General features: G+C 32.3%; 189 protein-coding genes, 1 other RNA gene, 13 pseudogenes and 3 riboswitches (2 of these 206 only partly in view). Of the genes and pseudogenes, 54 read left to right on the top strand and 149 right to left on the bottom strand.

Annotated elements, in window-relative coordinates; translation table 11 throughout:
- The 3 genes and pseudogenes from sbcD to EL082_RS12215 all read left to right on the top strand — a co-directional run.
- On the top strand, positions 1–89 hold the 3' portion of the coding sequence (sbcD, locus tag EL082_RS06960) for an exonuclease subunit SbcD (RefSeq protein WP_002465846.1). The gene continues 1,036 nt to the left of window position 1, outside the view; the window shows 89 of its 1,125 coding nt (coding positions 1,037–1,125); its start codon lies beyond the left edge, outside the window; it ends in the stop codon at positions 87–89.
- 5 nt (positions 90–94) lie between these two features.
- Positions 95–868, top strand: a pseudogene (locus EL082_RS12220) (AAA family ATPase); the annotation flags it as partial.
- A 1,672-nt stretch (positions 869–2,540) separates the two neighbouring features.
- Positions 2,541–3,125 (top strand): annotated as a pseudogene (locus tag EL082_RS12215) (SbcC/MukB-like Walker B domain-containing protein); the annotation flags it as partial.
- A 74-nt stretch (positions 3,126–3,199) separates the two neighbouring features.
- Here EL082_RS12215 and mscL read toward each other — a convergent pair.
- Positions 3,200–3,556 (bottom strand): large conductance mechanosensitive channel protein MscL, encoded by a 357-nt coding sequence (mscL, locus tag EL082_RS06950; protein ID WP_002466891.1) that lies wholly within the window; start codon positions 3,554–3,556, stop codon positions 3,200–3,202.
- Between the two features lie 213 nt (positions 3,557–3,769).
- Between mscL and EL082_RS06945 the strand changes: the two genes are divergently transcribed.
- From EL082_RS06945 to menI, 3 genes are all read left to right on the top strand, one after another.
- Positions 3,770–5,413, top strand: coding sequence for a glycine betaine uptake BCCT transporter (locus EL082_RS06945; RefSeq protein WP_023375256.1), 1,644 nt, complete (start codon positions 3,770–3,772; stop codon positions 5,411–5,413).
- 297 nt (positions 5,414–5,710) lie between these two features.
- Positions 5,711–8,416 (top strand): aconitate hydratase AcnA, encoded by a 2,706-nt coding sequence (gene acnA / locus EL082_RS06940; protein ID WP_002451312.1) that lies wholly within the window; start codon positions 5,711–5,713, stop codon positions 8,414–8,416.
- A gap of 105 nt (positions 8,417–8,521) precedes the next feature.
- A complete protein-coding gene (gene menI, locus EL082_RS06935) occupies positions 8,522–8,989 on the top strand; it encodes a 1,4-dihydroxy-2-naphthoyl-CoA hydrolase MenI (RefSeq protein ID WP_002466091.1) in 468 nt (155 codons plus the stop codon).
- Between the two features lie 73 nt (positions 8,990–9,062).
- Here the strand turns inward: menI and EL082_RS06930 are convergent, their stop codons facing one another.
- Positions 9,063–9,359 (bottom strand): HesB/YadR/YfhF family protein, encoded by a 297-nt coding sequence (locus EL082_RS06930; protein ID WP_103286306.1) that lies wholly within the window; start codon positions 9,357–9,359, stop codon positions 9,063–9,065.
- Positions 9,360–9,594: 235 nt separating this feature from the next.
- On the bottom strand, positions 9,595–10,203 hold the full coding sequence (gene plsY, locus EL082_RS06925; RefSeq protein WP_002466090.1) for a glycerol-3-phosphate 1-O-acyltransferase PlsY: 609 nt from the start codon (positions 10,201–10,203) through the stop codon (positions 9,595–9,597).
- 209 nt (positions 10,204–10,412) lie between these two features.
- Here plsY and parE point away from each other — a divergent pair, with 209 nt between their 5' ends.
- The 6 genes from parE (at position 10,413) to mprF (ending at position 21,780) form a co-directional block, all read left to right on the top strand.
- Positions 10,413–12,407: a DNA topoisomerase IV subunit B gene (gene parE, locus EL082_RS06920; RefSeq protein ID WP_037540500.1), complete on the top strand. Its 1,995-nt coding sequence runs from the start codon at positions 10,413–10,415 to the stop codon at positions 12,405–12,407.
- A complete protein-coding gene (parC, locus tag EL082_RS06915) occupies positions 12,404–14,809 on the top strand; it encodes a DNA topoisomerase IV subunit A (protein WP_015365027.1) in 2,406 nt (801 codons plus the stop codon). Before parE ends, parC begins: the two co-directional genes overlap by 4 nt.
- A gap of 202 nt (positions 14,810–15,011) precedes the next feature.
- A complete protein-coding gene (gene alsT, locus EL082_RS06910; protein WP_015365026.1) occupies positions 15,012–16,481 on the top strand; it encodes a glutamine transporter AlsT in 1,470 nt (489 codons plus the stop codon).
- Between the two features lie 233 nt (positions 16,482–16,714).
- Positions 16,715–17,563: a glucose PTS transporter transcription antiterminator GlcT gene (gene glcT, locus EL082_RS06905; RefSeq protein WP_015365025.1), complete on the top strand. Its 849-nt coding sequence runs from the start codon at positions 16,715–16,717 to the stop codon at positions 17,561–17,563.
- A 273-nt stretch (positions 17,564–17,836) separates the two neighbouring features.
- Positions 17,837–18,994 carry an AI-2E family transporter gene (locus EL082_RS06900; RefSeq protein WP_161767513.1) on the top strand — a complete coding sequence of 386 codons (1,158 nt, stop codon included), beginning with the start codon at positions 17,837–17,839 and terminating at the stop codon, positions 18,992–18,994.
- A gap of 263 nt (positions 18,995–19,257) precedes the next feature.
- Positions 19,258–21,780 (top strand): bifunctional lysylphosphatidylglycerol flippase/synthetase MprF, encoded by a 2,523-nt coding sequence (gene mprF, locus EL082_RS06895; protein WP_002467181.1) that lies wholly within the window; start codon positions 19,258–19,260, stop codon positions 21,778–21,780.
- An 85-nt stretch (positions 21,781–21,865) separates the two neighbouring features.
- Here mprF and msrA (EL082_RS06890) read toward each other — a convergent pair whose 3' ends face one another.
- Positions 21,866–22,372: a peptide-methionine (S)-S-oxide reductase MsrA gene (msrA, locus tag EL082_RS06890; RefSeq protein WP_002467182.1), complete on the bottom strand. Its 507-nt coding sequence runs from the start codon at positions 22,370–22,372 to the stop codon at positions 21,866–21,868.
- A gap of 136 nt (positions 22,373–22,508) precedes the next feature.
- Here msrA (EL082_RS06890) and EL082_RS06885 point away from each other — a divergent pair, with 136 nt between their 5' ends.
- Positions 22,509–23,513 (top strand): LCP family protein, encoded by a 1,005-nt coding sequence (locus tag EL082_RS06885; RefSeq protein ID WP_002467187.1) that lies wholly within the window; start codon positions 22,509–22,511, stop codon positions 23,511–23,513.
- A 50-nt stretch (positions 23,514–23,563) separates the two neighbouring features.
- On the opposite strand, the gene EL082_RS06880 is transcribed toward EL082_RS06885, so the two are convergent.
- The gene (locus EL082_RS06880; protein ID WP_002451325.1) at positions 23,564–23,749 is read right to left on the bottom strand and encodes a 2-hydroxymuconate tautomerase; all 186 of its coding nucleotides are present in this window, start codon (positions 23,747–23,749) and stop codon (positions 23,564–23,566) included.
- Positions 23,750–23,902: 153 nt separating this feature from the next.
- On the opposite strand from EL082_RS06880, the gene EL082_RS06875 reads away from it, so the two are divergent.
- Positions 23,903–25,165, top strand: a complete 1,263-nt coding sequence (locus tag EL082_RS06875) for a Y-family DNA polymerase (RefSeq protein WP_002467183.1) — start codon at positions 23,903–23,905, stop codon at positions 25,163–25,165.
- A 99-nt stretch (positions 25,166–25,264) separates the two neighbouring features.
- Here EL082_RS06875 and EL082_RS06870 read toward each other — a convergent pair whose 3' ends face one another.
- Positions 25,265–26,356, bottom strand: a complete 1,092-nt coding sequence (locus EL082_RS06870) for a prephenate dehydrogenase (RefSeq protein WP_015365024.1) — start codon at positions 26,354–26,356, stop codon at positions 25,265–25,267.
- 144 nt (positions 26,357–26,500) lie between these two features.
- On the opposite strand from EL082_RS06870, the gene EL082_RS06865 reads away from it, so the two are divergent.
- From EL082_RS06865 to EL082_RS06810, 12 genes are all read left to right on the top strand, one after another.
- Positions 26,501–27,535, top strand: a complete 1,035-nt coding sequence (locus tag EL082_RS06865) for a M42 family metallopeptidase (protein ID WP_015365023.1) — start codon at positions 26,501–26,503, stop codon at positions 27,533–27,535.
- 592 nt (positions 27,536–28,127) lie between these two features.
- Positions 28,128–29,534: an anthranilate synthase component I gene (locus EL082_RS06860; protein ID WP_015365022.1), complete on the top strand. Its 1,407-nt coding sequence runs from the start codon at positions 28,128–28,130 to the stop codon at positions 29,532–29,534.
- Entirely contained in the window at positions 29,531–30,106 is a 576-nt protein-coding gene (locus EL082_RS06855) for an anthranilate synthase component II (protein WP_002467184.1), read from the top strand. The genes EL082_RS06860 and EL082_RS06855 overlap by 4 nt, the downstream gene beginning before the upstream one ends.
- The gene (trpD, locus tag EL082_RS06850; RefSeq protein WP_103286305.1) at positions 30,107–31,105 is read left to right on the top strand and encodes an anthranilate phosphoribosyltransferase; all 999 of its coding nucleotides are present in this window, start codon (positions 30,107–30,109) and stop codon (positions 31,103–31,105) included.
- On the top strand, positions 31,106–31,906 hold the full coding sequence (trpC, locus tag EL082_RS06845; protein WP_002467178.1) for an indole-3-glycerol phosphate synthase TrpC: 801 nt from the start codon (positions 31,106–31,108) through the stop codon (positions 31,904–31,906).
- On the top strand, positions 31,897–32,517 hold the full coding sequence (locus tag EL082_RS06840; RefSeq protein WP_002467174.1) for a phosphoribosylanthranilate isomerase: 621 nt from the start codon (positions 31,897–31,899) through the stop codon (positions 32,515–32,517). Before trpC ends, EL082_RS06840 begins: the two co-directional genes overlap by 10 nt.
- Positions 32,518–32,520: 3 nt before the next feature.
- Positions 32,521–33,735 carry a tryptophan synthase subunit beta gene (trpB, locus tag EL082_RS06835; RefSeq protein WP_002467188.1) on the top strand — a complete coding sequence of 405 codons (1,215 nt, stop codon included), beginning with the start codon at positions 32,521–32,523 and terminating at the stop codon, positions 33,733–33,735.
- On the top strand, positions 33,728–34,453 hold the full coding sequence (gene trpA / locus EL082_RS06830) for a tryptophan synthase subunit alpha (RefSeq protein ID WP_002467177.1): 726 nt from the start codon (positions 33,728–33,730) through the stop codon (positions 34,451–34,453). The genes trpB and trpA overlap by 8 nt, the downstream gene beginning before the upstream one ends.
- 463 nt (positions 34,454–34,916) lie before the next feature.
- Positions 34,917–36,173: an aminoacyltransferase gene (locus EL082_RS06825; protein ID WP_002467180.1), complete on the top strand. Its 1,257-nt coding sequence runs from the start codon at positions 34,917–34,919 to the stop codon at positions 36,171–36,173.
- A 42-nt stretch (positions 36,174–36,215) separates the two neighbouring features.
- Positions 36,216–37,475, top strand: a complete 1,260-nt coding sequence (locus EL082_RS06820) for an aminoacyltransferase (RefSeq protein WP_002467186.1) — start codon at positions 36,216–36,218, stop codon at positions 37,473–37,475.
- Positions 37,476–38,322: 847 nt separating this feature from the next.
- Complete coding sequence (locus tag EL082_RS06815; RefSeq protein ID WP_002465813.1) at positions 38,323–39,096, top strand: HAD-IIB family hydrolase; 774 nt, start codon at positions 38,323–38,325, stop codon at positions 39,094–39,096.
- Positions 39,097–39,154: 58 nt separating this feature from the next.
- On the top strand, positions 39,155–40,171 hold the full coding sequence (locus tag EL082_RS06810) for a siderophore ABC transporter substrate-binding protein (protein WP_015365018.1): 1,017 nt from the start codon (positions 39,155–39,157) through the stop codon (positions 40,169–40,171).
- A gap of 90 nt (positions 40,172–40,261) precedes the next feature.
- Here the strand turns inward: EL082_RS06810 and EL082_RS06805 are convergent, their stop codons facing one another.
- From EL082_RS06805 to EL082_RS06785, 5 genes are all read right to left on the bottom strand, one after another.
- Positions 40,262–40,963, bottom strand: a complete 702-nt coding sequence (locus tag EL082_RS06805; protein WP_002465820.1) for an ABC transporter ATP-binding protein — start codon at positions 40,961–40,963, stop codon at positions 40,262–40,264.
- Positions 40,956–41,729, bottom strand: coding sequence for an ATP-binding cassette domain-containing protein (locus EL082_RS06800; protein WP_002465821.1), 774 nt, complete (start codon positions 41,727–41,729; stop codon positions 40,956–40,958). Before EL082_RS06800 ends, EL082_RS06805 begins: the two co-directional genes overlap by 8 nt.
- Position 41,730: 1 nt before the next feature.
- Positions 41,731–42,546, bottom strand: coding sequence for a nickel transporter permease (nikC, locus tag EL082_RS06795; RefSeq protein ID WP_049415146.1), 816 nt, complete (start codon positions 42,544–42,546; stop codon positions 41,731–41,733).
- Positions 42,536–43,534, bottom strand: coding sequence for a nickel ABC transporter permease (gene nikB, locus EL082_RS06790; RefSeq protein WP_002465819.1), 999 nt, complete (start codon positions 43,532–43,534; stop codon positions 42,536–42,538). Before nikB ends, nikC begins: the two co-directional genes overlap by 11 nt.
- 116 nt (positions 43,535–43,650) lie before the next feature.
- A complete protein-coding gene (locus tag EL082_RS06785; RefSeq protein WP_002465817.1) occupies positions 43,651–44,001 on the bottom strand; it encodes a hypothetical protein in 351 nt (116 codons plus the stop codon).
- A gap of 198 nt (positions 44,002–44,199) precedes the next feature.
- Between EL082_RS06785 and pepF the strand changes: the two are divergent.
- A pseudogene (pepF, locus tag EL082_RS06780) lies at positions 44,200–46,010 on the top strand (oligoendopeptidase F).
- Between the two features lie 118 nt (positions 46,011–46,128).
- On the opposite strand, the gene phoU reads toward pepF, so the two are convergent.
- The 6 genes and pseudogenes from phoU to cvfB all read right to left on the bottom strand — a co-directional run bounded on the left by phoU (position 46,129) and on the right by cvfB (position 52,014).
- A complete protein-coding gene (gene phoU, locus EL082_RS06775) occupies positions 46,129–46,776 on the bottom strand; it encodes a phosphate signaling complex protein PhoU (protein ID WP_002451347.1) in 648 nt (215 codons plus the stop codon).
- Between the two features lie 3 nt (positions 46,777–46,779).
- Positions 46,780–47,655, bottom strand: a complete 876-nt coding sequence (gene pstB, locus EL082_RS06770; protein ID WP_015365014.1) for a phosphate ABC transporter ATP-binding protein PstB — start codon at positions 47,653–47,655, stop codon at positions 46,780–46,782.
- An 84-nt stretch (positions 47,656–47,739) separates the two neighbouring features.
- Positions 47,740–48,670: pseudogene (gene pstA / locus EL082_RS06765) on the bottom strand (phosphate ABC transporter permease PstA).
- A 1-nt stretch (position 48,671) separates the two neighbouring features.
- Positions 48,672–49,598, bottom strand: coding sequence for a phosphate ABC transporter permease subunit PstC (pstC, locus tag EL082_RS06760; RefSeq protein WP_002451350.1), 927 nt, complete (start codon positions 49,596–49,598; stop codon positions 48,672–48,674).
- A gap of 186 nt (positions 49,599–49,784) precedes the next feature.
- Positions 49,785–50,765: a PstS family phosphate ABC transporter substrate-binding protein gene (locus EL082_RS06755; RefSeq protein ID WP_002466849.1), complete on the bottom strand. Its 981-nt coding sequence runs from the start codon at positions 50,763–50,765 to the stop codon at positions 49,785–49,787.
- A gap of 340 nt (positions 50,766–51,105) precedes the next feature.
- Complete coding sequence (cvfB, locus tag EL082_RS06750) at positions 51,106–52,014, bottom strand: RNA-binding virulence regulatory protein CvfB (protein ID WP_002466837.1); 909 nt, start codon at positions 52,012–52,014, stop codon at positions 51,106–51,108.
- Between the two features lie 145 nt (positions 52,015–52,159).
- Between cvfB and EL082_RS06745 the strand changes: the two genes are divergently transcribed.
- The 9 genes from EL082_RS06745 (at position 52,160) to lysA (ending at position 62,565) form a co-directional block, all read left to right on the top strand.
- Entirely contained in the window at positions 52,160–53,761 is a 1,602-nt protein-coding gene (locus EL082_RS06745; RefSeq protein ID WP_002466855.1) for an ABC-F family ATP-binding cassette domain-containing protein, read from the top strand.
- 259 nt (positions 53,762–54,020) lie between these two features.
- Positions 54,021–54,197, top strand: a riboswitch (Lysine riboswitch).
- A gap of 81 nt (positions 54,198–54,278) precedes the next feature.
- Positions 54,279–55,484 (top strand): aspartate kinase, encoded by a 1,206-nt coding sequence (locus EL082_RS06740; RefSeq protein WP_026088910.1) that lies wholly within the window; start codon positions 54,279–54,281, stop codon positions 55,482–55,484.
- 58 nt (positions 55,485–55,542) lie between these two features.
- Positions 55,543–56,532 carry an aspartate-semialdehyde dehydrogenase gene (locus tag EL082_RS06735; RefSeq protein WP_002466842.1) on the top strand — a complete coding sequence of 330 codons (990 nt, stop codon included), beginning with the start codon at positions 55,543–55,545 and terminating at the stop codon, positions 56,530–56,532.
- 1 nt (position 56,533) lies between these two features.
- Entirely contained in the window at positions 56,534–57,418 is an 885-nt protein-coding gene (gene dapA / locus EL082_RS06730) for a 4-hydroxy-tetrahydrodipicolinate synthase (RefSeq protein ID WP_002466856.1), read from the top strand.
- On the top strand, positions 57,418–58,140 hold the full coding sequence (gene dapB / locus EL082_RS06725) for a 4-hydroxy-tetrahydrodipicolinate reductase (protein WP_019235902.1): 723 nt from the start codon (positions 57,418–57,420) through the stop codon (positions 58,138–58,140). Before dapA ends, dapB begins: the two co-directional genes overlap by 1 nt.
- A 23-nt stretch (positions 58,141–58,163) precedes the next feature.
- Entirely contained in the window at positions 58,164–58,883 is a 720-nt protein-coding gene (dapD, locus tag EL082_RS06720; RefSeq protein ID WP_002466841.1) for a 2,3,4,5-tetrahydropyridine-2,6-dicarboxylate N-acetyltransferase, read from the top strand.
- 182 nt (positions 58,884–59,065) lie between these two features.
- Positions 59,066–60,217, top strand: a complete 1,152-nt coding sequence (locus tag EL082_RS06715; RefSeq protein WP_049415138.1) for an amidohydrolase — start codon at positions 59,066–59,068, stop codon at positions 60,215–60,217.
- 3 nt (positions 60,218–60,220) lie between these two features.
- A complete protein-coding gene (locus EL082_RS06710) occupies positions 60,221–61,297 on the top strand; it encodes an alanine racemase (protein ID WP_002466840.1) in 1,077 nt (358 codons plus the stop codon).
- A 2-nt stretch (positions 61,298–61,299) separates the two neighbouring features.
- Complete coding sequence (gene lysA, locus EL082_RS06705; protein ID WP_049415132.1) at positions 61,300–62,565, top strand: diaminopimelate decarboxylase; 1,266 nt, start codon at positions 61,300–61,302, stop codon at positions 62,563–62,565.
- Between the two features lie 285 nt (positions 62,566–62,850).
- Here the strand turns inward: lysA and cspA are convergent, their stop codons facing one another.
- Positions 62,851–63,051: a cold shock protein CspA gene (cspA, locus tag EL082_RS06700; RefSeq protein ID WP_002433901.1), complete on the bottom strand. Its 201-nt coding sequence runs from the start codon at positions 63,049–63,051 to the stop codon at positions 62,851–62,853.
- A 186-nt stretch (positions 63,052–63,237) separates the two neighbouring features.
- A complete protein-coding gene (gene msaA / locus EL082_RS06695) occupies positions 63,238–63,546 on the bottom strand; it encodes a regulatory protein MsaA (RefSeq protein WP_002466858.1) in 309 nt (102 codons plus the stop codon).
- A gap of 157 nt (positions 63,547–63,703) precedes the next feature.
- Here msaA and EL082_RS06690 point away from each other — a divergent pair, with 157 nt between their 5' ends.
- Genes EL082_RS06690 through EL082_RS06680 form a run of 3 tightly spaced genes read left to right on the top strand, consistent with a single transcriptional unit; the run spans position 63,704 to position 65,785 of the window.
- Complete coding sequence (locus EL082_RS06690) at positions 63,704–63,973, top strand: acylphosphatase (RefSeq protein WP_002466833.1); 270 nt, start codon at positions 63,704–63,706, stop codon at positions 63,971–63,973.
- A gap of 27 nt (positions 63,974–64,000) precedes the next feature.
- A complete protein-coding gene (locus EL082_RS06685; RefSeq protein WP_015365008.1) occupies positions 64,001–64,627 on the top strand; it encodes a 5-bromo-4-chloroindolyl phosphate hydrolysis family protein in 627 nt (208 codons plus the stop codon).
- Positions 64,628–64,642: 15 nt separating this feature from the next.
- Positions 64,643–65,785, top strand: coding sequence for a toxic anion resistance protein (locus tag EL082_RS06680; RefSeq protein WP_002466832.1), 1,143 nt, complete (start codon positions 64,643–64,645; stop codon positions 65,783–65,785).
- Between the two features lie 40 nt (positions 65,786–65,825).
- On the opposite strand, the gene brnQ3 is transcribed toward EL082_RS06680, so the two are convergent.
- The 5 genes from brnQ3 to EL082_RS06655 all read right to left on the bottom strand — a co-directional run bounded on the left by brnQ3 (position 65,826) and on the right by EL082_RS06655 (position 71,169).
- Positions 65,826–67,169, bottom strand: coding sequence for a branched-chain amino acid-like transporter carrier protein BrnQ3 (brnQ3, locus tag EL082_RS06675; protein ID WP_015365006.1), 1,344 nt, complete (start codon positions 67,167–67,169; stop codon positions 65,826–65,828).
- A 126-nt stretch (positions 67,170–67,295) separates the two neighbouring features.
- Positions 67,296–69,185 carry a vWA domain-containing protein gene (locus tag EL082_RS06670; RefSeq protein ID WP_103286304.1) on the bottom strand — a complete coding sequence of 630 codons (1,890 nt, stop codon included), beginning with the start codon at positions 69,183–69,185 and terminating at the stop codon, positions 67,296–67,298.
- A 13-nt stretch (positions 69,186–69,198) separates the two neighbouring features.
- Positions 69,199–69,990 (bottom strand): ATP-binding protein, encoded by a 792-nt coding sequence (locus tag EL082_RS06665; RefSeq protein WP_002466844.1) that lies wholly within the window; start codon positions 69,988–69,990, stop codon positions 69,199–69,201.
- Between the two features lie 130 nt (positions 69,991–70,120).
- The gene (locus EL082_RS06660; RefSeq protein ID WP_002466853.1) at positions 70,121–70,324 is read right to left on the bottom strand and encodes a DUF6501 family protein; all 204 of its coding nucleotides are present in this window, start codon (positions 70,322–70,324) and stop codon (positions 70,121–70,123) included.
- A 35-nt stretch (positions 70,325–70,359) separates the two neighbouring features.
- Entirely contained in the window at positions 70,360–71,169 is an 810-nt protein-coding gene (locus tag EL082_RS06655) for a VOC family protein (protein ID WP_103286303.1), read from the bottom strand.
- 227 nt (positions 71,170–71,396) lie between these two features.
- Between EL082_RS06655 and EL082_RS06650 the strand changes: the two are divergent.
- Positions 71,397–71,566, top strand: a pseudogene (locus EL082_RS06650) (Mid2-like cell wall stress sensor domain protein).
- A 101-nt stretch (positions 71,567–71,667) separates the two neighbouring features.
- Here the strand turns inward: EL082_RS06650 and EL082_RS06645 are convergent.
- The 22 genes and pseudogenes from EL082_RS06645 to EL082_RS06545 form a co-directional block, all read right to left on the bottom strand.
- Complete coding sequence (locus tag EL082_RS06645; RefSeq protein WP_002466846.1) at positions 71,668–72,372, bottom strand: hypothetical protein; 705 nt, start codon at positions 72,370–72,372, stop codon at positions 71,668–71,670.
- A complete protein-coding gene (locus tag EL082_RS06640) occupies positions 72,372–73,211 on the bottom strand; it encodes an ABC transporter ATP-binding protein (protein WP_002466851.1) in 840 nt (279 codons plus the stop codon). The genes EL082_RS06645 and EL082_RS06640 overlap by 1 nt, the downstream gene beginning before the upstream one ends.
- Positions 73,212–73,377: 166 nt before the next feature.
- The gene (sucB, locus tag EL082_RS06635) at positions 73,378–74,664 is read right to left on the bottom strand and encodes a dihydrolipoyllysine-residue succinyltransferase (protein ID WP_002466839.1); all 1,287 of its coding nucleotides are present in this window, start codon (positions 74,662–74,664) and stop codon (positions 73,378–73,380) included.
- A gap of 17 nt (positions 74,665–74,681) precedes the next feature.
- A complete protein-coding gene (locus tag EL082_RS06630; RefSeq protein ID WP_015365004.1) occupies positions 74,682–77,486 on the bottom strand; it encodes a 2-oxoglutarate dehydrogenase E1 component in 2,805 nt (934 codons plus the stop codon).
- 230 nt (positions 77,487–77,716) lie between these two features.
- On the bottom strand, positions 77,717–79,075 hold the full coding sequence (locus EL082_RS06625; protein ID WP_031463981.1) for a HAMP domain-containing sensor histidine kinase: 1,359 nt from the start codon (positions 79,073–79,075) through the stop codon (positions 77,717–77,719).
- Positions 79,072–79,731 carry a response regulator transcription factor gene (locus EL082_RS06620; protein ID WP_002451182.1) on the bottom strand — a complete coding sequence of 220 codons (660 nt, stop codon included), beginning with the start codon at positions 79,729–79,731 and terminating at the stop codon, positions 79,072–79,074. Before EL082_RS06620 ends, EL082_RS06625 begins: the two co-directional genes overlap by 4 nt.
- A gap of 328 nt (positions 79,732–80,059) precedes the next feature.
- A pseudogene (locus EL082_RS12035) lies at positions 80,060–80,167 on the bottom strand (hypothetical protein); the annotation flags it as partial.
- A gap of 250 nt (positions 80,168–80,417) precedes the next feature.
- Positions 80,418–81,032 carry a phosphatase PAP2 family protein gene (locus EL082_RS06615; protein ID WP_002466562.1) on the bottom strand — a complete coding sequence of 205 codons (615 nt, stop codon included), beginning with the start codon at positions 81,030–81,032 and terminating at the stop codon, positions 80,418–80,420.
- Positions 81,033–81,044: 12 nt separating this feature from the next.
- Positions 81,045–82,118: an undecaprenyldiphospho-muramoylpentapeptide beta-N-acetylglucosaminyltransferase gene (locus EL082_RS06610; RefSeq protein WP_103286302.1), complete on the bottom strand. Its 1,074-nt coding sequence runs from the start codon at positions 82,116–82,118 to the stop codon at positions 81,045–81,047.
- Positions 82,119–82,135: 17 nt separating this feature from the next.
- A complete protein-coding gene (locus EL082_RS06605; RefSeq protein WP_002466563.1) occupies positions 82,136–82,639 on the bottom strand; it encodes a GNAT family N-acetyltransferase in 504 nt (167 codons plus the stop codon).
- 81 nt (positions 82,640–82,720) lie between these two features.
- Positions 82,721–84,178, bottom strand: a complete 1,458-nt coding sequence (locus EL082_RS06600; protein WP_026088912.1) for a S41 family peptidase — start codon at positions 84,176–84,178, stop codon at positions 82,721–82,723.
- A 423-nt stretch (positions 84,179–84,601) separates the two neighbouring features.
- Positions 84,602–84,823: a YozE family protein gene (locus tag EL082_RS06595; protein WP_002451177.1), complete on the bottom strand. Its 222-nt coding sequence runs from the start codon at positions 84,821–84,823 to the stop codon at positions 84,602–84,604.
- Positions 84,823–85,323: a PTS sugar transporter subunit IIA gene (locus EL082_RS06590; protein ID WP_002451176.1), complete on the bottom strand. Its 501-nt coding sequence runs from the start codon at positions 85,321–85,323 to the stop codon at positions 84,823–84,825. The genes EL082_RS06595 and EL082_RS06590 overlap by 1 nt, the downstream gene beginning before the upstream one ends.
- 12 nt (positions 85,324–85,335) lie before the next feature.
- Positions 85,336–85,764, bottom strand: coding sequence for a peptide-methionine (R)-S-oxide reductase MsrB (gene msrB / locus EL082_RS06585; RefSeq protein ID WP_002466623.1), 429 nt, complete (start codon positions 85,762–85,764; stop codon positions 85,336–85,338).
- A complete protein-coding gene (gene msrA / locus EL082_RS06580) occupies positions 85,757–86,284 on the bottom strand; it encodes a peptide-methionine (S)-S-oxide reductase MsrA (protein ID WP_103286301.1) in 528 nt (175 codons plus the stop codon). Before msrA (EL082_RS06580) ends, msrB begins: the two co-directional genes overlap by 8 nt.
- A gap of 97 nt (positions 86,285–86,381) precedes the next feature.
- A complete protein-coding gene (locus EL082_RS06575; RefSeq protein WP_015365002.1) occupies positions 86,382–87,224 on the bottom strand; it encodes a DegV family protein in 843 nt (280 codons plus the stop codon).
- A 12-nt stretch (positions 87,225–87,236) separates the two neighbouring features.
- On the bottom strand, positions 87,237–87,719 hold the full coding sequence (locus EL082_RS06570; protein WP_015365001.1) for a dihydrofolate reductase: 483 nt from the start codon (positions 87,717–87,719) through the stop codon (positions 87,237–87,239).
- Positions 87,720–87,887: 168 nt separating this feature from the next.
- The gene (locus EL082_RS06565; protein WP_049415882.1) at positions 87,888–88,844 is read right to left on the bottom strand and encodes a thymidylate synthase; all 957 of its coding nucleotides are present in this window, start codon (positions 88,842–88,844) and stop codon (positions 87,888–87,890) included.
- Between the two features lie 252 nt (positions 88,845–89,096).
- Positions 89,097–89,540 carry a bacilliredoxin BrxA gene (brxA, locus tag EL082_RS06560; protein WP_002466614.1) on the bottom strand — a complete coding sequence of 148 codons (444 nt, stop codon included), beginning with the start codon at positions 89,538–89,540 and terminating at the stop codon, positions 89,097–89,099.
- 25 nt (positions 89,541–89,565) lie between these two features.
- The gene (locus EL082_RS06555) at positions 89,566–90,681 is read right to left on the bottom strand and encodes a conserved virulence factor C family protein (RefSeq protein ID WP_002466624.1); all 1,116 of its coding nucleotides are present in this window, start codon (positions 90,679–90,681) and stop codon (positions 89,566–89,568) included.
- 30 nt (positions 90,682–90,711) lie between these two features.
- Positions 90,712–90,966 (bottom strand): NifU N-terminal domain-containing protein, encoded by a 255-nt coding sequence (locus tag EL082_RS06550; RefSeq protein WP_002466633.1) that lies wholly within the window; start codon positions 90,964–90,966, stop codon positions 90,712–90,714.
- Between the two features lie 12 nt (positions 90,967–90,978).
- Positions 90,979–91,173, bottom strand: coding sequence for a zinc-finger domain-containing protein (locus EL082_RS06545; protein ID WP_015364999.1), 195 nt, complete (start codon positions 91,171–91,173; stop codon positions 90,979–90,981).
- Positions 91,174–91,491: 318 nt separating this feature from the next.
- On the opposite strand from EL082_RS06545, the gene EL082_RS06540 reads away from it, so the two are divergent.
- Both EL082_RS06540 and EL082_RS06535 read left to right on the top strand, forming a co-directional pair.
- Positions 91,492–92,196, top strand: coding sequence for a queuosine precursor transporter (locus EL082_RS06540; RefSeq protein ID WP_002466626.1), 705 nt, complete (start codon positions 91,492–91,494; stop codon positions 92,194–92,196).
- A gap of 159 nt (positions 92,197–92,355) precedes the next feature.
- Positions 92,356–92,754, top strand: coding sequence for a ribonuclease HI family protein (locus tag EL082_RS06535; protein WP_002466613.1), 399 nt, complete (start codon positions 92,356–92,358; stop codon positions 92,752–92,754).
- Positions 92,755–92,813: 59 nt separating this feature from the next.
- Here EL082_RS06535 and EL082_RS12180 read toward each other — a convergent pair.
- From EL082_RS12180 to EL082_RS06490, 12 genes and pseudogenes are all read right to left on the bottom strand, one after another.
- Positions 92,814–105,668: pseudogene (locus tag EL082_RS12180) on the bottom strand (DUF1542 domain-containing protein); the annotation flags it as partial.
- Positions 105,669–105,791: 123 nt separating this feature from the next.
- Positions 105,792–110,039: pseudogene (locus tag EL082_RS12175) on the bottom strand (hyperosmolarity resistance protein Ebh); the annotation flags it as partial.
- A gap of 93 nt (positions 110,040–110,132) precedes the next feature.
- Positions 110,133–111,461, bottom strand: a pseudogene (locus tag EL082_RS12170) (hypothetical protein); the annotation flags it as partial.
- Positions 111,462–111,494: 33 nt separating this feature from the next.
- A pseudogene (gene ebh, locus EL082_RS12165) lies at positions 111,495–120,856 on the bottom strand (hyperosmolarity resistance protein Ebh); the annotation flags it as partial.
- Between the two features lie 809 nt (positions 120,857–121,665).
- Positions 121,666–122,544 (bottom strand): 5'-3' exonuclease, encoded by an 879-nt coding sequence (locus EL082_RS06525; protein ID WP_002466627.1) that lies wholly within the window; start codon positions 122,542–122,544, stop codon positions 121,666–121,668.
- Between the two features lie 18 nt (positions 122,545–122,562).
- Positions 122,563–126,009, bottom strand: a complete 3,447-nt coding sequence (locus EL082_RS06520; protein WP_049415872.1) for a dynamin family protein — start codon at positions 126,007–126,009, stop codon at positions 122,563–122,565.
- A 192-nt stretch (positions 126,010–126,201) separates the two neighbouring features.
- Entirely contained in the window at positions 126,202–126,840 is a 639-nt protein-coding gene (locus tag EL082_RS06515) for an SDR family oxidoreductase (RefSeq protein WP_049415869.1), read from the bottom strand.
- Between the two features lie 132 nt (positions 126,841–126,972).
- The gene (locus tag EL082_RS06510) at positions 126,973–128,115 is read right to left on the bottom strand and encodes a THUMP domain-containing class I SAM-dependent RNA methyltransferase (protein ID WP_002466622.1); all 1,143 of its coding nucleotides are present in this window, start codon (positions 128,113–128,115) and stop codon (positions 126,973–126,975) included.
- Positions 128,116–128,259: 144 nt separating this feature from the next.
- Positions 128,260–128,639, bottom strand: an RNA gene (gene rnpB, locus EL082_RS06505) — RNase P RNA component class B.
- Between the two features lie 162 nt (positions 128,640–128,801).
- A complete protein-coding gene (gpsB, locus tag EL082_RS06500; protein ID WP_002451159.1) occupies positions 128,802–129,143 on the bottom strand; it encodes a cell division regulator GpsB in 342 nt (113 codons plus the stop codon).
- Between the two features lie 10 nt (positions 129,144–129,153).
- Entirely contained in the window at positions 129,154–129,720 is a 567-nt protein-coding gene (locus EL082_RS06495; RefSeq protein WP_002466629.1) for an SLOG family protein, read from the bottom strand.
- 11 nt (positions 129,721–129,731) lie between these two features.
- Positions 129,732–130,064 carry a DUF1798 family protein gene (locus tag EL082_RS06490; protein ID WP_002466611.1) on the bottom strand — a complete coding sequence of 111 codons (333 nt, stop codon included), beginning with the start codon at positions 130,062–130,064 and terminating at the stop codon, positions 129,732–129,734.
- A gap of 340 nt (positions 130,065–130,404) precedes the next feature.
- On the opposite strand from EL082_RS06490, the gene recU reads away from it, so the two are divergent.
- Entirely contained in the window at positions 130,405–131,031 is a 627-nt protein-coding gene (gene recU, locus EL082_RS06485) for a Holliday junction resolvase RecU (RefSeq protein ID WP_002466620.1), read from the top strand.
- Positions 131,028–133,277, top strand: a complete 2,250-nt coding sequence (locus EL082_RS06480) for a transglycosylase domain-containing protein (protein WP_002466606.1) — start codon at positions 131,028–131,030, stop codon at positions 133,275–133,277. The genes recU and EL082_RS06480 overlap by 4 nt, the downstream gene beginning before the upstream one ends.
- Before the next feature lie 127 nt (positions 133,278–133,404).
- On the opposite strand, the gene EL082_RS06475 is transcribed toward EL082_RS06480, so the two are convergent.
- The 25 genes from EL082_RS06475 to cmk all read right to left on the bottom strand — a co-directional run bounded on the left by EL082_RS06475 (position 133,405) and on the right by cmk (position 158,357).
- Positions 133,405–133,731 carry a YpoC family protein gene (locus EL082_RS06475; RefSeq protein ID WP_002466604.1) on the bottom strand — a complete coding sequence of 109 codons (327 nt, stop codon included), beginning with the start codon at positions 133,729–133,731 and terminating at the stop codon, positions 133,405–133,407.
- Between the two features lie 5 nt (positions 133,732–133,736).
- Positions 133,737–134,396, bottom strand: a complete 660-nt coding sequence (nth, locus tag EL082_RS06470; RefSeq protein ID WP_002466632.1) for an endonuclease III — start codon at positions 134,394–134,396, stop codon at positions 133,737–133,739.
- Positions 134,386–135,072, bottom strand: a complete 687-nt coding sequence (locus tag EL082_RS06465; protein WP_002466615.1) for a DnaD domain-containing protein — start codon at positions 135,070–135,072, stop codon at positions 134,386–134,388. The genes nth and EL082_RS06465 overlap by 11 nt, the downstream gene beginning before the upstream one ends.
- 130 nt (positions 135,073–135,202) lie before the next feature.
- Complete coding sequence (asnS, locus tag EL082_RS06460) at positions 135,203–136,495, bottom strand: asparagine--tRNA ligase (protein WP_002451151.1); 1,293 nt, start codon at positions 136,493–136,495, stop codon at positions 135,203–135,205.
- A gap of 165 nt (positions 136,496–136,660) precedes the next feature.
- Positions 136,661–139,369 (bottom strand): helicase C-terminal domain-containing protein, encoded by a 2,709-nt coding sequence (locus tag EL082_RS06455; protein ID WP_103286300.1) that lies wholly within the window; start codon positions 139,367–139,369, stop codon positions 136,661–136,663.
- 24 nt (positions 139,370–139,393) lie between these two features.
- Positions 139,394–140,365, bottom strand: coding sequence for a biotin--[acetyl-CoA-carboxylase] ligase (locus tag EL082_RS06450; protein WP_002466619.1), 972 nt, complete (start codon positions 140,363–140,365; stop codon positions 139,394–139,396).
- The gene (locus tag EL082_RS06445) at positions 140,352–141,554 is read right to left on the bottom strand and encodes a CCA tRNA nucleotidyltransferase (protein ID WP_019235916.1); all 1,203 of its coding nucleotides are present in this window, start codon (positions 141,552–141,554) and stop codon (positions 140,352–140,354) included. The genes EL082_RS06450 and EL082_RS06445 overlap by 14 nt, the downstream gene beginning before the upstream one ends.
- Positions 141,547–142,686: an N-acetyl-alpha-D-glucosaminyl L-malate synthase BshA gene (bshA, locus tag EL082_RS06440; RefSeq protein WP_002466605.1), complete on the bottom strand. Its 1,140-nt coding sequence runs from the start codon at positions 142,684–142,686 to the stop codon at positions 141,547–141,549. The genes EL082_RS06445 and bshA overlap by 8 nt, the downstream gene beginning before the upstream one ends.
- A gap of 35 nt (positions 142,687–142,721) precedes the next feature.
- Entirely contained in the window at positions 142,722–143,039 is a 318-nt protein-coding gene (locus tag EL082_RS06435; protein ID WP_002466603.1) for a nucleotide pyrophosphohydrolase, read from the bottom strand.
- 167 nt (positions 143,040–143,206) lie between these two features.
- Positions 143,207–143,902: a zinc metallopeptidase gene (locus tag EL082_RS06430; RefSeq protein ID WP_002451145.1), complete on the bottom strand. Its 696-nt coding sequence runs from the start codon at positions 143,900–143,902 to the stop codon at positions 143,207–143,209.
- A 44-nt stretch (positions 143,903–143,946) separates the two neighbouring features.
- The gene (locus EL082_RS06425) at positions 143,947–144,543 is read right to left on the bottom strand and encodes a DUF1405 domain-containing protein (RefSeq protein WP_015364992.1); all 597 of its coding nucleotides are present in this window, start codon (positions 144,541–144,543) and stop codon (positions 143,947–143,949) included.
- Positions 144,533–145,108, bottom strand: coding sequence for a YpiB family protein (locus tag EL082_RS06420; protein ID WP_002466631.1), 576 nt, complete (start codon positions 145,106–145,108; stop codon positions 144,533–144,535). Before EL082_RS06420 ends, EL082_RS06425 begins: the two co-directional genes overlap by 11 nt.
- 15 nt (positions 145,109–145,123) lie before the next feature.
- The gene (locus tag EL082_RS06415; protein WP_015364990.1) at positions 145,124–146,368 is read right to left on the bottom strand and encodes a tetratricopeptide repeat protein; all 1,245 of its coding nucleotides are present in this window, start codon (positions 146,366–146,368) and stop codon (positions 145,124–145,126) included.
- A gap of 2 nt (positions 146,369–146,370) precedes the next feature.
- On the bottom strand, positions 146,371–147,672 hold the full coding sequence (aroA, locus tag EL082_RS06410; protein WP_015364989.1) for a 3-phosphoshikimate 1-carboxyvinyltransferase: 1,302 nt from the start codon (positions 147,670–147,672) through the stop codon (positions 146,371–146,373).
- 11 nt (positions 147,673–147,683) lie between these two features.
- Positions 147,684–148,748: a 3-dehydroquinate synthase gene (gene aroB / locus EL082_RS06405; RefSeq protein WP_002465790.1), complete on the bottom strand. Its 1,065-nt coding sequence runs from the start codon at positions 148,746–148,748 to the stop codon at positions 147,684–147,686.
- A gap of 24 nt (positions 148,749–148,772) precedes the next feature.
- Positions 148,773–149,939 (bottom strand): chorismate synthase, encoded by a 1,167-nt coding sequence (aroC, locus tag EL082_RS06400; RefSeq protein WP_015364988.1) that lies wholly within the window; start codon positions 149,937–149,939, stop codon positions 148,773–148,775.
- Positions 149,940–150,198: 259 nt separating this feature from the next.
- Complete coding sequence (gene ndk / locus EL082_RS06395) at positions 150,199–150,648, bottom strand: nucleoside-diphosphate kinase (RefSeq protein WP_002451137.1); 450 nt, start codon at positions 150,646–150,648, stop codon at positions 150,199–150,201.
- Positions 150,649–150,781: 133 nt separating this feature from the next.
- Positions 150,782–151,741: a polyprenyl synthetase family protein gene (locus tag EL082_RS06390; RefSeq protein WP_002465768.1), complete on the bottom strand. Its 960-nt coding sequence runs from the start codon at positions 151,739–151,741 to the stop codon at positions 150,782–150,784.
- 20 nt (positions 151,742–151,761) lie between these two features.
- Complete coding sequence (locus tag EL082_RS06385; protein ID WP_002465741.1) at positions 151,762–152,469, bottom strand: demethylmenaquinone methyltransferase; 708 nt, start codon at positions 152,467–152,469, stop codon at positions 151,762–151,764.
- A gap of 1 nt (position 152,470) precedes the next feature.
- Positions 152,471–153,043 (bottom strand): heptaprenyl pyrophosphate synthase subunit A, encoded by a 573-nt coding sequence (locus EL082_RS06380; protein WP_002465724.1) that lies wholly within the window; start codon positions 153,041–153,043, stop codon positions 152,471–152,473.
- Between the two features lie 242 nt (positions 153,044–153,285).
- Positions 153,286–153,558: an HU family DNA-binding protein gene (locus EL082_RS06375; RefSeq protein WP_001043863.1), complete on the bottom strand. Its 273-nt coding sequence runs from the start codon at positions 153,556–153,558 to the stop codon at positions 153,286–153,288.
- A gap of 170 nt (positions 153,559–153,728) precedes the next feature.
- Complete coding sequence (locus EL082_RS06370; RefSeq protein WP_002465734.1) at positions 153,729–154,727, bottom strand: NAD(P)H-dependent glycerol-3-phosphate dehydrogenase; 999 nt, start codon at positions 154,725–154,727, stop codon at positions 153,729–153,731.
- A gap of 21 nt (positions 154,728–154,748) precedes the next feature.
- Positions 154,749–156,059, bottom strand: a complete 1,311-nt coding sequence (der, locus tag EL082_RS06365; protein WP_002465765.1) for a ribosome biogenesis GTPase Der — start codon at positions 156,057–156,059, stop codon at positions 154,749–154,751.
- Positions 156,060–156,234: 175 nt separating this feature from the next.
- Entirely contained in the window at positions 156,235–157,413 is a 1,179-nt protein-coding gene (rpsA, locus tag EL082_RS06360) for a 30S ribosomal protein S1 (protein WP_002465798.1), read from the bottom strand.
- 284 nt (positions 157,414–157,697) lie between these two features.
- The gene (cmk, locus tag EL082_RS06355) at positions 157,698–158,357 is read right to left on the bottom strand and encodes a (d)CMP kinase (RefSeq protein WP_002465786.1); all 660 of its coding nucleotides are present in this window, start codon (positions 158,355–158,357) and stop codon (positions 157,698–157,700) included.
- Positions 158,358–158,433: 76 nt separating this feature from the next.
- Here cmk and EL082_RS06350 point away from each other — a divergent pair, with 76 nt between their 5' ends.
- A complete protein-coding gene (locus EL082_RS06350; protein ID WP_002465794.1) occupies positions 158,434–159,408 on the top strand; it encodes an asparaginase in 975 nt (324 codons plus the stop codon).
- Positions 159,409–159,465: 57 nt separating this feature from the next.
- Here the strand turns inward: EL082_RS06350 and ypdA are convergent, their stop codons facing one another.
- The 4 genes and pseudogenes from ypdA to EL082_RS06330 all read right to left on the bottom strand — a co-directional run bounded on the left by ypdA (position 159,466) and on the right by EL082_RS06330 (position 164,942).
- Complete coding sequence (gene ypdA / locus EL082_RS06345) at positions 159,466–160,452, bottom strand: bacillithiol disulfide reductase YpdA (RefSeq protein WP_002465727.1); 987 nt, start codon at positions 160,450–160,452, stop codon at positions 159,466–159,468.
- Between the two features lie 188 nt (positions 160,453–160,640).
- A complete protein-coding gene (gene ebpS, locus EL082_RS06340) occupies positions 160,641–162,458 on the bottom strand; it encodes an elastin-binding protein EbpS (protein ID WP_103286317.1) in 1,818 nt (605 codons plus the stop codon).
- Positions 162,459–162,614: 156 nt separating this feature from the next.
- Complete coding sequence (locus EL082_RS06335) at positions 162,615–163,994, bottom strand: RecQ family ATP-dependent DNA helicase (protein ID WP_002465787.1); 1,380 nt, start codon at positions 163,992–163,994, stop codon at positions 162,615–162,617.
- Positions 163,975–164,942: pseudogene (locus tag EL082_RS06330) on the bottom strand (YpbB family protein). The gene EL082_RS06335 and the pseudogene EL082_RS06330 overlap by 20 nt, the downstream one beginning before the upstream one ends.
- A gap of 111 nt (positions 164,943–165,053) precedes the next feature.
- On the opposite strand from EL082_RS06330, the gene EL082_RS06325 reads away from it, so the two are divergent.
- Positions 165,054–165,302 carry a ferredoxin gene (locus tag EL082_RS06325; protein WP_002433578.1) on the top strand — a complete coding sequence of 83 codons (249 nt, stop codon included), beginning with the start codon at positions 165,054–165,056 and terminating at the stop codon, positions 165,300–165,302.
- A 51-nt stretch (positions 165,303–165,353) separates the two neighbouring features.
- On the opposite strand, the gene EL082_RS06320 is transcribed toward EL082_RS06325, so the two are convergent.
- The 6 genes from EL082_RS06320 to EL082_RS06295 all read right to left on the bottom strand — a co-directional run bounded on the left by EL082_RS06320 (position 165,354) and on the right by EL082_RS06295 (position 170,861).
- Positions 165,354–165,902, bottom strand: coding sequence for an ECF transporter S component (locus tag EL082_RS06320; protein ID WP_002465771.1), 549 nt, complete (start codon positions 165,900–165,902; stop codon positions 165,354–165,356).
- Positions 165,903–165,963: 61 nt separating this feature from the next.
- A riboswitch (FMN riboswitch) is annotated at positions 165,964–166,092 on the bottom strand.
- A gap of 187 nt (positions 166,093–166,279) precedes the next feature.
- Positions 166,280–168,022 carry an ATP-binding protein gene (locus tag EL082_RS06315; protein ID WP_015364986.1) on the bottom strand — a complete coding sequence of 581 codons (1,743 nt, stop codon included), beginning with the start codon at positions 168,020–168,022 and terminating at the stop codon, positions 166,280–166,282.
- Entirely contained in the window at positions 168,006–168,731 is a 726-nt protein-coding gene (locus tag EL082_RS06310; RefSeq protein WP_002465735.1) for a response regulator transcription factor, read from the bottom strand. The genes EL082_RS06315 and EL082_RS06310 overlap by 17 nt, the downstream gene beginning before the upstream one ends.
- 130 nt (positions 168,732–168,861) lie before the next feature.
- A complete protein-coding gene (locus EL082_RS06305; protein WP_002465723.1) occupies positions 168,862–169,602 on the bottom strand; it encodes a pseudouridine synthase in 741 nt (246 codons plus the stop codon).
- Positions 169,595–170,137, bottom strand: coding sequence for an SMC-Scp complex subunit ScpB (scpB, locus tag EL082_RS06300; protein ID WP_103286299.1), 543 nt, complete (start codon positions 170,135–170,137; stop codon positions 169,595–169,597). Before scpB ends, EL082_RS06305 begins: the two co-directional genes overlap by 8 nt.
- Complete coding sequence (locus EL082_RS06295) at positions 170,130–170,861, bottom strand: segregation and condensation protein A (protein ID WP_002465785.1); 732 nt, start codon at positions 170,859–170,861, stop codon at positions 170,130–170,132. The genes scpB and EL082_RS06295 overlap by 8 nt, the downstream gene beginning before the upstream one ends.
- Before the next feature lie 92 nt (positions 170,862–170,953).
- Between EL082_RS06295 and EL082_RS06290 the strand changes: the two genes are divergently transcribed.
- On the top strand, positions 170,954–171,490 hold the full coding sequence (locus tag EL082_RS06290; RefSeq protein ID WP_002465789.1) for a DUF309 domain-containing protein: 537 nt from the start codon (positions 170,954–170,956) through the stop codon (positions 171,488–171,490).
- Between the two features lie 40 nt (positions 171,491–171,530).
- Here EL082_RS06290 and xerD read toward each other — a convergent pair whose 3' ends face one another.
- The 3 genes from xerD to EL082_RS06275 all read right to left on the bottom strand — a co-directional run bounded on the left by xerD (position 171,531) and on the right by EL082_RS06275 (position 173,624).
- Positions 171,531–172,418: a site-specific tyrosine recombinase XerD gene (gene xerD, locus EL082_RS06285; protein ID WP_002465792.1), complete on the bottom strand. Its 888-nt coding sequence runs from the start codon at positions 172,416–172,418 to the stop codon at positions 171,531–171,533.
- A 100-nt stretch (positions 172,419–172,518) separates the two neighbouring features.
- Positions 172,519–172,977 (bottom strand): ferric iron uptake transcriptional regulator, encoded by a 459-nt coding sequence (fur, locus tag EL082_RS06280; protein WP_002465733.1) that lies wholly within the window; start codon positions 172,975–172,977, stop codon positions 172,519–172,521.
- 104 nt (positions 172,978–173,081) lie between these two features.
- Entirely contained in the window at positions 173,082–173,624 is a 543-nt protein-coding gene (locus tag EL082_RS06275; RefSeq protein WP_002465769.1) for an NUDIX domain-containing protein, read from the bottom strand.
- 82 nt (positions 173,625–173,706) lie between these two features.
- Between EL082_RS06275 and EL082_RS06270 the strand changes: the two genes are divergently transcribed.
- The gene (locus tag EL082_RS06270; RefSeq protein WP_002465738.1) at positions 173,707–174,615 is read left to right on the top strand and encodes an aldo/keto reductase; all 909 of its coding nucleotides are present in this window, start codon (positions 173,707–173,709) and stop codon (positions 174,613–174,615) included.
- Positions 174,616–174,707: 92 nt separating this feature from the next.
- Here EL082_RS06270 and EL082_RS06265 read toward each other — a convergent pair whose 3' ends face one another.
- A complete protein-coding gene (locus tag EL082_RS06265; RefSeq protein WP_019235920.1) occupies positions 174,708–175,469 on the bottom strand; it encodes an SDR family NAD(P)-dependent oxidoreductase in 762 nt (253 codons plus the stop codon).
- A gap of 158 nt (positions 175,470–175,627) precedes the next feature.
- Here EL082_RS06265 and proC point away from each other — a divergent pair, with 158 nt between their 5' ends.
- On the top strand, positions 175,628–176,440 hold the full coding sequence (gene proC / locus EL082_RS06260) for a pyrroline-5-carboxylate reductase (RefSeq protein ID WP_002465747.1): 813 nt from the start codon (positions 175,628–175,630) through the stop codon (positions 176,438–176,440).
- A 42-nt stretch (positions 176,441–176,482) separates the two neighbouring features.
- Here proC and rnz read toward each other — a convergent pair whose 3' ends face one another.
- Complete coding sequence (gene rnz, locus EL082_RS06255; protein WP_002465732.1) at positions 176,483–177,403, bottom strand: ribonuclease Z; 921 nt, start codon at positions 177,401–177,403, stop codon at positions 176,483–176,485.
- Positions 177,404–177,722: 319 nt separating this feature from the next.
- Between rnz and zwf the strand changes: the two genes are divergently transcribed.
- Together zwf and EL082_RS06245 are read left to right on the top strand one after the other, a co-directional pair.
- A complete protein-coding gene (gene zwf, locus EL082_RS06250; protein WP_002465779.1) occupies positions 177,723–179,207 on the top strand; it encodes a glucose-6-phosphate dehydrogenase in 1,485 nt (494 codons plus the stop codon).
- A 230-nt stretch (positions 179,208–179,437) separates the two neighbouring features.
- Positions 179,438–180,304 carry an AraC family transcriptional regulator gene (locus EL082_RS06245; protein ID WP_002465781.1) on the top strand — a complete coding sequence of 289 codons (867 nt, stop codon included), beginning with the start codon at positions 179,438–179,440 and terminating at the stop codon, positions 180,302–180,304.
- A 67-nt stretch (positions 180,305–180,371) separates the two neighbouring features.
- On the opposite strand, the gene EL082_RS06240 is transcribed toward EL082_RS06245, so the two are convergent.
- The 24 genes and pseudogenes from EL082_RS06240 to EL082_RS06125 all read right to left on the bottom strand — a co-directional run bounded on the left by EL082_RS06240 (position 180,372) and on the right by EL082_RS06125 (position 205,460).
- Complete coding sequence (locus EL082_RS06240) at positions 180,372–182,018, bottom strand: glycoside hydrolase family 13 protein (protein ID WP_015364983.1); 1,647 nt, start codon at positions 182,016–182,018, stop codon at positions 180,372–180,374.
- A 171-nt stretch (positions 182,019–182,189) separates the two neighbouring features.
- Positions 182,190–183,596: an NADP-dependent phosphogluconate dehydrogenase gene (gene gndA / locus EL082_RS06235; protein WP_002465778.1), complete on the bottom strand. Its 1,407-nt coding sequence runs from the start codon at positions 183,594–183,596 to the stop codon at positions 182,190–182,192.
- 78 nt (positions 183,597–183,674) lie between these two features.
- Positions 183,675–184,799 (bottom strand): M20/M25/M40 family metallo-hydrolase, encoded by a 1,125-nt coding sequence (locus EL082_RS06230; protein WP_015364982.1) that lies wholly within the window; start codon positions 184,797–184,799, stop codon positions 183,675–183,677.
- 336 nt (positions 184,800–185,135) lie between these two features.
- Positions 185,136–186,125, bottom strand: coding sequence for an aromatic acid exporter family protein (locus EL082_RS06225; RefSeq protein WP_002465753.1), 990 nt, complete (start codon positions 186,123–186,125; stop codon positions 185,136–185,138).
- A 14-nt stretch (positions 186,126–186,139) separates the two neighbouring features.
- Complete coding sequence (brxB, locus tag EL082_RS06220) at positions 186,140–186,577, bottom strand: bacilliredoxin BrxB (RefSeq protein WP_002465745.1); 438 nt, start codon at positions 186,575–186,577, stop codon at positions 186,140–186,142.
- Between the two features lie 150 nt (positions 186,578–186,727).
- Positions 186,728–188,020, bottom strand: coding sequence for a dihydrolipoamide acetyltransferase family protein (locus EL082_RS06215; protein ID WP_002465759.1), 1,293 nt, complete (start codon positions 188,018–188,020; stop codon positions 186,728–186,730).
- 12 nt (positions 188,021–188,032) lie between these two features.
- The gene (locus EL082_RS06210) at positions 188,033–189,016 is read right to left on the bottom strand and encodes an alpha-ketoacid dehydrogenase subunit beta (protein WP_015364981.1); all 984 of its coding nucleotides are present in this window, start codon (positions 189,014–189,016) and stop codon (positions 188,033–188,035) included.
- Entirely contained in the window at positions 189,009–190,010 is a 1,002-nt protein-coding gene (locus EL082_RS06205) for a thiamine pyrophosphate-dependent dehydrogenase E1 component subunit alpha (protein ID WP_015364980.1), read from the bottom strand. Before EL082_RS06205 ends, EL082_RS06210 begins: the two co-directional genes overlap by 8 nt.
- A gap of 15 nt (positions 190,011–190,025) precedes the next feature.
- Complete coding sequence (lpdA, locus tag EL082_RS06200) at positions 190,026–191,453, bottom strand: dihydrolipoyl dehydrogenase (protein WP_015364979.1); 1,428 nt, start codon at positions 191,451–191,453, stop codon at positions 190,026–190,028.
- A gap of 274 nt (positions 191,454–191,727) precedes the next feature.
- Positions 191,728–193,404: a DNA repair protein RecN gene (gene recN / locus EL082_RS06195; RefSeq protein WP_002465762.1), complete on the bottom strand. Its 1,677-nt coding sequence runs from the start codon at positions 193,402–193,404 to the stop codon at positions 191,728–191,730.
- Positions 193,405–193,419: 15 nt separating this feature from the next.
- Complete coding sequence (gene ahrC / locus EL082_RS06190) at positions 193,420–193,872, bottom strand: transcriptional regulator AhrC/ArgR (protein ID WP_002451915.1); 453 nt, start codon at positions 193,870–193,872, stop codon at positions 193,420–193,422.
- A gap of 301 nt (positions 193,873–194,173) precedes the next feature.
- On the bottom strand, positions 194,174–195,055 hold the full coding sequence (locus tag EL082_RS06185) for a polyprenyl synthetase family protein (protein WP_015364978.1): 882 nt from the start codon (positions 195,053–195,055) through the stop codon (positions 194,174–194,176).
- Complete coding sequence (locus EL082_RS06180) at positions 195,033–195,263, bottom strand: exodeoxyribonuclease VII small subunit (RefSeq protein ID WP_002465761.1); 231 nt, start codon at positions 195,261–195,263, stop codon at positions 195,033–195,035. The genes EL082_RS06185 and EL082_RS06180 overlap by 23 nt, the downstream gene beginning before the upstream one ends.
- Positions 195,256–196,593 carry an exodeoxyribonuclease VII large subunit gene (gene xseA / locus EL082_RS06175; protein WP_103286298.1) on the bottom strand — a complete coding sequence of 446 codons (1,338 nt, stop codon included), beginning with the start codon at positions 196,591–196,593 and terminating at the stop codon, positions 195,256–195,258. Before xseA ends, EL082_RS06180 begins: the two co-directional genes overlap by 8 nt.
- Before the next feature lie 18 nt (positions 196,594–196,611).
- On the bottom strand, positions 196,612–196,998 hold the full coding sequence (nusB, locus tag EL082_RS06170; RefSeq protein ID WP_002465725.1) for a transcription antitermination factor NusB: 387 nt from the start codon (positions 196,996–196,998) through the stop codon (positions 196,612–196,614).
- A 99-nt stretch (positions 196,999–197,097) separates the two neighbouring features.
- Positions 197,098–197,460 (bottom strand): Asp23/Gls24 family envelope stress response protein, encoded by a 363-nt coding sequence (locus EL082_RS06165; RefSeq protein WP_002465721.1) that lies wholly within the window; start codon positions 197,458–197,460, stop codon positions 197,098–197,100.
- Positions 197,461–197,472: 12 nt separating this feature from the next.
- Positions 197,473–198,831 (bottom strand): acetyl-CoA carboxylase biotin carboxylase subunit, encoded by a 1,359-nt coding sequence (gene accC, locus EL082_RS06160; RefSeq protein ID WP_002465754.1) that lies wholly within the window; start codon positions 198,829–198,831, stop codon positions 197,473–197,475.
- Positions 198,831–199,301 (bottom strand): acetyl-CoA carboxylase biotin carboxyl carrier protein, encoded by a 471-nt coding sequence (gene accB, locus EL082_RS06155; protein ID WP_002465760.1) that lies wholly within the window; start codon positions 199,299–199,301, stop codon positions 198,831–198,833. Before accB ends, accC begins: the two co-directional genes overlap by 1 nt.
- 229 nt (positions 199,302–199,530) lie before the next feature.
- Positions 199,531–200,667, bottom strand: a complete 1,137-nt coding sequence (locus EL082_RS06150) for an acetylornithine transaminase (RefSeq protein ID WP_015364977.1) — start codon at positions 200,665–200,667, stop codon at positions 199,531–199,533.
- Entirely contained in the window at positions 200,664–201,407 is a 744-nt protein-coding gene (gene argB, locus EL082_RS06145; protein WP_015364976.1) for an acetylglutamate kinase, read from the bottom strand. Before argB ends, EL082_RS06150 begins: the two co-directional genes overlap by 4 nt.
- Before the next feature lie 10 nt (positions 201,408–201,417).
- Complete coding sequence (gene argJ, locus EL082_RS06140) at positions 201,418–202,611, bottom strand: bifunctional glutamate N-acetyltransferase/amino-acid acetyltransferase ArgJ (RefSeq protein ID WP_049415836.1); 1,194 nt, start codon at positions 202,609–202,611, stop codon at positions 201,418–201,420.
- A gap of 15 nt (positions 202,612–202,626) precedes the next feature.
- Positions 202,627–203,649: an N-acetyl-gamma-glutamyl-phosphate reductase gene (gene argC, locus EL082_RS06135; protein WP_002465791.1), complete on the bottom strand. Its 1,023-nt coding sequence runs from the start codon at positions 203,647–203,649 to the stop codon at positions 202,627–202,629.
- 167 nt (positions 203,650–203,816) lie between these two features.
- A complete protein-coding gene (gene efp, locus EL082_RS06130; protein WP_002465773.1) occupies positions 203,817–204,374 on the bottom strand; it encodes an elongation factor P in 558 nt (185 codons plus the stop codon).
- Positions 204,375–204,399: 25 nt separating this feature from the next.
- A pseudogene (locus EL082_RS06125) lies at positions 204,400–205,460 on the bottom strand (M24 family metallopeptidase).
- Positions 205,461–205,568: 108 nt separating this feature from the next.
- On the opposite strand from EL082_RS06125, the gene EL082_RS06120 reads away from it, so the two are divergent.
- On the top strand, positions 205,569–206,147 hold the full coding sequence (locus EL082_RS06120) for a hypothetical protein (protein ID WP_002465800.1): 579 nt from the start codon (positions 205,569–205,571) through the stop codon (positions 206,145–206,147).
- 16 nt (positions 206,148–206,163) lie between these two features.
- A complete protein-coding gene (locus EL082_RS06115; RefSeq protein ID WP_002465740.1) occupies positions 206,164–206,373 on the top strand; it encodes an SA1362 family protein in 210 nt (69 codons plus the stop codon).
- Between the two features lie 79 nt (positions 206,374–206,452).
- On the opposite strand, the gene EL082_RS06110 is transcribed toward EL082_RS06115, so the two are convergent.
- Complete coding sequence (locus EL082_RS06110; protein ID WP_002465720.1) at positions 206,453–207,283, bottom strand: lipoate--protein ligase family protein; 831 nt, start codon at positions 207,281–207,283, stop codon at positions 206,453–206,455.
- Between the two features lie 163 nt (positions 207,284–207,446).
- On the opposite strand from EL082_RS06110, the gene EL082_RS06105 reads away from it, so the two are divergent.
- Positions 207,447–207,833, top strand: a complete 387-nt coding sequence (locus EL082_RS06105; RefSeq protein ID WP_002465797.1) for a rhodanese-like domain-containing protein — start codon at positions 207,447–207,449, stop codon at positions 207,831–207,833.
- Between the two features lie 146 nt (positions 207,834–207,979).
- On the opposite strand, the gene gcvPB is transcribed toward EL082_RS06105, so the two are convergent.
- The 26 genes and pseudogenes from gcvPB to rpoD form a co-directional block, all read right to left on the bottom strand.
- The gene (gene gcvPB, locus EL082_RS06100) at positions 207,980–209,452 is read right to left on the bottom strand and encodes an aminomethyl-transferring glycine dehydrogenase subunit GcvPB (RefSeq protein WP_002465783.1); all 1,473 of its coding nucleotides are present in this window, start codon (positions 209,450–209,452) and stop codon (positions 207,980–207,982) included.
- Positions 209,442–210,791, bottom strand: a complete 1,350-nt coding sequence (gcvPA, locus tag EL082_RS06095) for an aminomethyl-transferring glycine dehydrogenase subunit GcvPA (RefSeq protein WP_103286297.1) — start codon at positions 210,789–210,791, stop codon at positions 209,442–209,444. Before gcvPA ends, gcvPB begins: the two co-directional genes overlap by 11 nt.
- Positions 210,792–210,809: 18 nt before the next feature.
- Complete coding sequence (gene gcvT, locus EL082_RS06090) at positions 210,810–211,901, bottom strand: glycine cleavage system aminomethyltransferase GcvT (RefSeq protein WP_002465750.1); 1,092 nt, start codon at positions 211,899–211,901, stop codon at positions 210,810–210,812.
- A 76-nt stretch (positions 211,902–211,977) separates the two neighbouring features.
- A riboswitch (glycine riboswitch) is annotated at positions 211,978–212,076 on the bottom strand.
- Positions 212,073–212,591, bottom strand: a complete 519-nt coding sequence (locus EL082_RS06085) for a shikimate kinase (RefSeq protein WP_164553445.1) — start codon at positions 212,589–212,591, stop codon at positions 212,073–212,075. (Overlaps the previous riboswitch by 4 nt.)
- Positions 212,592–212,749: 158 nt before the next feature.
- On the bottom strand, positions 212,750–213,247 hold the full coding sequence (locus EL082_RS06075) for a competence type IV pilus minor pilin ComGF (RefSeq protein ID WP_002465737.1): 498 nt from the start codon (positions 213,245–213,247) through the stop codon (positions 212,750–212,752).
- Between the two features lie 197 nt (positions 213,248–213,444).
- On the bottom strand, positions 213,445–213,885 hold the full coding sequence (comGD, locus tag EL082_RS12105) for a competence type IV pilus minor pilin ComGD (RefSeq protein ID WP_015364970.1): 441 nt from the start codon (positions 213,883–213,885) through the stop codon (positions 213,445–213,447).
- Positions 213,863–214,180 (bottom strand): competence type IV pilus major pilin ComGC, encoded by a 318-nt coding sequence (gene comGC, locus EL082_RS06065; RefSeq protein WP_002465742.1) that lies wholly within the window; start codon positions 214,178–214,180, stop codon positions 213,863–213,865. The genes comGD and comGC overlap by 23 nt, the downstream gene beginning before the upstream one ends.
- 12 nt (positions 214,181–214,192) lie before the next feature.
- The gene (gene comGB, locus EL082_RS06060) at positions 214,193–215,260 is read right to left on the bottom strand and encodes a competence type IV pilus assembly protein ComGB (RefSeq protein ID WP_002465743.1); all 1,068 of its coding nucleotides are present in this window, start codon (positions 215,258–215,260) and stop codon (positions 214,193–214,195) included.
- Positions 215,232–216,205: pseudogene (comGA, locus tag EL082_RS06055) on the bottom strand (competence type IV pilus ATPase ComGA). The gene comGB and the pseudogene comGA overlap by 29 nt, the downstream one beginning before the upstream one ends.
- 46 nt (positions 216,206–216,251) lie before the next feature.
- The gene (locus EL082_RS06050) at positions 216,252–216,875 is read right to left on the bottom strand and encodes an MBL fold metallo-hydrolase (RefSeq protein WP_002465751.1); all 624 of its coding nucleotides are present in this window, start codon (positions 216,873–216,875) and stop codon (positions 216,252–216,254) included.
- A 3-nt stretch (positions 216,876–216,878) separates the two neighbouring features.
- Positions 216,879–217,202, bottom strand: a complete 324-nt coding sequence (locus EL082_RS06045; protein ID WP_015364969.1) for an MTH1187 family thiamine-binding protein — start codon at positions 217,200–217,202, stop codon at positions 216,879–216,881.
- The gene (locus tag EL082_RS06040; RefSeq protein WP_103286295.1) at positions 217,202–218,188 is read right to left on the bottom strand and encodes an ROK family glucokinase; all 987 of its coding nucleotides are present in this window, start codon (positions 218,186–218,188) and stop codon (positions 217,202–217,204) included. The genes EL082_RS06045 and EL082_RS06040 overlap by 1 nt, the downstream gene beginning before the upstream one ends.
- Complete coding sequence (locus EL082_RS06035; protein ID WP_002451885.1) at positions 218,185–218,388, bottom strand: YqgQ family protein; 204 nt, start codon at positions 218,386–218,388, stop codon at positions 218,185–218,187. Before EL082_RS06035 ends, EL082_RS06040 begins: the two co-directional genes overlap by 4 nt.
- Positions 218,378–219,832, bottom strand: coding sequence for a rhomboid family intramembrane serine protease (locus EL082_RS06030; protein WP_015364968.1), 1,455 nt, complete (start codon positions 219,830–219,832; stop codon positions 218,378–218,380). Before EL082_RS06030 ends, EL082_RS06035 begins: the two co-directional genes overlap by 11 nt.
- The gene (locus tag EL082_RS06025) at positions 219,829–220,383 is read right to left on the bottom strand and encodes a 5-formyltetrahydrofolate cyclo-ligase (RefSeq protein WP_015364967.1); all 555 of its coding nucleotides are present in this window, start codon (positions 220,381–220,383) and stop codon (positions 219,829–219,831) included. Before EL082_RS06025 ends, EL082_RS06030 begins: the two co-directional genes overlap by 4 nt.
- Before the next feature lie 231 nt (positions 220,384–220,614).
- Positions 220,615–220,764 carry a 50S ribosomal protein L33 gene (gene rpmG, locus EL082_RS06020; RefSeq protein WP_002451882.1) on the bottom strand — a complete coding sequence of 50 codons (150 nt, stop codon included), beginning with the start codon at positions 220,762–220,764 and terminating at the stop codon, positions 220,615–220,617.
- A 131-nt stretch (positions 220,765–220,895) separates the two neighbouring features.
- The gene (locus EL082_RS06015; RefSeq protein ID WP_002465767.1) at positions 220,896–222,965 is read right to left on the bottom strand and encodes a peptidoglycan D,D-transpeptidase FtsI family protein; all 2,070 of its coding nucleotides are present in this window, start codon (positions 222,963–222,965) and stop codon (positions 220,896–220,898) included.
- Positions 222,966–223,093: 128 nt separating this feature from the next.
- Positions 223,094–223,693 (bottom strand): superoxide dismutase, encoded by a 600-nt coding sequence (locus EL082_RS06010; protein WP_002451880.1) that lies wholly within the window; start codon positions 223,691–223,693, stop codon positions 223,094–223,096.
- 293 nt (positions 223,694–223,986) lie between these two features.
- Complete coding sequence (locus EL082_RS06005; RefSeq protein ID WP_002465728.1) at positions 223,987–224,406, bottom strand: Fur family transcriptional regulator; 420 nt, start codon at positions 224,404–224,406, stop codon at positions 223,987–223,989.
- Positions 224,396–225,256 (bottom strand): metal ABC transporter permease, encoded by an 861-nt coding sequence (locus EL082_RS06000; RefSeq protein ID WP_002465718.1) that lies wholly within the window; start codon positions 225,254–225,256, stop codon positions 224,396–224,398. The genes EL082_RS06005 and EL082_RS06000 overlap by 11 nt, the downstream gene beginning before the upstream one ends.
- 55 nt (positions 225,257–225,311) lie before the next feature.
- Complete coding sequence (locus EL082_RS05995; protein WP_002465755.1) at positions 225,312–226,082, bottom strand: metal ABC transporter ATP-binding protein; 771 nt, start codon at positions 226,080–226,082, stop codon at positions 225,312–225,314.
- Positions 226,083–226,188: 106 nt separating this feature from the next.
- Positions 226,189–227,079, bottom strand: a complete 891-nt coding sequence (locus tag EL082_RS05990; RefSeq protein WP_002465749.1) for a deoxyribonuclease IV — start codon at positions 227,077–227,079, stop codon at positions 226,189–226,191.
- A gap of 9 nt (positions 227,080–227,088) precedes the next feature.
- On the bottom strand, positions 227,089–228,432 hold the full coding sequence (locus EL082_RS05985; RefSeq protein ID WP_002465729.1) for a DEAD/DEAH box helicase: 1,344 nt from the start codon (positions 228,430–228,432) through the stop codon (positions 227,089–227,091).
- Positions 228,433–228,557: 125 nt separating this feature from the next.
- The gene (locus EL082_RS05980; RefSeq protein ID WP_002465722.1) at positions 228,558–229,661 is read right to left on the bottom strand and encodes a Nif3-like dinuclear metal center hexameric protein; all 1,104 of its coding nucleotides are present in this window, start codon (positions 229,659–229,661) and stop codon (positions 228,558–228,560) included.
- Positions 229,648–230,340 carry a tRNA (adenine(22)-N(1))-methyltransferase gene (locus EL082_RS05975; protein ID WP_002465739.1) on the bottom strand — a complete coding sequence of 231 codons (693 nt, stop codon included), beginning with the start codon at positions 230,338–230,340 and terminating at the stop codon, positions 229,648–229,650. Before EL082_RS05975 ends, EL082_RS05980 begins: the two co-directional genes overlap by 14 nt.
- Positions 230,341–230,451: 111 nt before the next feature.
- Positions 230,452–230,686, bottom strand: the 3' portion of a protein-coding gene (gene rpoD / locus EL082_RS05970; protein ID WP_002451872.1) for an RNA polymerase sigma factor RpoD. It continues 869 nt past the right edge of the window; only the last 235 of its 1,104 coding nucleotides appear in the window; its start codon lies beyond the right edge, outside the window — the gene reads right to left on this strand; the stop codon is at positions 230,452–230,454.

Below are 230,686 nucleotides of genomic sequence, written 5' to 3'. Positions count from 1 at the left end.
ATAAAACGATAACCAATGAGCAATTAAGTGATATACAAGAAAAGAAAATTAACCAAATTATTAATGATTTGATGAGAAAGGAAGATTAATTACCTTGAAACCAATGATGTTAAAGTTGAACAATTTTGGTCCTTTCTTAAATGAAACAATAGATTTTAGAAATATAGATCAAAATCAATTGTTCTTAATTAGTGGTAAGACTGGTTCCGGTAAAACAATGATATTTGATGCCATCGCATATGCATTATATGGAGAAGCTTCAACTAAAAATAGAAAAGAGAATGATTTAAGAAGTCATTTTGCAGATGGTAATTCAGCAATGCAAGTGACGTTCGAATTTGAACTTAATCATAAACTATTTAAAATAGTTCGTACTGGTCCTTATATTAAAGAAGGTAATACAACCAAAACGCCCGCAAAGTTAAATGTTTTCGAGTATATAGAAAACGAATTTGATTTAAGGGAAAGTATGGTAAATGCAGGTAATCAATTTATTATCGACTTAATTGGTGTTAATGCTGAACAGTTTAGACAGTTATTTATTTTGCCACAAGGTGAATTTAAAAAATTCTTATTATCTAATAGTAAAGAAAAGCAAGGGATTTTAAGAACACTCTTTAATAGTGAACGATTTGAAGAAATTGAAAAACAATTAAACGAAAATGTTAAAAATGAAAAAATCCAAATTGAAGAAAGATATAAAAACATTGAACGATTATGGAATGATCTCCATACTTTTGAAAACGATGAGTTAGAAGAATTAAAAAGTATCAATGTACATCAAACAGACAAAATCATTGAGGTATTACATAGGTTTAATGAATTTGGTAAAAAAATAGGGAGAAAAAAGTATGAACAAAAGAAAAATAATGAAAATGAAATTGAAAAAGTAGAACAAAAGCTCAGTGATAATAAAGAGTTAGAATTAAATTTAAATGAGTTAAATAAAAGTGAAAGTACATTAAAGCAACTTAAGCAAAAGGAAAATAATATAAATCAACAACGTGAGAGATTAAATAAGATTAATGAAATTAAACCATTATCACTATTACTAGATAGAAATGAAGCGGCCAATAAAAAGTTAAATCAAGCAGAAAAATTGATAGAAATCGTTGGTCAAGAAATTAACAAGTTAATAAAAGAAAAAGAAGAAAATCAATTAGAATTAAATCAATTATCTGAACAAGAAGAATCTATCAATAAAGAAAAAGCCTATTTGGAAAAAACTAATACTTTTTATACCAATATGACTCTCTATTTAAATAGTTATAAAGACAAAGAACGATTGATATCGCAACTCGTAGATTTAAATGAAAATAGAGAAATAATAGAAAATGAATTATTAAAACTAAATGAAGCTATTAAATCAAAAGAAATTAACTATAGTTATGTTGAACAATTGAGTCAGGATATTTTCAATATTGAAAAAGAACTAGAACTAGCAGAAAAGCTTAAAAATGATATGAAAATTAAAGCAGAATTAACCTCTAAGTTGAATGACACTAAGACATCCTATAATCAAAAATGTATTGAAATAGAAGACTTATCTAATAAGTTGTCCGAAATAGATAAGACAGAAATTAATTTGAATAACAAAGAAACTTTAGTTGAACAACTTCAACAAGTCATGTCACTTGGAGATACATGTCCGATTTGCGGGAATGAAATTACTTCATTAGGACAACATATTGATTTTGATAGTATTAATAAAAAGCAAAATTTAATTCAATCATTACAAAAAGAGCTTAATGAAATGAATATCGATAAAGCTAAATTGGAAAGTACTTTAAATCACTTAACGGAGCAAATAAACAATATTCATGTAGATGAAAATACCATGCCGGATATAAAAACCCTTTATTCTAAAATCAATAGAAAGAAAGAAGAAAAAGAAAAACAACAGAAGGAAAATGAATTTATCTTAAAAACAAATAAAAAGGTAGAACAAAAACGTCAAGAATCGTTTGAAATTGAAAATGAAATTAAAAATGCAAAATCTAAAATTGAACAATGTGAGATACGTATCAATGATTTTGAATCAACTACTCAGTATAATGAAATAGATGAGTTTGAAACATATTTTAAAAAGTTAAAAAGTAATGTTGATCATTATTTAAAATTACTTGAAAATCATAAACAAAATAGAAATGAAATTATTCAAAAACTAAGCATAGAAGAAAATAACTTGCATCATCATAAGCAAACTAAAAATGATATTCAAGAGGAAATTAAACAAACACAACAAGCATTAGATGCTGAAATGAACCGTTTAAATATAGATTCTATTGAACAAGTTCAGGATATAATTAAAATTGTTTATGAAAAAGAAGACATAGAGAATGAAATTAAAGAATATGATAAACAAATCCATAAGAATGAATTGGAAATAAGCAGACTTAAAAAGTTAGTTGCAGGAAGAAAATTAGATGATATAGGAGAAATTCAAAAAAACTCTATCAGAACTTAAAGCTAAACTTGAAAATGTAACTAATGAAATTGCCACATTAGAATATCAACTGAAATTAAACCAACAAAAAGTAGATGAAATTGTATCTCATATCGAGTATTTAAACAAGGAGTTGAAAGAGCAACAAGATATATTTAATCTTGCAGAAATTCTATCTGGTAAAAACAGTCAAAAATTAACATTAGAAAACTATGTACTAATTTACTATTTAGAAAAAATTATAGCACAAGCTAATATTCGACTTGCTACTATGAGTGGTCAAAGATATCAATTGCAAAGAAGAGAAGCTTTATCTCAAGGGTTTAGTGGTTTAGAAATAGATGTTTTTGATTTTTATTCTAATAAAGCAAGACATATTAGTTCACTATCGGGTGGAGAAACATTCCAAGCATCGCTTGCGCTAGCTTTAGGATTAAGTGAGATTGTTCAACAAGAATCGGGCGGAATCTCTCTTCAATCAATGTTTATTGATGAAGGATTTGGTACATTAGATCAAGAAACACTTGAAACTGCACTTGATACACTAGTAAACCTTAAATCGAAGGGAAGAATGGTAGGTATTATCTCTCATGTTAGTGAATTAAAACAAAGAATACCACTTATTTTAGAGGTAACATCAAATCAGTATCAAAGTATGACAAAATTCAAATGGAATTAAAGTGAAATGTCTCTATAAAAAAATCGATTTATCAACTTTTGATTGTAAGTTGATAAATCGATTTAATATTATTATTAATGTTTTTCTCTTAATAAGTCTCTAATTTCAGTTAAAAGAACCGTATTTTGTTCTAATTCTTCTTCTGGTTCTTCTTTCTTCATTAAAGTATTTGCAATTTTTACAAAGATAAATAATGCAAAAGCAATGATTATGAAATCAATTATTGATTGTATGAATAAACCATATTTAATTCCCCAGAAAGCCCAATCTTCTGCAAAATTGACTGAACCGAAAATTTTACCAATCAATGGCATGATGATGTATTCGACTAATGCAGAAATGATTTTATTGAAAGCTGCCCCCATAACAACGGCTACAGCTAAATCTAATACGTTGCCTTTTAACGCAAAGTCTTTAAATTCTTTAAGCATTTAAATAGTCCTTTCTAAACAATATTTAAAAGCCATTATACAACATATAATTAATTTAGCAAATAGGAAATTTAATCAAATTTGATTCTAAATAGGACGTTTGTTATCCTATAGTAGTGCTTTAGTAAAATTAAATGTTTTAAGATAAAAAAAGAATATTTTAGTTTTACTAGATTGAAAATTTAATAATAGATATGAAGGGAGTAATTAATTATGAATTCTTCTTCTTCTAATGAAAAGAACGGTAAGAAGATTTCTCCGGTGTTTATCTATAGTGCAATTATCGCAGCAATTGTTGTATTAATTGGTGCTATTTTCCCAACACAATTTGACTCAGTAACGAATGAGGTCAAAATGTGGATAACAGATAAACTAGGTTGGTATTACTTAATTCTAACTACGATTATAGTTTTCTTCTGTATTTTCCTTATCTTTAGTCCAATTGGGAAACTTAAATTAGGTAAACCAAATGACAAACCGGAATTTAATACTATTTCTTGGTTTGCGATGTTATTTAGTGCCGGTATGGGTATCGGTTTAGTATTCTACGGTGCAGCTGAGCCAATGTCTCATTTCGCTTCACCACCTGATGCCGATCCGAAAACGACTGAAGCTTACACAGAAGCATTACGTTCAACATTCTTCCATTGGGGCTTCCATGCATGGGCTGTATATGGTGTTGTAGCATTAGCACTTGCTTATGCACAATTCCGTAAAGGAGAGCCTGGCTTATTATCTAGAACATTACGCCCAATTTTAGGTGATAAAGTTGAAGGTCCAATTGGAACATTCATCGACGTTCTTTCAGTATTTGCTACTTTAGTTGGTGTAGCTGTATCACTTGGTATGGGTGCATTACAAATCAACGGTGGTTTAAATTATTTATTTGGCGTACCGAATACAACTTGGGTCCAAGCTATTATTATTGTCATAGTTACAATCCTATTTATTGCAAGTGCTTGGTCTGGTCTAAGTAAAGGTATCCAATATTTAAGTAATCTAAACATCGGATTAGGTGCTTTATTAATGATTATTACATTAATTATTGGACCAACTGTTTTAATATTAAACATGATGACTAGTTCAACTGGTAGCTTATTAAATACATTCTTATTTAATAGTTTTGATACTGCAGCATTAAATGGACAAAAACGTGAATGGATGTCTACATGGACACTTTACTACTGGGGTTGGTGGTTAAGTTGGAGTCCATTCGTTGGTGTATTTATTGCCAGAGTTTCAAAAGGACGCTCAATCAGAGAATTTATTTCTGGTGTACTATTAGTACCAGCAATTGTTAGTTTCATCTGGTTCAGTGTATTTGGTGTTCTTGGTATCGAAACTGGTAAGAAACATCCAGAGTTATTTAAAATGACTCCAGAAACACAATTATTCGGTGTATTCAACCACGTACCATTAGGTATCGTATTATCATTTATTGCACTTATTTTAATTGCTTCATTCTTTATTACTTCAGCTGACTCAGCAACATTCGTATTAGGTATGCAAACAACATTTGGTTCGTTAAATCCAAGTAGTATGGTTAAAGTAACTTGGGGTATTGCTCAAGCACTTATCGCCTTTGTATTATTATTAGCTGGTGGCGGAGATGGAACAAAAGCGCTCAACGCGATTCAGAGTGCCGCCATTATTAGTGCGTTTCCATTCTCCTTTGTCGTCATATTAATGATGATCAGTTTCTACAAAGATGCTAATAAGGAACGTAAATTCTTAGGATTAACATTAACGCCTAATAAACACAGATTAGAAGAATATGTTAAATATCAACAAGAGGATTACGAATCTGATATTTTAGAAAAACGTGAATCTAGACGTAATCGTGAAAGAGAAGAATAATTGAATGAAATATCTACTATAATGGTGGATTTAAAGCTATCAACAATTTTGTTGATAGCTATTTTTTATGTTTCAAGCATATAAAATAATAATTACTTGCGATTGATAACCATTCTCAATTAATAAAAATAACTTATGGTACAAATGAGTCATAATAAGTTTTACTTATACTACCTGATTAAAAATGCGAAATGAAAAATGACTCCTTTATATACCTATACAGTTGTGTTCGAAAACATATAATAATACAATTTAACTAAGGCATATAAATATATAGAAATTCAAGGGGGATATCAAATGGCTTCTAATTTTAAAGAAACAGCAAAGAAACAATTTGATTTAAATGGCCAATCATACACGTACTATGATTTAAAATCATTAGAAGAACAAGGTTTAACTAAAATTTCAAAGTTACCTTATTCAATCCGTGTATTACTAGAATCTGTGTTACGTCAGGAAGATGATTTTGTAATTACTGATGATCACATTAAACAATTAGCAGAATTTGGCAAAAAAGGTAACGAAGGTGAAGTACCTTTCAAACCATCTCGAGTTATTTTACAAGACTTCACTGGTGTACCAGCAGTTGTTGACTTAGCGTCTTTACGTAAAGCAATGAATGATGTTGGTGGGGATATTAACAAAATTAACCCTGAAGTACCAGTTGACTTAGTTATTGACCACTCAGTACAAGTCGATAGTTATGCTAATCCAGATGCACTACAACGTAATATGAAATTAGAATTCGAACGTAACTATGAACGTTATCAATTCTTAAACTGGGCAACAAAAGCATTTGATAACTATAATGCTGTACCACCTGCTACAGGTATTGTCCACCAAGTAAACTTAGAGTACTTAGCGAATGTTGTTCATGTTCGTGACGTTGACGGAGAACAAACTGCGTTCCCAGATACATTAGTTGGTACTGACTCTCATACTACAATGATTAACGGTATTGGTGTATTAGGTTGGGGTGTCGGCGGTATCGAAGCCGAAGCAGGTATGTTAGGACAACCATCATACTTCCCAATTCCAGAAGTTATCGGTGTAAGATTAAGTAATGAATTACCACAAGGTTCAACAGCAACTGACTTAGCATTACGTGTAACTGAAGAGTTACGTAAACGTGGTGTAGTAGGTAAATTCGTTGAGTTCTTTGGTCCTGGTGTAACAAACTTACCATTAGCTGACCGTGCGACAATTGCTAACATGGCGCCTGAATATGGTGCAACTTGTGGTTTCTTCCCAGTTGATGAAGAATCACTTAAATACATGAAATTAACTGGTCGTAAAGATGATCATATTGCACTTGTCAAAGAATATTTACAACAAAATAATATGTTCTTCCAAGTTGAAAATGAAGATCCTGAATATACTGAAGTGATTGATTTAGATTTATCTACAGTTCAAGCTTCTTTATCAGGGCCAAAACGTCCACAAGATTTAATCTTCTTAAGTGACATGAAAACTGAATTCGAAAAATCAGTTACAGCACCAGCTGGAAACCAAGGTCATGGTTTAGATGAAAGTGAATTTGATAAGAAAGCAGAAATCAAATTTAATGATGGCAGAACTTCAACTATGAAGACTGGTGATGTTGCAATTGCAGCGATTACATCATGTACAAATACATCTAACCCTTACGTTATGTTAGGTGCAGGTTTAGTTGCTAAAAAAGCAATTGAAAAAGGCTTAAAAGTACCTGATTATGTTAAAACTTCATTAGCACCAGGTTCAAAAGTTGTTACTGGATATTTAAGAGATTCAGGTTTACAAGAATATCTTGATGATTTAGGTTTCAACTTAGTTGGTTATGGTTGTACAACTTGTATCGGTAACTCAGGTCCACTATTACCTGAAATTGAAAAAGCAGTAGCTGACGAAGATTTATTAGTAACTTCTGTACTTTCTGGTAACCGTAACTTTGAAGGTCGTATCCATCCATTAGTTAAAGCTAACTACTTAGCTTCACCACAATTAGTTGTAGCTTATGCATTAGCTGGAACAGTTGATATCGATTTACACAATGAACCTATCGGTAAAGGTAAAGATGGCGAAGATGTATATCTTAAAGATATCTGGCCAAGTATCAAAGAAGTTGCAGACACTGTTGATAGTGTCGTAACACCAGAATTATTCTTAGAAGAATATGCAAATGTATACGAAAATAATGAAATGTGGAATGAAATCGACGTTACTGACGCACCATTATATGATTTCGATCCAAATTCAACTTATATTCAAAATCCATCATTCTTCCAAGGTTTATCTAAAGAACCAGGAACTATTGAACCATTAAAAGATTTACGTATTATGGGTAAATTTGGTGACTCAGTTACAACTGACCACATTTCTCCAGCAGGTGCGATTGGTAAAGATACACCAGCAGGTAAATATTTATTAGACCATGATGTTCCAATTAGAGAATTTAACTCTTATGGTTCAAGACGTGGTAACCATGAAGTAATGGTACGTGGTACTTTCGCTAATATCCGTATTAAAAACCAATTAGCGCCAGGTACTGAAGGTGGATTTACAACATACTGGCCTACAGGAGAAATCATGCCTATCTATGATGCAGCTATGAAATACAAAGAAAATGGTACTGGTTTAGCTGTTTTAGCAGGTAATGATTACGGTATGGGTTCATCTCGTGACTGGGCTGCTAAAGGTACAAACTTATTAGGCGTTAAAACTGTTATTGCACAAAGTTATGAACGTATCCACCGTTCAAACTTAGTAATGATGGGTGTATTACCATTACAATTTAAACAAGGTGAATCAGCTGATTCTCTAGGTTTAGAAGGTAAAGAAGAAATTTCTGTAGATATCGATGAAACAGTTAAACCTCATGACTTAGTAACTGTTCATGCTAAGAAAGAAAATGGAGAAGTTGTTGATTTTGAAGCAATGGTTCGTTTCGATTCATTAGTAGAATTAGATTATTATCGTCATGGCGGTATCTTACAAATGGTATTAAGAAATAAATTAGCTCAATAATCACAAAAGATGTGACTTTTGACAGTGCTAACGTTTAGGTTAGCACTGTTTTTTTATGCTAAACTATATATGTAATGTTAATAGTTAAGGAAGGATTGGACTTAAATGATTTATAGTTTGACTGAAATTGAACCAAGATATCAAGAGACAGATAAAATGGGCGTGATTTATCATGGTAATTATGCAACATGGTTTGAAGTAGCGCGTACAGATTACATTAGAAAACTAGGATTTAGTTATGCTGATATGGAAAAGCAAGGGATCATTTCTCCAGTTACAGACTTAAATATCAAATATAAAAAATCAATTTTTTATCCTGAAAAAGTAACCATTAAAACATGGGTGGAAAAATATTCAAGATTACGTTCTGTGTATAGATATGAAATTTTTAATGAACAGGGCGAACTTGCAACTACAGGTTATACTGAGTTAATTTGTATGAAAGCTGATACGTTTAGACCAATTAGATTAGATCGTTATTTTGCAGATTGGCATGAAACCTATAGTAAAGTTGAATCTTTAAATAAAGAAGGCATCAATGAAGAAGTAACTCATGGTATTGATCATTTATAATTTAAATTAATAAGACATAACAAATATAGCCCTAGAATGCTTTATTAATGCATTTTAGGGCTATATAATATTTCTATTTCTTTGTATATGAAATTTTATCTTCATGATCAACTGTATCTACCACAATATGATCATCTTCAAAGTACCATAAATCTTTCTCGGATATAACAATCGTTAATCCGTTATATTCTTCTTCATAAGCAACCTCAACATCAGATTTGTTTTCAACATTAAACGCTGGGCTAAATCCTTGTTTTAATTGAAATTCGCCACCATATCTTACGAAGAAATGTAATACTTGATTATCTTCCGGTAAATCAAATTCATCTTTAAACCATTGAACGGCTTGGTCTGTAAGTTCAATTTTCATTTAATCTCCTCCATAATAAATCTCTATATTTTACTCGATGGATTGTCAATTTTAGTGATATTAGAATTATAGCATAGCCTATCATTCTAATATATTTTTAAACATTATACATACTGACAAAATAAAAAATGTGCTTATATCAACATGTGTCATTTATGACTATAAAGAAAAGCACTTAATAAGATATCTATTAGGTAAATATCTAATTAAGCGCTAATAATTTTGTTTATTTGATTTACATCCATGTTATCTTAGGTTCTTCACCTTTAAAGATTCGGACAATATTTGTTTTGTGGCGTATAATTAAAATTATAGAAACAATGCCGCTAACTGCAAGTAAGATGTAGTCCTGTATAATGAGTGAACCTATCACACAACAAATAGCTGCTACGATACTTGATAAGGAGACGTATTTAAATGTTTTTAGCACTAAAAAGAAAATTGCAGCTAAAATTAATAATAAAATGGGATTTACTCCTAAAACTACCCCAGCACTCGTAGCAACAGCTTTACCACCTTTAAATTTTAAATATATAGGATATACATGGCCAAGTATTGCAAATAAACCTACAATCAGTCCGTTGGTAAAGAATGTACTTATAGGTCCATCAACATGTACTGGTAACCAAATAGGGAAGAATACAGTGATAAAACCTTTGAAAATATCTAAGAAGGTTACCACAAATCCTGCTGGTCTACCTAATACCCTAAAACTGTTTGTTGCTCCAGTGTTGCCACTACCAAATTGTCTTATATCTTTCTTAAAGAATAGCTTTCCTATAACTAAACCACTTGGAAAAGCGCCAATAAGATAACTTAGTATTAACATGACGACAATCATCATAAAATACACATCCTTTAGTAACTTAGCACTATTTTACCATATCCCCCTTATTTTAGAACAATAAAAATTGATAATTTAAAAATGAATAATCATTAAAATAAACTGAATTATCAAGATGACACTTGCAATTTATACAGATTTATATAAGAATAACTATTGTATAGTTTTAAAAACGAACGTACGTTTGTAGGAGGGCGAAATCATTGGCAATGAATAAACAAAATCATTATTCAGATGATTCTATACAGGTTTTAGAAGGTCTTGAAGCTGTTAGAAAAAGACCGGGGATGTATATAGGATCAACTGATAAACGTGGATTGCATCATCTAGTATATGAAGTTGTCGATAACTCCGTCGATGAAGTATTAAATGGTTACGGGGATGAGATTACAGTTATCCTAAACCAAGATGATAGTATTTCAATAGAAGATAATGGTCGTGGGATGCCAACAGGTATTCACGCTTCAGGTAAACCAACTGTTCAAGTTATCTTTACCATATTACATGCTGGAGGCAAGTTTGGCCAAGGTGGTTATAAAACATCTGGTGGACTACACGGTGTTGGTGCATCGGTGGTTAACGCACTAAGTGAATGGTTAGAAGTTGAAATTCATAGAGACGGTAATATATATAAACAGAGTTTTAAAGATGGTGGTGTGCCTGCGACAGGGTTACTAAAAGAAGGTAAAACAAAGAAAACGGGTACAAAAGTAACGTTTAAACCAGATCCTGAAATTTTCAAAGCCACGACATCATTTAATTTTGATGTTCTAAGTGAGCGTTTACAAGAATCTGCATTCTTATTAAAAAACCTAAAAATTAAATTAATTGATTTACGTCGTGGTAAAGAAAGAGAAGAATATTACCATTACGAAGAAGGTATTAAAGAATTTGTAAGTTATGTCAATGAAGGTAAAGAAGTTCTTCATGATGTCACAACTTTTACAGGTACATCTAATGGCATTGAAGTTGATGTAGCTTTCCAATATAACGATCAATATTCTGAAAGCATTTTAAGCTTCGTTAATAACGTGCGTACTAAAGATGGTGGTACACATGAAGTCGGATTTAAAACAGCTATGACTCGTGTATTTAACGATTATGCTAGACGTATCAATGAATTAAAAGAAAAAGATAAAAATTTAGATGGAAATGATATACGTGAAGGATTAACGGCTATCGTTTCTGTAAGAATTCCTGAAGAGTTATTACAATTCGAAGGACAAACTAAATCTAAATTAGGTACATCAGAAGCTAGAAGTGCTGTAGACTCAGTTGTTTCTGAAAAATTGCCATTTTATCTTGAAGAAAAAGGACAATTGTCTAAATCACTTGTGAAGAAAGCGATTAAAGCACAACAAGCTAGAGAAGCGGCACGTAAAGCACGTGAAGATGCACGTTCTGGTAAAAAGAACAAACGAAAAGATACGTTATTGTCAGGTAAATTAACACCTGCTCAAAGTAAAAATACTGAGAAAAATGAACTTTATTTAGTAGAGGGTGACTCTGCAGGTGGTTCTGCTAAACTTGGTCGTGATCGTAAATTCCAAGCAATACTACCACTAAGAGGTAAAGTCATTAATACTGAAAAAGCTAGATTAGAAGATATCTTCAAAAATGAAGAGATTAACACGATTATTCATACAATTGGTGCAGGTGTTGGTAACGAATTTAAAATTGAAGATAGTAATTATAGTCGAATTATAATTATGACCGATGCCGATACAGATGGTGCACATATTCAAGTTTTATTATTAACGTTCTTCTTTAAATATATGAAACCTTTAGTACAAGCTGGTCGTGTCTTTATAGCATTACCTCCACTTTATAAATTAGAAAAAGGTAAAGGTAAATCTAAGAAAGTAGAATATGCTTGGACTGATGATGAATTAGATAAATTACAAAAGCAACTTGGTAAAGGGTTCTCATTACAACGTTACAAAGGTTTAGGTGAAATGAATCCTGAACAATTATGGGAAACAACAATGAATCCTGAAACACGTACATTGATACGAGTTCAAGTTGAAGATGAAGTACGCTCTTCAAAACGTGTTACCACTTTAATGGGAGATAAAGTAGCTCCACGTAGAGAATGGATTGAAAATCATGTTGAATTTGGTATGCAAGAAGATTTAAGTATTTTAGATAATACTGAAGTTCAAATTTTGGAAAATGAAACCTATGAGGAGGATGAAACGAATTGAGTGAGATAATTCAAGATTTATCACTTGAAGATGTAATCGGTGACCGTTTTGGACGATATAGTAAATATATTATCCAAGAGCGAGCATTACCAGATGTTCGTGACGGGCTTAAACCAGTACAACGTCGTATCCTATACGCGATGTACTCAAGTGGTAATACATTCGATAAAAATTTCCGTAAAAGTGCTAAAACTGTCGGGGATGTCATCGGTCAGTATCATCCTCATGGTGACTCTTCAGTGTATGATGCTATGGTGCGTTTAAGTCAAGATTGGAAGTTGCGACATGTCTTAATCGAAATGCATGGTAACAATGGTAGTATTGATAATGATCCACCTGCTGCGATGCGTTATACGGAAGCTAAGTTAAGTCAACTATCTGAAGAACTATTAAGAGATATTAATAAAGAAACCGTGTCATTTATTCCAAACTATGATGATACGACGCTAGAACCTATGGTATTACCTGCTAGATTCCCTAACTTATTAATTAATGGTTCTACTGGTATTTCAGCAGGTTATGCAACTGATATTCCACCACATAATCTTGGTGAGGTTATTCAAGCGACTTTAAAATATATTGATAATCCTGATATTACTGTGAGCCAATTAATGAAATACATTAAAGGACCTGATTTTCCAACTGGAGGTATCATTCAAGGTCTAGATGGTATTAAAAAGGCATATGAATCAGGTAAAGGTAAGATTGTTGTACGTTCAAAAGTAGATGAAGAAGAATTACGCAATGGACGTAAAGAATTGATTGTGACTGAAATTCCGTACGAAGTGAATAAAAGTAGTTTAGTTAAACGTATTGATGAATTACGTGCGGATAAGAAAGTTGACGGTATTGTTGAAGTTCGAGATGAAACGGATAGAACGGGCTTACGTATTGCTATAGAACTTAAAAAAGATGTTAATAGTGAAGCAATCAAGAACTTCTTATATAAAAATTCAGACTTACAAATATCTTACAATTTTAATATGGTAGCAATTAGTGACGGGCGACCTAAATTAATGGGTATTAAACAAATTATTGATAGTTATATCAATCACCAAATTGAAGTCGTCGCGAATAGAACTAAGTTTGATTTAGAGCATGCTGAAAAACGAATGCATATCGTTGAAGGTTTAATGAAAGCCTTGTCAATATTAGATGAAGTCATTGCACTTATCCGTAATTCTAAAAATAAAAAAGACGCTAAAGATAACTTAGTTGCTGAGTTTGACTTTACTGAAGCTCAGGCTGAAGCGATTGTGATGTTACAACTTTATCGCTTAACAAATACCGATATTGTTGCTTTAGAACAAGAACATGATGAATTATCTAATTTAATCAAAGATTTACGTCATATATTAGATGATCATGATGCATTATTAAATGTGATAAAAAATGAATTGACAGAAATAAGAAAGAAATTCAAAACAGATCGTCTGTCTACGATTGAAGCGGAAATTTCTGAAATTAAAATTGATAAAGAAGTTATGGTACCAAGTGAAGAAGTAGTATTGAGCTTGACGAGACACGGCTATATTAAACGGACAACTACACGAAGCTTTAATGCAAGTGGTGTTTCCGAAGTAGGCTTAAAAGACGGAGATAGTTTATTAAAGTACCTTGATGTAAATACTCAGGATACTGCGCTCGTGTTTACAAATAAAGGTAGATATTTATTCATCCCTGTTCATAAATTAGCTGAAATCAGATGGAAAGAGTTAGGACAACACGTGTCGCAAATTGTTTCTATTGATGAAGATGAACAAGTGATTGATGTGTTTAATGAAAAAGACTTTAGCCAACACGAAGCATTTTATATTATGGCTACGCGCAACGGCATGATTAAGAAAAGTAGTGTTCCTCAGTTTAAAACGACACGCTATAACAAACCATTAATTGCTATGAAGGTGAAAGACCAAGACGAAGTGATTAACATTATGAGGGTAGAATCAGATCAACTCATTACAGTGATAACGCACAAAGGTATGTCACTTACTTATTCTACAAATGAACTATCTGATACTGGTCTTCGTGCTGCGGGCGTTAAATCTATTAATTTAAAAGATGAGGATTTCGTAGTCATGACTCAAATGATTAACCATTCGGAATCAGTGATGATGGCTACTCAACGTGGTGCAATTAAGCATATTGGATTCAAAGTATTACAAGAAGCTAAACGTGCACAAAGAGGTATAACTTTACTTAAAGAATTGAAAAAAGCACCACATCGAATTGTAGCAGCTGATGTTGTCCGTCATAATTATACAACCTATACATTATATTCAGATAATAATCAAGAGAGTGGCGAAATTGCGTCGATTCACAAATCTGAACAATATACGAACGGTTCGTTTATTGTAGATATTGATGATTTTGGTGAAGTCAAAGGTATGTACTTACAATAAAAGTATATGCAATACATGAATAAGATGATAAAATAAAATATAATAATCACAATTAAAGCGTTCAAGAGGTTTATATTAAATTGAACAATCTAATGATAAGTATTGATATGTTGAATCATTATTTAATTAGATTGCAATATGACAATATGAATCTCTTGAATTTTTAAGATATGAATTTTATTTAAAGATGAGAGGGATTTATTTGAAAGATTTTGATAATTTAATTCCTGGTTGGTTCAAAGATTTTGTCCAAGTAGGGAATGATTTAATTTGGTCTCAATATCTAATTGGATTGTTACTTACAGCTGGTTTCTTCTTCACTATCAGTTCTAAATTTGTGCAACTTCGCATGTTGCCTGAAATGTTTAGAGCGTTAGTTGAGAAACCTGAAACATTAGAAAGTGGCGAAAAAGGTATTTCACCTTTCCAAGCTTTTGCAATTAGTGCAGGCTCAAGGGTTGGTACAGGAAATATTGCTGGTGTAGCAACAGCAATTGTACTAGGTGGTCCTGGTGCGGTATTTTGGATGTGGATTATTGCATTTATAGGTGCAGCAAGTGCATTTATGGAAGCCACATTAGCTCAGGTTTACAAAGTACATGATAAAGATGGTGGATTCCGAGGCGGACCAGCATATTACATAACTAAAGGATTAAATCAAAAATGGTTAGGTATTGTATTTGCGATTCTAATCACAGTTACTTTCGCATTTGTATTTAACACAGTTCAATCAAATACGATTGCTGAATCATTAAATACTCAGTATCATGTTAGCCCAGTTATTACAGGAATTGTTTTAGCAGTCATTACAGCTATCATCATCTTTGGTGGTGTTCGAAGTATTGCAACATTATCATCATTAATAGTTCCTATTATGGCTATTATATACATTGGTATGGTTTTAGTTATTTTACTATTAAACTTAGATCAAATCGTTCCAATGATTGGTACTATCATTAAAAGTGCTTTCGGTTTTGAACAAGTAACTGGTGGTGCAGTAGGTGCAGCTATTTTACAAGGTATTAAACGTGGTTTATTCTCCAATGAAGCAGGTATGGGTTCTGCGCCAAATGCAGCAGCAACAGCTGCCGTACCTCATCCAGTTAAACAAGGTTTAATTCAATCATTAGGTGTATTCTTTGATACTATGCTTGTATGTACAGCTACAGCAATCATGATTTTATTATACTCTGGATTAAAATTTGGAGAAAATGCACCTCAAGGTGTGGCAGTTACACAATCTGCTTTAAATGAACATTTAGGTTCAGCAGGTGGTATATTCTTAACAATTGCAATTACACTATTTGCCTTTTCTTCTGTTGTAGGTAACTATTATTATGGACAATCTAATATAGAATACCTTTCAAATAATAAGACAATTATTTTCATTTTTAGATGTCTTGTAGTCGTACTTGTATTTATTGGTGCAGTTGCTAAAACTGAAACAGTATGGAGTACAGCAGACTTATTTATGGGACTAATGGCAATTGTTAATATTGTTTCTATTATTGGACTTTCTAATATTGCTTTTGCAGTAATGAAAGATTACCAACTACAACGTAAAGCAGGTAAAAATCCTGTGTTCAAACCAGAAAATCTTGAGATTAACTTATTTGGAATTGAATCTTGGGGTATCAATTCAACAAATAAAGCTAATAAAAATAATAAGTAACGAAAAATCCTGAGACATATTTAAATGTCTCAGGATTTTTTATTGAATAGTGAGTTATTGATTGTATTCTTTTTAGTATTGTACAGAATCTTTTTTATGGATAGAAAGTAGAGTACTTTGATAATAATAGTAAAATTTGGATTTATAAATAAAAAGATTTAAAAATGTATTTTCTTTTCATTTATATCATTTAGCTTTATAATTTTAATAATGGATTAGGAAAGGTGATAATGATGGGAAAATACAAAATAAGTAAAATTCTCAATAATAACGTTATCATATGCACAAATAAAGATCAGGAAGTTGTACTCATTGGAAAAGGTATTGGTTTTAATAAAAAGCAAGGTTTAATCTTAGATGAATCAGCTTCCATTGAAAAAGTGTATAAGCTTGATCAAGATAAACATAAAGAGCATTATAAGACATTGGTTGAAATGGCGGATGATCATGTACTGCAAGCTGTCATAGAATCAGTCAATTTAATCACTAATACGACTTTAGATATTGATGATAAAAATTTAGTCGTTGCCCTAACTGATCATATTATTTTTGCGTATAAACGTTTAAAACAAAATCAATTAATAAGTAATCCGTTTGCTATGGAGACTAAGTATTTATATAGCGACGCATATCAATTAGCTGCCAAAGTGATTGAAAGACTAAATCAACAATTAGATGTTCAATTTCCAGAAGATGAAATTGGTTTTATCGCATTACATATTGCTTCTAATTCTGAAGAATTATCTATGCGAGAAATGTCGTTAATCAATCAATTAATTAATAAGAGTATTACAATCATTGAATCTGATTTAAATCATCAAGTTGATCAATCCTCAGTGCAATATCAGCGTTTTATAAGACATGTTCAGTTCCTCATTCGACGTTTGAGACAGAATGAAGCGATTCATGCACAAAATGATTTCATTGAAATGATTAAAAAGCATTATCCACAGTGCTATTCCACAGCTTTTAAAATTTTAAAAATGATTCAAATGGAATTCGATATTACAATTAATGAAGCTGAAGTGATTTATTTAACATTACACATTCACCATTTTGAAGCGCAAGTCATTCGTGACTAATCATGTCTGGTTGTATTTTAATAGTTCTATTCATTAAATTGATATAGTATTATCTATGCAATGATTGAAACCAGTTATATTTATTTTATTAAATTTTTTATACGCCTTAGTTGTACGAATTATGTTATGATAAGTGTTAGTTATTTTAATCATATTAAGCGTTTTATGAATTGAATAAAGAGAGGTAACTTGAAGGTATGGTGATGTCAAATGTCGAATGAAAATAAGACTACAGAAAATAAGGCATCTGGAAAGTTTAAAACTAATTTCAGTATGTCCGAAACAAGATTTATGCGATTTTTAGGCGGCAATGATTTAATTTATGGTTTATTAGCACTTGTACTTTTAGGTATTGTCATATTTATATTTGATAAAGTTTCATATGTGTTTGAGCCATTTATTATTATATTTAATACGATTGCTGCACCTATTATTGTTTCATTGATTATATTTTATTTGTTTAATCCACTTGTGAATTTGATGGAACGTTATCGTATACCACGATTAGTGGGTATTATGATTATTTATATTGCGATTGTGGGAATTATAGCATTAATTGTTAATTTATTAATTCCGGTTATTGGCTCACAATTAGGAAGTTTTATTAATAATTCGCCTCAATATTTCAAAAAATTTACGAATACAATCAATAAATTAACTAGTAATTCAATTTTTGCTGGCTATTATAGTCAAATTAATGATCAACTTAATTCATTAACGAAGAAAATACCAACAATGTTATCAGATTATTTTGATGGTTTTGGTTCAAAATTAGCAACTTTTGCAGAAGCTGTTGCTAATGTTGGTGTAGTGATTGTAACAACACCATTTGTATTATTCTTTATGTTAAAAGATGGTCATAAGTTTAAAGATTTTACGACAAATATTATGCCACCAAAATTCAGAAAAGATTTTCACGATTTGCTTGAAAAAATGAGTGTTCAAGTAGGTTCATATATTCAAGGACAAATTATTGTCTCATTCTGTATTGGTGTTTTATTATTTATCGGGTATTCAATTATTGGATTAAAATATAGTTTAATACTTGCATGTATCGCTGCTGTAACGAGCGTAGTACCTTATTTAGGTCCTACTATTGCGATATCACCAGCGATTGTTATTGCTATTATTACATCTCCATTAATGGTACTTAAATTAGCAATTGTATGGACATTAGTCCAATTCTTTGAAGGACACTTCATTTCGCCAAATATTATGGGTAAAACTTTAAAAATACACCCTCTAACAATTATCTTTATTTTATTATGTGCAGGTAATTTGTTAGGTATTGTAGGTGTTATTTTAGGTATACCTGGTTATGCAGTATTAAAAGTTTTAGTTTCTCATGTTTTCTTATTATTTAAACGTAGATATAATCGTTATTATGGAGAAGATGCAGGAGAATACCAATTGAATAAAGAACAAGATTAATCTGAGTAGTTGTGATACAAGGATATCTTTAGAAACGGATGTGAGAATAAGAAGGGCATTTGACAATGTCCTTATCTTACTTAATTTCTAAGATATCCTTTTCTTTTTATGCTTAAAGCGTAGCGTATTATTAGGATGACTATAGCTAACATAGGATATGACAATAATGTTATGTATAATTAGGACTATTTATATTCTAATTATCATATTCTTATGATATATTTTTGCTATATAGAAGAATTAATTAGAATTGAAGTGAAAAAATGACTCAAGAAAATAAAAGTAAATTATTATCTATTTTAAAATTTGTGTTTGCTGCAGCACTATTTATTTTTGTAGTGTTCACATTATATCGAGAATTATCAACCATTAATTTTAAAGATACCTTAATGCAATTTGGCAAAATTAATCGTATATGGTTAGTATTATTATTTGCCGGTGGTGGAGCATCATTATTAATCTTATCTTTATACGATATTATTCTTGTTAAATCTTTAAAATTAGATATCCCTTTAACGAAAGTTTTTAGAGTTAGTTATATTATTAATGCTTTAAATGCTATTGTCGGATTCGGCGGGTTTATTGGTGCCGGATTAAGAGCATTTGTTTATAAAAATTATACTGTAGATAATAAGAAACTCGTGCATTACATATCTATTATTCTCATTTCCATGTTAACAGGCCTTAGCCTTTTATCGATTTTAGTTGTTTTTCATGTCTTTAATGCATCAGACATGTTAGATCGAATTTCATGGGTTCGTTGGATTTTATATATTGTTGCTTTATTTTTACCTATTTTTATTATTTATACTATTATGAAACCCGCAGATAAAAATAATCGATTTATGGGTGTTTATTGTACTGTAGTTTCATGTGTTGAGTGGATGGCGGCTGCTGTAGTTCTCTATTTCTCTGCGTTAATCGTAGGTATTGATATTTCATTTATGAATTTTATCGGTATCTTTATTATTGCAGCTTTGTCAGGATTAGTAAGTTTCATTCCTGGGGGATTTGGAGCATTTGATTTAGTCGTGCTACTCGGTTTTAAGTCTCTAGGTGTAAATGAGGAGAATATTTTATTAGCATTATTGCTTTATCGCTTTGCATATTACTTTGTACCTGTAGCTATCGCGTTAGTATTATCTTCATTTGAATTTGGTAACACTGCTAAAAAGTATATCGAAGGATCTAAATATTTTGTGCCTGCAAAAGATGTCACATCATTCTTAATGTCATATCAAAAAGATATCTTATCTAAAATCCCATCATTTTCATTAGCGATTTTAGTGTTTTTAACGAGTGTGATATTCTTCATCAATAATTTAACTATTATTTATGACGGACTATATGATGATAACCATTTTGTTTATTATATAACATTGTCTGTGCATACTAGTGCCTGTTTATTATTAATGTTAAATGTTAAAGGTATATTTAAACAAAGTCGACGTGCTATTATTTTTGCTATTATATCAGTTGTATTAATTTTTACCGCAACGATATATACTTATGCTTCTTTCTTACTTTTAACATGGTTAGTTGTTATTTTTGTATTACTTATTATTGCTTATCGTCGTGCCAAAGTTTTAAAACGACCATTGAGATTAAAAAACGTATTTTTAATAGTAATCATCAGTTTGATTGTACTATATATCAATCATATTATTATCTCTAGTACGTTATATGCATTAGATGTGTACAATCTTGAAGTTGATACAACAGTTTTAAGATATTATTTCTGGATTACAATAGCTTTAATTACTCTGATTGTGGCGTCAATTGCATGGTTATTTGATTATCGTTATTCCAAATCAAATCAAAATAAAGATTTAACTATTTGTGAACAAATTATTCACGAACATGGTGGTAATTATTTAACACATCTTATCTATAGTGGAGATAAAGATTATTTTGTTCATGATAATGAATCTGCCTTTTTAATGTATCGATATAAATCTAATGCATTAGTTGTTTTAGGGGATCCAGTTGGAGATGCTTCATCTTTCGAATCTCTTTTAGAAGCATTTTATGAATATGCAGAATACTATGGTTATGACATTATCTTTTATCAAGTTAGTGATCGTTTCATGCCACTTTATCATAATTTTGGGAATCAATTCTTTAAATTAGGAGAAGAGGCGATTATTGATTTAACAACGTTTACGACTTCAGGTAAAAAGCGTCGAGGTTTTAGAGCTACTTTAAATAAGTTTGATGATTTAAATATTAACTTTGAAGTTATTGAACCACCATTTTCTAAAGAAATGATTGAAACATTACAGCATGTAAGTGATCAATGGTTAGATGGCAGAAATGAAATGCATTTTTCAGTAGGTCAATTTAGTGAAGCGTATTTGTCTAAAGCACCAATTGGTATTATGCGTAATGAAGAAGGAAAAATTATTGCGTTTTGTACACTTATGCCAACATACTTTAATGATGCAATTTCAGTCGATTTAATTCGTTGGTTACCTGAATTAGATTTACCGTTAATGGATGGTCTATATTTACACATGCTTTCATGGGGAAAAGAAAAGGGTTATCGTTCATTTAATATGGGGATGGCAACACTTTCTAATGTAGGTCAATTGCATTACTCGTATCTTAGAGAACGATTAGCTGGTAGAATCTTTGAACATTTTAATGGTTTATATCGTTTCCAAGGTTTAAGACGTTATAAAGAAAAATATGGACCTAATTGGGAGCCGAGATTCTTAGTTTATAGAAAAGATGCATCTTTATGGCAATCAATGATTAAAGTGATGAGAGTTATTCGTCATAAATAAATATATATAATGAAAAGCGATTGATGAAACTGAGTGGTTTCATCAATCGCTTTTGTTTTAATCTTTAATTTAATTATATCTAGATTTAATTTTTCTTATAATTTTCACGATCTTGTTGTTCTTTGGCATATCTTTCTGGTTGCTTTTTATAAAAATCTTGATGATATTCTTCAGCTTTATAAAATGTTGTTGCAGGCAAAATTTTAGTAGCAATTGCTTTATCTGCATTGATTGTATCTTGCATCGCTGCGATATACGCTTCAGCTAATTTTTTCTGATGTTCATTGGAATAGAAAATAGCTGTTTGATACTGAGATCCTCTATCTTGAAATTGACCTTCATCGTCTAGTGGATCAATGACAGAAAAAAAGATTTCTAATAATTTATTGTATGAGAATAACGCAACATCGTATTCAACTTTGACAGTTTCATAGTGTCCAGTAGTGCCACTTTTAACCTGCTCATATGTAGGGTTGGCTATGTCTCCACCCATATATCCTGATGTTACTTGTTCTATACCATCAAATGTATCAAAAGGTTTTGTCATACACCAAAAGCACCCACCCGCAAAATATGCAGTATTTATATTCATTTATGACACCCTTTCATTGGACCTTAGTACCATTTATTAAAAAAATCCTTGCTTTTTGTATACTTTTTCTATAACGTTAATACATATTAATTATAGATGATAGAATTGTAATTTTAAAGGTATAAGGTAGGTAAATATGAGAGAACAGAAGGATAACAGAGAAGAAACTGAGTATAAACGACAAGCAGGTACATCAACTCCACCTTCTAGGCGACGAAAGAAAAAGAGAGTGCGCAAATTACCTTTTATTATTTTATTTATTTTAATTATTCTCATCGTTATAATTGCATACATTGTTCATGGATATAATAGTGGTGTAAAGTATGCGGAAAAGCATGCGAAAGATATTAAAGTACATGAATTTAACGGACCAGTAAAAAATGACGGTAAAATTTCTGTATTAGTATTAGGTGCAGATAAAGCACAGGGCGGTAAATCACGTACAGACTCAATTATGGTTGTTCAATATGACTATATTCATAAAAAAATGAAAATGATGTCAGTAATGCGTGATATTTATGCTGATATTCCTGGCTACGATAAGTATAAAATTAATGCTGCATATTCATTAGGTGGCCCAGAATTATTAAGAAAAACATTAAATAAAAACTTAGGTATTAATCCTGAATATTATGCAGTTGTTGACTTTACTGGTTTCGAAAAGATGATAGATGAGTTAGAACCTAATGGTGTTCCAATGGATGTTGAAAAAGATATGTCTGAAAATATTGGTGTATCATTGAAAAAAGGTCATCATCGTTTAAATGGTAAAGAATTATTAGGTTATGCTAGATTTCGTCATGATGCAGAAGGCGATTTCGGGCGTGTACGTCGTCAACAACAGGTGATGCAAACACTTAAATCTGAATTAGTGAATTTTGGTACAGTTGCTAAGTTACCTAAAGTAGCAGGTATTCTTAGAGGATATGTTAATACAGATATGCCTGATTCTGCGATGTTCCAAACTGGAATAAGTTTCGGTGTTCGAGGCGATAAAAATGTAGATTCATTAACAGTCCCTATTAAGAACTCATATCAAGATATTACCACTAATAATGATGGTAGTGCCTTGCAAATTGATAAAGAGAAAAATAAAAAAGCAATTCAAGATTTTTTCGATGATAAAAATAATAAAAAGTAATACTCAAAGAGCCTCACATTGACGATGTCAACGTGAGGCTCTTTACTTAATTATTGATCTGATTTTCTAACACCAGCAACACCATAATGACTTTTCTTCATTTCTTCAATAACGACATGGATTGCTTCTTTATTTGCACCTGTTGTTTTTTCTACAGCTGCTGTCACTTCTGTAACTAAATCTTTAAGTTGTTCATCTGAACGACCTTCTAATAATTTAACGTTTACGATTGGCATATGTCATTCCTCCAATATTCTTATTACAACTTTAGTATAGCATGAATAATCAATAAAAATACATTTTTTACTAGACAAGAACAAGTGTTCTTTTTGTACTTGAATAAGAACTTTTGTTCGTATATAATGAAAATGTATTAGGGAGGGGTAATCATGTATGACTATCATTTATTAGAGGATAGAGATGTACTTTGTATTGATCAAAAGAGTTTTTTTGCGAGTGTATCTTGTATAGAAAAAGGGTTAGATCCATTAACGACGAAATTAGCAGTTGTCGCAGATACTAAAAGACAGGGGTCGGTTGTGTTAGCAGCGACACCTAAACTTAAAGAATTAGGCGTCAAGACTGGATCAAGATTATTTGAAATACCACATCGTAATGACATATTTATCATTAATCCAAGTATGAGAAAATATCTTAATGTATCAGTTGCTATATCTAAGATTGCTTTACGATATGTGCCACCTGAAGATTTGCATCAATATAGCATCGATGAATTTTTTATGGATGTGACAGATAGTTATCATAGATTCAATTCAACCGTGCAAGCATTTTGCGAAAGATTGCAGAAAGAAATTCATGAAGAAACAGGTATTAGATGTACGATTGGTATAGGCTCAAACATGTTATTAAGTAAAGTAGCTATGGATATTGAAGCCAAACACACAACAAATGGTATAGCTGAATGGCGCTATCAACATGTACCTGAAAAGTTATGGCCTATTCAACCGTTAAGAGATTTTTGGGGAATTAATAGAAAAACAGAAGCTAAATTAAACAAAAGAGGGATTTTTACAGTAGGTGATTTAGCTCAATATCCATATCAATATTTGAAAAGAGATTTTGGAATACTAGGTGTGGATATGCATCTTCACGCTAATGGTATTGATCAAAGCAAGATGAGAGAAAAATATAAAGTGAATAATCCATCAATATGTAAAAGTCAAATTTTGATGAGAGACTACGAATTTGAAGAAGCGAAAGTGGTGATGCAAGAGTTAATTGAAGATGTAGCAAGTAGAGTTAGAGCAAGAAAACAATTGGCGCGCACCATACATTTTTCATTTGGCTATAGTGATGAAGGTGGTGTACATAAGCAGTATACATTAGAAGAAGGTACTAACTTAGAAAAAGATATTTTTAAAGTAGTGAATTATTTTGCTAATCAATTATGTGACAAACAAGCATTATATCGTACATTAAGTGTGTCGCTTACACAATTTATAGATGAAAACGAAAGACAAATGAACTTATTCATCGATGAATACGAGCGTAAGAGAGATGAAAAACTAGCAAAAACAATTGATCATTTACATGTGAAATATGGTAAGGGCATTGTGTCTAAGGCAACATCTTATACTGAAGCTGGTACAAAACATGGACGTTTAGGACTCATGGCAGGACATAAAATGTAGTAATGTATTACACGATAATGATGAAGGTTTCTCAAACACTAAAATAAAAAATAACCTAAGACATTACATTGAGATGTCTCAGGTTGATGAATGAAGTTGCTATTCTATATAAGTATCAAATTGATTTAAAGCTTGAATACCACGTTCCCGATCTTCAGGGTTTTTAAAACTGATTTGCAGTGCACCATAAATATCTTCACGTACTTCTAATATTTTTAAGTTGCTTATAGAAATATTATGTAAACTCAATATATTTGTAACTTTGCTAATCATACCCGGTTTATCCGGAATATCGACATATAGATCATACGCAGTAGTAAGTGCACCTTGTTGTTTAGCGGGTAATCGGTCGCGATAATTTTTTGCATGATCGAAAAAGTTATAAATATCTTCTGAACTAGAAGAAGATATCATAGCTGAAATTGAGGAGATTTGTTCTTGTAAATCTTGTAATATTTCTAGGATGAAAGTTTTATTATTTAATGTAATATCTTTCCACATTTCAGCATTACTACTAGCAATGCGAGTGATGTCACGGAATCCACCTGCAGCTAATTGTTGTACTAAATGGTGTTTTTCTACTTGATTAGCACTGAGATGAACTAAACTTGATGCAACTATATGAGGAACATGACTAACGATACCTGTAACAAAATCATGTTCATTGGCATCAGTGAAAATAAATTTTGCTAATGTAGGTTTTAGTAAATTTTTAATCTTTTCTGCTGCTTGCTTATTAGCTTCTTGATTAAATACAAGAATATAGTAAGCATTTTCAAAGAGATGTTTTTTAGCATTGAGCACACCAGATTTATGACTACCAGCCATTGGGTGCCCACCAACGAGATGAATATTGTGTTTTAACAACATATTTTCAAATGTTTGAATAGTTGATTTAGTGCTTCCTGTATCTGTAACAATTAAATTTGTTTTAGTATTGAGCTTTGGTAAATGTTCTAGGTAATGAACAGTTTGTTCGACAGGTGTAGCATATATAACCATATCAGCTTTTTCGATAGCTTGATCATAATGCGTTGATTTATCATCTATGATACCGATAGATAAAGCTTTATCTAATTGAGATTCATCAGCATCAAAAGCTGTAATATGAATGTCTTGATGATAGTATTTTAAATTACTTGCTAAACTTCCACCAATTAAACCAAGACCTACAAATAAAATATTTTGCATAAGTAATCACCTGTTTCGAAATTTTCAGAATACTAACATTGTAAATGAGGATGTTTATGGAATCAATAAGAATATGATTAGTATATATTAAATAAATAGTCTAAACTAAAGTTAAATAAGATAGAAATGTGAAAGGGGATAAAAATGAGTGATATTCTACAAACGATTAAAACTTTAACAGAGATTAATAGTCCATCTGGAAATGCTGAAAAAGCAATACAGTATGTGAAGGAAACAGTAGAAGACATAGGGTTTTCTACAGAATTGACGAATAAAGGTGCTTTGATTATTAATGTTACTGGAGACAATCAAGAACAGCAACGATGTATTACAGCTCATGTTGATACGTTAGGTGCAATGGTAAAGGAAATTAAAGAAGATGGGCGTTTGGCAATTGATTTAATAGGGGGATTTCACTTTAATGCCATTGAAGGAGAATACTGTGAGATTCAAACAGAGGCAGGCGACATATATACGGGAACAATATGTTTACATGAAACTAGTGTGCATGTATATAAAAATAATCATGAAGTGCCTAGAGATATAGAGCATATGGAAATTAGAATTGATGAAAAAACAAATTCAATTCAAGATACGAAAGATTTAGGCATAGAAGTAGGAGACTTTGTTAGCTTTGATCCTAGAACTGAAATTACTCAATCTGGTTTTATTAAGTCACGTCATTTAGATGATAAAGCAAGCGTAGCAATGATTATAGAATTATTGAAAAAAATTAAAGAAGAGAATGTTAGATTACCACATACAACTCAATTTTATATTTCAAATAATGAAGAGATAGGTTATGGTGCAAATGCTTCATTACCAGACAATATCGTAGATTTTATTGCATTAGATATGGGTGCATTAGGTGATGGTCAATCTTCAGATGAATATACTGTATCTATCTGTGCAAAAGATAGTTCTGGACCTTATCATAAGGGACTTCGTTCACAACTTGTGCAACTATGTAAAATGAACGATATTCCATATAAAGTAGATATATATCCTTATTATGCTTCCGATGCTACTTCGGCATTAAAAGCTGGAGCTGATATCAGACATGGATTATTTGGTGCTGGTATTGAATCTTCACATGCCTTAGAAAGAACACATATTGAATCCATAGAAGCAACACAAAATTTATTATATGCCTACTGTATGTCCCCAATTTTAAAATAAATTAGGATTTGGCGTTGACAAAAATATTTGAGAGATGTATTATACTAAATAATTAGAATTGTTAAACAATTCGGAAGATAAAGTAGCAAATATGAATTGTAGCAAATAGAAAGCTAATGGGTAATGAAAATTAGCACAACATATTTAGTGAATTGGGCTTTCGAATATAAAATTAAATAGCATTAAAGTGAACAATAAACATTTGTTAACTAAGGTGGCACCACGGTAACGCGTCCTTATTGATTTTACGCGTATCGTGGTGCTTTTATTTCGTACAAAATGTAGTAGTTTATAGTAAGGTAGTGTCAGAAAGTTAGTGGATGATGTGAACTAACACCACTATAAATGAAATTGGGTTTTGTATTCTAACAATTAAATATAAACAATGAGTGAACGTATAATATTCCGAATATTAAGAATATTGCGTTAATTAAGGTGGTACCACGCGTCAGCGTCCTTTTTATAGGAGGCTGATTTTTTATGTTTAACAATCGAATCATTACTTTAAACTTTCAAAATTAAGAATAACTAAAAAATAAAAATCATCTTCAATAATAATTAAACGAACTCAAACATAAAGGAGTGAAATTAATTGGAACTCTATTACGAAAAGTTACAGGCCAATATTACACCAGAAACTTTAGCTCAACTCAAACACAACAAAATCATACTAGAAAGCACAAGCCAAGAAAAACTAAAAGGGCGATATTCTATTGTCGTTTTTGATAGTTATGGCACGGTCACATTAGATAATAAATGCCTTCAAATTATTACCCAACAAAAGAAAGAAACGATAACGGAACAGCCTTATCAATACTTAAAGGAATTTGTGAATCGTTATTATGATGATATTGAAGATCAAACGTTACAAGAATTACCATTTATTTCTGGATTTATTGGTTCTTGTAGCTTTGATTTAGTAAGACATGAATTTCCGGTTTTAAAACAAATGGAGTTAGAAGATCATCCACAACATGATGTGAACTTTTACATGATTGAAGATGTGTATGTATTTGACCATTACAAAGACGAACTTTACATCATTAGTACGAATTTATTTTCTCAAGTTAAACGAGACGTTTTAATACAACGGGTCAAAGAACGCATTGAACAGCTTAAAACAATCCAAGTATATCAGCCAAAAGTCACATTTCAAGTTCAAGATAAAGAAATAGAAGCAAATGTGAGTGAACAACATTTTATGAATATAGTGAGTGATTTTAAAAAGAAAATAACTGAAGGGGATATGTTTCAAGTTGTCCCATCACGTATTTATAAATACAAACATCACTTTAACAATCAATTACAAACATTGTCGTTTCAGTTATATCAAAATCTAAAGAGACAAAATCCTAGTCCATATATGTATTACATTAATATGAATCAACCGATTATTATCGGTAGTTCGCCTGAAAGTTTTGTTAAAGTTCACAATGGCAGAGTCGTCACAAATCCTATTGCCGGAACAATACAAAGAGGTCAAACACCAGAGGAAGATCAAAGCAATGCGCATCAACTGATTAATGATGAAAAAGAAAAAAGTGAACATAGTATGCTCGTCGATTTAGGTAGAAATGATATTCATCGAATATGTAAAACGGGCACATCACATATTCAAAAACTAATGGAAATCGAGAAATATGAACATGTGATGCACATTGTAAGTGAAGTGACAGGCGAAATTAAAGAAAATATTTCACCTATGTCTGTTATAGCAAGTCTATTGCCTACAGGTACTGTATCTGGTGCACCCAAATTAAGAGCTATTCAAAGAATTTATGAAGTGATGCCACATAAGAGAGGCGTTTATAGCGGTGGTATTGGTTATATTAACTGTAATCATAACTTAGATTTGGCATTAGCTATTAGAACGATGATGATAGATGATACTTATGTCAATATAGAAGCCGGATGTGGTGTTGTGTATGATTCTGAACCAGACAAAGAATTAGAAGAAACAAAATTAAAAGCTAAAAGTTTATTGGAGGTGTCGCCATGATATTAATCATAGATAACTATGATTCGTTCACCTATAACTTAGTAGATATAGTAGCCCAAAATATAACCAATGAGAATGAAGTGAAAGTATTATATCCAGATGATGACCGTGTTATGCGTCAAAATGTAAAAGGTATTATTATTTCACCTGGTCCTGGGCATCCTTTAGATAATGATTTATTACTAAATATTATTCATCATTATAAAGATAAACCTATTTTAGGTGTTTGTTTAGGTGCACAAGCACTTACATGTTATTACGGTGGTCGAGTGATACAAGGTAAAACCGTCATGCATGGAAAGGTAGATCAATTGAATCTTCAAACACATTCTAAATTGTATACCGGTTTACCAAGCACTTTTAATATTATGAGATATCATTCGCTCGTTAGCGATATAGAACAATTTCCAGAAACTTTAGTCGTGACAGGAGAGACATCTGATTGCATACAATCATTTGAACATATCAATCATTTACATTTTGGTATTCAATATCATCCAGAATCATTCGCGACGGAGTATGGAGAAGAAATAATTAAGAATTTTATTAATTTAGTAGTAGAAGGTGATTAGATGGGAATTTTAAAACAATTAGAACAGCAACAACATTTAAATCAACAAGATATGAAAGCATTTATTGATTTGATGATCAATCCTCAAATTGAAAATCAAATCAAATATAAAGCTTTGAAGTCATATACTGATAAGGAAATGCAACAGTCAGAATTAACATTTTTAGCCAAAAGTTTAATCAAAACGATGTATGAACAACAACCAGTTTATGAAGGTTCGATGTGTATTTGTGGAACTGGTGGTGATCAATCAGGAAGTTTTAATATATCAACGACCGCTTCATTCGTAGTTGCAAGTGCCGGAGCGTCAATCATCAAACATGGAAATAAAAGTATCACTTCAAATTCAGGAAGTACAGATTTGTTAGATCAGTTAAAAATTAAAACCACACCTGTTAAAGAGGTTGTTCAACAATTAAATCAATGTCATTTAGCTTTTGTCAGTGCGACAGAATCGTATCCAATTATGAAGTATATTCAACCCATTAGAAAAATGATATCTAAACCAACGATATTTAATCTTGTGGGACCTTTAATTAACCCATTCAAATTAACATATCAAACCATGGGGATTTATGATCAATCTCAATTAGCAAATGTAGAACAAACAGTAAAAGATTTAGGACGGAAAAAAGCAGTCATATTACATGGTGCTGGTGGCATGGATGAAGCAAGTTTGTCAGGTGACAATTTAATATATGAAGTGAATGCAGGTAAGGAAATTCAACATTATACGATTAATGCTAAAGATTTTGGCTTAAAAAATGCTGCAAATGACACATTGAAAGGTGGCACCCCAGAAGAAAATAAAGCTATTGCGGTAAATATTTTAAACGGTCAAGATCATTCAAGTAAGAGAGATGTAGTAGTGCTCAATGCAGGCATAGCTTTATACGTTTCGGAAAAAGTAAATGATATTGCTACAGGTATTCAACTTGCGCAACAACTCATCGATGACGGAACAGCAATGAAACAATATTTAAGAATGGTGGGGAATTAAATGACAATATTAGACGAAATTGTACTATATAAAAAAGAATTATTATCTAGTCATTATTATCATGAAAAACTTAAAACTTTAAAAAATAATAATCAATATAATCAACCATCTAAAAAGAAAACTTTGAAATCAAGCTTAGCAAATGACAAAGAATTATCTATCATTGCAGAAATTAAATCGAAAAGTCCATCTGTAAAGCAACTACCTGAACGTAATTTGTCGCAACAAATTAAAGATTATGAAGCTTATGGAGCAAATGCCATATCTATCTTAACGGATGAACGTTATTTCGGTGGTAGTTTTGAACGCTTACAACAATTATCTAAACAAACGTCGCTACCCGTATTATGCAAAGACTTTATGATAGATGAAATCCAAGTTGATGTAGCTAAAACAGCAGGTGCATCAATTATTTTACTCATAGTAAATATTTTAACTGATGAACAGCTCCATCGTTTATATCAATATGCCTGTCAATTAGATTTAGAAGTATTAGTAGAAGTCCATGATAGTCAAGAATTGCAAAGAGCTTACGAGCTTAATCCAGAAATTATAGGTGTTAATAATAGAGACTTAAAACGATTTGTGACAGATGTAGAACACACCAATCAGATATTAGGTCATAAAAAAGATGGTTTTTACTATATTTCCGAAAGTGGTATTCACTCTCAAAAAGATGTAGCAAAAATAATTCATTCTGGTATCGATGGATTACTTATTGGTGAAGCGTTAATGAAATGCGACGATTTAAGTGAATTTTTACCACAATTAAAGTTAAATAAGGTGAAACCATGTATTTAAAATTTTGTGGGTTTAAACGTAAAGAAGATGTACTTAAAGCGATTGAGTTACCTATAGATGCGATAGGATTTATTCATTTTCCCAATAGTCACCGTCACCGTGATATGAGTCAAATTCAGCAATTAACCAAACTCGTACCTAGTTATATTGACCGTGTAGTGGTATTAGTCAATCCAGATCGAACACAAATCCAAAGTGTTGTGTCACATACTCAAATCAACACAATACAATTTCATGGCAACGAACCGATAGAAATCATTAAATGGACTAGAACACAGTATCCTAATATTAAAATTTTTAAAGCATTACCCGCACATCAAGATTTGCTAGATCACATAGACTATTACAAACAATTAGTTGATTTATTTATCATCGATACACCCTCAGAACAATTTGGAGGTACAGGTCAAATTTATGATTGGCATCTGTTAGATCATATTCAAGATGTACCATTTCTAATTGCAGGTGGTTTGACTGATCAGCATATCAAACAAATTCAACATTTATCATTGCAGCACATTGGCTATGATATAGCCTCTGGAATTGAAATCAATCATCAAAAAGATGGAGATAAAATGAAAACAATCGTTAACATTGTGAAAGGAGAATGAACCATGAATAAACATATTCAAACAGACGCAGATGACTTAGGATTTTTTGGATCTTACGGTGGCCAATATGTCCCTGAAACGTTAATGCCAGCAATAATAGAATTAAAACAAGCATATAAAGAAGCGAAAAATGATCAAACTTTTCAAGATGAATTACAATATTATTTAAAAGAATACGTAGGTAGAGAAACACCATTAACATATGCTAAAGCATATTCAGAATCTTTAGGTGGAGCAAAAATATATTTAAAAAGAGAAGATTTAAACCATACAGGTGCACATAAAATTAACAATGCTCTAGGGCAAGCGCTATTAGCTAAACGTATGGGGAAACGTAAATTAGTAGCAGAAACTGGTGCAGGACAACATGGTGTGGCCAGTGCAACGGTTGCGGCGTTATTTGATATGGATTTAATTGTTTTTATGGGGAAAGAGGACATCCAACGACAACAATTAAATGTATTTAGAATGGAATTACTCGGAGCTAAAGTAGTTTCTGTTGAGGAAGGTCAAGGTACATTGTCAGATGCTGTAAATAAAGCACTTCAATACTGGGTTAGTCATGTCGAAGATACACACTATCTTCTAGGTTCAGCTCTTGGACCAGATCCGTTCCCGACTATTGTTAGAGATTTTCAAAGTGTGATTGGCAAAGAGATTAAAACACAAATTTTGAATAAAGAGCAATGTTTACCTGATGCAGTTGTTGCTTGTATTGGTGGTGGTTCAAATGCAATCGGAACCTTTTATCCATTTATTCAAGACGATGTAAAACTATATGGTGTTGAAGCAGCAGGTAAAGGTAAACTCACTGATAAGCATGCATTAGCTATAGGTAAAGGAAGTCCAGGTGTACTACATGGTGCCAAAATGTATTTAATTCAAGATCAACATGGTCAAGTTCAATTGGCACATTCTATTTCAGCAGGGTTAGATTATCCTGGAATAGGTCCAGAACATTCTTATTATCATGATATTGGACGCGTCACTTATACAGATGCAAGTGATGAACAGGCGATGGAAGCATTAATTCGATTTACTAAAGCTGAAGGTATTATTCCTGCTATTGAAAGTGCACATGCATTAAGTTACGTAGAACGATTAGCGCCGACAATGAATAAGGACCAGATTATAGTTGTTACTGTATCTGGACGTGGTGATAAAGATATGGAAACGATTCGTCAATATACACAACAAAGAGGTGAGATCAATGAATAAATTATTTATACCTTATATAATGGCAAACCATCAATTGATAGAGAATATGACATTACTTTGTCAAAATGGTGCAGATATGATTGAAGTAGGTGTGCCATTTTCAGACCCAGTTGCAGATGGTCCTACAATCATGGAAGCAGGGGGAAAAGCGATTGAAGAAGGTATTAACATTGATTATATATTTAAGGAACTTGAATTGCATCAAAATGACATCGACTGTCCGTATGTATTAATGACATATTACAATATTGTTTGCCATTATGGTGAAACATCCTTTTTTAAAGCTTGTGAACGTGCAGGTGTGTACGGACTTATTATTCCTGATTTACCTTTTGAACTTGGACAGCAATTAAAAGAACAAGCGCATCAATACAATGTAAAATTAATATCGCTCATTGCAATGACAACATCTGAAGAGCGAATGAAATTGATTGCCAAAAATGCAGAAGGTTTTATTTATACCGTAACGATGAATGCGACTACAGGTAAGGATGGCACATTCCACCCAGAATTAAAGTCTAAATTAGACACAATTAAGACATTTGCAAAAGTACCAGTCGTAGCTGGGTTTGGTATTAGAAATGCGCAACATGTGAAAGATATTTCACAAATAGCAGATGGCGTGGTCATTGGTAGTGAAATCGTTAAACGATTTGCTAATGATACTACAGAAGAAAATATCAACTATCTTAAATCTATAAGGCACGCATTAAATTAGAAAAATTAATTTAATATTTAAATAGAATGTAAATGGAAAGGATATATGTAAATTATTACACGATTTGACATTGATTTTACTTGATTAGTATAAAATTGTGTTGTTATAAGGGAAGTCATTGGCATTAGATTTGCAAATGCATTAAAATAATAGGTGATAATACGATAATAGTATGAGTTGATAAAAGTTCGACTCATACTATTATTACGTATATTCAATTTAAGTTGTATGACTAAGTATTTGATGAGTCATTGCATTTAACTAATTAGAGTCAGAGTTATGAAAAATAAAATAAAAACAACTTAGATTGGTACAATTAGTTTGATAATATCAATGTTGTTACACATATTGTAAATAATGAATGATAGATAGTAACAACGCTTGAATTAAGCATGATATGAACTCAATTCGAATTCTTAAATAGAGAGAAAAAATAGAGATAAACACAATAGGAGTTATGATAATGAAGTTTACAAACTTAACCGCTAAAGAATTTGGCGATTTTACAGACCAAATGCCATATACTCATTTTACGCAAATGGTAGGTAACTATGAATTAAAGCTTGCTGAAGGGACTGAATCACATCTTGTTGGAATTAAAAATAACGACAATGAAGTGATTGCAGCTTGCTTATTAACTGCAGTGCCAGTGATGAAATTTTTCAAATATTTCTATACTAATAGAGGACCAGTCATCGACTACGATAACAAAGAATTAGTTCATTTCTTCTTTAATGAATTAAGTAAATATGTTAAAAAACATCATTGTTTATATTTAAGAGTCGATCCATACCTTCCATACCAATATCGTAATCATGATGGGGATATTACTGGTAATGCAGGAAATGATTGGATATTTGATAAACTGGCATCATTAGGTTTTAAACATGAAGGTTTCCACAATGGTTTCGATCCAATACTACAAGTAAGACACCATTCAGTATTGAATTTAAAAGGTAAAACTGCAAAAGATGTTTTAAACGATATGGATAATTTACGTAAACGTAATACTAAAAAAGTACAAAAAAATGGTGTGAAAGTTAAATTCTTATCAGAAGATGAATTACCGATTTTCCGATCATTCATGGAAGATACTTCAGAGTCAAAAGCGTTTTTAGATAGAGATGATAGTTATTATTATGATCGATATAAGCACTTCAAGGATCGCGTCCTAGTGCCATTAGCATATATTAATTTTGACGAATATCTTGAAGAACTCAATAATGAAAAAGAAACCTTAACTAAAGACTTAAACAAAGCTCTTAAAGATATTGAAAAGCGTCCTGATAATAAAAAATCACATAATAAGAAAGCAAATCTAGAACAACAATTAGCAGCTAATCAACAGAAAATAGATGAAGCGAAACAACTTCAAGCTGAACATGGCAATGAATTACCTATTTCGGCTGGTTACTTCTTCATCAATCCATTTGAAGTTGTTTACTATGCAGGTGGTACTTCAAATAAATATCGCCACTTTGCAGGTAGTTATGCAGTGCAATGGACGATGATCAATTATGCATTAGACCACGGTATTGATCGCTATAATTTCTATGGTATTAGCGGAGATTTCTCAGAAGATGCAGAAGATGCAGGCGTTATTAAATTCAAAAAAGGGTATAATGCTGATGTTATAGAATATGTAGGAGATTTCATAAAACCAATTAATAAACCTATGTACACTGTTTATACGACATTAAAGAAATTACTTAAAAAATAAGCATAAATAATAAATTTTTATTAGGAAGGGAATTATCTAATTATGAAATTTACAGAGTTGACAGTTAAAGAATTTGAGAACTTTGTACAAAATCCATCATTAGAAAGTCATTATTTTCAGGTGAAAGAAAATATTGCTACTCGTGAAACGGATGGTTTTCAGGTTGTATTATTAGGTATTAAAGATGAAAACAACAAGGTCATTGCAGCAAGTCTATTTTCAAAAATCCCAACGATGGGTAGTTATGTGTATTATTCAAATCGTGGTCCAGTCATGGACTACTCTGACTTAGGTTTAGTTGATTTTTATTTGAGAGAATTAGATAAATACTTACATCAACATCAATGTTTATATGTCAAAATGGATCCATACTGGATTTATCAAATTTATGATAAAGATATTAAACCACTTGATAACCATGAGAAAAACGATGCACTTGTCAATTTATTTAAATCTCACGGTTATGAACACCATGGTTTTACAACATCTTACGATAGCTTCAGCCAAGTAAGATGGATGGGTGTTTTAGACTTAGAGGGCAAAACACCTGCTTCATTGAAGAAAGAATTCGATAGTCAACGTAAAAGAAATATTAATAAAGCGATAAACTACGGAGTAAAAGTAAGATTTTTAAGTAGGGATGAATTTGATCTTTTCTTAGAGCTTTATCGTGAAACTGAAGAAAGAACTGGATTTGCTTCAAAAACAGATCAATATTTCTATAATTTCATTGATCATTTCGGCGATAAAGTATTAGTGCCATTAGCATATATTGATTTAGATGAATATATTGAGTCATTACAGCATTCGCTAAATGATAAAGAAAACCGTCGTGATCAAATGATGGCAAAAGAAAACAAAAGTGATAAACAATTGAAGAAAATCAGTGAATTAGACAAGCAAATTGAGCATGATAAAAAAGAAATGCTACAAGCTAGTGAAATTCGTCAAACTGATGGTTCAGTATTGAATCTTGCTTCTGGTGTTTACTTTGCTAATGCTTATGAAGTCAACTACTTCTCAGGTGGTTCATCAGAAAAATTCAATCAATACATGGGACCATATATGATGCATTGGTTCATGATTAATTATTGCTTCGATAATGGTTATGATCGTTACAATTTCTATGGATTGTCTGGTGACTTTACTGAAAATAGTGAGGACTATGGCGTTTATCGCTTTAAACGTGGATTTAATGTTCAAATTGAAGAGTTAATAGGAGATTTTTATAAGCCAATTAACAAAGTGAAATATTGGTTATTCACTACATTAGACCGTATTCGTAGAAAAGTTAAGAAGTAAAATAGAAGACATAGCAAATCTATTGGTATATCTAGGCTGAGACTCTTGTCTCAGCTTTTTTTATCTAGTGAAATTCTACAAATAATTAATATAAAAAGCTAATATAAAATCATATTGCACCCTACTAAAATTATCATAGCTATTACCAAAGACCTTAACAATGATAGTTATAGAGAATTTTCTAATAAATAAATTATATAAGGCTTACAGTACATATTTTGAGTAGTTGAATGAATCGATATAATAAAAATTATTTACATTACATTAAATTGCAAATATATACCAATAAAATTATTGATGATTAGATGTTTTAAATAAAGCCTGTATTTAATTAAAATGAACGTCTTAAATTTAAAATAATCAAAATTTATAACATGTCACTAAATATGTCCGTGCTGTGAGAGCATCTCAGTTGCATCGAGAATGACTTTGATGGATAACTGGTCGTTAGATGTAAATGCATTACTGATAATATATTGAAGTTTATAAAGACAAAGCTAAAAGTTATCCTAAAAATGATTATAGATTTAAGTTTAAATACGATGATCATTTAACGTTTCATTAAGCTAAGATATGAATGTAAGGAAATGAACATTTAATAATACAAGCCTTAGCAACAAATGATTTTATCAATCAAAATATAAATGGATTCGTATTAATTAGTTATACCTGTTCATAAGATATGAATATTAGCCCTATATTGTTTTTTTAATTTTAGTTTACATAATATATATTATAGGAAGTTATGGATATTGGATATAGGGGACCCTATTCTTCATTATCTTAATATATTTGCTATGTTATAATTTATCTATATATTCTTTATTAACATTTAGGAGTTTTGTTTATGAATTTTGTTTTTGATATTGACGGTACCATTTCATTTGATGGTTATCATGTTGATCTACTTATTGAAGAACGTATTTTTAAATTACATCAACTTGGCCATCAAGTGATATTTGCATCCGCACGTCCAATTAGAGATTTGCTACCAGTTATACCTGAATTCAAAGACTTTACACTTATTGGTGGTAATGGCTCAATCATTTCTCAAAATGGACAGATTGAAGTGATTAAATCTATTACACAGGATGATTTGCAACTAATTAAAGATATTATTCATGCATATCAATTAAAGTATATATTAGATGATAAATATAATTATTCAACTAACTTAGATGCAACGTATGAATTATTTCAACGCATTGATCCTAACCATACAGCAAAGATTTTGGATATGGATGACATTGTTGAACCCATTAAAGCTATCATATTAGATATTCGTCATGATGATTTTGAAGAAATTGCTACTATCTTAGCTGAAAAATCGCATTCCCTGGAGCTAATACAACATTTAAATGAAAACTATATTGATATAACAGCTCAAGGTATTGATAAACATACTACCATTCAAAAAATCATTGGAGCTACAACTGAATATATCGCATTTGGAAATGATCATAATGACATTCAAATGCTAGAACATGCATCTCATGGCTATTTTGTAACGAATTTACATATGGATCATACGACGTTTATTAATAATCCGCAAATTACTTTAGTCGACGACACTAATGAAGCAATATGTAACGAATTGGATAAATGGTTAAATGAAAAGTAATAATATTAATTGATAATGATTCTCAATTTCATTTAAAATAATGATAAGGAGGATGATTATGAAAAATACATATAAACTACTTATTATTTTAATCATTGGTATTGTACTAACTGCTTGTAGTCAAACGTCAGATCAATCTAGTAAAAATTCAAAGGACACTGTAAGTATCAAAAATACTTATGAGTTTAAAGATAAAAATAACACCCACTCACAAGGTGTAAAGAAAACTGAGACAGTCAAAGTTCCTAAAAATCCTGAACGAGTTGCTGTCTTAGATTATGGTGCATTAGACATTATGCAACAAATGGATTTAAAAAGTCATGTAAAAGCAGTTGCTAAAGGACAAGGGAATGCATTTCTCCCCCACGCTTTAAATGAATTTAAAAGTGATCAATATATCAATTTGGGTAACCCTGGGCGACCTAAATACGATAATTTAGCCAAAGCAAAACCAGATTTAATCTTAGCCTCTTTCAGACAAGCACATACAAAAACAATCGATGAAATGAAAAAAGCTGCGCCCGATGCTAAAATTTTATTTGTTAGTCCAGATAGTGAAAATTATATTTCATCAATAGAAACAACAACCAATCAATTAGGGAAAATATTTAATAAAAAAGATAAGGCCAACACACTTAATCGAGAATTAAAAGAAAAAGTAAATGAGACAAAACGTGCGATTAATAAGGACAAAGTATTGCTACTAGTTGTTGATGATAAAGGTATGAAAGCATTTGGACAAACTGGTCGATTTGGTGGTTTCTTGAATAAGGATTTAGGTATACAACATGCGGACAATAACATGAAAGCCAATTCTGCAGGAAATCAAATCAGTTATGAATATTTAAATAAAATTAATCCAGATAAACTATTTGTGATTAATCGAACAAAAGATGGCAATGATCAGCATTTACCTAAAGAACTAAATAATAAGGTTATTAAAAATATAAAAGCAATTAAAAATCATAATGTATATCAATTTGAATCTAATGCTTGGTATTTTGGTGAAGGTGGTAATCAACTTACAATAGATCAACTTGAACATATTCAAGACGCCTTTGAAGATAAGAAATAATTGGTTAACAAATTCTATATAAAGAAGCCCAAAGTCACTTTGAAATAAAAGTCATCTTTGGGCTTCTTTGGTATAGGTTTATCACATAATTTAATTTGATTCGTATAAAGCTACAAGTTGTTTGGTATAGGGATGCCTATGATGGCTGAATAGTTGATTGGTAGCAAAATCATCAACGAGCGCCCCATCTTTTATTACAATAATCCGGTGACAAATACGTTGGATTACAGATAAATCATGTGAAATCATGATTAAAGTATATGGGTGTTTACGGTAGTTTGCAGTTAAAATATCTAACATATGCTGTTCTGCGATAACGTCTAAGTTTGAAGTAATTTCATCACAAATTAATACTTTGGGTTTAACTAACAATGTTCGTAGCAAGTTAAATCTTTGTAATTGACCGCCACTTAATTCATTTGGATATTTGCTAAGTAAAGATAACGACAAGTCAAATGATGATGTAGTGTTTTGAATCATTTGATCAATATGCTGAGTCGTATGCTTTTTATAATACAAGAGTGGCTCAGCTAATGATTGCTGAATAGTTAATTTAGGATTGAAACTGTCAGAAGCATGTTGGAATACGGGTAAAATATCATGTGTATCAACATCTATGTAACCAGTTGTTGGCTTAAGTTCGTGTAATAAAAGTGAACTAAGTGTACTCTTACCTGACCCACTTTCACCTAAAATACCAACTATTTCATTATCTTCTATTGTTAAATTGATATGGCTTAATACAGTTTGTTGTTTATGATAATTGAATGAGATATTGTCTAATTTAATCATGATATTCCCTCTTTATATGACTTCTAAAATGAAATAATCGTTGAGCGTATGTTGTCGATTGTTTACTTTCAAAATAAGAACGATTACCACTATCAACAATTTGTCCATTTTGAATTACATCTATTTGATCTGCATATTTAAGAACATGGCTCATATTGTGAGTAACGATTAATAAAGTTTGATGATGGTCCTTAACAATATGTTCAAGTAAATCCATTATTTGTAGACCATTTACCATATCTAATGATGCCACTGGTTCATCTGCAATGATAAGTTTAGGATCAAGCATAAGTACGCTTGCAATGTAAACACGTTCAAGTTGACCACCAGATAATTGAAAACTATAGAGTGTTAAAATCTCTTCGCTTGATAAATTCACCCATGTGAGTGCTTCTTTTACTTTAGTTTTAGCAACTTGTTTTGATACATCAAAATGTGTACGATAAATGGCTATGAGTTGCTTACCTAACTTGGTATGGTCATTAAAACTTTGGGTATAGTTTTGAGAAATATAGCCAATGTCTTTTCCTAAATGATCATCTAATTGTGTCACAGGATGACCATAATATAAGAAATCATCATATTCGATATGAAAATCATGAGGTAATTGATTCAATATAAAACGTATAGCTAAAGTTTTACCTGCCCCACTTTCTCCAATAATTGCATTGATTTGTTGTGTCTTGATAGATAAATCTACATGGTTTAAAAGTGATTGACCTTTTGAATCATTAATGGTGAGCCCTTTAACTTCTATGATATTCAATTTAGTCACCTCTTCCTATTAGTAATCGATCACGGAGTGCATCACCTGTTAAGTTAAAGATTAATATCGTCATAGCAATAACAGACGCAGGTGCAATGATCATAATCGGATGAGAGGTTATAAAGTCACGTCCTGCTTGCAACATTGCCCCCCATTCTGGTGATGGTGGTTGTGCACCTAAACCTAAAAATGATAAAGAACTAATGTATAATACAATCTTGCCGAAATCCACAATGATTAATACGAGAATGAATGGCAGTACTTTAGGTAATAAATGCTTAAATAAAATCGTTAATGTAGGTACTTTGAAAAGTTGTGCCATACGAATATATGATTGATGCATTTCTGTATTCACAATTCCTCTTGTCACCCGTGCGTAATTCATCCACTTAATTACTGTAATGGCTATAACTAAGTTCCATATACTTGGATGGAAGAAACTTGCAAGTGCAATCATAATGACAAATTCTGGGATACTTAAACCGATATCAATCATACGCATGATGATTGTGTCTATCCAGCCTTTTTTATAACCAGACAGTAGGCCTAGAGGTACGCCAATAATGACTGTAAATATTAAAGTGAGCACAGTGATAAATAACGTAGAACGTGCTCCTACTACGAGACGAGTGAATAAATCTCTACCATAATCATCTGTACCTAATAAATGTTGTGCACTCATTGGTTCAAATGTTTGAGACAAATGTACTTTTGTAGCAGCATCGTCATTCACAAATAGTTGCATGATAACAATGAATAAAATATATATGAAAAATACATAAAATATCCAATTTGAACGATTGATTTTAATTTTCATGGTGTGTCGCCTCCTTATCATTAAATGATTGAGACGATTTAGGCCATGCTTGCTGCGTTAATCCTTGTTTAGGATCTAAGCAAATACTTAATAAATCCGCACATGTATTAATAATAATCACTAATGTACCAATAAATAATACGATGCCTTGTATCACAGGATAATCTCTAGCACGAATACTATCGACTAAAAACGCGCCTAAACCAGGTATTTCAAATAAATTTTCAATAACCACTGTGCCACCTACTAAACTACCAACAGAAAGACCAATGAGTGGTATAGTTGGCAATAATGCTGGCTTGAGTAGATCGTGTAACAAAATATACTCCTCTGACATCCCTCTTAACCTTGAAGCTTGGACAATTGGACTTTGATATAAATCTAGTAGATTAGATCTAATTAATCTAATGAGATAAGCACACATACCAATACTCATAGTTAGTATAGGTAGAATGTATGAAACCCATTGACCATCACTAGCTGGAGGAAGTAAGTTTAATTTTAAATCAAATATATATAATAGTAGTATACCTATGAAAAATGCAGGTAAACTAACAGATAAAGAGGTAAAAATTCTAATTATGCGATCAATTGGACGATGATAATTAATTGCTGCAAGTATACCTAATGGCACTGAAATGATGACTGACATGATTAATGTTCCTACAGTAATGATTAGTGTAGGAGGTGCATATGTTGTAATCTCTTGGCTAACTGGCTCGTTAGTTTGATAACTAACACCTAAATCTAAATGTAATATTTGGATTATCCAATGCCACCATTGCGCCAATAGCGATTCATTTAGTCCTAATTTATTTTCGGTCGCTTTTATTTGAGCGTTTGATACTTGCGCAGTGTCTAAATGTAATATTTTGTCTACTGGATTACCAGGAGATAATTTCATTAGAATAAACGTAATTGTAGATAAGATAAATAATACTACAATCGTTTGTAGACACTTTGAAATGATTATTTTAATTAAATTCATATGTATCTCTCCATTAGTTGTCCTATAATATGATAGTTAAAATTAAATGCATGACCTAAATTGTAAAACCCAACTCTGTTTAATAGTTTCAGAATTGGGCATTTGACCGTTATATGTTAACGACGACGAAAATGATTCATATCTTTTTCATGTTCAAATTGTTCATATCGACGCATATCTTTTTCGAGTTGTCTTTTCTTTCTTTCACGTCTCCAATTACGTGTGAAGTACCATAATAAGAAACTGATAATTAAGCTCATAATCGCCATAAAAGCAGCATACCCTAATAAAGGTTGAAATGTAATATCTTGGAAATTAGGAATAAAGAATGCTAATACACCTAATACTACAAAAGAAATAACTGCTGCAATAAACCATCTATGTAAGACTAAAGTACAGAAAACAGTTAAAATGATAACTGCTAATATAGAAATCCATAGAAAATTCGGCATATCAAAAATAGTCATAAATGGATTCTCCTTAATTTTAAATAATACTAACATTATTATACTATTTAATTTACTTTAACTAAACCTACTATAGTAGTATTTCTGAACGATTAATTACTGATTAAGTACAGATTTATGATTGATATGTATCAACTGCGTTTCGAATTTAACTCATGTATAATAAAATTATTGATTACAAACAGGGAGTGAATCATATTGACACAAGGTTTACCAAATAGACAAGATATATCTAGCACTGAAACATGGGATTTAAAGGATTTATTCCAAAATGATAAAGATTTTTACCAAACATTAGATGAGATGATAACATCTTCATTATCTTTTCATGAGCGTTACAATGGTCAATTAACTGAAATTGATACGATTGAACGTGCACTTAAAGATTATGAAGCACTTCTAATACAGATTGATCGATTAGGCAATTATGCAGAATTACGTTTAAGCGTGGACACAACAGATGAAGCTGCACAGACATTAAATGCTAAATTAAATACATCTTATGGCAAAATCGCAAGTCGATTATCATTTGTAGAATCAGAAATATTAAATTTGAATAATGACACGTTACAACAACTGAAATCTCAACACAATATCCACATTACATTCAACAATTAATTGTACGCAAACCGTATCAATTAGATCCTAAAGTTGAACAAACATTAGCTAGTCTGTCCCCTACTTTAAATCAACCTTATGATTTATATGGTACAACTAAAATGTTAGATATTGCATTTGAATCATTTAAACATAACAATACAGAGTATCCAATGGATTATGCGACATTTGAAAATGAATATGAGGATCATGCTGACCCTGAATTTAGACAGAAAAGTTTTAAAGCGTTTAGTGATGCAATTAGACGTTATCAACATACAACAGCTGCAACTTATAATATGCAAGTACAACAAGAAAAAATTGAAGCGGATTTAAGAGGATATGATTCAGTTATTGATTATTTATTACAAGAACAAGAAGTGACTCGTGATATGTTTGACAGACAAATTGATGTCATCATGAGTGATTTAGCACCTGTCATGCAAAAATATGCTAAATTACTTCAACGTGTACATGGATTGGACAAAATGCGTTTTGAAGATTTAAAGGTTTCAATTGATCCTAGTTATGAACCGGATATCTCTATTGATGAATCTAAATCTTATATTTATGGTGCACTTGATGTACTTGGCGAAGATTATCATTCTATGATTGAGTCAGCATACCAAAATCGTTGGATAGATTTCGCTCAAAATAAAGGGAAAGATACTGGTGCGTTCTGTGCTAGTCCCTATTTCACACATTCTTATGTCTTTATTTCATGGACAGGGAAAATGGCCGAAACATTTGTCCTGGCACATGAATTAGGACATGCAGGGCATTTTACTTTAGCACAACAAAATCAGAATTTCTTAGAATCTGAAGCTTCGATGTATTTTGTGGAAGCACCATCAACAATGAACGAGATGTTAATGGCAAATTATTTATTTAATCATAGCGAAGATCCACGATTTAAACGTTGGGTCATTGGTTCTATACTTTCTCGTACGTATTATCATAATATGGTGACGCATTTGCTAGAAGCGGCTTACCAACGCGAAGTATATCAGAAAGTAGATAATGGAGAATCATTAACAGCACCAGTGTTAAATGATATTATGCTTAATGTTTATCAACAATTCTTTGGTAATGCAGTTGAAATGACAGATGGTACGGAGTTAACTTGGATGAGACAACCACATTATTATATGGGACTCTATTCTTATACTTATTCCGCGGGCTTAACAATTGGAACGGTCATGTCACAAAAAATAAAAAAAGAAGGACAACCAGCTGTTAATGCTTGGTTAAATACGTTAAAATCAGGCGGTAGTTTATCACCAGTTGCTTTAGCAAAACAAGCAGGTGTTGATATAACAACAGAAGCACCATTGAAAGACACAATTCGATATATATCTGAATTGGTCGATGAAGCCATTGCCCTCACTGATGAAATTGAAGCTAATTCATAAGTAAAACAAATCCCCTAAATGTAGCTAAGAGCTATCATTTAGGGGATTTTTATATCTTTTTGGTCTAACAAATACGAATATGAGTCCGTTACATTTAAATTTGGGTTAAATAGGAAATTTAGCGACCGGCTTCGTAATGTTCACCTGTGAGAAAGTAATATACACTTTCCGCAATATTACTAATATGATCTCCAACACGTTCTAGATTCCTAGCAGCTAGGTGTGCTTGCCCTGCTACAAAAGGATCGTTATCAATTAAATAAGTCGTATTGACAATGTTGATATATAAATCATCGATATCTTGATCTCGTTCAATAATTTCTTTAATTAAAGTAATATCTTCATTTTTAACAGCTGTATTTAAATCTTCAAGCATTAACATAGCTAATTTGCCCATAGTCTTTAATCTTGTTAAGACATAATGATCCGTAATTTTTACTCTGAGTCGAATATGAGCGATGTTTGCGGCGTTATCACCCATACGTTCAAAGTCAGTAGAAATCTTTAAAGCTGCCATCATCATGCGTAAGTCTGTTGCAATCGGTTGTTGCTTTGTAATAAGCATGATGACTTTTTCATTAATTTCATAGTCTAAACGATTGATTTCTTTATCTTTTTCAATCGTCTCTCTAGCGAAAGTTCTCTTATCATCACTTAACGACACTAATGCATTTTCAATATTAAAATAAACACGAAGACCTAGTCGACGTAAATCTTTAATTAAGTCTTCTAGTTGGCCTTCGTATTTTTGTCTAATCACTGCCATATATCAACCAAATCGTCCTGAAATGTAATCTTCAGTTTGCTTATCAGCTGGATTTGAGAAAATTTTATCAGTGTCGTCATATTCATTTACATAGCCGTTCAAGAAGAAAGCTGTTTTATCAGAAACACGAGCAGCTTGTTGCATATTATGTGTAACCATGATGATAGAATAGTTTTCTTTTAATTCTTGAACAAGTTCTTCGATTTTCAATGTAGAAATAGGGTCTAATGCTGATGTTGGTTCGTCCATTAAAATTACATCAGGTTCAATTGCTAAACATCTAGCGATACATACACGTTGTTGTTGTCCACCAGATAATCCATACGCATTCATATGCAATCTATCTTTTAATTCATCCCAAATAGCTGCGCCACGTAAAGATTTTTCTACAATTTCATCTAAAATCTTTTTATTTTTTATACCGTGTGTTTTTGGTCCATACGTAATATTATCATATATAGATTTAGGGAATGGGTTTGGTTGTTGGAAGACCATACCTACATTCGTTCTTAATTTTTCTTTAGAATATTTTGCATCATAGATATTTTGATCACGATATAAAATCTTACCTGCAGTTTTTACTGAAGGTACAAGTTCAACCATACGATTTAACGCTTTAATGTAAGTTGACTTACCGCAACCTGATGGTCCGATAATAGCAGTTACATTGTTTTCAAGAATATCTAAATTGATATTTTGAAGTGCATGATTATCACCGTACCACAAGTCTAAATTTTGAGTAGAGTAAACGACCTTACGTTCACTATCAGAAATCGGATCGTGTTTATCTTGTGTAGTGACTATTGTAGATACGCCTTGATTTGAGTTGTCTTTCAATTGATCTAATTTTTTGTTTTCTTCGACTTTTGTATTAGCCATAATATAAAACTCCTTCTAATTAACTAAGTTGATTTAATGTCTACTTAATCGTAAATAACGTTTCCCTGTTTTTAAGACGTCAGCTTAAAATTTCTTACTGAATTTGTTACGGAAGAATATAGCTAGTCCATTCATTAATAATAAGATTACTAATAATACGATAATGCCTGCTGATGCGACATTTTGGAATTCTTCTTGAGGCATTTTTTGCCCAGTTATATATTTGAATTGGTAATGCTTGGAATTGATCCATAATTCCGCTTGGTAAACGTAATAGAATCGTAGGAATACCAATTAAGATTAATGGTGCTGTTTCACCTAATGCACGAGATAGCGCTAAGATGAATCCTGTTAAAATACCTGGTAAAGCTGCAGGTAAAACGACTTTATAAATCGTTTGCCATTTGTTAGCACCTAAGCCATAAGATGCTTCTCTTACAGATTTAGGTACAGCACGAATCGCTTCTTGTGCCGCCACGATAATTACCGGTAAGATTAATAAAGACATCGTTAATGCGCCGGCAAGGATAGATTTACCAAGTGATAAAGATTCAACGCCCATACCACGAACGAACAATGTAAGTCCTAATAAACCGAATACGACTGAAGGTACACCTGCTAAGTTTGAAATACAAACCTTAACAAAGTTCGTGAATGGATTTTTACGTGCATACTCTTCAAGATAAATCGCTGTGCCCACACCTAATACGATTGAAATTGGAATAATAGTAATCATTAACCATAATGTACCGACTAATGCACCTTTAACCCCTGCCATTGATGGTGTAGAAGATGAAAAGTTAGTGAAGAATGATGGTGTTAAATGTCCAGCACCTTTGATCAATGTATCAATTAATAGTGCTGCTAATACGATTAAACCGATTAATGTACAGGCTAAAAATATACCTTTGAACACTTTATTTTTAGTCATACGAGTTGAAATATTTTTATCGACTTGCTTTTGATCGATTAATGTTTTGTTATTACCATTTGCTGTATTAGTAGTTGTCGCCATTTTAATACTCCTCTCTGAAACGTTTAGAAATCCATTGTGATAGTAAGTTCATAGCTAATGTGAAAATGAATAGCGTGAAACCTACTGCATAGATACTGTAATAAACGTCTGATCCGAAAGTAGCATCGCCCGTAGCAACCTGAACGATATAACCAGTCATTGTTTGAATAGAACCAGTTAAGTTAAGTGAAGCTGTAGGTGTACTACCTGCTGCAAGAGATACAATCATTGTTTCACCGATAGCTCTCGAAACAGCTAATACGATTGAAGCTAAAATACCTGAAGCCGCTGCTGGTAACACAACTTTAATTGCAACTTCTAATTTAGTAGCACCTAATCCTAATGCACCTTCACGAATCTTATTCGGTACGGATGCCATTGCGTCTTCACTCATACTTGTAATAAGTGGAATAATCATAACACCTACGACTAATCCAGGACTGATTGAGTTGAAACTACCTAATTGTGGAAATACTGATCTTAAAATTGGTGTGACAAAAGTTAAGGCAAAGAAACCAAATACGATAGTAGGAATACCTGCTAAAATTTCTAAAATTGGTTTGATAATACGTCTAACTTTGTCAGTAGCATATTCACTTAAGTAAATAGCAGCACCTAAACCGATTGGCACGGCGAATAATGCAGCAATGATTGTGATTTTTAAAGTCCCTATGATTAATGCCCAAATACCATAAGATGGTTTAGCAGAGAATGGGTTCCAATCTGTAGAGAATAAAAATTCTGTAATTGGTACACGTGTGAAGAACGTAATTGTTTCTGTAAGTAAAGTAAATAAAATCCCTAATGTAACTAAAATTGAAATCGCTGCAATGATAGCCAAAATAATAGGTACGATTTTATCGCTTGTACCACCCTTTTTGGCATTGTTCTTAGCAATCATTTCTCTAATATTTGTTTTTGAAGCCATTTAAAAACCTCTCTCTTCTTAAATCTCCCAATTATAAAAAAAGAGTGGGAATATTTCAGGCTATAGATGAGCTAGACTCATGATTTGTAATATGACTTATAACCTGAAAAGAAAATCAGACAAAGTGGTTATTGAATTAACCACTTTGCATTGATTTTCGTTAGTATTCCCAAACTCTATTATTAATTATTTATCTTCTTTTTTATCAGATTTTTTATCAGAGTCTTTGCTGTTTTTCTTAATGTATTTTTTCAAATCTTTAAGTTCTTCTTTATAGTCTTTCTTAGGAAGTGCTACATACCCAGCATCCTCTGCTGATTTACCTTTATCTTCAAGTGTAAATTTCATGAATTCTTGGAATGCTTTATTTTCTTTTAATGATTTCTCTTTAGCGTAGATGAATAATGGTCTACTTAATGCATAAGAGTTATCTTGAATTGTTTTCTTAGTTGGTTCTGTGTCTTTACCTTTATCGTCTTTGATTTTAACTTCTTTTAACTTATCTTTATTTTGTTGATAGAAGTTATAACCGAAGTAACCGATACCTTCTTTATTCTTTTCAACTGATTGAACGATTACGTTTGTATCAGCATTTTTCTCAGCTTTGATATCACCTTTGTCCATTACTTCTTCAGTAAAGAAGTCGAATGTACCATGTGATTGGTCAGGTGAGAAAGCTTTGATTTTCTTATCTGGCCATTTAGAGTTAACATCTTTCCAAGTTTTAGCTTTGCCAGAGTAAATTTCTTTAAGTTGGTCTTTAGATAATGATTTAACAAAGTCGTTATCTTTGTTTACTGTAACTGTTACACCATCTTGTGCAATTTTGTATTCTTTGTATTTAATGCCTTTATCTTCTAATTTTTTCTTTTCTTCATCTTTAATTGGTCTTGAAGCATTTGAGAAATCTGTTTCACCAGAAATGAATTTCTCGAATCCGCCACCAGTTCCTGAAGTACCAGATGATACTGTAGCGTTAGGATAATCTTTAGCGAATTTTTCGTTTAATTTTTCAATGATTGGACCGACTGTTGATGACCCGTCACCTTTTACTTTTCCACTTACATCTTTACCTTCGCCTGAACCGCCGTTGTTACCGCCACCACAAGCGCCTAAAAGTACTGAAGCTCCTAATACAGTCGTACCGACTAATTGCCACTTTTTCATTGAAACATCCTCCTAATATAAATAACCCAAATGTTATATGTATTTCTTACAGTTCTAATACTAAAGGTTTATTGTTAATTAATAATAGAGCTAATGTAAATGTTTTGTTAAGAATGATAATTGAATTGTAAATGTGCTTCGAACATTGATATAGCAAGGTTTTTAAAGTATGGAATTTTGGAGATTAATGTAAATTTTCAGTTGTTAAAATGAATACATATAAGAATTATGGTTTTGGGGACATAAAGTATTACAAAAATAGCGCTTATTGAAATATTTCATTCAATAAGCGCTATGGTGATATGATTCGACTATACTAATAGAAGAAATGCGTTTTGTATTAAGAATTTTGTTGTTCTTCCATACGAGACCAACCTTTTTTCGTTAAGCTAATTTTACCCGTTTCGATATTAATTATCTTTTGTTTATATAGATGACCAATGGCACGTTTAAATGAACCTTTACTCATATTAAATACTTCTTTAATAGCTTCGGGACTTGATTTATCCCAAAAAGGTAATTCGCCATCATATTCCACAAGTAAATCAAATATGACTTGACCATCATCGTCTAACCTTTCATGAGCTAAAGGTAAAAATGAACCATTAAGTTCACCGCGCTCATTATGACCAATGATACGAACGGTTACTAATTCACCTAATCTTGGCTCTGCTTTACGTTCAGATTCATGAACAAAAATTTTATAACCTTCTGTACTTAATAAGAAACTACCCACTCTTAATACACGATATGGTCTAGCTTCTAACATTTCATTTTGTTTACTATCATCGTTAATTGGTGTGTACATGTTATCAACGATACCTTCACTTGCTAATCGTGCGAACATTTGGTTCTGACTATCAATTCTTAATGTAACAAGTAATTGATCTCCTGCTTCTGGCCATAGTGTTTTAACCTTTGGTAGATCTTCCCATGGTATTAATACTTCTCTTGGAAGACCAACATCGACACGTGCACCATCTCGATCGACTTTAAGTACCTTTGCAAAGTCATATTTGTCTTTTGTAATATCAGGCATATTTTGTGTCGCAAATAATTCGCCTGATCGATTTGGATAAATGAAGAAACTGTATTCTTCACCTTTTTGTAATTCATCTTCTTCATTTACTTCGGATTGATTGAGTTTAACTTGTTCTCCATTGGGTCCTTTTAACATGTATGTTGATCCTTGTAAGCCAGTTACTTCAAGAAATTCTATAGAACCTACGATATCTTTTTCTAGTGCCATTATATTCTCCTTCGAGTCTTTTATTCTTTTATAGTATAACATGAGTCTTGTAATCTATCATTACAAGTTATAGGTGGTCGAAACTATCGTTATAATATGATATAATTCTTCCGTTAGAATAACGATATAAAAAAGGAGCAAATGCATGTTACAAGTAACTGATGTAAGTTTACGTTTTGGTGATCGTAAGCTATTTGAAGATGTAAATATTAAATTTACTGAGGGTAATTGCTATGGATTAATTGGTGCAAATGGTGCAGGTAAATCTACTTTCTTAAAAATTTTATCTGGTGAGTTGGATTCACAAACGGGTCATGTGTCATTAGGTAAAGATGAAAGATTAGCGATTTTAAAACAGGATCACTTCGCATATGAAGATGAACGTGTTCTAGATGTCGTGATCAAAGGTCATGAACGTTTATATGAAGTAATGAAAGAAAAAGATGAAATCTACATGAAACCAGACTTTAGTGATGAAGATGGTATTCGTGCTGCTGAACTTGAAGGCGAATTTGCTGAAATGAATGGATGGAATGCTGAAGCAGATGCAGCTAACCTACTTTCAGGATTAGGTATCGATGCATCATTACAAGACAAGAAAATGTCTGAACTTGAAAATAACCAAAAAGTAAAAGTATTGTTAGCACAAAGTTTATTTGGCGATCCAGACGTACTATTACTAGATGAGCCTACCAATGGTTTGGATATTCCAGCTATTAGTTGGTTAGAAGACTTTTTAATTAACTTTGAAAATACAGTTATTGTAGTATCCCATGACCGTCACTTCTTAAATAATGTGTGTACGCATATTGCTGACTTAGACTTCGGTAAAATTAAAGTTTACGTTGGTAACTATGATTTCTGGTATCAATCAAGTCAATTAGCTCAAAAAATGGCTCAAGAACAAAACAAGAAAAAAGAAGAAAAAATTAAAGAATTACAAGATTTCGTTGCTCGTTTCTCAGCGAATGCTTCTAAATCTAAACAGGCAACAAGTCGTAAGAAACAATTAGAAAAAATTGAATTAGATGATATCCAACCTTCATCCAGACGTTATCCATATGTAAAATTCACACCTGAAAGAGAAATTGGTAATGATTTATTAACTGTACAAAACCTTTCTAAAACTATTGATGGCGAAAAAGTATTAGATAACATTTCATTTACAATGAATCCTAATGATAAAGCCATTTTAATTGGTGATAGTGAGATTGCAAAAACAACATTACTTAAAATCTTAGCTGGTGAAATGGAACCAGATGAAGGATCTTATAAATGGGGTGTAACAACTTCATTAAGTTACTTCCCTAAAGATAATTCTGAATTCTTTGATGGTGTGGATATGAATCTTGTGGACTGGTTACGTCAATATGCGCCAGAAGATGAGCAAACTGAAACATTCTTACGCGGCTTCTTAGGACGTATGTTGTTTAGTGGCGAAGAAGTTAAGAAAAAAGCAAGCGTGTTATCAGGTGGCGAAAAAGTTCGCTGTATGTTAAGTAAAATGATGCTATCAAGTGCTAACGTGTTACTACTAGATGAGCCAACCAACCACTTAGACTTAGAAAGTATCACCGCAGTCAATGATGGTTTGAAATCATTTAAAGGTTCATTGATCTTTACATCATATGACTTTGAATTTATCAATACAATTGCTAACCGTGTGATTGATTTAAATCAATCTGGTGCTGTTTCTAAAGAAATTCCATATGAAGAATACTTAAAAGAAACAGGAGTATTAAAATAGATGACTTCGATTGAGCGTATGAATACATTTTGATGATGTATTTATACGCTTTTTATATACAGATATAATGAACGTTCCCCTACTACATTAGTTATTTATATTAATGACTACACTCGTCTTACCATCCGAGTGCACGAGAGATACTAACCATTAAAATGCTAAGTATCACTTTGAAATTTTCTGTTTATTTCAAAAAATCGCAATTATCGGTTTACAGTCACATGTGGTATATGTATAATAAAAACATATCAATTGAATAAGATTTTGATGAGGCGCATTAAACATGAGTAAATATTAGGCAACTGTCTGCTAACAGCTAATATTGAAAGGGGGCAATGCCGAAACGAATGATAATAGCAGGTATCATTTGTTGGACTTTTTGGTTAAGAGCTAAGAGTTTGTCATTATTTCATAATAATGGAGTGCATCACTTGTACATAAATGTAGAACAAGTCGCATTCCAGACTTGTTCTTTTTTATTGAATGGATGTGTCTCCCTACTAACTGAGGAGGACAAATATTGAATAGAAGTGTTTTGAAATTTGGCGGTTCTTCCGTCAGTGATTTTACTAAAATTAAAAATATAGCAGGTATGCTAAAAAATCGTGTTGAACAAGGTGAACAACTCATTGTGGTAGTTAGTGCAATGGGCAAAACCACGGATCAATTAATGGAGAATGTGTCCACTTTAACATCAACACCAAAAGAGCAAGAACTCGCCCTACTGTTAACTACAGGTGAGCAACAAACCGTTTCATATTTATCAATGGTACTTAATGATATTGGTATTAGCGCTAAAGCAATGACAGGATATCAAGCAGGTATCAAAACCATTGGTCATCATTTAAAAAGTAAAATTGCTGAAATTGACCCATCAACCTTTGAAACAGCTTTTGATACCCACGATGTACTTGTTATAGCTGGATTCCAAGGCATCAATGAGGATCATGAATTAACCACACTAGGACGTGGTGGTTCAGATACAACAGCAGTAGCTTTAGCGACGAGTAATCAGATTCCTTGTGAAATCTACACAGATGTTGATGGTGTATATGCTACAGACCCAAGAGTACTGAGTTATGCCAAACGTTTAGAGTATGTATCATATGAGGAAATGATGGAAATGAGCGCATTAGGTGCTGGCGTACTTGAGACACGTAGCGTAGAGTTGGCTAAAAATTATGATATACCATTATATTTAGGAAGAACGTTATCAAATGTGAAAGGAACATGGATTATGTCTAGAAGTGATTTATTAGAGAAAAAAGCAGTTACTGGGGTTGCATTAGATCAACACATGATGCATGTAACGATCACCTATCCCCTACCAGATAATCAATTATTAACACAACTATTCACAGAGCTAGAAATGGGTTCAGTTAATGTGGATATGATTTCACAAATTGTCAACCACGAAGGACTACAACTATCCTTCAGTATTAAAGATACAGATGCACATCAAATCTCAGCTATTTTAGAACAATTAGCCGTTGATTTTGAAGCTTTGGATTATAAAATTAATGAAGCATATGTCAAAATTTCATTAATCGGATCCGGTATGAGAGATATGTCAGGCGTAGCATCTAAGGCATTTATTACTTTAATCAATGCGAAGATACCTTTTTACCAAACAACCACTTCTGAAATCAGTATTTCTTATGTCATTGATGCTGAAAATGGTGAAAAAGCCGTCGAAGAATTGTACGGTGCATTTGATATATAATTGATTTTAACTTAATTTTTCACAATATTAATAATATTTAAAACGGAGTGACTTAGACATGACAAAATTAGCAGTAGTTGGTGCAACAGGATTAGTTGGAACAAAAATGTTAGAAACTTTAGACCGTAAAGAAATCCCTTTCAATGAATTGGTTCTATTTTCTTCAGCTCGTTCAGCTGGTCAAAAGATCGAATTTAAAGGGAAAACATATACAGTACAAGAACTAACAGATGAAGCAGCAAGTGAACACTTTGATTATGTACTTATGAGTGCTGGTGGCGGTACAAGTGAACATTTCGCCCCACTATTTGAACAAGCGGGCGCTATTGTCATTGATAATTCTAGTCAATGGCGTATGACTGAAGATGTTGATTTAGTTGTACCTGAAGTAAACGAACCACACTTTACAAGAGGAATCATTGCTAATCCAAATTGTTCTACAATTCAGTCTGTCGTACCATTAAAAGTATTACAAGATGCTTTTGGTTTATCAAGAGTAGCTTATACGACATATCAAGCGGTTTCAGGATCTGGTGTTAAGGGTAAGAGAGATTTATCTGAAGGTGCAAATGGTAAAGCACCTGAAGCCTACCCTCATCCAATTTATAATAACGTATTACCACATATTGATGTATTCCTTGAAAATGGTTATACAAAAGAAGAACAAAAAATGATAGATGAAACGCGTAAAATTTTAAATGATAAAGATTTAAAAGTGACTGCAACTTGTGTACGTGTACCAGTTCAAGATAGTCATAGTGTTGAAATGGATGTTACTTTAAATCAAGATACGACTGTTGAGGCAATTCAAGAATTATTTGATAAGGATGATCGTGTTGTTCTTGTTGATAATCCAGCTAAAAATGAATATCCTTTAGCAATTCACTCAACAGGTAAAGACGATGTGTTTGTTGGTCGTATTCGCCGTGATGACACTTTAGATAATACATTCCACGTATGGTGTACATCAGATAACCTACTTAAAGGTGCAGCATTGAATGCCGTTCAAGTTTTAGAACAAGTTTTAAAATTGAAAGGAGTTCTTTAATATGACACACATGTTTGAAGGTGTAGGCGTAGCATTAACAACGCCATTTGTAAATAATGAAGTAGATTATGATGCATTAAGACGACACGTTACATTCTTATTAGAAAATAATGCACAAGCGATTATTGTAAATGGAACTACAGCTGAAAGCCCTACGCTAAACGATGAAGAGAAAGAACATGTTTTAGAAACAGTTGTTAATTTAGTTAACAAACAGGTACCTGTGATTGCAGGTACAGGTACAAACAATACTGAAAAATCTATTCAAGCGTCTGTACGCGCACGTCAACTTGGTGCAGATGCAGTGATGCTTATCACACCTTATTACAATAAAACAAATCAACGTGGTTTAGTTCAACACTTCGAAACAATTGCGAATGCAGTTGAATTACCTGTGGTCTTATATAATGTACCTTCACGTACGAATATGACGATTGAACCAGAAACAGTTGAAACGTTAAGTCAAAATAAATACATTGTAGCGCTTAAAGATGCGACAAATGATTTTGATTATTTTGAAGAGGTTAAAAAACGTGTAAATCAAGATGAATTTGCCATTTATAGTGGTAATGACGATAATGTTGTTGATTTTTATAAACGTGGTGGCAATGGCGTGATTTCAGTAATTGCTAACGTCATTCCAAAAGAATTTCAACACTTATATGATGCTAAACAAGATGGGGACACAATGGCAAAAGCATTTGAACCGATTGGCCGTTTATTAGACGCGTTATCAGTTGATGTTAATCCTATTCCAATTAAAACATTAACTGCTTATGAAGGATTTGGAAGCTATGAATTACGTTTACCTCTTGTACCACTTGAGGAAAATGATCGTCAAACATTAGAGCAAGCTTACGAAACATTTAAAGCAGGTGAAAAATAATGAAAATCTTATTAATTGGCTATGGCGCTATGAACCAGCGTGTTGCAAGATTAGCTGAAGAAAAAGGCCATGAAATTGTCGGTGTTATTGAACCGACTCATAGTGAGTCAACACCCTACCAACAATATCATCATATAGCCGATGCTAAAGAAGCAGATGTAGCAATTGATTTTTCTAATCCTAATTTATTATTACCCCTATTAGATGAATCATTTGAATTGCCATTAGTCGTTGCGACTACTGGTGAAAAAGAGAAAATCACTCAAAAATTAGAATCATTAGGTAAAAAGATGCCAGTATTTTTCAGTGCGAATATGAGTTATGGTGTACATGCGCTTACTAAGATTTTAGAAGCGGCAGTTCCCCTACTACAAGATTTTGATATTGAACTGACAGAAGCACATCATAATAAGAAAGTGGATGCACCTAGTGGTACATTAGTGAAGTTATATGATGTTATAGAAGGTTTACGTGATAAAACAACGCCAGTTTATGATCGTCATGATAAAACTGAGAAGCGTTCACCTGATGAAATTGGTATTCATACCGTTCGTGGTGGTACGATTGTTGGTGAACATGATGTATTATTTGCTGGCACAGATGAAACAATTACGATTTCACATAAAGCACAATCTAAAGATATCTTCGCGAATGGTGCAATTGGTGCAGCTGAAAAGTTAATCAACAAGGAAAACGGTTTTTATACGTTTGATAATTTATAAAATATAACTAAAGGAGCAAAATTATGGTACAACATTTATCAGCACAAGAAATTATTCAATATATTAGTGATGCAAAAAAATCAACACCTTTAAAAGTTTATGTCAATGGTACATTTGATGGGGTCAACTTCCCTGAATCATTCAAAGTGTTTGGATCAGAACATTCTAAAGTTATCTTTTGTGAAGCAGATGACTGGAAACCATTTTATGAGACATATCAAAATAAATTTGAAGATGTAGAAATTGAAATGGACCGACGCAACTCAGCAATTCCTTTAAAAGATTTAACAAATACGAATGCACGTATCGAACCAGGTGCTTTCATTCGTGAACAAGCTATCATCGAAGATGGCGCAGTTGTAATGATGGGTGCAACAATTAATATTGGCGCAGTTGTTGGCGAAGGAACGATGGTAGATATGAATGCGACTTTAGGCGGTCGTGCTACGACTGGTAAAAATGTACATGTTGGTGCTGGATCAGTATTAGCTGGTGTCATCGAGCCACCTAGTGCGTCACCTGTTGTCATTGAAGATAATGTGTTAATTGGCGCCAATGCAGTTATTTTAGAAGGTGTTCGAGTTGGCGAAGGTGCAATTGTGGCAGCTGGCGCTATTGTGACACAAGATGTACCTGCAGGCGCAGTTGTTGCTGGAACACCTGCTAAAGTGATCAAACAAACATATGAAGTAGAAGATTCTAAACGTGAAATTGTATCAGCATTACGCAAATTAAATGATTAATTTATAATAATTACAAGTCAGTTGAAACAAAGGAGTGGCCTATGTTTTGAACTTGAACGTGAGTATGCTTAACGCTCTAACGTTCAAATGATTACATCGCCCCTCCTCATTGTTTCGACTTTTTATTATCATGATACTTAAAAGTATATTTTGGGATTATTACAATGAAAGGAATGATAATGATGAATGAATTAGAATTTGTAACAACACACCGTCGACATTTACATCAACATCCTGAATTAAGTTTACATGAATATGAAACTACACAGTACATCAGGGATTTCTTAACAGAATTAGATGTTCCATTTGAACGTCCATTGGAAACAGGTGCAATTGCATATCTTGAAGGTAATAGTCAGCATACTATCGCTTATAGAGCAGATATAGATGCATTACCTATTTTTGAAGAAAATGATGTAGATTTTCGTAGTCAAAATGATAACGTGATGCATGCATGTGGTCATGATGGGCATACGACGGCATTGATGCTATTTGTAAAACGATGTAAAGCAATGGCAGATAAAGGTACGCTTCCTCACAATATTGTATTTATATTTCAACCTGCAGAAGAAACAGGTGGTGGCGCGCATCGTCTTATAAAAGCCAAAGCTTTTGAAAATTACCCTATTGAAGCTGTATTTGGAATTCACGTTAATCCTTTTTCTGACGAAGGCACAGTTGTCATTAGAGACGAAGAAATTACTGCAAGTGCGACAGAGTACCGATTCTATTTAACAGGACTATCTAGTCATGTTGCTGATAAAGAACAAGGTCATTCATGTGGAGAAGCATTACAACATGTCTTAACACAAGTGGGACAAATACAACAATTTCATTTGAATGGATTAAAACGAAATATTGTACATATGGGTCATTTTGAAGCTGGTGAAGCTATCAATACAGTACCAAGTAATGGCTATTTAGAAGGAACAATCCGTACATATGACGTCGATGATTTAACTATTGTAAAAAATCAAATGCAAAAAATTGCTGAAAGTGTCTCTTTGTTATTTAATGTGACATGTGAAGTGAAATTTGAGGAAGGCTATCCACCTACAATGAATAGTCCGAAATTACGTGAACCTGTTGAACAAGCACTTAACAATGCTAATCTAGAAGTCATCGACAAACCTACACCTTTCTTATTCGGCGAAGACTTTAGTTTTTATGGTCAATTATTAGCACCTGCTTATTTTGTATTCGTTGGCACTCGAAATAAAGAAAAAGGTTATGTGACAGGATTACATACGTCTCATCTGAATTTTGATGAAAAGGTATTAATAGATGTAGCTAATTATTATGAACAATTATTATTAAATTATAAAGAGGTGTAAGCATTGACAGCAATTTGGTCAGTCGATACAGAAGCATTTTATAGCAATGCTAAGAAAGTGAAAAATCAACAACCCATTATGGCTGTTGTTAAAAATAACGCCTACCACTATGGTTTAGAATTTGCGGTTAAACAATTTTTACGTGCAGGTATCAATACATTTAGTACGACGTCACTTAAAGAAGCAGTTCGAGTGCGTGAATTAGCACCAGACGCAACTGTATTTCTAATGAATGCGGTATATGATTTTGATACGGTTCGTGATTATCATATTCATATGACCTTACCTTCTTTAAATTATTATTATGAGCATAAAGCAGATTTACGAGATATTCATGTACACTTAGAGTTTGAAAATTTACTACATCGTTCTGGTTTTAAAACATTGGAAGAGATTCAACAGGTGTTACAAGATCATCAACAGAATAAAAATTCTGAACGCATGATTATTTCTGGCTTATGGACACATTTTGGTTATGCTGATGAATTTGGTGTGCCTGAATATGATGAAGAACGTTCAGCATGGTTGAATGTTTTACATACATTATTAAATGAAGGGTATCAATTCGACTATATACATTCTCAAAATAGTGCAAGTTATTATCGAGAAGGACAAGTCGTTCTTCCCCACCATACACATGCTAGAGTGGGTATCGCTTTATATGGTTCACGACCCTATAGTGATTTGGATGAATCAACCATCCAACAAGCATTGACTGTAAAGGCTAACGTCATTCAAATTAGAGAAGTTCAAAATGGTGACTATTGTGGCTATAGTTGGGCTTTTGAAACACAACACGATAATACTAAGCTTGCTGTAGTAGATGTTGGTTATGGTGACGGTATATTAAGAACAAGAGCGCAACATGAAGCACTAATTAATGGCAAGCGCTACCCTATTCGAGCATTAATGATGAGCCATATGTTTGTAGAAGTTGATGAACACGTACATGCACAAGATCAAGTTGTATTATATAATGAAAGTATGCGCATTGATGAATATACCTTTAAGGGTGTGGGAGCAAATTCAGAACAACTGAGCGCTATGAATCACGATTCTCTTATAAAGGAGTATAGATAAAGATGACAGTAGAATATAACGAATACGGCGAATTAACAATGGGAGGTACAAGTCTTAAAACAGTTGCACAAAGCTTTGGTACCCCAACCATTGTTTATAATGAAGAACAAATTCGAAATCAAATGCGTCGTTATCATAAAGCATTTCAACAAAGTGGATTAAAATATAATATTTCATATGCCTCTAAAGCATTTACATGTATACAAATGGTTAAATTAGTCCAAGAAGAAGACTTACAACTCGATGTTGTATCTGAAGGAGAATTGTATACTGCATTAGAAGCTGGCTTTGACCCAAGTCGTATACACTTCCATGGTAACAATAAAACGAAGCATGAAATTAGATATGCCTTAGACAATCATATCGGATATTTTGTCATAGATTCTTTAGAAGAAATCGATTTAATCGATCGATATGCTAGTGAAACGGTACAAGTAGTATTAAGAGTTAATCCAGGTGTAGAAGCACATACACATGAATTTATCCAAACTGGACAAGAGGATAGTAAATTTGGATTGTCGATACGTTATGGCTTAGCCAATGAAGCAGTTGATAAAATCAAACAAGCTAAACATCTTAACTTAAAAGGTGTACATATTCATATTGGATCTCAAATTGAAGGTACAGAAGCATTTATTGAAACTGCAAAAATAGTTATGAATTGGTTAAATGATCAACAAATTCAAGTTGATTTACTTAATCTTGGTGGTGGCTTTGGCATTAAATATGTTGAGGGAGATGTTAGCTTCCCTATTGAAAGCGGCATTGCTGAAATCACTGATGCAATCAAAAATGAAGCGAATCAGTTAAATATGGAAACACCTGAAATAGGTATTGAACCAGGTCGTTCTATTGTTGGCGAAGCTGGAATCACATTGTACGAAGTAGGTACGATTAAAGAGATACCGGAAATTAATAAATACGTATCTATCGATGGTGGTATGAGTGATCATATTAGAACAGCACTATATGATGCTAAGTATCAAGCTTTATTAGTAAATCGACACGAAGAAGCGGATGATACAGTAACTATTGCGGGTAAATTATGTGAATCTGGTGATATTATCATTAAGAATGCAAAATTACCAAGTTCTGTACAACGTGGCGACTATTTAGCGATATTATCAACAGGTGCATATCATTATTCTATGGCATCTAATTATAATCAAATGCAAAAACCATCAGTATTCTTTATTAAAGATGGAAAAGCACGTGAAGTGATTAAACGTCAATCATTAAGACAACTCATTATTAATGATACTAAATAATTATAGTTAACTTTAATCGGCATTTCATAAGGCTATAACAATTAGTTTGTTGAAACTAGTTGCTATAGCCTTTTTCTAGATATTGAGAGATATGATGGCTAAATGATTTTCGAGAAGTTAAACATAAAAAACGTTACTTAACACCAGAAAGTGAAAGTAACGTTTTTTATGACGATCAAATAAGTATCCCTTATATTCACAAAGCATATTGAATGAACAACAAAAAAACACCTTACATCTTGGTAAGGTGTTAGTTAATAAAGTCAATTAATTACAATCTATTTATTATAGTTTTACAACGTTCGCAGCTTGTGGTCCGCGGTCGCCTTCAACTACTTCAAATTCAACTGATTGACCTTCTTCTAATGATTTGTAACCATCTTGGTTAATTGCTGAGAAATGTACGAATACGTCGTTTTCTCCTTCAACTTCGATGAAGCCGAATCCTTTTTCAGCGTTAAACCATTTAACTGTACCTTGTTTCATAATCTGAAACCTCCAAGACTAAAATTCATTCAATATGCGTTATTCGCATATTACAAAAAATACATGACCTAATTACTCATAACGATAATAGCAAATATTTTTTGCAATATGGAATAAAACTATTGCTTACTTGATATTATAATTTATATAATGCAAAATTGCAATACAATTATAGGAAATTATCATTTAAACTATTTTTGGAAGATTATAATAAACTTCATTATTTTTTAAAACAATAAAACTATAAAATATTTGCAAATCCTCATCACAATCTTCACAAAAATTCAAATCACAATTATTGTAAAATGCGTACATGTTATATTTTCCCATCACACAGTTATCGTAATAATCGTTGCAATCTTTGATTAATTTACAGTAAGCATCTAACATGTCTTCATATGTAGAAAACTCAGATTGTTTCACAATCTTTTCTGGCCAATCTTCAAACAACCACCAACCTTCATAGTCAGCTCTAATTTTTGCAACCGTCCACATATGTATCCCCTTCTTCTTAAAATTCTATACTGATAATTTTAACTGGTTGTATATCAAAATCAAGTTAGAAGACTCATACTTTTGACTGATAGACGATATAGCAATTATTAGTTTTTTTACGTCTTTATCCTTATAATAGTGATATGAGGTGATAATAATGGAACGTAAACATATACAAGTATTTGGCACAGTACAAGGTGTCGGTTTTAGATTTTACACTCAAAGATTAGGCAATCAACATCACGTTGTAGGTACAGTGCAAAATGTTGAAGACTATGTTGATATATATGCTCAAGGAGAAAAAGAAAATTTAGAAGCATTTATCAATAGCGTTATTGCAGGTGCTTCTCCTGCCTCACATGTAACTAACTATCAAGTAGAAGATTTAGATATAGACGAAACATTAACTGAATTCAAAACAATTTAAATAAATACAAAAAAAGGAAGATGGCAGTTGAGATATAATATTTCAAGAGTTTTGGGGGCGATGGTAGGTATACCGGTAGCGATAATTGCTTGGATGGTTAGTATCTTTGGATTTGATCTGTCATTTATCGTTGACGGGGTCATTGGTTTGGGTGGATTTGTCTTATCGTACTTCCCTACTCAACGTTTGACTTCGCGTAAATATCTAAATGAAATAGGTTTAACTAGAAGAGAATATAGATATGTTAGAAGTCAATTAAACCAAGCACAATCCAAAATACGTTTGATTTTAAAATCATTTATCAATATTCGTTCTATTAAAGATTTCAGACAGGTCAACGATATCTATAGAATCTCTCGCTCGATTTATATGAGTGTGAGACAACGTCCAGGTATGTTTTTTAAAGTAGAAGGATTCTTTTATTCGCATATTGATAATGCCTTGAATTTAGTAGATTCATATACGAGATTAACTAAAATGCCTAGAAAGTCTCCCGAAGAAAAGCAGAAATTAGAACAAACAAGAATTACATTAGATGAAGTAAAACGAACATTAGTAGCGGATTTAAAACAACTGAATGAAGACGATTATGAACGATTAGATGTTGAAATGGAATTAAATAAAATAGAACAACAGCGTCGAAAAAAATTATAAAGATAAGGAGCGTAAATGGACATGGCAAATGAACAAGAACGTACCCCATCACACCCTCTTGATCAATATATCAATCATCAATCTGAGCAACCTAATACGATTGTAGAAGATTTTGAACATCAATTTACTGAAGCTGATCAAAAAAGGATTAATGAGATTAGTGAACAAATTAAGCCACTTGATCACGATGGTCTATTATCTTTTGGTACAAACTTACAACAAAATATGTCGCAGTTTTCACATCAAATGTTGGACGATGTACAGTCAAAAGATATGGGTCCTGTTGGTGATTCATTAAACCAATTGATGAGTAAATTAAAATCTGTGAACCCTAATGACTTAGACCCTAGTAAACAATCTAGACTAAAACGTCTTTTTAGAAGAACGAAATCTTCAATTAATGAGATTTTCTCTAGAATGCAATCAGTGAGTTCACAGATTGATCGAATCACCATTCAATTGGAAAAGCATAAAGGTAACTTAACGAAGGATATAGATTTATTAGATGGCTTGTATGATCAAAATAAGCGATATTTTGATGATGTGACGCTTTATATTGCAGCAGCACAACGAAAAAAGCTAGATATTCAACAACATACTATTCCAGAGTTACAAAAGAAAGCTGAAACATCAGGCAATCAGATGGATATTCAAGCAGTCGCAGATATGGAGCAATTTGTGGATCGCTTAGAAAAAAGAATCTATGATTTACAACTTTCAAGACAAATTGCCATTCAAACTGCACCACAAATACGAATGATTCAAAATGTAAATCAGGCATTAGCTGAAAAAATTCAGAGCTCAATACTAACAAGTATTCCATTATGGAAAAATCAAATGGCTATTGCACTGACATTGATGCGTCAACGGAATGCAGTTTCAGCGCAACGTGCAGTCACTGATACAACGAATGATTTATTAACTCAAAACGCATCGATGTTGAAACAAAATGCGATTGAAACGGCAACTGAGAACGAACGCGGTGTTGTCGATATTGAAACATTGAAACAAACACAAAGTGATATTATTGATACTATTGAACAAACATTACAAATTCAACATGAAGGTCGTCAAAAACGACAAGCTGCAGAAAAAGAATTGTCAGGTCTTGAAAATGATTTGAAACAACATTTATTATCAATGCGAAAAGAACCTTAAAAAGCTTCCCTATTTAATTTTAGGGAAGCTTTTTTAATATCTATTCTTTTTGATAAACGATAGGTTGTTGTTTGATAAAAATACTAATAATATATGCAATAATAGTAGTCATTACAGCAATTGGGAACCATTCTAATGAATAATCTTTAAGCCATAGATGGTCCATAAAGCTCAATTTTAACCATCCTTGTGTATGAATCACACTCAAGATAGATACAATTGCAACTACAATAACAGTGATTTGCTGTGTAATAGGTTTTGTTGGAATGAATCTAGCTATCAAGATGAGTAACACTACTGTGATTGCCACAGGATAGATGACGCTAAGCACAGGTTGCGACATTGTAATGACAGCATTCAGACCTTGATTTGCAATGATAAAACTAATAATAGTAAAGAAAATTACAAATGCTTTATATGAAATTTTAGGTATGATTCTATGGAAATACTCACTTACAGCAACTATTAAACCACATGCTGTTGTTAGACAAGCTAAAGCTACTATAATACCTAATAAATACTTACCGAAAGTTCCGAAACCAGTAGATGCCATTGTCGTTAATAAAAATGTACCTACGTTTTGGTCTTTAGCAGCAAGTGATTTTAACTTTGCATCAGAAATATCAATATGATTTCCGATAAATCCTAACGAAATATAGATAAAGATTAATGCGACAGCTGCGATTAAACCTGCCATTAAGGTTTGCTTAAATATCTTATCAGCATGATTGACACCTGTTGCTTTAATCGCATTCACTACAATCATTGAAAATGCAATCGCAGCAATCGCATCCATTGTTAAGTAACCTTGTGTAAATCCTTGAGAAAAACTACCTATATTACTGTTGAAAAGTTCTGTATTACCATGACTTGATGAATGGTCACTAAAATCAATAAACCCTTTAACAATCATTGCTAAAATAGTGATCAGTAATAGTGGCGTAAGTAAGGAGCCGATACGATCGACCATTTTATTTGGGTTAATGCATAAATATAATACGATAATAAAGTATATAAGTGTAAATATAAATAAAGCCAGATTGCCATTGGTATGCGCTATCGGTGTGACAGTCATTTCAAATGATGTTGATGCTGTACGAGGTATAGCAAATAAAGGTCCAATAGTTAAATAAATCACTATTAAAAATATTATCGAAAAAACTGGTGATATTTTATTAAATGCCCCAATATAACCTTGTTTATCAAGTGCACCAACGACAACACCAAGTAATGGCAGTCCAATACCAGTTAGTGCAAATGCGAGAATCGCAGGCCAGAAAAAGTGTCCACTATCTAAACCTAAGTTCGTTGGGAAGATTAAATTACCTGCACCAAAGAACATAGCAAAAAGTGTGAACCCTACAATCCATGTATTCTTGTTCATAATGCTGCTCCTTTGTCCTTAAATATGCAACATTAAACATTCTAGCATAGATATAATTCATAAGTCTATATAATTTCAGAAAATTTAAAAACTTAGTTAATTTAAATTTATCAAATAGACATATTTTTAAAAAGATTTAAGCAATAGTTTTTTCAATAATGGTGATAGTAAACTTGGTAAATGTTCAACACCTTCAACAAATATTGAATATTGACCATAAATATTATGAATCGTCTGCTCTATATCTTCAGTAATTGGATCCTGACTCAAGAATACATTGAAGACTTCAATACCAAATTTACGCGCATTTTCAACAGCTTCGTACGTATCTATGATGCCATCTTGACTATAATTATATGCAGAAGGCTCTCCATCAGAAAAGACAATGAGAAATCGTTGATGATGACTGCGACGAATTAATCTATCGCTCGCGATTCGAATGGCAACCCCATCACGGTTATCGTCTTGTGGTTCGAGGGCCATTATTCGAGGGCCATCTTTCTTCAATGTTGAATAGTCGTAATGAATGATTTCATCTATAATATTAGGTTGCTTCGTATCATCTGAATCAAAGGCATCTTCGTTAAAGGCCAATATTTCATGTTTTACGTTTAATTCTTTTAACGTCTCGTGGAAGAGTACGACACCTTTAATCGTTTCGTCCATTTTATCATGCATACTAGCTGAAGCATCGATTAATAATGTGAATGTTGCATCAAATGATTGGCTTAAATCTTGTTTTTTATAGAACAATTTATATTGATCATCTATAAACCAATTAATTAAATTTTTCTGTAATCTGCCTTTAGTTAGATTATGTCTTTCATCTTGATGTTCACGTTCGATTGTCTTTTTAATAATTTGGATTAAATCTTTAATTTCAAATTGCACATCATTTTTAACATCTTCATAAGCCTGGATGTATTCAGGTAAAATGTCAGGGACTTTCCATTTAATATCAACATTTTGATTAATGCCATCTAATGCGAAAGCACTATTTTGACCAATAAAGCCTCCTTCTTCGCGATCAAGCGTGTTTTGAGACACCTTACCTTTTTTAGTCATCATATCGGTCATGTCATCAGATGAGTCCCCTTCTCTAGCTGTATCATTGTCAGCCATTACTTCACTGTTTTCACCCTCATGTAGTTCCATTTCGAGATAAGCGCCACCTTCAGAAGAACTATCAGCAGCTTTGGTTTCTGCTTCGGCTGTCACAGCATCATTTTCCTCTTGTGACTGATCTTTACCATCTGTATTAGCAGCATCTGTTCGCTTTAAGTCTTCAAACAGGTCTTGTTGAATGTCTTTATATAGATTTTTGGAGATATAATAATATTCATTTAACATATCTTCTTTTAATAAATCATCTACTTGATATAATATACGTTCAGCTAAAAACATATTGTCTTCAGAATTTTGATTTTGAAAGAAGTTAGGCAAATATTGATACATATTGACTAAGACGTCATCAAATTTTGGATGTATGGATGGAACATCATAGAAGTTTTGATTAATAAAAGCATGTTCTAAATATAAAAATAATAAATCTGTGTATAGTGTTTTCGTTTTATAAACATTAATTTGTGATTCAGTAAATGTAAGTCTGGTATTTAAACGTAAATCTATATACTTTGTAGTGCTTGGACGTTGTATTTTAATTTCATTAAATATACGTATATCTTCTAATAATTTAAATAGTTGTTGGAAAAATTTAGGATGTTTAAACTCGTTATTGTGTAACACCTCATTAACGATACCTACATCCATCATTCGATAACCATAGGCCGCTAACATAACATCTGTTTTGAGGCCAGCAGCTTCAACTTCTTTTGGACGGTGGGACCAAAACCAACTTGTAATAAGAGTATTACTAAATGGATTGTAAAAAGGGAATTTTTGAATTTTAACTTGTGTTTGCTCGTTTTTTAAAAGTAAACGAGCTAAGTCTTGTAACATCATCACTTGTTTAGCATCTAACTGTTCGTCGTTAAATTTAATGAAACGGTCGCTCATGATTTATCCCTCTCTAAAAGTTAAGTTCAATTGCATTTATGATGGCTTGTTGTTCTCGTTCATCCTCAAGTTTATCTATAATTGTACGTTTAATCGCACGTTCGATAGGCATTACAGTTGCTAAGTCACTTAAATCAATCAGTGCACGTATACTTGCTGCTTCTTCAGAAATTTGACCTTGTTTGGTCATTGTACGTAAATCTTCGTTGAATTTAATGATTTTTTGGATAGTTGCATCATCTTGTAAACGACTTTGTTCTTTAATAACGTGACTTAAAATATCTCCATCGATATAATCCACTTGTATCACAACAAATCGGTTTTTAAGTGCCTCGTTCATAGGTAGCGTACCTACATAGCCTTCATTGATAGCGGCAATCACGTTAAAGCCAGGCTTTGCTTGAATAACTTCACCTGTAAAGGGATTAGTTATACGTCGACGGTAATCTAACACACCATTTAAGATAGGTAATGTTTCCGGCTTAGCCATATTGATTTCATCAATATATAAGATATGTCCTTCTTTCATGGCTTTAATAACAGGTCCATCAATAAAAACGATTTCTTGATGCCCTTGTTCATTCGTTTTGATTGTTTTAAATCCTAATAGACTTTCTGCATCTAAATCAACTGAACAGTTAACTTGATACATTGGTGTATTTACAACTTCACTTAATGTTTCTGCGAGTTTAGTTTTCCCAGAACCTGTTGGTCCTTTTAATAAAATATTCTTATTTAAATCAAATAATGCTTTCGCATCATTAAAAACTGAAACGTCAGCATTTTTATATTGTGCTTGTACCATAAATCATATGCTCCTTTTTTATCTATATGAAAAAGACTAAGACATGTGGGTTTGGATTTCCAATTGTCTTAGTCTTGTTGACTATTGTCTTTATATACTTGTTTGACAGTCTAAACTGATTGAAACGATTTTAAACTTCTTTAAAGTATGTTTTGTAATAGCCACCAACTAAACCTGAATTATCGATGATTTGATAATATTCTTCAGTTTCATTAATGACATCATATTGTTCACCAACAGTAAGCATATCAGATACAGTGAACTTCTTCGCATCTGTATTTGTCACTTCTACTTTTTTAATTGGTGTACGTTCTTTCCATGTTTCGTGTAACATTTTATTTCCCTACCTCTATGATTATTTTAATAATTTTATTTTTCTAGTGTATAAATGAATGAAATACCACTGTTTTCAGTTATTCGCAGTGAATCAGAATCATCTTGTTCTAATGTTTTATATGGTATACCTATATCATCTAATGTTTGCTTAGCGTTTTCAAATTCCGACTTATTTTGAGTGGAAAATTCTATTTGTTCAACCATACCTACATCTTCATTATTGATTTCTGTCTCTGCTTCATATAGATGCAGTTCACCACCAAGGCCACCTTCTCCAATTTTAAATACTTGGATAGCTTGTGTTGATTCTTCAGAGGGATGATATTCTGCAAATATATTTAATCCAAATACATTTGTAAGGATAGATGCTGTGATTGGCAATTCATTTACCTTAAGAATCACAGGGCCTAAACCTTGAATTTGATGTAGCGGATTGACAGTACTTTCAAATGATGACATGCCTAATGGAACGCCTGTATTATGTTCGTTTGAATAGATATCAAATAATTGTTGATTATGATCCTTGAAGTTAAAATGCTTATTACCATTGAGTTCAGTAATTGAGCTATAAGATATTTGATGATTTGTGAAAATAGATTGATATTCATCTAGACCAGAATCGGATGGTGTTCTTAAACCAACGCTATCGATATGTAAGTTTTGATAATTGTTATTAGGTACTTCCACAAAATGTATGCGCGTACCTGGGCTTAAATTAGCATCACCAAATCTTAAAGCATGTTCACCTTTTTCAGATGAATTAAAACCTAATATATTTTCAAATAAATCTTTAGTTTTAGATAGGTCACTTGTACCTAACGTGACACTTCTAAGTCCGCTCATATACTGACACCCCTAATCATTTATCGTTACAATATTATTATAACGTATTTTCACGATGATTTATATGATGAACTATTGTGATGATTTGCTGTTTAAAATAGTAGAATTATAAATTGTTTTTAGTTTGAATGTAATTCATTTTTCAAAATTAAGCTAAAATACATTTTGGTATTGTTGCAAAAGTGTATTAAAATATAAGTATAGAGATTAGATAAGGAGGCATACACATGTCTACGATGTGGATTATATTTGCAATTACTGTTTTAATAGCTGTCTATTCAGGCATACAAGTTTTTACGAATTTGCAAAATAAGCAAAAGCCAAGCTTTAAATATTTCTTAATTGCATTTATTGTATGTATTATTTAGCAATTATAGAGATTATCGTCTTATACTAAAATATTATTTTATAGTTTTAGATATTTAACATGGATAAAGCCAGTAAATGAGTTTTTAAAGACCCGTTTACTGGCTTTTTTCTGATTATTCATGCTAGATTTTACAAATATTCTGTTTTAGAAAATAAATAATACAATCCTAAAGTGAAAATGAAGATATAAATAGCAATCCATAAACTAATGAATAAAAAATGGAATGTGATCAGTTGGTTTAGAGAATACTGGTATATTTGAATGAAGTCACCTACTGGTGGTATGAGCCATAATATATATTTTGTAGCTGGTACGCTTAGAATGATGGTGTGTCGCATTATAGATAATAGAATGATTAGAATCAATAATAGCCAACTGTACTTTCTCGACATGACATTTTGAATACAAATAAAGGTACCGATTAACACACCAAAAATGACAACAATAACATGTAAATATAATGCCAGAGTCAAATGTATGATAGACATTTTTTCTGAAAATCGATTGAATAGAATTGGATAAAGTATTGAAAAAATGATTAAAGGTAGTAATGTCATAATGCTAAAATATAACTTATGTGTCAGATATTTGAGTTTAGAGTTAAATTGTATAAATAATAACTGTCGTTCTTTATTATTTTCTAATTGATATATATTAATCGTTAACCATGCTGATACAGCTAATAACACAATAGTTGATGATGCATAGCTTGATAAAATAGATTGCCCACTATAAACATAAAGCATAGCTATCCAAATCATATAAACGATATAGGGAGGTATAAATGTGTATGATCTTATTAATTTTTTGAATTGATAAGCTGTAAAACGCATTAATCACCCTCCTCGTTAATAACGGAATCAATAGTTACGTTCTTATGAATTAACTTTTTTAAAACGACATTGGTCTCTTTTGCAGGTACTTTTAATTTAATGTAATTAGTATTATTAGTATTTTTTAAAATAGTAGTGTCATGTTTCATTTTGAAGTGGTAGATTAAATCTTCTTTATTTTCTATATTATCTATGTTAAAACTAATTATTTTGTATTTTGACATCGTAGTTGTTATTTCTTTTAATTCTTGGCTTTCGAGATCAAATGTATGAGTGATGATGTGATGATAAATAAGCGAATCATGAGCAGTTAATATGATCGTTGCTTTATTTTTTAATAACTTAAGTTGTGACAGTAAATAAGCTAAAGATGACTCATCAAGTCCATTAAATGGTTCATCTAATAAGTATATATCTGCTTTTGATGCTAGACATTGAATAAGATTTACCTTTTGTTGTGTTCCTTTTGAACAATTTTTTAATCTATGTGAGAGAAATGGTTCAAGATGCATATTTGAAATCATATTATTTAAATATTGATCATTGATATGTAAATGATTGAGATGTCGAATAAATGATAGATATTCTCTTACAGTTAAATTTAAATCATTTGGAAGATAATCAGGTGCATAACTGATACGGCCGTTAACTTTAATATTGCCTTTGCTAGGACTGATAAGCTGTGCAAGTAATTGTAATGTGATTGTTTTGCCTGAACCATTATGCCCTTGTATATGAGTCATACTATGCTTTGGAATGGTTATCGATAGATCATTTATAATTTCTTTATGATTGATTGATTTTGATATGTGATTTGCAACAATTGCCTCAGTTGTCATCAATGCACCCCCATTTAAAATGATTGTTAGCTTAATCTTTAAAGTAAGCGTATCATTCATTTTCGTAAAATCATATACTACCTAAGTATTAATTAATACATAAAGAACCAACGGTGATTCATTTCACCGTTGGTTCTTTAGTTATATTCAAATTTAGTCTTTTGAATTAAGATTCTAATAATAAATCTTCAGGATTTTCAATTAAGTCTTTGATTGTTTTTAAGAATCCTACTGCTTCTTTACCATCAATAATTCTGTGATCATAGCTTAATGCGATGTACATCATTGGACGGTTTTCGATAGTATCTTTGTCAATTGCAATTGGACGAGTAATGATTGAGTGCATACCTAAGATAGCAGCTTGACTACCATTGATAATTGGTGTACTCATCATTGAACCGAAGATACCACCATTTGTAATTGTGAATGAACCGTTAACCATGTCATCTAAGCCTAATTTTTTGTCGCGAGCTTTGACAGCTAGATTAGCGATTTCTTGTTCGATTTCAGCAAAGTTTTTCTTATCGCAATCTCTTACGAATGGTACTAATAAACCGTCATCAGTAGATACAGCGATACCGATATCATAGTATTGTTTAGTAATCATGTCTTCGCCATCAATTTCAGCGTTAACTTCTGGATATTTTTTAAGTGCAGCTACTGCAGCTTTTGTGAAGAATGACATGAAACCTAATTTAGTACCATCATGGTCTTTGATGAATTGTTCTTTTTTACGTTTACGTAAATCCATAACATTTGTCATATCAACTTCATTGAAAGTTGTTAACATTGCTGTGTTATTAGATACTTCTAATAATTTTTTAGCAGCAGTTTTCTTTCTGCGTGACATTTTTTCACGAATAACTGGTTTAGATGGTTTGTCACTAGATTTTTTAGCTTCATTACCAGAAGGTTTGTTATCATTTTGAGATGATTGTTGAGCTTGGTTTTGACTGTTGTTTACATCTTCTTTTCTAACAACGTCATTAGATTTTCCAGCAACTTCACTTAAGTCAACACCGTTAGCGCGAGCATGACGGCGTGCTGAAGGTGTTGCTTTCACACGTTGGTTATTAGCTGAATCATCTTGTGATTGATCAGATGATTGATTATCGTTTGATGGTTGAGAAGTCTCTTTAGATTGTTGATCGTCTTTATTAGTTTCATCATTACTTTGTGGAGTTTGATTATCTGATGAACCACTTGATGCATTACCACTACCTTCACCAACAACTGCGATAGCTTGACCTACTTCAACTGTATCGCCTTCGTTAGCAAGTTGTTCTGATAAGACACCTGCTTCTTCTGACACAACTTCTACGTTTACTTTATCTGTTTCTAATTCAAGAATAGCTTCACCTTTATCTACGCTATCCCCAACATTTTTTAACCACTCTGCAATGGTACCTTCTGTAATTGATTCTGCTAATTCTGGAACTTTAACCTCTGGCATTTTGAATTTCCCCCTATTTATTTAGTAATGCTACTTTCAATAATATTATTTTGAACAAGTTTATGGATTTCTCCATCACCTTCAGCTGGTGCTGCCCTTTGGATTCTTCCATGGTAACTTAAATCGTATTTATCACCAACTAATGATCTTAGGTAAGGATAAACGAATAACCATGCACCTTGGTTTTTAGGTTCTTCTTGTACCCATGATACTGATTCAAGATTTGGTAGTTGATCGAAAATTTCTTGGATTTCCTCTTCAGGGAATGGATATAATCTTTCAACTGCTACAAGTAATACAGATTCGTCAGGATTTTTAGCTAAATATTCTTTTAAGTCGATAAATACTTTACCTGAAGCTAATATTACTTTTTTAACTTTATTAGCTTCATAATCTTCAGCAATGATCGGTTTGAAACCACCAGTCGTAAACTCATTAATTGGTTTAGCAACTGTTTTGTTACGTAATAAACTTTTCGGTGACATAACAATTAAAGGTCTCATTTCTTGAGAATCTAGGCTTGCTGCTTGCGCACGTAGTAAGTGGAAGTAGTTACTTGCACTTGATAAGTTAACTACAGTGCTATTGTTTTCTGCTGCAAGTTGTAAGAATCTTTCAAGGCGTGCTGATGAATGTTCTGGACCTTGACCTTCAAATGAATGAGGTAAGAATAATGTTAAACCTGAACGTTCGCCCCATTTTGCTCGCGCACTTGATAAGAAGTTATCAAACATCATTTGAGCCATATTTGAGAAGTCCCCATATTGTGCTTCCCAAATGTTGAAGCTACCTTTATTTTCGACATTGTAACCATATTCAAAACCAACAACAGCTGCTTCTGATAATGGTGAATTATGAATATCGAATGATGCTTTTTGATCAGGTACATGATGTAATGGTGTGAATGTATCACCATTTTCTTCATCGTGTAGTACTGCATGACGATGACTGAATGTACCACGTTCACTGTCTTGACCAGTTAAACGAATAGAAGTACCATCTTGTAAAATCGTTGCAAAAGCAAGTTGTTCCGCTTGTGCCCAATCTACTAAACCATCTTCTTTTTCAAATGGTTCTTTACGTTTTTCAAGTACTTTATTTAATTTTTTCAACACATTGAATCCTTCAGGATATGTTAACATCGCGTCATTGATTTCTTTTAAGTGATCAAATGTGAACTCTTTATCATCACTCTTAAGTGGTTGTTGTAAGGATTCTGGTTTTTCCATATCTGGATTGTCCATTTTATCTGATTTGTCAATTTTATCATGTGCTGCACGCATTTCTTTTTGAACACTATCAATGACTTGATTCATTTCATCTTCACTAATAATGCCTTCGTCCACTAATTTTTTACCATAAACAAGTTCTACTGAATCATGCTTACGGATATTGTGGTATGGTAATGGATTTGTAATTGACGGTTCATCCATTTCGTTATGACCATAACGTCTATAACCTACTAAGTCGATGACAACATCTTTATGGAACTCTTTACGGAATTCCATTGCGATATCAATAGCTTCAATTGTTGCTTCAACGTCGTCAGCATTAACATGTAAAATTGGAACATCATAACCTTTAGCCACATCTGTTGAGTATGTTGTAGAACGGCCATCTGTTGGTTCAGTTGTGAAACCAATTCGGTTGTTTGTGATGATGTGTAAAGAACCACCTGTTGAGTAGCCTTTTAAATCACCTAAGTTCATTGTTTCAAAGTTAATACCTTGACCAGGATAAGCAGCATCACCATGAATAATGATTGGCATAGCTTTATGGAAGTCAGTTTGTGGTGCGCCTGCTTGTTGCGTATTATCTTGAGCAGCACGAGTACGACCTTCAACAACGGGCGCTACAATTTCCAAGTGACTTGGGTTGTTTGCTAAAGCGATTCGTTGTTCAATACCGTATGAATCTGTAGTTTTCACGCCACCTAAGTGATACTTCACATCACCAGTCCAACCAGCAGTTAATTCTAAGCTACCATCTTCTGGCAAGAACTTCATAGGATCAGTATGCATGAACTCTGAAATCATCATTTCATATGGTTTCTCTAATACGTGAGTCAGTACATTTAAACGACCACGGTGTGCCATACCAATTTGAATATTTTTAATACCAGCTTCACCAGCTAGTGTAATCGTGTGTTGTAGCATTGGTACTAAAGCATCGACGCCCTCAATAGAGAATCGTTTTGCACCAACGAAGTTTTTGTGTAAATATTTCTCGAAACCTTCGACATGAGCCAATTTATTAAATAATTCAGTTTTTTGTTTATTATTTAATGTTGCTTTATATGGTGTTTCGATACGACGTTTTAACCATACACGTTCTTTATTGTTATTAATATGCGTATATTCGAACGCAATAGGACCTTTATATCTTTTTTCCATACGAACAATAGCTTCATATGCATTATCGTAAATATCAGTAAAATGTTCTGATACGATTCCAGCTGAGATATTTTCCAAAGTAGCTTGATCTAAATCGAAATCTTCTATTTCTAATTTAGGTATATTTTTACGCTCTGGAGGATTGACTGGATATATATTTGCTTTTAAATGTCCGTATTGTCTAATGTTATCGATTAATCTCATGACACGTTTAATTGTACTGTCACCAGATTGTGAACCACCCTCATTAGCGGCTGGTTTAGCTTCGATATGAGCTTCCCCTGTTTGAATTGTACTAAATAGGACTTGTAAATCTTCGGGTACAGATGATGGATCTTGTAGGTAATCATCGTATAAATCTAGCATTAACCCTAGATTTGCGCCGAAGTTTACAGGTGCCTCTGTAACTTCTCTCTTGTCCTTTGTCATATTACACCCTCCACAAAAATGTTGAAACGCTTACAAGACAATAATAGCATTATTTCAAATTTTGTTAAAGTGGATTTACCTATTATTGTAAAAAAACAGAACCAAGAAAAATTTGGTTCTGCATTAATTTAATTATATTAAAATGTTGACTTTAAAGATGTAAACTAAAAGCTTAATTAGGTATACAAAATAGCGTGATTGAGATAGAAATTTAATTCTGGTTGGGGTTATTAAAATATGATTTTAAATGTTGTATATTGATCAACTTCACTTTCTACATGAATAAATCCCCCGTTTAATTGAACGATTTTATCAGCAATTGATAGACCTAAACCATTACCACCTTGGCTACGAGCGCGAGATTTATCTACACGATAAAAACGGTCAAATATAAATTCCAAGTCTTGCTTTGGAATACCTAAACCATGGTCAGTAATTTCTATGCTAATTTGTTTGTTTTTAAGTTGAGTCTTGATCTGAATTAATTTATTTTCAGTATCATATTTCATTGCATTATCTATAAATATTAAAATGAGTTGTTCAAACTGATGACGGTTCATTTTAAGTTTTAAAGGTTTTTCATCTAGTTCAACATCAAACGTATAATCCGGATGCAATTGTTTGAGTGATTTGACTCTAGATAATATTTCAGAATTGATATCTACGAGTTCTTTTTCTAGTTGGCCACTTTTAACATTGTCTTTAGTTAATAATAATAATTCTTCAACTAATTTAGTAATTCTATTCATTTCTTCTAAAGAAATATTAAGTGATTCTTCTAACACGGCTGGATCTTTTTTACCCCATCGTTGAATTAAATTCAAATGACCTTGAATAATTTGTAATGGTGTTCTTAATTCATGGGATGCATCTTCGACAAATTGCCGTTGTTGATTAAATGTTTCTTCGATATGGAACATCATCTCATTGAATGTAGCGATGAGATTATCAGTTTCTTCATAGTTAGTCGTTAACTCTAACTTATTTTGGAAACCATCTCGCCGAATTTGATTCATTTTGTTAGACATAGTTACGATGGGTTTAGTGATTTGTGACGAGACAATATAACTTACTATAGCTGTGATGATTGTAGCGATTAAACCGAATGCAATGGCTACAATATATAAAGATTGTACAAGATGTTCATAATTTTCTAATGAATGTATTAATACGCTATATCCATTAAAATTTTTAGTATGGATACGTTCTGTGATTGCTAGATAATCAACGCCTTTGTATTTGATAATTTTGACTCTTTCAGGATGTGAAAGGCCGATATTAGAAGGTACAGAAGGTAAATTTTCATTTGTTGTTTGTAGTAATTTTTTTCCTTTAGTATTAAAAATAGTTACTTCTTGAAAGTTTTCTAAAGAAGCATTTAAATCCAAGGCCGATATTTCATCTAATGGTTTGGCGTGGAATAAATTGATAATATCGTCAGAACTACGTTCAGCTTCGTCTAGCTCACTATCATGCAAAGCATCTTTTAAAAAGAAGATGATAACCAAACAGAATAAAACGATTGTGATAAAAGTTATAAATGTTGTGATTAACATCCATTTATATTTGAGTTTTCGTTGTTTCATCATCGAATCACGTACCCTACGCCACGTACTGTTTCAATTACTTTATCCTTACCAAACGGTTTGAGTTTATTTCTTAAATATCGGATATAGACATCTACGACATTCGTTTCAACCTCAGTATTATATCCCCATACATGGTTCAATATTTGTTCACGTTGTAATACATGATTTTTGTTCTCTGCTAACACATAGAATAAGTCATATTCAGTTTTAGTTAAATCTAATTGAGTGCCATCTACTGTAACCTCAAAAGCTTCTTTATCTATAATAATGCCATTAATATTAATCGTATCTTTTTTAGGTTGACGACGAAGTATAGCTCTAATACGAGCAAGTAATTCTTCAATATCAAATGGTTTAACAATGTAATCATCAGCACCATAATCTAAACCTGCAACTTTATCATAAGTATCACTTTTAGCGGTAATGATGATAATCGGTGTTGTTTGTTGTTGACGAATTTGACGACATATTTCTAATCCATTTATATTGGGTAACATTAGATCTAAAATAATGAGATCATAAGTTTTATTCAGTGCTTTATCTAGACCAGTAGCACCATCATTTTCAATATCGACTTGATAATTCTCGTGAGTTAGTTCAAGTTCAATAAATCGAGCTAAGTTCTTTTCATCTTCTACAATTAAAATGTTTGTCATCTTTGCACCTCTTAATATGGTTATACACAATGTTAAATAAATACATTTAACATATGAATGATTTATATATCTTTTTATGTTCATTGATGTAAATGTAGACATCTGATTTTGAAAGCAAGTCATTGCTTTCATAAAATTATGAATCTAAATCTCAATGATTAATTAGATGACTTTATTCATATGTGTTTGTCTCTTTGTGTATAACCCATTAATTGTCTTCTTAACTAAATTTTATCATATTTTCAATCGTTAAATGGTAGGTATTGAGAAGTATTTTATTATTATTTCAAGTATTCGTAATGTCAAAAATTGATGATGGTTAATAATTTATAAATAGTTCATCATTTTTCGTTATTTCTAATTGACAATGATTCTCATTCATGTATAATAATAGTTGAAAATGATTATCAATACCAAAAAGAACTTTCCCCCCCACATATATTTCGTTCTTAAGGATTGGTCATTTTCATATAATCCCCTTTTATATGCCCGTAAAAGACTAACGTTGAAAAACGTTTTAATAAAGCAGTAGACCTTTAGACACTTGAGGTTTACTGCTTTTTTAGTTCAGTAAACAATTTAAAAGAATTAGAGGGCTCTAGTTTTATAAATTAGTAAAATCAATTGATGATAAATGAAAGCACCACATTTCAAATTATGGAAATGTGGTGCTTTATAATCTAATATTATTCTGCCAATTTATTATTTAAAATTAGTGTTGATAATACAATACTAAATGAACCACCAATGATACCTGCAATAATATCAGTTGGATAATGTACCCCTAAATATACACGGGATATTGATACCATCAAAATGAGTGACGCTGCTAACCCAATTAAAATGCCTTTAGATAGACCAGAATCAGTTCTGTTCAAGATATAAATGATACTACCAAAATAAGAAGTTGATCCCATTGCATGACCGCTAGGGAAACTGAAACCAGTAATATCAATTAAACGTAATAATGTTGGTCGTTCTCTATCAAAGATATTTTTTAAAACGGGGTTTAATATGCTTGATAAGCTCATCACAATAACAAAAAATAATGTTTCAATTCTAAGTCGTTTTAACATTAAATATGCAATAAGCATTAATGATAAACAAACCATAGCCCATACTTCACCTAGTTTGGTAGCGCCAAGCATGATTGAAGTTGTAATAAAACTTTCTGATGCATAAATGAACTCGTAAACTTCATTATCTATCCATTTACCTAAGCGTGATTCATGGAAGAATGCTATGATTCCAAATATCAAAGTAAAAATGATAAGTAATGAAATTCGTTTTAATCGACTCATTACATTGTCCCCCTAATTATCTAAAGCATCTTTGATTATTTTATCGAATAAATCTTCTTTAGTATAACTTTCTTTATATGTTTGCATTTGTTTAACGATATCATCACGGTTTGTTTCAATGTGATTCAACTCTTCTAATAATCTTACTTGCGTTAATTCTTCTTCAGGAATGGCTTTACCATAACCTTTAGACTCAAAGTTTTTTGCGTTATCAATTTGATCTCCACGAGATTGATCAAGTCCAAGTGGAATTAATAGCATTGGAATTCGTAACGTCAGGAATTCATAAATAGCATTTGAACCTGCACGACTCACAACTGTATCAGTAATCTCAAGTAAATCTGTTAAATCATCTTTAACAAATTCAAACTGAACGTAACCCTCTTTTTTAATTGAATCATCTACTAAACCTTTACCTGTTAAATGTATGACTTGGTATTGGTGTAATAATGCTTCTAGGTTTTCACGAATAGCATCATTTAATTTTTTACTGCCTAAGCTACCACCCATAACAAGTAAGACCTTTTTATCTGGTTTAAATTCAGTTAATTGATAGCCACGTTGTTGGTCTCCCTGTTTTAAATCTTCACGTACTGTCGCACCTACAAAGTCTGCTTTATCTTTTGGTAAATAGTTTAATGTGTCTTCAAATGTTGTATAGATTTTCTTAGCGAATTTTAATGCAATTTTATTTGCTAAGCCAGGTGTTAAATCAGATTCGTGAATGATGGTAGGAATTTTTAAAGAACGTGCAGCAATAACAACAGGTACAGATACAAACCCACCCTTTGAGAATAGTAAATCTGGCTTTTGTTTTTTCAAGATTTTACGTGCATCTAGCACACCTTTTAAAACTTTAAATACATCTTTCGCATTTTCTAATGATAGATAGCGACGTAATTTACCGCTTGAAATAGGATAGTATGCAATATTAGGTAATTGTGATTCTATCATTTCTCTTTCGATACCATTTTTAGAACCAATATAAAACGCTTCATGCCCTTTGTCTATTGCAGTAGGGATTAGACTTAAATTGACTGAAACGTGTCCAACCGTTCCGCCTCCGGTAAATGCAATTTTAGTCATAAATATAACCTCTATTCTTATATGTTTTTATAATATGCGTAAAATGGTGCACCACGATCGAATGGATGGTAATCAATTTCAGCTTCGCCTACTTTTGTAAATCCAAACTTTTCAAATAATCCTTGTGCTGGTTTATTAAGCGCAAACGTGTCTGTCAAAATAACATGTACACCATGATCTTCTGTCAAATCAACAGCAAATTGGAATAACTCGGTTGCTGCACCTTTATAAGATTGTGAACCAGCTAAGCGGTGGATTACGTATGCACCTTTACGATCGATTGGCCATTCTAGTTCATCATACCATTCTGACTGATTTTGGTCGATGACAATAAAGCCATAAATTTCATTATCTACATCTAATACATAAAGTGTTTCAGATTCGATATCTTCTTCAAAATGTTCAGTTACAGGGTATTTATCATCCCACTGATTATTGTTGAATTTCTCCATTATTTCTTTTGCTTCTTCTACTAATTTTTCAATATTAGAAAGATCTTTTTTCGTTGCTAATCTAATCATAATCTAAAACACCTCTTTGTATTTATGTTTGTTAGTTAAATGCTCTTATCTTTAAATTCACGCTTTTAAATCATTTTAAACTTATTTTAACTTCTTAAGTAGTTGATCTAAAACGGTATCATTTTTATTAGATTTTTCTACTAATTTTTGAGTAAACTTATCATTTGTTTCCTTATCAAATTCACCATTAATAGTTAAATCATTGTCTTTTTGGAATGCTTTAATTGCTGACTCTAAACTTGTATCAAATGATTTAGATTCATTATCTACTTTGAAACCAAGCGCTGTTAAACCAATTTTCATTGTTTTGACATGTTTATTGTTATCTCCTAACTTATACGTTTTATCATTAGGAATAACGCTTAATGATTGATACTTAGGTGTAGCAATTTCAACATCAGGTTTAATACCTTTACCGTGAATATAATGACCATCAGGCGTTAACCATTTCATTTCAGTATATTTTAATAATGAACCGTCATTGAATTCACGAGTTGTTTGTACAATTCCTTTACCAAATGACTTAGAACCGTATACTTTTGCTTTATGATAATCTTTGAGGGCGCCAGTAAATACTTCTGATGCACTTGCTGAACCTTCATTGATTAAGATCGACACTTTCATATCTTTTGCTTCTTTTAGAGGATCGTTTTCAGTTTTAAGCTGTTGTTTGTCGTCACCTTTTTGAAGTTGGACAACTGTTTTGTCTTTATCAATGAATATATTAGCCATTTTAACTGCTTCGTCTAATAATCCTCCAGGGTTATTTCGTAAATCTAATACGACGTTACGAATACCTTGTTTATGAGCTTTCTTAATCGCATTTTTCAATTCACCTGATGTGTTGTTTTGGAATTTGTTGATTGTAATGACACCAACATTGTCTTTCTTCTCGTATTCAACGCTTTTAACATGGATTGTATCACGTTTAATGGCAATATCTTTTTCAACTGAGCCACGTTTAATCGTTAATGTCACTTTGGTACCTTTTTTACCACGTACCATTTTTACAACTTCATCAAGTGGTTTATTTTTGATTGATTTATGATTAACTTCAGTAACCACGTCTTTTGGTTTGATGCCTGCTTTTTCTGCAGGAGAACCTTTCATTGGACTTGTAATACTGATTTGATCATTTTTCTTTTGCATTTCTGCTCCGATACCTACAAAATCACCAGACACACCTTCATTGAATGATTGGGTTTGTTCTTTTGTCATGTACTCTGAATAAGGATCTTTTAATTCTTTGACCATCCCATCTATTGCTGCTTGAGAAAGTTTATCGGATTTTTCACTTTTATAGTAATCTTTATTTAATGTTTTATATACATATTCAATTTTATGTAAATTAGCACGTTGTTCTTTATTCAATCCACTCATTTGGTGACTAATTAACAATGTAGCTGCTACAGTAATAGCGGCAGTAATTAAAATAATAGCAATAATGAGTGTAATCAAATGCCATAATTTAAGATGAATTTTCTTTTTAGCTTTATCTTTCTTTTTCTGCTGTTTTACATCTTGTTGATCTTGTTCGATTTGTTCGTCTTTATCATTCGTCACATAATCACTCCCTTAATCTTTGGTGACCATTCAAATTGATGTATTCAATTGAAACATTGATAATACATTATTATTTTAGTATGTTGCTTTTTATTTAACTAGCGATTTGATTTACAAAAAGATACTTATAGTATGTATGGATTAATTTGGAAAATCAACTGAAATATCAACGGTTATAGCACAGGCTATATTTGTATATTAGCTGCAATATAGCAGAATAAAAGAAAAGAGGTTGAGACATTAAGGTTTAATGCTTTTGATACCAATGTAACGGTATCTAAAAAGCAGTATTGAAAGAATTGCGCTCACGATTTAATAAGTATTGTACTATCATTATTTTATCGTTTTAAGCAATTCAAATCTTAAACGCTTACGTCCCGACCTCTTTAAATGTAAATGCTAAAATTTTAACCATTCAGTATATTCTTCGTATAAATCATCAAAAACGGACATAGATAATGTGAAATCTCCATGTGTTTCAATATAGTCAGAAAGAGTATTAAAATCATTCTCATGACGCGGAAAGGCTAAATCTTCAAAAATTTGTTCAGCTAAGCGCCCTTTATCATCTTTTCTACCTCTAACTGTCATAGCAAATTGATAAAATGAATAATTCTTCATTAGTTCATTGTCACATCAATAACTTTTGTTTCACCTTTAACAACTGCGTTAACGTCTTCAAAGTGAATAGATGCTGTTTGATCAGAGTTTGTAATAATAACTGGAGAAATAACTGATTTTGCATTGTTTCTAATATATTCAACATCAAATTTGATGATTGGGTCTCCAACTTTAACTGTGTCTCCACTGTCTACAAGTACTTCAAAGCCTTCTCCATCAAGTTGAACAGTATCTAAACCGATATGCACTAATAATTCAAGACCATTCTCTGCTTTTAATCCAATTGCATGTTTTGTAGGGAATACATTATCTACATTACCTTCAATTGGAGATACTACAGTACCTTCAGTTGGATTAATACCAAAACCTTCTCCCATCATTTTTTGAGCGAAAACTGGATCTGGGATATCCTCGATTTTTACATATTCTCCAGATAGTGGCGCATAAATTTGAATATTCTTATCTACTTCTTTACCTTTACCAAATAATTTTTTAAACATAGTGTTTCACTCCTATTTCTCAAAGTGTTGTATTAAGTCACCGTAACCTAATTCTTCTAATTTATCATAAGGAATAAATTGAATTGCTGCTGAGTTGATGCAATATCTTAATCCACCCTTATCTTTCGGACCATCATTAAACACATGGCCTAAATGACTGTTGGCATCTTCAGAACGTACTTCTGTTCTAATCATACCAAACGTTTTATCTACTAATTCAATGATTTCGTCATTATCAATAGCTTTTGAAAAACTTGGCCATCCACAATCAGATTCAAATTTTTCTTCAGACGTAAATAATGGTTTACCTGAAAGTTTGTCTACATAAATACCTTTTTCAAAATGATTCCAATATTCATTTTGAAATGGTGGCTCGGTACCATTTTCTTGGGTAACTAGATATTCCATATCATTAAGTTCGTCTTTATTCTTTTTAATCATGTTGAGTCCCCCAATGTGTTTCTATAAATGCTTTTCTGCCTGAACCACGTTGGTATTGTTCATAATGCATAGGATTCTTTTTATAGTAATCTTGATGATAATCTTCTGCAGGATAGAAATTTTTATATGGTTTGATTGGTGTAATAACCGGTTTCTTAAAAATACCTTGTTCATCAAGTTGTTGTTTCTTTAAGATGGCAGCTTTACGCTGTTCTTCGTCATGGTAAAAGATGACAGGTTGATAACTTTCACCTCGATCGAAAAATTGACCGCCATCATCTGTTGGATCAAATGTCTTGAAATAAACATCTAATATATTTTCAAATGAAGTTATTTCTGGATTATAAGTAATTTGGACAGCTTCTACATGTCCAGTTTGATTAGTACATACTTGTTCGTAAGTAGGGTTTTCTACATGACCACCACTATATCCAGAGACTACTGATTCAATGCCAGGATATGATGTGAATGGTTTAACCATACACCAAAAACAACCGCCAGCTAATGTTGCATAAGCCATTTGATTGCCTCCTTCCTATTCTTGTTAATAATTTACGATATTATTAGATAGAAATAAAGATAAACGCTCAAAGGCTAGAAGACATTGAAAGCGATTATTATTTTTCTCGAACGACAACCAATCCAATTGCACCTTTTCCAGTATGCGTAGTGACAACAGGTGTTGTGATGTTAATATCATAATCTTGACAATTGAATGCCTCAGTAAAGGTATTTTTAATTTTATCAACAAAATCTAATGCACTTGCATGAGTAATACCTACTGATTTAATTTTATGATTTTCTATGAATTCTGAAATTTCTTTTTTTAGATAATTGATACTAGTATTTTGAGTTCTAGCGTTATGTACTAACTCTAATTTGCCATCATTTAATGTACCTATTGGTTTGATTTTCATGATATTACCAATAAGTCCTTTAGTCTTACTTACACGGCCACCTTTAATAAGTTGGTTTAATTGTCCAATGACAACAAATAGTTTCGTGTTTTCTTGCAATTCTTTAACGCTTTTTACGATGTCAGTTGTAGATGTACCTTGTTCTATCAATTCAACGATATGTTTAATTTGATATGCCAAACCGTTGGAAATTGATTTAGAATCTATGACTGTCACATTCGCATCTACCATTTCACTTGCTTGATATGCCGTGTTATATGTACCACTTAAGCCAGATGACATATGAATACTGATAATTTCCACATCATCACCTGCAAGTTCTTCGTATAGGTTAATAAATTCACCGATAGCAGGTTGACTTGTCTTAACATCAGCATCTTGTTCCATATATTCAATATATTCTTCAGAAGTAATCTCAATTTGGTCAATATATGATTTACCGTCAATTGTAACGTTCAAAGGTATAACATTGATTGAATTTTCCTTTAAATAGCTTTGAGGTAAATCTGATGTAGAATCCGTAACGATAACTTGCTTAACCATAAATAACTCCTCCTATGACTTTTTCCTTTTTAAATGTAAAAATGTATGTGGAATTGTACTTTTTTCATCTAGTTTGCCTTCAACTGATGACTCAACTTCCCATTCTTCAAAAGTGTAAGGAGGAAAGAATGTATCACCTTGAAATTTTCCATCTACCACAGTAATAAACATATCGTCTACTTTATCTATCATTTCTTCAAATAATGTTTGACCACCAAAAATAAATACGTGGCCTTCTAATTGTTGAATCTCTTCGAAAGAATGAATGACATCCACACCATCAGGATGAAAAGACATATTTTTAGTCAAAACCACATTTCGTCTATTTGGTAATGGTTTACCAATGGATTCGTAAGTTTTTCGTCCCATTACTAACGTATGACCTGTTGTTAATTCTTTAACATGTTTAAGGTCGTTAGGTAAATGCCATGGTAATTGATTTTGGTAACCTATAACTCTTTGTTGATCATGTGCGACTAAAATAGATAATGTCATTTCGTTCTCCTCCTTGGTATGTGGGCGTTAATATATCAGTTTCATAAATTTAATGTAACATAAATTGAATACAATTCGTTACAATAACCTAGTTCATATTGAAAATTTTATGATAAAAATTGAAAAATTTCTCATAATTATACTAAGCTACAAAAAATTTCTTATATACTATACAGCGATAGGTGCTTTAATAGCTGGATGTGATTCGTAATTAATGAGTTCAATATCTTCGTATTCAATATCGAATATGGATTTGTCAGTGTTAATCTTAATTTGTGATGGATTGAAACTATCTCGGGATAATTGTGTTTCAACTGCATCCATGTGATTAGAGTAAATATGTGCATCTCCAAAAGTATGAACAAACTCACCAACTTCAAGTCCGCATTCTTTAGCAATGAGATGAGTAAGTAATGCATAACTGGCAATATTAAATGGTACGCCTAAAAAGATATCAGCACTACGTTGATATAATTGGCAACTTAATTTACCATCTTGTACGTAGAACTGGAACATCGTATGACATGGTGGCAATGCCATAGTATCTATCTCAGTAGGATTCCAAGCCGATACAATATGACGTCTAGAATTAGGATGTTGCTTGATTTGCTCAATGACAGTTTTAAGTTGGTCAAAATGATTGCCGTCTTTATCTTCCCAATCTCTCCATTGTTTACCATATACATTTCCTAAATCACCGTATTTTTGCGCAAATGCATCATCATTTAAAATATTTTCTTTGAATTTTTTCATTTCAGCTTTATATAATTCATTAAATTCACTATCTTGAAGTGAACGATGACCGAAATTGGTCATATCTGGTCCATGATAGTCTTCTGAGTTGATATAATTTTCAAAAGCCCATTCATTCCAAATATTATTATTATATTGAAGAAGATATTTAATATTTGTATCCCCTTTAATAAACCAAAGTAATTCTGTTGCTACGAGTTTAAAAGATACTTTTTTAGTAGTTAATAATGGAAATCCCTTAGATAAATCAAATCTAAGTTGATGTCCGAATTTAGAAATGGTTCCTGTATGAGTGCGATCATCTCTTTGGTTTCCTATATTTAGAATTTCTTCACAGAGGCCGTGGTAAGCTGCATCAAATGAATTGAGCATAATTGATGACATCCTTTCTTAATAGTCTGTATTGATGTATCTTTGGCATATTTACCAACAATTAACATTAATTTTATTATACTGAGAATTAATCGTTGAAAAAAGTAGTAAGCCAGATATGTGTAAAATTTAATTTATTTAGTCAAAAAAACATACAAAAAGAGTAGCACAGTCTCGCATCTCTAAGTGTCTTGAGAAAACTGTACTACTCTTACTACCCTAATGTTTTCAATAATATGTGATACTCATTGATTATTTGACTTCACAATGATCATCAAAAGCGTCTTTTAAGTCCATCGCAATGTCATTGATGTCTCTACCTTCGATATGCTCTCTTGGCATAAAATGGACTAGATTTTGCCCTTTAAATAAAGCGAATGATGGACTAGATGGTACTTGTTGAATATATTCACGCATTGTTGCAGTTGCTTCTTTATCTTGGCCAGCAAATACTGTAACTTTATTTGTTGGTTTCGCTTCGTTTTGTTCTGCAACAGCAACAGCAGCTGGTCTTGCTAATCCGGCAGCACAACCACAAGTAGAATTGATAACGACGAAAGTTGTGTCATTGTCACTGACTTGTTTCATGTAGGATTCTACTGCTTCACTTGTTTCTAAACTTTCAAATTGGTGATCTGTAAGTTCAGAACGCATTTGTTGAGCGAGTTCTTTCATATATTGTTCATATGCATTCATATTGATATACTCCTTTATTCATTGATTAGGATTTATTTCTATTCGCAATTTGTTTCCAAACAGAGCCGAGGGCTTCATCGCCCTTCTCTATTCTAGAAATAGCCATTTCAATTTGTAATTTAACTTCATATGCTGAATCATCGGCATGCGCTTTTAGACTATCTAATTGTTGTTCGTTTCCTTCATCAAATATAAACATTGCTGCTCTCCAGCGAACGATTTTCTGTGGATCATCAAGTGCTTTTTCCATTTCGGGTAGTGCCTCTTTAAATCCTAAATCGCTTAGACAATCGCCTGCTGTACGTCGTACTGCAGGACTTTTATCATGTAATCCCTTATAAATATAGGGTAGGATTTGACGATCTTCAATCATGCCTAATAACACAATTGCTTCACGACGTAGTGGCACTTTTTCTTCATTTAATGCAGCGTCTAATAAAGGAATATCATCAAATGTCGGTGTTGGGAATGATTTCAACATTCTTAATTTTTCTTTCCAGTCTGAAGCTTGCTGATAAGTTTCAAGCGATACATGTTGGTAGTGACTTTCTGGAATAACAATATCTGTTTCTAATGCTTCTTTAATTAGTTGTTGAATTCGTTCTTCGGGATATAGTGCTAATGTTTCTTCATATACGTCATTCATAACGTCTTCAATATCCCCATATCGAATGCCAAAGTCTTCCCATTTTCTTAAAAATACTATGTTATCGCTATCTTTTTGAGCTTTAAGCATACTATCTACATAAAATTCTGGTAATTGTTTACGTTTTTCATCATGTCCGGTGGATAGTTTGATTTGATAAGGTATCCCCTTAAACATTAATACCTCAGCTTTAACTTCTCCAAAGTGTTCATCTGGTTGTGATTCTTGTTGTGTTTGATCTTCCTTATTTAAGGTAGATGTAATTAAAGGTAAGACTTCTTCCCAATCGGCTTTAGGTTGTTTATCGATTGCTAAGAAATCCATAACATAGAAAATGGACTTCACGCCATCAAGTTCTAATAAATCATTAATAAATTGTGGTTGCTGATCATTAATTGTTGTATAAGTATTCGATTGATTATCTTGTCTTTTTTCTGTTAAGACGATTTTCATCGTATTAGGACTCGGTGTAGGTTCTACACGTAAAATTTCCATAGTCTCTGTCCTCCATGCAATCAGATTTACTTATTGATTGAACTTATCTTCGATTTGAGGGATTAGCGTTTGCCAATCTGCCTGATCCTCTTTATCAACTGAGATGAAATCCATAACATAAAATATTGATTTTACACCTTCGATATCAAATAATGCGTTAATGAATTCAGGTTGCCCTTCTTCTGCTGATGTATAAGTATTAGATTTCATATCTTCTCGTGATTCACTTAAAGTGATTTTCATAGTATTGTGATTTGGTGTTTCTGAGATTGAAACAATTTCCATAACAATTACCTCCTATTGAAGTTCATTTCCTATTTGCTTAATTTGTTTACCAATTGAACATTCATTGATACAAAAATGATGTGCCTGTGTCTTGTTCTCAGTCTTTCTTATATGCGACTTTAATGGACATTGATGACAATACGTAGTCAATAATTGATCAATTTGATTTATAGCTTGTTGTTCGGAATAAGTAAGGATACTCTCCACTCCCTTTAGCTATAGAATTTTTTATGTCGCAAATAAAGAGTTCGGGACATTAATGTAGCGTATATGACATGTCTTATATGTCAAGTTCATCTAATCTACTGTCTTTGACTCATTAATTCACATGTCGATATTATAGCATTTATTAACCATGATTGAACAACAATCAATTTGTCTTTCTTATATTTCACTTTTTAATGAATATAACATTTCGTGGAAATGGATATCGCATTGCATAAAATACTATTTTAGAGTAAAATGGTTAAGTTATTTTAGCGGTTTCTAAACACCCGCATTAACAAAATTTAGGAGGAAAATGATATGTATAATGAATTGTTTGGCGTTGCTACCTTTTTAGTGACGTTTATATTAATGGTAGCGATGTATCGTATGTTTGGTAAACAAGGATTACTAGCATGGGTAGCGATTGGAACGATTATCGCAAATATTCAAGTGATCAAAACGGTAGAAATATTCGGTATTTCAGCTACTTTAGGTAATGTGATGTTTGCTTCTATTTATTTAGCTACGGATATTTTAAATGATATTTATGGAAGAAAAGTAGCGAAACGTGCAGTTTGGTTAGGTTTCTCTTCAACTTTAGTTATGATTATTATAATGCAAATGTCATTACATTTTATTCCGGCCCCTGAAGATACTGCGCAAAATGCTTTTCATGCCATTTTTGATGTTGTGCCTAGAATTGCATTAGGTTCAATAGTTGCTTATATCATAGGCCAACACGTGGATGTATTTATATTTTCATTAATTAAAAAGCTATTTAGTTCAGATAAAACATTTATCATTAGAGCTTATGGAAGTACCATTATTAGCTCTATCATTGATACAGCATTATTTGTATCTATTGCATTTATAGGTAGTTTACCTGGCATGGCAGTTTTTGAAATCTTTATCACGACATATGTTTTAAAACTTGTGTCTACGATTTTCAATGTGCCATTTGGATACATTGCCAAATCGTTCTACCGTAAAGGTAAAATTACTAAATTAGATGAAGGCTTTTAAATCAATTATTAAATACGCTTCGCTTTGCTTAATGTACTAATTAGGTAAAGCGATTTTTTATTAATGATAATTAAAATTTGATGAATTTGTACCTATGATTATGATTAAATTAATAATGATTAGATTAGTTCAAAACATATAAATGAAGTAGGTGTAAACATGGCGAAGATTAATTTTGATGCTGCAACTAAAGGGAATCCAGGTAGGAGTACATGTGCTGTTGTAATTAAAGAAGAAGATCAACATCATGTGTTTACCCACGATTTAGGAGAAATGGATAACCATAGTGCTGAATGGGCAGCTTGTATTCATGCGTTAGAACATGCAAGAGAATTAAAAGTAAATAATGCCCTTCTATACACGGATTCAAAGTTAATTGCAGATAGTGTAGAAGCAGGATATGTAAAAAATGCTAAATTCAAACCTTACTTTGAACAACTAGAAATTTTAGAGCAAGACTTTGATTTGTTGTTTGTAAAATGGGTACCTAGAGAACAAAATAAAGAAGCTAATCAACATGCACAACAAGCATTATATAAAATATTAAAAGCCGAGTAATATAAAAGGAGCACCGATTGAAGTGATTTCAATCGGTGCTCCTTTATTTTGAGGAACGATTACTTTTTACGTTTAGAAGACTTTTTAGATTTCTTTTTCTTTCTTTTAGAAGCGACGACTTTTTTATTTTTGGTTGTCGCTGTTCCTTTTGGTTTTGGTGTTGTATCTTTGCTTTCTTTTTTCTTTTTAGCAATCAGTGGTGCAACGTGTGAATCATCATCTTTTAATGATTGTTTCTTTTGAGATAATTCAGTTGCTTTCTTATTGTTTTCTTCGTCATTGTTCTTTTTCTTTTTAGCAACTAACAATGGTGTGTGGTCGACATCATCGATTAAGTGTTTGTTCTTCTTATGTTGATGTGAAGAATAATCTTCTGTTTCATCTTCCTCATCTTTTTTACGACGTTTCGCTAAAATGAACCAGAATCCTGCTAATAAACCTGAAATACCTACAAATCCAAGTGTATTTTTTAATAAATCTACAAAACCATTTGAATTTTTATGGTGTTTAAAGTTGTCATTTGGTTCCTCGCTATCTTTCTTCGCATGTTCATTAGTTATAAGATCTTTTAGACTTTCCATTGCATTTTCGCTAGAACTATTAAATGTTTTAAATTGGTTAGTATTAAGCGCTCTAGATAAATCGTACACGGATGGATGAGTCAATGTTGATTGAGGCGGAATGTTTGAATTCCATCCTGTTATTTCTACAGAAAGAATACGTGCGATGCCATCATTTAATACTTGATTAACAACTTGTTGTGATTGAGCATTGTAAATATTTCTAATTGTATCGTTTAAAATGCCATAGATTCTATTTAATGCATCTTGTTTTTGACTACGTGTTCCAAACGGACTATTTAGGATACTTTTAGATTTTTGGTTAGCAATTTGTTTAATAGATGAAATGGCATTGTTTTTATGCTTCGCTAAGTCGTTAGCAACAGGTTTGAATTGATTAATTGTTGCTTGATATTGAGCTTTTTGCTTATTAATTTCAGTTAAAGTTGTTGCGTCGTTTATCGCCTTGATCGCATTGTCTTTTAACTTATTAAGTTGTTCGACTGCAACTTGTTTTTCTTTATCTGATAGATCTTTTCTAGCGTTAATTTCATCTATTTTTTGATTGATTGCGTCTTCTATCGCTTTTTGTGCATTATCTTTTGCTTGATCAATAGTAAATGCATTAGGGTCAAATTGATTAATTTGATCTTGTCCCTTTTGTTTAGCCTGATCAACGTCATCTTGTTTAGTAGATTTATTGATATTGTCAATTGCTTGTTGTTTTAATTTATCTACCTCAGTAATCGCAGCATCTTTTTGTTCTTGCGTTAAAGTAGTGTTGTTATTAATATCGTCAATTTTATTTCGGGTTGCATCTTCAATATCTTTTATTGCTTGTTGTTTGGCTACTGTTAATGCTTGTTCAATCACTTTAACTGGTACGTGAACAATCACTTTTGATCCATCAGTTAAAGTTATTTCAACACGTGCTTCTAAATTATTAGATACGCTTGATGTATTTGGTATTTCTAATACTTTTGCTTTTATTTGTTCACTTAAGTTGATATGTTGAAGCACGTCTTCGTCAGTTATGACTTCGTCACGTTGGACAACAATTTCTTCATTAACGAGTACCTGTTGAGCTGAGGCTTTAGGTAATTCGTTTGTGACTGGTTGTTGGTCTACTTCCCAAATAGGCGCATTTTGAATTTGATTAATTCCATTAGTTAATGCATTTGAAATTTCGTCTTTTGTTTTAGCATTTTCGATATTGTTCAATGCTTGATTTTCAAAATCATCGATTTCTTTTAATGCTTTTGCTTTTTGCGCATCTGTAAGATTTGGGTTGTTGTTAATGTCATCACGTTTTGCATTAGCAATATCTTTAATCGCTTGTTTTGCATCAACTTTAGACTGAATTAAATCTTTTAGTTTGTCTAAAGCATTGTTGAATTGATCTTTGGCATTTTGAATTTGCTCTTTAGTTGTAGCATTCGAAATATCAGTGTTTGCTTGTTGTTGTAATTGACGAATTTGCGCTTTTAAAGCGTCTTTTTCTGCATCAGATAGATTTGAATTATGATCAATTGCATCTATTAATGCTTGACTATGTTGATTAATATCTTGTTTAGCATCGTTTTGAGCTTTTGGTATTTCGTTAGCATGAATTTGAGCAATTGCTTGACTGCCGTTATTTTCAACATTATCGACTGCTTGATTAGTTGTTGCTTTATTAATATTATTGATTGTTTGATTCGCAAGCGCTTCGGCTTTATTTTTAGCATCTATCTTATCTTGATCAGTCGCATTTGTAGCTTCAATATCATTGATTTTATCTGCTAATGCTTTATTAATCATTTGGATTGCTTTGTTTTTAGCATCTTGTAATCTAGAATCGCCATTTAAATGGTTGATTACTTCTTTAAGTGTTTGGATTGCACCTTGGATATCGTTTGTATCGCCAACTTCATTATCAGTACCTTTTAATAATTTAATGGCATCATCTTTAGCTTGAGTAAAGTTCGCTTTAGCATTATCATCTGCATTTTGATATTTAATACTATTTTCGCTACTTGGCACATCATTATTTACAATATCTTTTAATACTTTCATTGCATCATTTAAATCAATTTGATTATTGATGATGTCATTAAGAGTATCTAAATCATCAGCTTGAGCAACTAATTGATGTGCTAAGTTTCTTTGATTTGGATTTAAGTTTTCTAAACTATCGATAAATTGATCAGCTTTACCTTTAGCTTTAGAAACGTTTTGATCACCATTAAGGGCATTTTCAGCATTGATTATCTCTTGTTGTAAAGATTCTACTTCATCATTTGTTAATGCATTACCTTGAGCTTTGTTCAACACATTATGTGCACGATCTAAAGTAGCGTTATAATTCGCTTTTAACTCATCATCTGCATCGATATAATTCGAACTTGCTTTGACTGGCGCTTCTGTTCGTTGAACATACTGATTTAAAGCATCCATAGATTTATCTAATGTTGTTGCTTTTTGAGCTGCTTTAGCCACATCGCCTAAGGTATTAGCAGAATTAATTTGTTGTTCTGCCATTTGTTTTTGAGCATTATTCAGATGTGTTAATTGATCTAATTTGTTTAATGCATCAGATTTGGAATCATTTAATCTTTGGTTACCATTTAATGCATCTTTTGTATGTGTGATTGCATCTTTAAGTTGATTAATTTGATCAGTTGTTAAATTAGAACCAGTTGGATGATCTAATGCTTGTTGTGCTTGTGTGATAGCTTCATCAAAATCATGTTTAAGTTGAGTATCGGCATTTAAATAATTACCTGTTTGTTTCGTTGGTTCATTATTATCGTTAACTGCTTGTTGAAGTTCAGTCATTGCATGATTTAACTTATTAGCCTCATTAACGATGCTTTGAATATCATTTAAATCGTTGGCATTGTTAATGCGATTGTTTATCGCTTGATGTTGCGCTTCATTTAAAGCAGTTAATTGATCAATATTCTGAGTTGCATTTGCTTTCGCTTCTGCAACTTTTTCATCACCATTCAAATCATGTTTAGCATTTTCAATCGCTGTAATAGCTTGTTCAACTTCTTGTTGTGTCGCATTTTGAGTTAGAAGTTGTTGTGCTTGTGCTATTGCTTGATTATATGCAGCTTGTTTGTCAGGATCAGCTTGCGTGAAATCAACTGTATTTGTTACATGATTGTGTTCATCAATCGCTTGTTGTAATTGATCAGTCGAATGATCTAATTGATGTGATTGATCTTCAATTTGAGCGATTGATTTTAATGTAGTTGCTTGTTTAACTTGATCTTTCATCGCTGATTTTTGCTCATCATTAAGATGTGGTTGTTGTTCAATATCTTGAATAGTTTGTACCTTTGCATTAGTTACACGTGCATTTCCATCTAGATTATTTATTGCTTGTTGTAAAGATGTGATTGCATTTTCAACATCTATTTGAGTTGCATTAGGTCCTGTTTGTATATCTGTAATATGTGTTGCATTTGTTAAAGATTGATTGAATGCATCTTGTTTTTCAGTAGATGCCTCTGTGTAATTAGGATCTGATTTGTCTCTATTTGCTTGATTCATTACATCTTTAAGTCTACCCATTGTTTGATCAAGTTGATTTGCGGATTGGACGATTTGAGCAACTTCATTTCTTGTTGTTGCTTGGTTAACTGCATCTTTCGCAAATTCAAGCTGATCATGATTTAAATTGCTAAGTCCATCTAAATCAGTCAATGCTTGTTGTTGTGCTTGAGCAAGTTTTTGATTTCCGTGTAGATTTGCGATAGCGTCATTTACTTCTTGTATTGCTTGGTCTACATGATCTTTATCCATGATAGGATCTGTAGTTTTATCGACAATTGATTTGGCATTTGAAACGGCTTGTTTATATGCTTCTTGCTCAGGTGAATCTTCATTAATAAATGGACTACTTGATTCAATTTGTGGCTGGTCTTGAATGACATTTCTCAATGTATTCATCGCTTGATTTAATGCATTTGCTCGAGCGACAATTTCAGCGACCTCATTACGAGTTGGTGCTTGATTAATTTGAGTTTCGAATGTGTTACGTTGAGCGTCATTTAAGCCATTAAGTTGATTTAAATCTGTAATCGCGTGTTGTTTATCATTTTGAAGTTTTTCAGCACCGTGTAAGTGATCTTTCGCATTTGTAACAGCTTCTGTAAGTTGTTGAACTTGTGTTCTATCCAATGTTGGATGATCTACTTGATTAATTAATGCTTCCGCTTGTTGTACTGCATTTGTATAAGCATTTTGTTCAGGTGAATCTTCATTAATAAATGGACTACTATTTTCAACTTGTTGATGATCTTGAATCGCGTCTCTCAATGCTTTCATTGACTGATCTAAAGCTTCTGCTTGCGCTACTTTTTGAGCAACTTCGTCACGAGTAGGTACTTGGTTGATTTGTTCTTGTAGTGCTTGACGTTGTGCAGCATTTAGATTTTGTAGATGATTGATCGTTTCGTTTGCTAGTTGTTTATCTTGAGCTAATTTTTGATCTCCATGTAATTGATCTTTGGCATTGATAACAGCTTGTGTTGCTTGTTCAATTTGTGTTTGATCTAATGTTGGATTTGTAGCTTGATTGATAATATCTAATGCATGTTGAACCGCTTGAGAATAATCATCTTTTTGTTTTGGATCTTCGTTTGTGAATTGACTACTATTTTCAACTTGTTGGTGATCCTTAATGCTATCTTTTAATGCTTGCATTGCATTGTTAAGTGCTTCTGCTTGCGCTACTTTTTGAGCAACTTCATCTCTAGTTTGAGCATCAGTAATTGCATCATTAAGCGCTTGTTGTTGTGCTGGTGTTAATTGATTAAATTGATTCATTGTTTCACCGGCATGTTGTTTATCTTCAGCTAGTTTTTCAACACCATTTAACGCTTGTTTAGTAGCATTCACTGATTCAGTAGCTTGATTTACATTATCTTTATTGATTGTTGGATTAGTTATTCCAGCAATGATACTTTCAGCATTTTGAATTGCGTTGTCATAATCTTGCTTTTTATTAGGATCTGCGTTGATGTATTGACTGCTATCTAATGTTGTTTGTTTATCGGCAATACTTTGTTGTAACGCATCCATATATTGATCAAGTTGTTGTGCCTCAGTTACATCATTTTTAACAGCTGTACGTGTTGTTTCATTATCAATTAAAGCATCTTCCATATGTTTTTGAGCATCATTAAGATGAGGTAATTGATTAATGCGTTCCTTAGCTAGATCTTTTTCATTTTGTAATTTAGTTACACCTTGAAGTGCTTGTTTACTATTATTTACACTTTCAGTTGTTTGATTAATTACATTTGTATCTAATGTGGCTTGTTGTTCATTAATCAAATCTTGCGCATTTTGGACTGCTTGATCATAATTTTGTTGTTCTGTAGGATCCTCATTAATATATGCACTACTTGCTTTAACTTCTGCATTATCATCAATACTTTGACGTAATCCATGCATAGCTTGGTTAAGCGAATCTGCTTGTTGTTCAATTTGTTGCACATCCGTAATGAGTGGTGCGTGATTAACTTGTTCTTTTAAAGCAGATTTTTGTGGATCATTTAAATCTGCTAGTCCATCAATGGCTTGTTGAGCATGTAATTTAGAATCTTGTAATCTTTGTTCGCCATTTAAGTTTTGTAATGCTTGTTGAACTTGAGTTAATGCTTGTTCAACTTCTGGTTGACTTGCATTTGGTCCATGTTGATGATCAATGATAGATTGAGCATGGGCAACAGCATCAGTATATGCAGATTGCTTATCTGGGTCAGCGTTAACAAACTGACTTTGTTGTTTTACGTCATTTTGATTAGCAATAGCATTTTGTAATTGATTCATTGCATTATCTAGCGCTTGAGCATCTCGAACATGTTGAGTTACGGCATCAATATCAGTAGCTTGAGCAATACCCTCTTGTGCTTGTTGTATTTGTGCTTGATTTAGGTGATCTAAGTGATCGATGGTTTGTGTAGCTTGTTGTTTAGCGTGAGTTAGGTTTTCATCGCCATCTAAAGCTACTTTATTAGCATTAACAAGGTTAGCAGCTGCATTAATGTCAGTTGGATTCATAACTGGTGTTGTTGCATTTATGATTTGATTAGCATCATTCACTGCATTGTTATAGTCATTTTGACGATCAGCAGTTGCATCATGATAATCTTCAGAATTAAGTGTTTGTTGATTATCTTTAACACTATCTCTTAAATGTTCCATTGCTTGATCTAATGTTTGTGCATTTTGTTTTATTGAATCGACATCAGTAACTAATGGTGCATTTGCAATTTGTGTTTCCAAATCATGTCGTTGCGCGTCATTTAAGTGAGGTAATTGCGTTAATGCTTGATTAGCATCTTGTTTAGCTTGGGCTAAGTTTGAATTACCATTTAAATTTTGGATCGCTTGATTTACCTTATTAGTCATTGCTTCAATTGTACTTTGATCTTCATTAGTACCAAGTTGAGGATTTAATACATTTTCTGCATTTCCTACTGCTTGATTGTATGCATCTTGGATAGCTTGATCAGCATTTAAATAATTACCATCAGCTAATATTTGATTTTTATTATGAATCGCTTGTTCTAATTGATCCATTGCATTATTCAAACTTTCAGCAGTTTGTTTAGCTGTGTTAACAGCATCTATATTTGGCGCGTGTTCGATTTGAGATGTGAGTGCTTGCTTTTGTGCGTCATTTAGATGTGTCATGCCATTGACATCGTTAGTAGCATTTTGCTTTTCTGTTGTCAATTTGGTATCACCATTGAGGTCATCTTTAGCCAGATTTACTTGAGTTAGTGCTTGTGTAATATCATCTGGATTTAAAGTTGGATCAACAGTTTGATTTATGATGGATTCAGCTTGTCTGATTGCATCTTGATATGCAGTTTGTTTATCAGTATCAGCGTCGTGATAATTTTCACTACATAAAATATCGTCTTTATTTGCAATGCCCTGTTTTAAGTTGTGCATTGCATCATTGACATTTTGTGCCTGTTGTTTTACTTGATTTACCGCTTCAATTGTCTGTGCTTGCTCAATTTGGTTTGTAAGTGCATCATGTTGCGGTTGATTTAAATCAGGTAATGTATTGAGATTTGCTTTAGCATCTTGTTTAGCTTGAGCTAGGTTTTCATCACCATTTAAATCATCTTTCGCATGATTAATAGCATCAGTCATTTGTTTCACAGCGTCTGGTGATAATTGTACCACTTGATTGCCATTAACAACTTGTTGTGCTTGAGCTACAGCATTATCATATGCTGTTTGTTTATCATTGTTTGCTTGTGTGTAATCGATGGTTTGAGGTACTTGAGCATTGGCTTGTAATGTCTGATTCAAGTTACCCATTGCAGTGTTTAAATCATTTGCAGATTGTTTGATTTGATCAACACTTGGAACAAGACTTGTTTGATTCACTTGTTCTTTTAAAGCTGCTTTTTGTGCAGGATTTAAGTTTGGTAAACCATCAATCAGAGTAGATGCGTTTTGTTGTGCATCGTGTAGATTATCATTACCATTCAAATCGCCTTTCGTTTGATCCACTTGATGTAAAGCGTTAGTAATAGCTTGTGGATCTACGATTGCATTCGGAGTACCATTGATAATTTGTTCGGCATGATTGATTGCTTCACTATATGCTTGTTGTTTATCTGGGTTAGCATTTGTGTAATTACCGTCTGCTATTGTTTGATCTTTGTCTGCAATACCTTGTTTCAATGCGGACATTGCTTGATCTAAATTACTTGTTGTAGCTTTAACTTGATTTACATCATTTACAGTATTTGCTAAATTCACTTGTTGTTTTAATGCTTCTTTTTGTGCAGGATTTAAATCTTGTGCGTTATTAATTTGCTCAATCGCTTCCTGTTTCGCATTTTCAACGTTTGAATTACCATTTAATGCATCTTTAGCATCGTTAAGTTGTTTTAACGCTTGTGCGATATCATCTTGAGATGCATTGTTTTGACTATTATGATCTACGATACTTTCTGCAAGTGTTACTGCATCGTTATAAGCATCTTTCTTAGGTTGATCTGCATCTGAATAATTGATACTACCTAACGTATCTGCTTTAGTTTGTAATGCTTGATCTAATTGATTCATGGCATTATTTAAACTTTCAGCATTTTGTTTAATTTTGTTCGTTGCGGCAATATCTGGCGCTTGATCAATTTGTTGAGTTAATGCATCAATTTGTGCTTGGTTTAAATGATCTAATGTACCTAGTGTTGTTTTAGCATCTTGTTGAGCAGTGGCAAGTTTTTGGTCGCCGTTTAAATTATGATTAGCTTCATTAACATTAGCTAATGCTTGTTTGATTGTGTCTGGATCCATAGTTGGATTGTTTTGCTCATTTAATAATGTATCTGCATGATTGATAGCATCATCAAATGCTGTTTGTCTATCCGGATCTGCATCATGATAATTTTCGCTACCTTTGATATCGTCTTTATTTGCGATGCCTTGTTTCAAGGCTGTCATTGCATCGTTAAGTTTTTCTGCAGCTTGTTGAATCGCGTTAACATCAGGTACTTGTAATGCTTGATTGATTTGCTTATTAAATTCATCACGTTGTGCTTGATTTAAATTTGGTAATTGATCAAGCGCTTGTGTTACCTGTTGTTTAGCATTAATAAGGTTAGCATTACCATTCAAGTCATTGTTAGCTTGGTTCACGTGATTTAATGCATTTTGTATGTCACTTGGTGACACAATAACGTTTGGCACACCATCTATTAATTGTTGTGCGTGGTTAACTGCATCATTGTATGCATGTTGTTTATCAGGACTTGCATTTGTGTAGTTACCGTCTGCTAATATTTGATCTTTATTAGCGATACCTTGTTTTAAAGCTGTCATTGCTTGATTTAAATCTAGAGCGTTTTGTTTAATTTCATTAACGTCAGCGACAGTTGTTGCATCAGCAACTTGTTGTTTTAACGCATCTTTTTGAGCATGATTTAAATCATTTGAATTGTTGATTGTATCAGTCGCTTGAATTTTAGCATTTTGAACATTGTCATTGCCGTTTAAGGTGTCTTTAGCTCTTTTAACTGCTTGAATTGCTTCTGCCACTTCTGTTTGTGTCGCATTATTACCGTTTGTCTTAGATAAAATGTGTTCAGCATTGCTAATAGCATTATTATAAGCTTCTTGTTTCGCTGGATCAGCATCTGTGTAGTTAACATTAGATTTAATATCATCTTTATCTTTAATTGCCTGATTCAAATCATTCATAGCATGATTTAGATTTTCAGCTTCAATTTTAATTTGATTAGCTTCATCTACTGATGTTGCTTGTTTAATCCTATTTTCTATGTCTTTTTGTTGTGCATTATTTAAGTGATCATACGTGCCAACTGATTGCATTGCTTCTTCTTTAGCGTGTGTAAGGTTTTCATTACCGTTTAAACCGTCTTTAGTGTTAGTAACTGTGTCTGCAGCTTGGTTTATCACAGTTGGATCAATAACTGGATTAGTTACTTCATTTTGAATACCTTGTGCTGTGTTAACTGCATTATTATAAGCATCTTTATTATTTTCACTTGAATCAATGTAATTTTGTCCATTTTTGATATCTGTATTATCGGCAACTGATTGATTTAAGTGTTCCATTGCTGTATCAACTGCTTGTGCTTTATTTTCATTATCTTTAACTTCTGCAACAGTTGTAGATTGATCAACTAATTGTTTTAAGGCTTCTTTTTGTGGATTTGTTAAATGTGTTAATCCATCAATAGCTTGGTTAGCATTTTGTTTAGCATTAGCTAAGTTTTCTTTACCGTTTAAGGCATCTTTTTTACTGTTGACCGCATTTATAGCTGCTTCTACTTCATCTTTAGTTAAGTTACCACCTTGTGTTGGGTTTAAGATTGTTTCGGCATTTGAAACTGCATCAGTATAGTCAGTTTTCTTATCAGGACTAGCGTCGTTGTAATTTTGACTATTAAGCGTTTCAGCTTTGTCATTTAAGCTATCTGCGAGTTGTCCCATAGCATTATTTAAAGCTTGTGCATCGTTGTTTATTCGATCGATGTCAGCTAGTGTTTGTGCTTGATCAATTTGATGTTCAATGTTTTCACGTTGAGCGTTATTTAGATGATTTAAATTGTTAAGTGCTTGATTTGCATTATTTTTAGCATCTTCAACTTTACGGTTACCGTTTAAATCTTGTTTCGCTGTATTTATTGCAGATAATGCTGCTTCAACCTCAGCTTGTGTTGAATTTGATCCAGTAGTTGGATCTGTAATTAATTGAGCATCATTAATAGCATGATCATAAGCGCTTTGTTTAGGTTGATCTGCGTCACTATAATTAACACTTTGATGTACTTGATCTTTATCATTGACTGCGTTTATTAATTGTTCCATAGCTTGATCAAGTGAAGTTGCTTTAGCTTTAACTTGTTCAACAGAAGCAACATTTGGTGCGTCTTTAAGCTGTTGTGTCAAGTCAGCTTGTTGTGCTTGATTCAAATGACTTAAATGTTGTAGATCATTCGTAGCACTTTGTTTTGCATTATTTAAGTTTTCTACTCCATTTAAATCTTGAGTTGATGTTTTGATTTGATTTAATGCTTGAGTCACAGCCTCTGGATTTAATGTAGGTTGAGTTGTTTCATTAATCATACTTTCAGCATTTGTAATGGCATGGTTATAGTCATCTTGATTGCTAGTATTTGCATCTACATAAGGCTGACTTGCTTTAACATCATGTTGTTTTGCAACTTCTTGGCGTAAGTCAGACATGGCATTATTCAAGTTGCCTGCATTAGCTTTAATCGTATCTATATCAGGAAGTTGTTTCGCTGTATCAATTTGGTCTTGAATACTTTGACGTTGTGCATCTGACAATCCTGTCATTTGTTGTAAAGCATTGGTTGCTTCTTGTTTAGCATTGGCAAGGTTTGAATTACCATTTAATCCTTGCTCTGCATTATTAACATTTTGAGTTGCAGTAGTAATATCTGCAGGATTGATAATGACATCCGGTGTACCATTGATTAAATTTTGTGCACGTTGGTAAGCATCTGTATAAGCGCCTTGTTCTTGTGGGCTAGCATTAGTGTAATTACCATCTGCAACAATTGTATCGTGATCTGCAATCGCTTGTTTGAGTTGTTTCATAGCAGTATTTAATGCATTAGCGTTATTTTGTAAATCTGTTACAGCCGCTACCGTTTGTGCTTGATTTACTTTTCCTTTAAGTTCATTTTTTTGTTGTTCGTTAAGATGTGGTGCATTTTCAATCGCTTGAGTAGCTTGAGATTGTGCATCATGTAAGTTTTGTGCACCATTTAACTCGTGTGCAGCATTTGTAACAGCTTGCATTGCTTGTTCAACTGCTTGCTGATCACTATTTGGTCCTGTTGTTTTAGCTAATATATCGTCTGCATTTTGTAATGCTTGATCATAGGCTTGTTTTTTATCAGGACTTGCGTCAGCGTAATTTTGGCTATTTAAGATATCATTTCGATTAGCAATTGCTTGTTGTAATTGTTGCATTGCTTGATCTAATGCTTGAGCAGTAGCTTCAATTTGATGTACAGCTTCTACTGAAGGTGCAGTAGCAATTTGATCTCTTAAATTGTCACTTTGCGCATGATTGATGTGATCAAGTGCATTTAATTGAGTATTGGCTTCGTTTTTAGCATTTTGAAGGTTAGTATTACCATTTAATTGATCTTTAGTTGTATTAACTTGATTTATGGCAGATTCTACTTGTTCTTTTGATAAGTTATTACCATTTACTGGATCTAAAATAGCTTGAGCATTTGTAACTGCATCATCATAATTTGTTTTTCTATCTGTATCAGCATCAGTGTAATTGATTTGTTGTTTGATAGTTGCTTGATCACTGATACTATCTTTTAATTGACCCATCACAGTATTTAATGCATTTGCTTGATCTATTGCTTGTGCAACTTGAGATAGCGTCGTAGCACCATTAATGTTATTTTTCGCAGCTTCACGTTGGTGTTGGTTTAAATGCGTATCATTATCTAATGTTTGTAGTGCATTGATTTTAGCTTCTGATACTTTTTCTTCTCCATTTAATTCTTGTTTAGCATGATTAACATTCTCAATAGCTTGTTCTACTTCAGACTGTGTAAGATCATGTCCAAGGTCTTTATCAAGTGTGTTTTGTGCTTGATGCACTGCGTTAGTATATGCAGATTGTTTACTAGTATCAGCATCAGTATAATCTACACTTTGTTCAACATCTTGATAGTTATCAATACTTTGTTGTAATTGTCCCATTGCATTATTTAAATCTTGTGCTGTTTGTTTAGCTTGTGCTACTTCAGCTAATGTTTGGGCATTGTTGATACGATCTTGAGCAGTGTTTGTTTGAGCATGATTTAAGTTTGAGTAAGTGCCTAGTTCTTGAATAGCTGCTATTTTAGCCTCTTGAACTTTTTCTTCACCATTCAAATCTTGTTGTGCTTGATTTACTTTTGCTAAAGCTTGTTCAACTTGAGATTGAGTAAGATCATTTCCATGATCTTTATCAAGGATACTTTGTGCTTAAGTAACAGTATCTGTGTATGCCTGTTGTTTATCAGTATCAGCATCAGTATAATCCACGCTTTGTTCAACATCTTGATGATATGCTATACCTTGTTGAAGTTGACCCATTGCATTATTAAGCGTATTTGCCTCTTGTTGTGCTTGAGTGACAGCTTCTAATGTTTGTGCATCATTGATATGTTGAGTAGCTGTATTAACTTGAGCATGATTTAAATTTGCATACGTACTTAATGCTTGCTTAGCTGCAGCTTTAGCTTCTTCTACTTTACGATTACCATTAAGGTCTTGTTGCGCAGCTTTTACTTTTGCAATGGCTGCTTCAACTTGAGATTGTGTGGCATTCGTACCATTAGTTGGATCTGTAATAGCCTCGGCTTGGGAAACTGCATTATCATAAGCTTGCTGTTTATCAGTATCAGCATCAGTGTAATTCACACTTTGTTGAACATCGTTATGATTAGCAATTGTGTCTTTAAGTTGACCCATTACTGTATTTAATGATGTAGCTGAATCTTTAAGTGCGTTGACAGCTGCAATATCATTAGCTTGTTGTACTTGATCATTCAAAGTATTGATTTGATTTTGATTTAAATGATTCATTTGACCAATATCATGTTTCGCAGCTTCTTTAGCTTGAATTAAGTTTTGTTCACCATTTAATGCTGCTTTTGTTTCATTTACTTTAGTTGCAGCTTGATTAATTTCAGTAGCACTCATGTTAGGTTGACTTGTAGCATCGATAATCGCATTTGCTTGATCAATAGCCGTATTGTAGTCATTTTGATTGCTATTTGATGCATCTAAATAATTTTGCCCTGTTTTAATTGATGGGTTATCTTGAATGCTTTGACGTAATACTTGCATTGCTTGATCGAGTGTTTGAGATTGTGTTTTAACGTTATCAACATTTGCTACATTTTGAGCTTGTTGAATTTGACGTTTTAACTCATCCTTTTGTATATTTGTTAAGTTTTGTAGATCATTAATCGCATTAGTAGCATTCGTTTTTGCTTGTTCTAAAATCTGAGTACCATCTAGAGCATCTTTTGTAGATGTTACTTGTGCTAAAGCTTGTGCAACAGCATCTTTGTCTAGATTTTGACCGTGTTCTTTATCTAAAAGTTGTTCCCCATTTGAAATGGCTTGATTATAAGCTTGTTGTTTTGATGGTTCGGCATCGGTATAGTTTTGACTATCTAATATTTGTTGTTTGTTAGCAATACCATCTTGTAATTGACTCATTGCTGTGTTTAGTTCTGTAGCATTGTCGCTTTGTTGATTCACATCTGCGACTGTTGTTGCATCATTAATTTGTTGTGTTAATGCTTCTTTTTGAGCATTATTTAATGATGTTAAGTGTTCTAAATCAGCTAGTGCTTGAGTCTTCGCATGTTCAACATTTTGGTTACCATTTAAAGCTTGTTCTGCAGTTTGAACTTTTTGCATTGCTGCTACTACATCAGTTTGTGATGTGTTAGGACCATTTGTCTTGTCTAATATTTGTTGTGCTTCCTTAACAGCATTTGAATAATTTTCTTTGAGATTATTGTTAGCATCTGTATAGTTCACTGATTGCTTAATTGCTTGTTGGTTTGCGATAGCTTGGTTCAATTGGTCCATCGCAGTGTTAAGATCATTCGCACTGTTTTGCGTAGCTGTTACATCACTCACATGAGTTGCTTGATTAATTTGTTGTGTGAGATCTGCTTTTTGAGCATCAGTTAAATGACTTAAGCTATCTAAATGTGTTAAGGCATCTTGTTGTGCATGTCTTAAGTTTTCTGTACCATTTAGTGCTTTTTCAGCAGTAGTCACTTGAGATGCAGCTTGTGTAATTGCATCAGGATCCATTGTAGGTGATGCTATTGGGTTAACGATTCCATTGGCATTATCAACTTGACTATTGTATGCATCTTGTAAATTTTGATTAGCGTCTGTATAATTTTGACTCGTTTTAATATTAGATGCATTAGCAATACTGTCTCTTAATTTATGCATTGCGTCATTGAGTACTGTTGCTTTATTTTGAGTAGTATTTATATCAGGTAAAGTTTGTGCTAGTGCGATTTGTTGTTTTAACTGGTCTCTTTGAGCATCATTGAGAGAAGTTAATCCATCGATAGCTGTTGTTGCGTTTTGTTTTGCTTCACGTAAGTTTTCATCACCATTTAAGTCTTGTTTAGCAGCGTTAACTTGTGATGTAGCATTTGAAATTTCACTTGGAATTAAGACTGCACCTTGCGTACCATTAATGATGGCTTCTGCATTATCAACTTGATTTGTGTAGGCTTGTTGTTTATCACCACTTGCATTGATGTAATTGCCGCTTGTTAAAGTATCATTTTTATCAGCAATAGCTTCTTTTAAGCTAGTCATATTGTTGTTTATTTCAGTAGCTAATTGTTCAATTGCTTTTACATCTGCAACACGCTTACCGTTAGATACTTGCGCTTTTAAAGCGTCTTTTTGAGCATCATTTAAATCAGCACTGTTACTTATAGTATTCATTGCGTTACGTTTAGCATCTTCAAGGTTACGTTCTCCGTTTAATGCTTGTTGTGCCTGATTGATTTGATTAATAAGGTTTTGAACTTCATTCATCGGAGTATTAGGACCTGATTGTTGGTTAACAATGCCTTGTGCAGTAACTAAATACATATCATAATCAGATTGTTTTGATTGATCAGCGTCTAAGTAGTTTTGAGTTGCTTGTACTGATGGTTGATTGTTCACTAATGTATTTAATTGTTCCATTGCATCATCTAACGATTGAGCTTCTTGTTTAATTTGATTTACATCAGCAATATGATTTGCTTGATTTACATTTGCTTCAAAAGCCTGTCGTTGCGCATCAGTTAAATGTGTTAACGTACCTAAATATTGTTGTGCACTTGCTTTCGTATCATTTAATTTTTGATCACCATTTAATGCTTTTTTAGCTGCGACAATTCGTTGTAAAGCTTCTTCTACTTTGTCTTGAGATGTATTAGGACCATTTGCTTGATCTAATATAGCTTCAGCAGTTGTTACACTTTGATCATAATCAGATTGTTTAGGTTGATCGGCATCAGTATAATTCTCAGTTGTTTTAACTTGTGGCGCTTGATTCACTTCAGCTTGTAATTGTTGCATTGCTTGATTTAAATCATTAGCTGCTTGTTTTACTTGATTAACGTCACTTATATGAGGCGATTGTTTGATTTGATTTAATAAATTCGCTTTTTGTTGATCTGTAATTTGACCTAATGTATCTAAATATTGTTTTGCATCTTGCTTAGCAGCTTCTAAGTTTTCATCACCATTTAATTTAGTTTTGGCTGAAATAACTTGTTGAGCCTTGTTATTGATTGCATCCGGATTCATTTCAGGATTAGTTGCTGTATTAATGATATTTTCAGCATCTGTTACTGCTGCATTATATGCTTGTTGTTGATCTGGAGATGCATCATGGTAATCTTCATTATCTTTAACAGTTGTTTGGTCAGCTATACTTTGTCTTAATGTGTCCATTGCTTGATTTAATGTGTCGGCATTGTTTTGAATACCTTGAACGTCACTAACTGTTTGACCATTATCAATGTCTTGCGTTAATTGTGCTTTTTGAGCATCTGTTAATGATGTAAGTGAATTTAATTGTTGTTTAGCGTTTTGTTTAGCTTGATCTAAATTCTGAGTACCATTTAATGCTTGTTCGGCATTTTGAACTTGTCTTAAAGCTTCTTCTACTTGCGCTTTATTTTTATTTGGACCTGCTTGGTTAAGAATGTCTTTAGCCGCTTGTACTGCAGTTGTGTAATTCGCTTTATTGTCTGGTGAAGCGTCTTGATAATTTTGACTATTTAGTACGGTATTCTCATTATTGATACCATTTTGTAAGTCAGACATCGCTTGATTTAAATCGTTAGCAGTTTGTGTTAACTGTTCGATATCAGCAATACGATTAGCATGATTGATATTGTCAGTCAAATTAGCTTTTTGAGCCTGATTTAAATGAGTTAAGCCATCCAATGCTGTAGTTGCTGTCGTTTTAGCTTGGTCAAGTCTTTCTTCTCCATCTAAAGCATCTTTTGTTTGGGTAACGTTATTAGTCGCTTGATTAATTGTATTCACATCAAGTGTTGGTTGTGATGTTTCATTAATGATAGTTTCTGCATTTGTTACAGCATCATTATAATTTAATTGTTTTTGCTGCTCTGCATCTATATAATCCTCGCCTTGTTTAACATCCTCTTTATTCGCAATCGATTGTTGTAAATTTGCCATAGCGCCATCAATATTATTAGCAAGTTCTTTAGCATTATTTACTGTATCAATTTGATGCGCGTCATTGATTTGTGTTTCTAATGCTTGACGTTGCGCTTGATTTAAATGTGTTAACTGACCAAGAGCGGTAAGCGCTTGTTGTTTTGCATTATTAAGGTTGGTATTACCGTTTAATGCTTGCTCTGTAAACGTGACTTGTTTTAATGCATGATTGACTTCATTTGGTGTAAGTATAGGACTTTGACCTGTACCTTCAACGATAGCTTTAGCTTGATCATATTTATTGTTATAAGCCGTTTTTAATTCAGGGTTCGCATTGACGTAGTTATCACTTTGAATAAGTTGATCGTGATTAGCGATACCTTGTTTTAATGCTGTCATCGCATTATTTAAATCGTCTGCATTTTGCTTAATATCATTAGCTTGTTGAACATTTTGTGCTTTTGAAACTTGTTGAATTAATGCATTTTTTTGTGCTTGATTTAAATCACTAGCTCCTACAATTATTGCGGTTGCTTCATCTTTAGCACGTTGTAAATTTTGTTGTCCATCTAATGCAGCTTGGCTTGATTTAACATTTTCAGCTTGTTGATTGATTGTCGTTGGATCCATGATTGGTTGTGTTTGGCTATCAATAGTACCTTTTGCATCATCAACGGCATTATCATAACTTGATTTGATAGATGGTGTTGCATCTATATAGTTAATACCTGTCTTAAGTTGATCATTATCAGCAATGCTATCTCTTAATTTAGTCATTGCATGATTTAATTGATTAATATCATTTTGTAATGCTACAAGTGCCGCATGATTTGGTGCAGCATTAATTTGTTCTTCTAAACGATTACGTTGAGCATCATTTAAACTTGTTGCATTTTGTAATGAAGTCAATGTTGGTTGACGATCTAAAGTTAGATTAGAACGTGCATGATTTAAATTCGCTTCATTTGTTTGTGCTTGTGCTACTTTAGCTTTAATTTCAGCTACAGTTGGCTGACCAGCAATAAGTTGATTTAATTCATTTAATGTTTGTCTCGCTTTACCTAACTCTTGATGATAAGCCTCTAATGAAGCGGATGTCATACCATCAGTATCAGTTGGTTGATTAATACTTGCTTCTAAACTATTTTTCGCAGCTTCTAATGGTGCTTTATCAGGTGTTAAATGAGCTTGAGCTTGATCTAAATCAGATTTAACGGTATTTGCTTGAGCTACATTTGTATTAATGTCTTGAACAGTTGGATTACCATTAAGTACTTGTTTGATAGCTTCAAGTTTCTCTTTAGCCGCATTTAATTTGTCATTAAATGTATTAATAGAATCTTGAGTCATGCCATTTGTATCAGTGTTATCTGCAGTATTAATACTTTGTTGTAATGCGTCTTTTGCAGCTTCTAATGGCGCCTTATCTACTGTTAATTGTTGACGTGCTTGGTTTAACGCATTAGTTACATTATTTGTTGCACTTGTGTTGTTATTAATATCATCAACGGTTGGATTACCATTTAAAACTTGTTCTATTTCACGAAGTTTTTCACGTGCTGCATTTACTTTGCTGTTATAATTCGCAACTGATTCTTGAGTCATGCCATTTGTATCTGTTGGTTGATTGATACTTTGTTCAAGTTCCATTTTGGCTTGTTGTAATGGTGCTTTATCAACTGTTAATTGTTGACGTGCTTGATTTAATGCATCTTTCGCAATGTTTGCTTCATTCTTATTTGAATTGATGTCTCCAACACTTGGTGAACCATTAAGTACTTGAGTTATAGATGCAAGTTTTGCTTTCGCTTGTTCAAGTTTTTCATTATAAGCATCAATAGATGATTGCGTCATGCCTGTCGTATTTGTAGGTTGATTAATACTTTGTTGTAACGCATTTTTCGCAGCTTCTAATGGTGCTTTATCAGGTACTAGGTTTTGACGTGCCTCATTTAAAGCTTCTTTGGTAGTAGTTGCTTGATTCACACTGTCATTGATTAGAGCGACAGTTGGGTGGTTATTTAAGACGTGATCAATTTCTTTTATCTTTTCTTTAGCCGCATTTAATTTGTCATTAAGAGCATTAATTGAATCTTGCGTCATACCTGTTGTATCAGTACCTTGTGCTTGATTTATCGCTTCTTGAAGTTCAACTTTTGCCTGTTGTAATGGTGCTTGGTCTGGCGTTAAGTTTGAACGTGCGTCGTCTAATTCAGCTTTAGCATCATTTGCTGCTGTTGTATTTGTATTGATTTGATCCACGGTTGGATTGCTATTTAAGACTTGATTAATTGCGCTCAGTTTTTCTTTAGCGGCATTTAATTTTGCTTGGTAAGTATTAATCGAATCTTGTGTCATACCTGTTGTATCAGTAACTTGATTAATACTTTGTTGTAACGCATTTTTCGCATTTTCTAAAGGTGTTTTATCTACTGTTAATCCGTTACGAGCTGTATCTAGAACTGATTTAGCATCATTTGCATGTGCAACATAATCTCTGATTGTAGCTACGTTAGGATGAGATTGTAGGATTTGATTAATCTCTTGTAATTGTTGTTTTGCAGCGTTTAATTTTTCATTATAGTTGGCTACTGATTGATCAGTCATACCTGTTGTGCTTGTTGTTTGATTGATATCATTTTCTAGATCAGCTTTAGCTCTTTCTAATGGTGAAACATCAGGTGTTAAGTTTGCAATCGCTTGTTTCAATGCATTGTATTTATCTTCTACTTTTGCTTTTTCGTTTGCGATATCTTGTTCTGTTGCATCGCCATTATTAATGACTTGTTGTGCTGCTTCAGATTCAGCTTGTGCAGCTTGTTTCGCTTGTTGGTATGCATTAATAGACTCGGTTGTCATGCCATCTGTTGATACTGTTTGGTTAATCTCATCATCAAGTTTGGCCTTCGCCGTTTTAAGTTCGCTATTATTTGCTAAAGGTTGCAACTGATTAATCGCTTGTGTAATACGTTCATTCACTTGGTCAACTTGTCTTAAAGCATCTTGAACTTCTTGAACAGTTCGAATTGGCTTGTTAATAATTGCATCGGCTTTTTGACGTGCTTGAGTTAAATCAGGATTAAGAGCTTGCATCGCTTGGTTATAAGCTGTGATACTAGCTGGTCTCATTCCTGTTGTTGTACCAGTTCTATCAAGTTGCTGAACTGCTTGTTGTAAAGCACTTGTATCTGCAGTTAAATCCGATTTGGCTTGATTTAATGCTGTTAATGCTTTATCTACATTTTGTTTTTGTTCTGCAATTTGTTGTGCTGTGGCATCACCATTATCAATGACTTGTTGTGCTTTTGTGATTTCAGATTGAGCAGCTTGTCGTTTCGCATTGTAATTATCAATACTTTGTTGTGTCATACCATCTAATGATGGTTGTTGATCTATAGATGCTTGCAAGTCATTTTTAGCTTGAACTAATTCATGATTGTCAGCTTTATTTTGAAGTAATGCTTTGGCTTGATCAATTTTTGCTTGAGCAGCTTGAACAGTGTTTAATGCTTGTGTCACTTGTTCAGGTGAAGCGAATTGATCTTGAATGACTTGGTCTGCTTGAGTAATGGCAGTATTGATTTCACTTTGAGCATTTGTCATCGCATTATTAAACTGCGTGATACTTGCTGGTGTTTTACCATCAGTACTGATTGGATCATCTAAGTGATTTACCGCTGAAATTAAATCACGTTTGTCTGACTTAGTAAAAATCGTTTCAGTAATTTGTTCTGTGCTACCATCATCATACGTTATGACAACTGGTATGGTTGTTGTACTACCACCTGCAAGATTAACAGGTAATGGAGTACCTTGTTTAATTGTTGCATTTTGTTTGTTGATAACTTGTACTGCATTATTAATATCCTCAGGTGTGACGTTAGAACCATAATCTTTCACAATTTGATTAATAGTGACAGTATGTGCATTAGGTATATTATAAGTATTTGTGTTTGTACTTTCTGCATTACCCGAACCTGCTTTTGCAATTGTAGTGACATCACTATTAGGTTTGATTGTATTTGCATTGAAAGTTACTTTATCAGTTGCACTATCTACTGTGACATAACTTGGTTTGTCAGCAATTGACCATTGTCCATTAGGACCTTGAACAACTTGTAATGTTTTTGTCTGTTCACTAGTGTTACTTACTTGTTCGATGTAAGTAATCTCTACCGCTGTTGTTGGGTTAACAAGGTTATTTGGTAAATTATTTGGTGCGATTTCTACTTGTCCATTTTCCCAAATGTGAGATGTAGCTTGATTAGGTTGAGGTGCTACAACTGTAAACATTTGACTAGGTTGTTCGTCGCTTATTAATTCTCCATTACCTTGTGTTGCAATGACTTGAATATTGTCTGATGGACTGAATGTCCCTGCCGCGATAGTGATACCATTTTCTGTACCTACTACACCGTTCACGCTTTGTGCAGAGGTTTCTTTTGTCCATGGGCTATTACTATTATTACGTATAAATGTTGTAATGACTTGGCCGTTATGTTTAATAACCAAACGATCTGCGTACGTATCGACATTACCTGTACGAGTATTAATAGATTGGTTTGCACCTGGTGCTATTGTAATAACACCTTGCTTGGATTCAGAAATTTGAGGTACAGAAGGTTGTACATTTCTAATTATAAAACGTGCAGGTTGGGACGTTGCGAAAGGTTGACCGTTATATAACACATCATATTTTGCATTTAATACTTGAGCAGAATTTGGTTTATTTAATGCTTCCCAACTTTCACCATTAGTACCAGTGGTTGCTTGATTCCAATGATATGTAAATCCTTCAGTTGGTAAACCATTATTATTCACAATGTGTTGATATTGAGATGCCTCAATACCACGGGCAAAAGTAGTACCTATCGTTGTTGTATATTCATTAGGACTGAAATCAAATTGATATACATTTAAACTAACAGGAACTTGTACAGGTGTTGTTATTCCAGGATATGTCACATTAATTGTTAAATTTTGAACACCAGGTTGACTCGTACTTGGTTGTGCTTGATTTGCCCAATCTGCAGTAATGCCATTTGTATTGGTATTAGGATCAAATGTTACATAATGTAATGCGTCAGTACCTTGAGATAGTTGACCGCCTTGTACTTCGCGTGTTGGTGCTTTAGCACGTGCCACTGGGTAAATTTTGACTGGAATATCTACATTTCTTGTACCTTGTCCGTTCGGTAATGTAACAACTGCTGTTTTAGTAAAGTTACCTACATTATTCTTCCAATTATCAGCATTGTCTTGCCATACAGCTGTAGCGCCTTGAGGTAATTGATCGATATAACGTGCGGCACTACTAAAGTCATTTTGCGTATCATCTTTTATGAAATGAGCGCCGTCTGGAATTGCATGCAATTGTGGTGTTACACGTACAGGATCACTTTCAAATGAATCTACTGTAATATCTTGTGTTACATCTTGAACTTGTCCTTGGTTATTTTGAGTAGTGTATGAGATATGTCTAGTGGTTACGCTCGTTTTAGCTTTGATTTCGCCATCTGGTAATGCATCACTTACAACTACAGTTGCATTATGTCCAGGACCATAATTGGTATGAGAAATCGCTAATGATGTGCCATCGGATTTTAATAATGTAACTGGTGATTGGTTTAGAACATTATTAATTTTGATTTCTTGATTAGTTAAGCCTGCTTTAAATAAAACTGTATTACTATCAATGCGTGGCGCATCAGGTCGTACATTTACTAAGAATCTAACATTTTCACTTTGCCCGTTGGCATAAGTAACACGGACCAATCTAGTTTGACTACCTACTATATTAAGGTTTGGTGGTGTATTTCCATTACCGACAAATGCAAAGTTCATCTGTTGTGTATCGTTATCCCATGAATGATTGGTTTAAGATAATCTTTTGGATTGTTTGGATTATCAATACCAGGAATTGGTGTAACTCTATTGGTTACAAATACTTGTTTTGGAATTGATCGTACTACCATATATGATGATTCTTTAATAATTGGTGTTGTTTCACCATCAAATAAGATATTAGCTCTAACTGTAATACTTTCACCAATACGAGTATTGTTTTTGTTTGGTGTATTATTTGGTAGCCATGTAATTGTGGCATCAGGAACTGGATCACCGTTTTCTAAGGTGAAGAAATCATTTGGTGATGCACCTTTACCATTAGGGAAATCTTGTCCTTGAATGGTATATCTTGGACTAGCTACAACGTTGTAAAGGATATGTTTTACAGGAACGGTAACTGTTGATGTTGAACCATCAGCAAACGTAACTGTAACGGTTGCTACAGGTGATTGGTTTAATCTTCCAACATTACCAGTTACAACTTTACTTCTAATTTCATTTGCACCGGCTGTGGCATATGGTCTTGTACCTGCAATATTAGTTGTAGTAATACTATCGATAATCTTTTGTTGATCTGCTTGTGAAATTGTTGCATTGTCACGAATATTTGCTATTCTAATTGGATTTCCAACAGTTGCATTGGTTGTCACACGGTATTTATCTTTTAACGGTTTAACTGTGACGTTAAATGACTGATTAGTCGTGTTTCCACTTGTATCTGTCGCAACTAATGTAATCGTTTTATCACTACTTGTAGAGACATTTGGTGCTTGTAACGATACTGTTTGATTATTATTGCTAACTGTGCCTGCTATTTGAGAATTAGGTGCAACTTGTACACTACCTAAAGCATAATTATCATTCGCTGTAATATTGTTTGTGAAAGTTTCACCAGAATACACGACATGATTACTGTAATTGCCAACAGTTAATGTCGGATTCACACTATCACTTGGTACAAAATACACGTTAATGACGTCAGTAGTGTTTGCTTGATTACTATTAATCGCTTGTAAATAAGCTGGTGGGCCATATGGTGATAAGAATAATTGTGCTCTATATACAGGACTATTGTTACCAGTAATCGTATTGTTTTTAATAACATGGTCTATTGTAAATGCTGGCACACCATTTCTGGCAGATTCATTCACATTTGTTAGAGATGAATTAGTTTTATTTGAGCTTAAATTTGAATACGTAATAGGTTGACCACCATAGCCACGACTTGTTTCAACTAAATCTAAAGCTTGGATGATTTTACCGTTATAGGTGAATTCACGTTGACCGCCCGCATCAGGAGCTGTTAAAGAATAACCTACTGGATTATAGTTTGGTGTTCCACCTGCTTCGGCCAATGCTTTTTCAGTACCTCTTATATTAGTTCTTAGGCCTGGAATAGTCGTATTCGCTGTAATCAGTTTTAAAACATCATTAGCATTAATGGTTCTACCAGAAGTTGCGTCATAACGATAAATTAATGATTTATGATCTGATGACCATTGGAAGCCTCCATCTGATTGACGTCCAGGGATCGTTTGACTTGTCCAACCTACTGAATAGTCATTGGGGAAATCCACCCATCTTAAGAAATTCATTGTCGTTGCATTAGATGTAAATGATTTTTGTAATTTACCTTTTGTGATATTTACAGTTATCGTACTTGTATTTAATCGATTTAGCGTATTTGTAATCTCTATATTGCTATCAGTTAATTGTAGTTGGCTACTATTCGCATTTATAAATGCTTGTTTTATTTGCGCTTTTTCATCATCAGTTACATTAAATGTTGAAATACGATATACACGTTGGTCACCTGTTGGTTGGTTCACATCTACAACTTTTAATTTTAAAGTTAAAGGTGCTTGATCTTGTCTATAAGTATCACTCGCATTTAATTGATACGTATATGTACCGACACCTAATTGAGATATTTGTGATGAATTCGGCAATGCATTAACTGCAGTGATAGTAAATAGTGAACTTTCTGGCATATCTGCGCCATTACTTAATGCAAAGTATTGTTTTAAATCACCAAATTCAAATTGTTGACCTCTAGCTATCGTCACTGTTGCTTCTTTAGTATTGTTACCTTCGGCATATATTGATTTTCGAACTGGTTCATAAGTTATTGCATTAGTGATTGAAATCCGATCTGTTGATCCATCTTTATAATTAAAACTAATCATATCTGTGGATGGGATATTGATTGGACTTGAATCTTCTAGGTATGGAATGATATTAGTATTAACGGCTTTTAGAGCGTTAATCACATCTCGTTCTTCAGCACGAGTTAAGTCTCCAGGATTAACTACATTAATTTTTTGAACATTAGGTAATACAATTGGAGAAAAATCATTACTCATTTGGCCAATATTGATTGCAATTTGTTTAGATTGACGACTATTGGTTGTATTATTGCTGTTATCTGTTGCAGAAACATTGAATCTGATTTGACTATTGAATGGTTGATTATCAGATACATTTCCCGTAATTCTAAGTGTACCACCCTCACCATTTGCGTTTTGCACAAATTGAGAAGTCCATCCTTGTGGTAATCTGCTAACATTTACAGATTTAATTCCAGTACCATTTGCACCGTCTGTAATATCAATCGTAAAGTTGACTTGTTCACCTTTATAATATTTATTTTTTAAATCGACAGGGTTACCAATTGTTGGTGGTGTGTTGTCTGCCTGTATTTCAACAGCATTACTAAAATTAGATACCACCTTCTTATTGTAATAAACGATTGCTCTGATTACGCCAGTATTTGGTAAGTTCTGTACATAGTCTTCTGGATTGAATGTCACACTATTACTTGTACTTGTCGGCGTTGCACTAGCTATAATGTCGTAATTTTTTGGTACTGAAGCGGGATCATTTGTACCATCTTGTGCTAAATTTCCAGTTGCAACTAAATACACAAGGGCATTAGGATCTGCAGGTACATTAGACACTGTGATAGTTGGTTTAGTTCCACCTTTTCCTCTTAATTCTCGAACAGTTGTATCGATTTGAGGTGGCAATGGTTTGACTCTAATTTCAAATGGTTGTTCTCGTTTGCGTAATCGTACGATACCTGAATAATCGCCAGGTGCAATATTACCTACCAATTCAAGGTTTCTTTCTCTATTATTATTAGTTCTGCCAGCAGCATTTTCAATATGAAGTGTACTTGGGATACCAGTGATTTCCCAATCATTATTACTAAAATCTTCATTACTTGCTAATTGAATGCGTAATGGTTGAACATAGTTAGATGTGTTACCACTGCTTGTATAACTATTGCCCATATTACCTTGAAATACATTAAAGACTGGGTGTCCTGCTGATTTAGATTCGGGTGATTCTGCACGGTTATTTGGATCGTTATTTGTGAAAAAGCCCATATTATTTTGAAGTTCAGGTTTCACATATAAATAAACTGGCATTAAAGTTTCGTCATTACCATATCTATCTTGAACGCTAAATCCAATATTTAACTTGATTGGATTACCTGAGCGACTTGCGTTAATTAACGTTTCATTATTGATTAATTGATAGATTTGATAGTCATTTAATTGGATGTGAGGTCCATGACGAAACGATTTTGAAGGTAAGTTAGGATCGAAAAAACCAATAACTAATGGACTCGGCGTTCTAACATAGCTTAATGGGTCCGTAGCAAAATCTTCAGAGTTTTCATCATTTGAATCTAAAATAAATTTTGTTACATCTCTTCTCAAAGTTAAATCATATACGTTTTTATAATTGCCTAAATGATATGTACGATTGGTAACTAATGTAAAATCTTTAACTCTTTCTGTAAAATGATTTAATGGTTCGACATATAGCTCGTTATAGCTAAATAGTTGTCTATATTCTAAAGCTCTACCACCGGCTGCATAATAGAAACGTGATGCAGTGTTTCCTTGTGTTCTAAATTGGAGTGTATAACTTGCGTTACCTTTTCCAATAAATGCATACATTCTGTCAAGACCCGTAATTTGGTTTGGAAATTCACCATTTAATAATGCAAAATTTTGTTCACCGTTTGTTCTCGCATTATCTGATGCATCTTGTTCATGTTGAAATTCAGGTGCACGTGCAAATTCTTTAAAGCTATTAATATGAATCGTAGGTTCATCATAAAATGTATAGCCTGTACGTGGTCCTTGTACGAAATTAGAGGCACGAGAACTGTCAATACCACCTGCAGTACGCCACATGAAAGGTAATGGTTGACCTTCTCCTGCGCCAACACCTAAGCTACTTACGATATTAGAGTTGTCTGGGTCTTCAATCGATAATCTTGCTGGACCTACTGGTGTCTGTCCATCCGGTAAGCCAAACCAAAATACCATGTGCTCATGCATTTGATGACTTTGATTAAATTTAATCGTCCATTCATAACCATCTTTTAATCGTTTCGTAACGACGTAGGCAATACCTTTAGAATCGGCAGCTCTTAGACGTTTCCATGGTGTATTAGGTAATGAAAATGGTGTCCCTTTGTTAGCTGCATAAATATAAGTACCTTCAGGGTAACCTGAACCATCATTTGGATTATCTACATAGTAAGATGTAATAGCTGATTGATAACTACCAGATGATCTTGATTCGGCTGCACGTTCTTGAATATGATGGTTGCGTCTTGTTTGAGATTGACGCTTAGGTAATGTGCGTATCGTTGCTACTGCTTGTTCTAAATCTTGATATGCAAGTTGTAATGATTTTTCACTGATTGGATTATTGTTTCCAAGTAACGTATTGACTTTATCGAAAGCCTGCTTAACTTGATCATATGTTGGTTGATCTACTTTATCTCTATCTATAAAGCGATAATCATGATAATTAGCATCAAAGAAAGCTTGTAACGAATCCTTATTCAATTGAGCCGGTTGCGTTAAATTACTTTCTTGTTCAATGCTTTGATGTTTTACATTATCCACGTTTGCAGTTAACTTATTTTCTACGTTATTTACTTCTGCAGAATGAGATTGATTATTTTGTTCTAAATCATTTGAATGATTAGAATTTGCTGTTTGATCAGTCGTTTGAATGGAATTTTCATTATCTGTTGAAACGTTATCTATAGTTTGTGTGTCTGTAGGATCTTTATGTGTTTGAGAGACCACAGTTTCTTTAGATGGTTGTTCTGAAGTTATAGTTTCATCACTAGTTTGTTCATTAGCTAGTTGGTTAGCTATTGATGAATCGGTATTAGATTTCGAATCGTCATTTACCTCATCCTGTTGATGTAGTAATTGTTGTGACGCCGTTTTAGTGGTATTTAATTCTTCAGATTGTGCATGAGAAGCATTAAAACCTAAAAAGACTAATGTCGCAATGACAGTTGAAAACGTACCAACTGTATATTTACGAATACTAAACTTCTGTAATTTCTCACGATTATTCACAGCTATTGTTCACTCCTTATCTTGTTGTTGTGTCTCTGATGTTGTAGTTGTGATAAGTATACAGGTCTGTTAATTATAGTTAGGATTTGATAAATGATGATTCATCATAAATGCTATGATTTACCAAATAAATGATAAAAAACAGACAAATCGGCATACATCACAACATAATGTTGAACAATTTATTTACGTTCCATTTAATAATATCATAAAATTTTATATAAGTATAATTGAATATGTGATAAATTATAATGATTTTAAAATAATGAGATAATAAAATAAAAACGACTCGTATTTTTATCTTTAATTAGATAATCGTACGAGTCGTTATGTTTATGATTTTATAAATGACTTGATATATATTTACCGGAAACATATAGCTCATGTTCATTACATATAGATAAGATATGGTTCAATGTTGTGGCAAAAGACATATCTTGGAACAATTGTTCACTATCGATGGGCACATTTGTATGAATCTCAGCTAATCGCTTCGATAAATGTAATTCATTCATATTGTCATTAATTTTCTTCCTTTGACCTGGTGTTAAGGCATCAATTTGTTCAATGACCCCTTCCACACTGCCATATTGTTGAATTAATTTTATCGCAGTTTTCTCACCTATACCTTTAACACCTGCATAACCATCGGCTGTATCACCCATAAACGCTTTGATATCAATGAGTTGTTGCGGTGCTAATTCATACTCTTCATTAAATCGATTTAAGGTATATCGATTATATATGTTAAAGCCTTTCTTAATGAGCCATACTTCAACATTTTCATTGATACATTGTAACAAATCTCTATCTCCGGTAATAATATAGACATCATTATCAACGGAATAAGTTTGTGCTAATGTACCAATCACATCATCGGCTTCATAATTAGTCACACCAATATTAACAAAACCAAATTGTTCAGATATCTCTTTAACATAATCAAATTGTGGAATGAGCTCTTCTGGTGGTGCTGAGCGATTTTGTTTATAACCTTCAAACATGTCATTTCTGAAGGTTGATTGCCCCATATCCCAACAAACAGCTACATGTGTGGGTTGGATTTCATGGATAGCTGAAAAGATATGACGTACAAACCCCTGAATACCGTTAGTTGGCACGCCTTTTGAATTGTACATAAATTGATTATGGAGACTCGTTGCGAAAAAATGTCTAAATAATAAAGCCATGCCATCAACGAGTAATACTTTATTAGGCATTTCGATTGTCCTTCTTTCTTAATATATAATTGCTTCAAGTTGTTGGTGCTTATCTTTAAGTTGTGAAATTAATGATTCATCTAATTCAAATGATAATAATTCATTAATCTGACTTTGAATATTGTCTTCAATACTATTAAATTGTTGTTCTGCTTCATCAGACATTTGCTCAACATAAGTTTCAAGTTGTTGTCTTAAGCGACTAAAGTTAGGTTGAAGTAGTTCTAATGTACTTTGACAAATCATTTCATGAATATCCTTTTGAGCATTCGCATTTAAAATTTTACGTTTCGTTAATTGTTTAGGTAATTCAGCCATCATATCGTTTAAATCGATATGAAGTAATGGTTGATCAACAACATCAGGTTGTAAATTGAAACGTGGATGTACAATAATATGCAATTGACTTAACTGTTGTAAGACAGGTGCAACTTGTTCGTCTAATTGCTGATTAAAATACTTCTTAATTCTTTCAGTGATTAATGATTGCTCTAAGAACATTCTTTGATGAATTTGATCTAAATAAATTTTAGTTGAGTTTTTCTTTTCAGCGTTGAAATCACTATTTTGTGTCATTTGACTATTATAAACAGACTTAATATCATCCATTAACTGAAGCTTTAATCTTTGATTTAAATGATAGACTTGTTCTTCAACTTCATTATTTGTATGTTGAGTCGTAGTAGCAATTAATTGGTTTTCTAGTCTATGTTTGTCTTTGTATGTTTCTAATTTACGTTGACGTTTCGCGATGTCATCTTTATTGGTTTCAAATTCTGAAATCATCTCTTGATATGACTGATCAATTTGTTGAAGTTGGTGAATCATTTGTTGTTCGAGTATCGTTTTAGATTCAACATCGACGAAATGTTGAATGCTTTCTTTTAATTGATTCATACCTTCATCACTAGATTTTAATGCTTCTCGACTAGACACACCAAACACTTCAGATTGCAATTGTACTTGGTTTAGTGCGTCGTCAACATAATCTTTAACGGCATTAAGATCTTCATCACTTTCAGCTAAATCGACAGCATTAATAATCATTTTGAATGCTTGATTTTCATTTAACTGATTCATATCTTTCATATGTTCAATGAAAGCTTTGTCGTTATCAGTAAAAGAGTGATTGAAATAACTGACATATAAAATTAAGTCAGATGAAGTGAGGATTTGTTCAGTTTCATTAGTATGACGCTGGTTATTGGAATGTAAACCAAGTGAATCGACAACAATTTTGCCTTTAAGCCATTCAACAGGTACTTGTAAATGTACTGTTTTTACGAAAGTTGCATATTCATCTTCGGCAGACCATTTTTTGACATCTTCTTGTGAAATATGATGTACTTCCCCTTCTTCTAACATATTGATATACATGTCGTAATGCTTTTCTACTGCTGAAATAAAGGCAAGTTGATTTTTTTCTAGTTTTGATTTCAATTGAGAAATATCGCTATTCATAAATTCATCTAAAGACGAAAATGACTGATTAAAGAACTCTAGCAATTGGTTAATCTCATCGAGTAATTGTTTAGATGATTTTAATGTTATGCTACTACTTTCCCCGTATGTCAGTTCTGTAGTGGCTGCTGTTGTCGGATTTGGCGAGCTAACTAAGTAATTATCACCTAATAAAGCATTAATTAAACTACTCTTACCAGCACTAAATGTCCCAAATACACCTATTTTTGTTATTTGTTGATCTAAACGCGTTAGTGTTTGTTTAATATCTGTTTGTGTACGTTCGAATAATGGAATATCTTCGATGATATTTAATGCTTTTTCAATGTCTACTTGTGAACGACTCACTGTGTCATCACTGGCTTGAATTTGATCACGATGCTGATGTTGTGTTGTATCGTTTTCTTCTTTAATCGTGAAATTGGCTTCAGTGCGTCCAGTTAATTTATCTAAAGAATCTTCCAAATGGATATAGTAATGTTGATAATTGCGTGTTGTGATAGATTCTTTTAAGTTATTTAATTGTAAGTAACGTTGATATTCATCTGATGTTTCATTATCTTCGCTTTCAATCTCATTAGCTTGTACGTGTTGGATAGCTTTTTCAAATAATGGATTCGATTGACGTTCAACAAATTGATTGATTGCTTTAACAACTTCATCTGAAAATGTTAATACATAAGTATTGCTGATGGTTGTTTGTGGTTGATACAGTGATGAAACTAAATCATTTGGAATATCATAGGATTGGTTGAGTATATGTTCGTTTATATTTTTTTGATTGATAAAGCGCGTTAAAAATGACATGTCTTCACGCATAGGTTGACGTATTTGAGTGTTAATCTTTTCTTGTAGCATACTGATTGCTTTATCTAAACGCTCCGTTTGTGCTTCCTCTTTCTTTTTAGCTTTATTAAAGAGACCACCTACTTTAAAGTCAGTTGCCTTACTTTCTAGATAAGAACGCAGTTGTTCGCGCATATCATGTGTCATAATATAGGCATTTTCTAATATATCTTTACGTTTTTGTTTAAGATATGCTTTTAATTTATCTTTATCATTTAAAAGTTGTGCTTCTTCTGAAACAGCTTGTGTTTGTTGGAAATTTAAATAAGCTTGTTCAAACTCATCTTCTTCGATGTTGAGGTATTCAAGTATACTTTGCATTTCATTTTGAATGTATGAAAGTTGAGCATCTGTAATAAAAGATACCGTTCGTTCAACATACGTTTCCATTGGTTCTCTATTCTTATCTAAATATAAGAGGTATTCAGATAAGTCATCAATTTGGTTTTCAGGATGATCGAATTTTGATACATAATATATATGTTGTAAATCGATGTCCCATTCATTAATAGATTTCTCAACTCTAGATTTGAATGTATCAAATGATAGTTCATCATCATTATGTTTGTCGATTTGGTTAATGATGAATACAACTGGAATGCCTACTTCATTAATTCTTTTCATAAATTGAAAATTAAGTGCAGATTGCACGTGATTATAGTCAACGGTATAAAATAAAACGTTACTCGTATACATGAATTGTTCAGTTGTTGTTTGATGTGTTGCGACATTAGAGTCAACACCAGGTGTATCCTGGAATGTAAAGCCTTTATCAAATTTATCGGATTGGAAGTTAATCTCTACAGATTCAACATCTATATTTTGACGATTCATTTGTTTAACTTCATCGTATGTTTTTAATTTTGTATATTGTTGGTTTGGTAAGTTTGCGATGATATCTTCTGTATCAGAAACTGATACGATTGCTGTATTACTAGTTGTAGGTACTGGAGAACTTGGTAAAATATCTTGCTCTAATAACAAGTTGATCAATGTTGATTTACCAGCTGAAAAGTGCCCAACAAAGGACATTGTAAATTGGTTTTTATATACCTTTTTAATTACCTGATTAATTGTATTTAGTAAAGCAGTGTTATTTGATTTTTCAACTTCTTTTTTTAATTTATATAAAATGTCTAATTGTTCTGTATGTGTCATGCGTATTAATCCCCTTTAGTTCAGTCAATAAAAAAGAAGAGATTAAGACAATGTGATTTAAAATTCTATACAAAATTTTAATGTAAGTGACGTTGTCATAACCTCTTCTAAATAAGTCAGTTATCATAGATTATGATATTACTTAAAATATTATCATATATATCGTTTAAAACCTATGAATTTTAGACAGGATTATTCAAACCATGAGGGTTTGGTACCTTCAGTTCCTGGCTTAAATACACCGATATTCTCTTTTGAATGTAATTCTGGGTGCTTCGCAATTTGTACAGCTAAATTAGCGACACTTTTTCTTGATACTTCTGTACCCTCGAAGTCCCCTTCTTTAGTGCTAATTTCATATATATTTTCATTTTTATCTGTTAACCAACCCGGTCTAATGATTGTATAATCTAAGTCGGATTGCTCGATTGTATCTGCTGCTTGACGGTATAAGTCTAACTTATATCCAAATTGTTGTTTATTCCATTCATTGAATGCTTCAGGTAACTCATCATAAATACCTGGTGCAGCAATTAAAATTAATCTTTTAATCCCTTTTGCGTCCATAGCTTTAACTATCGTTTCAGCATGACGATTTAATGAGCCAGAGGTACCAGTAAAAACAATATCTATATTGTCTAATGCTTGTTCTAAATCTTGTTGGTTCTTAGCATCACCTTCAAATACTGTTACTCTGTTTGATGCATAATCAGGGATACGATGCGCATTTCTTAAGAACAGGTTCACATTGAAGTTTGAATTCTCTAAGAAAATTTTAGTTGCTTCGATAGCCACACGTCCGTTTGCCCCAATAATTAAAACATTCTTCATATTAATTACTCCTCTCAATAATAATGATTATTATATTTATTAATTATAAAAGTAATTTAAATTAAAACACTCTTAATCCAACCTTACTACAGTTGAATTGAGAGTGCTAATGAATTGATTTGATTTTATGAACTATGATTCTTTTTTGGTTTGAGGTTTTTTACCCCAATATTGATAGTACGTACATTCAATATAACCATTAAACAACTTACGGCGTTTTGTCGCCTTTTTGTTAACTAAATGCTCGTACTCTTTATTACTTGTTAGGATATAAGTTGATAAATAATCGTGTTGTTTCATTAATGTACCAATATATCGGTACATTTCTTCTACTTCATCTCTATCACCAATACGTTCACCATATGGTGGATTACCGATTAATGCTATTGGTTCTTCAGTATCAATAGTTAATGTATTTACATCTTTTACACTGAATTGAATGATGTCCGCTAAGCCAACTTCTTCTGCATTTCGTTTAGCGATTTCAACCATTTCTGGGTCGATATCTGAGGCATATACTTGAATTTCTCTATCATAATTCGCGTGTTTATCAGCTTCGTCTCGCATATCGTCATAAATATTTGGTGGCATGATATTCCATTCTTCAGATACAAAATCTCTATTGAATCCTGGAGCAATATTTTGTGCGATGAGACATGCTTCAATCGCAATCGTTCCTGAACCACAGAATGGATCGATTAGTGGCGTATCACCCGTCCAATTGGCTAATTTAATCAAACTAGCAGCTAATGTTTCTTTGATAGGTGCTTCCCCTTGTGCTAAACGATAGCCACGTCGATTTAACCCTGAACCGGATGTATCAATAGTAAGTAGTACTTTATCTTTTAAAATTGATACTTCTACTGGATATTTTGCTCCCGATTCGTTGAGCCATCCTTTTTCATTATAAGCATGTTTAAGACGTTCTACGATTGCTTTCTTAGTAATGGCTTGGCAATCTGGCACACTATATAAGGTGGATTTAACACTGCGACCTTGGACTGGAAAGTTCCCTTGTTGGTCGATGATTGACTCCCAAGGTAATGCTTTTGTTTTTTCAAATAATTCATCGAACGTAGTTGCTTTAAATTGTCCCATGACGATTTTGACACGGTCTGCGGTACGTAACCATAAGTTACATTTGACGATGGCATTTTCGTCACCTTCAAAAAAGATACGTCCATTTTCTACTTGTGTTTCATAACCTAGTTCTTGAATTTCTTTGGCTACGATCGATTCAAGCCCCATTGGACATACTGCTAATAATTGAAACATGCGTTGTTCTCCTTTTGGATTGATTTCTTTATGTTTATTCTAACAGAGTTAGATTTAAAATTTAATCATATATATAAATGAATAATGTTTATTGACATTAAAAAAGCTCTCCGTTTAATGGGAGAGCTAAACTAGTGGTGATATTTCTGTAAGCCATGTTCTGTTCCATTGTACTCATCACGTGCACTAGTTACACTGGTACGTTGGTGGTAACCATCTGTCTACACATAACAAATATATGCATGTGTCTCGTTTATACGTTGAATTCCGCTAAACAAGTGCTCCTACCTAATTTGGATTGCTCACTCGAGGGGTTTACCGCGTTCCACCTTTTATATTTCTATAAAAGCTACGTCACTGTGGCACTTTCAAACTATTCTAACCGTATCCTTAGACTTAGGTTATTTCATTGCCGTCAAATTAATGCCTTGATTTATTGTTTCATCAAGCACGAACACTACAGCCATCTCAGACTGTGTGAGCATGGACTTTCCTCTATATCACTATAGCGATTACCCAAAATATCACCTTTGAGAGTATAACATAAAAAAAGGTTGAGACAAAGCTTTTTCAAGTAAGATGACATCACCTTCATTAATAAAAAGTATATGTGTCACAAGACTTATAAGTTTTGCGATATAACTCATTGGCATATATCACACGGATTGTCTCAACCTTTTCATTTATTATTTCCCAAATACTGCTTTTTCTAAATTAGAAATACGTTTTAAAATATCAACATTATTTGATGATGCATTGTTAGAACCATTTGAAGAAAAGTTTTTATTCTCTTGTGGTCTAGTTGTCGCTACGCGTAATCTTAATTCTTCAAGTTCTTTTTTCAGTTTGTGGTTTTCTTCTGAAAGTTTTACAACTTCGTTATTCATGTCTGCCATTTTTTGATAATCTGTAATAATATCATCTAAAAAAGCATCTACTTCTTCTCTTCTATAGCCACGAGCCATAGTTTTTTCAAAATCTTTTTCATAAATATCTTTCGCTGATAATTTTAATGAAACATCTGACATTTTTTCCACCTCATTCGAAACTTTGATCTTGAGACCACTGCAAGTCGTTGATGAATTCAGTGAGTTCATCAAACGTCACAATATCACAAGTATAGTTTGTTTTTTCCATAAAATCAACTAACATCGATTTGAAGAATTTAGGGCTAGCCTCTTGTTCCTCATCATATATTAATAAAGTTTGATCAGTATGGTCTAACATAAATTGGTCAGCTTGTTTGAATTGGAATGGTCCTTGATACTCTGAATGAAATACACTTTCTATGAAATCTGCATGATTAATAATATTTATGTATTTCGTTTGATTTTGTTCGTTCCATTTTGTTGTATGACCTTCAAAGGGTGTAATAACACCTAGTTTAAGCTCAGGATATGTTTCTTTTAATTCAATCACAACTTCTGCTGACCATAATTCAATTCCCATCTGACCTTGAATTAAAACCCATTCTAATCCTTCATCTAATAATTGTTCAATTTTATGTTTAATAAATTCTTTTAAATAGTAAACTTCAGGTGCATCATCTTTAAAAATATTTAATTCATAAGATTTATACCCTGTGATATAAACAGTTTTAACCATAATTTCCCTCTTTAAACATGTTTATTTAAAATATTGTTCAAATCATATTGTACCGCTTTTATTTTTTCAGTGAAAAGTTTTCTACTTGTTCGTTTAAAATGGCATTCAACGGAAAGTTCTTCAATATTTTTAATTAATAAATCTAGTTTTGGTTTATTCATATAAGTCGTATCAATCAGTGATTGTTCATATGTTTTTAATTGTTTTAATTGAGAATCTATATGACGGACATAAGGTTCAACTACTTTGTGGAAGTCTTTATCTTCGTCATGTTTTCTAACTTGTTCGTAAGTGTCATTCATATAATTGACTTCTTCTATTAACTGTCGAATAGTATCTAGCATTCAATTGCCTCCTACATTACTAATTTACCATAATGTTTTTAAAGCGTCATACATAGGGTTATACAATAAGTACTAGACATAATATACTATCAAAATATATTTTTTTATGTTTTTCGCATTAACTCATTAATGTCACATCATTAAAATGGTAGAAAAATAGTATATATACGTGAAGATAAATGTGATTGTTTTTATTGTTTATTTGATGAAAGCACGTTAAAATAAGGTTTGATGTATTTTTGGTTAGTTAAATATACATTAATTTTATAAAAGTTTGGTAAATCGTAAATTGTTGTGTATAATAATTGCAGTTTACTACCAAGCTTGTGTGGTGAAATATATGAATTATCCTAATGGTCAACCATACAAAGAAAATAAGTCTTTGGACGGACGCAAATCGACGTCAAATTCAAGTAGTATTGAGTATGGCGGACGAGGTATGTCACTTGAAAAAGATATTGAGCATTCTAATGCTTTTTATTTAAAACGTGGCATCGCAGTCATTCACAAGAAACCTACTCCTGTTCAGATAGTGAATGTTCATTATCCCAAACGGAGTAAAGCTGTGATAAATGAAGCTTATTTTCGTACGCCTTCAACAACTGATTATAATGGTGTCTATAATGGCTATTATATTGATTTTGAAGCAAAGGAAACGAAGAATAAAACATCCTTCCCTTTGAATAATATTCATGATCATCAAGTGGATCATATGAGAAACACATACCAACAACACGGTATTGTTTTTTTAATGATAAGATTTAAATCACTTGATGAAGTATATCTATTACCTTATTCTAAATTTGAATTCTTTTGGAATAGATATCAAAAGGATATTAAAAAATCAATAACAGTTGATGAAATACGAAAAAATGGTTACCATATTCCTTATCAGTATCAACCTAGATTGAATTACCTCAAAGCAGTTGATAAGTTGATATTAGATGAAAGTGAGGACCGCGTATGACGGAAAACAAAGGGTCTTCTCAGCCTAAAAATAATGGCAATAATGGGAAGTCCGACGAAAAAAAGAATAGAAATGTGAAGAGAACGATTATTAAGATTATTGGCTTTATGTTTATTGCCTTTATTGTTCTATTGTTGCTCGGTATCTTACTATTTGCATATTATGCATGGAAAGCACCTGCTTTTACAGAATCTAAGTTAGAGGATCCAATTCCTGCTAAGATTTATGATAAAAATGGTGACTTAGTCAAGACGTTAGATTATGGTCAACGTCATGAACATGTCAATCTCAAAGATGTACCTCAAGGTATGAAAGATGCCGTATTAGCTACTGAAGATAATCGCTTCTATGATCACGGTGCTTTAGACTATAAACGTCTGTTCGGTGCAGTTGGGAAAAACTTAACTGGTGGATTTGGTGCACAAGGTGCTTCAACTTTAACGCAACAAGTTGTTAAAGATGCATTCTTGTCTCAACAAAAATCTATCGGTCGTAAAGCGCAAGAAGCTTACCTTTCTTACCGATTAGAGCAAGAGTATAGTAAAGATGAAATCTTCCAAGTTTACTTGAATAAGATTTACTACTCTGATGGTGTAACTGGTGTTAAAGCGGCTGCTAAGTACTACTTTAATAAAGACCTTAAAGACTTAAACTTAGCTGAAGAAGCTTACTTAGCTGGTTTACCACAAGTACCTAATAATTATAATATTTATGATCATCCTAAAGAAGCTGAGAGTCGTAAAGATACAGTGCTATACTTAATGCATATGCATCACAGAATTAGCGACAAAGAATATGCAAAAGCTAAGAAAATCGATCTTAAAGCTAATTTAGTTCAAAGAACTGATAAAGAACGTCAAAATACGACTGAAGAAAAAGATCCTGAATTAGCATCTTATGTGAACTTTGTTAAATCAGAATTAATGAATAACAAACACTTCAAAGATGAAAACTTAGGTAACGTTCTTCAAAGCGGTATCAAAATCTATACTAATATGGATAAAGACGTTCAACAAACGCTTCAAGATAAGATTAATAATGGTAGCTTCTACAAAAATGATGACCAACAAGTTGGTGCAACTATCTTAGATAGTAAAACTGGTGGTTTAGTAGCCATTTCTGGTGGACGTAATTATAAAGACGTTGTTGACAGAAACCAAGCTACAGATGCTCACCCTACTGGTTCATCACTAAAACCATTCTTAGCTTATGGTCCAGCTATTGAAAACATGCATTGGGCAACAAACCATGCACTTCAAGATGAATCTTCATATCAAGTCGACGGATCTACATTCCGAAACTATGATACTAAGAGTCATGGTACAGTAAACATCTATGATGCTTTACGTCAAAGTTTCAATATTCCAGCCTTAAAAGCATGGCAACAAACAAAAGAAAGTGCCGGTAATGATGCGCCTAAGAAATTCGCATCTAAAGTTGGTTTAGATTACGATGGTAAAATTGGACCTTCTGAAGTATTAGGTGGTTCTTCATCTGAATTCTCACCTACTCAATTAGCATCAGCGTTTGCTGCAATTGCTAATGGCGGTACGTATAACAATGCACATTCAATTCAAAAAGTTGTCACTCATGATGGCGATACGATTGAATATGATCATACAAGCCATAAAGCAATGAAAGATTCTACAGCATACATGTTAGCTGAAATGCTTAAAGGTACTTTCAAAGCTTACGGTTCTGCTTATGGACACGGTGTATCTGGCGTTAACATGGGTGCTAAAACAGGTACAGGTACTTATGGTGCTGAAATTTACAGTCAATATAACTTACCTGATAATGCAGCCAAAGACGTTTGGATTAACGGATTCTCACCTCAATACACTATGTCAGTGTGGATGGGCTTCAACAAAGTTAAAGAATACGGTACTAACTCATTCGTTGGACATTCAGAACAAGAATATCCACAATACCTATTCGAAGACGTTATGTCAGACATTTCTTCTAGAGATGGTAAAGACTTTGAAAAACCAAGCTCAGTTGAAGGTAGCGATCCAGAATCATTATCTGTTAGTGGTCACCCTGACAACGATACTACTAATAAGAGTACACATGGCGACAGTGATTCGTCATCATCTAACAGTAGTAACACAAACGGTTCTAATGGTTCATCAAACAGTTCAAATGGCAGTTCACAACAACAAGGTACTAGCTCACAACAACAAAGTGGCAATGCCTTAACTCGTCTATTTAGTTTCAATGCGATATTTAACAATAAAGTATCATAACGCATAGACGAAAAGCACAAACCTTACAACAAGGTTTGTGCTTTTTTTATGTTCCAGTATACAAAAATAAACTCGCTAATAACAGATATGTCTGATTAGCGAGTTTTTATAAACTATTTCTAACTATTTATTTTCTCTTTTTTCGAATTTGATATGAGGCATTCATTTTAATGAGTTCTGATTTTAATGTTTTCATTTGTCTATATCCCATAAAATGATATTTTCGAGCTTGCATATATTGATAACGCTCTGAAAAGTTCATTGGCACGACTGGATAGTTATCTAATAAAGTTAAGTCAAAATCACTAATCTCATTAATTTGTTTAAAATAATCTATAATCAATTCAAAATAATGATCAAGTAAAGGTTTAGCTTCTGATGAATTTAACTTTTTTTGACTTGCTAATGTATCAAGTTGTTGTTCTAAATCCTCAAAATCTTGTTTTTCAATCATTTATTTCACGCTTCTTTCAAACTTGCTTTATATCGTTTCTGACCTTCTCTGCAATCATTGAATAAAGGACAAATATCGCATTTAGGCTTACGAGCTAAGCAATGATATCTTCCGAAGAAAATGAGTTGATGGTGACTTTTGTTCCATCGTTCTTTAGGTATAACAGAGCAAAGTCTATCTTCTACTTGTCTCACATTATCTTTCCAACGATTAATACCTAATCGTTTAGATACCCGTTCTACATGCGTATCTACAGCGAGTGAAGGCTCATTAAATGCAACACTCATTACAACATTCGCAGTTTTACGACCTACACCTGCTAGACTTTCTAATTCTTGATGTGTTTGTGGAATTTCACCATCAAACTTGTCTAATAATGATTGACATAATTTTTTAATATTTTTAGCTTTATTTCTATATAAGCCTATCGATTTAATATCGCTTTGTAATTCTTCATCACTGACATTCAAATAGTCTTCGGGTGTTTTATATTTGGCAAACAATGATTTAGTTACTTTATTGACTAATATATCCGTACATTGTGCTGATAAAAGCACAGCAATTGTGAGTTCGAATGCATTGTCATGTCTCAGCTCGCATTCTGCATCTGGGAACATATCTGCTATGACATCGATCATTTCTAATGCTTTTTTCTTACTTATCATCTGATTTCTCTCCATTTAACCAATCGAATTTAGGCACCTTTTTAACTGTATGTTTCATCTTAGGTTTATTAAATTGTTTACGAATTTCTTTTGAATCATCGATAGTTTTAACATTATTCTTCTTCCAATTTAATAATATGCGATCCATGTACTTAAAGCTCAACTTGTTCTGACTATTAGCTTCATCTAGTGCTGCTTGAATAATATCAATATCGTGTTGATCAACGTCGATCCATTGATTTAATGTTTCAATTTCATATGGTGATAAAGGTCTCGCAAACGTTTGCTCAATCATTTGGAATAAAGTTTTAAACTTTTCTTTATCACTTTGTACATTGGTATCTATTGTTTCTTTTTTGAGTAATTGACTTAACTTCTCATAAAAAGGATCTAAATTCATATATTCAGTGAAGCGTCCTTCTTCATCTTTATTAACATTCAATTCTAATAGCTCACGTTGAATTAAATTTTGGATAACAGCTGTTACTTCACGTGGTTGCATATTAGACCCTTTTTGTAATAATTCAATCGATGGTTGCTTGTTTGACGTTTCAGATGCATAGATAAGCTTGATTAATATAATTAAGTCTTGTTCATCTAATCCTAATTCACTGTAATGATCAAGCAATTCTCGGCGAATAACGACAGGTCTTGTTTTTAATTGAAATTTATCCATCTTACCCCTCCCATCATTATATGTAATAAAGAAAAAAAGCTATAACTAATATAAAAATCTAGCCTGTGACATGATGCTATGTCCCAGGCTTAGTAAGTGTAGTATCTATCTAAATTGAATTCATTCAATGTTATGGGTATAAACGATTTAATAAACGTGGGAATGGTGATGTTTCTCGCACGTGTTCTACACCAGAGATCCAAGCAACAGTTCGTTCTAATCCAAGACCAAAACCACTGTGAGGCACGCTACCGTAGCGACGTAAATCTAGGTAATAACTATAAGCTTCAGGATCTAATTCGTGTTCATTAATACGTTGTTCTAATAACTCTAAATCATTAATACGTTCTGAACCACCAATAATTTCACCGTAACCTTCAGGTGCGATTAAATCAGCACATAATACAGTATCTTCATTATCTGGATTTGGTTGCATATAGAACGGCTTAATTTTAGTTGGATAATTTGTAATAAATACTGGTAAATCATAATGATTTGCGATGGCTGTTTCATGTGGTGCTCCGAAATCTTCGCCCCACTCTATGTCGTCGAAACCTTCTTCTTTTAAAAACTTAACAGCATCATCATACGTAATTCTTGGGAATGGTGCTGCTACTTTTTCTAATTTAGAAGTGTCACGATCTAATGCTTTAAGCTCTAATTGACAATTTTTTAGAACTGATTGAACAACATGTGCTACATATTGTTCTTGTACTTCTAAGCTTTCTGCATGTTCAGTAAACGCCATTTCTGGTTCAATCATCCAGAATTCAATTAAATGACGTCTTGTTTTTGATTTTTCAGCTCGGAATGTCGGTCCAAATGAAAATACACGGCCATGTGCCATTGCTGCAGCTTCCATATATAATTGTCCACTTTGTGATAAGAAGGCATCTTCATCAAAATATTTTGTATGGAATAATTCACTTGTACCTTCTGGTGCACTCGCTGTTAAAATAGGTGGATCAATTTTTGTAAAACCATTTTCATTAAAGAATTCATATGTTGCTCTAATGATTTCATTTCTAATTTTCATCACTGCATGTTGCTTTTTAGAACGTAACCATAAGTGACGATGATCCATTAAGAACTCTGTACCATGATTCTTTGGTGTGATTGGATAATCATGTGCTTCATGAATGACTTCAATCGATTTAACTTGCATTTCATAACCTAAGTCTGAACGATTATCCTCTGTGATCGTACCTGTTACATATAAAGAAGACTCTTGTGTAATCTCTTTAGATAAGTTAAAAACGTCTTCGTCTACTTCAGATTTAACTACGACACCTTGCATAAATCCAGTTCCATCACGTAATTGTAAAAACGCAATTTTACCACTAGAACGTTTGTTAGTTAACCAAGCACCGATTGTCACTTCTTGGTTAAGATGTTGTTTTGCTTGTTTAATCGTTGTTTTCATAACTAGTCTCCTATTTTTTTATCTTTTTTTCAATACCTGTTTATTTTAACAAAATATGTAGTTAACTTCTAGAACTTGAATTAAAAGTATGTGCATATACTCACGATTTAAATATGATATGAATTTAAAAGTGGTAATCACGTTGAATCGTGATTACCACTTTTATTATTTACTTATATCTTTATCAACTGACTTTTGGATTTGTTTCAATAATTTACTAAATTGATTCAAATCACCTTTTTTCTGTCGATAATTTTCTAATGTTTGTTCAAAAAAACTTTTATAATTACTATTAACTAAGCGGTCATCAAATGACACAATTAAGCCTTTATCATTTTCATGTCTTATTAAACGGCCTAATCCTTGTCTAAATCGGGTAACAGCATCAGGTAATACATAATCTTTGAAAGTAGATTCAAACTCTGAATCCATTAGCCAATATTTTGCATTGTTTTTATTCATAAATGGCAATTTAGCAATCATGACACATTTGATACCATTCGCTTGGAAGTCAAACCCTTCAAAGAACGTAGATGTGCCCAATAAAATAGATTTATCGAAGTGATTAAATTGTTGAACAATCTTGTAATTTTGGTTTTGTTGCTGTGTTAGGATCACATAATCTTCAAATTCCGGTAATTCATTTAACATGTCTTGAACCATATGCATCATTTTATAGCTGGTAAATAATATGAGACATTTAGATTCCGTAGTATTGGTATATTCAATAACATAATTGACAATAGATGCGACATAATCATCAATATTTTTATAATTGTATGGTGCTACATCTGAAGGGATAAAAACATTTGTATTTTTAGTGTTTTGAACAGATGTAGTGACGTCGTACGTATTAAATTGTACATCCTTATTGAACCAGTTTTTAAAGGAATCGAATGAATGATTAAATGTTAATGTACCTGATATAAAGGTTAAAGCATTAAATTTGTCTAAAACCTGTTGTGTCAAAATATCTTTAACAGCATAATCTTTAACAAATAAACGAATTGTAGACTTCTGACTTAAATTTTTAATTGATATAAAGCTTGTATGTTGATTTTTTAGACTTTGTTCAATTTGTCTAAAGCATTCTTTTAGATATAGTAGTTGTTTACGCATGGTTTTAATCGTCTTATGACTCATTCCATTAAAGACTTCTAATGTTTTATTAAGTTTGTTTATTAAAAGATGTAAGTCCTTCAGAATTGGGTCATTTTCAAATTCATAAACATAATGATATTTATGAATATCATCATCATACACGTCTGAGTTTTGAATAATGTCATATATATCGTCAAATAAATGCTCATTGAGTTCATGTATGTCATTAATATTAGATTTCAAACCAAAAACATCGATAGGTGCAATGTCTAGTTTCTCTAAAATACGTTGTTGTTCTAAATGATCGATGGCTTTTAAAAGTTTTTCATTTTCGTTTTTACCTATCAAACCTAACTGATATTTAATATCTGCATAATTTAACTCATTGGTTACTTGATTAAGTGCATAATCTGGTAATCGATGTGCTTCATCAATAATACAATCATCAAACATTTGATAAATAGAATTTTCAGCATCCGAATGAATTAGATGTGCATGATTGGTAATACCTATTTGGATATTTTGCGCATTACGTTTGAGATAATTATAGTAATGGATATCATGACGGACTGGCACATAAGTCTCAATCTTCTGATCGAAATACATTTTCTGTCCGCCTTTTAAATTCAATTCTTGAATATCACCTGTGTGTGTTTCTGTTATCCATATTAATAATTGCATTTTAAGAATGCTAACTTCGTAATTATTTGTTTCTTCTTTTAAGATTTGGCTGATTAGTCCTAAAGAGATATAGTCATTTTTGCTTTTAATTAATGTTGCATTGACTTTAAAATCAAGTGCTTGATTAAGTGCTGGAATATCTTTTTCTAATAATTGACTTTGTAACAATTTGGTATTAGTTGAAATCATTACATGTCTACCAGTTTCGATATTATACATTAACGCCGCTAATAGATATGCTAATGACTTTCCACTTCCAAGCGGTGCTTCAATCATCGCTTTTTCACTATGCATGAGTTGTTCTAATATGATTTCTGACAAATAAAGTTGTTGTGGTCGATAGGTTAAGCCTAATTGTTTTGTTGCTTTTTTATATAGTGTTTTTAGCGTTCCATTAAATTCTGTAACTGGTCCTTTTAGATCAACCTGCTTTTTATAGATGATTTGTTCGAATTGGCCATATTGACTATCTAACGTAGCGTTATCATGTTGGCGTACCATTTCAAATAAAATGTGATATAAATCATATTTTAAGTCCTTACTTAAATAATACAATTGTTTTAAGGTATCTAATGGCAATTGTTCGAACTTTTCAAAGGCTTTTATCATCAAATGTGCTGTTGTAGTCGCATCTTCATCGGCTCTATGTGCATTGTTTAAAGGAATATCATGTGCCTCAGCTAATTCACTAAGCTGATAGCTTTTATCTGTTGGGAATGCAATTTTAAATAGCTCTAACGTATCCATCACACGTTTTGGACGGTATTTGATATTACAATTTTTAAACGCTTTTTTAATGAAGTTCAAATCAAATGCGACATTATGTGCAACAAATACACAATCTTGCAATTGTTGATAGATATCTTGGGCAATCTCTTTGAAATACGGCGCTTGTTCTAGCATTGTCTCTTCTATAGAAGTGAGTGCTTGAATAAACGGTGGTATATCCAAATCAGTTCGAATCATTGAATGATACGTGCCTATTATTTTATTTTGTCGAACGAATGTAATGCCGATTTGGATAATATCATCATAATCTAGTTGATTACCTGTTGTTTCCAAATCAACAACTGCATATGTTGCTATTCCCATAGCTATCTCTCCTAGTTAACTTTGTTATAATTCTATATCTGCACTGATTAACCTTCTAAGTTGCCCTTCATCATCTTTTACCATTAAAAATCCATCATGATCAATATCTATCGCTTCACCAATAAATTGTTTATCATTTTCAGTAAAACGTAATTGTTTATTCCACATATTTGTTGCATCAATATACTCTTCTCTAATCTCTTCAAATGGAACAGTTAAAAATTGTTGATAGCGGCGTTCAATATTTTGTGTTAATACATCTAGAAATTCATATCTATTAAAGTCGTTTTCAGCATGAATACGTATACTGGTTGCGCTATGTTGAATCTCTTCATCAAAATCAGACGGATCATGATTCATATTAATGCCTATACCACATATGATTGCTTCAATAGCATCATAATTGGCAACCATTTCAGTTAAAAAGCCACATACCTTTTTTCCATCTATGTATATATCGTTTGGCCATTTAATGGTGACCTCATCTTTAGAAAATTGTTGTATCGCATCTCTAATGCCTAATGCCATAAACAAATTAAATTTAGGAATCATTGCGTATGGTACATCAGGACGTAAAACAACGGACATCCAAAGGCCTTTTCCTTTAGTAGAACGCCAATATCTATTGAAACGTCCACGCCCTTTCGTTTGTTCATCGCTTAAAATAATAAATGAATCCTGGTTCCCAACTAGTGCTTGCTTTGCTTTGAGTTGAGTTGAATCAACTGTACTCATAACGTCAACATAGTCAAAAATGTGACGTTGCTCAATAATTGGATTAACAATGCCACTGTACCATTGATCAGGTAATTGTTTCAGTAAATGCCCTTTATGATTAATCGATTCAATATGACATCCATTCATTTTTAATTGATCAATAACTTTTTTAACTGCTGCTCTTGAAATATTTAATTGATCTGCAATGTATTGACCTGAAATGTATTCAGGTTGATGTTCATATAACATTCTGACGACATCTTGACTATATTTCGACATGATTATCCACCCATTTCATTATTTCATCGTGTGAGTTAATAACTTGTTTCGTTACCACTGCACATTCTATTTGTCGCAAAACATCTTTTACCCAAGGTCCACCTCGTTGATTTAAATATTGCATTAAATCACTACCATTAACAGCAAGTTGTTGTCTTTCATTAATTGGTAATTGATGATAACTTTCCATAATGGTTTGTGGATTAATTATCAGTGGATTGGGTGTCTCAAATTGGTTTTTAGAGAGTAGTGTGCTGAGCTCGATTACGGTTAATATATCATTGATATCAAAATCATATACCATCATTATTAAATCTTTTTTAGTGTTAATGGTTGGTAATTGATTAATGATAGTCGTGAGTTGTTTAATATGTGACTTCTCTTTATTACTGATTTTAAGCGGTGACAAAGGTTGTTGTTCATCAAATTTTGAATTAATTAACGCAATCCATGTATCGAAATGTATTGGTTCATCTATGTTTAATTGATGCATTTCGAAATTTTGAAAATAAGGTATAAAGTTAAACGCCTTTAATTCGATGAGATGATGATAGCTCTTTGCAACATTTTGACCAGAAATTAATTTTTTTAGTTCAACGATGATACGTTCAATTGATAAATATTTAATATCTTCCATTTGATTTGCCATAGCATTATACGTATGATACTCAATTTTGAAATTAAGTTGTGACTGAAACCGTAATCCTCGTAATATGCGTAGTGCATCCTCTTCAAATCGTTCAGTAGGTTGACCGACCGTTCTGATAATGCCATTGTTAATATCATCTTCGCCACTAAAATAATCAAATGTTTGATAATCTGTATCCATTGCAATGGCATTAATGGTAAAATCACGACGTTGTACATCTTCATATAAATCTCGAACAAAATGTACGTCACTAGGTCGTCGATGATCAATATATTCTTCTTCTGCACGAAACGTAGTTACTTCGTAGTTCTCACGATTGTATACTACATTAATCGTGCCATGCTCTTTACCAACTGGAATCGTATGGTCAAAAATTGACTCGATTTCATCTGGCGTAGCACTCGTAGTGATATCTATATCATGGATTGGACGTTGCATTAAGTAATCTCTAACAGAACCACCAACATAATAAGCTTGATATCCATGTTGTTGTATTTGGTTTAAAATTGGTTTAGCTCTTTCAAATAGTTCATTACTCATGCAAGTCCTCACCTTTATTTAGCATTTTACGATAATAATATTCATATTGATCAGTAATTAGTTCTGAACCAAAACGTTGCTCAATGTCTAAAAGCATTTGCGACTGAAATTGTTCATAAAGTTTGCGATCTTGTAACAATTTAATGGCATAATGTGATGCTTGATCGCTATCCCCTACATCAACAATATAGCCTGTTTCACCATGTTTGATAACTTCTTTAATACCGCCGGCGTTTGACCCTATAGGTACGACGCCTGTTTTCATTGCTTCTAATAGTGTTAAACCAAAACTTTCTTTTTCGCTTAATAAGAGTACTAAATCTGACAATTGATAAAATGCGCTCACATTATCTTGTTTGCCTAAAAATAGTACATGTTCTTCAACGCCTAAATCTCGAGTTTTTTGACGCATATCAATAAGTTCAGGCCCATCACCTAAGAGAACTAATTTACTAGGTATTTTGTCATGTACTTTGGCAAACGTTTCAATAATAGTGTCGATACGTTTGACGGATCTAAAGTTAGAAACATGTATGAGCACCTTTTCATCGGGTGAGATGCCATAGTCAGTTTTAAAGGTTTCATCATGTCGTGTTGGAAATTCATTTTCTCGTACAAAATTATAAATTGGTACAATTTCTTTATCAGTATGAATAATTTCTTTTGTTTGTTCTGCTAAAGAATGACTCACACTTGTAACGATATCACTTTCTTCTATACCAAATTTAATGGCACCTTTTAATGAGTGATCATAGCCGAGTACAGTAATGTCTGTACCATGTAAGGTCGTCATTATTTTAATATCTTTACCTGACATTTGCTTCGCTAAAATACCACATATTGCATGTGGTACAGCATAGTGCATATGTAGAATGTCTAAATCATATTCTTTAATGACCTCTGAAATTTTTGTACTTAACGTAATATCATATGGTGGATATTGGAAAACGGCATATTGATTCACTTCGACTTGATGGAAAATCATATTTGGTAATGGTTTGCGGATTCTAAATGGTATATTGGAAGTGATAAAATGGACTTCGTGTCCTCTTTCTGCCATTTTTATGCCTAATTCTGTAGCAATAATGCCTGAACCACCCATGGACGGGTAACAAGTAATACCTATTTTCATCAATAACCCATCCTTTCTCTATTAATTTTAACGATTTATTTTCTTTCGAATCGATCATGATCTCGAGTATTAAATTTGTCCATTGTTTCATTAAAGCTTTCTGTCATATCGATATCTAGAGAATTGGCAATACATAATAATACAAATAAATTGTCGCCTAATTCTGCTTTAATTGTATTCTCTTCTTCTGTATCTTTCTTTTTCTTTTCGCCGTATTGATGATTGATTTCTCTAGACAATTCTCCGACTTCCTCTGTTAGTCTAGCAAGATTAGCTAATGGAGAAAAATAACCTGCTTTAAATTGACTAATATAATCATCTACTTCTTTTTGCATTTGAGTCATTGATTTCAATTAACGTCTCTCCTTTGAATGCATTTCTAATATAGTATATATCAAAATAAAGTGATATGCATTCTTAGTGCAATCAAAGTGAGTGTTTGTTTTCAACAAAAAATGGTTGATATCATCATTTGGACGATATCAACCATTAGGTCTGTCTTAATTTAAGTCTGATAGATTTAATCACTTGATCTAGCGATTAAAATAATACGAGCTAATTCGGCTAATGCTACTGCAGTAGATGCAACATATGTCATTGCTGCAGCTGATAATACCTTCTTAGCGTGTTTGTACTCTTTCTCATTTACGATATTCAATGCTGTGATTTGTTTCATTGCACGTGAACTGGCGTCGAATTCGACTGGTAATGTCACTATTGAGAATAAAACAGCAAGTGACATTAAACCTGCACCAATCCATAATGCAGTAGATCCGAATGCACTGCCTAATGCAGTTAACACGATACCTAACATAATAACCATATAACTTAGTGAACTACCTAAGTTTGCAACAGGTACCAATGCTGATCTGAATCTTAAGAAAACATAACCTTGTTGGTGTTGTATTGCGTGTCCACATTCGTGGGCTGCAATAGCTGTACCAGCAACAGAAGGTCTATCGTAGTTTGCAGGAGATAAACAAACAACTTTTTTGTTTGGGTCATAGTGGTCTGTTAAGAAGCCATCACCTTTAACTACATCGACATCGTAAATGCCGTTTGCATGTAAAATCTCTTCAGCTACTTCACGACCAGTTTTACCACTAGTGGATCTAACCTGTGAGTATTTTTCATAATTAGATTTAACTTTATGTTGTGCCCACATAGGGATGACCATTAATATTACAAAATAAATAATCATTGATATTAAAGACAATAAACTCACTCTCCTTTAATCATATTCTACTGTAAAAATTCACTTTAATCAAATGATTTAACTTTAATGATACGTTCTAAATATAAATATAAAATTAGTGAAATGATACTTAGACAAATAGATAATACTCCAATTTCTACAACATGGGAAGCAATAAACTTATAATAAGGAAATTGCATTTTTACGTAATCAATATAATCGTTCACTAACACCCAAATGAAAGAGACGATAAAGCCTATTGTCGTAATTTTAAAACGAGGATAAAAGTAAAAGGCTTGAAGTGCCATAATTCCATGAGATAACAAGAGCATGAGTCCATTTATAGTTATCTCACCATCAATCATAAACATGATGATGTTCATAATCACTGCCCAAACACCATATTTTACGAGTGTGACAAAGGCAAGCGCTTCGATAATCGATGATGATCGATTAAATAATAATAAACCAATCGCAATTGATAAAAATAATGAAGCGGTTGGACTATCAGGTACAAATGGTAAAAAATAAGTAGGAGTGATATAGAGTTGACCACTATACCAATCGTAACCATAAATTGTCCCTAATACGTTGCATATAAGTAAAAAAATTAAAAATGGACGATAATACAATGAAACTTCCCAATATTGTTTAATTGTCATCGTTATAGTCTCCGTTATCGTTTTTAATTTGTTTAGACTTTAGAACGTTCAGAATTTGTGTTAATTGATAAAACCGTTCTTGTTCTTTCATTTGAAGACTTAAATCAATATTATCTTGCAAGCGCTCGATTAATGTTGCTTGTTTACGTTCATTCATCGAAATGGCATATAAATCTTGTACATAAGATGAATAATTCGGTGAATGAATTAATTGTGCAAGTATCAGATCATCTAAGCGGCTTTCACGTTGTTCCTTAGGTGAAAAATGTAATTGAATATCAAATGAAAATTCGTTATTAGCTATCAATTCGAAAATTGCATTCGTATTAACTAGTTGTTGATGTCTATCATTAAATTGAATTGCAGAAGCATGTGAATCTACTTCTGCAATCTGTAAAGTTTGATGGTGTTTGATGCTTTCATCAACAAAATGGATATATTGTAGCTTTTTAGGACTCGCTTTCAAATAATTTAATACCCAAACTGAAATTCGAGATTTAAATTCATAATGAAATAAAAGATATTCGATAAAGCTTTGTTTCATTTTAGTTAGGGAGTTATTCATTTATTAATCACCCTTTTAAGACTGTAATCTCATAGCTTCATCGTGCCATGTTTCATTACTTGGATCCATTTCTAATAATTGGTCTAGTATTGATTTAGCTTGATCTTTTTGACCAATTTCTAATAAATAGAAATAGTAGTCACTTAAAAATTCAGATTGTGATTTAAGTGTAGGATAAGCCAGTTCAAAGAAATGTTGTGCTTCTTTGTCTCTCTCTTCTTGCCCATATGCATAGGCTAAATGCCACATAAATACAGGATCTAGGTCTTCTTCATCTACATAAGTTAATAATTCAATTATAGCTTCGTAGTCCTCTTCACTTCTATATAAATCACTTAAAATAAGTAATGGTTCATGATAAGCATTGTCTACTTCTAATGCTTGTTTTAATAAAGTAACACCTTCATTAGCATCGCCATGTTCTATTTCTAAACTACCAGTTGATACCATTAGTTCTTTATAAAATTGACTAAGTCTTAATCCCTCTTTACCAATTTCAATGGCATCAGGATAATTTTTCTCGTTTTCGTATAAAGATTGTAAGTAGAAGTACCCCTGTAAGAAGTCAGGATCTTTAGATAATAATGACTTCATAATCTTAATGGCTTCTTGCGTTATATCATTTTTTTCATATGCAATTGCTTTTTTGAAATAATCTTCTGAATTCATCTCAGTTTCATTAATTTCATCATATAAACGAATCGCATCGCTATAGTTCCCACTTTGTAAACTACAATCTGCTTGTCTCGAGAACAGATTGATACCATTCACTTCATATTCACCTGTTTCAAGTACAGTCTCATATTCAGTAGTTGCACGCAGATATTGTCCATCAAAATAAAGTAATTCTGCTAATGCAAAGTGTAAAATAGGATCGTTTGGTTCTAGCTGAATGGCTGCTTGTATCTTATCGATTGCGACTTCAAGCATGTTTATTTGTTGATATAAGTCGGCTTCAAGCATTAGTTTTTCAGTAGATGCTTCAACTTGACTTAAATATTCTAACGCTTCATCAGTTTGATTCTCTGACATTAATCCTTCAATAAAGTAAATGAGTAATTCACTTTCATCAGGATATCTATGGTATAACGTTCTGAAAACTTCTAAACCTTGAGGTGTTAAGCCAAAATTATATAGCGTTTCACCTAATATGAATAATGCGTCATCGTTATTAGAACTAAGCACTTCATTCACACGTGTATCTAAATTTGTTAGTTTTTGTAAATTGATATCGTCTATTAATTTGTAGATATCTTCCATTACTATTTTCCCTCATTTTCTAAAAGCTTTAGTTTTGGTAAGAAGCCTGGAAATGAAACATTGACTGCATCAAATTGTTCAATCGTTAAAGGTTCAGAACTTAATAAAGATGAAATAGCTAACATCATACCAATACGATGATCAGTTTGACTATCTACAGTCACACTTGTTTTAAATTCCGACGGATGAATAATAAGTCCATCATTTGTAGGTTGTAATTCGAAACCTAATTGATTTAGCATGTCTGCTGTTGTATCGATACGATTCGTTTCTTTAACCTTCAACTCTTCAGCATCTTTAATAACGCTTGTACCTGATGCTTGTGTACATAATAATGCAATCACTGGTAATTCATCTATGGCTCTTGGTACTAGTTCTCCATGAATTTGTATTGGCTTTAAATTAGGTGTGTATTGAACTCTAATAGACGCTGTTGGTTCAGCTTCTTCAGTTACATTAGTTAACTCAATACGACCACCCATTTGTTGAACGATATCTATGATACCGGAACGTGTTGGGTTAATGCCAACATTATGAATTGTAACATCACTTCCAGGAGTTATTAAGGCTGCAACGATGAAAAAGGCTGCTGAAGAAATATCTCCAGGTACATGGAAGTCATGTGGTTTTATATCTTGTACTGCTAAAGGCTCTGTGATAATCGTTTTACCATTTACAGTAATAGGGATATTAAAATGATTAAACATCGTTTCAGTATGGTTACGACTCACATCAATTTCAGTAATACTCGAGGATTCCTTTGAAAAAATGCTTGCAAATAAAATAGCACTTTTTACTTGAGCGCTTGCTACTTCCATTGTATAAGTCATTCCTTTGATTTCGGAAGGCTTAATAATGAGTGGCGTATAGTTACCCTCTACACCACAAATATTTGCATTCATTTGTAATAAAGGATTAAGCACTCTATCCATAGGCCTTTTACCAATAGACACATCACCAGATAGTACACTTTCAATACCAATGCCGCTTAGTAGACCAGCTAATAAGCGTGTGGTAGTTCCTGAATTACCTGTATAGAGCACTTGGTGAGGTGTTTTAAAATGTTGGTAGCCAGGTGAATCGACAATTAATCTATCTTCTTCTTCGGTAATTGAAACACCTAAAAGTCTAAAAATATTCATTGTTCGTTTACAATCTTCACCAAGTAAAGGTTTGTATATTTGTGTTTGTCCTGTGGCTAATGAAGCGAGCATAATCGCTCGATGTGTCATTGATTTATCCCCTGGGACTTCTATTTCGCCTTGCAAAGGACCATTAATTTGAATTGTTTCTGCAGTCGACATCATTTATTCACCTACTTAATTTTTGATTGAAGTTCTTTAAATGCAGCTAGATGTGTAGATTGATCAACGTGTTGAACGACTGCATTACCTAAAGATTTTAATAATACCATCTGAATGCCATCATGATTGTTCTTTTTATCTAAAAGCATAAATTGATAAATGTCATCGAAATCAAGTTCTTTAATGATATGGATTGGATATGCTAAAGCATCTAAATAATTTAAGTAATGATTAATATCGTAGTTTGTTTTTAATAAGTGATTCGCTACAATAAACTGATATACAATACCAATCATTACTGCATGCCCATGTGGTATTTTATATTTATACTCAATAGCATGTCCGAAGGTATGTCCTAAATTTAAAAATTTACGAACACCTTGCTCTTTTTCATCATTAATTACAATATTGAGTTTCGTTTCAATTCCTTTATAAATATATATTTCCATATCATTTAATGAGGCTAAAGCGTCTTTATTTGAAAAATGCTGTTCTATTTGTCTAGTATCTGCTTCACCATTGAGCAAAGCATGTTTATAAACTTCCGCATAACCACTAAGTACTTCACTATAAGGCAACGTTGATAAAAAGTCTAAATCATATAAAACGGCACTAGGACGATAAAAGGCACCTATCAGATTTTTACCATGTTGCGAATTAATACCTACTTTACCTCCGATACTTGAATCGTGAGCTAAAATGGTCGTCGGTACTTGTATAAATGCAACGCCTCTTAATAAACTTGATGCAACGAATCCAGCAAAATCTCCTGTTGCACCACCACCAATAGCTACAATTGACGTGTTACGTGTAATTTGATAACTGAGTATGGATTCAATGATGTCATGGAAATGTGCAAATGTCTTTGTTTGTTCACCCGATGGTATGATTATTTTAGTAGCATGATTAGTTTGGATTAATTGGTCTAATTTGTCCTTAAATAAATGATAAACAGTATCATCGATGATAAAAAATGATTGATCATATGATTTGTTGATATCATTTAATTGATTGATCGCGCCATGTTCTACAATGATAGGATAGTTATTGTTAGCGTATGTTGTGTTTAACTTCATATTTAATCACCTGAATTATACGAATTAGAATTCGATATTTAATTGTCTGCGTTCTGTTATTTGTGCTTTAAGTTGGTCGATATGATTGGCTTGAAATTCTTCTAGTAGGGCTTTAGCAAGTTCGAATGCAACGACATGTTCACAAACAACACTTGCTGCTGGCACAGCACAACTATCAGATCTTTCAATAGTCGCTTTGAAATCTTCTTTAGTATTGATATCTACAGAGTTTAAAGGTTTATATAAAGTTGGTATTGGTTTCATTACACCATTAACAATAATTGGCATCCCATTAGACATACCACCTTCAAAACCACCTAAATGATTTGATGCTCTGTAGTATCCTTGTGTTTCGTTATACATGATTTCATCTTGAATTTCACTACCAGGTTTCTCAGCTGCTTTAAAACCTTCACCGAAACTCACACCTTTAAACGCATTGATACTTACAACACCTTGAGCAATACGGCCATCTAATTTTCTATCGTAATGGACATAACTACCTATACCTACAGGCATGTTTTCAGCCATAACTTGAACGACGCCACCAATTGAGTCGCCATCTTTTTTAGCTTGATCTATTTTATCTCTCATTTGTTGAGCGATATCTTCGTTAATAACTCGAACGTCGTTTTTATCTACATTAGATTTAAATGTATCAACATCATATAAACCTTCGTCTTTGATACCACCAATTTCTACTACACGACTATAGATATGGATATCTAATTGGTCTAATAAAATTTTAGACACAGCGCCAACAGCTACACGAGCAGCTGTTTCTCTAGCTGATGAACGTTCTAAAACATTACGAAGATCACGATGGTTGTACTTCATACCACCAATAAGGTCTGCATGACCTGGTCTAGGTTTAGTAATTGTACGTTTCATATTTTCTCTTTCTTCATCGCTTATTGGCTCAACACCCATAATATTTCTCCAATGTGTAAAGTCATCGTTTGTAACGACAAGTGTGATAGGACTACCTAAGGTATAACCATTTCTTACACCAGAAACAATTTCAATAGCATCTTTTTCAATCTGCATACGACGTCCTCTACCGTAGCCACCTTGTCTCTTAAACATCTCTTTATTAATATCTTCAGCTTTAATTTCCAAATTAGCTGGTACACCTTCAATAATTACTGTTAGTTGTGGGCCATGTGATTCACCAGAGGTTAAATATCTCATCAAAGCACACTCCTTTCCCTTGAGTTCTTTTATAAATTATTATATTGGTTTAATCATATCATAATCAATAAATCAATATAAGTTTAGCAAGTGATCACTATATTTATTGATTTTAAAAAAATGAACTTCTCATAATTATGATTTAGTATATAAATTTGATAATTCTTGTAATTGAGATAATAATCTCAAAGAAAATAAAAAAGTGATGTGTCATGGACACATCACTCTGGATAAAATGAATAACGTTTTATGTTTAATATTATTCGTATAACCAAGCGTCTCTAGGAGATTCGTAACTACTGATTTCTTCTTCTTTGAACCATAAGTTAATTTCTCTTTCTGCTGATTCAACAGAGTCAGAACCGTGGATGATATTTCTACCAACTGTTAAACCTAAATCTCCTCTAATTGAACCAGGAGCAGCCTCAGATGGGTTTGTACTTCCGATAATATGACGAGATACTGCAACAGCATCTTCACCTTCAACAACCATTGCAAAAACTGGTGCTGAAGTAATGAAAGAGATTAAATTATTGTAGAAAGGTTTTCCTTCATGCTCACCATAATGTTTTTCTGCTAATTCTTGTGGTACTTGCATTAACTTACCGCCTACAAGTTTTAATCCTTTGTTTTCAATTCGAGAAATAATTTCTCCAATTAAATTTCTTTGTACTGCATCTGGTTTAATCATTAAAAATGTACGTTCCACTTGCGTAGTCCCCCTGTAATTTAATGTAACAAGTTTCTAGTGTATGTATAATTTGACTTGTCCGGCTATTAATAACCTAGCTAATTATTATCATACCAATTATTTAAAGCGCTTTCAAGTCGATTTACATTCTCTACACATTCCGAGAGCCCATTTTTTTAATTAACTTTTTAAACAAGTTACGTGCTTGATTATCTTCTAATTCATCAATTAAATTTAGTGCTTTATCTAAATATTTTTCGCTAATATCTTTTGAAACTTGAATATTATTTGATTGACGAATGATGTTGATACATGCTTCAAATTGTTCTTTATCACTATTTGGGTTTAGATCTTCAATCATTTGCTTAAATGTTGAATCATCTTTCATTTCAAGTAGCACTGGTAAAGTAATATGCCCGTTCATTAGGTCACTACCTACAGGTTTACCTAGTTTCTTTTCAGTACTTGTGAAGTCAAGAATATCATCAACTATTTGGAAACTCATACCGATGTAATGGCCAATCATTTTTAACTTGCGTACTGTTTTAATATCCGAGCCAGCTGTAATTGCACCAACCTCGGTAGCAAGTTGAATTAAGAGTGCAGTTTTACGATTGATTCGTCGTAAATAGTTGGTCATCGTTTGTTGGCTATTGAATTGATCTTGAAATTGGAATAGCTCTCCTCGACAGACATCTACAATAGATTCTGATAATATTTCATGAACACGTTTATCTTTAATTTCCGATAAATGTTGTAGACCTAATGCTAGTAAAAAATTGCCTGTAATAATAGCTGTAGTTTGATCCCATTTTTTAGATATAGTTAAACGGCCTCTACGTTTATCACTTTTATCTATGACATCATCATGAACTAATGTTGCCATATGAATAAGTTCTAATGCGACGGCTACTTTGTAAGTATCTTCAGAAACGCCTTCTTCTTTACCGAATTGGCTACTAAGGATAACAAAAGCTGGTCTTACACGCTTTCCCCCTGAAGATAGTAAATGAAAAGCAGCCTCTTCAAGTACCTTATCTTGACTATGGATAGCTTGTTCAAGACGCTTTTCAACTTTTTTTATTTCATTGTTCATGTTTAACTTTGCCACGTTAATCACCTTTGGTCTGATCATTTTTGTTTATAGCCAAGGTGCATTGCAGCAACGCCACCTGTGAAGCTACGTACTTTAATATTACTAAATCCTGCTTGTTCAAATAGTCGTTTTAATTTTTCTTTACCTGGGAAGTCAAAGGTTGATTGTTGTAACCATTCGTATTCTTCTTTAGATTTTGCGAATAACTTACCAAATATAGGCATTACGAATTTGAAATATAAACGATAAACTTGTTTGAATACTGGTAATGTTGGTTGGCTAGTCTCTAGACAGACAATCATACCACCTGGTTTAAGCACACGTTCCATCTCTTTTAGTGCACCTAAGTAGTCAGGTACATTTCTCAAACCAAACCCAATTGTTACATAATCAAATGACGCATCATCGAAAGGTAAATTCATTGCATCACCATGGACTAAATGAATGTTGTCCATGTGAGCTGTCTTTTCTTTCCCAACTTCTAGCATGTTTTCACTGAAATCTAGTCCAGTCACCTCTCCTTGAGGGCCAACTGCTTTACTTAATGCGATTGTCCAATCGGCAGTACCACAACATACATCTAAAGCTGTACTACCTTTCTTAACTGACATTTCTTTCATAACACGTTTTCTCCAAACTTTGTGTTGTTCGAAGCTAATGATGTTATTTAATCTATCGTATTTTTTTGAAATATTTTGGAATACTGTATGAACTTGCTCTTTTTTAGCGTTATTTTCAGCCATCTTAATTACCTCTTCTTTTATCTAGCGTTTGTTTGATGTCTTGCATTATATGGTCAATACGTTCTTTGTTATAGTTTTTTAAATATGACGGATAGTAATCATGTACATCGTCATATAAAAATTCATATATACGATTAGCATTTTCTTCATCGCAAAAATGTGACAGCGTAATATATGGGAATAATGTTTCAACTTTAAATATGGCGTTACTAGCTTCATCATCAGTTAAAACATGTTGATGAAGAGATGATTTCAACTCACTAACTTCAACAATAGCTTTACTCATTGCAAGCTGATATGTTGGATCATTGATTTCAGCTAGAATAGTATAAAAATGTGCACTAAGTAGATCACCAACTAAAATTGAATGTTTTGATAATCCACTGTTAGATATATCATCTAAATGTTTCATTGAAGTGTCAATTGTGAGGCAAGCTAACTTAGCTTTTTCCGGTAAATCATATGAATCCAATAATTCCCCCAACTTCTCGTTGATTTGGATTGATTCATAATCAGTAATACCCTTAAGCCTTTGTTTGATATCTATATTTAATTTGCTGACAGTAGTTTCCATGTTCACACCTCACGATATTATCACTATTTATATTAACATTATATATCAAAAAATTAAATGTTAGAGCACCTTCTTCTTTCAAAGAAAGAAGTTAGGTACTCTAATATATGTATAAAATTTAATCGTATGTATAGTGGTTTCAATTTGGAAAAATAAAATTGAGTAGTTTTAAATAACTTGCTTATATATTCGAAAAGCATTATAAAAACAAAAAAGCCCCAGAAGGGCTTTTTTAAGTAAAATTATTTTACTGCATCTTTTAATGCTTTACCAGCTTTGAATGCTGGGACTTTACTTGCAGGAATATCAATTTCTTTACCTGTTTGAGGGTTACGGCCTTTACGAGCAGCACGCTCACGTACTTCAAAATTACCGAAACCGATTAATTGTACCTTTTCACCTTTAGCAAGTGAGTTTTGGATAGATTCGAATACAGCGTCTACTGCTGAACCAGCTTCTTTTTTAGTTAAATCAGCTTGCTCTGCTACTGCATTGATTAAATCAGTTTTATTCATTATGAATTCACCTCCTGAGGTTTGATAATGATATCTTTATATCATTATGGTATGACTTTAACACACTGATTACTGTCATCGCAACGATTTATATATTAAAAACGTTGAAATAAAGCGAATAGAATTAATTTTTTTGAAAATCTCATAAAATATGTGTTAATTTACACTATTTATTCGGATTTTTTGTCTCGACCCATTAATTCTTTAATACTTTCTTTAACGGGGACATCTTCAAATAACACTTTATATAACGCAGTTGTAATTGGCATTTCAACATTAACTTCTTGTGCTAAATAATATACTGATTTTGTTGTATAGATACCTTCAACTACCATTTTCATTTCTTCAAGTGCTTCATCAGTTGTTTTCCCTTGGCCTAATTTATAGCCTAATGTAAAGTTACGTGAATGAGTGGACGTACACGTTACAATTAAATCGCCAATGCCACCTAATCCTAGGAATGTCATTGGATCTGCACCTAATTTTTCACCTAAACGACTAATTTCAGCTAAACCGCGTGTCATTAGTGCTGCCTTAGCATTATCACCAAAGCCCATACCAGCTACAATACCACTAGCTACGGCAATGATATTTTTTAATGCGCCACCGAGTTCAACGCCTACAAGATCATTATTAGTATAAACACGTAAATAGTCATTCATAAATAAATCTTGTATTAATTGACTTACTTTTTCATCTTTTGAAGAGGCAGCAACTGTTGTAGGTTGTTTGATGACCACTTCTTCTGCATGACTTGGGCCTGATAATACACCTATACCTGCATTATGTTCCGGAGAAATAGAATCTTCTAACATTTCAGAAACACGTTTGAAAGTACCATTTTCAATACCTTTTGCTACATGTATAAATGTTTTTTTAGAAGTTAATAAACTATCAATTTGTGTTGCTACTTCTCTCATCGCTTTTGTAGGTAGAGCCATTAGATAGATATCCGCAAAAGCAACACCTTCACTTAAATCCGTTGTAGCTTTGATAGTTGGCTCAAGCTTTGCTTCTTTTAAATAGTTTTTATTCATATGATGTGTATTTAATTCATCAACATTTTCACTATTTTTACCCCACATTAATACGTCGTGTCCGTTTTGTGCTAAAACATTTGCTAAAGCAGTACCAAAACTTCCCATACCAAATACTGATATTTTAGTCATATTAATATTCCCCTCCGTTTATTAGTTTCTTTTTCTTGGAATGATATGAACAGGTGTACCTTCAAATCCAAATGCATGTCTGATTTGATTTTCTAAGTATCTTTTATAAGAGAAATGCATTAATTCAACATCATTTACAAATACTACGAATGTTGGTGGTTCGATAGCCACTTGTGTTGAATAAAAGACATTTAATCTTCTACCTTTATCTGTTGGTGTAGGATTCATAGAAATAGCATCAGTAATGACTTCATTTAAAGTAGAACTTTGAACACGTTTCTTGTGATTTTCACTTGCTTCTTTAATATATGGGAATAGTGTTTTTAGTCTTAATTGTTCTTTAGCTGAAACAAAAGCAATTTGAGCGTAATCTAAGAATTGAAATTCTTTTCTCACATCTTCAGTAAATTTCTTCATTGTTTTGCTATCTTTTTCAACGGTATCCCATTTATTTACTACGATTACAATCGCTTTACCTTCTTCGTGTGCATATCCTGCAACACGTTTATCTTGTTCGATAATACCTTGCTCTGCGTCGATAACAACTAAAACAACATTTGAACGTTCAATCGCTTTTAATGCTCTAAGTACAGAATACTTTTCAGTAGATTCATAAACTTTACCTTTTTTACGCATACCAGCTGTGTCGATTAAAACGTAATCTTGTCCATCATACGAATATTCTGTATCTACTGCATCTCTAGTAGTACCTGCTACATTAGATACAATAACACGTTCTTCTCCTAAAATAGCATTAACCAAACTAGATTTACCAACATTTGGTCGTCCTATAATTGATAAACGGATTGTGTCATCATCATATGGATCTTCTTCCTCTTCACCAAAGTTTTCAACGACTGCATCTAATAAATCACCTAAACCTAGCCCATGTGATCCTGAAATAGGATAAGGTTCGCCAAAGCCTAATGAATAGAAATCATAAATATCATTACGCATTTCTACGTTATCAACTTTGTTTACTGCAAGGACGACAGGTTTTTTACTTTTATAAAGCATTTGAGCAACCATTTCATCACTTTGCGTCAATCCTTCTCTAACATTGACCATAAATACTATGACATCTGCTTCTTCAATCGCAATTTCTGCTTGTGCTCTTATTTGTGTTTGGAATGGTGCATCTCCTATTTCAATACCACCTGTGTCAATAATATTGAATTCATGCGTTAACCATTCACCTGATGAATAGATTCGGTCTCTGGTTACACCAGGTGTGTCTTCCACGATGGATACACGTTCGCCGACTACTCTATTAAAAATTGTAGATTTACCTACGTTAGGCTTTCCTACAATTGCAACTATAGGTTTAGTCATTTGTTAACTTCCTCTCTTTCTTAATCTCTATAATTTTATCACATGCAAGCACCGATTCAAAATACGATTATAATAAACAAGATAATATATTGACTTTAATGAGGCTCACGTAAAAAAACACTCCAATTAAAGTTTAACCTCTAATTGGAGTGTACATACATAGCATATTTAACTATTAAAATTTAAGATCTTTAAATTTATCACCGAAGACATCACCTAAAGTAGGATTATCTTCATCAGTGTCATTGTTTAAATAAGATTGAGTTGTAGATGCATCGCTTTCAACAACGTCTTCATTTGGTAACGTTGCTTTAATTGATAAAGAAACACGTTCGTTTTCTTCGTCAATGCCTAAGATTTTAACACTTACTTGTTGACCAGGTTCTAATACTTCACCTGGTGTACCAATGTGTTTATGATCAATTTCAGAAATGTGAACTAATCCTTGTACGCCAGGAGCAATTTCAACAAATGCACCGAAGTTAGCTAATCTTACAACTGTACCTTCAATAACATCATTTTCATGGAATTGACCTTTAATTTGAGCAAAAGGTGTTGGTAACGTATCTTTGATTGATAATGAAATACGTTCTGTATCCTTTTCCACTGATTTAACTTTAACATTTACTTTATCTCCAACCGAAACGACTTCTTCAGGAGATTGTACATGTTGATGTGATAATTCAGAAACGTGAACTAATCCATCTACGCCTCCAATATCAACAAATGCACCAAAGTTTGTTAAACGTGCTACTGTACCTTCAATAACATCACCGGCATTCAGTGAGTCTAGTAATGAAGCCTTTTTAACTTCATTTTCAGCTTGTTCTACTGCTTTACGGCTTAAAATAACACGATTATTTTCTGGATCTAATTCTTCAACTTTAATTTTAATTGTTTGACCTTCAAAATCAGAGAAGTCTTCAATAAAGTCTGTTGAAATAAGTGATGCTGGAACAAATCCACGTTGACCTACGTCTACTACTAATCCACCTTTAACAACTTCTGTGACTTTTGCTTCAATCACTTCATTGTTATCAAGTTTTTCTTGTAAATAATCATAAGATTGTTCAGTTTCAAGTTGTCTTTTAGATAAAATATAAGCGCCTGAATCATTTTCTTCATCAAATTCTATTTTCGTTACGTAGGCTTCGATTTCGTCGCCTTCTTTAACTACTTCATTAGGTTTTTCAATATGATGTGTGGATAATTGGCTAATAGGGATTATACCATTGTATTTTCCACCATTAATATGCACAACAACTTGTTTATCTTCAACTTGTTGTACCTCTCCAGTGACTTTGTCACCTTCTTTAATATCATTAATCATTGATTCGTTGAATTCTTCAGTCATCTTGTCTGCCTCCTTATACACTACATAATTATAACATCTTACAAACTGACAGAATTGTCAAGAAATTCCCCTTTTACACTTTAAGAAAAAGATTGTTATTTGATAAAAGTTGCCCTTTAAAGTACGTTAGGTTTCAATTTTTATTCAAAATTAAGAGGTAAAGATGCATGTTTATAGTATATATAATTATTATTTCAGTTTGAAATAACTCATGTTTATTATAAATCACAATAAAAGCTATATAAACGTTTCTGCTTAAGTCGTTTATATAGCTTCTTAATTGATTATTTTATTTGATTAACCATGTCCAAAATTTCATTTGTAACTGTTTCAATTGATTTACCCGTTGTATCTAATGTAACAGCATCGTCTGCTTTTCTTAGAGGTGAAATTTCTCTATTCATATCATATTGATCACGTTGCTCTATCTCAACTTTAAGTTGCTCTAAATTAGAATCAATACCTCGAAGTTCATTTTCTTTTTGACGACGTTCTGCACGTTCTTCAACAGACGCAATCATATAAACTTTTAGTTCAGCATTTGGCAGTACAACTGTACCAATATCTCTACCGTCCATAACAATGCCTTTTTGAGCTGCTAAATCCTTTTGTTTTTTAACTGCAAATGATCTCACTGGTTCTTTAGAGGCAACGTATGAAACGTTGTTTGTAACATCATTTTCTCTTAAGTAATCAGTGACATCTTCGTTATCTAGTATTACACGTTGGCCTTTTGTTTCGTCATAAGTTAATTCTAGTGTTGTATCTTTGATTAATGCTTCGAAGTCTTCAGTTTGATTTGTACGTAAATATTTATATGTGATTGCTCTATACATCGCACCAGTATCTACATAAATCATTGATAGCTGGCTAGCAACCTGTTTTGCAATTGTACTTTTACCTGCAGCTGCAGGACCATCTAAAGCAATATTAATTAAACTCATTATCGAAATACCTACCTTGTTGTTTGATGAATAATATTTTATCATAAATATGTATTTTATTAATAGGAGGAAAACTATGAAACGTCTACTTGTTATACATACAGGTGGCACTATTAGTATGTCACAAGATAGTTCCAATCGAGTCATTACAAATAAAGAAAATCCAATTTCTCAACATCAGGATATCATCAAACAATATGCACAAGTAGATGAAATACATCCTATGAATGTCCCTTCTCCTCACATGTCTATTCAACATGTTAAAGAACTAAGGGATATTATCGTTAATGCAAATCTAAACAATGAAACTACTTATGATGGTTTTGTTATTACACATGGCACAGATACACTTGAAGAAACAGCTTATTTATTAGATTTGTTATTAGATATCGAAGAACCTGTAGTGATTACTGGCGCTATGCGTTCATCAAATGAAATTGGTTCAGATGGATTATACAATTTTATTTCAGCTATAAGAGTGGCTTCATCAAACAATTCATATCATATGGGTGTTATGGTTGTCTTTAATGATGAGATTCATACAGCACGTAATGTAACTAAAACACATACATCCAATACGAATACTTTTCAAAGTCCGAATCATGGTCCGTTAGGTGTATTAACAAAGGATAATGTGCAATATCATCACCACCCGTTGCATCATACAAGTTATAAAAAGATTAATCCAAAGTTAAATGTACCTTTAGTAAAATCTTATATGAATATGCAGAGCGACTTATTGCATTTTTATGCGGAGAGCGATATTGATGGTTTAATTATAGAAGCTATGGGACAAGGTAATTTGCCACCTACTTGTTTAGAAGGTTTATATGCTTGTATTGATAAACAAATTCCGATTGTCATTGTATCTCGATCATTTAACGGCATTGTTAGTCCTGTCTATGCATATGAAGGCGGCGGTTATCAACTGGCTGAAAAAGGCTTGATATTTTCCAATGGATTAAATGGTCCTAAAGCAAGACTAAAATTAGTTGTAAGTTTAAGTAATGAATTGAATCGCGAACAAATTAAACGATATTTTGAAGAATAAACAAGAAATTAAAGAGGCGTAGAAGGTATGATATTTAAACCTTCTACGCCATATTTATTATGATTCAAGCGGCGTTTGCTTTTTAGTAAGAATGCTTTGTGTAATCAAGCCACCATGATATTTACCATTTTCAATAAAGATAGTATTAGCATCATTACCAGCAGCAATAACACCAGCAATATAACAATTTTCTACATTTGTTTCGTATGTTTCACGATTATAAACTGGTGCAGTACCATATTCATTTGTATTAATTTCAATACCGATTGATTCTAAGAATTCATAATTCGGATGATAACCAATCATTGCAAAGACATAATCATTCGGGATCGTAATTGTCTTACCTTCTTTTTCATATGTAACATGATCTTCAGTGATTTGTGTTACATTGGCATTAAATTCCATCGTAATTTTTTCATGATTAACTAATGACTCAAAATTGGGTAAAATCCATGGTTTAATAGCTTTAGGATAACGATCTCCACGATAGATTACTGTAACATTTGCGCCAGCTTTTTCTAATTCTAAAGCGGCATCAACTGCAGAATTCTTACCACCTATTACGACAACATTTTGGTCGAAGTACGGATGTGCTTCTTTGAAATAATGGAATACTTTAGATAACTCAGCACCCTCAACTTCTAGTGTATTATGTTGACCATAATAACCAGTTGCAACTGTTAAAAATTTACATTCGTAAACATCTTTAGTAGTCGTGATTGTAAAACGATTATTCATCTTTTTAACTGTTAAAACTTCTTCAAATGCATGGATATTTAATTGATGATGTTTAACGACTTCTCTATAATATACAAGAGCTTGATTTCGACGTGGTTTACTTTCTTCCACGATAAATGGAATATCACCAATTGATAATTTATCACTAGATGAGAAGAAGGTTTGATGTGTTGGATAATTATAGATAGATTCTACAACATTACCTTTTTCTATCACTAATGTTTCAATACCTTTTTTCTTTTGCTCAATGGCTGCACTTAAGCCACAAGGTCCTCCACCAATGATGATACTTTCTATTTTTTGCATGTAAAACGGCCTCCTTTAATCACCAAATTATTATATCAGTTATATCCTATTTTCGCGAAGTCCTTGTTTTAGAAAAGTTTAAATTATTTATGACTTTTTTGAATAATCGTCTTGATTTGACGGAAACCAAAAAAACTGTAAGTAATGCGATAACATTACTTACAGTTAATTTGATGATTGAATTGTACCTATGGAATTACTAATGTTTGACCATTATGAATATTGTTACCATTTAATCCATTAGCTTGTCTAATTTTTTCAACATTTGCAGGTGAACCACTACCGTAATATTGAATGGCAATTCTGTAGAGATTTTCTTTACCATTTACAGTATGTGTTTGTTTACCTTGTTGGTTACTATTGCTATTTTGGCTATTATTACCTTGTTGGCCATTTTGTTGTGAGTTTTGGCCTTGACCATTTTGGCTATTTCCGCCATTTTGACCTTGGTTATTAGTTGCTTGTGAGTTAGCACCATTAGCATTATCACCAGAACTATTTTTATCTGAATTTGAAGCGTCAGATGAATTTGATTCGTCACTAGATGTTGCTTTATCTTTATCAGAGTCTTTTGATTTATCTTTGTCTTTTGAACTATCTTTATCTTTGCTGTCTTTATCTTTGCTAGTGTCGTTGTTTTTCTTGCCATCTTTACTATCTTCATTAGCTACTTTGTTATCATCATTGCCACTATTACTATGATTATTTAAGGCCATACCTGCGAAAATAGCAATTGCACCTAGGATTAATACTGCAGCTATAATTGGTAAGATGATTTTCATAAAGCCGCCTTTTTTCTTACCATCATGATTGTCTCGATGATTATTGTTATCATCATGTTGGTTGGCTTCTTTTTTATCATGGTGATGTTTTGCACCTGCAGCACCAGCAACACCTGCGGCGCCTGCACCTACTGCAGCAGCTTTCTTCCCTTTATTAGATTGATGTTTATCTTTATTATCATGTTTGTCGTCATCATCATGTTTGCGGTCATCCTTGATATCTTTATCACTATGATGGCTTTCTTTTTTATCATGATGATGTTTAGCTAAACCAGCGGCACCAGCAACACCTGCACCAGTTGCGGCAGCTTTCTTACCTTTACCTGATTTTTCATCATCTGATTGATGATTATCTTTAATCTCTTTGTCGTCATGTTTGTTATCATGATGATCTTGATGACGGTCATTTTTTATTTTATTTTCGCCAGTATGATCGTCTTTTTTATCATGATGATGTTTAGCTAAACCAGCAGCACCCGCAGCACCAGCCACACCGGCACCAGTTGCAGCAGCTTTTTTACCTTTACCTGAGTCGTGGTGTTCTTCATCATGATGACCTTTATTAAGTTCGTCTTGGCGATCTTTAGATGTATCTTGACGACGGTCATCTTTATTAAAGTCATCATGTCGATCATTATCTTTGTGATGGTCATGTTCACGTACACGATCCTCATGGCCATTATTGTCACCATGTTTATGATCACTAGTCACTTTTTTACCAACTGCAGCACCACCTGCTAGAGCGGCATCTTTACCGTGCCCGTCTTTCTTGTCATGACGATCATCATGTTGAACATCGTCACTTTTACCACTACGCTTTAAAGGTTCATCGTGATTTAATTCTTGTTCTGACTCACGAGTCGAACGATTTTCAGGATGATGTGCCTGTTTTTGATCTCTATTTACATCATTGTGATTGGATGCATCATAATTTTTGTTATCTCCATTATGTAATGATGTATCATCATGTCTATCATCTAATGAACCATCTTGGCTATCTTTTGTACGTGAATCTGCCTGACGGTTATTATTTGTCGCTATATCTCGACGACGCTTTCTTCTCTGTGCATTTCTCGGTGGGAATTGTTGATTTGCTTTGTCTTCAGTTCTGTCTACTGCATTATCTTCTTGCTCTTCATGTGAAGATGTCTGCTCATTATGATCTTCTGGGTCTATTGCTTGACGATTTTTTTCAAAATCATCTTTGAAGTTATTATTAGACACAATCATCATCCTCTCTGTTTAATTTTATTTTATAATGATACATAAACTATACCCATTTATTAAATGATTATGTATAGTAATCAAGAATTTTTTAGGTATTAAGATTTTGTTCATAAGTTAATTATAGCTTGAATAAAGAGTTAAGCAAAATAAAATCTATAGTTCAAATAAATTTTGAAGTTTTTCACTATATGATAGCTTACGTTTAACTTTCTTGCGATTAATTACTTTCATGCTAGGTAACTCAGTATCATTGTCACAACATACATCTGGCAGTTTAGGTTGTTCATTAAAAAATTCCAACAAATATTTTCGGCGACATTGGTCAAGTTGTGTGTAGCCTAACATGCGACTATAACCTAATTTTTTACGTCTGAAAGATTGATCAAAAATACGTTGCATTTGATTAATTGAATATTGATTATAAAGTATGGATAAAATGGATTCTTTTTCAGGAGGGATAAATTGCCCTAATTCAAATGCATGAATATCTTCAGTTGTGATTCTATCAGCAAATAGTATGGTTTCTAATATAAAAGCGTCGTCGGGTTGGAATAAGCTAATGGCTTGGCTCGCTTCACCGTCTCTACCTGCTCTTCCAATCTCTTGTAGATAATTAGAAGGACTAGATGACAAATGAAAATGAATGACTGTTCGGATGTCTTTTTTATTTATTCCCATACCAAATGCACTTGTCGCAACTATGATTGGAATATCATTGTTTAAAAATTGGTGTTGTACTGTCTGTCTTTCTTGATAACTTAAATCGCCATGATATATCCCTGTTAAAAAACCTGAGTCATAAATAAGTTGAGCTAGTGTTAAACATAATTTTTTAGAGGATACATATATAATAGTGGGACCTGTTTCATTAAGTTGTGGTAACAACCATTCTATTTTTTCTTCGTCAGATCCGAAATTGAGATGTTTCAATGAAATATTCATACGATTCATACTTGTTTTAATTGTACTGAAATTAACATTGAGCATTTCAGATAAATCGCTTTCTAAATGAGGTGGTGCAGTTGCTGTTAATGCAAGAATTGTAGCCGACTTAAATGAATTCGTTATTTTTCCAATCAAGGCATAATGTGGTCTGAAATCATATCCCCATTCAGACAAACAATGCGCTTCATCAAGAACAATTAAACCAAAATCTATATTGGCGATAAGTTTAAAATTTTGAGGTTGTAATATAAATTCGGGACTTAAATAGATAAATTTACTTTGTCGAATATTGCTAAGATTTTGTCGTTTCTCTGTATTGTCCATTCCTGAATGGATACAACAAACTGCACGTTCACCATTTAACTTCATTTGCATGACTTGATCATCCATAAGAGAAATTAATGGTGAAATGACAAGTGTTGGCTTTTCAATTATATAAGTAGGTAATTGATAACAAAGGCTTTTGCCACTACCTGTTGGTAAAATACCAAGTGTATGCTTTTGATTTAATACACTGGTAATGATTTCCTCTTGCCCAGGTTTAAAGGAATCAAAACCAAACCAATCTTTAAGTTTCTGTTGAAGCAACTAAGTCACCCCTTTCAATACCGACAATTACCAATTTAATTTGAAAATAAGTTAATGTATCAAATTGTTGCTTGTACTCACGCAATTTGATTCCTATATGACTTTTGTAAAAATCGATAAATGGTTGAATTGTTGTGATGTCTAAATAACTGTCATAGTCATTGATATAACCTTTGATAAACAACTCTAAAAGATGATCTTCAATCGTATTTAATTTAACATTTTGAACAGTTGAGATGTCTTGTATCGGGTGTCCTTGCTCTAATTGATGTAAGGTTAACTTCGTTTTATTAAGTAATGTTGGACGTATAATCGTTTGATTTAATAAAGGATGTTTTGCATATCTTCAATTTCAAACATGACATCGACCAATTGATTCATTTCTAATTCAAATAGTTCTTGTTGAGACTTCGATTCAATTAAACTGACTTGTTGTCTGGTATACATCGCCTCTTCATATCCTTGTAAATAATAATGCAAATAAACATGTTCATGCTTGCTAGCAATTTTTTCAAATAATTGTTTTATTTCAGTGATAAAATTTGACTCTAAATCGTTAACCTTTATGTGTTGATAAATATCTTTAACACGTTGTTGAATGTATGTTTGTTGAGTAATAGGAATGAACCTAAAATCGTTATGTAAGCTTTGTGATACCGTTTGAATGAGTAATTGGATACAGTTAAATGTATTAATAAGGCTATCATAGGTACATCTTGGATGCGTTTTGATATTTATTTTTGGTTCCTCATCATTCAATTCATTTAAATATCGCTCAAAAGACGGATATTTTAATCTCGGTAAACTATGATATAATGACAAAAGTTGTTGACTACTTGCGTCAAAAAATGTTTGATGGGATTTTTTTCCTGTTAAGATATTATAAATACTTTTATTTGTTTTGTAGTTGAATGCGTGCTGACACGCATATTTGATAATTTGATACAAGATAAACCCTCACTCTATAAAACGAATATATTGAAAATCACACTATCGATGTCTACAATAGTAGTATTGTTATTACTAGTGTAGCATTTTTTTCAAAGGAGGCGAATGAAATTGGCTAAATATACAATCGTTGATATGGATACTTGTATAGCATGCGGTGCATGTGGTGCAGCAGCTCCAGATATCTATGATTATGACGACGAAGGTATTGCTTTCGTAATCCTTGATGATAACCAAGGTACTGCAGAGGTGCCAGAAGAGTTATATGAAGATATGGAAGATGCACTAGAAGGTTGTCCAACAGATTCAATTAAAATTGAAGACGAACCATTTGATGGTGACGCACTTAAATTTGAATAATATATAGTATTAAAAGCGCCTTTACACATTATGTGTAAGGGCGCTAGTTATTTATAAGTGAATGTTATTTTTAATTCTATTGAATATAAAGTAAAAGATGATTGAAATGACAATACCTTTAATAATATTAAATGGTATGACACCTGAAACAATAATTACTTTAAGATTATGAACAATGTCACCTAGGTTAAATATCATGCCGTAAAGTGGTAACAATACAAAATAATTTAAAATACTTAATACAATGGTCATAACAACTGTACCTATTACAAGACCTATTAATAATGATTGCTTACTAAGTTTATTTTTATAAATATAATATGCAGCTAATAAGAAACTTGCAATTGCTAAGAAGTTCGCTACGGGGCCTACAGGATCGCCCATATTGAAAAAGAAATTGAGTAAATTTTTAATAAATGCCACTATAATTCCTGCAATTGGTCCTAATAAAAATGTAGCAAGTAATGTAGGTACGTCACTAAAGTCTAACGTTAAGTATGGTGGTAAAAATGGCAATGGAAATTTAATAAATGTAAGTACGAAAGCGACTGCACTTAACATACTTATAAAGATTAAACGTCTATTTTGGTTTTGTTGCATATATGATTTTCTCCTTTCATTCATCTTGCTAGAAAAGGAGGAAATTTGCACAACAAAAAACCTCCATCTTCTCCCATCCAGACTATACTGTCGGCTTCAGAATTTCACTGAATCAGGTAAAATGAGACATTTTACGTCGCAGGCTTAATTTACTGCCGGTTGGGAATTGCACCCGACCCCGAAGATGAATTAACTATAATTTTATTTTAAATATATCATACATGATAACTCTGTTATGTACAATGAGTTTGCTCCGATATATTTATATAGATATAAGTTGTCATTAAAATAATCAAGTTGATGATTAATCTATAGATTTAATAATAAATAAAAAACCTGTTAAAGTAATCAACTGACTCTAACAGGTTTTATTATGTTTATTTTGGTAATTTGATGATAAAGGTTGTTCCTTCGCCTACTTGACTTTCAACTTCAATTATACCGCCATGTTCTTCTATAATCATTTTACAGATAAATAATCCTAATCCAGTACCTTGTTTACCTCTTTTTCTTGATGCATCTACTTTATAGAAACGATCGAAGACTTGTTGTAAATGTTCAGGTGCGATGCCAGTACCCGTATCTGTTATTCTTAAAATATTATAGCTATTATCTTCGTCTGTAGTTACTGAAATTGTATCTCCAGGTTGTGTATATCTTGATGCGTTATCAATTAAATTGGTTAAGACTTGATCCATTCTGTCCATATCATAGTTCCATAACTGTTGATTGTTCACTTCAAATTGCATGTTAAGTTCTAAATCAGTGGCTTGTTGGCGATATTTTATTCTCATTTTGTTAAGTAAATCAGAAATTGGTTGTGTCTCTTTCTCTACAGATAATCCTTCAGCATCCATACGCGCTACATTTAATAATTCATTTACTAAGCGGTTTAGACGTTTAGATTCATCTAAGACAATAGCGAGTGATTCATGTATTTCATCTGGTTCTGTGACAACTCCATCTACAATAGATTCTGTATAGCCTTGTAGTAATGCAATTGGTGTTCGTAACTCATGAGACACATTTGCGATGAAATCTTTTTTCATTTGATCAAGATTATGTTCATTTGTCATGTCACGTATTATAGCAACGATACCACTTCTGCCATCATTTTGGATACGTTCAATATAACTCATGATAATCACATAATAACGTGTGTTTGCTTCAATTTCTTGGAATTGCGTTTCTTTAGTATTAAAGGTTTGTTCAATTTGATTTTCTATTAATTCAACCGCGTTATCATCTAATGTATAGAAGACTTGGTCTGCCATTTTGTTTGATAAAATAATATCCTTTTGTTCATTAATACCTATAACACCTTCGACCATTGAGTTAATCAAGCTATCACGTATATTTTTAGATGTAGATAATGCTTCTACGTGTTCTTGAATTTCAAAACTCATATTATTAAACGCTCGTGACAGTTCTCCAATTTCATCTTTTGTTGATACTGATGTGATATGTGAATAATCACCTTGTGATACCTTTTGAGCTTGATTTCTTAACTCTCTTAACGGTTTCGTAATTCTAGATGATAGGAAAAATGCAAAAATAGTACTCACTGCTAAAAATATAATTGCGGTAATTAAGATGATAATTGTAATCGCATTGTTAGTATCTTCAATTGATTTTAAATCTTTAAAAATAAAGACACCACTATATTCTGAGTGACTTCCTGGCTCAGCTTTCATTGGATAACCCACTAATATATAGGGATGTGAATTACCTTGTTCTTTAATCGTGACATTACGTGTCATTGACTCACCATGTTTGAAAACACGGTTAAAATCTTTATTATCTTTGATTTCTTTTAACATTGCTTTTTTATCCGGTGAAATTGTTTGTTGATAAGCGGTAGATGAATTTTTCATAATAATTAATCCACCTGGATTATCTATCAATGTTTGGCTATTTTTAATGGCTATATTTTGATTTTTAGAGCTTTCTACCAATGAACTAATACGTTTGGCGTCTTCTTTAATGGAATCTTCAGCTTCTTGTGTATAATAATATTGAATAAAAGTAATTAACGCAGCACTTAATAAAATTAAAACTGTCGTTACTATAAAAATTATAGTTAACCACAGTTTTATTACTACACTATTTAGCCGGTTCATCGTTTGTATTAACCTCGAATTTATAGCCGACGCCCCAAACCGTTTGTATCATATGAGCTGCATCACTCGATACTTTGTTGAGCTTCTCTCTTAATCTTTTCACGTGCGTATCTACCGTACGTAAATCGCCATAAAATTCATAATGCCAAACTTCTTTTAATAATTGTTCACGATCAAATACTTTATTAGGTGTTTTAGCTAAATAAATTAATAGTTCATATTCTTTTGGTGTTAAATTAACCTGCTCATTATCAGCTAGTACTCTATGTGCATCATTATCGATGACTAAGTGATTGAACTCAATCACATCTCTTGCATGAGGTTCACTTTGTTCAGGTGTTGTTGATTGCGTTCTTCTTAATAATGCTTTGACTCTTAAGACAACTTCTCTTGGGGAGAATGGTTTTACAATATAGTCATCGGCACCTGATTCAAACCCTTCGACACGATTCGTCTCTTCACCTTTTGCAGTGAGCATGATAATAGGTGTATCTTTATGCTCTCTTAATTGAGTGGCTACTTCGATACCGTCCATCTCTGGCAACATTAAGTCTAAAAGAATGCACGCATAGTCATTTTCCATAGCAAGTTGATATGCCTCTTTACCATCACTTGCTTCATGTGTTTCAAAAGATTCTCTTTCTAGGTATAGCTTAAGTAATCTTCTGATTCTGTCTTCGTCATCAACGATAAGTATTTCATTCGTCATAATACTAAATTACCTCCTACACATGCTGTTCATTTCAATAGTTATTATAGCATATGAAATAGTCATTAAGTTAGTGTTAAAGAAATCTTTGTGAAAAAAATCTCAAAGATTTAAATATCATTGGTATAGTTTAATCATTCCCATTTTCAGCTAAATGGCGGATTGTTTTAACTTCATGAGGTGTGAGTACTCGACCTTCACCTGCGTTTAAACCTTTTATGTCAAGCGGGCCAAATTGGATACGCGTTAATTTGCTTACTTGGTGTCCAAAATGTTCGAACATACGACGCACTTGTCTGTTTCTACCTTCACTAATCGTGATTTCAACAAGAGTAGTATTTTTATCTTTGTCTTGGTTTTTCACTTTAACTTGAGCAGGTTGTGTGAAACCATCTTCAAGTTCGATACCCTTTTCTAAAGCTTTCACTTCTTCTCTCATTAGATACCCTTTAAGCTTAGCGACATATTTCTTTTTAATATGATATCGAGGGTGTGTCATTAAATTCGTGAACTCTCCATCGTTCGTTAACAATAATAATCCCGATGTATCATAATCTAATCGACCTACTGGATATATACGTGTTTCTATATCTTTGAAGTAATCAGTCACGACTTTACGGCCACGATCATCCGATACACTTGTAATTACTTGTGCAGGTTTATTAAATAAAATATAAATTTTATCTTCTTGCTCTAATTTGATACCTTCAACTTCAACAGTATCTGAATTTGAAACTTTTGTACCCAGTTCAGTGACGACTTGTCCATTAACTTTTACTTTGCCATCAGTAATTAAAGTTTCAGCTTTACGACGTGATGTATAACCACTGCTTGCAATTCTTTTTTGTAATCTTTCTAATTCTTTACTCATTTGTATCTCCCTTTTGATTTACCAAGTTACTAAAGAACGCGTCCATTTCTTCTTCATCTTCTTGAGTGGTTGGTAAATCTTCTAATTTTTCTATACCAAATACATTTAAAAATAGGTCTGTCGTGATTAATTGTTGACTCCGTGAATTCTGGACTTCTTTTGCTTCTACTAAACCTCTTGCAATGAGTGTTTTAACTGCACCATCAGAATTAATACCCCTAATAAGTTCGATATCACTTCGAGTTAATGGTTGATTATACGCAATAATCGATAATGTTTCCATTGCGGCTTGTGATAATTTCATTTTAGATTTTTGTTCAATTAAGGCTTCGATGTATTGTGCAGCGCCTTTTTTAGTTGTCATAACACATGTTGTTCCAAATTGTTGAATCATGAGACCGTTCGATTCGTACGTGTCGATTAGGTCAGTTAATTCAGCTTCATTGACCTCTAGAATTTCAAGCAATTGTTTGACTTCAAGGCCTTCATCTCCTGATGTGTATAGCAGTGCTTCTAATATACCGTGCTTATTCAACGCCGTAATTCACTCCTCTTAATATATTAATGTCATCAAAGTTTTGATGTTGTTCAATATTAATAATCCCTGACTTTGACATTTCTAATATGGCTAAAAAGTGTGTTACCACTTGTTCTATAGGTTCTGTAAATGTAAACAGACTAAAGAAATTGAAGGATGACTTTGTTTTTAATCTGTCCGTGACTTGTGCCGTTGCTTGTTGAATGGTAAATGTTTCTTTCTTAATTTCTACGGAATGAGGTTTGTTGATTTCTACTCGGTTTCTAACACGTTGATAAGCAACAATTAATTCGGTTAAATCAATGGTATTCGATGGGTCCCAAGATTCATCAGTCTCCATATGTGATAAATCAGTTGGATGCTTAGTATAATAGTGATCACGTTCAGCTTTCATTTCATTTAAGATTTCTGTGTACTCTTTGTAATTTTGATATTCTATTAATCTACCAACTAAATCTTCACGTGGATCTTCTTCTAGGTCGAGATTATCTTCTGATTGTGGTAACAATAGTTTACTTTTAATCATCAGCAATTCTGAAGCCATGACTAAGTATTCACTTGCAACGTTGATTTCTAATTGGTTCATTGCATGAACATATTGCATATACTGTTCAGTTAATGACTTCATAGGAATATCATAAATGTCTATTTCAAATTTTTGAATTAAATGTAATAACAAATCGAGTGGACCGTTAAATGCATCCAGTTTTACTTCATACATAGTATCTACCTCATGTTGCAACTTATGTGCATATTTCACTAAAATATTATAGCATGAATTTATATAACTTTTAAAATTAAGGTGAAATTCAGATGGAACAAGCATTAATTCAATTTTATTATCACTTTCATACAAGTCAGCACTATTTTTTATGTCATGACATACTTGAAGAGGCTTGGAAAGAAAATAACCATTTTAGCAAACAAGATGCTGTCGTGAGTTTGATTTTATGTGCTACGGCTTGCTATCACTTTCGACGATGTAATTTAAAAGGTGCTGCTAAGTCTTTTGACAAAGCAAAACAAGTCATTAAAAACGCTAATAAAGAAGATCAAATGCAATTACATTTGAATATTCAACGGTATATCACGTTACTTGACCAACAAATGACACGCGTAGCACAACGACAACCATTTGAACCTATTCAATTGCCTATTAATGTTGACATGTTGAATCGAATTCAATTACATTATTCAGATTATCATTTTGTTTCATCACCTATTTTAAATGATGAGATTGTTCATCACCATTTATTAAGAGATCGAAGTGATGTTATTTTAGCACGACAACTCGCATTAAAGGATAAACAGTATCAAAGACTTCAAATAGATAATAATAAAAACCAATGATACGCTTCTATATCTTAGGTATCATTGGTTTTAACGTTTATTAAGCTCTAGGATGGTATTGATTATACATTTTTCTAATTTGTGATTTTGAAACGTGTGTATATAATTGTGTAGTTGAAATATCAGAGTGTCCTAACATTTCTTGTACTGCACGTAAATCGGCACCATTTTCAAGTAAATGTGTTGCAAATGAGTGTCTTAATGTATGTGGCGTGAGTGTTTTATTAATATTAGCTTTTAGACCATTTTGTTTAATCATCTTCCATATACCTTGTCTAGATAAAGGTTTACCATGCATATTTAAAAATAAGACGTTGGTCACAGTTTGCTTAAGTAATTGTGGCCTTACGGTTTCGATATAGGTAGTTAAATAGTCTATAACCGTATCTCCTAATGGCACAATACGTTCTTTGTCTCCTTTACCAAATACGCGAACAAATCCCATCATCAAATTGACGTCTTCAACTTCAATTTGTATCACTTCAGATACACGCATACCTGTAGCATATAATAACTCAAGCATTGTGCGGTCTCGATATCCATTGTTTTTATTTAAATCTGGTGCATTGAGTAATTCAATGACTTCATCTACTTCTAAAACATCAGGGAGTTTCTTTTCATATTTTGGTGTTTCTATTAATACTGTTGGATCTTTAGCTGCATATTTTTCGCGTAACGCAAATTGATGAAAGCTACGTATTGTTGAAATAAATCTAGCGATAGATTTAGATGATTGACCTTGATCGATTAAATAACCTAAACATTCTTGAATTGTTTGACGATCTACAAAATCGATATTTGAAATCTTTTGTAATGTTAAGTATTCTTTATATTTATTCAAATCTCGACGATAAGCACCAATTGTATTGACACTTAATCCTTTCTCAATTTGAATAAATTTTAAATATTCTTCTATAATTGTTTCCATCATAAAGCACCTCTTTTGAAGCGGTGGCTTCTTAATATCATATATGTGTGGAGAATCTAAAATACTCAAACATTTGTACATTTATTCAGATAAAGTAATTTTATTTATTCTCTTCACTTTTTTTAGCTTGGCAATTTGAACATACACCATGGAATGTTAATCGGTGGTCTAAAATTTTAAAATTAAATTCTTTTTCAACACGATTTTCAACTTCTGGTAATAAGTCTTCTTCGATTTCTTCGACTTTACCGCATTCCATACATACTAAATGGTGATGGAAATGTTTAGCTCCTTCTTTTCTTAAGTCAAAACGAGCAACACCATCACCAAAATTAATTTTATCTAATACTTTTAATTCTGCTAATAATTCTAAGGTACGATAAACGGTAGCTAATCCGATCTCTGGTGATTTGTCTTTAACTTTTAAATATACATCTTCTGCACTTAAATGGTCTTTTTCGTTTTCTATTAGAACTCTTACAGTAGCCTCACGTTGTGGAGTTAACTTATATGAAGACTGTTGTAATTGTTGCTTCACGCGATTTAATCGTTCTTCCACGGAAGCCTCACTCCTCTACTAAGAATTATAATCATTTTAATCTAAAGCATGATTCAATATATAAATTACCAGTATTCTCAATGAAACGCAAGGATATTCGTTCATTATTTAGAATGATTATAATTTAATAATAGATGTTGAAGTGCAATGATTGTCTTTGCGTCTTCAATTTCTGCATTTTGAAGCGCTTCTTTTACTTCTTCAATTGAGAATTTATGAACTTCCACAAATTCATCGTCATCAAGGTTCATTTCCCCTACTTCTAATTGGTCAGCAAAATAAATGGTAAGCTTCTCATTTGAAAAGCCTGGAGAACCATACATATGTGTAACAAATTGCAAGTTTTTCGCAATATATCCAGTTTCTTCTTCTAATTCACGTTTAGCTGCTTCCTCTCGTTCCTCATTTTTCTCTAATTTACCAGCAGGAATTTCTAATAATGGTTTTTCGGCTGGTTTTCTAAATTGCTTTACTAGTAGTACTTCATTTTCAGGTGTTATGGCACATACTGCCACTGCGCCATTGTGATAAATGAGTTCACGTTTAGATGTACGTCCGTCAGGTAGTTCTACATCATGGATTTCTAAATCGACTATTTTCCCATTATAAATCACTGTTCTATCTATCGTTTTTTCGTTAAATTCCATTTATAATCACGTTCCTTTTAAATGTTTTAATAAATTGATAAACTGAATGCGTTAGTTAAAGTGTATCGAAAGGAGAAAATACATGCAAAAGAATATCTTGAAAAGTGGTATAGAAATTTCAGAATTAGGATTAGGTTGTATGAGTTTAGGTACAGATTATAAAACTGCACAACCGATAATTGAAAGTGCAATTGAAAATGGTATTACTTATTTTGATACGGCTGATATGTATGACCAAGGTATTAATGAAGAAATCGTTGGTAAAGCATTAAAAAGATATCAAAATCGTGATGATATAGTTATTGGCACTAAAGTTGGTAACCGATTAACTGAAGATGGCAGTATCACATGGGATCCTTCAAAAAAACATATTAAAGAAGGTGTGAAAGGCTCATTACAACGTTTAGGTTTAGATCATATTGATTTATATCAATTACATGGTGGTACTATTGATGATCCATTAGATGAAACAATAAGTGCGTTTGATGAGTTAAAACAAGAAGGTATCATTCGCGCATATGGTATTTCATCTATTCGTCCAAATGTGATTGATTATTATTTAAAACATAGTCAAATTGAAACATTAATGTCTCAATTTAACCTCATTGATAATCGACCTGAAAGCTTATTAGATGACATACATGAAAAGCAAATTAAAGTATTAGCACGTGGACCTGTATTTAAAGGTTTATTAACGTCAAATAGTAACGAAGCATTAGATAAAAAATTCGCTGATGGTATATTCGACTATACACAAGATGAATTAGGTGAAACGATTGCTTCTGTTAAAGAAATTGAAAGTAATCTAACTGCGCTATCATTTAATTATCTCACTTCACATGATGCTTTAGGCTCTATCATCGTAGGTGCAAGTAGCGTAGAACAACTAGAAGAAAATGTTGAAAATTATTATAAAGATGTAAGTTTAGATCAAATTAAAGCGTCTAGAGAACGCGTCAAAGATTTACAGTATACACAACATTTAAAATAATAATAGATATAGGAAAAGCCATTAAATGACGATAATTCATTTAGTGGCTTTTGTAATATAATTTGTTTTCTGATTCTATCAAACACTTATAATTAATGATTACTTTTGTTATTAAACAAATGAGAAAAATGTTTTTCCAAAAATCTTGGTGCTAATTGATATAATTTTAACATTTGATGCATCCATGTAGGTGCATTGATTTCTTGCTTTTCTTTAATAATACCTTCCACGATATGTTGAGCAAGTTGGTTGGAATGAATCATTATTGAACGATATTGGTTGAAATACGATAAGGATGGGTCTGCTTTTTGATGAAATGGAGTGTCAATCGGTCCCGTATTTACTGACATGACGTGTAATTTTGGTTCTTCTAATCTCAGTGCATTTAGAACTTGATTAAAAGCAGCTTTAGACGCACCATAGTGCGCAGCGTGCGATTGTGTGACAAATGCAGCTTGACTAGATATACCAATTACATGCGCATGATCTACTAAATATGGCTTTATCGTATTGTATAGTAAATTAAAACTAATTAAGTTAACATCGTATGTTTCAATCATCTCTTCTGTTGTATGCATAGCAATAGATTTAAAATAACCTAATCCTGAACTATATATCAATCCGTGTATAGGTGTTTTAATTTGAGATGTAATATGAATAATGTCTTGCCTATTTTGCAAATCGCATTCTATAACATCGACAAATGAGGATTGACTACCGAAATTAATTTGTCGAAACTTCTTAATGTTACGTGCAAGAATGGTTACATGAGTTCCTCTTTTAATAAGTTCATGTACAATATCTAATCCCAAGCCACTTGTACCACCTGTAACAATATAATGTTGGCCTATCATGGTATTCACTCTCTTTCTTATATAGAGATATCTCATTTCATATAAAAATGTCGATAAATTGTATACTTAATATTGAATATTTCTAATATATGTTACTATGTAGTTATATTTATAAGGTATCATTATTTTATAACTAAAATGAAGGTGATGTGAAGTATATGAAACTTGTATTTTATGGTGCAGGCAATATGGCACAAGCAATCTTTACAGGCATTATTAATTCTAATAATTTAGATCCTAATGATATTTATTTAACAAACAAATCGAATGAAGCGGCACTTAAAGATTTTGCCGAAAAATTAGGTGTGAATTATAGCTATGATGATGAAGCATTACTTAAGGATGCTGATTACGTATTCTTAGGCACGAAACCACATGATTTCGAAGCTTTAGCTGATAGAATTAAAGATTCAATCACTGATAGTAATCGTTTTATTTCAATTATGGCTGGTTTATCCATTGATTATATAAGAGAGCAATTAAATACTAATAATCCATTAGCTCGTATTATGCCTAATACTAATGCACAAGTAGGTCATTCTGTAACAGGTATTAGTTTCTCAAATAATTTTGGTCCTAAAGCTAAAGATGAAGTGAATGAATTGATTAATGCATTTGGTTCAGTCATTGAGGTATCAGAAGATCACTTACATCAAGTAACGGCTATTACAGGAAGCGGGCCTGCATTTTTATACCATGTATTTGAACAATATGTTAAAGCTGGTACGCAACTCGGTTTAGAAAAAGATCAAGTTGAAGAATCTATTCGTAATTTAATAATTGGAACGAGTAAGATGATTGAACGATCTGATTTAAGCATGGAACAACTAAGAAAAAATATTACATCTAAAGGCGGTACAACACAAGCTGGTTTAGATGCCCTATCTCAATATGATTTGGTTGCTGTATTTGAAGATTGTTTAAGTGCAGCAGTTAATCGAAGTGTTGAATTATCCAATACAGATGATTAAATAGTAAAACATCGCCACTGACCATAAATCAGTGGCGATGTTTTAAATTTTAAAAGAGTCAAAATCAGTAACGAAAGTAAAATCTGGTGTATCTGCTAATGCATTGAGTTCCTGATCAATATTTTCGATTTCTTCTTTAGTATAGCGATTACTCATATGTGTGATTAAGCTTTGTTTGACATTTGCTTGACGAATTAAATTGAAAACATCATCGATATGACTATGGTGATAACTATTGGCTAGCGTTTTTTCACCTTCAATATACGTGGCTTCATGTACCATAATATCAGCTTCATTCGCTATAATGTGTTCATTAGGACATGGCTTTGTGTCACCAAATATAGCGACAACAGGTCCGGACTTTGCCTCTCCTTTGAATTCATCAGATTGATAAACTTTCCCATTAAATTCAAAGGTATTATTTGTTTTTACTTCTTGATATTTAGGTCCAGGTTCTAGTCCGATTGCTTTTAGTGCATCCACATCAATAGTACCTGGTGTTGTAGGCGTTTCTATACGATAACCAAAAGATTTAATACCATGATTTAACATTTCAGCCTGTACTATAAATCCATTATGATGATAATTTAAGGATTCGTCTATCTCTATGTATGTAATTGGATAATTGAGATGTGATTCGGATAAAGTTAATGTTGTTTCAATATATTTTTGAATACCTTTAGGTCCGACGAGTGTGAGAGGTTTATTTTCTCCACCTTGAAAGGATCTACTTGTTAGTAATCCTGGAAGTCCAAAAATATGATCACCATGCATATGTGTAATAAAGATATGATCGATTTTTCCTAATTTAATCGAATGATGAAGAATTTGATGTTGTGTGCCTTCACCTACATCAAAAAGCCATATTGAATTAGAATAAGGTTCAAGATTTAATGCAATTGCTTGTGTGTTTCTCTCTTTGGTTGGTAGTCCAGCGCTAGTACCGAAAAATGTGACTTCCATGCTCACACCTCCTTCTCTTCGATTTATTTTATCATATATAATGACAATTTTTATAATAAGAAATAAAATGTATATATAACAAGAATGATTATAAGTATAAATACTAATGCTTATTAGTCATTCCTGATGTAAATTCACTATTTAGTAGCGCTATACGTAAGTCGAATAATTTGGTAATTATTGTCAATATCGATTATCATTTAAATAAATCATAGTTACGTTTTATGACTTTTTTACAAAGCATATTATATGACCATAAGTTTTCTTTATCATATAATATAACAATCATATATCTTTTTATAGAATTGAGGTTTTAATCTTGAGTACAAAACAAAAACATATACCTTGTTTAATTACAATTTTCGGAGCAACTGGTGATTTGAGTCATCGTAAATTGTTCCCTTCCATTTTTCACCTTTTTCAACAAGATAACTTAGATGAACACATAGCTATTATTGGAATTGGTCGCCGCGATATTAGTAACGATACGTTCCGTGAGCAAGTTAAAGCGTCAATCCAATCACATGTTAAGGAAACACATAAAATTGATGAATTCATGGAACATGTGTTTTATCACAAGCATGATGTAAGTGATGAAGAAAGTTATCAATCATTATTAGAGTTTAGTAATCAGTTAGATACTCAATTCGGTTTAAAAGGTAATCGTCTGTTCTATCTTGCTATGGCTCCACAATTCTTTGGTGTTATCTCAGATTATTTAAAATCATCTGGATTAACCAATACTTCAGGCTTTAAACGTCTTGTTATAGAGAAGCCATTTGGAAGTGACTTGAAATCAGCTGAATCATTAAACAACCAAATAAGACGTTCATTTAAAGAAGAAGAAATTTATCGTATCGATCACTATTTAGGTAAAGATATGGTTCAAAATATTGAAGTTTTACGTTTTGCTAATGCTATGTTCGAACCACTATGGAATAATAAATATATTTCTAATATCCAAGTAACATCTTCTGAAATTTTAGGTGTGGAAGATCGTGGTGGTTATTACGAATCTAGTGGTGCCTTAAAAGACATGGTTCAAAACCATATGTTACAAATGGTTGCCTTATTAGCAATGGAAGCCCCTATCAGTTTAAATAGTGAAGATATTAGAGCTGAAAAAGTAAAAGTATTAAAATCTTTACGTCAATTACGTCCACAAGATGTGAGAAAGAACTTTGTGCGTGGACAATATGACCGAGGTGTCATTGAAGGTCAAGAAGTAAAATCATATCGTGAAGAAGATCGAGTTGCTGAAGATTCTATCACTCCAACGTTTGTGTCTGGTAAATTAACTATTGATAATTTTAGATGGGCAGGCGTACCATTCTATATTCGAACAGGTAAACGAATGAAATCTAAAACAATTCAAGTAGTAGTTGAATTTAAAGAAGTACCTATGAACTTATACTATCAAACAGATAAATTATTGGATTCTAATTTATTAGTCATTAATATTCAACCAAATGAAGGTGTATCACTTCATTTAAATGCTAAGAAAAATATTCAAGGCATTGATACTGAACCAGTACAATTATCTTATGCGATGGGTGCACAAGATAAAATGAATACTGTCGATGCATATGAAAATCTATTATTTGATTGTCTTAAAGGTGACGCAACAAACTTTACACACTGGGAAGAATTAAAATCAACTTGGAAATTTGTTGATGCGATTCAAGAACAATGGAATATGGTAGAACCAGATTTCCCTAACTATACTTCTGGTACAAACGGCCCGTTAGAAAGTGACCTTTTATTAAGTAGAGATGGTAATCACTGGTGGGACGATATTCAATAAGAAGATGTAATAAAATGTATGATTAAATCAATCAAATAGTGAATGATTATATGGTATGTGAAATGATAGTTATATTAGCACTCATCACTGTGTTCATTATAATAGCATTGAGTACCTGTAGTCGTTCACTTTTTTTATTAAATTCATTTATTGCTATGCTTTCAGGTGTATATTAAGACAAAATAATGTAGAATAAAAGTTAATGATTGAAAATAATTGGAGTGAATATTTTGGACGTTATCAAGCAAATACAACAGGCAATTGTTTATATTGAAGACCGTCTTCTTGAGCCGTTTAATTTGCAAGAATTAAGTGATTACGTTGGTCTCTCTCCCTTTCACCTTGAACAATCATTTAAAATGATTGTAGGTCTATCACCAGAGGCGTACGCAAGAGCTAGAAAGCTAACACTAGCTGCTATCGACGTCAAACATAGTGCGAGTCGTTTGGTAGACGTAGCTAAAAAGTATAGATATGCAAATTCAAATGATTTTGCAAATGATTTTAGTGATTTTCACGGCGTTTCACCAATACAAGCGTCAACTAAAAAAGATGAACTTAAAATGCAAGAGCGCATATACATTAAATTGACAACAACAGAGAGAGCACCTTATCCTTATCGACTAGAAGAAACAGATGATATTTCTTTAGTTGGGTATGCACGCTATATCGATGCAAAGAATTTGTCAAACCCTTTTAATGTTCCTGACTTTTTAGAAGATTTGCTATTAGATGGTCATTTAAAAGAGTTACGACGTTATAATGATATAAGTCCATTCGAATTATTTGTTATAAGTTGTCCTTTAGATTCTGGGTTAGAAATTTTCGTAGGTGTACCGAGTGAGCGTTATCCAGCTCATTTAGAAAGTAGATTTCTACCTGGCAGACACTATGCTAAGTTTAATTTACAAGGGGAAATTGATTATACGGTAAATGAGGCTTGGTATTATATCGAAACAAGTCTACAGTTGACGTTACCATATGAAAGAAATAGTTTATACGTAGAAGTGTATCCTTTAGAGATTTCATTTGATGATCCTTTTACTAAAATTCAATTATGGTTACCTGTTGAGCAAGAACATTATAATAATGAATAATAGACATAAAAAATCATGTCTACAGAATGACATTGCGTCATATTTGTAGACATGATTTTTAGTTGTATTAAAGTTTTAATACAAAGGCTTCATAAGGCTCAATTTGATTTAGATTAATATCTTTATCATAATTGTGAAGTAATGTTTCTGTATGTTTTACATCGATATCAATATTTAATTGACTCACTTTATCAGTTAAATTACCCACGATGAGTACCTTATCATTGTTAAGTGTTCTTGAATAAGCAAATATATTTGGATTATCAGCATCCACTAAATCAAATTGACCGTAAGTGTAAATATCAGCCGATTTTTTCAATTGAATGAGTGATTTGTAAAAATTTAATACAGAATGCTCATCTTCTTGTTGATCAGCTACGTTAATTTCTTTATAGTTAGGATTTACTGGGAACCATGGCTTTCCACCTGTAAAGCCTGCGTTTTCCTCATTATTCCACTGCATTGGCGTACGAGAATTGTCTCTATTTTCCATTTTATATTTATCCAATAATTGATTAACGTCGCCACCTTGTTCTTTAACGATTTGATATTCATTTTTAACTGCTACATCGTTAAATGTTTCTATACTATCAAATGGATAATTAGTCATTCCTATTTCCTGTCCTTGATAAATAAATGGTGTACCTTGTTGAAGGAAATACACAACTGCATGACTTGTAGCTGATTCATACCAGTAATCGGTATCATTTCCCCATGTTGATACACGCCTTGGTTGGTCATGATTTTCAATAAATAGTGCGTTCCAGCCAACGCCTTCTAAGCGTTTTTGCCAACGGTTTAGTACATTTTTATATGCACTGACATCAAATTGAGAATCTCCCGTACTCCACAGTCCTAAATGTTCGAATTGGAAAATCATATTAAATTTACCATTTTTCTCTCCGACCCATTCATCAGCATCGTCTGGTGTTACGCCATTTGCTTCACCCACAGTCATAATGTCGTAGTTAGATAATGATTGATCTTTCATTTCTTGTAACCAATCTTGGATACCAGGTTGATTCATATCGACGTCAAATGCCGGTGCATATGTTTTCCCATTTGGTACGGGTAAATCACCTGCTTCAAATGTTTTCTTAATATGCGTAATAGCATCAACTCTGAATCCATCTATCCCTTTATCAAACCACCAATTCATCATGTCGAATACTGCTTTTCTTACCTCTTTATTATTCCAATTTAAATCTGGTTGTTTTTTACTAAACAAATGGAAATAATATTGATCCGTATTGGCATCATATTCCCATGTTGAACCATTAAAAATACTTTCCCAGTTATTAGGTTCCGAACCATCAGGTTTTGGATCTTTCCAAATGTACCAGTTACGTTTAGGATTATCTTTACTTGATTTTGATTCAATAAACCAAGGATGTTCATCAGATGTATGATTTACAACTAAATCTAGTATTAATTTCATTCCTCGTTGATGTACACCCTCTAATAATCGATCGAAGTCATCCATTGTACCAAATTCATCCATAATTGCCTGATAATCACTAATATCATAGCCATTGTCATCATTAGGCGATTTGTACATTGGGCTTAACCAGATTACATCTATACCTAAATCTTTTAAGTAATCTAACTTGTCTATAACACCAGGTAAATCCCCTATACCATCGTCATTGCTATCATTAAAACTTCTTGGGTAAACTTGATATGCAACTGCTTCTTTCCACCAATTTTTAGTCATCATATGTACACCTCTAATATATTGTTTATAAATGAAACCGGTTTCTTTATTAATTATTTTATCGATAATATAAGCGATGGTCAAAATTTTTGATGTAAAACTTAGGTAAATTAACTTAAAAAAACGCCTTACACTTTCGTGTAAGACGTTATAAATCAAAACATTGTATGATTAATCTTCAACCCATTGTGTGTGGAATACACCTTCACGGTCTTTTCGTTCATAAGTATGTGCACCAAAATAGTCACGTTGTGCTTGGATAAGATTAGCAGGTAAATCTTCAGAACGATAACTATCATAGTAGTTCACACTTGCAGAGAATCCTGGTGTTGGTACACCATTTTTAACGCCTGTTGCTACGACGTCTCTTAATGCATCTTGGTAATCTGTAACAATATTTTTGAAGTATGGATCTAATAATAAGTTTTCAAGTTCTGGATTATTATCGTAAGCATCTTTAATTTTTTGTAAGAATTGTGCACGAATGATACAACCTTCACGCCAAATCATTGCAAGCTCACCTAATTTTAAGTTCCATTCGTGATCTTCGCTCGCTTTTCTCATTTGCGCAAAGCCTTGAGCGTAAGAACAAATCTTACTCATATATAATGCTTTTCTGATTTTTTCTAAGAATTCTTCTTTATTACCATCAAATGAAGCTTGTGGTCCATTTAATGATTTAGACGCGTTAACACGTTCTTCTTTAATGGATGAAATGAAACGAGCAAATACTGATTCAGTGATAATTGTTAATGGAATTCCTAATTCTAATGCATTAATAGAAGTCCACTTACCTGTACCTTTTTGACCAGCAGTATCTAATATTTTTTCTACTAAAGGTTCATTATTTTCATCTAATTTAGTGAAAATATCACCAGTAATTTCTATTAAGTAACTTTCGAGTTCTCCAGCATTCCAATCTTTGAATGTTTGAGAAATTTCAGTATGACTCATACCTAATAAGTCTTTCATCATTGCATAACTTTCAGCGATTAATTGCATATCTGCATATTCAATACCGTTATGAACCATTTTCACATAATGACCTGCACCATTTGGGCCAATGTATGTTACGCAAGATGCGCCATCTTGCGCTTTAGCTGCAATGGCATCTAAGATATCACTGACTTTATTATAAGCGGCTTCTTGACCACCAGGCATTAATGAAGGACCAGTTAAAGCGCCTACTTCACCACCTGATACACCCATACCAATGAAATTAACGCCACTTTCAGCTAATGCTTTATTTCGACGAATTGTATCTTGATAGTTTGTATTACCACCATCAATTAAAATATCATCATCATCTAATAAAGGTAATAAACCATCTATTGTTGCATCGGTAGCAGGACCAGCTTTAACCATTAATAAAATTTTACGGGGTTTTTCTAATGAATTAACAAATTCTTCTAAAGAATATGTTGGGTGGATGCTTTTACCTTTTGATTCTTCCACCATTTCATCCGTTTTTTGTCTAGAACGATTATAAACAGATACACTATAACCACGTGATTCAATATTCCATGCAAGGTTTTTACCCATTACGGCTAAACCTACTACACCTATTTGTTGTGTCATATTACTTACCTCTCTTATTCGAATATTTCATTCATATTGTATCACAAATTGTGTACATACTTCACTAAATTGGCCGTGCTAATCTGCAACGAGTTCAATAATTTTTAGTACTTGGCTAGTTAACATATTAAGATCTTTAACGGCAATTCTTTCACTTGTAGTGTGAATATTTTCATAACCAACCCCTAAAATAACGGATGGAATACCATACGTATTAATGATACTACCATCTGAACCGCCGCCAGAGATTACTGTATTACCTTTTAGCCCTAAAGTAACAGCACTTTCTTTAGCTATTTTAGTTACCAGTTCATCATCATTAACCTTAAATCCAGGATAACTTTTCTCTATTTCTACGTGAGCTTGACCACCTAAATCTTTAGCAGTTTGTTCAAAGGTATCTTTCATGTGTTGTACTTGCTTTTCAATACTTTGATCATTATGTGAGCGTGCCTCTGCTTCGATAATTACTTCATCAGCTACAATATTTGTTGCTGAACCACCATGAAATTTACCTATATTTGCAGTAGTTAAATCATCGATCTGACCTAGATGCATTTTACTAATCGCTTTAGCGGCTATATTAATAGCACTAATACCTTCATCTGGTGTACTTGCATGCGCAGTCTTCCCGTTAATTGTTGTATTAATCTTCATTTGTGTTGGGGCGCCGACAACAGTAGTACCGACGTCAACACTGGCATCAATAGCATATCCAAAGTCAGCATCTAATAAAGATGTATCCAGAGCTTGAGCACCTAATAGACCTGATTCCTCACCTACTGTAATTACAAATTGAATTTGTCCATGGGATAAGTGTTGTTCATTTATAGTAGTAATTGCTTCAATAATAGCTGCTAAACCTGCTTTATCATCAGAACCTAGAATGGTAGTTCCATCTGAGTATATGTAGCCATCTTCTGCAACATGGGGCTTGATATCAAGACCAGGAACTACAGTATCCATATGACTTGTAAAATATAATTTAGGTACATCTTTATTTGAAATATTACTTGGCATCGTACAAACAAGATTGTTAGCACCTAAACCATCTGTTTGACTTGCCTGGTCTTCCTCAACTTTTAACCCGAGTGCTTCAAATTTTTGTTTTAAAATGGGTTGAATTTTCTCTTCATTACCAGTTTCTGAATTGATTTTTACTAATTCTAAAAATGTATCTAAGAGACGTTCTTTATTCATCATTGTCATTCCCCCTTAATCCTATAACTACAGTTTAACTGAATTCTGAATATATCAAAAATAAATCGATTGCAATTCAGAATTAAATCATATAATGTTAATCTATACCTAGATTTTGTATTATGAATTAAGTCTTAAATACGTTTTATGCAATTGGAGGAACTTCATATGACGAATAAAGTATTACGTGTAATTATAGTAGTGATGTTAGTAGCGGTAGTATTAGCCCTACTACTTACTAGTTTAGTCCCAATGTTGAACTAATCTTTTAAAATATTTAAAAAGCCAGAGACATCTATGATTGATGTCTCTGGCTTTTGTATATGGAAATTTATATTTTTAAGCATAATTTTTAATTTCACTATGCAATTTTAATGAGCCAAATTGAGATTTAATATTTAAATACTCTTCTAATTCGTTAAGTAATTGAATAATATTAGCACGCGAATTTAAAGCTTGATGTGAAGTCGGCAATGGTAATTCATCTAAAGATAATCTTATTTCATACAATGAATGTAAACGTAAAGCAGTATAGTCATTGCTATTAACATTACTACCTATTTCAGAGAGTAATTGTGAAATTCGGTCTAAAATTGGATCTTTAGTTTGTATATTTTCAATTAAAAATTTCATTCTTTTTAATAAATCTAGTTGCTCTTCGCGCATATCAAAATAATGATAATATGAATTCTCATTTCTTACAAAGTGATTCTTAACATCTCTAAATGCTAATGATTTGGCTTTTCTAATATTTAATGCAAGCGGTTCAAAAGTAATATTGAGTTCATGGTTATCGTGTTTACATGCATTTTCAAAAGCTATAAAAACATCAGTAATTTGATGTTCTATCTCATTCTTAAAATGTTTTAACGTTTTGTCTAAACTTGGCATGATTAAATTCATTATAAAGGCAATGCCGAGTCCAACAATTAACAACATTATTTCATTAAGAATCAGATGTCCATTGATTGTTTTAGCATTGAAAACATGTAGTAATATAACACAGCTTGTAATAACACCTTCTTGCGCATTTAATACAACTGTTAATGGAATAAACAATAATACAATTAAACCTAATACGACGGCATGTTGTCCTAGTATTGAAAATATTGCTGACCCTAAAAATAGGATTAATAAGCATGATACTAAGCGAGAAACAATTGCCGTTAGTGAATGCATTTTAGTATGTTTAATACAAAGTACAACAAGTATTGCACTTGAAGCATAGTTATCGAGGCCCAAAAGCTTACAAATTATAACACCTAATGTCATTCCTACTGCTGTCTTGAGTGTTCTAAATCCAATCTTATACGGATTTAACTTGAGCATCTGACTAGGACCTCTTATCTTTCTTCACAATATTGATCGAACAAGTTTTGTAATTGATTAATCACATTCATGACATCATGACCTTCTATTTGATGACGTTCAATCATCTCTGTGATCTTACCATCTTTAATCAATGCGAATGAAGGACTTGAAGGTGCATAACCTTCAAAATAATCTCTAGCTTGTTGTGTAGCTTCTTTGTCTTGTCCAGCAAATACAGTTACTAATCGATCTGGTAATCTATCATAATGTAGTGCATGTGCAGCTGCTGGACGTGCAATACCACCTGCACAACCACACACAGAGTTAACCATAACAAGTGTTGTACCATCTTGTTTTAATACTTTATCAACTTCATCAGCTGTTGTTAGTTGCTCATAGCCAGCTTCTTCAATTTCGTTTCTTGCTTGGTCCACGACCCCGTTCATATATAAATCAAAGTTTAAATCCATAAATTAGAATCACCTTTCGTTATTAATTTAACTGTCTTTATTTTACTAATTAAACTTCGATACTTCAACATGCATGATTATTGGAAATTAAAATAGACATAAATACTTTCGTAAATGAGAAAGTACTTATGTCTACGAATAAAATAGTGACTAATATATATTAGTGTTTTCTACTGTGTATTGTTCTACGCGTTGTTTAATATGATTCATAAATTGGCCAGTTTGTAAACCATCTAAGATACGGTGGTCGATGGATATGCAAAGATTAACCATACTTCTAATTGCTATCATATCATCGATGACCACAGGTTTTTTAACGACAGATTCAACTTGTAAAATAGCTGCTTGTGGATGGTTGATAATACCCATTGAGGATACAGAACCAAATGAACCTGTATTATTAACAGTAAATGTGCCACCTTGCATATCTTCTTGAGTTAATTGATTATTTCTTGCTTTTTGAGCTAGTTCATTAATCTCTCGAGCGATACCCTTAATTGATTTTTCATCAGCATGTTTAATGACTGGTACATATAATTTATTTTCATGTGCAACTGCAATGGAAATATTGATATCTTTATGAATGACAATTTCATTGCCATTCCAACTACTATTTAACATAGGGTAAGCTTTTAATGCTTCTGCGACTGCTTTGACAAAGAAAGCAAAGAATGTAAGATTGTAGCCTTCATTCTTTTTAAAACTATTTTTATGATAGTTTCTAGTTTTAACTAAATTAGTAGCATCTGCCTCAATCATCATCCAACCATGTGGTATTTCAGTTGCGCTTGTTACCATGTTATTAGCAATCGCTTTACGAACACCATTAACAGGTATTGTACTTTGATCACCGTCCCATTGTTGTGAATCGTTTGCTTCTGTTGTAACTTTTGGTTGTGCGTTAACTGATGATTGTGACGTGTTAGTTTGTGTTGAATGTGAATCTGTTGAATTGATATACGCTAAGATATCTTTTTTGGTAACTCTACCTTCAAATCCAGTTCCTGGTACTTGTGATAAATCAATTTGATTTTCAGACGCCAATTTAAATACTACAGGTGAAAAGCGACCATTATTTTTAGGTTGATTATCATTATGATGTTGAGCAGTATGATGTTGTTTTGTTGCTGTCTCATCTGCTACGTTTTGCGATTGAGAGTGTGACTCATTTTGTTTATCCTCATTTGAGGATGTATTTGCATTACTCTCATCAGGTGAATCAATTTTACAAATGACTGTATTGATTTCTACAGTTTCCCCTTCACTTACAGTTAATTCTGTTATCGTACCTGAAACTGTAGATGGTACTTCTGCTGTTACTTTATCAGTAATTACTTCACAAAGTGGATCATATTCATCGACATGGTCACCAACAGATACGAGCCATTGCTCAATTGTACCCTCATGAACACTCTCGCCTAATTTTGGCATTTTAATATCCATTGTAAAGCCTCCTTAAAATTCTGCGAGTTCACGCATTTTCGCCTGTATTTTCTCAGGATTCATCATTAATTCATTTTCTAAAACTGGTGAGAATGGCATTGAAGGTACATCGGCACCAGCTAATCGCATAATAGGTGCATCTAAGTCGAATAAGCAGTTTTCAGCGATAATAGCGGATACCTCTGACATAATGCTACCTTCTAAATTATCTTCAGTGACTAATAAGACTTTTCCTGTCTTTTTGGCACGGTCGATAATAGTATCTTTATCTAGTGGATAAACAGTTCTTAAGTCAACTACTTCAACGTTGATACCATCTTCTGCAAGAATATCAGCAACTTGTAAACAATAATTAACCATTAATCCATAACAAAATACTGTTATGTCATCGCCATGACGTTTTACATCAGCTTTACCTAAAGGGACTGTGTAGTAATCTTCTGGTACTTCTTCTTTTAAGAAGCGATATGCTTTTTTATGTTCAAAGTAAAGCACTGGGTCGTTAGATTCAATTGAAGATAACAGTAATCCTTTGGCGTCATATGGGGATGATGGTATAACAATTGTTAATCCCGGTGTTGAAGCAAAGATACTTTCAATACTTTGTGAATGATATAATCCACCATGCACGCCACCACCAAATGGTGCTCTGATTGTAATCGGGCATTGCCAATCATTATTGGAACGATAGCGCATTTTTGCTGCTTCGCTAATAATTTGATTTGTAGCTGGTAAAATAAAATCTGCGAATTGAATTTCGGCAATAGGACGTTTACCTAACATGGCTGCACCTATTGCAGTACCAACGATATTTGATTCAGCTAATGGTGTATCAATGACGCGTTCTTTGCCATATTTACTTTGTAATCCCAAAGTAGCACCAAATACGCCACCTTTTTTACCAACATCTTCACCAAGAATAAAAGTGTTTTGGTCTTTTTCCATAGCTAAGTCTTGTGCTTGGCGAATTGCATCTAAATAAGATAGCTTAGTCATGATTGATACTCCCTTCTTCTTCATAAACATAGGCATAAGCTTCTTCAACTGAAGGATATGGTGCTTCTTCTGCAGCTTTTGTCGCATGATTAATAATGTCTTTATGTTCTTGTTCTATTTCCGATAACCAAGCATCGTCAATGATTCCTAAATCTAATAAATGATTTTTAAAGCGGATATTACAATCGGCTTCTTTTAATCCGTCACGTTCTTCCTGTGTTCTATATTTATCATCATCGTCTGATGAATGTGCTGTCATTCGAGTTGTGATTGCTTCAATTAGAGTTGCACCCTCACCATTAAGTGCTCTGTCTCTCGATTCTTTCATAGCTTTATACATTGCAATTGGATCATTACCATCAACTTGTACACCTTCCATACCATAACCAATGGCACGATCTGATAAATTTTTTGCAGCATATTGCAAGGAATCAGGTACTGAAATTGCATATTTATTATTTATAATGACACATACAAAAGGTAATTGATGTACGCCAGCAAAGTTCAAGCCTTCATGAAAGTCTCCTTGGTTAGAACTACCTTCACCAACTGTTGCAGTAGCGATATTTGGCTTTTTGTCCATTTTTAGCGCTAATGCTGCACCTACAGAATGCGGAATTTGAGTAGCTACTGGAGAACTTTGAGATAAAATACCTTTTTCTCTATGACTATAGTGAGATGGCATTTGTTTACCACCTGAGTTAATATCGTCTCTCTTACCGAAAGAAGCTAACATTGTATCGAGTGGCGTCATACCCATGTATGTTACAAAAGCTAAATCTCTATAATATGGAGATGAAATATCGCCTTGTTCCATAGCATACGCCATACCAATTTGAGTTGCTTCTTGTCCTTGACCACTAACGACGAAAGGAATTTTTCCAGCTCTATTGAGTAACCAAAGTCTTTCATCTAATTTGCGTCCAAGGTCCATCCATTTATACATATTTTTTAGGTCTTCTTCTGTAAGGCCTGCTGACTTATAGTCAATCATGTTATTTCCTCCTATTTAAACGTGAATTGCTCGGTTTTCAATTTTTAGGCCAAGTTCCATCAATACTTCAGATAGAGATGGATGGGCATGAGTGGTTAAACCTAATTCTAATGATGAGCCATTCATAAATTGTAATAATGATACTTCATTGATTAATTCTGTTACATGTGGGCCAATCATATTTAATCCAATTATTTCATCTTGATCCTGATCAACTACCACTTCACAAAAGCCATTTTGTGGACCAGTAGATTCTATCATTGCTTTACCAATTGCTTTAAATGAAACTTTGTAATTTTTAGCATTAATATTAGCTTCTTTAGCCTGTTCTAAATTTTTCCCTATTGAAGCTATTTCAGGATAAGTGTAAATGCATTTTGGCATCAAATCATAGTTGATAGGTAAAGGTGAATCATCAAACATGTGTTCAACTGCAACGATACCTTCCTTTGACCCTACATGTGCTAATTGCAATTTACCAATACAATCACCTGCAGCATATATATGCTTATCTTCAGTTTGTTGATATTGATTTGTGATAATGTGACCTGATTGAGTCGTTTTCACTTTTGTATTTTGTAATCCGATATCAGAAGTATTTGGTTTACGTCCAACCGATAACAAGACTTTATCTACAGAGATTTGTTGATTATTCATATGAATTGTTGCGCTATTGTTATCTTTGTTAATCTCAACACTTTGTTCATCTAAGGCAACATTTTCAAAGAATTTTGCTCCGCGATTTTCTAATTCTCGTTTAATTGTTTTTGCAATTTGAGCACTTTCATTTGGTAAAATGCGTTCATTAGCTTCAATAATTGTCACATCGACACCTAAATCCGTAAGATACGATGCGAATTCTAAACCAATGACACCCCCACCAATAATTGCGATACTATCTGGCAAAATATCCATATTTAAAATATCATCACTCGATAATATTACTTGATGATCAAAGTTTAAAAATGGCAACGGTTGTGGTGAAGAACCAGTAGCTATAAGTACGAATTGATTTGGAATCATTTCATTTTCTCCATCTTCAAATTCTACTGATATCGTACCACTTTGTGGAGAAAATATAGATTCTCCTAAAATACGACCAGTGCCGTTAAACACATCAATGTGATTCTGTTTCATTAAATGCTGAACACCTTGATACATTTGATTTACGATTTCATCTTTCCTATCTAAAATACGTTCATAATTCAAATGATACTCAGGAACTTCAATACCAAATTGTTTCGCATTTTTTATAGTATGGACTACTTCTGCAGATTTTAGTAGTGATTTAGTAGGAATGCATCCTTTATGTAAACACGTACCTCCTAATAGCGATTTTTCAACAATAGCAACCGTTTTACCTAACTGTGAAGCACGTATTGCTGCTACATAACCTGCAGTGCCACCACCTAATACAACTAAATCATATTGCTTTTCAGACATTTGCTTACTCCTAACTATATGTATAGAGAACATTAATAAAACTAAGTTTATTAAAAATTCTCTGATAATAAATGGTTATCTTTCTTTGCATCTTCAAAATTAATCAATACTATAATATTCTACATCAGTTAAAACATTTTCGAAATTCTAAAAACTTCATTTTTTTGTATAAAAAGTGACTAATCAATACTACCGGAAAATATAAAGACTAACAATTCATCAAAGATTAAGGTTACTTTTTAAATAGAAGTTTTACTTACTTAAATCTAAGACATTATTTTCTTTGATTTTGAGCAATCATTTCTTTTGCGTTTTCTCTCGTTAAATCTGTAACACTTGCGCCAGAAATCATACGAGCTACTTCATCAATCCGATCATCATTTTCAAGTTCTTTAACTTGAGTGGTTGTTCGATCTTCTGTAGTATGTTTCGAAATAAGTAAATGATGATCACTCATTGTAGCTACTTGAGGTAAGTGTGAAATACATATAACTTGAATATATTCAGCGATATCACGCATTTTCTCAGCCATTTTTTGAGCTGCTTGACCTGAAACACCAGAATCAACTTCATCGAATAAAATAGCTGTTTGTCCTCTTGATTTAACAAATATACTTTTTAATGCAAGCATAATTCTAGATAGTTCTCCGCCTGAAGCTATTTTATTTAAGCTTTTTAAAGGTTCACCTTTATTTGGACTAATTAAAAATTCCACAAATTCAATACCTTCAATATTTGGTTCATCGAGTGGTTTAAATGAAATTTCTAAATTGGCATCTTTCATTTGTAAATTTTGTATTTCTGATACAATGTGGTCTCTTAATTCTCTTGCAACTTTCCTTCTTTTAGCAGATAACGATTTACCTACTTTAATCACTTGTTTGTATAAATCGTTAATCTCTTCACGTAATTGAGATGTGCTTTGTTCATAGTTTTCAATTTTATTGATTTCATTTTCAAGTTTGCCTTGATATGCAATCAACTCAGAAACATCCTTACCATATTTGCGCTTTAAGTTATTAAGCAAGTTCATACGTGATTCAAGTTCATTAAGGACTTGTTCATCAAATTCAGTGTTAGTCATTTCATCATAAAGTTCATGCTTGGCATCTTCTAACGTATAGTAAAACTGATCGACTTCTTCTTTTAATTTCACATATTTATCTGGAACGATGTCATTAATTTCATTTAAGAAATTGCTTAGCTCATAGAGTCGATCAGTAATTGCATTTTCATCTGTTAAAGTCATATGTGCATTATTTAATGCTAAACTTAATTTTTCTGAATTTTGAATTCTTTTAATATCTGTTTCTAGCTGATCGACTTCTCCCTCTTTTAAAGATGCTTCAGTCAATTCTTCTAATTGAAATTTCATCAAGTCTAATCTTTGTAGTAATGCTTGGTCAGCAGATTCTAGTTCTTCGAGTTCTTTGCGCTTAGATTTATATCGATTAAAGACATCATGATATTGTGATAAAAGATCACTATATTGATCGCCAGCGTAATCATCGAGTAATTGTAAATGATATTTTTGTTTAAGCAATGATTGCGTCTCATGTTGACCATGAATATCTAAAAGTTCCTGCATCACTTTTCTTAAATCTTGTAACGTAATTGTTTGATTATTAATTCGGCAGATACTTTTGCCAGAACTAAAAATTTCTCTTTTAACTAATAAAAAGTCTTCGTCGATATCTATATTTAAATCTTGTAACACATGTATCGCATCTTTGCTATTATCGATATCGAATATCCCTTCAATGATTGCTTTTTTCTCACCATGTCTAACATAATCTGATGACGCGCGCATACCAATAAGTTGTCCAATAGCATCTATAATAATTGATTTACCTGAACCTGTTTCACCACTTAAAACAGTTAAACCATCTGAAAATTGAATTTCTAATTCATCGATGATTGCAAATTGTTTTATTGATAAGGTTTGTAACATAAATTCATCGCATCCTTATAATAAATTGAAAATTCTAGTTTTGATTTCTTCACTCGCTTCATCATTACGACAAATAATAAGGCAAGTATCATCACCACAAATTGTACCTAACACTTCTTCCCAATCGATTTGGTCTAATATTGCGCCTATAGATTGTGCATTACCTGGTAATGTTTTTAATACTAGTAGATTACCGGTACCTTCTATATTTACAAATGAGTCCATTAAATATCTTCCGAGTTTTTCAAGAGGATGATATTTACGGTCATTAGGTAAACTATAAACATATTGGCCTGATGCAGCTGGTACTTTTATTAGTTGTAATTCTTTAATATCACGAGAGACTGTCGCCTGTGTCACATTTAATTCATATTCATTCAATCGTTTAACTAATTCATCTTGTGTTTCAATTTGTTCATTCGATATTATTTCTCTGATTTTTATATGTCTTACCGATTTTTTTGGCAAAATTAACACCTCTAGTTACGAATATTTATACAGTTATTTTAACATATGCATTTATTAACTACTACTCATCACCCTTTTAAACAAGGTAATAAAGCACGTTAAAAAACTGTTAATATAGTTTTTTAAGAATATTATTATACAAATAAATTAATCGTACTTTATATGCATTTTGATGATATTGATGAATAATTATTGTATAACAATTTTGAATTTAATTTTGAACATAAAACGAGGTTAACAAAAATTGAAAATAATTTCTGTTAACCTCTATTATGTGATTAAAATGGAAAAATAAATAAAATTAATGATCACGATGGTAGAATAAATCTACTATGTCTCTTAAATTTGTAGTTTCATATTGATCACTTATTTTATCTAAACATTTGAGTGCTTCATTACGATGATAATTTAATTTATCCTCTGCGCCGCCTTTATTCAATAATGAGACATAAGTACTTTTATCATTTTCTAAATCACTACCCACTTTTTTACCTAGCTTTTGTTCGTCGCCATATATATCTAATAAATCGTCTTTGATTTGAAACATTAATCCAAGATGGTCACTAAATTCATTTAACATTGCAGATGTATGTTCATCAGTGTCGGCAATGTCTACTGCACTCATAATTGCAAAAGTAAGTAGTGCACCTGTTTTTGTTCTATGAATAGATTCTAATGTTGAAATATCTATAGCTTTATCTTCACTTTGCATGTCTAGTGTCTGTCCACCAACCATACCAAGATGTCCACTAGCAAAAGCTAGTCTTTGTATGACTTTAACTTTTTTGGTGTCACTTAAAGCTGAATCGTAAGATACGAGTTCAAAAGCTTTAGTTAAAAGTGCATCGCCGGCTAAAATGGCTTTCCATTCACCATATACTTTGTGGTTAGTAAGCTTGCCTCTACGATAATCATCATTATCCATTGCTGGAAGATCATCATGAATAAGTGAATATGTATGAATCATTTCTAAGGCTAAAGCGCTTTGCATACCTTGACGATAATCTTCATTTAACATATCTAAAGTAAGTAACAATAATACAGGTCTAATTCTTTTTCCACCTGCATTAAGAGAATAAAGCATACTTTCTTCTAAATTCGTATTTAGAGTAGACTCTGGTATTGACTTCTTAAGAGCGTCATTTATTTCATTAATTAAATCATTCATTTGTAGTTTCTTCATTATCTTGTTCCTCTGCTTCTTCTTGCATTAATTTATTTACCTTTTTCTCGGCATCTTTTAATGTTGAATCGCATGCTGTAGATAATTTCATTCCTCGTTGATATAAATCTAGAGATTCTTCTAATGATACAGTTTCATTATCTAATTTTTGTACAATGCTCTCAAGTTCTTGCATCATTTCTTCAAAGCTTTGTTTTTCTTTACTCATCATTACACCTTACTTTCTTAACAATAGCATCAATTTGTCCATCTTTCATAGTTAAAACAATTTCATCATTTTCCGACATATCTTTGGTACTTGTAACTACGTCATCATCTTTGTTTACAATTGCGTATCCACGTAACATAGTATTTGTTGGGCTTAATTGATTCAGTTGTTCAATTTTTGATTTAAGTGCATTTTTATATTGTGATAAATCGTTATTTATCTTTTGAGTTAGTCGTGATTTAAGTTGACCATTTTGTTGTTGATTTCTAACAATAGACGTTTCGAGATGTTTTGGATTAAATCTTTGTTTCAAAATATTTAATTGATGTTGTTGTTGCTCTAACTTACTAGCCAACTTTTGATTTAATTGCTTCTCAAGATCATCTCTTCTTTGAATTTGTTGATCATATAAGAGAGATGGCTGTTTAAATTTGTAGTACGAGGCTAGATGTTCAAGATGCTTTTTATGTTGTTCCACATATTGTTTAATATGTCTAGTTAGAGTGAATTGATATTGCTTGATTTGTTGCAATAATTCGTACTGATCTGGCGTTGCCATAACTGCAGCTTGTGTTGGTGTAGCCGCTCTTACATCAGCCACAAAATCACTTAATGTAAAATCGGTTTCATGTCCAACTGCTGAGATAATTGGCGTTTGACATTCAAATATAGCTTTAACAACTTCTTCTTCATTAAAGTTCCATAAATCTTCAATTGATCCTCCACCACGTCCAACAATAATGGTATCTACATCTAATTGATCTGAATACTTAATCTTTTCTATAATGTCGTCTTTGGCTTGTTTCCCTTGTACTAATGTACTAATTTGTACTTGTTCCACAAGTGGATAGCGACTATTGATTGTTGAATGTATATCCCTGATAGCGGCACCTGTACTTGCAGTAAGGACAGCAATTCTTTTGGGAAAACGCGGTATAGGTTTTTTATTACTATTATCAAAATAACCTTCTTTTGAAAGTTTTTTCTTTAGTTCTTCCAATTTTTGATATAGATTACCAATACCATCAAGCTGCATCTTATTTACATATATTTGATAGTTGCCTCTACGTTCATAGACAGATACACGTGCCTCTAATAGTACTTCATCGCCCTCTTTAGGTTCGAAATTGAGTTTAGAAGCACTACCTTTAAACATCATTGCACTAATAACGCTTTCTTTATCTTTTACATTGAAATATAAATGCCCACTTGAATGTTTTTTAAAATTTGAAAGTTCTCCTTTTATAAGAACAGACTGTAAATGTGGGTCTTGATCAAATTTATACTTAATATATTTTGTTAATGTCGAAACTGTTAAGTAATCAGTCATATATATCACTCAATTTTATTAGTTTATGTTACTCAGTACGCCATTGATAAATTTATAATGATCATCATCACTAAATTGTTTTGCTAATTCAACGGCTTCGTTGATGACTACTTTAGCTGGTGTATCACTGTGTAATATTTCAAAAGTTGCCATGCGTAAGATAATACGATCTGTTTTTAGTAATCTTTCGAGTGACCAATCTTTAAGATATGGTTTGATTTTTTCATCTAATACGGGTTCATGATCTTTAACACCAGTCACTAACCAATTAATAAAATCAAAGTCTAAATCTGGGTAGTCATCTTTAATAAAGTTAATTGCTTCTTTGATAGTTAAATCAGTGTCTTTAATTTCTAATTGAAATAAAGTTTGAAAAGCTTGAACTCTTGATTCTTTACGACTCATAAATAACTCCTTCAAACGTATTTATAAAAGATTAGGTACTATTGAGATGTATTTTAAATTGATGACATCTCTATACTAGTACCTAACTTAATTTAATATTTATTTTTCTACTACAATTTGTGTAATATGAACGTTAATTTGTTTTGGTTCAATTGCTGCCATTGTAGAAATTTGATTGAAAATAGCAGACTGAATTTGATTAGCTGTTTTAGAGATATTGATACCGTGTTTAAAAGCGCAATAAACATCGATATAAATACCATCTTCTCGAGCTTCTATTTTTAAATCTCTATTTAAATTTTTACGACTAATTTTTTCTAAGTTAGTATTTTTTAATTCTGCAAAATGTCCTGTAATGCCATCTACTTCTGATGTAGCAATACTAGCAATAACAGATAAAACTTCTGGAGCAATTTCGATTTTGCCTAAATTTGTATGAGAATAATCCGCAACATTGACCATTGTTTTAACCTCCTATTGGTTGTCATCAGCCATAATATTATATTTTTCTAGGAATTTTGTATTAAATTCACCACTTCTAAAGATATCATTTGTTAATAATTTTAAATGGAATGGAATCGTAGTATCAATTCCTAAAACTAAATATTCACTTAACGCTCTGATACCTGTCATGATTGCTTCATCTCTTGTTGACTCATGTACGATAAGTTTAGCAACCATAGAATCATAATATGGCGGAATTGTATAATTAGTATAACATGCAGATTCAATTCTGACTCCGAATCCACCTGGTGCTAAATATTGTGTGATTTTACCAGGAGATGGCATGAAATCTTTGTAAGGATTTTCGGCGTTAATTCTAAATTCAATCGCATGACCATTAATTTTGATATCTTTTTGTTTAAATGGTAATGCTTCACCCATCGCCACTTTTAATTGCAGTTTAACTAAGTCCACACCTGTAACCATTTCAGTAACTGGGTGTTCAACTTGAATACGGGTATTCATTTCCATGAAGTAGAATTTATCATCATTTAAATCATATATAAATTCTATCGTTCCAGCATTTTCATAGTTAACGGCTTTAGCAGCTCTTATAGCAGCGTTACCCATTTCTTGACGTGTTTCTTCTGACAAGATTGGTGAAGGTGCTTCTTCTACTAATTTTTGCATACGTCTTTGAATTGTACAGTCACGTTCACCTAAATGAATTACATTACCATAACTGTCACCTATGATTTGAATTTCAATATGACGGAAATTTTCAATGAATTTTTCTAAATATAACCCGCCATTACCAAATGCAGTTTCCGCTTCTTGTTGTGTCATTCGATAGCCTGTTTCTAGTTCTTTCTCATCACGAGCTACACGTATACCTTTTCCACCACCACCAGCTGTGGCTTTAATTATGACAGGATAACCAATTTTCTTTGCAACTTTTTTCGCATCGTCAATATTATGAACTAAACCTTCACTACCTGGAACAACAGGAACATTGGCTTTGATCATTTCAGCTTTAGCGACATCTTTTATACCCATTTTTTGAATAGATTCATGGCTTGGCCCGATAAACTTTAATTGACAAGCTTCACATAATTCAGCAAAATCACCATTTTCAGCTAAGAAACCGTAACCTGGATGAACACCATCACATCCTGTTGATGTAGCAATTGATAAGATATTAGGAATATTTAAATATGAATCCTTAGACAGAGTTGGACCAACGCAATATGCTTCATCAGCAATTTGAGTATGTAAAGCGTCTTTGTCTCCTTCTGAATAAATAGCAACTGTTTGAATACCTAGCTCGTGGCAAGCTCTGATGATTCTAACTGCGATTTCGCCACGATTTGCAATAAGTACTTTTTTCATTATTTCACCTTAAATAACGGTTGGCCATACTCTACCATTTGTCCGTCTTCTACTAATATTTCAACAATTTCACCTGAGATTTCTGCTTGAATTTCATTAAATAGTTTCATTGCTTCTAAAATACAAACAGTTGTGTCATTAGAGACTTTATCTCCAACTTGTACGTAAGCACCTTCTTCTGGTGATGGTGATTTATAAAATGTACCAACCATTGGTGCATTAATAGTTTCGTAATTATCTGCCACAACTTCTTGTGATTGTGTATCTTCACTCACTTGTGGTGCAGATTGAGCAACTTGAGGTTGAGCTACAGAGGGTGCTGGTTGTTGTGCTACTTGAGGTGTGATAATTTCAGTTTCTTTTTCTTTTTTTAAGTTAACTACGCTACCTTTATTATCTTCAATGTTAATTTCTGTTAAGTTTGATTGATCAAGAATCTCTATTAATTCTTTTATTTCTTTAAAGTTCATAATTATTACTGACTCCTTCAGTTTGTTTTCATCTACCCGTCTATTTTACTTGAGACAACCTTTCAATTCAAGCATGATAAGATATCCTATATTATGAAATAAAATGGTTAGCTTAAAATCACAGTATCGAGAGATAATCCAAATCAAAGGACGATAGTTAAGATAACTCATTAAAAGTATAAAAATGTGAGGATATAATAGCTAATCATATCCTCACATTAAACTTTATTTATGATTCATTAAAGATGTCTTTTAACACACATACTGCTTGATTAATTTCTTGAGAACTAATGGTTAGTGGTGGCAATAATCGTATAACGTTTTGACCTGCAGTTAAAATGATTAAACCATGCTGACGTGCTTTGTTTACAAGTTGAGACAAGTCTAAATCTGTTTCAATACCTATCATTAATCCTTTGCCACGTATGTCAATGATACGAGGGTTGTCAAATAAAGCTTTGTTTAATTTAGTAAATAATTCTTCTGATTTTTTTGAAACGTCATTTAAAAATTGTGCATCATTAATGGTTTCTAAGGTGGCTTTGGCAGCTGTCATTGCAAGTTTATTCCCACCAAATGTAGACCCATGACTACCATAATCAAAAACATATGATAAACTTCGCTTTCCTAACATAGCGCCTACGGGTACGCCATTAGCAAGTCCTTTAGCAGAAGTAATAATATCAGGTTCTATATCGTAATGTTCAAAAGCAAAACATTTACCCGTTCGTCCAATACCAGTTTGTACCTCATCTACGATTAATAAGATATCATGTTCATTACATAGTTGACTTAATTGTTTAATAAAGGTTGATTTAGCAACGTGTATACCAGATTCACCTTGAATAAGTTCTAACATGATAGCTGCTGTATCTTTAGTGATTAGTGATTTCACACTATTGATGTCATTAAATTTTGCATAACTAAAGTGAGGAACTACATCTCCAAAGCCTGCTTTTATTTTTCCTTGTCCTGTAGCAGACATTGCACCATATGTTCTGCCATGAAATGATTGGTCAAAACATATAATAGATTGTTTGCCCGTATATTTACGTGCTAATTTAATAGCAGCCTCATTTGCTTCAGCACCGCTATTACAGAAAAATACACAATAGTCATATTGACGTACTAATAATTGAGCCACATCTTCTTGTAGCGTATTTAAATATAAATTAGGTGTATGCCAAATACTGGCAACTTGTATCTGTAATTGCTCTTTAACGTATGGGTGAAATCCTAAATTTGTTACACCTATACCTGAAGAAAAATCGAGATATTTATTACCGTTTGTATCAATTAACTCATTTCCTTCTGCTCTTACGAATTCGACATTTGTTCTTTTGTAATTTTGAAATAAATAACTCATTTGTTGTTCCCTTCTATGATGGTTCCTGTTAATAAATTATTTCCAATTATGACTTCATTAACTCCTGCCTTAATTGTTGCTACTGCACTTTCAACTTTAGGTATCATGCCACCAGTAATGATACGGTTGTCTATTTTAGATTGCACATCGCTAATATTTAACCTTTTTATCAAAGTTCCATGTTCTATCACACCTTGAACGTCAGTCATTAATATTAATTTTTGTGCTTTCATTGCGATGGCAATTGCTGTTGCTAAATGATCGGCATTGATATTAATTAAATCATCATCTTGATGTGAACCGATAGAACTTATAACAGGAATCATATTTTGATTTAAATATTTCTGAATTGCACTTACATTTACTTGTATATTTTTACCTACTGAACCGTATTGATGATAATCCAAATAATCAGCTTGAATGATTAAAAATTGTTCTTCTCTTAACTGCTTAACATTTAAGTTTACAGCTTTTAAATCACTAGCTAACCCTTTACCAATATAATTAAACAGGGCATCCTTAATAATTGGTAAATCTTCCTTAGCAGTTACTCTTAATCCATCTTTTTTGATTGTGGGGTGTTTAGCTTTTATCAATAATGATTCTATAACATTACCTCCACCGTGGACGATGATTATTTGATAGTTTTGTTGAATCCAATGCTTTATTTGTATAAGAGTATCTTCGGTTAAATGTTTTATAGCTATGCCACCCATTTTAATTACTATAATTTGTTTCATTTTGTTACCTCTATGTTGTATATAATGCATTAATTTTTACGTAATCATAAGTTAAATCACAACCCCATGCAGTACCTGAGGTATTACCTTGATGCATATTAATGTTGATATGAATATCTTTATTTTTTAATTTATTTTGCATCGTATCAATGTTATAAGTGATAGGTGTTGAACCTTTCATAACAGGGATACCTTCTATTAAAATATCAACGTTATTGATGTCAAAGTTGGATTGTGTATAACCTATTGCTGCGAATATGCGTCCCCAATTAGGATCTTCTCCATAAATAGCAGTCTTTACTAAATTGGAACCCACAACTGTCTTGGCTATCATTCTTGCGGTTATTTCATCTGGCATTTCGTCTACAGTCACTTCAATTAATTTTGTAGCGCCTTCACCGTCTTTGGCAATTTGTATCGCAAGTGAACGCATGACATGTTCTAACATATTGCAAAATGTTGTGAATTCTTCAGTGTTCGGTAAAATTTCTTTATTTTTAGCTAAGCCATTTGATAAAACTAACACTAAATCATTAGTAGATGTATCGCCATCGATAGTAATTTGATTAAACGTTTTATCTATATTTGTTTTTAATGCAACTTGCAATGTTTCAGTAGAAATATTAGCATCACATGTTATAAAAGCTAGCATTGTAGCCATATTTGGGTGAATCATGCCAGAACCTTTAGCAACACCTGCCATGGTCACAGTCGTTTGGTCAAATGTTTCATTTACGACACATGTTTTAGTTGTTAAATCAGTAGTTAAAATTGCTTTTGCAAAATGATTAGCATTACCATCTATGTTAAGTTGTTGTATACCTTTTTTAACTTTAACCATTGGTAAACGTTGACCAATAATTCCGGTAGAAGCAAAACAAATTAAATCCTGATTGATACTTAATGATTCTGATGTTTGCTGTTGCATTGAAATGGCATCTTCCATACCCTTTTCTCCTGTACATGCATTGGCTATCCCTGAGTTGGCAATGATAGCTTGAATTTTTCCTTTAGTTTGTATTGTTCTTTTATTTAAAATTAAAGGTGCTGCTTTGACTTTGTTTGTTGTTTGAACATAAGCGACACTTGATGGACATTCGGACACAATCCAACCTAAATCCAATTTTCTTTTTTTGATACCAGTATGAATTCCATCTGCAGAAAAACCTTTTGGACTCGCAATATTCCCTAAAATTTCTTTCATTTTTTAAACTCCTTACTACACTAATGGAGGTACACTGCATAGTCCTTCAGTTTCATCAAAACCATACATAAGGTTGATGTTTTGTAGTGCTTGTCCAGAAGCGCCCTTGATTAAATTATCTAGTACTACCATAACTGTTAAAACATTTGTTTTATCATTGTATCTAAATCCTAAATTTACATAATTAGTTCCGACAACTTCATTTAATTGTGGCATGGTTCTTAGAATGCGTATAAATGGCTTATCTTTATAAATTGATTCATATGTTGCTGTAATCTGATTAGTGAATGTCGGATTGTTTAATTTACAGTAAATGGTTGCAACGATACCTCTATTAACAGGTATTAAAGAAGTGGAAAACTGAATATTCTGTAAATTATGATCGTAATGTTTTAACATCTGTATTATTTCAGGTATATGCTGATGTTCGTTTAATTTATAAGTTAAATAATTGTTATTTATATTAACAAAGTGACTAGCTGTTGTAGGATTTTTACCAGCACCTGACAAACCACTTTTAGCATCAATGATAATTGAGTCTAACTGTATCAATTTGTTTTGTAACAAAGGAATGAGTGCCAGTTCAACTGCAGTTGCATAACACCCAGGATTTGATATAAAGCGATGGTTCTTAGATGTATTAAACTCTGGCAAACAATATGTGAATTGCTTTTGAATATGATAATCAACTGGTTCTTTTTTATACCATAATTTATATTCATCTGGTGGTAATCTATGATCGCCTGAAATATCAACTACTGGAAAATCTGAAATGACAAATTCTGGAGATAATTGACTAGCAATACCACTAGGAGTTGCGAATACAACTAGATCGCTATGTTTCATAATTTCATTTGCATCAAATGGTTGTACAGTTAAATCGCATATCCCCTTTAAATGTGGATATAGATCTGAAATAGGATTACCAATTGATTGAGTAGCATGTATTGATGATACCTCAATATGAGGATGATGATGTATAAGACGCAATAGTTCTAGCCCTGAATATCCAGTGATTCCTACAATACTTATACGCATACTTAAACCTCTTTTCGTATTTTTATACAATTTTATAGTATAAAATATAAAAAAGCAAGTGCACAATTTAATAATTGGCAAGATGCACGCCCAATTGTTCGCATAAAAAAACACATAACCTACAACATTGTAAGTTATGTGCTTAATGTTAAAACTGCCTTTCTAGATTAACCTCTAGAAATGTAGCTTCCGTCACCAGTGTTGATAACAAGAATGTCACCTTCGTTAACAAATAAAGGTACATTTAATGTATATCCTGTCTCAACAGTAGCTGATTTAGTAGCACCTGTGGCAGTATCACCTTTAATACCTGGTTCAGTTTCAGTTACTTGTAATTCTACTGTTTTCGGTAATTCTAATCCAATTACTTCACCATCATATGATTGAATTTGAACTTCCATATTGGCTTTTAAGTAATTTAATTCGTCTTTTAAGTAGTCACCTGGTAATTCTGTTTGGTCAAATGTTTCATTATCCATGAAAACATGATTATCTCCATCAGCATATAAGTATTGCATACGACGATTTTCAATCATAGCTTGTTCTACTTTTTCACCAGCTCTAAATGTTTTTTCTTGTATAGCACCTGTTCTTAGATTACGTAATTTTGAACGTACGAAAGCAGATCCTTTACCTGGTTTTACATGTTGGAAATCAATTACTTTCCAAATGCCATTATCTACAGAAATTGTTAAACCTGTTTTAAAATCATTTACTGAAATCATTCAGTTTCCTCCTCAATATACACGCTTATTTTAAAATAATAAGGTCTTTTGTGCATTTAGTAAAGACTTCACAACCATTTTCTGTCATCAATATATCATCTTCAATTCGAACGCCACCTAAACCATCAACATATATACCTGGTTCGATAGTGACGCAGTTATTAACTTGAAGTTGACCGGATGCATTTTTAGATAGTAATGGTCCTTCGTGTATGTCTAAACCAATACCATGACCTAATGAATGGCCAAATTCCTCACCATATCCATGTGCTTCAATGAAATCTCGGGATAAAGCATCAGCTTCTTTTACAGTCATACCCGGTTTAATTTCATCGAGCGCTTTTTGTTGTGCTTTTAATACTATATCATAAATCTCTTTCATTTTAGGATCTGGTTCACCTATCGCAAAAGTTCTTGTGATATCTGAACAATAACCTTTATAGTATGCACCAAAATCTAATGTAACCATATCACCTTGCTCAATAATTTTATCACTTGCAACACCGTGTGGTAAAGCGCCTCGATGGCCAGATGCTACAATTGTATCAAAAGATGGACCATCCGCACCTAAATGTAACATTTTACTTTCAAGTTCAGCTTTTACTTCACGTTCTGTCATACCTGCTTTAGCAATTGTTAAAATATAATCGTATGTTTCATCAACAATTTGAGCAGCTTTTTTGATTATTTCGATTTCTGATTGTGATTTTACCTCTCTGATTTTTTCAATAGCATCAGAAATGCTGATTAAAGTTATCATACCTTTATTTAATTCTATATAAGTATCATAACTAACTTCATGACCTTCAAATCCTACGTTACTTAAGTTCTCTTTTTTTAATATTGCTTTTATTTCAGAAATTAAATCAGATTTTCTATTTATGATTTCAAATTCTGAAGCTTGATTTTTTGCTTGTTCAATATATCTAAAGTCTGTAACCAAATATTGATGGTTTGGTGAAATAATTAATGCACCACTTGTGCCTGTGAACTCAGATAAATATCTTCTGTTAAAATCTGAAAGAATCACAACTGCATCTAGCTTTTTTGTTCTAAAAGTTCATGTACTTGTCCTAATTTGTTCATAGAATCCCCTCCAAATCTTGTATAACGTTTGTACATTTTATATGAATACATTAAAATGATAGCATAATCAATAAATAATATAATAGTTTTTAGTTTAGGGAGATAATCATGAAGAGATATATAATCGTGATTGGCGCATCTTGTTTATTAGCTGGTTGTGGTAGTCAAAATCTTGCACCACTCGAAGATAAAACTACAAAATTAAGAGATGACAATCATCAATTAAAATTAGATATTCAACAATTAAATCAAGACATTAGTAATCAAAAGTCGACGATTGCAGGATTACAAAAAGATAAAGAGAATGGCAAACAAACAGCAGATAATAAGAAAAAAGAGAAAAATTTAAAGGCGAGTTCTACGTATTATGACAATGTAGCAAGTGCGGTTGATAAGTATAATAACATTAAACCTGATGTAACTAAAAATAAAGGTAGTCAATCAATCCAAAAGAAATTATCGACGATATCTTCGGATTTAGAAGATGCGTATAATACGTATAATTCTGATATCGATGAAGATTCTATGACTAGTGAAGATAAACAAACTAAAAAAAATATTAGCAGTTTAAATAAAGATATTACTTCTGCCTTTGATAAAATTGAAACAGGATATCAAGAAAAAGATAAAAAGAAAATAGAAAAAGGTCAACAAAAATTATCGACTATACAAACAGATGCAAATTAGAATTAGGTGAATTTCAATGAAAAATATTTGGTTTTATATTGTACTAGCTATTGCAGCATTTGGTTTAATTATGAATTTAGATGTGTTTCTATTTTCAATCGTTAGAATGTTAATTAGCTTTGCAATTTTAGTTTTAGTGATATATCTTATATATTATTTCTTCTTCTTAACAGAAGAACAGCGTAAGTATAAAAGAGCGCAACGTAAGTATCGTAAACGTAAATAATAAACAAATTATAATAAAGCAGTAGTCATCATTATCAAATAGATTTGATTGACTACTGCTTTTTGTATTGATTCATTTTTTATTTTCTATAGGTCCAATCGTCTGAACGGAATTTTTCTTCCAATGCTCTTACTTCTTCTAATTGTGCATCAGTTAATGTTAGTGGTTTAAACGTAATCTGTAATCCCTTTTTGAAGCCATCTTCAAATGCTTTTTCCATTTCATTTAAAGTAATATGTTGTTCTGATATGTCGTTGATGGCCACTGCTTTGTCTACAAAAGCTTCTTTCATTTTTGCTTTTAAACGATCATGTTTGAAAATGAACAAATCAAATAGTTCATCGATATCTATATCTTGTAATATAGATCCATGTTGTAGAATGACACCTTTTTGACGTGTCTGAGCACTACCAGCTATTTTGCGGCCTTCTACTACAAGCTCATACCAACTTGGTGCATCAAAGCATACAGAGCTACGAGGTTGCTTTAATTTCTCTCTTTCTTCTTTAGAACGAGGAACAGCAAAATAAGTATCGAAGCCTAGGTTTTTGAATCCTTCTAATAATCCTTGTGAAATTACTCTATAAGCTTCTGTTATCGTTGATGGCATTTTAGGATGTGATTCAGGTACTATAACACTATAAGTTAACTCTTTGTCATGCAATACGCCTCTACCACCAGTTTGGCGTCTTACAAGTCCATAGCCCTTTTCTTTCACTTTTTCGATATCAATTTCTTTAGTTAATCGTTGGAAATAGCCGATTGATAATGTGGCTGGGTCCCAAGTATAGAAACGAATGACAGGATCAATTTCACCTCTAGATACGAAATTAAGTAATGCTTCATCCATTGCCATATTATAATATGGATCGTGACTACCAGTATTAATAAAGTTCCATGTTTCTGTCATGATTAAAATCCCCCATTAAATGAATGCTTAGTAACAAAATTTGCTATTTTGCTTATTAATTTTGAATAAATTATTAAAACATCTGTGATATCATAAAAATATTTTGATAATTTGTTCTAACAGTCTTATAATTATAATATCGGTAAATTAGGGAGGATGCAACATGAGTATCTCTTTGTATATTGCAATTATTATATTAGTTATAATAATTGGTTATATGGTCGTTCAACAAATTCTTAATAAGCGAGCTGTTAAAGAATTAGACCAAAATGATTTTCATAAAGGCTTACGTAAAGCACAAGTGGTTGATGTGAGAGAAAAAGTTGACTATGATTATGGTCACATCAATGGCGCTCGAAATATTCCCATTACTATGTTTAAACAAAGATTTCAAGGTCTAAGAAAAGACCAACCTATTTATCTTTGTGATGCAAATGGTATTGCTAGTTATCGTGCTGCTCGTATGTTAAGAAAAAACGGCTATACAGATCTTTATATGCTTAAAGGCGGCTATAAAAAATGGACTGGCAAAATCAAGTCCAAAAAATAGTTAGGCTCGGCCTAGAATAATATTTATGAATTATGAGTGAAACGTTTGAGGCAAATTAATGCCTTATACTTTTCACTCATTTTTTTATTCAAAAAACCATCCCTCTACAATTAACTAGGTAAAGGAATGGTTTTTGAAGTAATATATTATTTTTCAGCGTGCAAGTTTTCAAATTTAAGAATAGGTTTTCTTGCTGCAGTCGTTTCATCTAATCTATCGATAATTGTAGTATGAGGTGCTTCAAGTACTTTATCTGGGTCTTCTTTCGCCTCATTAGCAATTTGAATTAACGTATCAGCAAAATGATCTAACGTTTCTTTAGATTCTGTTTCAGTAGGTTCAATCATCATTCCTTCCTCAACATTTAATGGGAAGTAAATTGTAGGTGGATGTACACCAAAGTCCAATAATCGTTTGGCCATATCTAAAGTTCTAACACCATATTGTTTTTGTTTAATTCCACTTAATACAAATTCATGTTTACAGTATTGTTTATATGGAATTTCAAAATGATCAGTTAATCTTGCTTTAAGATAATTAGCATTTAATACTGCCGCTTCAGAAACTTCTTTTAATCCTTGAGCACCCATTGTTCTAATATAAGTATAGGCTCTTAAATAGATTCCAAAGTTACCGTAAAATGGTTTTACTCGTCCAATTGAGTTTTTAATATCATTATCATATTTGAAATAGTCATTTTCTTTTATAACCATTGGCTTAGGTAAGTAACTAGCTAATTCCTTCACGACACCGACTGGTCCTGAACCAGGGCCGCCACCTCCATGAGGGCCTGTAAATGTTTTATGGAGATTTAAATGTACAGCATCGAATCCCATATCACCAGGACGTACTTTATCCATGATGGCATTTAGGTTAGCACCATCATAGTATAATAATCCTCCTGCTTCATGGACAATTTCTCTGATTTCCATAATATTCTTTTCAAAAATACCTAAAGTATTTGGATTTGTTAACATAATAGCTGCAGTGTTTTCATTAACAACACGTTTTAGGTCATCAATATCTACTTCGCCGCGTTCATTTGATTTAACCGTTACTGATTTAAAACCTGCAAATGATGCTGAAGCAGGGTTTGTTCCGTGAGCTGAGTCAGGTACAATAACTTCATCACGATGTCCTTCTCCATTATTTTGATGATACGCTTTAAAAATCATTAGTGCAGTCCATTCACCATGTGCACCAGCAGCTGGTTGAAGCGTCACTTCATCCATACCTGTTATTTCTTTAAGTTCTTCTTGTAAATTATAAATAATTTCAAGAGAACCTTGAATTTGATTTTCATCTTGTAATGGATGTGCTTCACTAAATCCAGGAATTCTAGCTACTTTTTCATTTACTTTAGGATTGTATTTCATAGTACAAGATCCTAAAGGATAGAATCCTGAGTCTACACCAAAGTTTTTATTAGATAATTCTGTATAGTGACGTACTAAATCTAATTCTGCTACTTCAGGAAATTCTGCTTTTTCTTTTCTAATAAATTTATCATCTAAAATAGATTCAAATGATTTATTGTTAATATCGCTTTGCGGTAAAGAATAGGCATATCTTCCTTCTTTAGATCTTTCAAAAATAAGTGGGCTTGATTTACTTACCATTAATTTCACCAGCTTTCTTAACAAATGTATCAATCTCATCTTTTGTTCTTAACTCAGTAACAGCTATTAACATATGATTTTCAAACTCATTAGAAACAACACTTAGGTCGAAGCCTCCAATAATCTCTTCTTCTGCTAATGCCTTATTAACTTCAGTGATTGATTTATTAAATTCAACAACGAATTCATTAAATGAAGTACCTTCTAATACATTGAACCCAGCTTCTTTAAATGCTTGCTTAGCATAATTTGCATGTTCAAAGTTCTGAACAGCAATATCATAAACACCTTGTTTACCTAATGCAGACATTGCGATTGACGAAGCTAATGCATTTAATGCTTGGTTAGAACAAATATTTGATGTCGCTTTATCACGACGGATATGTTGTTCACGAGCTTGTAAAGTGAGAACGAAACCTCTATTTCCTTCGTCATCTTGTGTTTGACCCACGAGTCTACCTGGTACTTTACGCATTAATTTTTTTGTAGTTGCAAAATAACCACAATGTGGTCCACCAAATTGTGCAGGGATACCAAATGGTTGTGTGTCACCAACAACAATATCAGCACCGAATGAACCTGGTGGTGTTAATAAACCTAATGCTAATGGATTTGCATACACGATAAATAATGCTTTTTTACCTTCAATAAAGCTTTGAATTTTTTCAAGATCTTCTATTGAACCAAAGAAGTTAGGATATTGAACGGCAACTGCTGCAGTATTATCATCTACAGCTTGTTCTAATTTTTCTAAATCAGTAATCGTACCATCTAAATCAATTTCTACAACTTCGAATTCTTCACGAGTTTTAGCGTATGTGTTTAAAACTTGTAAAGCTTGGTAATGTAGTCCTTTTGAAACGACAATTTTATTTTTCTTAGTATGGCTGTATGCTAAAATACATGCTTCTGCAAAACTAGTCATACCATCATACATTGATGAATTTACTACATCCATATTAGTTAATTCACAAATTAATGTTTGGAATTCAAAAATTGCTTGCAATTCTCCTTGAGAAATCTCAGGTTGATATGGTGTATAAGCAGTATAGAATTCAGATCTAGAAATCATTGCATCTACAACTGATGGTGCATAATGATCATAAACACCTGCGCCAAGGAAAGAAGTATGTGTTTCTTTAGTAATATTTTTACTTGCAACTTTGTTTAGTCGTTTAAGTAAAGTAGTTTCTGCTTCTCCACTGGCGATACCTAAATCTCTATTTAATAAAATGTCAGAAGGCACATCTCCAAATAATTCATTAATAGATTTCGCACCAATAGTGTCTAACATGTCTTGCTTATCTTGATCAGTTAATGGAATATAACGATGACTCAACTTGTCCACCCCTTTGTTCTATTTTTCGATTTGATTTTTCTTAACGATTTTAGCTTTTACCTGTCTTTTTCTTACTTGTACTAATAACTCTCGACCCATTTCAAATGCATCTCTATTAATAATAGCTAATGCAATTGATTTATCAGACGAAGGAGATTTTGTTCCTGAAGTGACTTCTCCAATTTGATTACCATCTATGTCTAATACTTCATAGCCAGTTCTAGCGATACCTTTATCTAAAAGTTCTAAACCAACTGTTCTTCTAGATGATCCATTTTCTTTTTGATCTTTTAAAACAGATTTACCAATAAAGTCATCATCAATTAATGGTTTAGCAGCAAATGCGATACCACCTTCATATGGTGTTATAGATTCTGTTAAATCTTGACCATGTAATGGAAGTCCTGCTTCTAATCTAAGAGTATCTCTGGCTCCTAGACCACATGGTGTTACATCATATTCAAGTAAACCTTCCCAGATTGCTACTGTATCATTGGCATCACAATATATCTCGAAGCCATCTTCACCAGTATAGCCAGATTGTGAAAGAATTACATTTTTATTGAATAATTGAACATCTTTTTTAAATTCAAACATTCCCATTTCAGAAATATCTATATCTACTAATTTTTGCATTAAGTCTCTAGCTTTAGGACCTTGAAGTGCTAATTGGCCATATTGTTCAGATACATTTTTAACTTCAACTTCAAAAGATTTAACATGTTTTTCAATCCATTTAAAGTCTTTATCAGTATTGGCAGCATTAACCACTAATAAATAGTCATCATCTGCTAGTTTATATGTAACCAAGTCGTCAATAATGCCACCTTCTTCATTACATAATGCAGTATATAGTGCTTTAGAATCTGTTAGATTATTAGTGTCATTGGATAAAATATATTGTACAAAAGATTTCGCATCATTACCTTGAATTTCAATTTCTCCCATATGACTTACATCGAAAAGTCCGATTTCATATCTAACAGCGTTGTGTTCTTCCTTAATACTTGAGAATTGAACAGGCATTGCCCATCCACCAAATTCTACTATTTTAGCACCACTGTCTACGTAATTTTGATATAATGGCGTCTTTTTTAACTCACTTGTCATTTGAAAACCCCCTATATTTATTTAAAAACAGGATAGCAAAACTTGCTACCCTGTTTAAATATTTTTTCCAGGAACGCGTTACAGTATTATCCTTTTGCCTGAGAGTTTCGTAATAAAATTACTTGCACCTTCGGCGATAAAAAGTTATCTTTTTATGCTCTCTAATACTGATCAATCGCTACTTAATAAAGTTGTTATTTCTTGATAAATTTCAGATACATTTTGATTACTATTCACTTTCATGAATACGATTTCATTATATCTTGAAATCCTTGATAAATACAAGTTTTTTAGTTGTTCTAGGGACTTATTATTCGCATTAGGACGATGGGGATCATTCACTATTCTATTAAAGACAATCTTAATATCACAATCTAACCATATGACTTGCTTCTGTTTTTTTAAAAGATCTAATGAAGCATCATTTTCTATTATTCCACCACCAGTAGAAATGATATCAAATTGGTTGATACATTCATTCAAATATTTAAATTCTAATTTTCTAAAGTAAGATTCTCCCTTTTCATCAAATATTTCAGGAATAGTTATGCTTTCTCTTTGCTCGATATACTCATCTAGATCTACATAACTTAGATGTAATTGATTCATCAAATATTGACCTACTGTTGTTTTACCGGTTCCCATGAATCCTATTAGAATGATTGGTATTTCTAGATTTTTCAACAACATCAACCTCTATAAGCTTATTAACGATAACTTCTTTATATATTTTTTCTAAGTTATGTGTTGTCTTTAATTTTAAACTATATTGAGTAATATAAAAAGATATAACTGTTAAATATAAAGAAAAAATAATCATCAAGAATGGACTAATAAAGGCTTTTTGTTTATAAAAATAATGTTTTGTATTGATTATAATTCGGATTTCCTACTTTCAAAATTATTTTGATGATATTATCGTTCGACTTTATCATTTTTACCATACTGACTTGATTCAGCAATGTAATATTGCCTTTACCATTTATTTGTTTATATATTTTATTGTTTTTGAAAATATATTCTGCATTCTTTTCTTTATTGATTAAGTGTAAAGTATGCTTATCTTTAATAATTGGTTTAAGTGCATCCTTTTTTTGTTCTTTTAACAAATCGCTATGAAATAATTCAAATTCTATTGAACTATTTTCTAAAGCAATTTGTTTATATTGACTAATAATTTTGATAGTCAATGGTACTGTACTTAGTAGGACTATAGTTATCAATAATGAAAAAATCATTTCAATAAATGTAAAACTAGGTAGTTTATTTTTTAATACAATAGCGCTTTTGATTTTGGTTATTTGTGGTACAAATTTCCTTATTAGACAATTTAATTGTAAAATCATCTATTTTAACTCCTTGCTTCAAATGATCTAAATCAAATTTATTTAAGCTTACAATGGTTATTTTTTGCATCTCGATATTATCTAATTGATTTTGATAATTAATCATTAAATGATTGATCATTTCAATAAATGTTAAGGTGATTATGCTCATAATAAAAAATGCAAATAAGCTATCCAGCATGAAACTGCCCTTTATTTTATAGTTTGGTATACCTTATTCGTCCTTTCTCAATATGAAATATGACTTTGTATATTGAATGTTTCATTTTTATATTTAACGAACCAAAATGATTAACATTGCCATTTTTATCAAAGGTAATTAGATTTATTTTCGTTATCTTTATGATCTTCCCATCTTTTATTTTTATTTGATACTTTTTACCATGTTCTTCTTTAACATTTATATGAGAAGATTGATGATTAAACATTAAAGTGATTGATTGTTTTTCGCTAATTGCTTTTGATTTTATATAATTCAATTGAGTTATTAGTAGATTAATATTCATTTCATCATTAGACATTGATAATGTTAAAAGATTTTTACTGCTTAAAGTACACAACAATAGTATAGACAAAATGAATAATACCATTAATATTTCTATGTAATTATACGCTTTAATTTGCAATCGCTTCGCCATTACTTATTGAAATTGTTTCACCTGTTTTACAACTTTTTTGATTCTCTTTAATATATCCTTCTGTAATTAAATCCTGAATAGTATTTGGATTTCTATTATGTTTTAAAGTATACGCTTCAATTTGGCTATTTATCATTTTAACTTGTGCATCGCAGCCAGTTGATTGAATATGTGCCGTCTGTTTGGCGACATTAGGTATAATTAAAATAAGTAATAAACTTATGATTAATAATACTAAAAGCATTTCTATTAAGGTGAAAGCTTTAGTTTTAAGTGAGTATTTATGTTTTCTCATTATATGACACCTCTAATTAATTGATTGCAACATATCGAACATTGGTAGCATGATAGATAAATATAAAGTAACAATAAATATACCTAGCATTAGAAATATTATTGGTTGGATGAATTTGATATGTCGTTTCGCTAATATTTCAAATTGATGTACAAGTATTTGACTATATAGTGTTAATTCAATATCAAGCTTTCCGCTCTTTTCACCTTGTTCTATGAATTTGATCAAATCACTTTCGTAGCACTTAAATTGCTTTAAAATATTAGGAAGTTTTTCACCTTGATTGGACTGTTTTAAAATTATATCGCCTAAATATTGGTGGAATTGATTACTATTTGATTGCTGAAAGATTTCTACGATAAGTTGAAGATTAATTCCATTTCTATAAAAATGAGCAAGTTCATTAGATAATTGATATGTTTTAAAAATTTTATAGTAGCTTTTTATAATAGGTAGATTGCTCATTAAATGAATTTGTTTGATTGTAGGCATATTTCTATAACTAGTATGAATGAGGATAACAATAACTAAAATAATACAAGTGAGAAATAAAATGAAAAATGGAAGTCCAGATATAAATGAGGAAAGTACTAATTGGAGTGGTGATAATGCAATATTCATTGATTGATATAGTTCTTTGAATTGAGGTATTACAGTGAAATTTAAAAGCATTAAGATAAGGAAAAATATAATCATTAATACAACAGGGTATTGAATCGTTTTAATAACACTTTGTTTAACTTGAATTTGCTTTTTTAAAAAAAGTATTGATTCATGTAAAGTAGCCTCCAGATTTCCAAATCTTTCAGCTAGGTATATTTGAGTAATGATATCATTGGAAAAGTCTAAATATTGAAAGACTTCATAGCAATGTGCACCATTTTCTATCTTCGCCATAAGTTCCATTTGAGTTTTGTCGCCTTTATATTTAAAATGCAAGTTCAAAAATTTAAAGGATTCGTATAATGTGAATCCATTTGTTAGTAATTGATGTAATCGTTGCATCAAATCTAACTGTTCGACTTTGGTTAAACATTTTCGCTTAGATTGATTAAATATATTTATCAGCAATTGTTTCACATATAATTCCCTCTTTAGTCATATCATCTAGTTTTGAAGATAGTCGCTTAAAAGATCTAGGCATTGTTTGATTATGTTCAAAAAAGTAATTGATTTGATTTTTGAACATAAGTTCACAAACTAATTGGCGTCGTTGGCTTGAAGTGGTTATTAAACGTTGGTTAGATATTAAATTGATAGCTTGTGATAGTTCTTGAATCGTAATACCCATCTCTAATAATCTTAACAATGCCCCTTTGCAATCATTAGCATGTAATGTACTTAATACTAAATGGCCACTCAAGCTTGCTTGAAACACATATTTTGCTATTTCAGCGTCTCTGATTTCTCCAATCAAAATAACATCTGGATCGCACCGAAGTATGGCTTTAAATGAACTTGCATAAGTAATACCGGCTTTAGTATTCACTGAGATTTGAGTAATACCTTTTAAAATTTGTTCTACGGGGTCTTCGATAGATATGACATTGAGATTCAATTCTTTTGCGCGTACATAACCATTTGATACATGAGTGTGCTTTTACCTGAACCAGTTGGTCCTGTAAAAAGCAATAATCCTTGTTTCTTATTCATTAAATGTTTAAAATCGTTAAATTCATAAGTTTCCTTTTTATTTTGAAAATATTGAGGCACTATTCTAATTACACAACTTTCACTACCGATTGATAAAGGGAGAGTTGAAATACGTAAGTAATAAACTGATCTTAATTTATATGTGTAACGACCACTTTGAGCGATTTGCTGCGTCGACACATCCAATCCTGCTTGAAATTTCATAAAAACAAGTAATTTACGATAAATTCCGATATCAAGAGTTTCATATGATGTTAAAGTATCATTCACTCTGAATTTTATATGAACATAATGTTCCATTGGAATAAAATGTACATCACTTGCTTTATAAACTATAGCTTTATTAATTATTTCTTGAAATAATATCTTCAAAGAAACACCTCCTACTTATATTTACGTAGGAGGTGTTAAATTTACTTTAACCATTTAAAAATGGATTCAATTGTTCATCGTCGACTGTGGTATATGGTCCATGTCCAGGGAATAATGGTAAATCGCCATCTAATTCAAATAATTTATCTTTAATAGAATCAACTAGGGTTTCATAATCACCTTTATATAAATCAGTTCTACCAATACCATTATTAAATAAAGTATCGCCTACGACTGCAAATTCATCAAATACAAATGATAAACTTCCAGGCGAGTGTCCAGGTGTATGCAATACATTAAATGTGAAATCCCCTATTTGTGCCTGACCTTCATCAAGTGCTTCAGGATTCGCCTGACTAATTACTTGTGGCATACCGTATTGTTTAAATTTTGATGCACCATTTTTTTCTGGATCGTTTAAGAAGTCAAATTCTTCTTTATGCATATATACTGGTACATTGTATTTATTTATAATATCGTCTAATGCCCCGATATGATCATAATGTGCATGAGTAAGTATTATTGCTTCTAAAGGTTTGTTAATTTGATTTAACTTTTTAACAATTTTATCTGTTTCACTAGATGGATCCACAAGTAATACTTTTTTATCATTTTCTATAAAGTACGTGTTGGTATCTACTAACCCTAAAGTTAAACTAGAGATTCTCATGATTTACTCCCCACCATTATCTAAATGTTTTTGTACAGATTTTAACTTATCATTCATTTTTCTAGATTTATCTCTGCGGTCGTCAATTCTGATGTTGGTACAAACTCTATCTAAACCTTTATCAAATGGTAATTCGTGAATTGCTTGTACTACTTCAAATAAATCTTTTAAATCACCTTCGATAAGCGTGTTCATAGGAGTCAATTGGTAATCTATTTTGCCCTGATCTTTATATTCTTTTAATTTTGTTTGAATCTCAGCAATGTACTTACTAACACTTGGACCCTCAGTACCTACTGGAATAACTACAACGTCAACAATTGCCATTATTTCACACCCTCTTTATCTAAAATGTATGTTTTAATTAAGCCAGCTGCGCCAGTTATACCTGCATCATTTCCTAACTCTGCTTGTACAATTTCAGTATCTTGTTGTGCAGGCGTAAATGTTAAGTTACGGTATTCAGTTTTAATATTTTCTACTAAGATTAGTCCTGCTGTAGACATGCCTCCACCTAATACAATGTATTTAGGATTGCTAGTTACACTTAAAATACTACATAAGTATGCAATATAATTAGCGACTTTTTCAGTAATGAAAATACAGAATTGGTCACCTTCTTTAGCTGCATCAAATACTGCTTTAGCTGTTACTTTATTATCTTTAATGAGTTGTAGGATTGATGATTTAAAAGTTAATTTAGGATAATAAAAATTAACCAAATTAACAACACCAGTAGCAGAGGCAACAGTTTCTATACAACCGGATTTACCACAATTACACTTGAATCGTTGATCAAAGTCAGCTCTAAAGTGACCTATTTCAGCACCAGAACCATTATGGCCATGTACCAATTCACCATTTGAAATAATGCCGCCACCAAGGCCTGTTCCTAAAGTGATGGTAACAACATCATCAGCGCCTTTACCTGCGCCTTTATGTTTTTCACCTAATGCTGCAACGTTCGCATCGTTATCAACATAGACTGGGCAATCTATGAAACTTTGATAAATTTCAGTAACGTTAACACTATCTTCCCAATGTAAATTGACAGCACCATTAACTACGCCAGTTTCAAAGTCTACCGGTCCAGGAACACCAATTCCCACTCCGATAACATTTGACATCTCATAACCTAGTTCAGCAACTTTTTCTTCTAATGATTCATGTATATTTTTTAAAAGTAATTTTCCTGTATGATCAGTTGTATCTGTATGGATTGACCATTTTTCAATACGGTCGAGATTAGTATTAAATATACCTAATTTACAAGTAGTCCCACCAATATCTGCAGCTAAAATAATTTTCGTCATTTATGTTCATTCCTTCTTTGGTTTATTATCATTATACATTTAAGATATTCATCTTTGGTTAATAACTCAAAATGGTATAAAGATTTGATTTCTTGTAACATCATTTCATACATATCTTGAGGATCTTTGAAATAGATGATATATCCATATTTTTTTAATAACTGTAAAACATCATAAAAATTATTAAGTTTACGAGTCACTTTTTTCACTCAACTCTTTTTCTAAATTTTTATATTGAGAATTTTTAGGGTTAGCTTTTACCGCTTTTTTTATATATTTTAAAGCTTTATCATTATCTTTTAATGAACGGTTGGCTATTGCCATTTCATAATTTAATGTAGCCGAATTGGGAAAATATCTTAACCCACGTTCCCAGTCTGCCATAGCTTCGGCTTTAGAACTTTTAGTAGCAGTGATCAATCCACTTAAATAATATGTTTGATCATCTGCATAATCTTTTTTAATAGATTGATTAACAATTTTTTTGGCTTCATCATAGTGTCCTGATAACATTTGATCTCGTATTAATTTGTCATAAATATTATCCTCTTTAATACTAAATATTCTAATTTGCATTGCCACAAAAAGCACTAATAAGACAATCAATAATATCCAAAATATATTACGGTTTACGTTAAAATAATAGCCAATTAAGGTGATTAGTAGTCCACCAATAAATCCTCCTAAATGAGCCATAACATTAATATTTGACATGAATAATGATAGACCAATTAAAATAACCAATGCAATTAATAATTGACCAATTACTCTTTTATCAAATGTTTTACTTAAATATAAAATGGCAAAAATTGAACCTATTAGTCCAAAGATTGCACCACTAGCACCAACGGAAATTGTAGTTGTATTAAAAGATAATGATACGAAGTTACCGAAAATGCCAGCAAATAAATAAATAGCCAACATCTTCCAGGATCCTAACACTGATTCTACAATTTTACCAAAAATGTAAAGTGATAACATATTCATCAAAATATGTTCAAAATTAAAGTGTAGAAACATTGATGTCACTAATCGATACCACTCACCATGAACAACATTAAAATGTACTAACCCACCTACATCAAGTAATTTTATATCAGAAAAGCGGTTGAAATAAAGTATCATACATAACCATAAGATAACATTCGATATAATTAATATATAAGTAACGGGTGAAAAACGTTGCATATGTTTATCTAAAATATTGTTCGATAGTACTTTATTTCTATATGAGATAGCTGTTTTTTTTGAATCATCACGTTTAAACAATTTAGTTAAGAAAACATTAGGCATCGCGCGTTCTAAATCTCTATCTTCATTTATAATTTTGAATTTCAATTTTAAAGGATATGTTCCGTCTAAAGCATCTGTTGTTATTGATTTGTCTGTAAAGTAATAAAATTGAATGGATGAAGGTTTGTATCCAACATTTGATTCAATTTTTTCTTTATTTTCAATTATTTTACTTTTATCAAAACGAATTTCTTGCGTGGTAGTAACATAATTTGAAAATATGACTATACTTTTTTTCTTTTTATTACTTAACCATATTTCTTGGTCATCTTTTTCCCTACTTATAACATCATAATTTAAATATCTAATCCAGTAATATATGGTTTTCCAAAATTGTTTTTTTATGTTCATTTTTGCCTCCATTTGCGGCTTTTATATATAATCAACTCATCTACAGGCTGATCGTGTTTATCCGGTTCAAAATCAATTAATTGAAAATCATATAATAAACTAATTGTTTTCGGATTAAAATTTGAAATAAAACGATCATAAAAACCGCCCCCATATCCTATCCTATATCCATCACTTTTAAATCCGACACCGGGGACGACAACTAAATCTAATTGATCTGTGGTTTGAGTATTTGAAATGGAATGATAAATCCCTTTTGCATCACGTTCTATTTCATTCAAATCTAATAATTGTTTAAAAGTCATCAATTTGGATTTGTAGTCTACTTCAGGAACAAATATTTTTTTATGATCTTTCAGTGATTGTTGAATAATTATATATGTATTAACTTCATGCGGTAAGGATAAAACTATACCAATTGATGTTGCCTCTTGATATGATTGAGAATTAAAAAATTGATTGGCTAACCAATCATCAGCAATATTTTTTTCAGTATTAGAATGTTTTTTCATTGTGGTTAAAATAGACGATCTTATATCTTTTTTATTCATTTTTTCACCTACTTTTACTATTCCATATTATAACGTTTATATAATTTTATGTCATTAAGTTGAATCGTATATTAGTGAATACCATTTCTATATTGAAGATATTGTTCAAAATTCTGTAGAATGATTGTCAAAATTTAACTAATGTTAAGCATTGCTTAAAAATAAAAGACGGAATCTAAATTTAGATTTCCGTCTTTTTGTATTGAATATTTGTTTAGTTAAATAAATTAATTATTTAGTTTCACGGTGTAAAGTTTGTTTATTATCACGTGCACAGTATTTTTTCATTTCAATACGTTCTGGGTTTGTTCTTTTGTTTTTTGTAGAGATGTAGTTTCTTTCACCACATTCTGTACAAGCTAATGTAACGTTAACGCGCATGATTATTCCTCCTTACCTTTTCTAAATACGACCTTTACATTATACCAATTAGTTTATTAAATGCAAAGTAAATTTTAAGAATCAATAGTAATACTTTTGAAAATAATACTAAATAGAATTAAATGAAACGACTAGTTTTCTGTACTATCACCATTTTTATCTTTATCTTTAAAGTAATAATTAATGACATCTCTTCCTAAATCTCCACCATTTAACCAAGGAGGCGGTACAGGTTGATTCGTATAAACTATTGAGAAAGCTAATTTTGGATCTTTAATTGGTGCATAACCAATGTATGTCGAATTTACTCTTGGTTCACCATCTTGGAATACCTCAGCTGTTCCTGTCTTACCTGCTGAAGGTACTACTGTATCTTTGAAACTAGCATATCCTGTTCCATCTTTTTCGTTAAATGCCATTTTAAAGCCATCTTTCACTTCATCAATTTCTTTTTGAGAATTATTAACTTTGTTTAATACATTTCCTTTTACTTTTCTTTTTACTGGACCTAATTCATCTTTATTTGTTGCATCGTGTATAGAAAGTCCAATATGTGGTTGAATTCTGTATCCATTATTAGCAATAGTTGAAACGTATTGTGACAATTGTAAAGGTGTATACGTATCATATTGACCAATAGACAAATCTAGATAATTACCTGGATTATTTGTTAATGGTTCAATTTGACCATTTGTTTCATTTGGTAAATCGATACCTGTTTTAACACCTAAACCAACTTGATTTAGCCCTTTACGAAGTTTTTGCCCTGCAATTGAGATATCATTAGGTAATGGCATGCCTGAATAATATGGATCTCCTGCTAATTTCAAGGCTGTTTTAAACATATAAACGTTAGATGAATGCATTAACGCTTCTTTATCATTAATAGTTACACGACCATCTTTATTAAAGTAAGAACGTTTTGTTAGTCCACCTTGGAATTTTAATGGTTCATCAACCATTTGTTCTCCAACTTTAATAGCCTTATTTTGATATCCGGCAAGTAATGTACCACCTTTAACAGAAGAACCTACAGCAAATTGTGCTGTAAAGTTTCCGATATCATAATCCGTTAATTTACCGTTTTTACTAATTTGTTTACCTGCCATAGCTAAGATATCCCCGTTTTTAGGGTCTTGGACAACAATCATTGCATTGTCCATGTCTTTAGCACCTTGACTACGTAGCTTTGCAATTTGTTTATCTAAAAGAGATTCTACTTTTTTCTGTAGGTCAATATCTATTGTTAACTGTAAATCATGTCCTCTTGAACCAGGATTAACGACTTCAGAATTGATGACTTTACCAGATTTATCAGTTGTATACTTCATTTGTTTCTTTTTACCACGAAGTACATCTTCGTATTGATATTCTAGGTATGATTTCCCTACTCGATCATTTCGTGAATAGCCTTTAGATAAATATTGCTCGGTTAGTTCTTTTGGTAAACCTTCTGTTGACGTAGATACATCACCAAAAATACCTCTTAGCGTATCTTTATAAGGATATTTTCTATCCCAATCCATAGATGTATTAACACCTGGCAATTTAGATAATTGTTGAGATACTGCTGCATATTCTTTTTCTGTAACATCTTCATTTTTAATTGTTTGAGGGTCCAATGTACTACCCGCATTCATTTCTCGATAAATAGCTAAAATTTGTAAATCTTTTTTGGATAATTCGCTTAATTGCTTTTTACCGATTTTCTTACGTTGTTGTTCATCATATTGTTCTTGAGAGATGCTTCCATCTTCTAACATAGACTGCTCTTTTTTCATTAAGTCTTTGGCTTTTTGGGGATGTAAAGTGACCCAAAAATCCTTTTTATCTCGATCAGTAATTTTGTCTGTATCCATCTTAATTAATGAAGATAACTTTTTAGCTGTTTCGAGCATCTCTTTTTGCGATGTCTTACGTCCTCTTGTATATGTAATAGCCATCTTAGATGCATTGTCTACTAAGACCTTACCATTACGGTCTACAATGCGTCCTCTAGGTACAGATTCATTCACGGTAATATTCTCATCATTTTTAATTAACTGTTTATAATGTGAACCTTGTGCAATCTGTAAATAGCCAAGCCTTAATACCATAATTGCAAAAATAAACACAACTAAACCAAAGATAAAATTTATTCTTCGATTCATGGTGTTTCTTACTTTTTCATCATTTGATTTTTCCTTTAATCTTTTAAGCAAAACAACCTACCTCTATTCAAAGTATCTCTTTAAAATGATATATGAAAATCAGAAATTTTTCTATCATTTTGATAAAAAAAGAGTCTGGAAAACTATTAAAGTTCCAGACTCTAGTAAATACTGTTAAATTATTTAGCAGCGTTGTATAATTCGTCAACTTTTTCCCAGTTAACAACATTCCAGAAAGCACTGATATAATCTGGACGTTTGTTTTGATATTTAAGGTAATAAGCATGTTCCCAAACATCTAAGCCTAGGATAGGTGTTTTACCTTCAGTTAATGGGTTATCTTGGTTTGGAGTTGTAACGATTTCTAATTGACCATTATTAACAACTAACCAAGCCCAACCTGAACCAAAACGAGCTGCAGCTTTGTCAGCGAATTCTTTTTTGAATTCATCTAAAGAACCCCATTGTTCTTTAATTTTATCTACTACTTCACCTTTTTCTTCTGAATTAGGTGTTAATAATTCCCAGAATAATGAGTGGTTTAAGTGTCCGCCACCGTTATTTCTTACTGCAGTTTGAATATCAGAAGGAACACTATCTAAGTTAGCTACAATTTCTTCGATTGATTTAGCTTCTAAGTCAGTACCTTCTACAGCTGCATTTAATTTTGTTACATAAGTGTTGTGGTGTTTATCATGGTGAATCTCCATAGTTTCTTTATCGATGTGTGGTTCTAATGCGTCAAATGCATATGGTAATTTTGGTAATTCAAATGCCATAAATAATCATCCTCCTAAAATGTCTGTAATTTCATCATAACAAGCAGTCACAATTTCGACAATTAATGTGCTTACTTATGTGCTACTAATTATCGTTACAGTCATTATATATCTCAAAATGGCTTATTTTAAACATTAAAACATAATAAAAAATGCATATTAATCGATTTCATACTAATGGAGTATGCATATTGAGAATATTTGTGTACTTTCACAATAAATAAGATGGAATCAGTTAGACTAATTACTAAAGCCTATTGATGATTCCATCTTAATATTAAAGTATCGTTTAATTATTTAGCTACCTTTTGACATTTTTCACAAACACCATAAACTTCAAGTTTATGTGTATGAATATCGACATTTGGTAAATATTGTTTGACTTGATCAATTGGACAAAAATCGATCACCTTTGTGTCACCACATTTTTCACAGATGAAGTGATGATGGTGATGATTCGTACAAGCAATTCTAAATTTCATTTCGCCATCTAATTCAGTACTTTCAATAATGGCTAAATCTTTAAATAAATGAAGATTTCGATAAATAGTATCAAATGAAATACCTGGATAATCTTTATCCATCACTTGTTGAATATATTTAGCATTAATATATTTATCTTCCTTAACAAAAATATTAAGCATATAATTACGTTTATCTGTATACTTCAAACCGTTATCTTTTAAAATTTTTATTGCATCACTAGTATTCATATTTTCGATCTCCCTTTTGTGACTTTGTTTTTAATTTTTGATAAGTCATCGTTATCATTAGCATAATGACTAATAGTACTACAATCACGCCACCAGGTGAAATATTGATATAAAAAGCTACAATAAGTCCTAATATAACTGAAAGTTCACCAATAATAATACTTAACACAATTAATTGTTTAAATCCTTTCGTCCAACGCATAGCAATTGCTACAGGTAATGTGATTAACGCACTAACTAATAATATTCCAACTACTCTCATGGATGCAGAAATAACCATTGCCACTACGACAATAAATAAAAACTGAATCCATTTTGGAATACCAATCACTTTACTATATTCTTCGTCGAAAGATAATATAAACAGTTCTTTGTAAAATAATGTAATAAATAATAATACTAATATAGTAATGAAAATGATAGTTGTTAAATCACTTAGGTTTACTGCACTGATAGAACCAAATAACAAGCCAACAATTTCCTGATTAAATCCATCTGCCAATGAAATAAAAATAGCACTTAATGCGATACCCGCACTCATAATAATCGGAATTGCGATTTCTTGATAATTTGTATAAGATGTACGTAATTTTTCTATTAATAATGCACCAATAATAGCAAATAATATACCAAACCACATTGGGTTAATTAAAGTTAGTGCAGGTATAACAGTAATCACAAACATCCCAAATGATATTCCACCTAATGTAACATGGCTCAATGCATCAGCAATAAGTGAAAGCCTTCGTACTACTATAAAAGCACCAATTAAAGGTGCAATAAAACCTATTAAGATACCACTAATTAAGGAGTATCTCATAAAATCAAAATTTAATAATGCATCTATCATGAGTTACACTCCTCAAAAATATTTCTAATTAGATATATAAACATTAATAATAATATTAGTTACAACATTCTCTATTGTGTTGATGATCAACGAATTGAATAGGATGACCATATATTTTAGAAATTTCAACTTCGTCAAGAGATTTAAAATCTTCTGTAGTACCATGAAAATGTAAATGTTTGTTTAAACATGCAACTTCTGTAGCTGTATCAGCAACTACACCAATATCATGTGTAACTAAAATAATAGTTATGCCTTCTTTTTTTAAGCGATCTAGAGTTTCATAAAACTCATTGACGTGTTTAGCATCAATTCCATTAGTTGGTTCATCTAAAACCAATACACTCGGGTTAGAAATTAAAGCACGAGCAATGAGAACACGTTGCTGTTGACCACCTGAAAGCTCCGCAATATTTTTATGAATTAAATGTGAAATATTTAATCGTTCTAAAACATGTTCAACTTGTTTCACATCATTTTGATTAAAACGTTGGAAGAGTTTTTTCGTCTTAGTTAGTCCGCTAAGAACTACTTCTTTAACACTTGCTGGGAAACCGGCAGTAAATGAAGAGGCCTTTTGAGAAACATAACTTATTTTCAAGGAAGATTTATTATTTTTTATTGGATGACCATCAATAAAAATTTCTCCAGATTGTAAAGGTAATAATCCTAAAATGATTTTTAAAAGAGTCGATTTTCCAGCACCATTAGGACCTACTATTGCTAAAAATTCCCCTTTATTAATTTTAATATTTATATTTTCGAGTACTTGCTTATGATCAAAATAATAATCAATGTTTTTGAGTTCAAATACTGGTGTTGTCATTTTTTCACCTCATTTTATACTATACATCTTGATATACGTAATGTAAATAGTAATGTTTACGACTAAAATAGCGTTACAGAATTATCTGTAACGCCAGTTTACTTAATTATTGATTTAAAATTTTTTCTTTTAAATTTGGATCAAATGTTTGTGATTTTAACATTTCAATTTCGTGTTTATATGGAGGCTTTTTATTTTTTTTATCTTCTCCAACATATGGTGTTTCTAAAATTTTAGGTATATCTTTAAATGTATCATGATGTACTACATAATTGAGTGCATCAAAGCCGATATGACCAAATCCAATATTCTCATGTCTATCTTTATGTGCACCCTGTTCGTTTTTACTATCATTGACATGAACGACTTTAATTCTATCTACACCAATAATTTTATCAAATTCGTTTAATACACCATCAAAATCATCTTTAATGTTGTAACCAGCATCATGTGTATGGCAAGTATCAAAACATATTGATAAACGTTCATTATGTGTTACGCCATCAATAATTTGCGCGATTTCTTCGAATGTACGACCTACTTCTGATCCTTTTCCAGCCATTGTTTCTAATGCGATTCTGACATTATTGTCATTGGTTAATACTTCATTTAATCCATCGATAATCTTTTTAATACCTACTTCTGCACCAGCACCAACGTGTGATCCTGGATGTAAGACGATATCTTTAGCTCCTATGGCTTGAGTACGTTCAATTTCATTTTGTAAAAAGTTAACGCCTAATTCGAAAACTTCTGGTTTAGTAGTATTAGCAATGTTTATAATATAAGGCGCATGTACCACGATATTAGATAAGCCATATTTTTCCATAGCTTCATGACCTTTTGTGATATTTAAATCTTCAATACTTTTTCGACGAGTATTTTGAGGTGCACCTGTATAAATCATAAATGTAGATTCACCGAATTTGTGTGCTTCTTCTGCAGATCCCTCTAACATTTTTTTACCACTCATTGATACATGTGATCCAAGTAACATATAATCCACCTATCCTTTTCTACTCTTTCTATTTTGACGGTTTTGACGTTTACTAAATTGTTTACGTTCTTGTCGTTTCATTCTTTCAACTTCTTGTTTAAATTTCTTTTTATAACCTGGTTTAACTTTGCGTTTTGTTTTGCTACGGACTTTGTTTTTAACTTCATTAGTTAAATGGTCATCTTTGCGCTGTCTAGTGCGTCTAGTATTATGTGCTTTGATAGGTGTAAGTTCATCGTTTTTAATATCCACATTTTCAAAGACATAACCTCTATCTTCAATCGCAGAAACATTTTCCTCTTCATCTGGACTATATAAGGTAATTGCTACACCTCGATAGTTTCCTCGACCAGTACGTCCTACTCTATGAGTAAAGAAATCAATATCATTTGGTACATCGAAATTGATGACATGGCTTACACCCTCAATATCAATACCTCTTGATGCTAAATCACTGGCAATCACAAATTGGAAATCTAGATTTCTAATACGTTTCATTTGTTGTTTACGTTCACGAGGTGTTAATCCACCATGAATCATACCCACTTTGATACCGGCTTCATTGAGTGTTCGTGCTAATTCATCTGCGCTGTCTCTACTATTACAGAAAATAATACATAAATAAGGGTTTAGTATATCAATTAATTTAAGTGTCTTTTCAACTTTTGCAGTTCCTTTAGTAGGAATTAAATAAAATTCAATATTCTTTTTATTTTGTGATTGGCTATCAACTTCTACAAAATCAGGTTGCTCTAAATATTTATTTAAAAATGGCTGTAATGATTTTGGAATTGTTGCACTGAATACAGCAATATTTGAATGTTCTTCTAAACGTGAAGCGATAAAGTCTACATCTTCAATCAATCCTAAATCTATCATTAAATCAGCTTCATCTATGATTAAATATGAGGCTAAATGTGTGTGTAAATGACCACTTTTAGCTAAATCATTAATTCTTGTTGGTGTACCAATGACTAGCTGTGGTTGTTGGTTACAACGTTGTCTGTCTTTCTCAATATCTGTACCGCCGATAAATAGTTTAGCATTGACGCCTTCTTTAAAACCGCTTAAATGGTTAGCTGCTTGATAAAGTTGTTGTGCTAATTCTCTTGTAGGTGCAACAACGATAGCTTGAGGTTCATGAATGTCCGTATCAATTTGATTAACTAACGGTAATAAAAACGAATGGGATTTACCTGTCCCCGTCTGTGATTGTCCAATAATGTTAGTTCCTTTTAATATTCTTGGAATAATTCTATTTTGAATTTCAGTAGGTTTCTCAAATTTTAAATCTTTTACAGCTTCGATCATACTTGAGTTTAAACCGAAGTGTTCAAATGGATGTTTTGCCATTGTATGGCCTCCTTATAAGTTCATCTTTACTATTATAAAGTAATTAATGGTGTTTTTAAATATAATTCATCTTTGATACCAGTTATAATTGCTTGATTAACGATTATCAGATTTATAATTATACTTTAAATATATGTGAATGGATCTGTATTAATATTTGACGCTACTAATTTTATGTTATTTTCATTTTCTTCAACTAACCATTCTTCTAATAATTGTTTTAGTCCTTCTTTCATCACAAATTCACTATAATGATTGATATCTAGTAAGTTGACACCTGCAATTTTGGCATCAAGTGCATCATGATGTTTGATATCGCCCGTAATAAATATGTCTGCACCTAATTGTGAAGCTTCGTATTCAAAACCAATACCAGAACCACCAATCATAGCTACTTTATTAATCAGTGTATTTGAACTACCAACGTAACGTACACTAGGAATTTGTAATCGAGATTTTACTAACGAAACAAAATCCTCTATATTCATTGGTTCATTTAATTCTCCAATAATGCCCAAACCATACGAACCTTCTTTTGTTAATTCAATAAAATCATAAACTGGGGTTTCATATGGATGATATTGGTGAATCGCTTTTTCAGTTAGTTGTTGTTGTTGATATGAAATCATAAATTCTAATTTCACTTCATCTACATATTCAATTTCACCGATTTCACCTAAATAAGGATTGGCATCATCTATAGGTTTAAATTGTCCCTTACCTTTACTTTCAAAGAAGCAATATTCATAATTACCTTCTTTAGCTAAACCAATATTATTGAGTTGTTGTTTAAATGTTTCAACATGGCTCTCGGGAATAAAAGTCTGAACTTTGAAGTATCGTTCAGGTTCTTTATTAATTAAACTAGTATTTTTCAGACCAATCTTAGAAGCAAGCATAGCATTGACACCTCTAGGATTAACGTCTAGATTGGTATGCATTGCTATTAAATTGATATTGTTTTGTATAAGTAATCTTATTATTTCACCATAGCCTTGATTAGTAATGGATTGGACACCTTTAAAAATTAATGGATGATGACTAATAATAGTATTGATATTTTCTTCTATTGCTTGTTCTACAATTTCTAACGTACAATCTAGTGCAGTTAAAATCCCAGTAACTTCTTGCGATTCATCACCTATAAGTAGTCCAACATTATCCCATGATTCTGCAGTGTTAAAAGGCACATGTTCATCTAACATAACCATTAATTCATTGATTTTCATTTGTAAGCACCTCTTTGATCATTTCTATTTCTGTCTCAATCTCTTGATATCGATGTTGATGAATGTCTGGATTAAGTTGTTGTTTTATCTTTTCTAAAGCTTGTAATTCTCTTTCCCACTTATTATAAAAACATTCATTTTTGTTTTCTAGTAAAACTGGGCCAAATTTAAGTTCAAATTCGTTATATTTGAACATTTTGGGTTGATGCTCAGCTACTACAATTTCATAAATATGTCCTTTCTCTTCCATAATTCTTTCATCAATGATTTGATATTGAATGTCTTGTAATAACGTTCTTAAATTTTGTGTTTGTATATTACTCTGGAGGATAAGTCTAGGATTTGATTTAAGTTTTTGTTGTCCTTCTTTTAATATTTTTGCTATTAAAGGACCGCCCATACCACAAATTGTGATATTGTCTAACTGTTCATTATGTTTTATTACCTCTAAACCATCCCCAAGACGCACATCAATTTGGTTACTTAGCGCGTATTCTCGAACATTCTTTTTTGCAGCTTCGAAAGGCCCTTTTATAACTTCACCAGCAATAGCTTGCGAAATTAAATTTGTTTGAATAGCGTAAATAGGTAAATAAGCATGATCTGAACCAATATCAGCAAGTTTACCAGGTTTGATAAATTCTGATACAGTTCGTAATCTATGATTTATCGTAATCATTAAGATGGTCTCCTTTTTACATGTATTTAAATGTATATAATTGTATGTATGTTATATCACTTATAAATGAAATAAAGGCTGGGACAACCATTATGCCCCAGCCTAAATATATTAATCCATAAAGTCTTTTAGACGTTTACTTCTACTTGGATGTCTTAACTTTCTTAATGCTTTTGCTTCGATTTGACGAATACGTTCTCTAGTCACACCAAATACTTTACCAACTTCTTCTAATGTTCTAGTTCTTCCATCATCTAGTCCAAATCTTAAACGAAGAACGTTTTCTTCACGGTCTGTTAATGTATCTAAAACATCTTCAAGTTGTTCTTTTAACAATTCATAGGCA

This window comes from Staphylococcus warneri (genome assembly GCF_900636385.1).
In the GTDB taxonomy this organism is placed as follows: domain Bacteria; phylum Bacillota; class Bacilli; order Staphylococcales; family Staphylococcaceae; genus Staphylococcus; species Staphylococcus warneri.
The sequence above is the reverse complement of the archived record's forward strand: the minus strand, read 5'-3'. Positions and strand labels throughout refer to the sequence as shown.

Excerpts from the sequence above, each read along its gene's own strand:
- mscL (WP_002466891.1), bottom strand. The coding sequence starts at position 3,556 with ATGCTTAAAGAATTTAAAGACTTTGCGTTAAAAGGCAACGTATTAGAT.
- EL082_RS06945 (WP_023375256.1), top strand. The coding sequence starts at position 3,770 with ATGAATTCTTCTTCTTCTAATGAAAAGAACGGTAAGAAGATTTCTCCG.
- acnA (WP_002451312.1), top strand. The coding sequence starts at position 5,711 with ATGGCTTCTAATTTTAAAGAAACAGCAAAGAAACAATTTGATTTAAAT.
- menI (WP_002466091.1), top strand. The coding sequence starts at position 8,522 with ATGATTTATAGTTTGACTGAAATTGAACCAAGATATCAAGAGACAGAT.
- EL082_RS06930 (WP_103286306.1), bottom strand. The coding sequence starts at position 9,359 with ATGAAAATTGAACTTACAGACCAAGCCGTTCAATGGTTTAAAGATGAA.
- plsY (WP_002466090.1), bottom strand. The coding sequence starts at position 10,203 with ATGATGATTGTCGTCATGTTAATACTAAGTTATCTTATTGGCGCTTTT.
- parE (WP_037540500.1), top strand. The coding sequence starts at position 10,413 with ATGAATAAACAAAATCATTATTCAGATGATTCTATACAGGTTTTAGAA.
- glcT (WP_015365025.1), top strand. The coding sequence starts at position 16,715 with ATGGGAAAATACAAAATAAGTAAAATTCTCAATAATAACGTTATCATA.
- EL082_RS06900 (WP_161767513.1), top strand. The coding sequence starts at position 17,837 with ATGTCCGAAACAAGATTTATGCGATTTTTAGGCGGCAATGATTTAATT.
- mprF (WP_002467181.1), top strand. The coding sequence starts at position 19,258 with ATGACTCAAGAAAATAAAAGTAAATTATTATCTATTTTAAAATTTGTG.
- msrA (WP_002467182.1), bottom strand. The coding sequence starts at position 22,372 with ATGAATATAAATACTGCATATTTTGCGGGTGGGTGCTTTTGGTGTATG.
- EL082_RS06885 (WP_002467187.1), top strand. The coding sequence starts at position 22,509 with ATGAGAGAACAGAAGGATAACAGAGAAGAAACTGAGTATAAACGACAA.
- EL082_RS06880 (WP_002451325.1), bottom strand. The coding sequence starts at position 23,749 with ATGCCAATCGTAAACGTTAAATTATTAGAAGGTCGTTCAGATGAACAA.
- EL082_RS06875 (WP_002467183.1), top strand. The coding sequence starts at position 23,903 with ATGTATGACTATCATTTATTAGAGGATAGAGATGTACTTTGTATTGAT.
- EL082_RS06870 (WP_015365024.1), bottom strand. The coding sequence starts at position 26,356 with ATGCAAAATATTTTATTTGTAGGTCTTGGTTTAATTGGTGGAAGTTTA.
- EL082_RS06865 (WP_015365023.1), top strand. The coding sequence starts at position 26,501 with ATGAGTGATATTCTACAAACGATTAAAACTTTAACAGAGATTAATAGT.
- EL082_RS06855 (WP_002467184.1), top strand. The coding sequence starts at position 29,531 with ATGATATTAATCATAGATAACTATGATTCGTTCACCTATAACTTAGTA.
- trpD (WP_103286305.1), top strand. The coding sequence starts at position 30,107 with ATGGGAATTTTAAAACAATTAGAACAGCAACAACATTTAAATCAACAA.
- trpC (WP_002467178.1), top strand. The coding sequence starts at position 31,106 with ATGACAATATTAGACGAAATTGTACTATATAAAAAAGAATTATTATCT.
- EL082_RS06840 (WP_002467174.1), top strand. The coding sequence starts at position 31,897 with ATGTATTTAAAATTTTGTGGGTTTAAACGTAAAGAAGATGTACTTAAA.
- trpB (WP_002467188.1), top strand. The coding sequence starts at position 32,521 with ATGAATAAACATATTCAAACAGACGCAGATGACTTAGGATTTTTTGGA.
- trpA (WP_002467177.1), top strand. The coding sequence starts at position 33,728 with ATGAATAAATTATTTATACCTTATATAATGGCAAACCATCAATTGATA.
- EL082_RS06825 (WP_002467180.1), top strand. The coding sequence starts at position 34,917 with ATGAAGTTTACAAACTTAACCGCTAAAGAATTTGGCGATTTTACAGAC.
- EL082_RS06820 (WP_002467186.1), top strand. The coding sequence starts at position 36,216 with ATGAAATTTACAGAGTTGACAGTTAAAGAATTTGAGAACTTTGTACAA.
- EL082_RS06815 (WP_002465813.1), top strand. The coding sequence starts at position 38,323 with ATGAATTTTGTTTTTGATATTGACGGTACCATTTCATTTGATGGTTAT.
- EL082_RS06810 (WP_015365018.1), top strand. The coding sequence starts at position 39,155 with ATGAAAAATACATATAAACTACTTATTATTTTAATCATTGGTATTGTA.
- EL082_RS06805 (WP_002465820.1), bottom strand. The coding sequence starts at position 40,963 with ATGATTAAATTAGACAATATCTCATTCAATTATCATAAACAACAAACT.
- nikC (WP_049415146.1), bottom strand. The coding sequence starts at position 42,546 with ATGAAAATTAAAATCAATCGTTCAAATTGGATATTTTATGTATTTTTC.
- nikB (WP_002465819.1), bottom strand. The coding sequence starts at position 43,534 with ATGAATTTAATTAAAATAATCATTTCAAAGTGTCTACAAACGATTGTA.
- EL082_RS06785 (WP_002465817.1), bottom strand. The coding sequence starts at position 44,001 with ATGACTATTTTTGATATGCCGAATTTTCTATGGATTTCTATATTAGCA.
- phoU (WP_002451347.1), bottom strand. The coding sequence starts at position 46,776 with ATGGCAGTGATTAGACAAAAATACGAAGGCCAACTAGAAGACTTAATT.
- pstB (WP_015365014.1), bottom strand. The coding sequence starts at position 47,655 with ATGGCTAATACAAAAGTCGAAGAAAACAAAAAATTAGATCAATTGAAA.
- pstC (WP_002451350.1), bottom strand. The coding sequence starts at position 49,598 with ATGGCTTCAAAAACAAATATTAGAGAAATGATTGCTAAGAACAATGCC.
- EL082_RS06755 (WP_002466849.1), bottom strand. The coding sequence starts at position 50,765 with ATGAAAAAGTGGCAATTAGTCGGTACGACTGTATTAGGAGCTTCAGTA.
- cvfB (WP_002466837.1), bottom strand. The coding sequence starts at position 52,014 with ATGGCACTAGAAAAAGATATCGTAGGTTCTATAGAATTTCTTGAAGTA.
- EL082_RS06745 (WP_002466855.1), top strand. The coding sequence starts at position 52,160 with ATGTTACAAGTAACTGATGTAAGTTTACGTTTTGGTGATCGTAAGCTA.
- EL082_RS06735 (WP_002466842.1), top strand. The coding sequence starts at position 55,543 with ATGACAAAATTAGCAGTAGTTGGTGCAACAGGATTAGTTGGAACAAAA.
- dapA (WP_002466856.1), top strand. The coding sequence starts at position 56,534 with ATGACACACATGTTTGAAGGTGTAGGCGTAGCATTAACAACGCCATTT.
- dapB (WP_019235902.1), top strand. The coding sequence starts at position 57,418 with ATGAAAATCTTATTAATTGGCTATGGCGCTATGAACCAGCGTGTTGCA.
- dapD (WP_002466841.1), top strand. The coding sequence starts at position 58,164 with ATGGTACAACATTTATCAGCACAAGAAATTATTCAATATATTAGTGAT.
- EL082_RS06715 (WP_049415138.1), top strand. The coding sequence starts at position 59,066 with ATGAATGAATTAGAATTTGTAACAACACACCGTCGACATTTACATCAA.
- lysA (WP_049415132.1), top strand. The coding sequence starts at position 61,300 with ATGACAGTAGAATATAACGAATACGGCGAATTAACAATGGGAGGTACA.
- cspA (WP_002433901.1), bottom strand. The coding sequence starts at position 63,051 with ATGAAACAAGGTACAGTTAAATGGTTTAACGCTGAAAAAGGATTCGGC.
- msaA (WP_002466858.1), bottom strand. The coding sequence starts at position 63,546 with ATGTGGACGGTTGCAAAAATTAGAGCTGACTATGAAGGTTGGTGGTTG.
- EL082_RS06690 (WP_002466833.1), top strand. The coding sequence starts at position 63,704 with ATGGAACGTAAACATATACAAGTATTTGGCACAGTACAAGGTGTCGGT.
- EL082_RS06680 (WP_002466832.1), top strand. The coding sequence starts at position 64,643 with ATGGACATGGCAAATGAACAAGAACGTACCCCATCACACCCTCTTGAT.
- brnQ3 (WP_015365006.1), bottom strand. The coding sequence starts at position 67,169 with ATGAACAAGAATACATGGATTGTAGGGTTCACACTTTTTGCTATGTTC.
- EL082_RS06670 (WP_103286304.1), bottom strand. The coding sequence starts at position 69,185 with ATGAGCGACCGTTTCATTAAATTTAACGACGAACAGTTAGATGCTAAA.
- EL082_RS06665 (WP_002466844.1), bottom strand. The coding sequence starts at position 69,990 with ATGGTACAAGCACAATATAAAAATGCTGACGTTTCAGTTTTTAATGAT.
- EL082_RS06660 (WP_002466853.1), bottom strand. The coding sequence starts at position 70,324 with ATGTTACACGAAACATGGAAAGAACGTACACCAATTAAAAAAGTAGAA.
- EL082_RS06655 (WP_103286303.1), bottom strand. The coding sequence starts at position 71,169 with ATGAGCGGACTTAGAAGTGTCACGTTAGGTACAAGTGACCTATCTAAA.
- EL082_RS06645 (WP_002466846.1), bottom strand. The coding sequence starts at position 72,372 with ATGCGTTTTACAGCTTATCAATTCAAAAAATTAATAAGATCATACACA.
- EL082_RS06640 (WP_002466851.1), bottom strand. The coding sequence starts at position 73,211 with ATGACAACTGAGGCAATTGTTGCAAATCACATATCAAAATCAATCAAT.
- sucB (WP_002466839.1), bottom strand. The coding sequence starts at position 74,664 with ATGCCAGAGGTTAAAGTTCCAGAATTAGCAGAATCAATTACAGAAGGT.
- EL082_RS06630 (WP_015365004.1), bottom strand. The coding sequence starts at position 77,486 with ATGACAAAGGACAAGAGAGAAGTTACAGAGGCACCTGTAAACTTCGGC.
- EL082_RS06625 (WP_031463981.1), bottom strand. The coding sequence starts at position 79,075 with ATGATGAAACAACGAAAACTCAAATATAAATGGATGTTAATCACAACA.
- EL082_RS06620 (WP_002451182.1), bottom strand. The coding sequence starts at position 79,731 with ATGACAAACATTTTAATTGTAGAAGATGAAAAGAACTTAGCTCGATTT.
- EL082_RS06615 (WP_002466562.1), bottom strand. The coding sequence starts at position 81,032 with ATGAGTCGATTAAAACGAATTTCATTACTTATCATTTTTACTTTGATA.
- EL082_RS06610 (WP_103286302.1), bottom strand. The coding sequence starts at position 82,118 with ATGACTAAAATTGCATTTACCGGAGGCGGAACGGTTGGACACGTTTCA.
- EL082_RS06605 (WP_002466563.1), bottom strand. The coding sequence starts at position 82,639 with ATGATTAGATTAGCAACGAAAAAAGATCTTTCTAATATTGAAAAATTA.
- EL082_RS06595 (WP_002451177.1), bottom strand. The coding sequence starts at position 84,823 with ATGAAGAATTATTCATTTTATCAATTTGCTATGACAGTTAGAGGTAGA.
- EL082_RS06590 (WP_002451176.1), bottom strand. The coding sequence starts at position 85,323 with ATGTTTAAAAAATTATTTGGTAAAGGTAAAGAAGTAGATAAGAATATT.
- msrB (WP_002466623.1), bottom strand. The coding sequence starts at position 85,764 with ATGATTAAAAAGAATAAAGACGAACTTAATGATATGGAATATCTAGTT.
- msrA (WP_103286301.1), bottom strand. The coding sequence starts at position 86,284 with ATGGCTTATGCAACATTAGCTGGCGGTTGTTTTTGGTGTATGGTTAAA.
- EL082_RS06575 (WP_015365002.1), bottom strand. The coding sequence starts at position 87,224 with ATGGTTAAGCAAGTTATCGTTACGGATTCTACATCAGATTTACCTCAA.
- EL082_RS06570 (WP_015365001.1), bottom strand. The coding sequence starts at position 87,719 with ATGACATTATCTATTTTAGTCGCACATGATCAACAAAGAGTTATAGGT.
- EL082_RS06565 (WP_049415882.1), bottom strand. The coding sequence starts at position 88,844 with ATGCTCAATTCATTTGATGCAGCTTACCACGGCCTCTGTGAAGAAATT.
- brxA (WP_002466614.1), bottom strand. The coding sequence starts at position 89,540 with ATGAATGCATATGAACAATATATGAAAGAACTCGCTCAACAAATGCGT.
- EL082_RS06555 (WP_002466624.1), bottom strand. The coding sequence starts at position 90,681 with ATGGAAATTTTACGTGTAGAACCTACACCGAGTCCTAATACGATGAAA.
- EL082_RS06550 (WP_002466633.1), bottom strand. The coding sequence starts at position 90,966 with ATGGAAATTGTTTCAATCTCAGAAACACCAAATCACAATACTATGAAA.
- EL082_RS06540 (WP_002466626.1), top strand. The coding sequence starts at position 91,492 with ATGTATAATGAATTGTTTGGCGTTGCTACCTTTTTAGTGACGTTTATA.
- EL082_RS06535 (WP_002466613.1), top strand. The coding sequence starts at position 92,356 with ATGGCGAAGATTAATTTTGATGCTGCAACTAAAGGGAATCCAGGTAGG.
- EL082_RS06525 (WP_002466627.1), bottom strand. The coding sequence starts at position 122,544 with ATGCCTAATAAAGTATTACTCGTTGATGGCATGGCTTTATTATTTAGA.
- EL082_RS06520 (WP_049415872.1), bottom strand. The coding sequence starts at position 126,009 with ATGACACATACAGAACAATTAGACATTTTATATAAATTAAAAAAAGAA.
- EL082_RS06515 (WP_049415869.1), bottom strand. The coding sequence starts at position 126,840 with ATGAAGAATGTTTTAATTATTGGGGCAAACGGACGTGTGGCTATCGAA.
- EL082_RS06510 (WP_002466622.1), bottom strand. The coding sequence starts at position 128,115 with ATGTTTCAATTATTAGCAGTATGTCCAATGGGGCTTGAATCGATCGTA.
- gpsB (WP_002451159.1), bottom strand. The coding sequence starts at position 129,143 with ATGTCAGATGTTTCATTAAAATTATCAGCGAAAGATATTTATGAAAAA.
- EL082_RS06495 (WP_002466629.1), bottom strand. The coding sequence starts at position 129,720 with ATGGTTAAAACTGTTTATATCACAGGGTATAAATCTTATGAATTAAAT.
- EL082_RS06490 (WP_002466611.1), bottom strand. The coding sequence starts at position 130,064 with ATGCTAGATACTATTCGACAGTTAATAGAAGAAGTCAATTATATGAAT.
- recU (WP_002466620.1), top strand. The coding sequence starts at position 130,405 with ATGAATTATCCTAATGGTCAACCATACAAAGAAAATAAGTCTTTGGAC.
- EL082_RS06480 (WP_002466606.1), top strand. The coding sequence starts at position 131,028 with ATGACGGAAAACAAAGGGTCTTCTCAGCCTAAAAATAATGGCAATAAT.
- EL082_RS06475 (WP_002466604.1), bottom strand. The coding sequence starts at position 133,731 with ATGATTGAAAAACAAGATTTTGAGGATTTAGAACAACAACTTGATACA.
- nth (WP_002466632.1), bottom strand. The coding sequence starts at position 134,396 with ATGATAAGTAAGAAAAAAGCATTAGAAATGATCGATGTCATAGCAGAT.
- EL082_RS06465 (WP_002466615.1), bottom strand. The coding sequence starts at position 135,072 with ATGGATAAATTTCAATTAAAAACAAGACCTGTCGTTATTCGCCGAGAA.
- asnS (WP_002451151.1), bottom strand. The coding sequence starts at position 136,495 with ATGAAAACAACGATTAAACAAGCAAAACAACATCTTAACCAAGAAGTG.
- EL082_RS06455 (WP_103286300.1), bottom strand. The coding sequence starts at position 139,369 with ATGGGAATAGCAACATATGCAGTTGTTGATTTGGAAACAACAGGTAAT.
- EL082_RS06450 (WP_002466619.1), bottom strand. The coding sequence starts at position 140,365 with ATGTCGAAATATAGTCAAGATGTCGTCAGAATGTTATATGAACATCAA.
- EL082_RS06445 (WP_019235916.1), bottom strand. The coding sequence starts at position 141,554 with ATGAGTAATGAACTATTTGAAAGAGCTAAACCAATTTTAAACCAAATA.
- bshA (WP_002466605.1), bottom strand. The coding sequence starts at position 142,686 with ATGAAAATAGGTATTACTTGTTACCCGTCCATGGGTGGTTCAGGCATT.
- EL082_RS06425 (WP_015364992.1), bottom strand. The coding sequence starts at position 144,543 with ATGACAATTAAACAATATTGGGAAGTTTCATTGTATTATCGTCCATTT.
- EL082_RS06420 (WP_002466631.1), bottom strand. The coding sequence starts at position 145,108 with ATGAATAACTCCCTAACTAAAATGAAACAAAGCTTTATCGAATATCTT.
- EL082_RS06415 (WP_015364990.1), bottom strand. The coding sequence starts at position 146,368 with ATGGAAGATATCTACAAATTAATAGACGATATCAATTTACAAAAACTA.
- aroA (WP_015364989.1), bottom strand. The coding sequence starts at position 147,672 with ATGTCGACTGCAGAAACAATTCAAATTAATGGTCCTTTGCAAGGCGAA.
- aroB (WP_002465790.1), bottom strand. The coding sequence starts at position 148,748 with ATGAAGTTAAACACAACATACGCTAACAATAACTATCCTATCATTGTA.
- aroC (WP_015364988.1), bottom strand. The coding sequence starts at position 149,939 with ATGAGATATTTAACCTCTGGTGAATCACATGGCCCACAACTAACAGTA.
- EL082_RS06385 (WP_002465741.1), bottom strand. The coding sequence starts at position 152,469 with ATGGCTGAAAATAACGCTAAAAAAGAGCAAGTTCATACAGTATTCCAA.
- EL082_RS06380 (WP_002465724.1), bottom strand. The coding sequence starts at position 153,043 with ATGGAAACTACTGTCAGCAAATTAAATATAGATATCAAACAAAGGCTT.
- EL082_RS06375 (WP_001043863.1), bottom strand. The coding sequence starts at position 153,558 with ATGAATAAAACTGATTTAATCAATGCAGTAGCAGAGCAAGCTGATTTA.
- EL082_RS06370 (WP_002465734.1), bottom strand. The coding sequence starts at position 154,727 with ATGACTAAAATATCAGTATTTGGTATGGGAAGTTTTGGTACTGCTTTA.
- der (WP_002465765.1), bottom strand. The coding sequence starts at position 156,059 with ATGACTAAACCTATAGTTGCAATTGTAGGAAAGCCTAACGTAGGTAAA.
- rpsA (WP_002465798.1), bottom strand. The coding sequence starts at position 157,413 with ATGACTGAAGAATTCAACGAATCAATGATTAATGATATTAAAGAAGGT.
- cmk (WP_002465786.1), bottom strand. The coding sequence starts at position 158,357 with ATGAGTTTAATTAATATTGCTTTAGATGGTCCTGCAGCTGCAGGTAAA.
- EL082_RS06350 (WP_002465794.1), top strand. The coding sequence starts at position 158,434 with ATGAAACGTCTACTTGTTATACATACAGGTGGCACTATTAGTATGTCA.
- ypdA (WP_002465727.1), bottom strand. The coding sequence starts at position 160,452 with ATGCAAAAAATAGAAAGTATCATCATTGGTGGAGGACCTTGTGGCTTA.
- EL082_RS06320 (WP_002465771.1), bottom strand. The coding sequence starts at position 165,902 with ATGCAACAAAACCAAAATAGACGTTTAATCTTTATAAGTATGTTAAGT.
- EL082_RS06315 (WP_015364986.1), bottom strand. The coding sequence starts at position 168,022 with ATGAACCGGCTAAATAGTGTAGTAATAAAACTGTGGTTAACTATAATT.
- EL082_RS06310 (WP_002465735.1), bottom strand. The coding sequence starts at position 168,731 with ATGACGAATGAAATACTTATCGTTGATGACGAAGACAGAATCAGAAGA.
- EL082_RS06305 (WP_002465723.1), bottom strand. The coding sequence starts at position 169,602 with ATGAGTAAAGAATTAGAAAGATTACAAAAAAGAATTGCAAGCAGTGGT.
- EL082_RS06295 (WP_002465785.1), bottom strand. The coding sequence starts at position 170,861 with ATGTATGAAGTAAAACTGGATGCATTTAACGGTCCACTCGATTTGTTA.
- EL082_RS06290 (WP_002465789.1), top strand. The coding sequence starts at position 170,954 with ATGGAACAAGCATTAATTCAATTTTATTATCACTTTCATACAAGTCAG.
- xerD (WP_002465792.1), bottom strand. The coding sequence starts at position 172,418 with ATGGAAACAATTATAGAAGAATATTTAAAATTTATTCAAATTGAGAAA.
- EL082_RS06275 (WP_002465769.1), bottom strand. The coding sequence starts at position 173,624 with ATGGAATTTAACGAAAAAACGATAGATAGAACAGTGATTTATAATGGG.
- EL082_RS06270 (WP_002465738.1), top strand. The coding sequence starts at position 173,707 with ATGCAAAAGAATATCTTGAAAAGTGGTATAGAAATTTCAGAATTAGGA.
- EL082_RS06265 (WP_019235920.1), bottom strand. The coding sequence starts at position 175,469 with ATGATAGGCCAACATTATATTGTTACAGGTGGTACAAGTGGCTTGGGA.
- proC (WP_002465747.1), top strand. The coding sequence starts at position 175,628 with ATGAAACTTGTATTTTATGGTGCAGGCAATATGGCACAAGCAATCTTT.
- rnz (WP_002465732.1), bottom strand. The coding sequence starts at position 177,403 with ATGGAAGTCACATTTTTCGGTACTAGCGCTGGACTACCAACCAAAGAG.
- EL082_RS06240 (WP_015364983.1), bottom strand. The coding sequence starts at position 182,018 with ATGACTAAAAATTGGTGGAAAGAAGCAGTTGCATATCAAGTTTACCCA.
- gndA (WP_002465778.1), bottom strand. The coding sequence starts at position 183,596 with ATGACACAACAAATAGGTGTAGTAGGTTTAGCCGTAATGGGTAAAAAC.
- EL082_RS06230 (WP_015364982.1), bottom strand. The coding sequence starts at position 184,799 with ATGATGAATAAAGAACGTCTCTTAGATACATTTTTAGAATTAGTAAAA.
- EL082_RS06225 (WP_002465753.1), bottom strand. The coding sequence starts at position 186,125 with ATGCTCAAGTTAAATCCGTATAAGATTGGATTTAGAACACTCAAGACA.
- brxB (WP_002465745.1), bottom strand. The coding sequence starts at position 186,577 with ATGGATTTAAACTTTGATTTATATATGAACGGGGTCGTGGACCAAGCA.
- EL082_RS06215 (WP_002465759.1), bottom strand. The coding sequence starts at position 188,020 with ATGGATATTAAAATGCCAAAATTAGGCGAGAGTGTTCATGAGGGTACA.
- EL082_RS06210 (WP_015364981.1), bottom strand. The coding sequence starts at position 189,016 with ATGACTAAGCTATCTTATTTAGATGCAATTCGCCAAGCACAAGACTTA.
- EL082_RS06205 (WP_015364980.1), bottom strand. The coding sequence starts at position 190,010 with ATGATTGACTATAAGTCAGCAGGCCTTACAGAAGAAGACCTAAAAAAT.
- lpdA (WP_015364979.1), bottom strand. The coding sequence starts at position 191,453 with ATGTCTGAAAAGCAATATGATTTAGTTGTATTAGGTGGTGGCACTGCA.
- recN (WP_002465762.1), bottom strand. The coding sequence starts at position 193,404 with ATGTTACAAACCTTATCAATAAAACAATTTGCAATCATCGATGAATTA.
- EL082_RS06185 (WP_015364978.1), bottom strand. The coding sequence starts at position 195,055 with ATGAAGAAACTACAAATGAATGATTTAATTAATGAAATAAATGACGCT.
- EL082_RS06180 (WP_002465761.1), bottom strand. The coding sequence starts at position 195,263 with ATGAGTAAAGAAAAACAAAGCTTTGAAGAAATGATGCAAGAACTTGAG.
- xseA (WP_103286298.1), bottom strand. The coding sequence starts at position 196,593 with ATGACTGATTACTTAACAGTTTCGACATTAACAAAATATATTAAGTAT.
- nusB (WP_002465725.1), bottom strand. The coding sequence starts at position 196,998 with ATGAGTCGTAAAGAATCAAGAGTTCAAGCTTTTCAAACTTTATTTCAA.
- EL082_RS06165 (WP_002465721.1), bottom strand. The coding sequence starts at position 197,460 with ATGGTCAATGTTGCGGATTATTCTCATACAAATTTAGGCAAAATCGAA.
- accC (WP_002465754.1), bottom strand. The coding sequence starts at position 198,831 with ATGAAAAAAGTACTTATTGCAAATCGTGGCGAAATCGCAGTTAGAATC.
- accB (WP_002465760.1), bottom strand. The coding sequence starts at position 199,301 with ATGAACTTTAAAGAAATAAAAGAATTAATAGAGATTCTTGATCAATCA.
- EL082_RS06150 (WP_015364977.1), bottom strand. The coding sequence starts at position 200,667 with ATGAGTTATTTATTTCAAAATTACAAAAGAACAAATGTCGAATTCGTA.
- argB (WP_015364976.1), bottom strand. The coding sequence starts at position 201,407 with ATGAAACAAATTATAGTAATTAAAATGGGTGGCATAGCTATAAAACAT.
- argJ (WP_049415836.1), bottom strand. The coding sequence starts at position 202,611 with ATGAAAGAAATTTTAGGGAATATTGCGAGTCCAAAAGGTTTTTCTGCA.
- argC (WP_002465791.1), bottom strand. The coding sequence starts at position 203,649 with ATGCGTATAAGTATTGTAGGAATCACTGGATATTCAGGGCTAGAACTA.
- efp (WP_002465773.1), bottom strand. The coding sequence starts at position 204,374 with ATGATTTCAGTAAATGATTTTAAAACAGGTTTAACAATTTCTGTAGAT.
- EL082_RS06120 (WP_002465800.1), top strand. The coding sequence starts at position 205,569 with ATGAAGAGATATATAATCGTGATTGGCGCATCTTGTTTATTAGCTGGT.
- EL082_RS06115 (WP_002465740.1), top strand. The coding sequence starts at position 206,164 with ATGAAAAATATTTGGTTTTATATTGTACTAGCTATTGCAGCATTTGGT.
- EL082_RS06110 (WP_002465720.1), bottom strand. The coding sequence starts at position 207,283 with ATGACAGAAACATGGAACTTTATTAATACTGGTAGTCACGATCCATAT.
- EL082_RS06105 (WP_002465797.1), top strand. The coding sequence starts at position 207,447 with ATGAGTATCTCTTTGTATATTGCAATTATTATATTAGTTATAATAATT.
- gcvPB (WP_002465783.1), bottom strand. The coding sequence starts at position 209,452 with ATGGTAAGTAAATCAAGCCCACTTATTTTTGAAAGATCTAAAGAAGGA.
- gcvT (WP_002465750.1), bottom strand. The coding sequence starts at position 211,901 with ATGACAAGTGAGTTAAAAAAGACGCCATTATATCAAAATTACGTAGAC.
- EL082_RS06085 (WP_164553445.1), bottom strand. The coding sequence starts at position 212,591 with ATGTTGTTGAAAAATCTAGAAATACCAATCATTCTAATAGGATTCATG.
- EL082_RS06075 (WP_002465737.1), bottom strand. The coding sequence starts at position 213,247 with ATGATTTTACAATTAAATTGTCTAATAAGGAAATTTGTACCACAAATA.
- comGD (WP_015364970.1), bottom strand. The coding sequence starts at position 213,885 with ATGGCGAAGCGATTGCAAATTAAAGCGTATAATTACATAGAAATATTA.
- comGC (WP_002465742.1), bottom strand. The coding sequence starts at position 214,180 with ATGAGAAAACATAAATACTCACTTAAAACTAAAGCTTTCACCTTAATA.
- EL082_RS06050 (WP_002465751.1), bottom strand. The coding sequence starts at position 216,875 with ATGAGAATCTCTAGTTTAACTTTAGGGTTAGTAGATACCAACACGTAC.
- EL082_RS06045 (WP_015364969.1), bottom strand. The coding sequence starts at position 217,202 with ATGGCAATTGTTGACGTTGTAGTTATTCCAGTAGGTACTGAGGGTCCA.
- EL082_RS06040 (WP_103286295.1), bottom strand. The coding sequence starts at position 218,188 with ATGACGAAAATTATTTTAGCTGCAGATATTGGTGGGACTACTTGTAAA.
- EL082_RS06030 (WP_015364968.1), bottom strand. The coding sequence starts at position 219,832 with ATGAACATAAAAAAACAATTTTGGAAAACCATATATTACTGGATTAGA.
- EL082_RS06025 (WP_015364967.1), bottom strand. The coding sequence starts at position 220,383 with ATGAATAAAAAAGATATAAGATCGTCTATTTTAACCACAATGAAAAAA.
- rpmG (WP_002451882.1), bottom strand. The coding sequence starts at position 220,764 with ATGCGCGTTAACGTTACATTAGCTTGTACAGAATGTGGTGAAAGAAAC.
- EL082_RS06010 (WP_002451880.1), bottom strand. The coding sequence starts at position 223,693 with ATGGCATTTGAATTACCAAAATTACCATATGCATTTGACGCATTAGAA.
- EL082_RS06005 (WP_002465728.1), bottom strand. The coding sequence starts at position 224,406 with ATGAATACTAGTGATGCAATAAAAATTTTAAAAGATAACGGTTTGAAG.
- EL082_RS06000 (WP_002465718.1), bottom strand. The coding sequence starts at position 225,256 with ATGATAGATGCATTATTAAATTTTGATTTTATGAGATACTCCTTAATT.
- EL082_RS05995 (WP_002465755.1), bottom strand. The coding sequence starts at position 226,082 with ATGACAACACCAGTATTTGAACTCAAAAACATTGATTATTATTTTGAT.
- EL082_RS05990 (WP_002465749.1), bottom strand. The coding sequence starts at position 227,079 with ATGTTACTTGGATCACATGTATCAATGAGTGGTAAAAAAATGTTAGAG.
- EL082_RS05985 (WP_002465729.1), bottom strand. The coding sequence starts at position 228,432 with ATGGCAAAACATCCATTTGAACACTTCGGTTTAAACTCAAGTATGATC.
- EL082_RS05980 (WP_002465722.1), bottom strand. The coding sequence starts at position 229,661 with ATGAAAATCAATGAATTAATGGTTATGTTAGATGAACATGTGCCTTTT.
- EL082_RS05975 (WP_002465739.1), bottom strand. The coding sequence starts at position 230,340 with ATGATTACGATAAATCATAGATTACGAACTGTATCAGAATTTATCAAA.